The organism is Paraburkholderia strydomiana (assembly GCF_046030495.1).
GTDB lineage: Bacteria > Pseudomonadota > Gammaproteobacteria > Burkholderiales > Burkholderiaceae > Paraburkholderia > Paraburkholderia strydomiana_A.
In genome coordinates, this window is sequence record NZ_JAQQCJ010000004.1 from 112548 (window position 1) to 339689 (window position 227142).

The window sequence follows — 227142 nt, forward strand, 5'->3', positions numbered from 1 at the left end:
GTGTGGCAGGCGCTCTGCGAAATTCCGCCCGGCGTCGTACTGACCTACGGACAGTTGGCGAGGCAGTTGGGCAGCGTGCCGCGCGCGGTCGGCCAGGCTTGCGGCGCGAATGACTTTCCGATTGTGATTCCGTGTCATCGCGTGGTGAGTTCGAGCGGTATCGGCGGCTTCGCGCATCACGCCGAAGAGGGCTTCTTTCGCAACGTCAAGCGCTGGCTGCTGGCGCATGAGGGCATTCCGTACGCATGAGCGACATCACCGCAGACGGCGCGAGCGTCGTGTCACCTTCATCCGCTTCAGCACCGGAGTTGCTCGCGAGCCTCGCGTCGATCGATGTGTTCTGCGATGCGCTGTGGCTCGAACACGGCCTGTCGCGCAACACGCTCGATGCGTACCGCCGCGACCTGCGGCTGTTCTCGGAATGGCTCGCGGCGAGCCGCAACATGTCGCTCGATACAGTCGGCGAAGCCGAACTCAACGCGTACAGCGCCGTGCGGCAGCACGACAAATCGACCTCGGCGAACCGGCGTCTCTCGGTGTTTCGCCGCTACTACGCGTGGGCGGTGCGCGAGCATCGCGCGGCGGTCGATCCGACACTGCGCATCCGTTCGGCGAAGCAGCCGCCACGTTTTCCCTCGACACTCACCGAAGCGCAAGTCGAAGCGCTGCTCGGCGCGCCCGACATCGACACCGCGCTGGGCTTGCGCGATCGCACGATGCTGGAGCTGATGTACGCGAGCGGCCTGCGCGTCACTGAACTCGTCACGCTGAAGACGGTGGAAGTGGGGCTGAACGAAGGCGTGGTGCGCGTGATGGGCAAGGGCTCGAAGGAGCGTCTGATTCCGTTCGGCGAAGAGGCGCACGGGTGGATCGAGCGTTATCTGCGCGAGGCGCGCCCGGTGTTGCTCGGCGCGCGCGCCACCGATGCGCTGTTCGTCACGAGCCGCGCCGAGGGCATGACGCGCCAGCAGTTCTGGAACATCATCAAACGCCACGCGGCGGCGGCCGATGTGCACGCGCCTTTGTCGCCGCACACGTTGCGGCACGCGTTCGCCACGCACCTGCTCAATCACGGCGCGGACCTGCGCGTCGTCCAACTGCTGCTCGGCCACACCGATATCTCGACCACGCAGATCTACACCCACGTGGCCCGCGAACGGCTGAAGTCGCTGCATGCGCAGCATCATCCGCGAGGATGAGGCGCGCTTGCGTTCAGCGTGGCGCGTGCCGTTGCGCCTGCTTCAGACGAATTCACGCAGCCGGTGTTTGAGGATCTTGCCGGTCGAGGCGGCCGGCAGCGCGGCGAGCACCTTCAATTCGGCGGGCCGCTTGTACGGCGCGAGACGCTCGCCGCACCACGCGATCAAGTCGGCGGGCGTGACGGTCGCGCCCGCCGTCAACTCGACGAACGCGATCACTTCCTCGTTGCCCTCGACCGCGCGTCCGATCACCGCCGACTGTACGACTTGCGGATGCGCGTTCAACACATGCTCGACCTCGGCCGGATAGACGTTGAACCCCGAGCGGATGATCAACTCCTTGCTGCGCCCGGCGATATGCAGCGCGCCGTCCGCGTCCTGTCGCGCGAGATCGCCGGTCTTGAGCCAGCCGTCCGCGGTCACGGCCGCGCGGGTTTGCTCCGGACTTCGGTAGTAGCCGAGCATCACATTCGGCCCGCGCACCCATAGCTCGCCGATTTGTCCCGGCGCCGCGTCGACGCCATCGAGTCCGACGAACTTCACCTCGACGCCCGGAATGACCTCGCCGACCGAGCAGTCGCTGCGCGGCGCGTCGAGCATCGTGTGCGACACCGTGGGGCTGCTCTCGGTCATGCCGTAGCCGTTGTGCAGCGGCAGACCGTAGACGGCTTCGACCTGCGCCTTGAGCGCGGCGTCGAGCGGCGAGCCGCCCGAGTAGGCAAAGCGCAGGTGCGGCGCGGACCACGGAAGGCCACACGTCTGCAGATGGTCGAGCAGTTTGGCGTGCATGGCCGGCACGCCCTGGAAGATCGACACGCGTTCGTCGGCGAGGGCGCGGCGCACGGCTTCCGGCGCGAAGCGCGGTGCGAGCCGCAAGGTCGCGCCCGCGTGCAGGCTGCCGAGGCACACCGACGCGAAGCCGTACACGTGCGAGATCGGCAGCACGGCATAGACGACGTCGCCGGGACCGACCTTGCGCAGGCGGCTCGACACCGCGGCGATGTACAGCAGATTGCGATGCGACAGCATCACGCCTTTCGGCGCGCCGGTGGTGCCGGTGGTGTAGATCAGCGCGGCGCATTGGCGATGGTTCGCGGGTTCGACCGGTTCGGCTTGCGCTGCGCTGTCCACCGTGTACGACCATGCGCCGATGTCCGGCGTGATGGCCGGCGCGGCCGTCGCCTGGTGGCGCAGCGCGTGCTGCTGGGCATCGCCGGATTCCACCGCATACGCGACCATGCGAGGTTGTGCGTGCGCGCGGATCGCGTCGAGTTCGGCTGCGGACAGGCGGGCGTTCGACACCAGCGCCCACGCGTCGAGCCGCGCGGTTGCGAACAGCAGCACGATCTGCGCGATGCTGTTTTCCGCGACGATCATTACGCGGTCGCCGCCGCGCACGCCCCATGCGCGCAGCAGGTCCGTGACGGAGTCGACGGCTTGCAGCAGTTGTGCACTGGTCAACTGGCGCGCGTCCTCGATCAGGGCGATGTGCTGCGGATCGCGCGCGGCGGCGAGCGCCGGAATCTCGGCGATGCGCGCGGGCAGCGCGGCGAGCAGGGCGGGGATGTCGATTGTGGAACGGCTGGATGAATCGGGGTTCAACGTTGTCTCCTGTGTCGATCGGAGTTGGCGCTTTAGCGCTTACTCCGATCCCATGCCTCAAGGCGGTCGATCGGAGTTGGCGCTTTAGCGCTTACTCCGATCCCATGCCTCAAGGCGGTCGATCGGAGTTGGCGCTTTAGCGCTTACTCCGATCCCATGCCCCAGGGCGGTCGATCGGAGTTGGCGCTTTAGCACCTACTACTCCTCAGTCCCACGCAAAATAACCACTAAAAACGATTCGCCGCGCAGCATCAAATCCACGGCTACGCCGACACCCAATATCCGAACGATCGTGCCACACCCGCATGGACCGCACAATTGGCCGTTCGGCAAATAGCCGTCGTGCAAACTCGCCATTACAATGCGCCGATGAGCAAATCCAGACACGTTTCCGAAACGCCGGCCACGCAGTTTCTGCGCCGCCACGGCGTCACGTTCGGCGAGCATCCTTACGATTACGTCGAGCACGGCGGCACGGCAGAGTCGGCGCGCCAGCTCGGCGTGGACGAGCATCATGTCGTGAAGACGCTCGTGATGGAAGACGAGCACGCGAAGCCGCTGATCGTGCTGATGCACGGCGACCGCACCGTCAGCACCAAGAACCTCGCCCGGCAGATCGGCGCGAAGCGCGTCGAGCCCTGCAAGCCCGAAGTGGCGAACCGGCATTCCGGCTATCTGATCGGCGGCACGTCGCCGTTCGGTACGCGCAAGCAGATGCCGGTCTATGTCGAGTCGAGCATTCTGGAAATGGACAGGCTCTGGCTGAACGGCGGCCGGCGCGGCTTTCTGGTCAGCATCGAGCCGACGGTGCTGACCGATCTGCTGGCGGCGAAGGCGGTGCAGTGCGCGAGCGTCGATTGACGTTTGCGCGAATGTTTTCCGGGCGGTCGCGTTCGGTAGAATATGCGCCGCTTTGTTCCGAGTTGCCTTACCTGTTGCGGTTGGAGTATCGAGTTTCAGACCGCTGATCCTTATAAGAGTCCCAGATGCAAAACCTGATCGTTGCTGTCGTTGCCTACCTGATCGGTTCGGTGTCGTTCGCCGTGATCGTGAGCGCCGCAATGGGCCTCGACGACCCGCGCTCATACGGCTCGGGCAACCCCGGCGCCACCAACGTGCTGCGCAGCGGCAGCAAGAAGGCGGCGATTCTCACGCTGATCGGCGATGCCTTCAAGGGCTGGCTGCCGGTGTGGTTCGTCGTGCACTTCGGCGCGCGCTATGGGCTGGACGAGACGTCGGTGGCGATGGCGTCGGTCACGGTGTTTCTCGGCCACCTGTATCCGGTGTTCTTCCGCTTCAAGGGCGGCAAGGGCGTGGCGACCGCAGCGGGCGTGCTGCTCGCGATCAATCCGACGCTCGGCATCGCGACCTTGCTGACGTGGCTGATCGTTGCGTTCTTCACGCGTTATTCCTCGCTGGCGGCGCTGGCCGCGGCGGTGTTCGCGCCGCTTTTTTACGCGTTCCTGTTCGGGCCGCGCGTGATCGCGCTGGCGATCGTCGTGATGAGTTCGCTGCTGGTGTGGCGCCATCGCGGCAACATCGCCAAGCTGATGCGCGGGCAGGAAAGCCGCATCGGGGACAAGAAGAAGGCGCCTACGCCGGCGGCGGGTAACGATCTTTGAGGGACGGATGGGGCGCGTGGAGGCCATACGTGTCGCGCTCCGATTGATCGCCGATGCCGTCTCATGTGGCCCGCCCGCAGGCCGCTCGCTGGTGCCGCGCGGGCGGTGTGCGGGTGTTACGGGATTTCATTCGAGTTGCTCGCTGGCTCCGCCCAGGCAGTGCGCAGCGAGCGCGAAACCCGAGGCGACCGGCTAGCCGGCAAGTTACGAGTACTCGTTGGACGGCGCACGGGTAAGGCGGCCTCGGCGCGTAGGGCTCGCAAGCCCTGCGCGAGGTACACCTCGCGCTTGCCCGTTACTCATTGGCCGTTCTGCTCCCTTGGGCGCGTACCCGCGCCATTGAGACTCAGTCGCGGAAGTTGTTGAAGTCGAGCGGCGTATCGGTCACGTCCTTGCGCAGCATCGCAATCACGCTTTGCAGATCGTCGCGCTTGCCGCCGGTGATGCGCACCGCGTCGCCCTGAATGCTCGCCTGGACCTTGATCTTGCTATCCTTCACGAGACGCACGATTTTCTTCGAGAGATCGCCGGACACGCCCTTCTTGATCTTGATGACCTGCTTGACCTTGTCGCCACCGATCTTCTCGATCTTGCCGTAGTCGAGAAAGCGCACGTCCACGTTGCGCTTGGCCATTTTCGACAGCAGCACGTCCTTCACCTGGCCGAGCTTGAAGTCGTCGTCGGCGTAGGCGGTGATTTCGTTTTCCTTATGTTCGACGCGCGCGTCCGACCCTTTGAAGTCGAAGCGCGTGGAAATTTCCTTGTTGGACTGTTCGATCGCGTTCTTGACTTCGATCATGTTCGCTTCGCAGACGACGTCAAACGATGGCATTGCATTCTCCCAATAGTGCTGCGGTGCGTGACGCGGCCGGTCGGCTGCGCACGGGGCACTCGCTATAATCACGAACCGGACGTCATTTTACCGACGCCACTCCCTTTTGCCCAAGACCGCCGCGCATTGTCGGGCGGCCGGGGCGCGATCTGGTCTCTTTCGCTGTTTCATTCTCCTCGATTCCGATGTCCCACTCCGATTCCGCCGCGTTCATTGCCGGCTATCCACTGAAGGCACACAACACCTTTGGTTTCGATGTCCGCGCGCGGTTTGCATGCCGGATCGAGCACGAAGCGCAATTGATGGCGGCGGTGCGCGACGCCCGCGCGGGAGGACTGCCGCGCCTCGTGCTGGGCGGCGGCAGCAACGTCGTGCTGACCGGCGACTTCCCCGGGCTGGTGCTGCTGGTCGCGCTGCGGGGCCGCCGCGTCGTGCGCGAGGACGATGACGCATGGTACGTCGAGGCGGCCGGCGGCGAACCGTGGCACGAGTTCGTCGCGTGGACTTTGTCGCAGGGATTGCCGGGACTGGAGAATCTCGCGCTGATTCCGGGTACGGTCGGCGCGGCGCCGATTCAGAACATCGGCGCGTACGGACTGGAAATGTGCGAGCGGTTCGCCTCGTTGCGCGCGGTGGAACTGGCGACGGGCGACGTCGTCGAGCTCGATGCCCAGGCTTGTGGGTTCGGTTATCGCGACAGCTTCTTCAAGCGAGAAGGGCGTGACCGGTTCGTCATCACATCGGTGACGTTCCGCTTGCCGAAGCTCTGGCAGCCGCGCGCCGGTTACGCCGATCTGGCGCGTGAGTTGGCCGCAGGCTCGGATCATGCCGCTGGCGGTGACAGGCCGCCGACCGCGCAGGCCATCTTCGATGCGGTGGTGGCGGTGCGGCGCGCGAAGCTGCCCGATCCGCTGGAACTCGGCAATGCCGGGAGCTTCTTCAAGAATCCAGTGGTCGACGCGGCGCAGTTCGACGCGTTGAAGAGCCGGGAGCCGGATGTCGTGTCCTATCTTCAGGCGGATGGGCGGGTGAAGCTCGCGGCAGGCTGGTTGATCGACCGATGCGGCTGGAAAGGCCGTGCGATGGGCGCGGCGGCCGTGCATGAGCGGCAGGCGCTGGTGCTGGTGAATCGCGGCGGCGCGAGCGGCGCGGAGGTGTTGGCGCTTGCCAGAGCGATCCAGCGGGACGTGCTCGAGCGATTCGGTGTGGAGTTGGAAGCGGAGCCGGTTTGTTTGTGACGCGGCGGCGCGGATAGCGGCCGACTGAGCTTGAGGCGCCGAAGTCTTGCTGCCAGCGCTCCCGGAAGTGGTTCGACGGTGCGCTGACGGACACTGAGTCGACTGGGCGCGTTGTGACTGGTTAGGCGGCACGCTGAAATGCAAAAAAGCGCCGGGAGTTTTCTCGCGGCGCTTTTTTATCGTCTGCGTTTGGATCAGGCCGCGCCTTCGGCGCTTGACTCCGCTCGCGCGAAATTAGCCTTCACCGAAACGCCCACCCTCAGCCCACCCTCAGCCACGCTGACGGCGCGCATTTTCCGCAATCCGCATACGCAGTGCATTCAACTTGATGAAGCCGCCGGCGTCCGCCTGGTTGTATGCGCCGCCGTCGTCGTCGAACGTAGCGATGGTCTTGTCGAACAGTGTTTCCTTCGAATCGCGCGCGACCACCGAGACGCCGCCCTTGTACAGCTTCACACGCACCCAGCCGTTGACCTTTTCCTGCGTGTGGTCGATCAGCACCTGGAGCGCGCGGCGCTCCGGGCTCCACCAGTAGCCGTTGTAAATCAGCGACGCGTAGCGGGCCATCAGGTCGTCTTTCAGGTGAGCGACTTCACGGTCGAGCGTGATCGACTCGATGCCGCGGTGCGCCTTCAGCATGATCGTGCCGCCCGGCGTTTCATAGCAGCCGCGCGACTTCATGCCGACGTAACGGTTTTCCACCAGATCCAGACGGCCGATGCCGTGTTTGCCGCCCAGGCGGTTCAGTTCGGTCAGCATTTCCGCCGCCGACAGACGCTTGCCGTTGATCGCGACCGGATCGCCGTGCTCGTATTCGATGTCGAGGTATTCGGCCTGGTCCGGCGCCTGTTCGGGCGACACGGTCCAGCGCCACATATCGGCTTCAGCTTCCGCCTTCGGATCTTCCAGGTGACGGCCTTCGAACGAGATGTGCAGCAGGTTCGCATCCATCGAATACGGCGCGCCGCCTTGCTTGTGCTTCATTTCGATCGGAATACCGGCCTTTTCCGCGTACGCGAGCAGCTTTTCGCGCGACAACAGGTCCCATTCACGCCACGGTGCGATGACCTTGATGCCCGGTTCCAGCGCGTAGTAACCGAGTTCGAAGCGAACCTGGTCGTTGCCCTTGCCGGTTGCGCCGTGCGACACCGCCTGGGCGCCGGTGGCGCGGGCGATTTCGATCTGACGCTTGGCGATCAGCGGACGCGCGATCGACGTGCCCAGCAGGTACTCGCCTTCATAGACCGTGTTGGCGCGGAACATCGGGAACACGAAGTCGCGCACAAATTCTTCGCGCAGGTCTTCGATGAAAATGTTTTCCTGCTTGATGCCGAGCTGCAGGGCCTTCTTGCGCGCCGGCTCCAGCTCTTCGCCCTGGCCGATGTCGGCGGTGAACGTGACGACTTCGGCGTCGTAGTTGTCCTGCAACCACTTCAGGATGACGGAGGTGTCGAGGCCGCCCGAATAGGCGAGCACGACTTTCTTGATATCGCTCATGGTGAACTCGTAGCTGGAAAAAGCGGGAAAACAAGGCGCGCCGGCGGTTCCGGAGCGCGGAAAACCACTATTTTGACACTAAACCGCCGGGCCCCGCGTTTTTGGGGCAGTACGGTCATGCGGCCGGGTCCCGTTGCAACCGTGGACGCCGGCCCGATGCGCAGCGCGGACGTGGATGCCTTGCCTCGTAGTCAAGGCCCCGGCGCGCTTCACGCAGGTTTCACGCGAGTGCTGCAGAGGGTAAAAAAGCTCGCTCAGTGATTCAGCTTGCCGAGCAGCAGATATTCCAGCAACGCTTTTTGCACGTGCAGGCGATTTTCCGCCTCGTCCCACACGACGCTTTGCGGGCCGTCGATTACTTCCGCGCTGACTTCCTCTCCACGGTGGGCGGGCAGGCAGTGCATGAATAGCGCGTCCGGGTTGGCGCGCGCCATCATTTCGGCGTCGACGCACCAGTCCGCGAAGGCCTTCTTGCGTGCTTCGTTTTCGGCTTCGAAGCCCATGCTGGTCCAGACGTCGGTGGTGACGAGATCGGCGCCCGCGCAGGCTTCGTTCGGGTCGTCGAATTCTTCGTAGAACGGCGCGCTTTCGGCGGCGACCATCGCGCGGTCGAGCTTGTAGCCCGGCGGCGTGGACAGGCGCAGCCTGAAGCCGAGGATCTGCGCGGCTTCAATCCACGTGTACAGCATGTTGTTGGCGTCGCCGACCCATGCGACCGTCTTGTCGCGAATCGGGCCGCGATGCTCGAAGTACGTGAAGATGTCGGCCAGCACCTGGCACGGGTGGTATTCGTTGGTCAGCCCGTTGATCACCGGCACGCGGGAATTTTCCGCAAAGCGCTGGATGATGTCCTGGCCGAACGTGCGGATCATGATGATGTCGACCATGCGCGAAATCACTTGCGCAGCGTCTTCGATCGGTTCGCCGCGACCGAGCTGCGTGTCGCGCGTGCTCATGAACACGGCGTGGCCGCCCAGCTGGAAGATGCCGGCCTCGAACGACAGGCGGGTGCGTGTCGAATTCTTTTCGAAGATCATGGCCAGCGTGCGATCGTGCAGCGGGTGGTAAGTCTCGTAGTTCTTGAATTTACGTTTCAGAATGCGCGCGCGTTCCAGCACGTACTCGTAGTCTTCCAGCGAGAAATCCTTGAACTGCAGATAGTGGCGAATTTTCTTGGCGGTCATGAAACAAATACGGCGGTCTCACCCGGCAGGATTGCCGGACGGCGCCGCCGTCGTTTGTGGTAACTCAATGCAGCATAAAGGATTTCGCCCCGTTTGACGAGTCGGCGAAAAGGCCGGGAAAGCTGTCTGAAAGCCTCGCGCCCCGGTCGGACGAAGCTTGTGTGCGCTGCGGAAAAAGGTCCGCTGCGCTATAATCTGGCGGTTCTCCCAAAGCCCGGCAGGCCGGAATCCGGCCTGCGGGACACGGCTCGCGCGGTTCGGAAAGCCTGCTCGCGGTGCGCCGTCATGACAAGCGACGAGGCTGCCCAGCCGGCCCGTGGCGGTTTCTGGTGGCGCGGCTCGCCATCGCGGCGTACAGCCGCGAATTCAGGCATTTGAAGCCGGCGCGTGCCGTCGGCTTTGCCGTCATCACGCTGGGCAGTTACACAGGTATTCCTACATGGCCGAAGCAGCTCCAACCGAATTCTTCATTCAGGGCATTACGTCGACCGGAAAGCGATTCCGGCCGAGCGACTGGTCGGAGCGGCTCGCCGGAGTGATGGCATGTTTTGGGCCAGGAGCGAAGAAGGGGCCGAACGCCTATATGCAGTACTCGCTGTACGTGCGGCCGACCATGATCGGCGATCTCAAGTGCGTGATTCTCGATTCGCGCTTGCGCGACATCGAACCGATGGCCTTCGACTTCGTGCTCAACTTCGCAAAAGACAACGATCTCGTCGTGACCGAGGCGTGTGAGTTGCAACTCGAGCATGCTGCCGTGCCGCAAGCCAAAAGACACGTGATATAGCGCAGGCGGCACCGGATCTGCAAAAGCAAAAAACCCGCAATTAGCGGGTTTTTTTGTGTGACGTCGGGGGCGGCAGGGTGGCCCGGCAATCACAAGCGCGCCGCGCTGAAGCGTTGCGGACACGTGCGAATCGGTCTGTTTCAAGCAAAAAAGCCCGCCGAGGCGGGCCTTTCTGTGCAGCGGAAACAGGAGGTAGCCCACCGAAGCGGGCTGACCGGAATTACTGCGCTGCGGACGCTTGCAGACCCTTGAGGGCTGCAGCGAGACGGCTCTTATGGCGAGCAGCCTTGTTCTTGTGAACGATGTTCTTGTCGGCGATGATGTCGATGGTCTTCGACGATGCCTGGAAGATTTCAGCGGCCTTGGCCTTGTCGCCGGCGTCGATCGCCTTGCGAACAGCCTTGATAGCCGTGCGGAACTTCGAGCGCAGTGCCGAGTTGTGCGAGTTTGCCTTGGCGGCCTGGCGGGCGCGCTTGCGTGCTTGTGCGGAGTTAGCCATGACGGTTCCTTATCCTGTTCCTGTTTCCAGTACCTGACCTTCAAGTGGTGAGGTGCTGCTTTTAGATCCGAACTCTTGGAAGCGATTGCCCAAGAGCGCAAAAAGTGTCGAAAAAATCGATCGAACTACGCGAAGGCGGGCCTGGATTTCCGGCGATTCGAGGACGTTGCCAGGCGGCGTGGAGCCGACCTTGCCCATGTCCTTGAGCGCGTCCGAAAACTGAGCGAGCTTCGAAACCGGCGATTATAGCAACAAAATCAGGCACGTGGCAACGGGAATGCACGAGCGCGCCGCGCGGGCCTTTAGCGGGAAGGCTCGCGTCCTTCGGCGGCCATGGGTTGGCGAAAGTGGCGCGGCCGGTGCGACGCGAGGCCGGAATACGCGTTCCGGCGCGCGTTCGTGACGCACGGCACGACCCGACCCACCGCAAAAAAATGCGCCAATCAGCCGATCGGACCGAACGTCTGGGCAGGAAATCGGTCCGAATCGCGTTCCGGCTCGTCGTCCGCACTTGCGGCACCCGTATAATAAGCGCCCCATGAATCTAATCCGAGCCCTGCTGACGGTCAGCGGCTTCACGCTGCTGTCGCGCGTGACCGGACTGGCCCGCGAAACGCTGATCGCTCGCGCGTTCGGCGCCAGTCAATACACTGACGCGTTCTACGTCGCCTTCCGTATCCCCAACCTGCTGCGCCGCATTTCCGCCGAAGGCGCGTTCTCGCAGGCCTTCGTGCCGATTCTCGCCGAGTTCAAGAACCAGCAGGGCCACGACGCCACCAAGGCGCTCGTCGACGCCACCTCGACGGTGCTCGCGTGGGCGCTGGCGGTGCTGTCGGTGATCGGCGTGGTGGGCGCGTCGGGCGTGGTGTACGTCGTCGCCTCGGGTCTCGCGCACGAGGGCGAGGCGTACGCGCTCGCGGTCACGATGACGCGCATCATGTTCCCGTACATCATTTTCATTTCGCTGACCTCGCTGGCGTCGAGCGTGCTGAATACGTACAAGAACTTCTCGCTGCCCGCATTCGCGCCGGTGTTGCTGAACGTGGCATTCATCGTCGCCGCGGTGTTCGTCGCGCCGCGTCTGCAAACGCCGGTCTATGCGCTCGCGTGGGCGGTGATCGCCGGCGGCATCCTGCAATTCATCGTGCAGTTGCCGGGGCTGAAAAAGATCGACATGGTGCCGCGCATCAGCCTGAATCCGTTGCGGGCGCTCGCGCATCGCGGCGTAAAGCGGGTGCTGTCGAAGATGGTGCCGGCGATGTTCGCCGTGTCGGTCGCGCAGATCAGCCTCATCATCAATACGAATATCGCGTCGCGCATCGGGCCGGGCGCGGTGTCGTGGATCAACTACGCCGATCGGCTAATGGAGTTTCCGACTGCGCTGCTCGGTGTCGCGCTGGGCACGATCCTGCTGCCGAGCCTGTCGAAGGCGCACGTCGACGCCGACGCGCACGAGTATTCGTCGCTGCTCGACTGGGGTTTGCGCGTTACGTTCCTGCTGGCCGCGCCGAGCGCGGTCGCGCTCTTCTTCTTCGCGCAGCCGCTGACCGCCGTCCTGTTCAACTACGGCAAGTTCGACGGCCACTCGGTCGTGATGGTGAGCCGTGCGCTGGCCGCTTATGGCGTGGGGCTGATCGGTCTGATCCTGATCAAGATTCTCGCGCCCGGCTTCTACGCGAAGCAGGACATCAAGACGCCGGTGAAGATCGGCGTCGGCGTGCTGATCGCCACGCAATTGAGCAACTACGTGTTCGTGCCGCTTTTCTCGCATGCGGGCCTTACGCTGAGCGTCGGGCTCGGCGCTTGCGTCAATGCGTTGCTTCTGTTTGTCGGTCTGCGCAAGCGCGGCATTTATATGCCGTCAGGCGGCTGGCTCAAGTTTTTCGTACAGTTGTTCGGCGCCTGTCTGGTGCTGGCCGGCACGATGCGTTGGCTGGCGATCAATTTCGACTGGATCGCCATGCATGACCGGCCGGTCGACCGGATGGTGCTGCTAGGCGCGTGCCTCGTGCTGTTCGCCGCGCTATATTTCGGTATGCTTTGGCTGATGGGCTTCAAGTACGCGTATTTCAAAAGGCGAGTGAAGTGATCACGATGACGCGGGTTCTCGACTATTTCAGCACGCTCGTCGCCGAAGACGACAGTCTTCCACTGACCGAGGCGGCGCTCTCGCTCGCGCAGGACGCTTACCCCGATCTCGATCTGCAAGCCACACTGGCCGAGATCGACGAACTGGTGGTGCGTCTGCAGCGCCGCATGCCGGCCGACGCCGACATCAGACAGAAGCTCGGCGTTCTGAACCGGTTCTTCTTCCGCGAGCTCGGCTTTGCCGCCAACCTCAACGACTATTACGATCCCGACAACAGCTATCTGAACGCGGTGCTCAAGCGCCGCCGCGGCATTCCGATTTCGCTCGCGGTGCTGTATCTGGAGATGGCCGAGCAGCTCGGCATTCCGGCGCGCGGCGTGTCCTTTCCGGGGCACTTCCTGCTGCGCGTGACGACGCCCGACGGCGAAGAGATGCTCGATCCGACCACCGGCCAGTCGCTGACCGAAACGCAGATGGTCGAGATGCTGGAGCCGTATGTGGCGTCGGCGGGCGAGTCGGTGAGCCGGGCGCTGCGCATGCTGCTGCAGCCGGCCACGCGCCGCGAGATCATCGCGCGCATGCTGCGCAATCTGAAGTCCACCTATCTGCAGACCGAGCGCTGGCAGCGCTTGCTGGCGGTGCAGCAGCGTCTCGTGATCCTGCTGCCGGACAACATCGAAGAGGTGCGCGATCGCGGCTTCGCGTACGCGCGGCTCGATTACCTGCGCCCCGCGCTCGAAGACCTCGAAAGCTATCTGGGCGACCGGCCGGATGCCGAGGACGCGACGGTGGTCGAGTCGCAGTTGCATGAGCTACGCCAACGCACTCAACACGACGATCGCGAATAGCGCCCTGCCGCTTTAAAACAGAACGCCCGCACATCAATCATGTGCAGGCGTTTTTTTTCGGGCATGCCGCATCAGGCGGCAGGTGGGCGCGTCGTTACTTCGGCTGCATGCGGATGGCGCCGTCCAGGCGAATCACCTCGCCGTTGAGCATCGGATTATCGAAGATCTGTTTGGCCAGCATCGCGTATTCGGCCGGTTTGCCGAGGCGCGGCGGGAATGGCACCATGGCGCCGAGCGCGTCCTGCACTTCCTGCGGCATGCCGAGCAGCATCGGCGTTTCGAAGATGCCCGGTGCGATCGTCATCACGCGAATCGCGTTGCGCGACAGGTCGCGAGCGATCGGCAACGTCATGCCGACCACGCCGGCTTTCGATGCCGCATAGGCCGCCTGGCCGATCTGGCCGTCGTACGCGGCCACGGATGCCGTGTTGATGATGACGCCGCGCTCGCCATTCGCGTTCGGCTCGTTCTTTGACATTGCCGCGGCGGCGAGCCGGATCATGTTGAAGGTGCCGATCAGATTGATCGAGATGGTGCGTGCGAACGAGTCGAGCGGATGCGGGCCGTCCTTGCCGACGGTCTTGACGGCTGGCGCTACGCCAGCGCAATTGACGAGACCGCGAAGCGTGCCGAGCTTCGTTGCGGCTTCGACGGCCTGGATCGCGTCGTCTTCGCGGCTCACGTCGCATTTGACGAACACGCCGCCGAGTTCTTTGGCGAGCGCCTCGCCGGCATCCTGATTCAGGTCGGCGAGCACGACCTTGCCGCCGTTCTCGACGAGCAGGCGCGCGGTGGCGGCGCCAAGACCCGATGCACCGCCGGTGATCAGGAACGCATTGTCACGAATCTCCATGTCTACTCCTTTGCTACGGTTGTCCAGTCGTATTTCGATCGAATATATTTTCGATGATCGATTGTAGCGGCTATGCTGCAATGCGGAAAGCGCGGCGCAAGCAGGGCAAACCGATACGGATGTCTAACTAATCTGAATGCGCGTGATCGGCAGGAAATGGAAAGGGCGGCCAGCACGGGCCGGTGGCCCAATTAAAAACCCGCCGGCAGGGGCGGGTTTTTCGTCAAACAGACGCAGTTCGCAGCGAGCTTACTTCAACGCGTCGAATGCGCGAGTACGAATCTCATCGACGCTGCCGAGGCCCGAAATGCGGCGGTACTGCGGCGCCTTCAATGCGGTCGATGCATCGCCGTTCTTTGCCCAGCTGTTGTAGTACTCGATCAGCGGCTTGGTCTGCGCCTCATACACGTCCAAACGCTTCTTGACCGTTTCTTCCTTGTCGTCGTCGCGCTGGATCAGCGGTTCGCCGGTCACGTCGTCCACGCCTTCGACTTTCGGCGGATTGAACTTGACGTGATACGTACGGCCCGACGCGGCGTGCGAGCGGCGGCCGCTCATACGCACGATGATCTCGTCGAACGGCACGTCGATTTCCAGCACGTAGTCGATCGCGACGCCGGCCTGCTTCATCGCTTCCGCTTGCGGAATGGTGCGCGGGAAACCGTCGAACAGATAGCCGTTCGCGCAGTCCGGCTGCTGCAGACGTTCCTTCACCAGGTTGATGATGAGTTCGTCCGTGACCAGCTCGCCGGCATCCATGAAGCGCTTGGCTTCGAGACCCAGCGGCGTGCCTGCCTTGACGGCCGCGCGCAGCATGTCACCGGTGGAAATTTGCGGAATCCCGAATTTTTCCTTGATGAAGTTTGCCTGAGTGCCCTTGCCCGCACCGGGTGCACCCAAAAGGATCAAACGCATGTGATATCTCCAGATCTATGTGAATTCTTCGATGACGCTGCAGCCATCCCACGATTCGTCGAGGGACCCGCATCGGCTGCCGTTGCAGGTCTCGCGCTGCACGTCGAAACACGACGGCGCTGCAAGAAGGCAACGGTGCGACCGGGCAAACCCTGAGTTTCGCTGCTTTCGCTGGTGATGGGAGGCGCGCACAACCGTCCGATTATGCCACGGGTTTTTGTGCTCAAGACCCGAATAAAGCCTGTACGCGCGCGAGATCCGCAGGTGTGTCGACGCCGGGCAGCGGCACGTCCGGCGTGACGAGCACCGCGATTCGCTCGCCATGCCACATTGCGCGCAACTGTTCGAGCGCTTCGACCTGTTCGATCGGCGAGATCGCGAGACTCGGGTACGTACGCAGGAATTGCGCGCGATACGCGTACAGGCCGATATGCCGGTGAACCACTGCGGGTGGAGGCGGGGCCGGCATCGACGCGACATTGGGCCAGTGCGGCTGATAGGCGTCGCGGGCCCACGGAATCGGCGCGCGCGAGAAGTACAACGCGACGCCGCGCGCGTCGAGCACGACCTTGACGACGTTCGGATTGAAGATTTCAGCGGGGTCGGTGATCGGATGGGCGGCGGTGGCGATCGCACAGCCGCTGCTCGCCGCGAGGTGCGACGCGACGCCGCACACCAGTGCCGGATCGATCAGCGGTTCATCGCCTTGCACGTTGACGACGATCGTCTCGTCGCTCCAGCCGAAATGTGTCGCGACTTCAGCGAGACGGTCCGTGCCCGACGGATGGTCGGCGCGCGTCAACACAGCTTCGAAGCCGTGATCGCGTGCTGCGTCGAGCACGGCCTGCGCGTCCGACGCGACCAGCACCTGCTGCGCGCCCGACTCGCGCGCGCGTTCGGCGACCCGCACCACCATCGGCTTGCCGCCGATATCGGCGAGCGGCTTGTTGGGCAGACGCGTCGAAGCGAGCCGGGCCGGTACGACGGCAATGAACGGGGCAGCGGTGGTATGGGCTTGGGTCATCGGGAAGACAAGCGGGAAGACGAGCAGCGATAAAACCGGAGGAAGCGGCCGCGCATGCCGCGCGGGCGCAAACGGAAAAGACGGTCGCCGGCGCGCAGCAACGGCGCGGGGCTTGCAGGCGCGTTGCTGCCCCCTGCGGGCAAACCTGAACTCAGGCGACCGAGCCCGGATTCAGATCAACCGGGGTGCCTTCCACGGTCTGCCGCGCTTCGTCGACGAGCATCACGGGAATGCCGTCGCGGATGGGGTACGCGAGCTTGTCCGCGTTGCAGATCAGCTCCTGCGCGCCACGGTCGTAGCTGAGCGGGCCCTTGCAGATCGGGCAGACGAGAATTTCAAGCAGGCGAGCGTCCACGAACTTTCTCCACAACTAATGCAATGAGGCGATGATCGAGCGCGGCTTCGACCGGGACAACCCAGATGCGCGCATCGTGCCAGGACCCTAATTTTACCGCATCCTTTTCCGTTATCAGGATCGCATCGGCGTCGACGTCCGTAAAAGGATTGCGCTCGAACGCGTAGTGATCGGGCAGTGCGCGCGTGGTGGGCGCGAGACCGGCGGCGCGCAGCGTCGCGAAAAAACGCTCCGGCGCGCCGATGCCGGCCGCGGCCAGCACGCGCTCGCCGCTGAATTGCGCGAGCGGACGGCGCAGCGCGGGGTTCTCCAGATGCCACGCGTCGGCGGGGGCGAGTTGCAGCGCGAACGTGTTCGGCCAGGGCGGCAGCGTGCGCGCGTAGGGATCGTTGATCAGCGTTGCATCGCGGCGGCGCGACAACGGCTCGCGCAGCGGGCCGGCCGGCAACAGGAAGCCGTTGCCGCCGAGACGGTGGTCGAACACGACCAGCTCGGCGTCGCGTGCGAGGCGGTAATGCTGAAGGCCGTCGTCGCTCACGATCACGTCGACGTCGCGATGCGCGGCGCACAGCGCCTGCGCGGCGGCCACCCGGTCCGGACAGACCCACACCGGCGCGCGGGTGCGGCGCGCGATCAGCAACGGCTCGTCGCCGCCGACCGCTGCCGCCGATGCGGGCGTGACCGGCGTCGGCGTCCTCACGCGCGCACCGTACCCGCGCGACACCACGCCGGGACTGAAGCCCGCGGCGCGCAAGGCTTCGACCAGCGCGATCACGGTCGGCGTCTTGCCGGTGCCGCCGACAGTCACGTTGCCGACCACGACCACCGGCACACCGACGCGCACGGATTTTAACCAGCCCAGCGAGAAGGCGGCGCGCCGTGCGCCGGCAATCGCACCGAACAGGCACGCGAGCGGCGTCAGCGCCCATGCCAGAGGGCCGCGCTGTTGCCACTCGCGGGCGAAACGGGCTTCGAGACGATCGCCGAGTTCGCTCATGGGCGAGTCGCGCGGACGAGCGGCGCGCCGTTCGCCGGACGGGGGCGGCGCGCCGGCGTGGAGGCGCCAGGCGCAATACGCGGGATCAGCATCAACGCGGTTCTCCGGACAGTCGAAAGTGAGGCGAAAAATGAAGCATCGGCGCGGTCCGCCGCACTTGCGCGGCAGACCGCATCGGCGTGCCTTGCGCGGCGTTCGGCATGCCGTCGAACCCACCACTCTAGCGCCTGGGCGTCCCGCCCGGCAAGTCGCCAGGCGCGTATGCGGCGGTGAGTTGCCGTTGAGCGCGCTCTTCACGGCCTGTGGATAACTTTGTGGAGAACCTGCCGTCGAACCGCCGGAAAGGGCCGTTGTGAGCCTCGCGCATCGGAGAGTGTCGCTGTTGCCCAGTTATAAACGCCATATAAATCAACGCTATGCCTGAAATCCATGCGCGCTGGTGGGAGATCTGGCGGGTTCTGTCTGGCGACTCCCGCCATGTGGACACTTTTAACAATTCAGCGACTATGCTGGACGCCGATAGCCAGTCGGTCTATCGTCTGTCCGGCCAGTCACAGATATTCCCTCGCATGAATCCCGAAAGTCCTTTTTCTTCGTCGGCAGCGCCCGGCGGTGAGGTCGTCGTTCCCGTTTCCGCGCTCAATCGCGCGATCGGCACGATGCTCGAACGGTCGTTTCCGCTCGTCTGGGTGGCCGGCGAAGTGTCCAACTTCACCCGCGCCGCGAGCGGCCACTGGTATTTCTCGATCAAGGACGCGCAGGCGCAAATGCGCTGCGTGATGTTCCGCGGACGGGCTCAATACGCCGAGTTCACGCCGCGCGAAGGCGACCGCATTGAAGTCCGTGCGCTCGTCACGATGTACGAGCCACGCGGCGAACTGCAACTGAACGTGGAGGCGGTGCGCCGTACCGGTCAGGGGCGGCTGTACGAAGCGTTTCTCAGGCTGAAGGCGCAGCTCGAAGCCGAGGGGCTCTTTGCCGCCGAGCGCAAGCGCGCGTTGCCGACCCATCCGCGGGCGATCGGCATCGTGACATCGTTGCAGGCCGCGGCGCTGCGTGACGTGCTGACCACGCTGGCGCGCCGTGCGCCGCACATTCCGGTGATCGTTTATCCCGCGCCCGTGCAGGGCGTGGGCGTCAGCGGCAAGCTCGCGGCGATGGTCGAGGCGGCCGGCGCGCGACGCGAAGTCGACGTGCTGATCGTGTGCCGCGGCGGTGGTTCGATCGAAGACCTGTGGGCTTTCAACGAAGAAGTGCTGGCGCGTGCGATCGCGGAAAGCGTGATTCCCGTGGTGAGCGGCGTCGGCCACGAAACCGATTTCACGATCGCCGATTTCGCTGCCGACGTGCGCGCGCCGACGCCGACCGGCGCCGCCGAACTCGTCAGCCCGCAGCGCGTGCTGCTGCTGCGCGAACTCGATCACCGCCACGCGACGCTCGCGCGCGGCTTCGGCCGCATGATGGAGCGGCGTGCGCAGCAACTCGACTGGCTCGCACGCCGTCTCGTGTCGCCGGCGGAGCGGCTCACGCGGCAACGCTCGCATCTGCAGCAATTGAGCGTGCGGCTCGCGTCGGCCGGCGCGCGTCCGGTGCGTGACGCGCGAGCGCGTTTTTCGCTGCTACAGATGCGCTGGCAGCGTTGGCGTCCGGACCTCGCCGCGCATCGGACGAAGCTCGGCAATCTTGCGCAACGTCTGGACGCGGCCTTGTTGCGCCAGCACGAGCGTCAGGTTGCGCGGATCGACACGCTCGCCGCGCGGCTCGAAGTGCTGAGTCCGCAGCGCACGCTGGAGCGGGGTTATGCCGCGATGATCGACGCGCAGAGCGGTCGTGCGGTGCGCGCGCCATCGTCGTTGCGACCGGGGCGGCGCCTGACCGTGCATCTCGCCGAAGGCTCGGCCGACATCGCGCTGGCCGACGTGCAAGCGCGTCTCACCGACGGTTTCTGACACTTCGCCGACACCCGCGACAGCCGTCGATGCGACTTGCGGGTGACCCGGGCACGCGCCGTGCGAACGCATTGTTTACGCCATGCGTGCGGGCTGTTTTCCGCTGCCGGGCGTAAAGTCCGTTGGTTTGCGGGGTTATTCCAACTCGCCTACAATCGAGTGCTCTTAAGCGTTATCCGCAGACTCCCCCACAACAGATACAGACAGAAGGAAAGCACCATGGAACATACGCTCCCGCCGCTGCCGTTCGCGAAAAACGCACTCGCTCCGCATATGTCGGAAGAGACGCTCGAGTTTCACTACGGCAAGCATCACCAGACCTATGTGACCAACCTGAACAATCTGATCAAGGGCACGGAGTTCGAAAACCTGTCGCTGGAAGAGATCGTCAAGAAGTCGTCGGGCGGCGTGTTCAACAACTCGGCTCAGGTGTGGAACCACACGTTCTTCTGGAACAGCCTCTCGCCGCAAGGTGGCGGTGCACCGACCGGTGCGCTGGCTGACGCGATCAACGCCAAGTGGGGTTCGTTCGACAAGTTCAAGGAAGAATTCGCGAAGACCGCAGTCGGCACGTTCGGCTCGGGCTGGGCATGGCTCGTGAAGAAGGCCGACGGTTCGCTCGACCTCGTGTCGACGAGCAACGCCGCTACGCCGCTGACCACGGATGCCAAGGCGCTGCTGACGATCGACGTGTGGGAACACGCGTACTACATCGACTACCGCAATGCGCGTCCGAAATTCGTCGAAGCGTACTGGAACATCGTCAACTGGGAATTCGCGTCGAAGAACTTCGCGTAAGGTTGCCGGTTGCCGCGTGACGGGCGGATTCGTGTCGCCTGATTGCATTCGGCCGATATGAATTCGATGCTGTCGTAGCGATGGCAACTGTTGCGAAAAACGAAAGCCCTCCGCAGTGAGGGCTTTTCTTTTTTCGAGCCTTGAAATGATGGGGTGGGCCGTGTTCGCGTGGCGTTGCTGGCGGCTCCTGGCCGTGGAGTGTTGATTCCCCGGCTCGGTGACTTGACTGAGTTCGGCAATCGTTAAATTGACCAGCGCGCTCGCGACTTTTAAGGCTGAGTTGAAAACCCGTTTTTGTCACCCCTGGTAACGGCGACGCTGCGCGTCAACGACGTGCATCACATGGCCGTTTCGGCCTTGCCAGGCCTCGCAGGTGGATGGATCATGGCGGTGTCGATGCTCCGCCGTCCCCCTCCGAATTGCTCGACGTCTGCCGATGCCGATGACCGCGACCGCCGCCAGGCGGCGCCACCGGACTAGTGGGCGCAGGCGGCGGCGGATGGTTCATGTACTGGAAATTCTGCGCGATGGCCGCGCTCGGAAATGTCGTAGCCGGCTGCTGAATCGCATCGGCAGGCAAGCTCAAATCCGACTGCGCAAAGACGGACGATACGCAGGCGGCGCAAATCATGCCGACAGTCAAAGCCAGACGGTTCATTGAGTCATCCTTTCTTTTATGGACACGCAGCAATAGCCGCATGCTGCGAGTGCGCGTATAGTCGAGCCCCGCGCGTCACCGGGACCGGCTCTTGCGGCAGGTGGGTTTGCGCAGTAGCGTGGCAAGCGAGTCTAGGCGACTCGACGCGAAATTTGATTGCCAGCGCGCTTACAAGCGTTACCCGATTTAACACCGGCGACGCCGTGCGCGATGCGAGACACGCTCTCGATTCACCGGCCGCGGCGCACGGCTTGGCGAAAAACTTTCTGTAACTATCCGGTAACCATGGATTGCACCGATTGGCTTAACGTTTGAATTCCCATTTCGAAATGCACCCGCATGATGTCCAGCACTAAATCGATAAGTATGGCGATACCCGCCGCCGTTGTTGCGCTTGCACTCGGCGGCTGCGCGGTGATGCCGCCGAGCGGCCCGAGCATCGTCGCGCTGCCGCACAGTGGCGAATCGCTTGAACAGTTCCAGCAAAACGACTATGCATGCCGCGATTACGCAAACCGTTCCACTAACTCGTCCGGGGCCGCGCAGGCGGCCACCACGAATAGCGTGAACAGCGCGGCGCTGGGCACGTTTGGCGGCGCGGCAATTGGCGCGCTGCTCGGTGCGGCGGCCGGCAATGCAGGCGCGGGCGCGGCGATTGGCGCGGGCAGCGGACTGCTGATCGGTGGCGCGAACGGCGCGAATAGTGCGGAGTATTCCGCGGCCGGCTTGCAGGCGCACTATGACGCCGCTTACGCGCAGTGCATGACCTCGAAGGGTGACACGATCGCGCAGCCGCGGCCGTATTACGCCGCGCCGCAACCGGTGTACGTCGCGCCGCAGCCTTACTATGCGCCGCCGCCGGGATACGTCGCGCCACCGCCGGTTATGTATGCACCTTATCCGTACTACTGAACTCGTTCTGCTGAGTCTTATTGATGGTGGTTCGACGGCATATCCGGCCCGTTGACACCAGCAGGGGAAATGGGGCGATGGCGGTTCTGGAAAAATTAGCGCTTATGGTTGCTTGTCGCTTTGGCAATGGACGTCGAACTTCGTTTGGCTGGGGACGTGCCTGCGTTTTCTTTGCGCGACGGGCACATAGTGGATCAGCGCTGCAAAGCCCCTGCTCGTGATGAGCAGGGGCTTTGTGCTTAATGCGTACGATGTTCCGCCGCATGCGCATTGCGATGGTCCGCATCGAGCTAATCAGCATGATTCACGCAATGTGCGCCACTTACTCCGTTTCGCTCGTCGCCGCTGTCTTACGCGGACGACGGCTACGCGGCGCGGCCTTACGCGCTGCCTTCCTGGCGGCTACAGGAGCTTCCTCTGTGTCGACAACCGGTGCCGGTGCTTCAACTGGCGCGGCGATCTCGGGCGCGTCATCGATCGTTCGAGGCGTGCTTTTCTTCGCTCGCTTCGCGGCGGTCTTGCGCGGCGCGCGTGTCTTGCGACGCTCGGCCTGATTGCCGTCCGCTTCCGCAGCGTTGTCATTGCCACCGACCGCATTCGGCTCAGCAGCGTTGTTCCGCGGTTCTGCCAAAGTGGCTTCCGGCCATTCGACATGGGGCGCACTGGCCGACGGTGCCTGATGCTGCTCCGGCTCGCGTGCTAGTGCCTCGTTCTCCCAAGCTTGCCCGTGACCTGCTCGCTCAACGGCGGCTCGCTCTTCCTGAGCGGCTTCCTGCTGACCACGTGCCGACTTGCGATTACCGCGCCCTCTGCGACGCGCCTCGTGCTTGCCCGCAGGCTCGACAGCGGCAACCGACGTTTCGGCAACCTGCGTCTCATACAACTGTTCGGCCGATTCGGATTCGCCAGGCTCATTTACGCTTTCGCCCGCCGCGCCCGCCGCCGTGCTGCGGTACACGTACGCCCCGGACTTTTCATCGCGGCCAAACTCGAGCAGCCCACGCGCATGCGCCTCTTCCAGCAGATTGCCGAACGCGCGAAAACCGTAGTACGTCTCGTTGAAATCCGGTTTGCGGCGCTTGATTGCGTTCTTCAACACGGATGCCCAGATCTTGCCGCTGTCGCCACGTTCGGACGCTAGCGCATCGAAGGTTTGCACCGCGATCTCGACTGCCTTGGTACGGCGTTTTTCCAGATCCTCCTTGTGGCGGCTCTTGTCTTCATCGGGCGCGCGTTTGGCCGTTTGCTGAGCGTTTTGCTGCGGGCGCGCCGACTCGCGCTTCACGACCGCACGCTGGCTTTCTCGCACGAGGTCGTCGTAAAAGAAGAACTCGTCGCAGTTAGCGATCAGCAGGTCGGACGTGGATTGCTGTACGCCAACACCGATCACCTGCTTGGCGTTCTCGCGCAGCTTCGACACTAGCGGCGAAAAATCCGAATCGCCGCTGATGATGACGAACGTATTGACGTGCGATTTCGTATAGCAGAGGTCGAGCGCGTCGACCACGAGCCGGATATCCGCGGAATTCTTGCCTGATTGGCGCACGTGCGGTATCTCGATCAACTCGAAATTGGCCTCGTGCATCGCGCCTTTGAAACTCTTGTAGCGATCCCAGTCGCAATACGCCTTCTTGACGACAATGCTGCCCTTGAGCAGCAGACGTTCGAGCACCAGCTTGATATCGAACTTGTCGTACTTTGCGTCGCGCACGCCGAGCGCGACGTTTTCGAAGTCGCAGAATAGCGCCATGCTGACGTTTTCGTTGGATGACGCCATGTATATCTCCATTGAAGCGATCGTCGAATTCGACGGATCGCGACCATGATAGCGATTCCAGCGAAGGTGAGCAGCTTTTGTGTTCTCGCCGCACCGACCGGACAGAAAAAAAGCGGTCGCGCGGGTGGTCAGGGCGGACGCCAGCGCCTGTTCCTGTAACGAGGAGCGCGCGTGGTGCTCGAGCGAGTTGAGCGGAACGGGTTTGAATGGCGCATTGAGTTTGCTTGTATGAAATGGAAGCGGCGTGCTTGCGCGCTCGGGGCGCCTGCGAACGGAGGCACCTCCACCGTGGCGGAAATGCGAGAGGACGCCGAACACGAGCTTTGACTCCCGGACCTTTTTTGAAAGTCAGAAAGGTGACGGGTGAGCGCTGCTACATGTCGCGCCGCCGTAGTGTTTCGCCCAGCCCTGCGCGCGTTTCCAGCACGCCGTCGATCAAGCCATACCCCTTGGCTTCAAGCGCCGACATGAAATTGTCGCGGTCCGTGTCGCGCACGATTTCCTCGATGCTGCGCCCGGTGCGCTCGGCCATCATGGCGTTCAGGCGCGCTCGCAGATACAGCACTTCCTTCGCCTGAATCTCGACGTCCGCCGCCGTGCCCTGGCTGCCGCCGGAGGGCTGGTGAATCATGATGCGCGCGTTCGGCAGCGCATACCGCTTGCCGCGCTGGCCTGCGCTCAGCAGGAACGTTCCCATGCTCGCGGCAAAGCCGGTACACAACGTCGACACCTCGGGCTTGATGAACTGCATGGTGTCGTAAATCGCCAGGCCGTCGTACACCGAGCCGCCTGGCGAGTTGATATAAAAGGAAATATCCTTGTCGGGATTTTCGGATTCCAGAAACAGCAACTGGGCGACAATCAGACTGGCAGATTGTTCGTTGACCGGCCCGACCAGAAATACGATGCGCTCGCGCAGCAAACGGGAGTAAATGTCGTACGCACGCTCGCCACGCCCCGACTGTTCGATCACAGTGGGAACGAGGCCGAGACCGGTGACGGATGGATGGATCGAGTGCATAGGTGTCCTGTAATTGGCGGTGCGGCACGAACAGCCGATGAATGCCGATTGCGGCGGCTGGTTCACAAACCGCGCGCCCTATGCGCCGGTTGTTGCTCATTTGACGAAGCAGCCCGTGGCCGCGTGACAGGAATATTTTTGCGCCGCGCTGTCACATCGGCATGTGCTCGTGCGTCAAGCAGAAAAGAATGCAGTCTATGGCGAGCGCCTCGACAGTCCCGCAGGCAGGTAAGGCGCGCTTTTTCACCACGCACGATCTGGAGGTCTACGTATGACGGAACATGGAATCAATAAGGCATCCAGTTTCGAGGCCGTCCGCGCCCGCCTGCTCGCGCTGGCGTACCGTATGCTCGGCAGCCGCGCCGAAGCGGAAGACGTGGTGCAGGACGTCTGGCTCAAATGGCAACTCGCAGACACGCGCGCAGTGCAAACCCCGGCCGCCTGGCTCACCACGATCGCCACGCGCACGGCGATCGACCGTCTGCGGCACGTGCAGCGCGAACGCTCGCAGGCCGCGGGCTGGCTGCCGGAACCGTGGCTCGACGAGATGGCGCCGTCGGCGGAGGAACTCGCGTTGCGGGCGGCGGAAATGTCCTACGGCGTGATGCTGCTGCTCGAACGCCTGAAGCCCGACGAGCGCGCGGCGTTCGTGCTGCACGAAGCCTTCGATTGCGATTACGCGGAAATCGCAAAAATTCTCGAGCGCACACCGGCCAGTTGCCGGCAGATCGTCCACCGGGCCAAAGCGCGTTTGCAGCGCGCAGGCGCGCCGTTGGAGCGGACCGACCCCGTCGCGCATGCGCGCATCGTCGAGCGCTTGCGCGCGGCGCTGGAGGCGCAGGATCGGACGGGGCTGCTGCGGCTCTTCAGCGACACGCCTGATGTTGTCAGCGACGCGACCGTGTGCGCGCCTGCATGCGCTCGCGAGCCGGCAGCGGCAGAGTGGGTGGACACGGTCACGTCGCTTGCGCAGCAGGCGAGCAATGCCGAGGTGGTGTCGATCGAAGGGAATATGTGTGTCGCCCTGTTCTTCGAAGGCGACGTCGTCGGCGTGCTCGACGTGTGGACGAACGGCGTGGCGGATGGCACGACAAAGATCATCGCACTGCGCATCGTGACCAGCGCCACGCGCTTGCAAGCTGCCAACCGGGTGCTGGGCCGTGCCGCCGTCGCGCAGTTGCTCTCGCGCATCCGGCGGTACCCGGCGCCTTCAGTTGCGATGCGCCGCGAGTTCCCAGTTGATGTCGACGCATAGCACTTGCGTGCCATGCGGCGTATGCGCGGCGATCGAGGCGGTGACACACAGATGCGCTTCGTTGATCGACAGATAAGGCGGCGTGAGATGTACCTGGCCGGGCACGCGCATCGCCTGGATAAAGTAAGGCCGGCGTTCCCAACTGGCGCCTTCCGAATGCAACAACGGCCGGAAACGCTTCGCGCGTTGCGACGTGCGTCCGGGCGGCAGCACGTTGTCGCCGATCTGCCGGCCCGAACCGTCGAGCACGAAGCAGCGTGCAGTTTCTCCGAGCAACAGCAATGGGGCGGTAGCGTGGGCGATCGACTCGCCGGCCATCAGTTGTGCGGCGGCTGTCTCCAGCGCCGTGACGTAGGGCGCGAGGCGCGCGGATTGCGCGCGTTGGCGTGCGGTGACCCGTTCGCGCAACGCGGCCGAGAGCGAGTCCATCAGGCCGGCCGCGGCTTGCGGCTTGACCGGCTCGACGCTCGGACCCGCGAAGAATGCGCCCTGCACGAAGTCCACGTTGCATTCGAGCGCGATCAGCGCGTCGCGCTCGGTGCTCAGGCCGCCCATCAGCACCAGTTGCCCGGACTCGTGCAGCAGCGAGACGAGACCCGGCAGCACGCGTTCGATATGCGAGTGTTCGCTGGCTTGCGCGAGGATGCAGCGGTCGAGTGTGACGATGTCCGGACGCAGATTCCACACGCGGTCGATGTTCGAATGTTTCGCGCCGAAGCCGTCGAGCGCGATCAGAAAACCGGATTTGCGCAGCGAGTCGATGATTTCAGCGAAGCGCGTGGTTTCGCCGCCCGCCTGCTCGGACACTTCGAGCACCACACGTTGCGGCGGCAGGCCGAGCGCCTTAAGACCGGCCAGCAGCGCATCGCCATAGCTGGTGTCCATCAGCGCGGCCGGGTGCAGACTCAGGAAGAGCCACTCATCGTGGCTGTCGAACGCGTTGAAATTGCCGAGATGCAGCGATTCGGCCAACCGGCCGAGTTCCAACAGGTCGCCGCGCCGCGCGGCCTGCGTGAACACCTCGTGGGAGGGCACTTGCTGCGCATGTTCGTCGTGGGCCCGCAGCGACGCATGGTAGCCGATCGCGCGCCGGTGCGACACCGAGAAAACCGGCTGAAACACGCTGAAGACGGTATAGCCGCCATACAGAACGGTGCGCCGGGAGCCTTCGTCGCCGGCCATCGGGCGCGGCGGCTGGAAGCCGGGAGGATCGAGTTCGATCATGCTCATCATGTCGGTCGTATGGAGTGGGCGGCGCGCTGCGGCTCGATACGAATGCGCGCGCAAAACGAGAGTTTACAGGATAGGCGAGCAAGAACTATGCGCATGCGGAAACACAGCCTGCGCGTGTCGCAGCCGCGTGCTGATAAGACGATTGTGCGTCAGCCCGGGTGCGAACGCGACGCCTCGCACTTCGCTGGTGCGGGTTGCGCCCCGTTGCGGGTCGGCGACGGGCGCGATGCATGTCAGGTCCGCTCTGACGGATCGGTCTTTTTCGCCGGGGTGCGGATGTCCGGCGACAGTTGCGCGAAGATCCACGACGAGCACGCGGTGATGATGCCGACACACAGGAACGTCGCATGAAACGCGGGCAACGAGTTGATCGCGGTCACCCGCTGCAACAGGCCGGTGAAGGTCGCGAGCAGCGCGCCGGCAACGGTCACCCCGAGACTCATCGACAGCATCTGGACCAGCGAAAACAGGCTGTTGCCGCTGCTTGCACCGCCGGTGCCCAGGTCCTTGAGCGTCAGCGTGTTCATCGCGGTGAACTGGATCGAGTTGACGGCGCCGAAGACTGCCAGTTGCACGAGCCGCAGCCACAGCGGCTGATTCGCGCTGGTCAGTGCGAAACTCGCCATGACCAGGCCGACCAGTACCGTGTTGGTGATCAACACGCGCCGATAGCTGTAGCGCACGATCAGCTTCGTCACGAGGCGTTTGGACGCCATGCCGGCGGCGGCCACCGGCAGCATCATCAGGCCGGCTTCGAATGCGCTGTAGCCGAGGCTCACCTGCAACAACAGAGGGATCAGGTAGGGCATCGAACCGCTGCCGATCCGCGCGAACAGATTGCCGAGCAGGCCGACGCTGAACGTGTGGATCTTGAAGAGGTCGAGCGGGAAGATTGGCGCGGGTTCGCGCACCGCATGCAACGCGTAGGCGACGAAACAGGCGAGGCTCAGGATCAGCAGCACCAGCACCGTTGCGTGCTGAATGCCGAACTCGGTGCGCCCGTCGAGCGCGAAGGAAATTGCCACCATGCCGACGATCAGCAGCAGGTAGCCTTTCATGTCGAACTTGCCGGTGTGTTCGTTGCGGCTATCCGGCATGAAGATGAATGTGGCGATGCAGCCCACGATCCCCACTGGCACGTTGATCAGAAAGATCCAGTGCCACGAGGCGATCTTCACGAGCCAGCCGCCGAGTGTAGGACCGATCAGCGGTCCGATCAGCCCAGGAATCGCGACGAACGACAGCGCTGCCAGATAGCGTTCCGCCGGAAAGGTACGCAGCACCGCGAGCCGTCCGACCGGCAGCAGCATCGCGCCGCCCACGCCTTGCAGGATGCGGAAGAACACCAGCTCGTTCAGCGTATGCGCGTTCGCGCACAGCAGCGAACCGACCGCGAACACGAGGATCGCGCTGAAGAACACGCGTCGCGTCCCGAGTTTGTCGGCGAGCCAGCCGGATACGGGGATCATCACCGCCATCGTCAGCGAATAGGCGATCACTACCGATTGCATGCGCAGCGGCAACTCGCCGAGGCTCGTCGCCATCGCGGGGAGCGCGGTGTTGACGATGGTCGAGTCGAGCGTCTGCATGAAGAAGCCGGTGGCGACGAGCCACAGCATCACGGTGAGGGAGCGGGCCGAAGGTCCCGAGGGGGCGTTGACAGCGGAGGCGGGCGGAGTCGGCGTCGTGGACATGGAGGGCGGCTGGGCGCGCAGGACGGGCAGGGACTCGCTATTCTAGGGAAAAGCGTGGCGCAGCGCACTCGAAGAAGGGGGGTGCGTGGCGGGAGAGAGGCGTTGAGCGTGGGCCTTGGGACGCGATAGGAGGGAGGTGCTCAGGCCCGCTCCAACGCCGCCGCCGCGTGAAAAAACGCCTGCGCCCGCGGCTCATTACCAAACGCCACATGAATCCTGATCCACGGGCTTGTCTCCATATTGGGACGGAAGTAGCTGCCCGGCACCACCGTCACCCCAAGCGGCGTACCGCATGCCACGAGCCGTTCGGCATCGGCGACATGCGGCACGCGCGCCCACACGAACTTGCCGCCCACAGGCTTCTCGAAAATGTCCCAGCCCGCGTCTTCGAGTGTCTGGATCGTCGAGCCGAGCGCGTCGCGCATGCGGCGACGCAGGCGCTCCAGATATTTCCGGTACGCGCCGCGCTCCAGCAGCGACACCGCGACCGCTTCCGCAAAGCGCGAGCAACCGATGCTCGTCAGCATCTTGATGTCGACCAGATCCTTGATGATCGCGTGGCTCGCCACCACGCAGCCGATCCGCAGCGACGACGACAGCGTCTTCGACAAGCCGCCCACGTAGATCACGTGCTCGAGCTGATCGAGCGTGGCGAGGCGGTCGGTAAGCTCGGTCTGGAAGTCGGCGTAGATGTCGTCCTCGATGATCGAGAAGCCGTGCTCGCGCGCCAGTTGCAGCAGCCGGAAGGCCACTTGCGGCGCGACCGTGGTGCCGGTCGGGTTGTGGAACACGGTATTGATGAACAGCAGCCTCGGCCGATGCGACTTGAGCTGCTCCTGCATGACGTCGAGGTCGGGGCCGTTGCGGGTGCGCGGAATGCCGATCAGCTTCACGCCGTGCAGCTTCAGCAAGCCGTACAGGTTGTAGTAGCCGGGGTCTTCGACAAAGATCGTATCGCCGGGCTTGAGCATGTAACGCATCAGCAGATCGAGCGCCTGGCTCGCGCCGTTGGTGATGAGGATCTGCGACGCGTCCGCCTGAATGCCCAACTGTCCGATCCGGCTTTGCAGATGCTCGCGCAAAGTCAGGTTGCCGAGCGGCGTCGCGTAATCGACCATGCTTTGCCGGTCGGTGCGCGACACGTGGCGGATCGCTTGCGCGAGGCTGTCCGTATCGCGCCAGCTTTCAGGGATGAAGCCGCTGCCGAGCTTCAACGTTTCGCCAGGGTGGTTGAATTGCTGCAGTAGATGTCCCGATTCGTCTTCGGCGCGGCGCGGGTCCGATGCGCCCTGACAAAGCGTGGACGCCGGCTGACGGTCGGCGACGTAAAAGCCCGAACCGTGGCGCGAATCGACGTAGCCGAGCGACACCAGTCGGTCATACGCTTCGATCACCGGAAAGCGGCTCACGCCGAAGTCGGCGGCGAACTGGCGGATCGACGGCAGCTTGGAGCCGGGATGCGCGGTACGCGAGCGGATCCACGCGGTGACGCCCGCGACGATCTGTTCGGTGAGCGGCACGCCATTATCGCGATCGAGCTGGATTTCGAGTTTCATGCACTTGCTTCCTTCGAACCGGATGACACGCTGCCAGGCGTGGCCGAGTGCGCAAGCGCCTGATTCATGACGCATCAGTCGCCCAACTGTCCGGTTTTTCGACTGAACAGTTCCACTGAAAGTGTTCGGAACTGTGCATGGGTATTCGATCATCGCACGTCAATAATCGATACAACAGAAAAGTTCTTTGAAGGAGAACGGCGATGCGTGAAGTGCGGATTTTCGAATTGGAACAGGGCGAACCCGTGACGGCCTGGCGTGTCGTGCGTCCGTCGACCTTCAAGGTGCTCTCGGGCGAAATCTGGCTGACCGTCGAAGGCAGGAGCGAGGATCACTGGCTCGCCGCGGGCGAGTCGGTCGAGTTGCCGCGCCGGGCGCTCGCGTGGATCAGCGCGGGCCAAGGCGGCGCGCGCTTTTCACTGGCGAGCGGCTCCGAGCAAGTGGCGCCGAAGCCGGGGCTGAGTTTGCCGGCGTTCGGCCGCTTGCCTCGTTGGCTCGGCATGGCCTGAGAGCGCTTTGGCGAGCGTCGGTTGACCTGTCAGCCGACCTCGATCCTCAATCCTCAGCCCGGACCCGCCGCGTCATAGTCGCCGATGTACCGCGCCCTCGGCCGGATCAACCGTCCATCGCGCGTCTGTTCCATCGCATGAGCGATCCAGCCGACGACCCGGCCCACCGCGAATAGCGTGAACGCGGCGCCGGCCGGCAGACCCAGCACGCGCTCGATCGCGGCGAGCGCGAAGTCGACGGTCGGTTCCGCGCCGGTCGTGTCGCGCACCGTGCGCGCAAGCCGCAGCGCGTCGCCAAGCGGCGAGCGCGCCGGCGCGCAGTCGGCAAGCATTCCTAGCAGCAGCCGCGCTCGCGGATCGCCATCCGGATAAAGCGGATGGCCGAAGCCCGACAGCAGCGGCCCCTGCGCGCCGGGTTCGTCGCGCGTGAGGCGATTCGCCAGATAGCGATCGAGATCGGGCGCGCGCGACGCTTCTTCGAGCAGCGCGGCGATCCGCACCGTCTCGCCGCCATGGCGCGGGCCCGCCAGGGCCGCGAGCCCTCCCGCCACGGCGCCGAACAGGTGCGTTCCCGTCGACGTGATACAGCGGACCGTGAAAGTCGACGCGTTCAGCTCGTGATCCGCGCAGGCAACCAGCGCCGCGCGCAGCAGCCCGGCCTGCTGCCGGTTGCGCACCTGCCACGCGGAAGCGAGTTGCCGGTGCAGCGGCTCGTTCGACGGCGCCGCCGAGATCATCGCGGCGGCCAGCAGCCGCATGACGGCGCAGGCGGTATCGAGCTGCGCATCGCGGCCGAGCGCCCACACGCGCGGCATTTGCGCAGCGGCGGCCGGCAGCAGCACGAGCGCGCGATCGAGCGGCGTGCTGTCGCTCCACAGCTTGAGCCACGCAGCCCACTGTGCGGCGGCGAGCGGCACGGCGGGCGCCTCGGCGATGCGCCGCGCGCTGCACTCCCACAGCAACGCCGCCATGTCCTCGAGCGACGCAGTGCGCGCCAGTTCCATCGCATCGTGGCCGCGATACAGCAGGCGGCCGTCGGCAACCAGTGTGATCGACGATTCGAGCACCGGCACGCCCCAGTCCAGCACCTTCTGCGCGACCTTGCCGGCGCGCTTGCCGTCCGCCTTGCGACGCGCGAGGCGGCGCACCTCGGCCGCGTCGTAGAGCCGGTTCTTGCCTTGTGCATCCGGCGACGAACTCAGCATGCCGCGGCTCACGTACGCATACAGCGTGGGCAAGCTGATGCCGAGCGTGGCGGCGGCTTCGGTGGCGCTCAGGAACGTAGTGGTCGGCATGGGAATGCGGAGAAACCGAAGAAATCAATATATATTGATTATCATAATCAAGATTGATTGCGGCGGGTCGGAATTCTAGACTCAGGTCACTTCGCGGTTCACTTCCACCTGCTCCGGTATGAACGCCATGACGCCCGAACTCGCTCTCAAACATATCTGGACCGTCGCCGGTTGCGACCCGAGCGCGCTGCGCTCGGTGGCGCTGAGCGGCGCGGACCCCGGCTTGCCATCGATCTACCGGGTCGGCAGTCTTGCGTCGGCGACCATCGCCGCGACCGGCCTCGCGGCGGCCGAATACCAGCGCTTGCGCACGGGCCGCAGGCAGCACGTGTCGGTGCAGATGCGGCGCGCGCTGGCGGCGTTTCGCAGCGAACGCTATTTGCGCGTCGACGAGGGTCCGCCGCCGGCGTTGCGCGATCCGGTCACGGGTTTCTACGAGACACGCGACGGCCGCTGGATTCAACTGCATACGAACTTTGCGCATCACCTTCAGGGTGTGCTGAAGGTGCTCGGTTGCGGCAATGATCCCGCCGCGGTGGCCACCGCGATTCGCGGCTGGGACGGCGCGGTGCTCGATCAGACGCTCGCCGACGCGGGCCTGTGCGCCGCGCTGATTCGCACGCCGGACGAATGGGCCGCGCTCGACCAGGCAAAAGCGATTGCGGGATTGCCGCTGTTCGAGATCGAGCGCATCGGCGACGCGCCGGCCGAGCCGCCGCACGCCAGCGGCGCGGAGCGGCCGCTGGAGAGGGTGCGAGTGCTGGACCTGTCGCGCATCATCGCGGGGCCGGTGGCCGGGCGAGCGCTCGCGCATCATGGCGCGGACGTGTTGACGATCAACGGGCCGCATCTGCCGAACATCGCGCCGCTGGTAATCGATAACGGACGCGGCAAGCGCTCGGCGCTCATCGATCTGCGCGACGCGGGCGGGCGCGAGACCTTGCTCGGCCTCGCCGGTGACGCCGACGTGTTTCTGCAGGCGTATCGTCCAGGCGCGCTGGCGGCGCGCGGCTTCGGTCCCGAAGAGCTGGCGCGGTTGCGGCCGGGGATCGTATATGTGTCGGTGTGCGCGTATGGACACGAGGGACCTTGGGCGCAGCGGCGCGGGTTCGATAGCCTCGTGCAGTCGGCGAGCGGCATCGCCTTTGCCGAACGGCAGGCGGCGGGCTGCGATGAGCCGAAGCATCTGCCGTGTCAGGCGCTCGATCATGCGACCGGCTATCTGGCCGCGTTCGGCGCAATGGTCGCGTTGACGCGGCGCGCGAGCGAAGGCGGCAGCTGGCACGTGCGGGTTTCGCTCGCGCAAACGGGACGGTGGTTGCAGTCTTTTGGGCAGATCCCCGACGGCTGGCGAACCCCCGATGTCACCCTCGACGACGTGCGGGATTGCGTCGCGACCGTGCAGTCGGAGTTCGGCCGGGTGCTGGGGGTGCAGCCGGCGGAAGAGATGGAAGAGACGCCCGCCTTTTACGCGTTGCCGCCTGTGAGGGTCGGCACGCATGAAGCCAGGTGGGTGTAACGGCTCTTCGCCAGCTACTTCCGCAACTCCGCAACAAAGTCGTAGTAATCGTTGCGGCAGTACGTGTCCGTCAATTCGATCGCCCGCTGATCGGCGGTGTAGCCCACGCGAGTGATCAACAGCAGCGCCTCGTTCGGCGCGATGCTCATCTGCTGCGCGATCTCCTCGCTCGCATTCACCGCGCGAAAGTGCTGCAGCGCCCGCACGATCGTCAGGCCGCGATTTTCCAGGTAGGTGTACAGCGAATCGCCGATGGCTTGCGGATCGGGAATCACCGCTGCCGGAAACGTGGAGTTCTCCACCGCCATCACGATGCCGTCGGCCAGCCGCAAGCGCCGCAGACGCGTTACCGCCGCGGCCGGCGACAGGCCGAGCTGAATGACCTCGTCGCGATTGGCCGGCGAAATCTCGCGCGACAGCCATTTCGAGCTCGGCGTAAAGCCGCGCCGCCGCAGCATTTCGCTGAAGCTCGACAGACGCGACAGCGGATCTTCGTAGCGCGGCGTGATGAAACTGCCCGCGCCCTGGGTGCGGCGGATCAATCCCTGTTCGACCAGCAACGCGATCGCCTTGCGCGAGGTGATTCGCGATACGCCCAGCGCTTCCGACAGTACGCGCTCGGAAGGCAGCGCTTCACCGGCATTCCAACGGTTTTCGTGGATGGCGCTGCCGAGCTTGCGGGCAAGTTGCAAATAAAGCGGCGTGTCGTTTTCCGGGTCCGGGCGCAGGTCGCGCCAGCGGTCTTCCGAGGCAGAGGTCATGGGGCTTACGCAAGATAGGCAAGCGGCAATTCTATGACATCGGCGCGTCCCGTTATAGCGGACTTTTGCCTGGGGCACGGCCGCGGCCGCGTCGAGCCGCTAAACTCGTCGCTATGATTTTTCGTAGGGGCGTCGCGAGCAGCACGTGGCGCCGCCGCATCGGTTTGCATCCAGACACTTCGAGGAGTCCGTATGACGAGCGATATCGCGAGCGTGAGCCTGCCCGATGGCGAACGCATCCCGGCACTGGGGCAGGGCACATGGGAAATGGGCGAAGCACCGGCGCGGCGGGCGGCGGAAATTGCCGCGTTGCGCTGCGGCATCGAACTGGGCATGACGCTGATCGATACCGCGGAAATGTACGGCGACGGCGCGACCGAAACGCTGCTCGGCGAAGCGCTGGCCGGTTTGCGCGACCAGGTGTTCCTGGTCAGCAAGGTGTATCCGCACAACGCCAGCCGGCGCGGTGTGATCGCCGCGTGCGAGCAGAGCCTGAAGCGTTTGAAAACAGACCGGCTCGATCTGTATCTGCTGCACTGGCGCGGCTCGGTGCCGCTCGCGGAAACCGTTCAGGCGTTCGAGACGTTGCGTGCGGCGGGAAAGATCCGGCATTGGGGCGTCAGCAACTTCGACACCGACGACATGGAAGAGCTGCTTGCCGCGCCGGGCGGCGACGCGTGCGCGACCAATCAGATTCTCTACAACGTCGCGCGCCGCGGACCGGAGTTCGATCTGCTGCCATGGCTCGCCGCACGCAAGATGCCGGCGATGGCATACAGCCCGGTCGATCACGCGCGCCTGCCGAAACGCTCGCCGCTCGACGACATCGCCGACGCGCGCGGCATCTCGGTGTTTCAGGTGGCGCTCGCGTGGCTGTTGCTGAAGCCGGGCGTGTGTGCGATTCCGAAGACGGGCCGCATCGAGCACGTGCGCGACAACCATCGCGCATCGCAATTGCGGCTAAGCGCAGACGAGCTTGCCGCTCTCGACACGTATTTCAAACCGCCGCGCAGCAAGCGTGCGCTCGAGATGCTGTAAATGGGGTGAGCGCGGCCGCGAGTGCCTGGGGCACGGCGGCCCGCCGCGCGGGGTGCTCAGGTGCAGGCGTGGTGCATGTGGACGGAGCCCAGCACGGCGACTTCGGCGGGAGTGTGCTTGAGGGCCTCGTCGTCGACCTGGGCGGCGTCCGCGAGGAAATCGGCGACGATCGACGACACCGGTATGTCGCGCAGACACAGCGACACGCGCTGCGTCTCGTTGGCGGGCAGTGCCGCGCGCTGGCCGAGGAATAGGACGCCGTACTGATAGCCGTGAATGATGCCGCGGATCGCGCCGACGCATTGGCCTTGCGCGGCGTTGTCGTTTCTTTGCTTGCACATCTGCACGAGCGTGTAGGCCGAGAAGCTGGGGTCGACCGGGGGCGCCGCCTGCGACATGGTCGGCGGCAGAGGTTTGGCGGGAGGTTGCGCCGGTGTTTGGGCATGAGCGAGCGATGCGAGGCCCAAAGCGGCAACCATCAGCAGGCCGGTGGCCGCGCGTGCCGCGGAGGGAGGAACGTTTCGTTGCATGTTGTAGGCCCTCATATCGAACGTTGAATTTGATATGAGGCGATCGCCCCGGAATGGTTCCATAACACGGGTGCGCGACCGCCGGTTTTGTTCGTCTGCCGTGAGCGGCGCGGTTCGTGTGCAGGTTCGTGTGAAGGTTCGCGTGACGATGGGTGGGCGACTGGCGGCACGATGTCCGGGAGATGACAGCGTGCCTGCCGCGTTTCGAGAATCGCTTTTCGCGACCGGCCTCGGGCGATGACGCTCGACCGGGGGATCGAGACATCACCGCCGATGCCAGCGGATAGCGGACGCGATGCCCGGCGCATAACGCCGGCGGAGAGCAGGGCGCGGGGGCACCCCTGCCCCAGGAGCGGGCGCCTGCTAGTGCCCGTTCCCTCCGCCATTGCCGCCACCGTTGCCGCTGCCGCCACCCTTGCCTCCGTGACCTCCGCCGAAGCCTCCGCCGAAGCCTCCGCCAAGGCCGCCGCCGAAACCGCCACCGGAGCCACTGCCTTTACCACCGCCGAAACCACCACCAAAGCCGCCGCCTTGGCCACCGCCGGGGCCACCGCTGGAGCCGCAGCTGGAGCCGCCGCAACCGCAGCCGCTCCCGCTTCCACCGCCGCTGCTTCCACCGCCGCTACTTCCACCACTGCTACTTCCACCACTGCTACTTCCACCGCCGCTACTTCCACCGCCACCATTCCCCTTGCCGCTCCCACCTGCGCCTCCACTGGAACTGCCGCCTCGTCCCGCGGCAGCCGCCCCAGCCCCAGTGCCGCTGCCGCCCGACCCCGATCCGCTATTGCTGGCGCTCGCCACGCCGTTGTTGCCACCGCCACCGCCACCCGCGTGGCGACGGCATCCGCCGACACCGGTGCCGATGCAGTCGCGCGGCACGAAGACCGCGGCGGCATCGTCGGCGGCGGTCGCGTCGCCGAGCGCGCTGCCGGTAGCCACGGCATCCGGCGGCGCGCTTTCGCTCTGCGCGACTTGCGTTGGACCTCGCTCGCTGCTGCCCGGCACTGACGCGTCGGTCGACACCATCCACTTTGGGATCACATCGATCGATGCCGGGTACGCGAACTCGATCGTCAGTGCAATCACGCCCGCGACGATCACAGCGCTGCGCATCACCCCGCAGTAGTACTGATCGAATTTTCTGGTCCTAATCGCATCTCTCCCGAGGGAACGACGGTACCTCGTTGCCGCCATTCCCAGGCTGACCCCGCAGCGGCGGCCCTGTCTGAACGCGGACCTCAGCGCCCCGGGTCTGCGTGGCCGATGCCACACAGCCACCCGTCGTTGTCTTCTGTGCTGCGTAGCCGTTGCATCGATGTCGGCACTCGCATGCATCGCCGCGATATGGTTGCCGTGATCTTCGCGGTCAGTGCGTCGCTTCGCAGCGAACCTGTTAAGGCGAAGATCCCGTGTTCCTTCGCAGTCGTTCGGCTTCGACTTTCTGGACGACACTTAGCGATATCCATGCCATTGGTTGCGAAGCCTTGCGCCGGCAAGCGTGCGATAGGGATGTGCGATGCGTACGCTGAAAAAGCGCATGAAAACGTTTCGAGGATGAAACGCGTCGGCGCAAAGGCGCCGTCTACTGCGCTATGCGTTGCGGCCGGCGTTCTGCGGCGCGTGAGGGGAGTGGTCGTCGGCGGGAACTTCGCGCAGCTCATCGCGTGAGCCGCTTTGCAGCGCGCGCAAGGTGTCGACGGGGATATGGCAGCGGATTCGATGCGCGGCCGATGGGGCAGCGTCGCCCTTGCCGTTACCGGCGTCGGCGTCGAGAAAGGGCGGATCCTGCTGCTCGCAGATCGCACCGAGCTTGCGCGGACAGCGTGTGTGAAAGACGCAACCCGACGGCGGCGAGATCGCGCTCGGCAGATCGCCGGACAAGCGGATGCGAGCCCGCTTGTCCTGAGCATTGAGCGTCGGCACCGACGACAGCAGCGCCTCGGTATAAGGATGCTGCGGCCCGTCGAACACGGCCGCAGCCGGCCCGATTTCAAGGAGCCTGCCGAGATACAGCACGGCGATGCGATCCGCGAGATAGCGCACCACATGCAGGTCATGCGAGATGAACACGTAGCTGACGCCGCGCTCGCGTTGCAGGTCGGCGAGCAGGTTGAGGATCGCGGCCTGCACGGAGACATCGAGCGCGGAAGTCGGCTCGTCGCAGACCACCACGCGCGGCTCGCCGGCAAACGCGCGGGCAATCGCGACGCGCTGCTTGAGGCCGCCCGACAACTGCCGCGTGCGCGAGTCGAGATAGCGCTCCGGCAAACGCACGGCCGACGTCAACGCGGCGAGCCGTGCGTCGATCGCCGGGCCGCGCAAGCCGGTGAGGCGCGTCAGCGCGCGGCCGATCAGCCGCTTCACCGAATGCGCGCGATTGAGCGCCGAGTCGGGATTCTGGAACACGATCTGCAGCGACTTCACCTGCTCGTCGCTGCGTCGTGTGACCCGCGCGGCGAGCGGCGCGCCGTCGAGTTCGAGCACGCTGCCCGCATCGGGCGTGAGCAGGCCGAGCATCAGCTTCGCGAGCGTCGTCTTGCCGCTGCCCGATTCGCCAACGAGGCCGAGCGTTTCGCCGCCGGCGAGGTCGATCGAGACATCGTCGAGCGCGCGCAGCGAGGCGCCGGATACGGGGAACGTCTTCGACAGTTTGCGTGCGCGTAGCACGACTGTGGCCGATGAATCGTCCACCGAGCCGCGTTGACTTTCAACCGGTGCGTCCGGCATCGCGCGCGGCAACTCGATTGCGCGCTCATGGTAGTGGCAACGCGACATCTGATCGCCGTGCGCGACCGAGAGCCGGTACGGCGGCGGCGCTTCGCGGCGGCAGCGCTCGTCGGCGAGACGGCAGCGGTCGGCGTAAATGCAGCCCTGCGTGACCGAGCCCGGTGACGGCAAACCGCCCGCGATCGTATCGAGCCGCTCGCTGTCCTTGCTGCGCCCGGTCGTGGGCAAGCAGCGCAACAGCCCGACCGTGTAGGGATGACGCGGCCGCGTGAAGACATCGCGGGTCGCGCCTTCTTCGACGAGCTTGCCCGCGTAGAGCACGCCGACGCGCTCGCACATTCGCCCGATCACCGCGAGGTTGTGGCTGATGAAGAGCACGGCGGTGCCGAGTTCCTCGCGCAACTGCGCGACGAGGTCGAGCACTTCCGCTTCGACGGTGGCGTCGAGCCCGGTGGTCGGTTCGTCGAGGATCAGCAGCGCGGGGTTCGATGCGAGCGCCATCGCGATCACCACGCGCTGCTGCATGCCGCCCGATAATTGATGAGGATAGCTGTCCATTACCTGTTCGGGCGCGGCAATGCGCACACGCTTGAGCATGTCCAGCGCGCCGTGCAGTGCGTCCTCGCGCGTGGCGCCCGCGGCTTCGAAGGCTTCGGAGACCTGCCGCGCGATCGTCAGCGATGGGTTCAATGCGCGCCCCGGGTCCTGATAGACCATTGAAATGCGGTTGGCACGCAGCTCGCGCAGCGCATCGGCATCGAGCTTCTGCACGTCAGCACCGGCGATCATGATCTTGCCCGCCTTCACCGTGCCGTTACGCGGCAGATAGCGCACCGTCGCCATTGCGACGGTCGATTTGCCGCAGCCCGACTCGCCGACGAGCCCATAGGCTTCGCCGCGCCGCACGCGAAACGAGACATCCTGCAGCACTTCGCGATCGCGTCCGCGAATCCGGTAGGTGACGGTCAGGCCGACCACCGTGAGCGCATCGGTGCGATCGCTTTTCGACACGTCGAAGGCGGCGAACGGGGAGGGCGGCGTTGTGTTCATCGGTCGAGCACGCCTTGCACGCTGTCGGCGATCAGATTCACGCCGACCACCAGCGTCGCGATCGCGCCGGCCGAGAACACCACGGTCCACCATGCGCCGCCCGCCATCAACGTGTACGACTCGGACAGCGCGAGCCCCCAGTCGGCCGACGGCGGTTGAATACCGAAGCCGAGAAACGACAGCGTGGCGACCGCGAAGATCGCATAGCCGAGGCGCACGGTCGCCTCGACGATGATCGGCGGCAGCACGTTCGGCAGGATCTCGACGAACATGATGTACGGCGCGCGCTCGCCGCGCAGTTGCGCGGCGGCCACGTAGTCGAGATGCCGTTCGGCGAACACGGCGGCGCGCACGGTGCGCGCGGTGATCGGCGTGAAGGTGATGCCGATCACGAGGATCACCGTGACGTTGCTCGCACCGACCGCCGCCAGTGCGAGCAACGCGACGATCACGAGCGGCAGCGCGAGTACCGCGTCGATCGCGCGGCCGACCACGTTGTCCACCCAGCCCTCGAAATAGCCGACGATCAGACCCAGCGCCGTGCCCGCCGCCGTGCCGAGCAGCGTCGCGAGCGGCGCGATCGTGAGGATGTCGCGCGCGCCGACGATTACGCGCGAGAACACGTCGCGGCCGAGCTGGTCGGTGCCGAACCAGTGCGTATGGTCGGGCGGCAGCAGCGAATTGAGCGGATCGGACGCATACGGATCGAGGCGCACGATCCACTGCCCGGCGAGCGCGCAGACGATCCACCACGCGACGATCACCACGCCCACCACGAAGGTGGGCGAACGCAGCAGGAGGCGCAGCTGATCGAAGCGCGGTTCGGTGGCCGCGGCTCGAGAGGGAGGTGCGAGCGTGCTCATTCCGCGCTCCTCACGCGCAGCCGCGGATTGAGCAGCACATGCAGCGCATCGGCGACGAGATTGGCGAGCGTGTAGACCACGCCGATCGTCAGCACGCCCGCTTCGAGCATCGGAAAGTCCTTGGCCTTGGCGGCGTTGTAGATCAGCGAGCCGATGCCCTGATAGTGGAACAGCGTCTCGACCACCACGAGCCCGCCGATCATGTAGCCGAGCTGCGTCGCCGCCACCGTGATGGTCGGCAGCAGCGCATTGCGCAACACGTGCCGCCAGATCACGACATGGCGCGGCAAACCTTTGAGGATCGCAGTGCGCGTGTAGTCCGCGTCGAGCGCTTCGACGGTGCCCGCGCGCGCCATTCTCGCGATGTAGCCGAAGAACACCAGCACCAGCGGCAGTACCGGCAGCACCAGATGCCGTAGCTGTTCGAGCGCGCTCGCTTGCGGCGGATACGACGCTTCGATCGGCAGCCAGCGCAGCCACACGCCGAACACCAGAATCAGCACGATCGACGAAACGAATTCCGGCACCACGGTCGCCGACAACCCGGCGATGCTGATCGTGCGGTCGAGCCAGCGGCCCGCGTGCATGGCCGACCACACGCCGCCCGCAATGCCGAGCGGCACGACGACGATGAACGCGAGCAGCCCGAGCCTGGCCGAATGCGCGAGCGCGTCGGCGATGAACGGCCCGACCGGCTCGCGATACGCGTACGAGAGCCCCATGTCGCCGCGCACGAAATGCGTGATCCAGTCTACGTATTGCGTGAAAAGCGGCCGGTCCGCGCCGAGCTGATGATTGAGCGCGGCGACTGCCTGCGCATCGGCGAGCGGCCCGAGCACCGCGCGGCCGATGTCGCCGGGCAGCAACTGGCCGCCCGCGAACACGATCACCGACAACAGCCACAGCGTGATCAACGACAAGCCCACGCGCGTGCCGAGAAACCGCGCGACGCGGCCCGCGTTGCCGTTCGATGCGCGGGGGGCGGAGGGGGACGCCGTGGCCGACATCGTAAGCTCCTGCCGAAGGCGGCGCCGGCGCTTACGCGCTCAGCACCGCGCGGTCGAAATAGAGTTGCGCGAGCGCGGTGAAGCGCACGCCGTTTACGCCTTTGCGCATCGCGATGAGCTGATCGTAGAAGAACGGAATGATGACCGGCGTTTCGTCGAGCAGCAGCGTCTGGATCTGTCCGGAGATTTTCTTCTGCGTGCCGAGGTCGATCGCCGCGACGAATTGCGCGACCAGCTGATCGTATTGCGGATTCCTGAAATGCGCGGCGTTCCACGTGCCGGTGCTCGTGAGCGGCGCATTCAGAAACACGTTCGGCACGCCGCGATGGCCGTAGTCGGTAATGCCGAGCGGCGAGTCGAGCCAGTCGGATTTGCCTGGCGTGCCCGCGCCGTAGTACAGCGACTGACTCTCGACCTTCAGATTGATACGCACACCGATCGCCTTCGCCGCGTTCTGCACGACCACCGCGAGGTCGGGAATCTCCATGTACTTCTCGGTGGTCAGCGTGACGTCGAAACCGTTGGGCACGCCCGCTTGCGCGAGCAGCTGCTTTGCCTTCGCGATATCGACCTTGCGTTGCGGCACGCCCGCATCCGATGACGGAAACACCGGCGCGAACGGACTGTCGTTGCCGAGTTGTGCGCGCCCCTTGAAGAGGCCGCGCACCAGCACGTCGCGATCGAGCGACAACGCCAGCGCTTCACGCACGCGCTTGTCCTTGAACAGCGGAGTGTCGTTGCGCATGTGAATCTGCCGATGCGCGCTCGACTTCACTCCGATGGCCTTGTAGTCGGGATTGTTCAGAATGCCGGCGCCGCCCTGCACGGTGAAGGTGCCCATCACGTCCGCCTGATGGCCTTGCAAAGCGAGCAGCTGGGCCTGCTGATCGGCGTAGAACGAAAACTGTACGCGTTGCGGTAACGCTTTCTCGCCCCAGTAGTCGGGATTGCGTACGAATGACGCGCCGACCTTCGGCTGATACTTCTCGAACCTGAACGGACCCGTGCCGATGAAGCTCTTTTCATAACCGCCTGCGTAGTTCGCGGGCAGGATCACGGCGTTGTAATTGTCCGAGGAGACGTAGTACGGGAAGTTGCCGTTCGGCGCATCGAGATGAAACGCGACCGTGTGCTCGTCGACGACTTTCGCGCCGCCTTTCGACAGCACGCCCTTTAGCACGGAGAGCGCCGCCGACCCGCTCGCGGGATCGGCCAGACGGTCGAACGTGGCGGCCACGTCTTTCGCGGTGAACGGCTGGCCATCGTGGAACTTGACGTTTTGGCGCAGCTTGAAGGTCCACACGTCGCCCTTGTCGTTCGGTTGCCACGACAACGCGAGCGCGGGTTTGAGCATCAGCTTTTCGCCGTCGTCGTCGATCAGGAATTCGCCGGTCTGGTTCAGCAGCGCGAGACTGGCGGCATCGGTCACGGTGAGCGGATCGACCGCGCCTGCGGGCGTCAGGTGGGCGACGCGGATCGTCTGGTTGCCGGCACCCGGCGCGCCTTGCGCTCGTGCTCGCGGCGCAGTCAGCACGCCGCCGCCCGCGAGCGCCAAACCGATTACGCTTGCATGGCGCAGCAGCTCGCGGCGCGTGATGCGGCCGGTGAGGAATTCGTCGATAGCGTGGTTGCCGTGGGCGTCGGCGGTGAGGCGGGCTGCGTCGAGTGCGAGAAATCGGTCCGCGGGAGTTTTCATCGATGGAGAGTCCAGTCCGTTCGGTTGCCGGTTCTGAAGAGCTGCGCAAGCCTGCGCAAAGCCGGTTCAGTGTAAGCGATTGCTCGCGGGTCTGGCGCGCCTGCGACGCTCGGAGGTGGCCGATTGGCCGATAAAAGAGCCGCTGTGTATCGTCATCACAACGTTCGACGCCGGCCTTGCAGCGCAGGTGGAATTCGCGCGCGGGTGCTTATGCAGGGTAATGAGCAGCTTCATGAGCACGTTCATGCGCCGCATCGGGCCATGCGATGGCGCCGTCGCGGACGAATCGCCGATGCCGCGCCGCCATCCTTACCGGCCGCCTCGCCCGCATCGGGTTGGATTTACCGCGCCACCGCGCCCGGCCGCCGCCAGCGATGGAACAGCACCGAGCCGATCCAGCACGCCATGAAGGCCGCGACGATCGCGTAACCCAGCGCGCCGAAGCGCTCGTTGACGCTCGCCACCGCGTCCCACATGCCGCCGCTCCAACCGAGCTTGTCCGACAGCAGCCCGAGCGCCTCGACACCGCCGATCACGATCGCCACCATCGCCGACACGAACGTGATGCTCGCGTTGTAGTAGAGCTTGCGCTTCGGGTCGTCCATCGCCCAGCCGTAGGCGTGCACCATCAGCACGTTGTCGGTGGAATCGACGAGCGTCATGCCCGCGGTGAAGAGCGCGGGGAACACGAGGATCGAATACAGCGGCAGACCGGTGCCCGCCTGCGAGGCGGCGATCGCCAGCAAGCCGATCTCGGTCGCGGTGTCGAAGCCGAGGCCGAACAGCACGCCGACGGGGTACATGTGCCAGCTTTGGGTGACGAGCCGGAACAGCGGGCGCAAGGCGCGCGACAGCAGGCCCGCTGGCGCGATCGAATCAACCGCTTGCGCAGGCAGCTCACCGCCGCGTTGAACATGACGATAACGGCGCCACACGTCGCGCAGAATCACGAGATTGACGGCCGCGAGCACCAGCAGGAAGGTCGCGGACACGAGCGTGCCGACCGTGCCGCCCACTTCCTTGAAGGTCTCGAAACGGCCGTGCAGCGAATGCGCAGTCCACGCAATGCCGATGGTCGCGGCGATCACGATCGTCGAGTGTCCGAGCGAAAACGCGAGACCCACGCCGAGTGGCCGCTTGCCGCTTTGCATCAGCTTGCGCGTGACGGCGTCGATCGCCGCGATGTGATCCGCGTCGACCGCATGACGCAGGCCGAAGCCGTACGCGAGCAGCGCGGTGCCGAGCAGCAGCGGGTAGTGGCGAAAGGCGATCAGCGCCCACGCCCAGGCGCCGAGATTGGCGGCAATCAGGATCGCGTACAGCGAGAGCAGGCGAGGGCGCAGCGAAGCGGTCGGCGTCATGAGTCGCGGGGTGATGGGTGGATAGTCGAGTTAGTGATCGTGCGGATGCTTGTGAATCGGATCGACCCAGTAGACCGTTTCGGGCGCTTCCGCGGCGTCGATGTTCAGATTGACCACCACCGCTTCGTTGTCGCTGCGCACCAGCACGCATTCGAGCGGCTCGTCGGTGCTCGCGTTGATCTCCTGATGCGGCACATAGGGCGGCACGAAGATGAAGTCGCCGGGGCCTGCCTCAGCGGTGAACTCCAGATGCTCGCCCCAACGCATGCGAGCCTGGCCGCGCACGACGTAGATCACGCTTTCGAGCGCGCCATGATGATGCGCGCCGGTCTTCGCATTCGGATGGATCGTGACGGTGCCGGCCCAGATTTTCTGCGCGCCGACCCGGGCGGCGTTGATCGCGGCGGCGCGGTTCATGCCCGGCGTTTGCGCGGTGTTGCTGTCGAGCTGGTCGCCCTTGATGACCTTCACACCGTGCTCGCGCCAATCGACGGGCGTGGCCGGTTGCTCGGCGCCATGTTCGGCGCGGTAGTGCGGGTGTTCGTGATCCTGGCTCATGGTGTCTCCTCCTGGGCATTGCCCCGGTGCTCGGCTCGGCGCCGTCAGGCATTTTTGCACGTTCAAAAACGGCTGTGTGGACAACCGCATCAACGCCGCCCCCGCCGGGCGAGGGACGAAAAAAAGCCCGTTCACGTGGAACGGGCTCCGGGTGCTCCGCGTGGGCCGCTGCAAGCGCGGCGGCTTGGTTGCAGCGCTTGCGCTTACTTCTGCTTCGCGTTGATCACGGCTTCGGCGACGTTATTCGGCGTTTCCGCGTAATGCTTGAACTCCATCGTGTAGGTCGCGCGGCCCTGGGTGGCCGAACGCAGCGATGTCGAGTAGCCGAACATCTCCGCGAGCGGCACTTCGGCGCGCACCAGCTTGCCGCCGCCGCCGGCGATGTCTTCCATGCCCTGCACGAGTCCGCGACGGCTCGACAGGTCGCCCATCACATTGCCCATGAAGTCTTCGGGCGTTTCCACTTCGACGGCCATCATCGGTTCGAGCAGCACGGGTTTCGCCTTGCGCATCGCTTCCTTGAACGCCATCGAGCCGGCCATGCGGAACGCGTTTTCATTCGAGTCGACGTCGTGGTACGAACCGAAGGTCAGCGTCACCTTCACGTCGACCACCGGATAGCCCGCGAGCACGCCGGCCTTCAGCGTTTCCACGATGCCCTTGTCGACGGCCGGAATGTATTCGCGCGGAATCACGCCGCCCTTGATCGCGTCGACGAACTCGTAGCCCTTGCCTTGCGGCGCCGGTTCGAGCGTGATGACCGCGTGGCCGTACTGACCGCGCCCGCCCGACTGCTTGACGAACTTGCCTTCGATATCTTCGACCTTGTTGCGCACCGTTTCGCGATACGCGACCTGCGGCTTGCCGACGGTCGCCTCGACGCCGAACTCGCGCTTCATCCGGTCGACCAGAATTTCGAGGTGCAGCTCGCCCATCCCGGAGATGATCGTCTGGCCGGATTCCTCATCGGTTTGCACGCGGAACGACGGGTCTTCCTGGGCGAGACGGTTCAGCGCGATGCCCATCTTTTCCTGATCGACCTTGGTCTTCGGTTCGACGGCTTGCGAGATCACCGGCTCCGGGAAGATCATCTTTTCGAGGATGATCACGTGGTTCGGATCGCACAGCGTGTCGCCGGTGGTCGCTTCCTTCAGGCCGACGGCCGCGGCGATGTCGCCCGCGTAGACTTCCTTGATTTCCTTGCGCTCGTTCGCGTGCATCTGCAGGATCCGGCCGAGACGCTCCTTCTTTTCCTTGATCGCGTTGTAGACCGTGTCGCCCGAATTCACCACGCCCGAATAGACGCGGAAGAAAATCAGCTGGCCGACGAACGGGTCCGTCATGATCTTGAAGGCGAGCGCGGAGAACGGATCGGTGTCGTTCGGATGACGCTCGATTTCCTTGTCGTGTTCGTCGTGACCGGTAATCGCGGGCACATCGACCGGCGACGGCAGGTAGTCGATCACCGCGTCGAGCATGGCCTGCACGCCCTTGTTCTTGAACGCGCTGCCGCACAGCATCGGCACGATTTCATTGGCGATGCAGCGCGCGCGGATGCCGTGCTTGATTTCGTCTTCGGTGAGCGTGTCGCCGCCCAGGTATTTTTCGAGCAGCGTCTCGTTCGCCTCGGCGGCGGCTTCGACCATCTTGTCGTGCCACTCCTTCGCCGTAGCCGCGAGTTCCGCCGGAATATCGCGGTACTCGAACTTGATGCCCTGGTTCTCTTCGTCCCAGAAGATCGCTTTCATCTTGACCAGATCGACCACGCCCTGGAAGTGCTCTTCCGCGCCGATCGGAATCTGGATCGGCACCGCGACGCCCTTCAGGCGATCGCCGATCTGCCGCTGCACGCGAAAGAAGTCCGCGCCGACGCGGTCCATCTTGTTGACGAACGCGATGCGCGGCACCTTGTACTTGTTCGCCTGGCGCCACACGGTTTCCGACTGCGGCTGCACGCCGCCGACCGAGTCGTACACCATGCACGCGCCGTCGAGCACGCGCATCGAGCGCTCCACTTCGATCGTGAAGTCGACGTGGCCCGGGGTGTCGATGATGTTGATCCGGTGTTCGGGATAGTTGCCGGCCATGCCTTTCCAGAAGGCGGTGGTGGCCGCCGACGTGATGGTGATGCCGCGCTCCTGCTCCTGTTCCATCCAGTCCATCGTCGCCGCACCGTCGTGAACCTCGCCGATCTTGTGGGTCACGCCGGTGTAGAACAGGATGCGTTCAGTGGTGGTGGTTTTGCCGGCATCGATGTGAGCGCTAATGCCGATATTCCGGTAGCGCTCGATGGGAGTCTTGCGGGGCACGTGAACCTCCTTGGAATGGCGCGCCTGAAACGCTTGCCGGGCGGCGCTCTGGCCGCCCGGGGAACCTGGTGCTGCTTTACTGAGATTACAAGGATAGCGCGTCGGCCTGTCTTTTGCAGGAATCTTGCCAGCCGGGCGCGAGCGCCTGCCAGCGGGGCTTCGGCCGCCGCGCATGGCGCAATGACGCGACGGCGGCGAGGCGGCCCGAATGTAAAAAAGCCGGCGCCTCGCGAGAGGCACCGGCTTTTCGACGAGCGGTGAAACCCGGCGGGAGCGCCCGCCGATACCGTCGTCGAAACGGCTTATTGCTGTACCGCCGGCAAACCCTGAATCTGCATCCCCGGTTTGATGCCCTTCGACGTGAACCAGCCTTTGGGCATTTCCAGCGCGAACACACCGTTGTGCGTCGGGCAATGGTTGTTGGTGGTCTCGGCCTGCATCTCATCGATGTCGGTGATCGTGCCGTCCGCGCGCATGAACGCAATCGACAGCGGGATCAGCGTGTTCTTCATCCAGAAGCAATGCCCTGCGTTCTCGTTGAAGACAAACAGCATGCCTTCGTTCGGCCCGAGATTCGTGCGGTACATCAAGCCTTGCTCACGGTCCGCGTCGTTGGCGGCGACGGCGGCATCGATCACGAACATGCCCGCGGTCAGCTTCACACGCGGAAATTCGCTGGGCTGCTTCGCACCAGCCGGCATCTGCTGCGCGTGAGCAGGGGCAGCGGTGGTGGCGGTGAACGACAACGCGGCGAGCGGCAATGCAACGGCAACAGCGAAACGCGCAATCAACGAGCGCATGGGAAATCGCACGGCATGACTCCTTGCTGGAAATTAACCCGCGAATGTTACGCGAGCGCGTCAAAAACAAAAAGGCAGATCGCCTTGCGGTGATCTGCCTTACAACGCCGTAAGAACGGCAGTGAAGCTTGTTCTTGACTGCGTTTTTACAACAAACTTACTCCGATGCTGCCGAAGCTGCAGCAGCAGTTGCTGCCTTCTTGTGCGACTTCTTGTGAGCGTGCTTCGTGGTCTTCTTTGCCGACGAAGCTGCTGCTGCCGGAGCTGCCGAAGCTGCTTCCGGTGCCGAAGCTTGTGCGAATGCTGCCGTTGCGAAGAGGCCAGCGACCAGAGCGGCGATCAGTTTGTTCATTGTGTGAATCCTCAGCTTGAGTTAATTAACCAAATGACCCGGCTATATGTAGAGTCATGTCGGTAAACGTGCCATCCACCTTTCGGTTGACAGGCGCATCGAACAAATTTTTTTCGACACGTCTGCGTAGCGCTCAGACTCCCCGCGCGCGCCGCAAAACGGCTTGCGCAAAGGGCCCTTCAGGCTGAATGCCGGATAGCTTCGGGCGGCATCTGCGTCGAATAACGCGTGAGCTCGCACACCGGTTGACGAAAATTTTCTGGAAATTTCTATCGTGAAAGCGCGATGTCGATGTGTAGCTTCGCTGCTATCGCAAGCGTGTTGGTTTCACGTTTTTTTGTGGAAGTTTCACGCGTGTTTTTGTTTGCCGATACAACGGCTTAGCTTTTTTATTCGGCGTGAAACGTGCACACGTGAAGCGAGTTTCGCGAATGCGCGCGCAGACGGTCGAGCGTTCGGATCACACTCAGACGACACCTTCCCAAGGCGCCTTCGATGGTAATTCGACACTTTCTCCGGGTTGAAGGCCGAGTGAAAAAATGTCAAGCGCACCGATGCCGACGCGCACCAGACGCAGCGTCGGAAAACCGACCGCGGCTGTCATGCGGCGCACCTGACGGTTCTTGCCTTCGGTGATCGACAACTCGATCCACGTGGTCGGTATCGCCGCGCGATAACGGATTGGCGGCGTGCGTGTCCAGAGCGTGTCGTTCGGTTCGACATAGTCGGCGCGGCAGGGGCGCGTCACGTAATCGCCGAGATCGACGCCGCGTGCGAGCTTCTTCAACGCGGCTGTGTCGAGCGCGCCTTCCACTTGCGCCCAATATCGTTTGACGAGCTTATGACGCGGCTCGGCGATGCGGGCTTGCAGCGCGCCATCGTCGGTGAGAAGCAGCAGTCCTTCGCTGTCGGAGTCGAGCCGGCCCGCCGGATAGACGCCGGGCACCTTGACCCAGTCGGCCAGCGAGGCACGCGTCTCATGCGGCGAGAATTGACAGATGGTGCCGAACGGCTTGTTCAGTGCGAGAAGGCGCATAGGGAAACGAATGTGAGTCGCGCGGACACGGGCGCGACGGCCAGCGTCGCGAAATCTTCGGGGGAGCCGCCGGTGCGGCATTGAATGGCGCGATGATAATGCATAAACGAGACGGTCTTTCTCCTGTCCTATAAAAGACCCATGAGTCGGCGCGAGGCTTCACGGTTTGCGTCCATGTTGGAAAACCCCGAGCCGTTGCCGGATGGCTGCGCGGGGCGCGTGGGCTAGAATAGCGGCCAGGCTTGCTTGCGAGCGTCCTGGCATTGCGCGTAGCGAGGAGCGCCCATTTTCGCAGTCTCCCTTCAGCTTTCTGCACAGCCTTCACTGGAGTCCGATCATGTCGTATCAGCACATCAAGGTTCCGACCGGTGGTGACAAGATCACTGTCAACGCCGATTTCTCGCTCAATGTTTCCGACCAGCCGATCATTCCGTTCATCGAAGGCGACGGTACGGGTCTCGACATCACGCCGGTCATGCTGAAGGTCGTGGATGCAGCGGTGGAGAAGGCGTACGCAGGCAAGAAGAAAATCCACTGGATGGAAATCTACGCGGGCGAGAAAGCGACCAAGGTGTACGGCCCGGACGTGTGGCTGCCGGAAGAGACGCTGCAGGTGGTCAAGGAATACATCGTGTCGATCAAGGGGCCGCTCACCACGCCGGTCGGCGGCGGCATCCGTTCGCTGAACGTCGCGCTGCGCCAGGAGCTCGACCTGTATGTGTGTCTGCGGCCCGTCCAGTATTTCAAGGGCGTGCCGTCGCCGGTGCGCGAGCCCGAGAAGACCAACATGGTGATCTTCCGCGAGAACTCGGAAGACATCTATGCGGGCATCGAATGGGCGGCTGAATCGGAGCAGGCCAAGAAGGTCATCAAGTTCCTGCAGGACGAGATGGGCGTGAAGAAGATCCGCTTTCCGGAGTCGTCGGGGATCGGCATCAAGCCGGTGTCGCGCGAAGGCACCGAGCGTCTGGTGCGCAAGGCGATCCAGTACGCGATCGACAACGATCGCCGTTCGGTCACGCTGGTGCACAAGGGCAACATCATGAAGTTCACCGAAGGCGCGTTCCGTGACTACGGCTATGCGCTCGCGCAAAAGGAATTCGGCGCGGAACTGATCGACGGCGGCCCGTGGATGAAGGTCAAGAATCCGAAGACGGGCGGCGACATCGTGGTGAAAGACGTGATCGCCGATGCGTTCCTGCAGCAGATCCTGTTGCGCCCGGCCGAATACGACGTGATCGCCACGCTGAACCTGAACGGCGACTATGTCTCTGATGCGCTGGCCGCGCAGGTCGGCGGCATCGGCATCGCCCCGGGAGCGAATCTGTCGGACTCGGTCGCGATGTTCGAAGCGACGCACGGCACGGCGCCGAAATACGCGGGCAAGGACTATGTGAATCCGGGTTCGGAAATTCTCTCGGCGGAAATGATGCTGCGCCACATCGGCTGGACCGAAGCGGCGGATCTGATCATCCATTCGATGGAGAAATCGATTCTGCAAAAACGCGTCACTTACGACTTCGCACGCCTGATGGAAGGCGCGACCCAGGTGTCGTGCTCGGGCTTCGGCCAGGTGATGATCGAGAATATGTAGAACGAAGCGAACTGAATTATTCAGTTCGCATGAAAAGCCCTGGCATCGCAAGAAGGCCGGGGCATTTTTTTGCCCACTCGTGGAAGCGGCCGCCATCGATCCGAAGAGCGGGCAGCGTGAGCGCGAAATCCGCCGGCAGCCAAAAAATACGGATGTACCCGATAATTGGGAGCCACGACTGTCCGATAAGAACTAACGAAACGACAAAAGCGCCGCACAAAAAAAGAAACCCGGCAAGCCGGGCTTCAAAGGACGGGTAACGAACAGCCTCAGGCGGGTGCCTGAATGTTCGATGCCTGTTTGCCTTTCGGGCCTTGAACGACCTCGAAGGTTACCTTTTGGCCTTCCTTGAGGGTCTTGAACCCATTCATCTGGATGGCCGAGAAGTGTGCAAACAGATCCTCACCACCTTCATCCGGCGTGATGAATCCGAAACCTTTTGCGTCATTGAACCATTTGACCGTACCAGTTGCCATTCCAACATCCCCTGTAACTCATGTCACTACCACGAGCCCTCGAAAAGCGCCGCGACCACGCAAGTAGCCGCTCCCTCCTCACAAGCTCACCATCGGCATTTTTTCGAAATTATGGCTCGGTGAAAAAAGTGCCAGCTTGATTGTTGGGGCTCTTTATTCGAGTGTCAAGAAAATTTTGAGATGTCGTTGTCGCGTTGCAAACAAGCGCTTTCCAGGGGTTTTTCCCGCTTCCGTTATGTGCGGTTGCGCAAGCGGGCCGTCTTGAAAAGTCGCATAATCGACTCACATGCTGTGCTACGGGCCGCCCGCCGCCGTCAGGCTCCGGCGGCGCCGGCAACCAGCTCCGGCAGGTTGTGCGATACTCGATCCGACTGCGGTGCAACACGGCCGCGCTGCATCATTGGATAGGGGCCGGCTCCGCAATCGGCTCGTCGAATCGCACATGCATGGCGGGTCATTCACCCATCACGCAGAAGCGAACGGGCTCACCGGCGGGTTGACCGGGTTTTGACAGGATTGCGGGCCTGTCCTAGTTGTTTAGAATGGGTGTATGGCGATTATCCCGGACAAGCAGGACGGCACCGTACTGGAGCGGCAGGAGAAGAAGCTCAAGCCGCCATCCATGTACAAGGTGGTGCTGCTGAATGACGACTTCACGCCAATGGAATTTGTCGTGATGATCGTGCAGGAATATTTCAATAAAGATCGTGAAACCGCAACGCAGGTGATGTTGAAGGTGCATCGCGAGGGCAGGGGAGTTTGTGGGGTCTATACGCGGGACATCGCGTCGACCAAAGTCGAGCAAGTCGTTACCCACGCACGGCAGGCCGGGCATCCGCTGCAGTGTGTGATGGAGGAAGCATGATTGCCCAGGAACTGGAAGTCAGCCTGCACATGGCGTTCATGGAAGCACGCCAGGCGCGGCACGAGTTCATAACGGTCGAACATCTTTTGCTGGCACTGTTGGACAATCCGACAGCGGCGGAGGTGTTGCGTGCATGCGCGGCCAATATCGAGGATCTGCGTCAGAACCTGCGCAACTTCATTCATGACAACACGCCAACCGTGCCCGGCACGGACGACGTCGACACGCAGCCCACGCTGGGTTTCCAGCGTGTGATCCAGCGCGCGATCATGCATGTGCAGTCCACCTCGAACGGCAAGAAGGAAGTGACCGGCGCGAACGTGCTGGTGGCGATCTTCGGCGAGAAGGATTCGCACGCGGTGTACTACCTGCAGCAGCAGGGCGTGACGCGTCTGGACGTGGTCAATTTCATCTCGCATGGCATCGCCAAGACGAGCAGCACGGACGCCGCGAAAGCGAGCGACGCGAATGCCGAGTCTGACGAAGCCGCCGCGCAGAAGGAAACGCCGCTCGCCCAGTTCACGCAGAACCTGAACCAGATGGCGAAGGACGGCCGCATCGATCCGCTGATCGGGCGCGAGTCGGAAGTCGAGCGCGTGGTCCAGGTGCTGTGCCGCCGGCGCAAGAACAATCCGCTGCTGGTCGGTGAGGCCGGCGTCGGCAAGACGGCGATCGCCGAAGGTCTCGCGTGGCGTATTACGCGCGGTGAAGTGCCGGACATCCTCGCGGATGCGCAGGTGTATTCGCTCGACATGGGCGCGCTGCTCGCTGGTACCAAGTACCGCGGCGACTTCGAGCAGCGGCTGAAGACGGTCCTCAAGGAGTTGAAGGAACGTCCGCACGCAATCCTGTTCATCGACGAAATTCACACGCTGATCGGCGCGGGCGCCGCGTCGGGCGGCACACTGGACGCGTCGAATCTGCTGAAGCCGGCATTGTCCTCGGGCACCCTCAAGTGCATCGGCGCGACCACGTTCACGGAATATCGCGGCATCTTCGAAAAAGACGCGGCCCTGTCGCGCCGTTTCCAGAAGGTCGACGTGACCGAGCCGACCGTCGAGCAGACGGTAGCGATCCTGCGTGGCCTCAAGTCGCGTTTCGAAGAGCACCACGGCGTGAAGTATTCGTCGGGCGCGCTGTCGGCGGCGGCTGAGTTGTCGGCACGCTTCATCACGGATCGTCATCTGCCGGACAAGGCGATCGACGTGATCGACGAAGCGGGCGCCGCGCAACGCATCCTGCCGAAGTCGAAGCAGAAGAAGACCATCGGCAAGAACGAGATCGAGGAAATCATCTCGAAGATCGCCCGTGTCCCGCCGCAAAGCGTGTCGCAAGACGATCGCAGCAAGCTGCAAACGCTCGATCGCGATCTGAAGAGTGTGGTGTTCGGGCAAGACCCGGCCATCGACGCGCTGTCGGCCGCGATCAAGATGGCGCGTGCGGGTCTCGGCAAGCTGGACAAGCCGATCGGCGCGTTCCTGTTCTCCGGCCCCACGGGTGTCGGCAAGACGGAAGTGGCGAAGCAGCTGGCGTTCACGCTGGGTATCGAACTGATCCGCTTCGACATGTCGGAATACATGGAGCGTCACGCGGTCAGCCGGTTGATCGGCGCGCCGCCGGGCTATGTCGGTTTCGACCAGGGCGGTCTGCTGACCGAAGCCGTCACGAAGAAGCCGCATTGCGTGCTGCTGCTCGACGAAATCGAGAAGGCGCACCCGGACATCTACAACGTGCTGCTGCAGGTGATGGACCACGGCACGTTGACGGACAACAACGGCCGCAAGGCGGACTTCCGCAACGTCATCATCATCATGACGACGAATGCGGGTGCCGAGGCGATGGGCAAGTCGGTGATCGGCTTCACGAACCGCCGGGAAGCCGGCGACGAGATGGTCGACATCAAGCGCATGTTCACGCCGGAGTTCCGTAACCGTCTGGACGCGACGATCAGCTTCCGTTCGCTCGATGAAGAAATCATCATGCGCGTGGTCGACAAGTTCCTGATGCAGCTGGAAGATCAGTTGCACGAGAAGAAGGTCGATGCGCTCTTCACCGACGCGTTGCGCAAGCATCTCGCCAAACACGGTTTCGATCCGTTGATGGGCGCGCGGCCAATGCAGCGTCTGATCCAGGACACGATCCGTCGTGCGCTGGCCGACGAACTGCTGTTCGGCAAGCTGATGAACGGCGGCCGGGTCTCGGTCGACGTGGATGCGGAAGACAAGGTGCAGTTGACCTTCGACGAGCATCCGGCGCCGCGCAATCCGAATCCGGAAGCGGTCGAAGTCGAGTAAGGCGGCGAATAAGTCTCAGGCAGTATTGAAGAAAGCAGAACGGCGCGGGTTCAACCCCGCGCCGTTCTGCTTTTTGCGCCCTGATTTGCGTCGTTCAGGGTTAGTGCTTGCCGGTACTGCCGAAGCCGCCCGCACCGCGCTCGCTTTGTTCGAAATCATCGACGATGTTGAACTCGGCCTGCACGACCGGCACGATCACGAGTTGCGCAAGGCGCTCCATCGGATTCAGCACGAATGTCGTTTGGCCACGATTCCACGTCGAGATCATCAGTTGACCCTGGTAATCGGAGTCGATCAGGCCGACCAGATTGCCGAGCACGATCCCATGCTTATGTCCCAGTCCCGAACGCGGCAGAATCAGCGCCGCATAGCCCGGGTCGCCGACGTGAATCGCGAGGCCGGTCGGCACCAGCGCGGTTTCGCCGGGCTTCAGCGTCAACGGCTCGTCGAGGCAGGCACGCAGATCGAGGCCGGCACTGCCGGTGGTCGCGTAAGCCGGGAGTTGCTCGCGCATGCGCGCATCGAGAATCTTCAGGTCGAGTTTCATGCAGATTGGAGTGAGGTTAGGGCGTGGTGTTTGAGCCGAGCTGGAATGCGTCGGCGAGAAGTTCATAGGAGCGCAGCCGGGCGCGATAGCTGCCTGCGACGGTCAGCACCATCAGCTCGTCTGCCTGGAATTGCTCCTGCAATGCATGTAGCCGCTCGGTGACCATCTCCGGCGTACCGATGATGCTGCGTGGCTTTTCTCGTGCAATCACGAGTTGTTCGCGCTCGCCATACTCCTGCTCGATCCCCTGTTCGATGTTTGGAATGGGTTCGTTCAGGCCGTACGCCATTTGAACGCGACGCAGGTCGACGGCCTTTTCCAGATCGGCGGCTTCCTGTTCCGTATCCGCGCAAATCACGAAGACGGCAGCGGCCAGATACGCTTGCTGCGTTTCCTGACTGGCCTTGAAGCGTTCGCGATAGGCAAGGGCCACCTGATGCCCGAAATGCGCATTGATGAAATGCGCGAACGCGAAGCGAATGCCGAGCTGCGCGGCGAGCAAGCCGCCGAATTCGCTCGAACCGAGCATCCACAGTTGCGGACGCGTGTCGATCTGTGGCTGCAGCAGCACGCCATGCGCGATGTGGTCCTCGGGGAGCGTCCCGTGCATCAGGCCGAGCAGGTCGGCGACCTGCTGCGGAAAAATGTCGCCGCGGTTGTAGTCGCCGGCGGCAACCGCCTGTGCTGTGCGCATGTCGCCTCCCGGTGCGCGTCCCACGCCGAGATCGATGCGATTCGGGAACAGCGCCTCGAGCATCATGAATTGCTCGGCGACCTTGAACGGGCTGTAGTACGGCAGCATCACGCCGCCGGAGCCGAGGCGGATGCGTTGGGTCACGCTCCCAAGGCGGGCCAGCATGACCTCGGGACAAGGATTCGATACGCCACGCAAGCCGTGATGTTCGGCGCACCAATAGCGCGTGTAGCCAAGGTCGTCGGCGAGCTGCGCGAGTTCGATGGTGGCGGCGATGGCGTCCGCCACCGAGTGCCCGGCGATCACGGGCGTTTGATCGAGCACGGAAAGTAGCGTCATGTCAGTGGCTCCAGATGATCCGATTCGTCAGCGCGGCTTGCCGTGGTGGCGAAAAATACGCCGTGACGGACTCAACGAATCAGACTCGTGTCGGGCAGACGCTTCGCAATCTCTGCGATCAGCGCACGCGCGAGCGTCTGCTTGTCCGCGCGCGGGAGCTTCGTGGCGCCGCCGGCTTCGAACAGGATCACTTCGTTGTCGTCGAGACCGAAGGTGAGGGGGCCGAGATTGCCGATCAGCAGCGGCACGTTTTTGCGCACGCGCTTTTCTTCGCCATGCACTTCGAGGTCGCCGCTTTCCGCCGCGAAGCCGACCGCGAACGGTGGATGCGGCAGCTTCGCCACCGAGGCCAGAATGTCGGGATTCTCGACGAATGTGAAGCTTGGCAGCGCGCGTTCGGCGGTCTTCTTGATCTTATGCTCGCTCGCGTGATCGACGCGCCAGTCGGCCACCGCGGCGACGCCGATGAAGATGTCGGCGTCGGCGACCGAGCGCATCACCGCGTCGTGCATTTGCTGCGCGGTTTGCACGTCCTGGCGGAACACGCCCCACGGCGTTTCCAGCGCGACCGGGCCGGCGACCAGGTGCACTTCGGCGCCGGCCTGTTGCGCGGCGCGCGCGAGCGCGAAGCCCATTTTGCCGCTGGAGCGGTTGGTGATGCCGCGCACCGGATCGAGCGGTTCGAAAGTCGGCCCGGCGGTCAGCAATACGCGCCGGCCGGACAGGATCTTCGGCGAAAAGAACGATGCGATTGCCTCGTAGGTCGCCTTGGCTTCGAGCATGCGTCCGTCGCCGATTTCGCCGCAGGCCTGCGGGCCGGAGTCCGGACCCAGCAGCGTGACGCCGTCCGCGCGCAGTTGCGCGACGTTGCGTTGCGTGGCCGGGTTTTGCCACATCTGCCGGTTCATCGCCGGGACGACGAGCAGCGGACAATCGCGGGCGACGCACAGCGTCGACAGCAAATCGTCGGCCATGCCGTGCGCGAGTTTGGCGAGGAAGTCGGTGGAGGCGGGCGCGATCACGATCGCATCCGCTTCACGCGACAGATCGATGTGCGCCATGTTGTTCGGCACGCGCCCGTCCCACTGGCTCGTATAGACCGGACGGCCCGAGAGCGCCTGCATCGTGACGGGGGTGATGAACTGGGTGGCCGCTTCGGTCATGACGACCTGCACGGTTGCGCCTGCCTTGGTCAACAGACGCGTGAGTTCGGCGATCTTGTAGCAGGCAATCCCGCCCGTCATGCCGAGGACGAGGTGTTTTCCTGCGAGTTCTGCGGTTGCCAACGAAAGCCTCCGGCAAAGCGTGGTGGCGGGTGGCAGGGCGGGCGTTATCCGCGCCGCCGCGCCTTTGAATCCTGACACAAAGCGCGGACGCCGGCGCCTCGTGTCGGTGACGTTAGCGTGTGCTGCGCACGCGCCGCAACTCGTCGAGCACGAGCAGGATCGCGCCGATCGTGATCGCGCTGTCGGCGAGATTGAACGCCGGCCAGTGCCAGCCGCGCACGTGGAAATCGAGGAAGTCGATCACGTGCCCGTACGCGAGCCGGTCGATCACATTGCCGAGCGCGCCGCCCAGAATCAGCGCGAGCGCCGTGCAGAACATCTTCTGCCCGCCGTGACGCTTGAGCAGATAGCAGATCACGAGCGCGGCAACCACGCCGAGCGCGGTGAACGCCCAACGTTGCCAGCCGCCCGCCATCGCGAGGAAGCTGAATGCCGCGCCACGGTTGTACACGAGCACCAGATTGAAAAACGGCGTGACTTCATGCGCGACACCGTAGGCGAACACCTTCTGGACCGCGATTTTCGTCAACTGGTCGAACAGGATGACGATTAGCGCGATGCCCAGCCAGGGGGCCAGCGAACTGCTTCCAGTAGACGTTTTCGACGAGGTTTTCGACATGGTTCTCGCCATTATGCCGCGCTCCTCGTTTCACCGGTGCCGAACAGGTTGCTGAAGCAGCGGCCGCACAGCGTGGGGTGCTCGGCGTTCGCGCCGACGTCCGCGCGGTAGTGCCAGCAGCGCTCGCACTTCAGGTACTTCGACGCGATCACGTCGACGCCTTCTTCCGCTTCGCTCGCGACCTTCACGACGTTCGCGCTCGAGGTGATCAGCACGAACTTCAGGTCGTCGGCGAGGCTCGCGAGCGCGTCGTAACGCGCGCCGCTCGCGCGGATTTCCACTTCCGCCTGCAGCGACGAGCCGATCAGATTCGCGACGCGTGCCTCTTCCAGCGCCTTCGTCACGTCGCTGCGCGCGGCGCGCAACAGCGTCCATTTGTCGAGCAGCGCGCCGGCTTCCGGCATTGCCGGGAACGCGTGATACATCTCGGTGAAGATGGTTTCGCTGTTCGGCTGGAACACCTTCCACGCTTCTTCCGCGGTGAACGACAGGAACGGCGCCATCTGGCGCAGCAAGCCATGCGCGATGTGATACAGCGCGGTCTGCGCCGAGCGGCGCGCGACGGAGTCGGCGGCGGTGGTGTACAGGCGGTCTTTCAGCACATCCAGATAGAAGCCGCCGAGGTCTTCCGAGCAGAACGTCTGCAGCTTGGCGACCACCGGGTGGAACTCGTACTTCTCGTAGTGCGAGAGGATGTCGTCCTGCAGATTCGCCGACAGCGCCACCGCATAGCGGTCGATTTCGAGCCAGTCTTCGACCGGACGTGCGTGTTGCGCGAAGTCGAAGTCCGACAGATTCGCGAGCAGGAAGCGCAGCGTGTTGCGGATGCGGCGATAGCCTTCGGTGACACGCTTGAGAATTTCCTCGGAAATCGCCAGCTCGCCCGAGTAATCGGTCGACGCGATCCACAGGCGGATGATTTCCGCGCCGAGGCGGTTCGCCACTTCATGCGGATCGATACCGTTGCCGAGCGACTTGCTCATCTTGCGGCCTTCGCCGTCGACGGTGAAGCCGTGCGTGAGCAGCGCGTTGTACGGCGGGCGGCCGTCGAGCATCGACGCGGTCAGCAGCGACGAGTGGAACCAGCCGCGGTGCTGGTCCGAGCCTTCCAGATACAGGTCGGCCGGGAATTGCAGTTCGTCCTTGTGCGAGCCGCGCAGCACATGCCAGTGCGTGGTGCCCGAGTCGAACCAGACGTCCAGCGTGTCGCGGTTCTTCTCGTACATGTTGGCGTCGTCGCCGAGTAACTCGCGCGGGTCGAGCGATTGCCATGCTTCAATGCCGGCCTTCTCGACGCGTTGCGCGACTTCTTCGAGCAATTCCTGCGTGCGCGGATGCAGCTCGCCGGTTTCCTTGTGCACGAAGAACGCCATCGGCACACCCCATTGACGTTGCCGCGACAGCGTCCAGTCCGGGCGGTTGGCGATCATGCTGAAGAGGCGCTGCTTGCCCCAAGCCGGATAAAACGCGGTGTTTTCGATGCCTTCGAGCGCGGTTTCGCGCAGCGTCCTGTCGGTGTCGTTCGGCTTCACGTCCATGCCGGCGAACCATTGCGACGTCGCACGGTAGATGATCGGCGTCTTGTGGCGCCAGCAGTGCATGTAGCTGTGCGTGTACTTCTCGGTGCGCATCAGCGAGCCGGCGCCTTGCAGCGCTTCGACGATCTGTGGATTGGCCGCCCAGATCGACAGGCCGCCGAACAGCGCGAGCGATTCGATGTAGCGGCCGTCGCCCATCACCGGGTTGATGATGTCGGAGTCGGACATGCCGTGCGCCTTGCACGACACGAAGTCTTCCACGCCGTAGGCCGGCGACGAGTGCACGACGCCCGTACCGGTTTCAGTCGTCACGTAGTCGCCGAGATAGACCGGCGCGGTGCGCTTGTAGGCCGGATGCGCGGACGCGAGCGGGTGATTGAAGCGCAGGTTGACGAGCATTTCGCCCGGCGTGGTGGCGACGACCGAGCCATCCAGTCCGTATTGCTTCAGGCAGGCTTCGACGCGTTCTTCAGCCAGGATCAGCAGGCCGCGCGACGTATCGACCAGCGCGTAGACGATTTCCGGATGCAGGTTCAGCGCCTGGTTGGCGGGGATGGTCCATGGCGTGGTGGTCCAGATGACGATGCCGCCTTCGTTGCGCGGCAGCGCATTCAGGCCGAACGCCTGCGCGGTCTTTTCCGGCTCGGCGAAGCTGAACAGCACGTCGATGGTCGGATCGGTCTTGTCCTTGTACTCGACCTCCGCCTCGGCCAATGCCGAGCCGCAGTCGAAACACCAGTTCACCGGCTTCAGGCCGCGGAACACGTAGCCCTTTTCCATGATCTTCGCGAGCGCGCGGATTTCGCCGGCCTCGTTCGTGAAGTTCATCGTCTTGTACGGGTTGTCCCAGTCGCCGAGCACGCCCAGACGGCGGAAGCCGACCTTCTGCTTCTCGATCTGCTCGGTCGCATAGGCGCGCGCCTTCTGCATCACTTCGGCCGCCGGCAGCGACTTGCCGAACTGCTTTTCGATCTGGATTTCGATCGGCATGCCGTGGCAGTCCCAGCCCGGCACGTAGACCGCGTCGAAGCCCGCCAGATTGCGCGCCTTGACGATCATGTCCTTGAGAATCTTGTTGACCGCGTGGCCGAGGTGGATGTCGCCGTTCGCATAGGGGGGGCCGTCGTGCAGGATGAACTTCTTGCGGCCCTTGGAAGCGGCGCGGATCTTTTCGTAGATCTTGCGTTCCTGCCATTCCTTGACCCATTGCGGCTCGCGCTTGGGCAGGTCGCCGCGCATCGGGAACGGCGTGTCGAGCAGGTTCACCGGGTAGCGTGACTGCGGTTTCGAATCGGCTTTCTTGTTGCTCATGATGTGGTCGCGGTGAATTCGTTCTATGCGCAGCAAAGGCGCGGGGTTGCGCACGATGCGCGAGGACGTGGGACGCGCCCGGCAGGTCTGTCGCGTGATCCACGGACGCCTTTCGATGCGCGCAACGACGGTACGCGCGGCGCTTGAGCGCTCGCCGTACCGCGGCGGCTACCTAATTCGGTCGGTGGCCGAGGTGGCGAAACCGGTGGAACGGCTGCCCGGCGTGCCGGCGCCGACGGCCGCGAACCACGCGCGCGCATTGGCGACGTCGCGCGCGATGGCCGCGGTCAGCGTTTCGAGGTCGACGTACTTTTCCTCGTCGCGCAGCTTCTTCAGGAATTCGACGCGCACGAGTTTGCCATACGCGTCGCCGTGCCAATCGAGCAGGTGCACTTCGAGCAGCACGCGGCCGGAGTCGTCGACGGTAGGGCGCAGGCCGAGGCTTGCGACGCCCGGCAGCGGCTCGTCCGCCACGCCGTGCACGCGCACGACGAAAATGCCGGCGAGCGCCGGACGCTTGTGGGCGATCGGCAGATTGAGCGTGGGGAAGCCCAGATCGCGGCCGAGCTTCATGCCGTGTGCGACGTGGCCGCTGATCAGATAATCGCGGCCGAGCGCGGCACGCGCCGCGTCGAGGTCGCCCGCCACCAGCGCCGCGCGCACGCCCGAACTGGAAATGCGCGCGCCCGACGGATCGGCGACCGTGGCCATCTGTTCGACTTCGAAGCCATACTGCTGGCCCGCGGCCTTGAGCGACGCGAAGTCGCCGGCGCGCTTCGCGCCGTAGCGGAAGTCGTCGCCGATCATGACCCAGCGCGCGTGCAGCCCGTTGACGATGATCCGCTCGACGAACGCATCCGGCGACTGGCTCGCGAACGTGTGATTGAAATGCTCGACCACCACACGGTCGACGCCGTTGGTGCGCAGCGCCTCCAGCTTGTCGCGCAGCATCGCGATGCGCGGCGGCGCGCCGGCCGGATTGAAGAATTCGCGCGGGTGCGGCTCGAAGGTCATCACGCAGACGGGCAGGCCGCGCGCATCCGCTGCTGCGCGCACGTGGGCGAGCAGAGCCTGATGGCCGCGGTGGACACCGTCGAAATTGCCGATGGTCAGTGCGCAGGGCGCACGGCTTTCAGCATTGGGAAGACCGCGGAAGACTCTCACGATAGCGGGTTGCAGTAGGGCGGCCGGGATGCCGCAAAACAAACGATTATAAACGCTCGGCGCAGCAGCCGCCTCTCGCGTCGCGGTTTGAGTGTTGCCGAATGATAAAATCCGCGGATGAAAAAACTCGTCATCCTGATTTCGGGGCGGGGAAGCAACATGGAAGCCATCGTTCGAGCCTGTCTGGACGAAGGCTGGCCGGCGCGCATCGCCGCTGTGATTGCCAACCGTCCTGACGCCGCGGGCCTTGCGTTCGCGGCGTCGCACGGCATTGCCACGGCGGTGGTCGACTACCGCCAGTTTCCCGACCGCGACAGCTTCGACGCCGCGCTGGCGCGCGAAGTCGACGGTTTCGCGCCGGACCTGGTGGTGCTCGCCGGCTTCATGCGGGTGCTTACCGCTGGTTTCGTCGACCGGTACGCCGGGCGCATGCTCAACGTGCACCCGTCGCTGCTGCCGAGCTTTCCGGGCCTGAAAACCCATCAGCAGGCGCTCGACGCCGGCGTGCGGCTGCATGGCGCGTCGGTGCATTTCGTCACGTCGCAGCTGGATCACGGCCCGATCGTCGCGCAGGCGGCGGTTCCCGTGGAAACCGGCGACACCCCCGCCACGCTCGCCGAACGCGTCCTGGCAACCGAACATATTATTTATCCACGCGCGGTGCGCTGGTTCGTCGAAGGGCGTCTTGCGCTCGACGGTCTGCGTGTCACGCTTACGCCGTCAGAGCCGCAGTGGCTCTTTGCCGGTCACACCGCCGGAGAGGGCGCATGAGATTACATGGTTTTCTGATTGGACAAACCGAGACTTTGCTGGCTGAAGTCCTGAAGCTGACCGGCCCCGCCGACGCCACCACCAGCCGCTTTTTCCGCGCCCATCCGAAGCTCGGGCACGGTGAGCGCGGCGTGATCGCCGAGGCGGTCTTCGCGGTGCTGCGCCGCCGGATGGAATTCGCCCACCTCGCCGAAAGCGGCGCGGGCAGCCCGGCGCGGCGCATGGCCTTGCTGGGCCTGATGCAGACGGCAGGGCGCTCGGCGCTCAAGCCGTTCGTGTCGGAGGCGGAATCGAAGTGGCTCGATCACGTCGCGATGATCGACCCGGAAAGCCTGCCGCTGCGCATTCGCCTGAATTTGCCCGGCTGGATCAGCGAGGCGCTGAGCCAGCGTTTCGAAGCCGCGGAACTCGCGCAACTGGCTGCCGCGCTGAACTACCCGGCGCCGCTGGATCTGCGCGCGAACCCGATCAAGGCGAGCCGGGACGACGTGCTGAACGCGCTGTCGAAAGCCGGCATCGAGGCCGGCGCGACGCCGTTCGCGCCGTTCGGCGTGCGCGTGGTCGGCAAGCCGCCGCTCACCAAACTCGACGCGTTCCAGCACGGCTGGCTCGAAGTGCAGGACGAAGGCAGCCAGTTGCTGTGCTCGCTGGTCGCGCCCAAGCGTGGCGAGATGATCGTCGACTTTTGCGCGGGCGCGGGCGGCAAGACGCTGGCGCTCGGCGCGGCGATGCGCTCCACCGGGCGTCTCTACGCATTCGACATCTCCGAGCGGCGTCTGGCCAAGCTCAAGCCGCGCCTCGCGCGCAGCGGGCTGTCGAACGTGAATCCGGTGCTGATCGACAGCGAGCATGACGCGAAGATCAAGCGCCTCGCCGGCAAGATCGACCGCGTGCTGGTCGACGCGCCGTGCAGCGGCTTGGGCACGCTGCGCCGCAACCCTGACCTGAAGTGGCGCCAGTCGCCGGAATCCGTTGCCGAGCTGGCGCCGAAGCAATTGTCGATTCTGGCGAGCGCGGCGCGTCTGGTGAAGAAGGGCGGCCGTCTCGTCTACGCGACCTGCTCGATTCTGGAAGCCGAAAACGAGGCCGTGGTGCAGCAGTTCCTCGCCAATCATCCGGACTTCGCGCTGGTGCCCGTGCGTGACGTGCTCGCCGAGCAGCGGATCGACCTCGAAATGGGCGACTACCTGTCGATGTGGCCGCATCGCCACGCCACCGACGGCTTCTTCGCCGCCGTGCTGGAACGCCAGAGCTAACGCAACAGTGGCTTCTTGCCGGCGCTAGCGGGTTCATTGCCGACCCCGCCGGTGCCGGCCGATTCGGCAACAACATGGAAAACCGCATTTTTTCTCACATGTTCGGCGACCTTGCGCGCGACTTCGGTCAGCCCGTGATGATGTGGCAAGCCGGCATCCTGCTCGCGACGCTCGTGCTCGCGTGGCTGCTCGCGCGTCTGCTGCGCCGCTCGCTGGATCAGCGCCAGGAGTCGCGCTACCACACGGTGCGCTTCGGCGCGGAAAGCCTGAACCGCGCGGCCTTTCCGCTGATCGGCGCGGTGCTGGTGTGGCTCGCCCGGGCGATCGCCGGGCGCTTCATGCACACGGCGCTGCTCGATCTGGCGCTCGTGCCGCTGTTCGGCATCAGCCTGATTTACATCGTGTTTTTCTTCGCGCGACGGGTGTTCAGCCGGGACGGGAAAATCCATCCGTGGCTGTTCCTCGTCGAGAAAATCGTTTCCATCGTCGTCTGGCTCGGCATGCTGCTCACCGTGATGGGCATTCAGGACGACGTGATCGCGTGGATGGGCAGCGTCCAGTTCCGCATTGCCAACGCGCACCTGACGCTGCTCTCGCTCGTCACGGGCCTGCTGTGGGTGGGCGTGACGATGATCGTCGCGATGTGGCTCGGCTCCGCGTTCGAAGACCGGCTGATGCGCTCTACCACGCTCGACGCCAACCTGAAGGTGGTGGTGGCGCGGGTCGGCCGGGCGGCTTTCGTGCTGGCGGCGGTGCTGGTCAGCCTGTCGGTGGTCGGCATCGACATTACGGTGCTGGGCGTATTCGGCGGCGCGCTCGGCGTCGGGCTGGGCTTCGGCATGCAGAAGATCACCAGCAACTACGTGTCGGGCTTCATCATCCTGCTCGACCGGTCGCTGCGCATCGGCGACACGATCAACGTGAGCGGCCTGCAGGGCATGGTTACGCAGATCCGCACGCGCTACACCGTGGTGCGCGGCCTGGACGGCATCGAAACGCTGATTCCGAACGAAAAGCTGATTACGGACGTGGTGCAGAACCAGTCGTCGTATCTGACGCGCGGTTATGCGAAGGTGGCCGTGCAGGTCGCGTACACGTCCGATGTCGAGCAGGCGATGAGCCTGCTCGCCCGGGCCGCCGAAGACGTTCCGCGGGTGCTGCGGGAGCCGGCGCCGACCCCTTATCTGGCGAGCTTCGGCCCGGACGGCATCAATCTCGAACTGGGCTTCTGGATCGAGGATGCGGCAACCGGAACCTCGGGCGTGCGCTCGACGGTCAACCGCAATATCTGGCGTTTGTTCTCCGAGCACGGCATTGCGATTCCGCTGGCGCAGCGCGAAGTGCGGCTCGTCGGCAACGTGGCCGAAGCAATGCTGAATCCGGTAACAATGACCGCCCCGGCTGCTAACGCGACGGACGGCGCCCGCTGACGGGCCGCTGGGGCCTGCCGGCAGCGTTAAATTTGGCTCCGGCAGGCTTCGTTCTCTTGATGCCGCACAAAAAATCCCTATTTGTTACAAACACTTGGAACGCTTCGAGTAGAATGTCGTCCAATCCCGCTGTATGCTTTCACTTTCTTGACACGCGCATTCCGCGGGTGTCTCGTGTCTCTCGTTTCACAGGTAAATTGCCTTGTTGAATTCATTGCTCGCTTTCCTTGCCCACGGCCTGTTGCACTTCTCGTGGTGGCAACTCGTCGTGTACACGCTGGTCGTGACGCACATCACCATTATTGGGGTGACGGTCTATCTGCACCGCTGCCAGGCGCACCGCGCGCTGGAGCTGCATCCGATCGCCAGTCATTTTTTCCGCTTCTGGCTGTGGATGACCACCGGCATGCTGACCGGCCAGTGGGCCGCGATTCACCGGAAGCATCACGCCAAGTGCGAAACCGAAGAGGATCCGCACAGCCCGCAGACGCGCGGCATCTGGAAGGTGCTGCTCGAAGGCGCGGAACTGTATCGCACCGAAGCGAAGAACGAAGAAACGATGCGCAAGTTCAGTCACGGCACGCCGAACGACTGGATGGAACGCAACGTGTACACCAAGTACCCGATCCTCGGCGTGAGCCTGATGATGGTGCTGAACGTCGCGCTGTTCGGCGTCGTCGGTCTGACGATCTGGGCCGTGCAGATGGTCTGGATTCCGTTCTGGGCCGCCGGCGTGGTCAACGGTCTCGCGCACTTCTGGGGCTATCGCAACTTCAACTCGTCGGATGCGAGCACCAACATCTTCCCGTGGGGCATCATCATCGGCGGCGAAGAGCTGCATAACAATCACCACACGTATGCGACATCGGCCAAGCTGTCGAACAAGTGGTACGAGTTCGATATCGGCTGGATGTACATCCGCATCATGTCGGCGTTTCGTCTGGCCAAGGTGAAGAAGGTCGCGCCTACGCCGCGTCTGACCACCGGCAAGCTGGTACTCGACCAGGACACGCTGCAAGCTGTGCTGGCCAACCGCTACGAAGTGATGGCCCGTTACGGCAAGGCGCTCAAGCGTGCATACCGTCAGGAGCTCGCGCATCTGAAGGAAGTCGGCGCGCGGGAAAAGTATCAGGTCATGCGTGGTGCCCGCAGCTGGTTCCATAAGGAAGAGGCCGGGCTCGATGAGCCGCAGAAGCGCCTGTTGCCGCAAATCTTCGCGAACAGCCAGAAGCTCAAGACGTACATCGACATGCGCAATGAGCTCTCGGCCATGTGGGAGCGCTCCAATGCGTCGCGCGATCAGCTGCTGATCCAGTTGCAGGACTGGTGCCATCGCGCTGAGCAGAGCGGTATCAAGGCGCTACAGGATTTCGCGACGCGACTGCGTCGTTATGCTTGATCGCGAAATCTATTAAAATTTCGTTACGTCACAAAACCCCGCGTTGGCGGGGTTTTGCTTTTTGGGCCGCGGAAATTGCAACGACATGAGATTGGCAGTCGGCGGCGGCAGAGCGAAGGTAGAGGAGATCATGGATCAGCAGGCGATCAGGACGGTCGAGTACGACCGCCCGCAAGCACAGGGCACCACCTGTGGGATCGGGCAGGCGTGGGCGAAGGTGCCAGTGACGCCGTCGGTGGAAGAGAAAGTTGCGCTCAAAGCCCGCATCCGCGCGTTGCTCGAGCGCGAGAAAGCCGTGCTTGTCGCGCACTATTATGTCGACGCGCAATTGCAGGAGCTTGCGGACGAAACCGGTGGTTGCGTGGCGGACTCGTTGGAGATGGCGCGTTTCGGGCGCGATCACGAAGCGCAAACGCTCGTGGTGGCCGGCGTGCGCTTTATGGGCGAGACGGCGAAAATCCTTAGCCCGGACAAGCGCATTCTGATGCCGGATCTGGACGCAACCTGTTCGCTCGATCTGGGCTGTCCCGTGGACGAATTCTCCGCTTTCTGCGACGCGCACCCCGATCGCACGGTGGTCGTGTACGCGAACACAAGCGCCGCGGTCAAGGCGCGCGCGGACTGGATGGTGACCTCGTCGATAGGGCTGGAGATCGTCGCCGACCTGCACGCGCGTGGCGAAAAGATCATCTGGGCCCCGGACCGGCACCTTGGCAGCTATATCCAGAACAAGACCGGCGCGGACATGCTGTTGTGGCAGGGCTCGTGCCTCGTGCACGACGAATTCAAAGGCATCGAACTCGATCTGTTGCGCGCCGAGTATCCGGGCGCGAAGGTGCTCGTGCATCCGGAGTCGCCTGCCAACGTGGTCGCGCAAGCGGACGTGGTGGGCTCGACCACGCAATTGATCGACGCCGCGCAAAAGCTTGACGCAACGCACTTCATCGTGGCGACCGATCTCGGCATTCTGCACAAGATGCAGCTCGCCGCACCCGGCAAGACGTTGATCGCCGCGCCGACGGCCGGCAATAGTGCGACTTGCAAGAGTTGCGCGCACTGCCCGTGGATGGCCATGAACGGGCTCGCGAATCTGGCCGACGTGCTGGAGCGTGGCCACAACGAAATCTTCGTCGATCGCGCGATCGGCGAGCGGGCGCGTCAGCCGATCGACCGGATGCTGGACTTCGCCGCGCGTCACAAGAAGCGCGTGCAGGCAAGCGGCGATCTCGCGCGCGACGCGCAACTGTATTCGAACGTGGGGGCAGCGTGATGGGGGCGGTTGAAGGGAGCGTTGACGGAGCAGTCGAGCGCGCGCGGATCGAGGCGGTGTCGCCGCTGTTCGCCGAGATTCACGCGCAGTACGGCGCGGAGTTCGACGCCGCCTTGGCGCGCAATGTCGTCGATGCGTTGGCCGAGGATGTCGGTACGGGCGATCAGACCGGCCGCCTTGTCCCTGTCGACGACGTGCGCGATGCGCGCATCATCGTGCGCGAGGAGGCGGTGTTGTGCGGCGTGCCGTGGTTCAACGCGGTGATGCGCGAGGTCGATCCGCGGATCGACGTGCGGTGGCGTTATCGTGAGGGTGATCGGATGATCGCGGACACGCCGGTCTGCGAACTGCGCGGACCGGTTCGCGCGCTGTTGACTGCGGAACGCAATGCGCTGAATTTTCTGCAATTGCTGTCGGGTGTGTCGAGCGCGACGCGCCGGTATGTCGACGCGATCGCGCATACGCGCACGCACATTCTCGACACACGCAAGACACTGCCGGGTTTGCGGCTCGCGCAAAAGTACGCGGTGCGCGTGGGCGGCGGGGCGAATCAACGGCTCGCACTGTACGACGGCATCCTCATCAAGGAAAACCACATTGCTGCGGCAGGCGGCGTGGGTGCCGCTATGGACGCGGCGCTCGCGTTGAACGCGGGCGTGTCGATCCAGATCGAAGTCGAGACGCTCGAGCAACTGGAAACCGCGCTGGCGCATCGCGCGCAATCCATTTTGCTGGACAACTTTTCGTTCGATGCAATGCGCGACGCGGTCCGCATCACGGCGGGGCGGGCGGTGCTGGAGGTGTCCGGCGGCGTGAACTTCGAGACCGTGCGGACGATTGCCGAAACGGGCGTCGATCGCGTCTCGATCGGCGCGCTGACCAAGGACGTGCGCGCGACGGATTACTCGATGCGGATCGTTTGATCGCTCGCCCGCAAGCGGTTGCGGTCAATGATAAAGGCCATCGCCGGATCATTCCGGCGATGGCCTTTTCGTTTCATGCAGCTCGAAACGATCACACGTTGCGGTTGCGCACGTGCTCTGGCGAGAGAACCGTCGGCAGCGCTTTGGGCAGCGTTGCCGGCCAGTCCCGGCTGAAATGCAGCCCGCGGCTCTCACGCCGTGAGCGCGCGCCTTCGACGATCAACGAGGCGACGTCGACCAGATTGCGCAGTTCGAGCAGATCGCGGCTCACCTTGAAGTTCGCGTAATACTCGTGAATCTCGTCGCGCAGTAACGCCAACCGGTGTTTCGCGCGTGCGAGCCGCTTGTCGGTGCGCACGATGCCGACGTAATTCCACATCAGCCGACGCAGTTCATCCCAGTTGTGAGCGACCACGACTTCTTCGTCGGGATCCGACACGCGGCTTTCGTCCCAATCCGGCAACGGCGCATGAACGGCCGCGCTGAAGCCTTCTTCCTCGATAGCCTGCGCCGCGGAGCGTCCGATCACGAGGCATTCGAGCAGTGAGTTGCTGGCGAGCCGGTTCGCGCCGTGCAGGCCGGTGCACGACGTCTCGCCGACGGCATAGAGGCCCGCGAGATCGGTGCGGCCCGCCAGATCGGTCACGACGCCGCCGCACGTGTAGTGCGCCGCCGGCACGACGGGGATCGGCTCCTTGGTGATGTCGATGCCGAACTCCAGGCAGCGCGCGAGAATTGTCGGGAAGTGTTCGCGCAGAAATTCGGGTGGTTGATGGCTGATGTCGAGATACACACAGTCGATGCCGCGCTTCTTGATCTCGAAATCGATCGCACGCGCGACGATATCGCGCGGTGCAAGTTCGGCGCGCTCGTCGTGGTTCGGCATGAAGCGCGTGCCGTCCGGTAGCTTCAGAATGCCGCCTTCGCCGCGCACCGCCTCGGAAATCAGAAACGACTTCGCGTACGGATGGAACAGGCAGGTCGGATGGAACTGGATGAATTCCATGTTCGACACGCGGCAGCCGGCTCGCCATGCCATGGCGATGCCGTCGCCGGTCGCGGTGTCGGGGTTCGTGGTGTACAGATAGACCTTACCGGCGCCGCCGGTGGCGAGCACCGTATGTGGCGCTTCTATCGTCACGGTGCGGCCGCTTTGCAGATCGAGCGCGTACAGACCGTGGCAACGGCGGCCCGGCAGACCGAGGCGGTCGGACGTGATCAGGTCGATCGCGTAGTGATCTTCGAACAGCGTGATGTTCGGATGGCGGCGCACGCGCTCGCTGAGCGTGGCAACCACCGCGTGGCCGGTCGCATCGGCAGCATGAATGATCCGGCGATGGCTGTGGCCGCCTTCGCGCGTCAGGTGGAAGCCAAGTTCGGCGGCATCGTCTTTGGTGAACGGCACGCCTTGCTCGATCAGCCATTCGATCGCGGCACGCCCATGCTCGACAATGAAGCGCGTAGCGGCCTCGTCACACAGTCCGCCGCCGGCGATCAGCGTGTCGCGCACGTGATTTTCGATGCTGTCCGCTGAATCCAGCACCGCGGCGATGCCGCCTTGCGCCCAGTCGCTTGCGCCCTCGGTCATCGATCGCTTGGCGACCACTGCAACCCGCCGGGTCTCCGCCAGATTGAGCGCAACGCTCAAGCCAGCCAGACCGCTACCGACAATCGCCACATCGAATTCCATTACCTGCATCTCCGTCTTTCGTTTTGCCACGACGGCGCGCGATCCGCTCGCCGCTAAAACAAGAAAGCATACGCGTCGCAACGGATGAACGAAAGCTGGCTGAACGACATAAGACTGTTCGCGTGGACGAAGAACGGAGCAACTTGGCGGCGGTGAGGTAAGAAGGGCGCGCAGAAAACAAAAAAGCCTCGCACGAATGCGAGGCTTTTTTGCATGTCTTTTGCCTTCGTCAGGCTGGAGCCAAGATTTATTTAATCTTGGTTTCCTTGTACTCAACGTGCTTACGGACGACCGGATCAAACTTCTTGATCAGCATCTTTTCCGGCATGTTGCGTTTGTTCTTCGTCGTCGTGTAGAAGTGACCCGTGCCTGCGGTCGATTCCAGCTTGATCTTGTCGCGTGCGCCTTTCGCCATGATTTACTCCTTAGGCTTCACCGCGTGCGCGCAGATCTGCGAGCACAGCGTCGATACCGTTCTTGTCGATCAGGCGCAGGCCGGCGTTCGAAACGCGCAGACGCACCCAACGGTTTTCGCTTTCCACCCAAATGCGGCGGTTTTGCAGGTTCGGCAGGAACCGGCGCTTGGTTTTGTTGTTCGCGTGGGAAACGTTGTTGCCGCTCATCGGCGCTTTCCCAGTTACTTGGCATACGCGTGCCATGAGAGCACTCCTAATACGCTAATTCTGAGTTCGAACGCCGTGAAAGTTTCCCGAAAAGAGCCGCGCTTAAGTTTGGAAACTAGAGGCGCTTGAGCTTTCCGGAACGCCTTGATGGCTTCGGAACAGGGGGTTGGAAATAGGCAAACCGGAATTATAGCGGAAAAAAAGCCGCAAAATCAAACCTTATTTGCGACACCGGACATGGCGCCCCGCCTGCGCGGCCCTGGTCCTTGTGCCGTCACGGCCAGCCGGCGCGGGCAAACGAGTAGACGCTGTCCGCGCCGACCACCAGATGATCGATCAGTTGCACGTCGATCAACGCCAACGCGTCGCGCAGCGTGTGCGTCAGGCGGCAGTCGCTGGCGCTTGGCTGGACGGCGCCGGAAGGGTGATTATGCGCGACGATCAGGCTCGCGGCATTGAGGTTCAGCGCGCGCCGTACGATTTCGCGAGGATAGACCGCCATGCGCGTGACCGAGCCCTGCGCGCTTTCCTCACAGCGTATCAGCCGATGCCGCGCGTCGAGAAAGAGCGACACGAACACTTCCTGCGGACGACCGCCGATCAGCAGGCGCAGATAGTTCTCCACGGCTTCGGGCGAGTTCAACAGCGAGCGCCTGCGCATTTTATCGACCAGGGAGCGCCGGGCCATTTCCATGATCGCCAGCAACTGCGCTTTTTTCGCCGGCCCGAGGCCGCGGATGCCGTCGAGGTCCACGTAGGCCGCGTCGAGCATGGCGCGCAGTGAGCCGAAGCGGTCGAGCAATGCGCGCGCGACGCTGAAGACGTCGTGGCCGGGCCGGCCCGAGCCTAGCACCAGTGCGATCATCTCGATATCTGACAGGGCGCTCGCGCCCAGGTTGATCAGACGCTCGCGCGGCATGTCTTTTTTTTGCCATTTGCCGCGCAGCAGCGGTGGCCGGGCGGGCGCGCCAGCCGCTGCGGCGGCGCGTGGGGTCGGCGCCTCCGGCAGCGCTGTCTGTGCGGCTGCATCGTCAATCGTGCTCACGTAATCGGCCATATAAAGAGAATCCTCCGCTTCGGTGGGTGGTGCAGGGCGAGGTTATGCCCTGCCGCCATGCGCGCGACTGACCCAAGCCGCCGCCCGCTATGTGGCTTACAATAGACGCTTTGCGCACGGCACCCCGATGGTGTGCCACACGCGTGAACTGCGGCGTCGACTGCGCCTGCAGCACACCCGTGCAGCGCGCTTCGACTGAGCGAGCATTGCATGAGCATCATCGACATTTCCGAGGTGAAGGCCGGTTCACACGTGACGCTTCACTACCGGCTTTCCCTTGCCGATGGCGCCGAAGTCATCAGCACGTTTACTGACAAGCCGGCCACGCTGCTGCTTGGCGCCGGTCAACTGGCGCCGCCGCTGGAAGATATTTTGCTGGGTTTGAAGGTGGGCCACCATTCGACCTTTCAGCTAACCCCGGGCCAGGCGTTCGGCCCCCGCAATCCGGAGCTGATCCAGCGCGTGTCGCTGGCCACGCTGCGCGAAAACAGCATGATCGGCGAGGATTTTTCGCCAGGTGACCTGGTCGAATTCAACGCGCCGGGCGGCGGGCGCTACGCCGGTGTCCTGAAGGAGGTCGGCGAGACGTCGGCCCTGTTCGATTTCAACCATCCGCTTGCCGGCCAGGCGCTGGCGTTTGAAGTGAAAATCATCGGGATTTTGTAAACATGAGCATCACGGATACGACTCTTGCCGAAACCGAGATCCTGCTGGCGCAGCCGCGTGGATTTTGCGCCGGCGTCGATCGGGCGATCGAGATCGTCGAGCGGGCCATCAAGCTGCACGGCTCGCCGATCTACGTGCGCCACGAAATCGTCCACAACGCCTATGTGGTCGAAGACTTGCGCAAGAAGGGCGCGATCTTCATCGAGCGGCTGGAAGAAGTGCCGGCCGGCAATACGGTCATCTTCAGTGCGCACGGCGTGTCGAAGGCCGTGCGTTCGGAAGCCGAGTCGCGCGGGCTGCGCGTGTACGACGCCACGTGCCCGCTCGTGACGAAGGTGCATATCGAAGTCGCGAAGATGCGCCAGGACGGCTTCGACATCGTGATGATCGGCCACAAGGGCCACCCGGAAGTCGAAGGAACGATGGGGCAGGCGGGCGAAGGCATGCATCTGGTCGAAGACATCGAAGACGTGCAGGCTTTGCAGCTGGCCGATCCGGAGCGGATCGCGTTCGTCACGCAAACCACGTTGTCAGTCGACGATGCGGCTGAAATCATCCGCGCGCTGAAGACCAAGTATCCGTCTATCCGTGAGCCGAAGAAGCAGGACATCTGCTACGCCACGCAAAACCGCCAGGACGCCGTGAAATTCATGGCGCCGCAGTGCGACGTCGTGATCGTGGTTGGCAGCCCGAATAGTTCGAACTCCAACCGGCTGCGCGAACTGGCCGAAAAACTCGGCGTGCCGGCCTATATGGTGGATTCGCCCGATCAGATCGATCCGATATGGGTCGAAGGCAAGCGGCGTATCGGCGTGACTGCCGGCGCGTCGGCGCCGGAAGTGCTGGCGCAGGCGGTGATCGCCCGCTTGCGCGATCTCGGCGTGCGCAATGTGCGCGCACTCGACGGCATCGAGGAAAATATCGCGTTTCCGCTGCCGCGCGGATTGGGTTTGCCGGCCTGACAGTTCCGCTGAACCAGGTTGGAAGAAGGCGCGCCCCAGGGCGCGTTTTTTTTCGTCCGAAGCCTGAGCAAGTTCATTAAAATAAAGTGCCAGATCAGCTCGGCGAGCCGGTTGGAGTGCCCTCCCGCACAAATTCTTTTGAATCGTGATTCGGTTTTTTATCCATAACGGCTCGATGTGTCCCCGTTTTGTCCGTGTTAAATCCGTCGCATTGAATTTTGACGCACTAAAGTAGTGCGTCGTCTTCGATATTGCAGGAAACGTAATACATAACGCAAACCAAGCTCCAACCGGGTATCGGGCCGATTCGCTGCAACACTTGATGCCATTGGGTCCGAGCTGGTGCAACTGATGCACGAAAAACTGTCGCAACCCGGTTGCGCCTTTTAGCGGTTTTAGCTCTCAAAATAAGGTTGCAATGCAGGAAAACCCCACCGGTTCAACAATATTGCCAGCCGTAAAATTGGAGTTACAATGCGCGCGTTCTCAAGGCCTTACGGTCCCGAACAACGGATTTTGCAAGGCGCAGGAGACCTACTTAATGCGAGTCAAATTTGCTTACGCCGTGTCCGTCGCGACTGCGGTTGCGATGTTGACCGCGTGCGGCAAGAAACAGGATGTCGAAGCGGGAGCGGGCGCCTCGGCGGCGGTAGCAGCAGCCCCCGCCAGTGAAGCGACCGTCGTGAAGATCGGTCATGCGGCCCCTTTGACGGGTGGCATCGCCCATCTCGGCAAGGACAATGAAAACGGCGCGCGTCTGGCGGTCGAGGAAATCAATGCGCAGGGTTTGACGATCGACGGTCACAAGATCCAGCTGCAGCTTGACGCGCAGGACGATGCGGCGGACCCGAAAACGGGCACCGCCGTCGCGCAGAAGCTGGTCGACGACCATGTGGTCGCGGTGGTCGGGCATCTGAACTCGGGGGTGTCGATTCCGGCTTCGAAGATCTATAGCGATGCGAGCATCGTGCAGATCTCGCCGTCGTCGACCAATCCGGCGTACACGCAGCAGGGTTTCAAGACGACCTACCGGGTCGTCGCCACCGACGCGCAACAAGGTCCGGCGCTCGCCAATTACGCGACAAAGGCGTTGGGCGCCAAACGCATCGCCATCGTGGACGATGCAACCGCCTACGGTAAGGGGCTCGCGGACGAATTCGCGAAGACCGTCGAGGCGAGCGGGGCGAAAGTCGTCGCACGGGAGGCGACGAACGACCGGGCCACGGATTTCCGGGCCATCCTCACAAAGATCAAGAGTGTTCAGCCGGACGTGATCATGTTCGGCGGCATGGACGCGACGGGCGGGCCGTTTACGAAGCAGGCGGCGGCGCTCGGTATCAGGGCAAAAATCCTTGGCGGCGACGGTGTGTGTACCGACAAGGTGGGTGAGCTGGCGGGAACCGCCGTGCAAAACCTGGTCTGTTCGGAAGCAGGGCTCGCGCTTTCGAAAATGGACCGCGGAGCGGACTTCGAAAAGAAGTACGAGGACCGCTTCCACACACCGGTGCAGATTTACGCGCCGTTCACGTATGACGCTGTGTACGTGATCGTCGATGCAATGAAGCGCGCTAATTCGATCGAGGCGCCCAAGGTGCTGGCTGCGATGCCCTCGACCGATTACAACGGGGTAATCGGTCACATCGCGTTCGACGACAAGGGTGATTTGAAAGAGGGCGCCATTACGCTTTACGACTTCAAGAACGGCAAGAAAGCGGTTCTCGACGTCGTGAAGATGTGATGACGGGACGTTCAGCCTGACGGCACCGAAACCACCCAACGGTGCCGTTTTTGCATCCGTTCAAGGGCAAGCCCGCGACCGCATCCCGGTCGTCTGGGCGAACCGGCGGCGGATAACCCTTACCGGTCTTTTACATCAGTACCCGCAGTGCCGTTGAGATTCCGTAGCGCATCACCGCCCACCGGCTGATGAAGAACGCGAATCCAGTCGCACGGGCTAAGGAGCATTAAATGGATATCTTCATCCAGCAGATCCTAAACGGACTGGTGCTTGGCAGCGTTTATGCCATCATCGCACTGGGCTATACGATGGTTTACGGCATTCTGGGCATCATCAACTTCGCTCACGGCGACGTGTTGATGGTGGGCGCGATGGTCGCGCTCTCCGCCATAGGCGTGCTGCAGAACCACTTCCCCGGCCTCGGCAACGTGCCGACGCTGATCATCGCGCTGATCATCGCGGCGGTGGTCTGCTCGCTGGTCGGCTACACGATCGAGCGCGTGGCCTACCGGCCGCTGCGTAAGGCACCGCGTCTCGCACCGCTGATCACCGCGATCGGTGTGTCGATCCTGCTGCAGACCCTCGCGATGATGATCTGGTCGCGCAACCCGCTGCCGTTCCCGCAACTGCTGCCCACCGATCCGATCAACGTGATCAAGGCCACCGACACGACGCCGGGCGCCGTGATCTCGATGACCGAAATCGTGATCATCGTGGTGGCGTTCCTCGTGATGGGCGGGCTGCTGCTGCTCGTGCACAAGACCAAGCTCGGCCGCGCGATGCGCGCGATCGCCGAGAACCCCGGCGTCGCGAGCCTGATGGGCGTGAACCCGAACTTCGTGATCTCGGCGACCTTCATGATCGGCTCGGCGCTCGCCGCCCTGGCTGGCGTGATGATCGCGTCCGAATACGGCAACGCACACTTCTACATGGGCTTCATCCCTGGCCTCAAGGCCTTTACCGCAGCGGTGCTGGGCGGTATCGGCAATCTCGGCGGCGCGATGGTGGGCGGGGTGATCCTCGGCCTGATCGAACAGTTGGGGGCGGGGTATATCGGCAACCTCACGGGCGGCGTGTTCGGCAGTAACTACCAGGACGTGTTCGCGTTCGTGGTGCTGATCGTCGTGCTGGTGTTCCGTCCGTCGGGTCTGCTCGGCGAACGCGTTGCGGATCGCGCTTGATCCCGGGCCATAAGGAGTAAATAGACATGACCTCAATTCAACCGATCGAGCCGTCCACGACGCTCATCCCTGAAAAGAACCTGGGCAAGACGCTGACTGTCGGCATCATCACGGCGGTTCTCGTGATCGCCGCACCGATGATCATCGGCGCGGCCGGCGGCAACTACTGGGTCCGTGTGCTCGATTTCGCGATGCTGTATGTGATGCTCGCGCTCGGCCTGAACGTGGTGGTCGGCTTCGCCGGCCTGCTCGACCTGGGCTACATCGCGTTCTACGCGATCGGCGCCTACGTCGCGGCGCTGCTGAGTTCGCCGCACCTCGCCACGCAGTTCGAGTGGATCGCGCATCTGGCGCCGCACGGACTGCATGTGCCGATCTGGATCATCGTGCCGATCGCGATGGCGGTCGCAGCTCTCTTCGGGATTCTGCTCGGCGCGCCTACGTTGCGTCTGCGTGGCGACTACCTCGCGATCGTGACGTTGGGCTTCGGGGAAATCGTGCGGATCTTCATGAACAACCTCGACCGTCCGGTGAACATCACCAACGGCCCGAAGGGGATCACGGGGATCGACCCGGTGCAGGTGGGCGGCTTCAGTCTCGCGCAGAGCCACTCGCTGTTCGGCTTCCAGTTCCCGTCGGTGTACTCGTACTACTACCTGTTCGTGCTGTGCGCGCTGCTCGTGATCTGGGTCTGTACCCGCTTGCAGCATTCGCGTATCGGCCGCGCATGGGCCGCGATCCGTGAAGACGAAATCGCCGCCAAGGCGATGGGCATCAACACCCGCAACGTGAAGCTGCTGGCGTTCGCGATGGGCGCGTCGTTCGGCGGCCTGTCGGGCGCGATGTTCGGCTCGTTCCAGGGCTTCGTGTCGCCGGAATCGTTCACGTTCTGGGAGTCGGTCGTGGTGCTCGCGTGCGTGGTGCTCGGCGGCATGGGCCACATTCCTGGTGTGATCCTCGGCGCGGTGCTGCTCGCGGTGTTCCCGGAATTCCTGCGCTCGACGATGGGCCCGCTGCAGAACATGATCTTCGGCCATGAAATCGTCGATACCGAAGTGATCCGCCAGCTGCTGTACGGTCTCGCGATGGTCGTGATCATGCTGTATCGCTCGGAAGGTCTGTGGCCGTCGCCGAAGCACGAAGACAAGATCGCGAAACTGGCAAAACGCAGCGGCAAGAAGCCGGTGCGCGCTTAACTGACAGGGAGAAAAACATGAGCGATAACATTCGACTGTCAGTGAAGGGCGTCAACAAGCGCTTCGGCGGCTTGCAGGCGCTGTCGGACGTCGGCCTGCAAATCAAGGCCGGCCAGATCTACGGTCTGATCGGCCCGAACGGCGCCGGCAAGACGACGTTCTTCAACGTGATTACCGGTCTGTACACGCCGGACTCGGGCGAGTTCAAGCTCGACGGCGAGAACTACACGCCGACGGCCGTCTACCAGGTGGCGAAGGCGGGCATCGCCCGGACGTTCCAGAACATCCGTCTGTTCGGCGGCATGACCGCGCTGGAAAACGTGATGGTCGGGCGTCACGTGCGCACGAAGCACGGCCTGATCGGCGCGGTGTTCCAGACGCCGTCCGAGCGCCGCGAAGAACGCGAGATCAAGGAACGCGCGATCGAACTGCTGGAGTACGTCGGCATCGCGCAGTACGCGGACTACACCTCGCGCAATCTGTCGTATGGTCACCAGCGTCGTCTGGAAATCGCCCGTGCATTGGCGACGGATCCGAAGCTGCTTGCACTCGACGAACCGGCGGCCGGCATGAACGCGACGGAAAAGGTCGAGCTGACCAAGCTGCTCGACAAAATCCGTTCGGACGGCAAGACGATCCTGCTGATCGAACACGACGTGAAACTCGTGATGGGTCTGTGCAACCAGATGACGGTGCTCGACTACGGCAAGGTGATCGCACAAGGTCTGCCGCAAGACGTGCAGAAAGATGCGAAGGTGATCGAAGCTTATCTGGGTGCGGGGGTCCACTAATGGCAACGGCAATGTTGAAAATCAAGGGCCTGCAGGTCAATTACGGCGGCATCCAGGCAGTCAAGGGCATCGACCTCGAAGTCGCGCAGGGCGAGCTGGTCACGCTGATCGGCGCGAACGGCGCGGGCAAGACCACGACGATGAAGGCGATCACGGGTCTGAAGCCCTACGCGGCGGGCGACATCGAGTACATGGGCCAGTCGATCAAGGGCATCCCCGCGCACGAGCTGCTCAAGCGCGGTCTCGCGATGGTGCCGGAAGGGCGCGGCATCTTCGCGCGCATGTCGATCGTCGAGAACATGCAGATGGGCGCGTATCTGCGCACGGACACGGAAGGCATCAAGAAGGACGTCGATCGCATGTTCGGCTTCTTCCCGCGCCTGAAGGAACGTGCGTCGCAATACGCGGGCACGCTCTCGGGCGGCGAACAGCAGATGCTGGCGATGGCGCGCGCGATCATCTCGCGCCCCAAGCTGTTGCTGCTGGACGAACCGTCGATGGGTCTGTCGCCGATCATGGTCGAGAAGATCTTCGAAGTGGTGCGCGCGATTTCCGCTGAAGGCATGACCGTGCTGCTGGTCGAGCAGAACGCGCGTCTCGCGTTGCAGGCGGCGAACCGCGGCTACGTGATGGACTCGGGCCTGGTCACGATGTCGGGCGACGCGAAGCAGATGCTGGACGATCCGAAGGTTAGGGCGGCTTATCTGGGTGAATAAGTTGGACTGAACAACCCGGCTGTACCGATAAAAAAGCCGCATGCGTTTTCGCATGCGGCTTTTTCCATTCAGGCGTGCGACGCTTCAGCCAGCCGGCACGGGGTCTGCCAGTTCGCCCAAGCGCTTGCCGAGACTGATCACCGCATCGGTGCGATACCCGAGCGCCTCGTAAAACGCGCGTAGGTCGTTCTTCGCGGACAGAATTTGCAGATTCAGCTTCGGACAGCCAAGTGCGGTCAACACCTGTTCGACGTGCGCGACCAGACGCGTGCCAATGCCGTGACGACGCAGCGATTCATCCACCGCAAGCGAATACATCCAGCCGCGATGCCCGTCATAACCACCCATCACCGTGCCGACGATACGCTCGCCGAGCACCGCGACAAAGAACAGCTCGGGTTGCGTCGCCAGCTTGTTGGCGATCGACAGATGCGGATTGCGCTGCGGCCTCGTCGCGTCCCGATACTCGGGGAAGGCTTGTTGCCACAGTGCGACCACGGCATCGGTATCGCGCGCGTCGAAGCGGCGGATCGATAGCGTTGTGCCCGTCGTCATCGGCGTGCTCCGGTTGATTACAGCGTGTCGAGAATCGAACGCAGCATCGCCATCATCTGGTCGATCTCTTCGTTCGTCACGTTCAGCGCCGGCATGAAGCGCAGCAGGTTCGGACGCGCCGCGTTCAGCAGCAGGCCGTCGGGCTGCATGTCGCGCGCCTTCTCGACGATCTGGTTGCCGATGTCCTTGCCGAGCAGCAGCGCGCGCAGCAGACCCTCGCCGCGCTCGCCCTTGAAGCCACGTTCCTCGGACAACTCCAGCAGCTTCGCGCGCAGATACTCGCCACGCGCGCGCACGCCTTCGAGGAAGCCCGGCGCGGTCAGTTGCGAGATCACCGAATAGCCGACCGCGGTCATCAGCGGATTGCCATTGTAGGTGCCGCCCTGATCGCCCGCTTCGAACACGGCGACCTCCGCTTTCGACAGCAGCGCCGCGAGCGGCACGCCGCCGCCGATGCCCTTGCCGAGCGTCATGATGTCCGGCTCGATGCCCGACAGCTCGTAGGCGAACAGCGTACCCGCGCGGCCGCAGCCGCTTTGCACTTCGTCGACGATCAGCAGCAGGTTGTGCTTCTTCGTCAGCTCGCGCAGTTGCTGCATGAATTCACGCGACGCGGGAATCACGCCGCCTTCGCCCTGAATCGGTTCGAGCATCACCGCGACCGTCTTCGCGTTGATGAGCTTTTCCACCGATGCGATGTCGTTCAGATCCGCCTTCGGGAAGCCCGACACCTGCGGTGCATAGATCGTGTCCCAGCCCGGCTTGCCGCTTGCCGACATGGTGGCGATCGTGCGGCCGTGGAAGCTGTGATCGAACGTGATGATTTCGAACGCGCCGTCCTTGAACTTCTTGCCCCACTTGCGCGCGAGCTTGATCGCGCCTTCATTGGCTTCGGCGCCGCTGTTCGCGAAGAACACCTTGTCGAAGCAGCTGTGCTGCGTGAGGAGGTCCGCGAGTCGCGCCATCGGCTCGTTGTAGAACGCCGGCGACGGATTGAGCAGCAGCTTCGCCTGCTTGTTCAACGCTTCGATCATGCCGTCGTTGCAATGGCCGAGGCTATTGACCGCCCATCCCTGGATGAAGTCGAGATAGCGCTTGCCGTTGTTGTCGTAGAGCCATGAGCCCTTACCGTGCGTGAAAACGATTTCAGGCCGGTTCGTGATGTACATCAGCGACTCGATCGGGTACTCATTGAAATTCATGACGGCGGGCTCCAGGAGACAGGTGAAAGCAGGGTGAAGGTGAATGAACGATTGGCCAGATAGCGGCCGGAAAAACAAAAAGCCACGGCATGCCGTGGCTTTCATGATTCGAACAGCTTGCGCTCTGGTGTGGCGCGAATCCGTGACGAAGCCAGCGGCGTCCCTAAGGGAGCGGCGAGCGGCGACGTCGGAGTTCGGACTGGATGTGGTTCATGCGCGAAAGAATACGACAAGGAAAGCGCCGGTGTAAACCATGAATTTGCACCGCGGCGCATGAAGGCGATTTTTTGCGCCGCGGTCTTGATGCCGACACGTTGCGTGAGAACCGCCTCGCCGATACACCGACGAGGCCTTCCAGTCGCGCAGACCGTGCGCTCGAACGCGCGTTCAGACCGCGTTGGCCAGATCCGCTTCGCTCGTGAACGAGTCCGCATAGAACTCGTCTTCCGGTAGAGCATGATGCTGCGTGAAATCGCGCTGCGCCGACTCGACCATCACCGGCGCGCCGCACGCATACACCTGGTACGCCGACAGATCGGGCAGATCCTCGATCACCGCGCGGTGCACGAAGCCGACCCGGCCCGTCCACGCGTCGCCCGCGTCCGGCTCGGACAGCACCGGCACGAACTTGAAGTTCGGGATCTCGCGCGCCCACTGTTCGGCCAGCTCGAGCAGATACAGGTCTTTCTTGCGGCGCGCGCCCCAGTACAGCGTCATGGGCCGATCGAGATTCTTGTACAGCGCGTGCTCGACGATTGCCTTCAGCGGCGCGAAGCCGGTGCCCGATGCGAGCAGCACGATCGGCTTGTCCGAATCTTCACGCAGGAAGAACGTGCCGAGCGGCGCTTCGAAGCGCAGGATGTCGCGCTCTTTCATCGTGTTGAACACGTGATCGGTGAAGGCGCCGCCGGGCATGTGACGGATGTGCAGTTCGATCGGGCCTTCGGTATGCGGCGCGCTCGCCATCGAATAGCTGCGGCGTTTGCCGTCTTTCAGAATGAATTCGAGGTACTGGCCGGCCAGATATTGCAGACGCTCGTTGGCGGGCAACTGCAGTTTCACGACGACGACGTCGTCGGCCTTGCGCTCGATCGCGTTCACGCGGCAGGGCAGCTTCTTGACTTGCACGTCGCCGACCCCGGCCACTTCGCGGATATCCACTTCGAGATCGGAGCAGGCGGTGGCGCAACACAGGAGTGCCATGCCGCGCGTCTTTTCGTCGTTCGACAACGCCGACGACGAATGCGCGCGCTGTTCGACTTCGCCGCTCACCACGGTGCCCTTGCACGAACCGCAGGCGCCGTTCTTGCAACCGTAGGGCAGGCCGATGCCTTGGCGCAAGGCGGCGCTCAGTACCGGTTCGTCCTGTTCTACCTGAAACTGCCGGCCGCTTTGCCGGAGCGTGACGTTAAATGCCATAGAGTGTTCGAAATCGAAAAGTCGGGAATCGTTATCGGACGCGCCGGATCAACCGCGCGATACCTGCCGCGCTTGACGGCTACAATGCGTCCACCATGAACGCGACACGAAACTTCCGCCGGCCGCGCGTGCTGATCGTAGGATGCGGCGATGTCGGCATGCGCTGCGTGCCGCTGTTGCGCCCGCGCGCGCATATCTTCGCACTGACCAGCCACGCCGAACGCAGCGCCGAGTTGCGTGCCGCCGGCGTGACGCCGCTCGTCGGCGATCTCGATGTGCGCCGCAGCCTGAAACGGCTCGCGGGCCTCGCGCCGACCGTGCTGCATCTTGCTCCGCCGCAAAAAAGCGGCGACGACGACTGCCGGACTCGCGCCTTGCTCGCCACGCTGGGCGCGCGCCGCGATGCCGCGCTGCGTGCCGCGAGGGCGCCCGCCGTGCCGCCGGCGGGGCGCTTGCGCTCCGGGTTGCGCGCCATTCATGTCTCGTGGGCGCGTTCTGAAACAGCCCGTATTGTACCCGACGGGGTGCGCCGGACCGCGGCGGCGCGTGCGCCCGTGCGTCTCGTCTACGCGAGCACGACGGGCGTCTACGGCGATTGCGGCGGGGTATGGATCGACGAAACGCGCGCGACGCAGCCGGCCAATGCGCGCGCGAAACGCCGCGTCTCGGCCGAGCGGCAGTTGCGGCGCGCGAGCGCGCGCGGCAGCGTGACGGCGAGCATCGCGCGGATTCCGGGCATCTATGCGCGTAACCGTCTGCCGCTCGCGCGCCTCGACAAGGGCACGCCGGCCCTCATCGACGCCGACGACGTCTACACCAATCACATTCATGCCGACGATCTCGCAGCGATCCTCGTGCGTCTCGCGACGCACGGCAAGCCGGCGCGCGTGATCCATGCGTCCGACGATTCGTCGCTGAAGATGGGCGAGTATTTCGATGCGGTGGCCGATGCGTTCGGCCTGCCGCGCGCGCCGCGCATCACGCGGGCGCAAGCCGAAGAGCGCATCGACCCGAACCTGCTGTCGTTCATGCGCGAATCGAGACGGCTCGTGAACCGGCGTCTGAAGGACGAGTTGCGCGTGCGTTTGCGTTATCCGAGCGTGGCGGATTTTCTGCATGCAGCAGACGTGAAATGAACGTATGAGCGGGCGGCGCGTAGGCGCTGAAAGCGCCGAACCCGAAGCTCCTTTTCAGGAAAGCTCGACCAGCGAAGCCTTGCGCAGCGAGCCGAAAACCCGGCAAATACTCGCCGCGCCGGGCATCGTCCGGAAAAATTCCGTTGCGCGTCGGGTGGTGCGCCGCGCGTGGCTTCGCTCGCTCAGGTCAGCGACGGCAGGAATTCCAGCAGCAGGAAACACAGCATCCCGCCGACCAGAGCGCCGATCAGATTCGGCGAATATTGGTGCCGCAGCCGCATGATGACCACCAGTCCGCCGACCAGCAGCAGCCCGAAGCATACGAAAGCAATCATCACCTGCGAGATCGTGATGGTGTCGACGATGTGCATGGCGCCCCTCCTTGCAAGCCTTTTATAGTCGTTTGTTTAGTCGAGTATAGGGCGCGGTATAAGGAAGAGCATGCTGCGACGCAGCGGTTCTGCGGGCCGCCGCTCGAATCGTTCTCGCGGATCGACGGGCTTTTCCTGCTGCATCAATACCTTAAGCGGGCGCTAGCGGTTTACCCGCTCCGTAAAGAAATGAGGTCGGTTTCGTCGAGCCATTGCCAGGCGCCGGGCGCGAGCGCGGCGGGCATCGCGAGTGCGCCGATCCGCTCGCGGTGCAGCGCCTCGCACCGATTGCCGGCTGCGGCGATCATCCGCTTGACCTGGTGGTACTTGCCTTCCATCACGGTGAGCGCGAGTGTGTGTGCGTCGCGCGCTTCGGCGTCGACGGCGGCGCTCGGCCTCGTCTCGCCATGCAGCAGCACGCCGCCGCGCAGCGCGCTCAATTGCGCGTCGTCGAGCGGATGACGCGTGGTCGCGACGTACAGCTTCGGCACCTTGCGTTTCGGCGACGTGAACAGGTGCACGAACTTGCCGTCGTCGGAGAGCAGCAGCAGGCCGGTCGTGTCCTGATCGAGCCGGCCCACGCATTGCACGCCGCGCTCGGCGAACTGCGGGGGCAACAGGCTGAATACGCTCAGATGATGTTGCGGATCGCGCGAACACTCGTAGCCGGCGGGCTTGTTCAGCAGCACATACGCATGCTCGCGATACGGCCAGACGACGCCGTCTACGCTGAAGCGCAGGGTGTCGTCGTGGGTCGGGAAATCGGCGTCGGCGTCGGTGCACACAGTGCCGCCGACGCTCACGCGCGCATCGGCGATCAGCGCGCGGCATTGGCGGCGCGAGCCGAAACCTTGAGTGAAGAGAATGCTTTCGAGATTCATGGCGAGCGAAGAATAACACCGCAAGAAGCGGAGCGCCCCGCGGCGCCGGACGGACGACGATGAACTCCTTTCTCAACGCAGGAGTTCATCGATGCCCGCCACGTCTTCTTCAGCTTCCGCGATCCGATTGCCGGCCGTTTTCCAGCGGCTCGCGTGGTCGAATCTGGCCGCGCAATCGGCCGAGCAGATCAGTCTCGCCGCCGCGCCGCTCGTCGCGGTGTTCGCGCTCGGCGCCGACGCGCGCGGCACCGGGCTCCTGCAAACCGCACAGACGCTGCCGTTCCTGTTGCTGTCGATTCCGCTCGGCGTGTGGGCCGACCGCCGCTCGCGCCGCATGTTGATGACGCTCGCCGAAAGCGTGCGCGTGTTCGCGATGCTATGTGTGCTGCTGCTCGTGATGATGCATGCGCTGAACCTGCCGCTGCTCGCCGCGCTCGGTTTCATCGCGGCGACGGGCACCGTGGCCTACAACGTCGCCGCGCCGTCGCTGGTGCCGTCCATCGTGCCGCGCGAAGCGTATGCGAGCGCGAACGGCCGGCTCGAACTCGCGCGTAGCGTCGCGTATTCCGCGGGGCCGGCGGCGGGAGGTTTGCTGGTTGGCTGGATTGGCGCGGGTTGGGCCTATGGATGCGCGGCGGCGTTGTCGGCGCTGGCCGTCGCGTTGCTGGCGGGACTGCGGGAGCCGCCGCGCGCGGCCGCTCCCGCGCGCCACTTCATGCTCGAACTGCGCGACGGCACACGCTTCGTGCTGCGCGACGAGTTGTTGAGGCCGATGCTCGCGACCGCGGTGTTCTTCAACCTCGGCTTCTTCATCCTGCAGGCGGTGTATGTGCCGTACGCGGTGCATCGGTTGGGGCTGAGCGCCTCGGCGGTCGGCGCGACGCTCGGCGCTTACGGCGTCGGCATGGTGTGCGGCGCGCTGGCCGCGCCCGCCATCGCGCGACGGCTCGCGTTCGGCCGCGTGCTGATCATCGGGCCGGCGTGCGGTCTGCTCGCCTCGCTCGTGATGGTGGCGACGCTCGTCGCGCCATCGTTCTGGCTCGCGACGGCGAGCTTCTTCCTGCTCGGCGCCGGACCGATCCTGTGGGTGGTCGGCTCCACGACGCTGCGCCAGGCGATCACCCCCGAGCGCATGATGGGCCGCGTTTCGGCGCTGATCAGCACCGCCACCTACGGCGCGCGGCCGGTGGGCGCGCTGCTCGGCGCGGCACTCAGCGCGCGCTGGAATGTCGACGCCTGTCTGGTCGCCGCAGCGGCGGCTTTTCTCGTGCAGGCGCTGATCATCGTGATGTCGCCGGCGGCGCGGCTTGCGAGTGTTCCGGCGCGGACAGCGGTGGCCTGCTGACGTGCGTTGTGCCGCACCAGCCTTAGCCTGAGGTCGGCGAGGCTGATTCGTTCCGCCTGACCGGGACGAACCCGACCTGCAGGCCGAAGAGTTTCGCCACGCTGTTGAGCGAATCGACGGTCGGGTTCCCTGTCCCGCGCTCGATGTCCTGGATGACCCGGCGGCTGACGCCTCGGTGCGCGGCGAATTCGGCCTGGGTCAGGCCCGTCATCGCGCGCATCGCTTTCATGGCCTCGGGAATCGTCATGTCGCCCCGGCCGATCCTTTCGTAGAAAACGCGGCGCAGGGCGTTCTGCTCTTCACGGGTGGGTCGGTTCCGACGGGGCATGATGAGCCTCTGGTGGTTGAAGGGCTTTCAGTTGTCGGACCTGCGTGTCGATGGACGGCGTCAGGAACTCGATGATGTCGTGATCGACGCCTTGCGTTTCCATGATGTCGGGCAGGCGTTCGATCTGCACGGCAAAGCGGCTCAATGCCTGGGCGAGCAGCTCGCGCTCATGGTCCGGGACAGGCAGCGCCGCCAGTACGTCGGCCCAGTCCGTCAGCTCGACCCGGGTGTCCGGCCGATACCATCTCAGCGCACGTGGAATCAACGCGGGGTCCAGGTACATCGGTGCGAAGTCGAACAAGGGGGTGAGCCGGACTTTGCCGTCGGCCAGTTGCACGGCTGTATTGCGCGCATGATTGTCCGTGTTGCGCATGGCCAGATTGAGGACATCCCGCTTGATGAACTCGAGCGTTTCGGCCGGTGGGTCGGTCACCACCTTGCGGATTCCTGCCACGACGTCGAAGAGGTTCGGGCGCAGGTCGAAGCCGGCCAAACCCAGAATAGATGCCACGCTTTCCTGATGCAGGCGCACGACTTTGCCGTCGCTCGCGATCCGGTCGAAGCGCGGGATCAGCAGGACATCGCCATGAAGGGTTGGCAAATCCGTGTGCGTGCGAATACCCAGCGCGGCGGCCACCCGCATGTACGCCGCTTCGTTGCGCAGGACCTTGTCGTCGGCCGCGCTGTTCCCGCGCGGCAGTTTCGCGATCAGATGCTGGGTGGCGTCGGCATCGGGCAGCACGGCATCACCGTGCAGCAGGCCCGCCCGGTCCCGGGTGAGCAGGTATTTCGGCGCCGCACCCTGAACCCCGGTGGTGCCCGTGCCGAGCATTCCGTGCAGGAACATCCTTTCCTTGAATTCCGCGCTACGTATGACGACGTCGTCGATTGTCAGGCCGGGTAGGCCACGCGCGGCCGGGTGCCTCGCCACATGCGTTTCAAAGTAGTCGACGGCCTCGGCGACGCGGATCCGGCCGACCGGATTGAAGGCGCCCGCGCAGATCAGCGGAAAGTCCGCGTCGGGGCCATCTGGTAGCGTCAGCTCGCCCAGCAGGAAGCGACGACCGTCCCCTTGCGGGACGAGGTCGTAGAGGAAGGCGGGCATGGTCCGGGCGCCGTGAATGTCCATATCGACGGGCTCGGCAAGGGACAGCGGGGCGTCCGTGTGCTCGATGGCGTACATGACCAGATGATTCCACTGGCAAATGCCGTCGTTGAGTTCGATCTGCGCGCAATCGACCCAGCGATCGTCCAGGAATATCTGCAGGATGCAATCCATAGAGGTAACTCCTTGTGCCTCATAAATGTAGCACAACACAGCGACAGAGTGCTGATGCGCATCTTATAAGTGTTTTTATTGAATCGCCGGTTAGATGATCGGAAGGCATTTCACCGTCCCATCCAGGTCACCCGGCCGCATCAATTCCGGCACCCACGCCAGTCGGCGTTCAGTGAAAACCCTCGACAATGAAAATGAATTTTTTTCCAGGAAGTTTTCATGTAAATATACTTTCATGAGGTCCAACTACAACCGCCGCGCAGACGCACTCGCATGATCGACCATCCCTCCGCCGCATCCCGTCACGCCGAGCAGGCCATTGCCGCGCGCATCGCCGCGGCCATGCCGACGCTGACGCCGATTCACCGGCGCATGGGCGACTACGTGCTGGCCAATCTGTTTCGCGCGGCGACCATGCGGATCGACGAACTGGCGAGCGTAGTCGGCGCGTCAGTGGCGACGGCGAACCGCTTTGCCCGGGCGCTCGGCTTCGACGGCTACCCGCAGTTCCGCGAAGCGCTCGTACGCGGCTTCGAAGCGACGCTCGCACCGGTCGAGCGCCTGCGCAGCGCGCAGGAGTCGCTCGCGCCCGGCGACGATCTGGTCGACGCATCGCTGGAGCAGGCCGCCAACAACCTGCACGCGACGCGCACCGCGATCGACCGCGCCGCCGCGGACGCCGCCGTCGAAGCAATCATCGCGGCGCGCCGCGTGTTCGTGCTCGGCTACGGCGCCAGCGCGTTTCTCGCCGGTCTGATGGAACACGGTCTGATGCCGTATCACGACAACGTGCAGTCGCTTGCGCTGATCGGCGGGCCGTCGCATGCGGCGCGGCGTCTGTTTGCGTCGAACGAAAACGATCTCGTGATCGGCATTGCGTTTCCGCGTTATGTCGAAGACACGATCGAACTCGCGCGCCGCGCGGCCAGCCGGGGCGCCCGCGTGCTGGCGCTGACCGACGGTCCGCATTCGCCGCTCGCGCGATTCGCAAGTCTCTCGCTCTATATCCGCACCGACCGGCGGCTGGCGGCGAACGCCGATTCGGCCGTGCTGGCGGTGATCGAAGCGCTCTGCGACGCGGTCGCGTACCGCGCCCAACGCTCGGTGAAGGCCGCCGCCGAGGTCAGCGAATTCGTGCTGCCCTGGCTCGTCGAACCGCAGGCCGGTCCGAGCGACGCGGCGGGCGAACCCGTGCGCGCCCCGAGCCGCGCGCCGCGAGCCCCCCGCGCCCCCCATACCACCAGCACTCCCAAAACGAAACGATGAACTCCAACGCAGTCATTGCCATTCACGGCGGGGCAGGGACGATCCTGCGCGCGTCGATGTCGGCCAGTGCCGAAACCGAATACCACGCGGCGCTGCATGCAGTGCTGAGCGCGGGCCAGCGCGTGCTCGCCGACGGCGGCAGCGCGCTCGACGCGGTCAGCGAAGCCGTGCGTCTGCTCGAAGATTGCCCGCTCTTCAATGCGGGACACGGCGCGGTCTACACGGCCGCCGGCACCCACGAACTCGACGCCGCCATCATGGACGGCAGCACGCTCGAAGCCGGCGCGATCTGCTGCGTGACGCGCGTGCGCAATCCGATTCTGGCCGCGCGCCGCGTGCTCGAACGCAGCGAGCATGTGCTGTTCACCGGCGAAGGCGCGGAGGCGTTCGCCGCCGCGCAAGGGCTCGAATTCGTCGAGCCCGGGTACTTCGATACCGAAGCGCGTCATCGTCAGTGGCTGCTCGCGCGCGATCAGCAGCGCGCGGTGCTCGATCACGACGGCGCGGCGCTTGACGCGGCATCGTCGGCGAATCACGGCGATGGCGAACCCACACCGCACGAGCCGATCGATCCGAACCGCAAGTTCGGCACCGTCGGCGCGGTCGCGCTCGACCAGCACGGCCACGTGGCGGCGGCCACGTCGACCGGCGGCGTCACCAACAAGCAGGTCGGCCGGGTCGGCGATACGCCGCTGATCGGCGCGGGCTGCTATGCGGACGACGCGACCTGCGCGGTCTCGACCACCGGCTCCGGCGAAATGTTCATGCGCATGGTCGCCGCTTACGACGTCGCCGCGCAAATGGCCTATCGCAACGTCTCGCTGCAGGACGCGGCCCACGACGTCGTGATGAACCGTCTGCCGAAGATCGACGGCCGCGGCGGTCTGATCGCCGTCGACGCGCGCGGCAACGTCACGCTGCCGTTCAATACCGAAGGCATGTACCGCGGTTTCGCGCGGCTCGGCGAAACGCCGGTGACGGCGATCTACCGCTAGCGCGTGCGACAGCGCCTGACATCCCGCTCGAAGTTTTGCCAGAACCTACGTTAGCCGCGTTCGAAATCAAAGGAACCACCGTGCCGACTCCCTCGCACACTGCCCGTCCGCTTATCGAAACCTTGCCGCCGCAACGCGTGCTCGCGGTCGACGATCTGTCGGTCGCGTTTCGCCGCGGCAATTCGACCTTCAACGCGGTGCGCAATCTGTCGCTGAGCGTCGAGCGCGGCGAGACGCTGGCGATCGTCGGCGAATCGGGTTCGGGCAAATCGGTGACTTCGCTCGCGTTGATGCGGCTGATCGAGCATGGCGGTGGGCGCCTGGCCGGCGGCAGCATCGCATTCCGGCGCCGCGACGGCAGCGTGCTCGACCTCGCGCAAGCGTCGTCCGGCACGATGCGCTCGATTCGCGGCGCCGACATCGCGATGATCTTCCAGGAACCGATGACCTCGCTCAACCCGGTCTTCACGGTCGGCGATCAGATCAGCGAAGCGATCGCGCTGCATCAGGGCAAGAGCCGTCAGGCCGCGCACGCCGAAACGCTGCGACTGCTCGAACTGGTTCGGATTCCTGAGGCACGGCGGGTGGCGGCGCGCTTTCCGCATCAACTGTCGGGCGGCATGCGCCAGCGCGTGATGATCGCAATGGCGTTGTCGTGCAAGCCCGCGCTGCTGATTGCGGACGAGCCGACCACCGCGCTCGACGTGACGATTCAGGCGCAGATCCTGCAACTGATCCGCGGCTTGCAGGACGAGATGAACATGGGCGTGATCTTCATCACGCACGACATGGGCGTGGTGGCCGAAGTGGCCGATCGCGTGCTGGTGATGTATCGCGGCGAAAAGGTCGAAGAAGGCGCGTCGGATGCGCTGTTCGCCGCGCCGTCGCATCCCTATACCAAAGCGCTGCTGGCGGCCGTGCCGCGCCTGGGCGCGATGCAGGGCACCGATCAACCCGCGCGCTTTCCGATTCTCACCGTCGAACAGGCGAGCCTGAGCGGCGCCGGGCAGGCCGTGCAGTCCGCCGCAGCGATCGCCGATGCGGCGCAGCCGCTGGTGCGGCAAGACACGCCGCCGATTCTGCGCGTGCGCGATCTCGTCACGCGCTTTCCGGTGCGCAGCGGCATGTTCGGCCGCATGACGGGTCGCGTGCATGCGGTCGAAAAAGTCAGCTTCGACTTGCGGCCGGGCGAAACGCTCGCGCTGGTCGGCGAATCGGGTTGCGGCAAGTCCACGACGGGCCGCTCGCTGCTGCGCCTCGTCGAAAGTCAGAGCGGCTCGATCGAATTCGACGGCAAGGAAATCAGTTCACTGACCGGCCCCGCGTTGCAGGCGTTGCGGCGCGATATCCAGTTCATTTTCCAGGACCCGTTCGCGTCGCTGAATCCGCGCTTGACGGTTGGCTTTTCGATCATGGAGCCGCTGCTCGTGCACGGCGTCGCGCAGGGTGCGCAAGCACAGGCGCGGGTCGCGTGGCTGCTCGAAAAAGTCGGCTTGCCGGCCGAAGCGGCGCGCCGCTATCCGCACGAATTCTCCGGCGGCCAGCGCCAGCGCATCGCGATTGCACGCGCGCTCGCGCTGAATCCGAAAGTCGTGATCGCCGATGAATCCGTGTCCGCGCTCGACGTGTCGGTGCAGGCGCAGATCGTCAATCTGATGCTCGATCTGCAGCGCGAACTCGGTGTCGCGTATCTGTTCATTTCGCACGACATGGCGGTGGTCGAGCGCGTCAGTCATCGCGTCGCGGTGATGTATCTCGGCCAGATCGTCGAGATCGGGCCGCGCCGCGCGGTGTTCGAAGCGCCGCAGCATCCGTACACGAGAAAGCTGATGGGCGCGGTGCCGGTCGCCGATCCGGCGCGCCGGCACGCGAAACGCATGCTCGCCGCCGACGACATTCCGAGCCCGATCCGCGCGCTCGACGACGAGCCGGTCGTCGCGCCGCTGGTCGCGGTGGGCCCGGATCACTACGTCGCACAGCATCGCGTCGGCGGGGCTTACTGAGACGCAGACCTGCAGAAGACCCGAAGCGCAAAACCGAAGCCAAAGAATCGACGCAAAAGAATCGACGCAAAAGAATCGCAGCAAAACGTCAAGCAGAACGCAACGCAAAACCCGAAGCAAAAACGAGCCTCTCGCAATCTCAACTCTGTTTCATCTTGCAGCCTGGAGCCAACCTCATGAACCTGCTGGTCCCGTCTTCTCCGTTTCGTTTGCGCGCGCTGGTCAGCGGCGGCGCGGTAGTGTTCGCGATGCTCGCGGGCAATGCGGCGCACGCCGACACCACGGCCGTCATGGCTGTCGCCTCGACCTTCACGACGCTCGATCCGTACGATGCCAACGACACGCTGTCGCAAGCGGTCGCGAAGTCGTTCTATCAAGGGCTGTTCGGTTTCGACAAGGACATGAAGCTGGTCAACGTGCTGGCCGAGAGCTACGAGGCGAGCCCGGATGCGAAGGTCTACACGTTCAAGCTGCGCCATGGCGTGAAGTTCCAGGACGGCACCGACTTCAACGCGGCGGCGGTGAAAGCGAACTTCGACCGTGTGACTGATCCGGCGAACAAGCTCAAGCGCTACAACATGTTCAGCCGCATCGAGAAAACCGAAGTGGTCGATCCGTACACGGTGAAAGTCACGCTGAAGACGCCGTTCTCCGCGTTCGTCAACGTGCTCGCGCATCCGTCGGCGGTGATGATCTCGCCGGACGCGCTGAAGAAGTACGGCAAGGACATCGCGTTTCATCCGGTCGGCACGGGTCCGTTCGAACTCGTGAAGTGGGACCCGGCGGGCGATCTGACGGTGAAGAAGTTCGCCGGCTACTGGAAGAAGGGCTACCCGAAGATCGACGCGATCGACTGGAAGCCGGTGGTCGACAACAACACGCGCGCCGCGCTGATGCGAACCGGCGAAGCGGACTTCGCTTTCCAGGTGCCGTTCGAACAGGCCGCGCAATTGCAGTCGAGCCCGAAGGTCGACCTGATCGCATCGCCGTCGATCATTCAGCGCTACATCAGCCTGAACGTGAACCAGAAGCCGTTCGACAACCCGAAGGTGCGCGAAGCGCTGAACTACGCGGTCAACAAGGAAGCGCTGAGCAAGGTCGTATTCGCTGGCTACGCGACGCCGGCCGACGGCGTGGTGCCGCAAGGCGTCGACTATGCGACCAAACTCGGGCCGTGGCCGTACGACCCGGCCAAGGCGCGTGCGTTGCTGAAGGAAGCGGGCTATCCGAACGGTTTCGAAACCACGCTGTGGTCCGCGTATAACTACTCGACCGCGCAGAAGGTGATCCAGTTCGTGCAGCAGCAGCTCGCGCAAGTCGGCATCAAGGCGCAGGTCGAAGCGCTCGAAGCGGGGCAGCGCGTCGCCAAGGTGGAGAGCGCGCAGGATCCGGCTACCGCGCCGGTGCGGATGTATTACTCGGGCTGGTCGTCGTCGACCGGCGAGGCCGACTGGGCGGTCACACCGCTGCTCGCGTCCGTCTCGTTCCCGCCAAAGATGGTCAATACCGCGTACTACAGGAACGACACGGTCGACAGCGATCTGAAGCAGGCGCTCGAAACCACCGACCGCACGCAGAAGGCCGCGCTTTACACCGATGCGCAAAAACGCATCTGGGCCGACGCGCCGTGGATCTTCCTCGTCAAGGAGAAGGTGGTGTACGCGCGCAGCAAGCGTCTGTCGGGTGCTTACGTCGCACCGGACGGCTCGTTCAATTTCGACGAGATCGCGATCAGGTAATGCGCTGAACGCCCGTCCCGGCATATTCGATGAAATACGCCGGGGCGATAGCCGCGCTATCGCCGATCTCGACTCTTCGTTGCCCGTATCACTGCCGGATTGGGTTCCATGCTGAACTTCCTCGTCAAACGTTTCTGTGGCCTGCTGCCGACGCTCTTCATCGTCGCCGTGCTGGTGTTTCTGTTCGTGCATCTGCTGCCGGGCGACCCGGCGCGGCTGGCCGCCGGTCCCGAAGCGGACGAGGCGACGGTTGCGCTGGTGCGCGCCGATCTCGGTCTCGATCGGCCGATGCCGCAGCAGTTCGTCCATTTCTTCTGGCGCATCGCGCACGGCGACTTCGGTATTTCGACGCGCAGCAAGCGGCCCGTCAGCCAGGAAATCGCCGAGCGCTTCATGCCGACGCTGCTGCTCACGGTCGCGAGCATGGCATGGGCGGTCGTGATCGGCATGGCGCTCGGCATCGTGTCGGCGGTGTGGCGCAACCGCTGGCCCGACCGGCTCGGCATGACGCTCGCGGTGTCGGGTATTTCGTTTCCGGCGTTCGCGCTCGGCATGCTGCTCATGGAGATTTTCTCGGTGAAGCTCGGCTGGCTGCCCATCGTCGCCGATGGCTCCTGGCAGAGCTACGTGCTGCCGTCGCTCACGCTCGGCGCGGCGGTGGCGGCGGTGATGGCGCGCTTCACGCGGGCGTCGTTCGTCGAAGTGATGCACGAGGATTTCGTGCGCACCGCGCGCGCCAAGGGGGTGCCCGAGCGGCTCGTGATTGTCAAACACTGCCTGCGCAACGCGCTGATTCCTGTCATCACGATGATGGGTCTGCAGTTCGGTTTTCTGCTGGGTGGCTCGATCGTGGTCGAAGTGGTGTTCAACTGGCCGGGGCTCGGGCGCCTGCTGGTGGATGCCGTATCGATGCGCGACTATCCGGTGATTCAGGCCGAAGTGCTGTTGTTCTCGCTCGAATTCATCATCATCAATCTGGTCGTGGACGTGCTGTACGCCGTGATCAACCCGACCATCCGTTTCAAGTGAGGCCTGCATGAGCACGACCGTGACCGAGTCGAATGTGGCCGACGCCGCGTCCGCCGAACGCGTGATCCGCACACCGTGGAGCGAGTTCTGGCGCAAATTCCGCAAGCAGCACGTGGCGCTCGCCGCCGGTATTTTCGTGCTGCTGCTGATCGTGGTCGCGCTTGCCGCGCCGCATCTAGTGCCGTACGACCCGGAGAATTTCTTCGATTACGACGCGTTGAATGCGGGGCCGTCCGCCGCGCACTGGTTCGGCGTCGATTCGCTGGGCCGCGATATTTTCAGCCGCATTCTCGCAGGCTCGCGCATTTCGCTCGAAGCGGGCTTTCTGTCGGTGGCGATCGGCGCGGTGATCGGCACGTTCTTCGGACTGCTGGCCGGTTACTACGAGGGCTGGTGGGATCGCATCACGATGCGCGTCGCCGACGTGCTGTTCGCGTTCCCCGGCATTCTGCTGGCGATCGGTGTGGTGGCGATTCTCGGCAACGGCATGATCAATGTGATCTGCGCGGTGGCGATCTTCAGCATTCCCGCATTCGCGCGGCTGGTGCGCGGCAATACGCTGATGCTCAAGCAGCTCACCTATATCGAAGCGGCGCGCAGCATCGGCGCGTCGGACTGGACCATCATCGTGCGGCACATTCTGCCGGGCACGATCTCGTCGATCGTGGTGTACTTCACGATGCGCATGGGCACGTCGATCATCACTGCGGCGAGCCTGTCGTTTCTCGGCCTGGGCGCGCAACCGCCGACCCCCGAGTGGGGCGCGATGCTCAACGAAGCGCGCGCGGATATGGTGACCGCACCGCATATCGCGCTGTTTCCGAGTCTGGCGATCTTCCTCACCGTGCTCGCGTTCAATCTGCTCGGCGACGGCTTGCGCGATGCGCTCGATCCGAAGCTCGACCGGCCATGAGCGCAGCCGTTGACTCAGGGCTGCCTGCGCCGCATATCGGCACGTTGTCCGGCGGTCCGCTCGGCACGATTGCGGACGTGCCAGGCGTCACTGTCGGCCATTGCACGCTCGATCAAGGCGCGCTGCAAACGGGCGTGACCGTGATCCGTGCGCATCGGGGCGATCCTTTTATCGACAAGGTGCCGGCGGCGGCGTCGGTGATCAACGGGTTCGGCAAGAGCATCGGGCTCGTGCAGGTCGAGGAACTCGGTACGCTCGAAACGCCGATCGCGTTGACCAATACGTTCGGCGTCGCCTCGGTTGCGCAGGCGCAGATTCGCGCCGCGATACGCGCGAATCCGCAGATCGGGCGCGAATGGTCGACGGTCAATCCGCTGGTGTTCGAGTGCAATGACGGCTACCTGAACGACATCCAGGCGCTGGCCGTTACCGAACAGCATTTCAATCAGGCATTCGACAACGCGAACACGCATGTCGCAAGCGGCTCGGTCGGCGCGGGGCGCGGCATGTCGTGCTTCGATCTGAAGGGCGGCATCGGCAACGCGTCGCGCGTGGTCGAGGTGGCGGGGCGTGGCTATACGGTCGGCGCGCTGGTGCTGGCGAACTTCGGCCGCCTGCCGATGCTGACGATCGACGGCACGCCGCTTGGGCGCGTGCTGGCCGAACGCGCGCGCGTGGCGCACGCGGCCTCCGAAGCGGCGGCGGGTGCGTCGACGACGAAGCCCGAGCAAGGTTCGATCATCATGATCGTCGCCACCGATGCCCCGCTCGACGCGCGCCAGCTCAAGCGCCTCTCGCTGCGGGCGGCGGCGGGCCTCGCGCGAACCGGCTCGGTATACGGCCACGGCAGCGGCGATATCGCGCTCGCGTTTTCGACTGCTTATACGGTGCCGCACGCCGCCGGCTTCGTCACACTGCCGCCGCTCGTCGCCGATGCGCGTCTGGACCCGCTGTTTCGCGCGTGCGCGGACAGCGTCGAGCAGGCGATCGTCGATGCGTTGTGGAGCGCCGCTTCCGTGACGGGCCGCGACGGTCATCGACGCTTGTCGCTGCACGACAGCGTGCCCGATCTCGCTCAACTACTGAGACCCACTCGCTGATGAAAGTCCTGATTTCCGCCGACATCGAAGGCGTGGCCGGCGTATTCCACCCCGAGCAGACGCGCGCGGGCAACGGCGAATACGAAGCCGCGCGCCGCTGGATGACGCTCGAAGCCAACGCCGCGATCGAAGGCGCATTCGACGGTGGCGCGACCGAGGTGTGGGTCAACGATTCGCACGGCGGCTTTCGCAACCTGCTGCCCGATCTGCTCGATGCGCGCGCCCAGATCGTGCTCGGCAAACCGCGCACGCTCGGCATGATGGCCGGCCTCGAATACGGCGCGTCGCTGGTGTTCATGATCGGCTATCACGCGATGTCGCAAACGCGCGGCGTCCTCGCGCACACGATCAACAGTTTTGCGTTCGCACGGGTTTCGTTCAACGGCGTCGAACTCGGCGAGGCGGGCGTATATGGCGCGCTGGCCGAAGAATATGGCGCACGTGTCGCGCTTTTATCCGGCGACGATGTCTTCGCCGAAGAAACCGCGCCGCGCTTTCCGCATGCGCGCTTCGTCGTGACGAAACGCGCGACCGGGCAGACGAGTGGCGCGACACAATCGCCAGCCGGCGCGCGCGAGGCGATCAGGAGCGCTGCGCGCGAAGTGGTCCGGCAACACATCGCCGATGGTTATGTGCCGCACGCGACGCGCGCGCAAGCGAAGCCGGTCGACTGTGAACTGCGCGTGCAGACGAGCGCGCTGGCTGATCTGTTCTGCCAATGGCCGACGCTTACGCGTGTCGACGCGGTGACGTTGCGCTTTGGCGCGGCGTCGGCGGAACATGCGGTGCGGATGCTGAACTGTCTGTCGGCGATGTCGTTCATGCTGCGATAGTGGCGAAGTCAGCGGGGCGACGGCCGCGTGCCAGGTCTACTCGGCAATTTCACCGCGCTTACATCTTGCTCAAGAAAGCCGCCTTGATGACACGTTTCGCGAGGAAGCGGTACTCTCTGGCATTCCGGAGGTACCGACTTTCTCACTGAATGGGGTACGGCATGGCTAAGCAGACTATCGCGGACTATCTGGCCAGAACATTGGCCGCAGCGGACGTCGAACGGATTTGGGGCGTGACGGGCGACAGCCTGAACGGCTTGTCGGATAGCTTGCAACGGCTCGGCTCGATTCGCTGGATGCATACGCGTCACGAAGAAGTCGCCGCCTTCGCCGCCGGTGCCGACGCCGCCGCGACCGGCAAGCTCGCGGTCTGCGCGGGCAGTTGCGGGCCGGGCAATCTGCATCTGATCAACGGGCTGTACGACTGTCATCGCAATCATCAGCCCGTGCTCGCCATCGCCGCGCATATTCCGTCCTCGGAAATCGGCCTCGGCTACTTTCAGGAAACCCATCCGCAAGAGTTGTTCAAGGAGTGCAGCCACTTCGTCGAACTGGTGACGAATCCGTCGCAGTTTCCGCGCGTGCTGGCGCGCGCGATGCGCACCGCGATCGAAGAGCGCGGCGTCGCGGTGATCGTGCTGCCGGGCGATGTCGCGCTCGGCGAGGCGCCCGATGAAACGCCGGCATGGGCCGGCACGCTGGAGCGCTCGACCGTGGTGCCGTCCGCCGCCGATATCGACCGGCTCGCCGATCTTCTGAATCAGGCTGGCGGGGTGACCCTGCTATGCGGCAGCGGCTGCGCGGGCGCCCACGGCGAAGTGATCGCGTTCGCCGACCAGCTCGGCGCGCCGACCGTGCATGCGCTGCGCGGCAAGCAGTACGTCGAGTGGGACAATCCGTTCGACGTCGGCATGACCGGGCTGATCGGCTTCAGCTCCGGCTATCACGCGATGATGTCGTGCGACACGCTCGTCATGCTCGGCACCGACTTCCCGTATCGCAACTTCTATCCGTCGCATGGCAACGTGGTGCAGATCGACCGGCGCGGCTCCGCGCTCGGCAAGCGCGCGCCGCTGAAGCTGGGGCTCGTCGGCGACGTCAAGGCGACCTTGCAGGCGCTGTTGCCGAAGCTCAAGCGCAAGACCGACCGGCGCTTCCTCGACAACGCGCGCAAGCACTACGCGGATACGCGCAAGGGCCTCGACGATCTCGCGCGGCCCTCCGATCCGGGGCGCGCGATTCATCCGCAATATCTCACCAGCATCGTCGACCAGGTCGCGAATGAAGACGCCGTGTTTGCCGCCGACGTCGGCACACCGACGCTATGGGCCGCGCGCTATCTGACGATGAACGGCAAGCGCAGCCTGCATGGTTCGTTCAATCACGGCTCGATGGCCAATGCGATGCCGCAGGCGCTCGGTGCGCAGGCCGCGGAGCCGGGGCGCCAGGTGATCGCGCTGTCCGGCGACGGCGGTTTGTCGATGCTGCTCGGCGATCTGCTCAGCGCGCGTCAGCTCGACCTGCCGATCAAGGTCGTGGTGTTCAACAACAGCACGCTCGGTTTTGTCGCGATGGAGATGAAGGCGGGCGGCTATCTGGAAGCCGGCACCGATCTCGCCGCGACCGACTTCGCGGCGATCGCGCGCGGCGCGGGAATCTACGGAGTCCGGATCGAACAATCGGAGAACATCGAAGCGGCGTTGCGCGAGGCGTTCGCGCATCCGGGGCCGGCGGTGATCGACGTGGTGACCGCGAAGCACGAACTCGCGCTGCCGCCGAAGATTCAGTGGGCGCAGGCGAAGGGCTTCAGTCTGTATATGTTGAAGGCGGTGCTCAATGGGCGAGGGGACGAGGTCGTCGAACTGGCGGCGACGAATTTGCGGTGAGGTTTGAGGCTCGTGATGCGAGCCGGGCGACGCAGGCGGCTGCGGCGGTGAGACTCGCGCTGCCGTAGCCGCGTCTTCACCGCGCGCCACACGCACACCGCTGCCTCACGCGCAAACGCAGCGACATACCCGCGCGCCAGAGCACGCCAGACTACTGCTGCCGGCTCAGCTCACGCGCCGCGCGATCGATCACATCGGCAACCGCGCCCGCATGCGATACCGGCGCGAGATGGCTCGACGCCATCGGCACGACCTTCGCGCCCATCCGCTCGGCCATGAAGCGCTGGACTTCGGGTGACACCGCGCGGTCTTTGGTCGCCAGCACGTACCACGACGGCTTGTCCTTCCAGCCGACCTGGCTGACCGTTTCGCCGAACGCCTTCTGCGCGATCGGCACCTGCGCGGCAGAGAGCACGCGCGTGACGTTCTCGGGCACGTCCGCGGCGAAGTCGGCGTGGTAGCGGGCGCGGTCGAGCCACAGGAAGCCGCTCGGGTCCGCGCTGATGGCCTGGCCCGCGGGCATCGGCGCCGCGCGCTTCATCAGGTCCATCGCCGACTCGTGCAACTGCGGCGCGATTGCGGCGATATACACGAGGCCCGCGACGTTGGGCGCATTCGCGGTTTCGGTGATCACGACGCCGCCCCACGAGTGCCCCACGAGAATCGTCGGACCCTGCTGGCGCGCGAGCACGCGGCGCGTGGCGGCGACATCGTCGGCGAGCGAAGTGAGCGGGTTCTGCACCGAACTCACGTGATAGCCCTTCTGCTGCAATTTAGCGACGACGCCGTTCCAGCTGGACCCGTCGACGAACGCGCCGTGGACCAGCACGACATTGCGTACCGGGCCGCTCAGCGGCGCGGCAGGAGGTTGGGGAGCCGTGGCGACTGACGGCGCGGGACTGGCGGGCGCGGCCATCGGCGCAGCGGGGGCGGGAACGGGGGCACCGGTTTCCATGCCTGGCTGGTCGGCCGCGGCCGGTTGCGTCGTGGGGGCCGCCGTTTGCGCGAAGGCGGCCGACCCCGCGAAGCAGAGAGACAAAGCAGCGGCGCAAAGCAGGCGTTTGGGCGACATGTTGAATCTCCGCAGGCGGAAAACTTCGACTAGGGCAACATACCGAAGCACCAGGCCAGTGACAATCACAATCCTCGCGGATAAGTGCGGCGCAGAACCAACGCGGGTTGCTCCCAGTATTTAGGTCATATCCACCGAGGTAAAATTATCGGTTTTGCCGGGCCGAACCATAAGTTCGACTGGGTGATCGATATCCATACACTGGGGCGCAATTTGAATAGTGCACAGCAACAAGACGGCCTGAAGCGGGGGCTGAAGAATCGCCACATCCAGTTAATCGCGCTGGGCGGCGCCATCGGCACGGGCCTCTTTCTCGGCTCCGCGAGCGTGTTGCAGGCAGCCGGCCCGTCGATGATTCTCGGCTACGCGATCGGCGGCGTCATCGCTTTCATGATCATGCGGCAGTTGGGCGAAATGGTCGCGCAGGAGCCGGTCGCCGGATCGTTCAGTCATTTCGCGTACAAGTACTGGGGCGATTTTCCGGGTTTCCTGTCCGGCTGGAACTATTGGGTGCTGTACGTGCTCGTCAGCATGGCCGAGCTGACCGCGGTCGGCACCTACGTGCATTACTGGTGGCCCGGCGTGCCCACGTGGGTGTCGGCGCTGGTGTGCTTCGCCGCCATCAACGCGATCAATCTCGCCAACGTCAAGGCCTACGGCGAAACCGAGTTCTGGTTCTCGATCATCAAGGTCGTGGCGGTGATCGGCATGATCGTGTTCGGCGGCTTTCTGCTGATCAGCGGCCATGGCGGCCCGCAAGCGTCGGTCACCAATCTGTGGAGCCATGGCGGCTTTTTCCCGCATGGCTTTCATGGTCTCTTCATGATGCTCGCGGTGATCATGTTCTCGTTTGGCGGGCTGGAGCTGATCGGCATCACGGCAGCCGAGGCCGCCGATCCGCAGAAAAGCATTCCGAAGGCCGTGAATCAGGTGATCTACCGGATTCTGATTTTCTACATCTGCTCGCTGGCGGTGTTGCTGTCGCTGTATCCGTGGAACGAGGTGGCGGCGGGCGGCAGTCCGTTCGTGATGATCTTCTCGCAGATCGGCTCGACGCTGACCGCGAACGTCCTCAACGTGGTGGTGCTGACGGCGGCGCTGTCGGTGTACAACAGCGGCGTGTACGCGAATAGCCGCATGCTCTACGGTCTCGCGGAGCAGGGCAATGCGCCGCGCGCGCTGATGAAGGTCGACCGGCGCGGCGTGCCGTATATGGCGATCGGTTTGTCGGCGCTCGCTACGTTCACCTGCGTGATCATCAACTATCTGATTCCGGCCGAAGCGCTTGGTCTGTTGATGGCGCTGGTGGTCGCGGCACTGGTGCTGAACTGGGCGCTGATCAGCCTGACGCATCTGAAGTCGCGCAAGGCGATGGTGGCTGCAGGCGAGACGCTCGTGTTCAAGTCGCTATGGTTCCCGGTCAGCAACTGGATCTGCCTCGCGTTCATGGCGCTGATCCTCGTGATTCTGGCGATGACGCCGGGCCTGTCGGTGTCGGTGTGGCTCGTGCCGGTGTGGCTGCTGGTGATGTGGGGTGGCTACGTGTTCAAGCGTCGGCGCGCGGAGATGCATCGTGGCGCGCGGGTAGCGGAGCGGTAAGTTTTTAGGAGAAGGCGTGGGTGGCGGATTTGCGCTCACGCTGTTGATCGAGGCTGAGAGTGCATCTTCGATGCGATGTGCTCTCGTCAGGCCGGCCCAACCGCCAGAAACGAAAAACCCCGCAGGCGGCAAACGCTGGCGGGGCTCGTGGCACTACGCAAACAAACGGTCAATCGAATTCTCTGGTGCCCAGGGCCGGAATCGAACCGGCACGCCTTGCGGCGGGGGATTTTGAGTCCCCTGCGTCTACCAATTTCACCACCTGGGCAGATCCTGCAGCGTGCGCGTCAGAATCTGGCGCGCCGCGAAGACGCAGATTATGGCCGAAAATTCGACGACGGGCAAGCCACTTGCCTACAGCGCGTCACGTGGCACTCACACCGTGCGGGAAAACCGTTCGAGCGTCTGCTGGCCGAGGTAGCGGTCGAACACCATCGCGATGTTGCGCACGAGCATGCGGCCGGCCATCTGCACGTCGAGCCGGTCGGCGCCGATCGACACCAGTCCATCCTCCTCGAAACCGCGCAAGCGCTCCAGCTCTGGCGCGAACGTTTCGCCGAAGTGGATGCCGTAAGCAGCTTCGAATTCATCGAAGCGCAGTTCCAGGTTGCACATGAGTTGCGTGATTACGTCGCGACGCAGACGGTCGTCGGCGGTGAGGCGCACGCCGCGCGTGATCGCGAGGCGCCCCGCGTCGATCGCGGCCGCATAGCCGGGCAAGTCCTTCGCGTTCTGCGCGTACACGTCGCCGACCTTGCCGATCGACGACGCGCCGAAGCCGATCAGATCGCATTCCGCCCGCGTGCTATAGCCCTGGAAATTGCGATGCAAGGTGCGCTGCGCCTGTGCGCGGGCGAGTTCATCGGTAGGCAGCGCGAAGTGATCCATGCCGATGTAGACGTAGCCCGCGTCCGTCAGCCGTTCGACCACCCGCTGCAGCAGCGCGAGCCGCTGCGCCGGCGAGGGTAGCGTCGCGGGGTCCATCTGACGCTGCATCTTGAAGAGCTGCGGCATGTGCGCGTACGCGAACACCGACAGACGATCGGGCGCGAGGTCGATCATCGTGTCGAGCGTGCGGCTGAAGCTGTCGACTGTTTGATGCGGCAGTCCGTAAATCAGATCGACGCCGATCGAATGAAAGTGCGTGTCGCGTGCGGCCTGCATCACGGACACCGTCATCTCGAGCGGCTGAATGCGGTTGATCGCCTGCTGCACGAGCAGATCGAAGTCCTGCACGCCGAGGTTCAAGCGGTTGAAGCCCAGTTTGCGCAAATGCGCGATGGTGTCGGGCGACGCTTCGCGCGGATCGACTTCGATCGAATATTCGGCCTCGGCATCGGGCTGCAACGCGAAGTGTTCACGTGTGGCGGCCATCAGTTCTGCCGTTTCGTCGTGCGACAGAAAGGTGGGCGTGCCGCCGCCCCAATGCAGTTGTGACACCGGACGTCGCATGTCGAAACAGGCGGCTTGCAACGCGATCTCCCGCTTCAACTGATCGAGGTAGGGGCGCGCGTGCGCGCGGTTTTTCGTCGCGACCTTGTTGCAGCCGCAGTAGAAGCACACGGTGTCGCAAAACGGAATGTGGAAGTACAGCGAGAGATCGGTCGAGGATGCGCCGGGGTCGGCCGCAGCACGCAGATAATCGGCGGGGTCGAACTGGTCGTGGAACTGCAGCGCGGTCGGATAGGACGTATACCGTGGGCCGTTCGCGCTGTATCTGGCGAGCAGGTCAGGGCGGAAAAGCGTATTGGCGAGGGTCATGAGAGGCTCGTGGCAGTTGGCCACGAGGAAGAGGCGGGAGCCGGCGCGTTTGCCAGACCGGATCGAACTGCGCGAACGCCTCTTGAGCATGGCCTTTCGGAGTCGTTGAGTTTAAGTGAGGGGTGACCGCCCGGATTGTGTAAAAAGGTCGCACGGAACGTGGTGGCACAATGCGGGTCTGGCAATGCGGTTGCCTGTTTTCGAGATCAGGATGGATGTCGTGAGTGATGTGTTGAACAGCATGTTGAAAAGCCCGTCGAACAGCGGTGTGAAGCGCGAGTCGCCGTTTCACGCGGCTGATCATGCGTGCCGTCCCGATTGCGGCGCGTGCTGTATCGCGCCGTCGATTTCGAGTCCGATTCCGGGCATGCCACACGGCAAGCCGGCGGGCGTGCGCTGCGTGCAACTCGGTGACGATCTGCGTTGTGCAATCTTCGGGCAGCCGGAGCGGCCTGCGTGCTGTTCCGGTCTGCAACCGCAGACCGACATGTGCGGCACCGATCGTGGCGAAGCACTCGCCTGGCTGACGCAGCTCGAGATACAAACGCAACCGCACGTAGCGGCTCGCTAGTCCGTCAGGTTGGCCGCACCTGCCTTGTGCGCCAGACAACCCGCATCAGACGACCATCAAACAACCCAACCGCATGCTCGAAAAGGCTTTCACTGGAGATTTCGCATGACTCGATCCGCAGCGCCGGCCCGGCGCCGCTTTCTGCGCGCCGCGCTGACCGGCTGTAGCGTGCTCGGCATCACCGTATCGCTCGCGGCCTGCGCGACGCCGACGTTTCCGTTCATTCCATCGCACTACACGTTCTCGCAGCAGCAGGTGCAGGACGCGGTGCAGCGCAAATTCCCGTATCAGCGCACGGTCTCGCAAGTGTTCGACGTCGCGCTGACTCATCCTGTAGTCGGTTTTCTGCCGGATGCGAACCGCGTCTCCGTGAAGCTCGACGCGCGCTTCGCGAGTCCGTTCATGCCGCAGCCGGTGGACGGCGTGTTCACGCTGTCGAGCGAACTCGCCTATGACGCCGCCAGCAGATCGGTCGTATTGAAGTCGCCGAATGTCGACAATGTCAGCGTGAACGGACAGGCGCAGGTCTACACCCAGCAGATCAACGCCGCGGCGGCGCTGCTCGCGACGCAGTTGCTGACCAACTATCCGATCTACACATTCAAGCCCGAACAACTGCAATTTGCCGGAGTGAATTACGAACCCGGTACAATCACCATCCTTACAAACGGCATACGCGTGCAAATCGTCGAAAAATGACGGAGCGCGCGGCCGGCGGGGCCGCGCAAGCACGTGACTGTTCGCGCCGGTCCTGTTCGTTCCGACAATCTACCGCGATAAGGGGCACGGATGGACTGGCTACTGGCTTGCAAGGCGTTGATTCTGGGCGTCGTCGAAGGGTTGACCGAGTTTTTGCCGGTGTCGAGCACGGGGCATCTGATCGTCGTCGGTAGTCTGCTGAATTTCACCGACCAACACGCGAAAACCTTCGATGTCGTGATCCAGCTCGGCGCGATTCTCGCCGTGTGCTGGGAGTTTCGCCGCCGCATCGGCACCGTGGTAGTCGGATTGCCGAGTCGGCCCGAAGCACGCCGCTTCACGCTAAACGTGATCATTGCGACGATTCCGGCGATCGTGCTCGGCCTGCTGTTCGAAAAAACGATCAAGGCGGCGCTGTTTTCGCCGGTGCCGGTCGCGTTTGCGCTGGTGGCGGGCGGTGTCGTGATCCTGTGGGCGGAGGCCCGTCAGCGGGCGCGCGGCGCCGAGGTGGTACGGGTGCGCAACGTGGACGACATGAGCGCGCTCGATGCGCTGAAAGTCGGTCTCGCGCAGTGTTTCGCACTGATTCCGGGCACCTCGCGTTCGGGCGCAACGATTATCGGTGGGATGCTGTTCGGGCTCGAGCGGCGGGTCGCCACGGAATTTTCGTTTTTCCTCGCGATTCCGATCATCTTCGGCGCGACCGCGTACGAGCTCTATAAGGACTGGCATCTGCTGTCCACCGACGCGCTTGGCAGCTTCGCGGTCGGCTTCGTCGCGGCCTTCGTCAGCGCGTTCATCTGCGTGCGCTGGCTGCTGCGCTACATCGCCTCGCATGATTTCACCGCGTTCGCGTGGTATCGGATCGGCTTCGGCTTGCTGATCCTGCTGGTCGGTTATAGCGGTGCGTTGAGCTGGGCCGAATGAGGTTTTGCGTTTTGCTCGTGCCATGAAAAAAGGTCCGCTCGATTGAGTGGACCTTTTTGCTTTCGGGAGTGATTTCCCGGCGACTTGCCGGCGCCAAGTTTTACCCGGCGTTGCGTTTGCGGAACACCAGGTCCCACACGCCATGCCCGAGCCGCAGCCCGCGCCGCTCGAACTTCGTCACCGGACGATACTCCGGGCGCGGCGCGTAGCCGTCAGCGGTGTTCTGCAGGGCCGATTCGGCGCCCAGCACTTCGAGCATCTGCTCCGCGTAGTTCTGCCAGTCGGTCGCGCAATGCAGATAGGCGCCCGGCTTCAAGCGCGACACGAGCAGTGCGACGAACTTCGGCTGGATCAGCCGGCGCTTGTGGTGGCGCGCCTTGTGCCAGGGGTCCGGGAAAAAGATGTGCACGCCGTCGAGGCTATCCGGCGCGATCATCTGTTCGAGCACTTCGACGGCGTCGTGCTGGATGATGCGGATGTTAGACAGCGACTGCTCGCCCATCAGCTTTAGCAGCGCGCCGACGCCCGGTTCGTGCACTTCCACGCCGAGGAAGTCGTCGTCGGGACGATGCAAGGCGATTTCCGCAGTGGTCGCGCCCATCCCGAAACCGATTTCCAGCACACGCGGCGCGGTGCGGCCGAACACGCTGGTCCAGTCGGGCTGCTGCGGCGCGTAGGGCACCACGAAGCGCGGGCCGAGTTCGTCCATCGCGCGGCGCTGGCCGGTCGACACGCGGCCGGCGCGCGTGACAAAGCTGCGGATACGGCGCCGATGCAGCGCTTCGTCTTGCGGCGCGTCGTCGCCGGCGGATTGGCCTTCGGCAACGCTCGGGGGCGTCGGGAGTTCGTCCGGCAGGCCGGTGTCGTTTGGATCGTGGATCATCGTCGATGCTGCTACAAGGGTGAGGGCTTCGCGGCTTGCGCGCCGTGCGTGTCCGCGCTGGCGGCGTGGGCTGCGAAACGTGCGCGTGGTTGGCTAGCGCCGTGTTTTGCGACTCCGGTGCCTTGCGACTCGCCACGCCGGGCCGCCGCCACTACAAAAAAGCCGCCTTCATGGAGGCGGCTCGTGCTGTATTTTTGCTGAAGGCTCAGCGGAAGGTGGAGCGGGCGATGGGAATCGAACCCACGGCTCTAGCTTGGGAAGCTAGGGTATTACCATTATACGACGCCCGCAGAGCGCACAATTCTACTCGGGAAAGGGGGTTCAGCGCAAATCAGGCCACCCTTTCCCGCCAATGCTGCGCGTCTTCAGATCACAAAGTACGTCAGTTGAACGGCGGCGCGAGTGACCACCATCAGCAGCACCTGCACGATCACGAACAGCAGGATCGGCGACAGATCGATCCCGCCCAGTTGCGGAATCACCCGGCGCAGCGGATTCAGGAACGGCGCGGTCAGCTGATACAGAATCGGCATGGCCGGCGAGCGCGGGTTGAGCCACGACAGCAGCGCCATCAGGATCGTCATCCAGATAATCAGATTCAGCGCCCACTTGATGAGGGTCAGCACGGCGACGATCAGCAGCGTCGGCACGAGCGTGAGCGGATCGGCGCCCGTGAGGACCACCATCAGCACGACGTACACGATCGCCGCGATCAGCGCCGCGACGAGGCTCGCCCAGTCGATGCTGCGTGTACTCGGCAAGATGCGCCGCAGCGGCAGCACGATCCAGTTAGTGGCGTGCAGCACGGCGTTCGTCACCGGGTTGTAGGGCGGCATGCGCACGACCTGCAGCCAGGCGCGCAGCAGCAGCGCCGCGCCGAACAGCGTGAAGACGGTATTGAGCAGAAAACGGGCGATATCGCCAAACATCTCGTGTCCTTATGCTTCGGATGGCGGCCGTCGATCGGCCGCGGAGTGCCGGCGTCGACCGATCGGTGGGCGCCGGCGGTTCATTGGGATTGCATGCGCGTTTCGCGCGTGGATTCGGTGACGCGGCTTGACCGGATGCACCGGCAAGCATGATGACACGCCACCGTTTCGCCGCGGTCTGCTCGGCATCACACGGAAATCTTGATCTCGCTGATCAGAATCGTGCCGTTGCCGCCGTTGGTGTAATTAGGAATGTCGGCCGTCAGTTGCTCCGCGGCTGGCTTGAAGACCTTGTAGAAGTCGTCCGCGCTGTCGAACAGGAAGTGGCCCGCGGCCACGTACGGCGGCGGCGTTCCCGGCGGCCCGGCGTTGATGCCGACGTCGACCGACCAACCCTTCAGCGACGGCCCGAACAGCTTCGCCGCAAGCGGCATATGCGTGACGCTGTAATAGTCCACATCGAAGTGGCCGTTTTCCCGATACGGATAGAGGATGCTGACCTTGATCATTGTGCGTTCTCGTCTGTTGGTCCCGAAGCGCGGCGCCGGCGGATTGCGTGCTGCGCCGGACGTCACATTATCACGCCTTACTTGACGCTTGCACCTGCCGCGGCCTGATTCAGCGACCGGTTCAGCGATTCTTCCACCGCCTCGGCAATTGCCTCGATCGCCGCAGGCGGGCTCGCGCGGCGTTCGGCGAGTCCGACCGCGCGCCGGGACAGCAAACCGTACAGCGCGGCGTGGTCGCCACCGAGGTTTTCGAGCAGCGCCAACTGCTTCTCCACGACCCCGGTGTCGCCGCGCGACACGGGGCCCGCGAGCGCGTTGGGCAAGCCTTTGTCGCGGGCGGTTTCGATGGTGCCGGCGAGCATCGGCAGGAGCGCGCGCAGCGCGTCGTCTTCGGCGAAACCCAGGGTGCGCCATAGCGCGACGCATTCAGCGAGGCTGCACAGCGCGAAGCTGGCTGCGTAGTGCGCGGCGGCGTGATACAGCATGCGGCCGCCCGGCGGAATCGACAGCGGATGGCAGCGCAGCGCGATGGCCAGCGCCGTCAGCGTGTCCTTCAGCGCGCCGTCGGCCTCAATCGTCACCGAGCAGCCGGCGATCCGGTCGAGATCGGCGAGGTCCCCGCTAAAGAGGTAGAGTGGATGAAATCCTCCGATCGCTGCGCCCTGGTCGCGCGCCGGCGCCAGCAGCTCCACCGGCGACGCGCCGCTGCAGTGCACCAGCGCCTTGCCGGACTGGGCAGCGTCCCGGCCGAAGCGCAGTGTGTGCGCTGACGTACCGATGCTGTCGTCCGGAACGGCTAAAAAGACGATATCGGCGGCGTCGACAACGTGCTGTGGATCGTCGGATGCCGTGCAATGCTCGATTTGACTGGCAAGCCTGGCGGCCGAGGCCGCCGAGCGGCTCGCCACCGCCGTGACCGGATAGCCGGCGCGTGAAAAGCTCAGCGCGAGACAACGCGCGAGCCGGCCCGCACCGATAAACCCGAGGCGCGGCAGAGAGAACTGGGACATGGTTGCCTGCTCCAGACGGAACATTTGAACGGGAAAGCAGAAGTATCGCGCATTCGGCTGTCAGCAGCGTGATCTGGCACCGACTTTCCTTCGAGCGGCTTGCGCACGATCTGGCGCCTGCAGCCGGTCATCCGACCGTGCCACGGCGGGTTCGAAAACTGCTCGCCATTCGTGATTTGCGTGATACGTCAGTTTGGTAGTCGCTGTTTCTGGGTACTTCGTTTCGCAGTCAGATTCGGGAGGTCGACGATGAGTATTTTTTCGTACCGAAAGCACTTGCGGTTCTTGACACATGCACAGCGCCGTCGCTGGTGGGACCAGAAAAAGCGGCTGACGCCGCGTGTGCGCATCAGCGGCGCCTATGTCCCGCCTAGCGTGTCTCGTGAATTCGCCTATGTGAAAGTCGGCTGAACGGCGACGCTCACAGATGAGAAATGCCCGGCGCATTCGCCGGGCATTTTTTATGGCGCGGCCCAATTGCGCTGTCAGTATTGAATCTAATTTGTAATCAAAGATTACCGAAACGCGAACTCGAAAAACGCCGGTTTCGGGAAATAACGATTGGCGTATCTCTGAAGCCCCTCAAACCCTTGATTTTCGGCTTGCCCCGGAGCTGCAGTGAGGCTCGGCGCGCCTGAGCGAACCAAAACCTATTGCCACGAATTGCAATTTGCAACAAATGCGAACAGAAGTGCGCGGTCTTTTTCGATAAATTGTTCCAATAGCATGCAAGGCATGCGAAGTCGGCGACCTTGGTAGGCCGCGCTAGGAGAACAAAGTGAAAAAGATCGTTCCGTTCGTTGTTGCCGCAGGGCTCGGCCTGGGACTTGCCAGTGCTGCTGAGGCGCACGTTTCCGTGGGTATCGGGATTGGGGTGCCGGTCGCGCCGGCTTATCCGGTGTATGCCGCGCCGCCACCCGTCTACTACGCACCGCCGCCGCCGGTCTATGCACCGCCCGTCGTGTACGCGCCGCCGCCTGTCGTGGTAGGTGGCTATTACGGGGGCTATGGCCGTCCTTATTATCGTCACGGCTACTATCACGGTTATTACGGCCACGGCTACTACCGCCGCTAGACGCGGTAGGCCCGTTGAGGCATATCGACGGCGTAACGCCGGCTTGATCGCCGGGTTACGCCGTTTTCAGTTTATGCGCCCGCGCCAGCGGCGTTGACGTTCCAAAGCATTCGCGAAGCTGGGAGAATGGCTGTTTCGCCACCGCTCAGGAGAATTTCGCCGATGCAAGCGCTTCCCGGTCCCACTTTCGACGACGTACTCGACGCCGCAGCGCGTCTTGAAGGCGTCGCCCACCGCACCCCAGTCCTGACGTCGAGCACGTTCAACGAGCGCACGGGCGCGTCGGTGTTCTTCAAGTGTGAAAATTTTCAGCGCATGGGCGCGTTCAAGTTTCGCGGCGCCTATAACGCGATTTCGCATTTTGACGCGGAGCAGCGCAAGGCGGGTGTGCTGACGTATTCGTCGGGCAATCACGCGCAGGCGATCGCGCTGTCGGCGCGCCTCGCCGGCATCCGCGCGACGATCATCATGCCGCACGACGCCCCCGCTGCCAAAGTCGCGGCGACCAAGGGCTACGGCGGCGAAGTGATCACCTACGACCGCTACAAGGAAAACCGCGAGGAGATCGGCCGGCGGCTCGCCGAGGAGCGCGGCATGACGCTGATTCCGCCGTACGACCACCCGCATGTGATTGCCGGGCAGGGCACCGCGGTGAAAGAGTTGCTCGACGAAACCGGTCCGCTCGACATGCTCTTCGTGTGCCTCGGCGGCGGCGGCTTGCTCGGCGGCAGCACTTTGTCGGCGGTTCAGCTGAGCCCGACGTGCACGATAATCGGCGTGGAACCGGAGGCGGGCAACGACGGCCAGCAGTCGCTCGCGCGCGGCGAGATCGTGCATATCGACACGCCACGCACGATCGCCGACGGCGCCGCCTCCACGCATCTCGGCGACTACACGTTCGCGATCATCCGCAAGCACGTGGCGCGGATCGAAACCGTCAGCGACGCGCAGTTGATCGAGACGATGCGCTTTTTCGCGCAGCGCATGAAGATGGTGGTCGAGCCCACGGGTTGCCTCGCCGCGGCGGCGGTGCTCAACGGTATCGTGCCGGTGAAGGGCAAGCGGGTCGGCGTGGTGGTGAGCGGCGGCAACGTCGATTTGCCGAAGCTCGCGGGGTATCTCGCCTGAACGACCGGTTCGAATCGGATTGACGACGACGGCTTGCCCACGCAAGCCGTTTTTTCATCAGCTCGCGACGTGCGTGCTTTGCACGATCAGATCGTGATACCCGTTGACGATCACACTGTACGAAAAATACGCGAACAGCAGTGCGGACAGCACATGACAGGCGCGCAGCAGACCGGCGCCGGCGCGCTTGCGGCCATGACTGCCGAGCCCGCAGATGAAGATCGTCCAGCACAGCCCGCCGAGAAAAAAGCCGCCGAGGAAGATCAGCGCGGTCTTCGGGCTGGTGGCGCCGGCCTTCGCGATCAACGCACCGCCGACCGCCGCGAACCATAGAATCGCCGACGGCGACGACACCGCCAGCAGCACGCCGCGCAAAAATCCGCGCCACGGCGACAGGTGCGGCGCATCGGCGCCGCCTTGGCCCGCCACCGTCGGCGCCGTTGCCGGGAACATCGCCTCGCGCGCCATTTTCCACGTGAGAAACAGCAGGATCGCCGCGCCGCCGATCCATACCACCCAGCGCACCGAATCGAACTGCAGCAGCGCGGCCATGCCCGCGAGCGCGAGCGCCGCGTAAATCAGATCGCCGACACAGGAGCCGAGACCGAGCCAGAACCCGGGCTTGAAACCGTGCGAGAGCGTCAGCGAAATGATCGCGACATTCACGAGACCGATATCCAGGCACAGCGACAACGACAGAAAAAATCCGTCCGACATCATAGAAAAGGCGTGCATCCGTGCAACTACTCCATCTGCTTTGTTATTGGTCTTGTCGTGCGGCTCGCCTTACAGGCCCAGGCCCAGCTCGTTCCACAAGCTGTCGACGCGCTGTTTGACCGCATCGTCCATGACGATCGGGCGGCCCCATTCGCGGTCGGTTTCGCCGGGCCATTTGTTGGTCGCGTCGAGTCCCATCTTCGAGCCGAGGCCCGCGACGGGCGATGCGAAATCCAGATAGTCGATCGGCGTGCGATCGACCAGCACCGTGTCGCGCGCCGGATCGATGCGCGTGGTGATCGCCCAGATCACCTCTTTCCAGTCGCGGATGTTGACGTCCTCGTCCACCACCACGATGAATTTCGTATACATGAACTGGCGCAGGAAGCTCCACACGCCGAACATCACGCGCTTCGCGTGGCCGGGGTAGCTCTTCTTCATCTGCACGATCGCCATGCGGTAGCTGCAGCCTTCGGGCGGCAGATAGAAGTCGGTGATCTCGGTGAACTGCTTCTGCAGCAGCGGCACGAACACTTCGTTGAGCGCGACGCCGAGCACGGCGGGCTCGTCGGGCGGTTTGCCGGTGTACGTGGAGTGATAGATCGCGTCGCGCCGCATCGTGATGCGCTCGACCGTGAAGACCGGGAACCACTCCTGTTCGTTGTAATAGCCGGTATGGTCGCCGTACGGGCCTTCGAGCGCGTGCTCGTACGCGGCCGACGCGCCCTTGGCCGGACGCGGCGGCGCGCCTGCGGGAGCGGGCGAGGGCGTGCCCTCTTGCGGATAGATGAAGCCTTCGAGCACGATCTCGGCGCGCGCGGGCACCTGCAGGCCGTCGACGCCCGGCGTGAGGCACTTAGCGAGCTCGGTGCGCCCGCCGCGCAGCAGGCCTGCGAACTGGTATTCGGACAGCGTGTCGGGCACCGGCGTGACCGCGCCGAGGATGGTCGCCGGATCGGCGCCCAGCACCACGGCCACCGGATAGGGCGTGCCGGGGTTCTGCAGCGCGAATTCGCGGAAATCGAGCGCGCCGCCGCGATGCGCGAGCCAGCGCATGATCAGTTTGTTACGTCCGATTAGCTGCTGGCGATAGATGCCTAAATTCTGGCGGCTCTTGTTCGGACCTTTCGTGACGGTCAGGCCCCATGTGATCAGCGGACCGGCGTCGCCCGGCCAGCAGGTCTGGATCGGCAGTCTGCCGAGGTCGACGTCGTTGCCCTCCCAGACGATTTCCTGACAGGGCGGCGCGCTCACGGTTTTCGGCGCCATATCCCACACCGCCTTGGCGAGCGAAAGCAGCTTGCCCGCATCCTTGAGGCCCTTCGGCGGCTCCGGCTCCTTCAGCGCCGAGAGCAGCCGGCCGACGTCGCGCAGCGACTCCAGCGCCGCGCCGTCGCCTTCGCCGGCTTGCGCGTCGATACCCATGCCGAGCGCGACCCGGCGCGGCGTGCCGAACAGGTTGCCGAGCACCGGGAACGCATGCCGCTCCTTGCTCTCGAACAGCAACGCGGGGCCACCGGCGCGCAGCACGCGGTCGCATACCTCGGTCATTTCCAGGTTCGGCGAGACGTGTTGCGAGATGCGGCGCAGTTCGCCAATCGTTTCGAGACGGCCGACGAAGTCGCGCAGGTCTTTGTATTTCATCTGGTGCGGGTCAGGGGCCGCATCAGCGGCAAAAGAGAAGGGCGCGGCGGGCTGCACGGTGCCGGAACGAATTGTCGATTTTACCTGCGTTGGCTAGCGCACGTAGATCGACCGAATGGCTTACTCCGAACAGATGAGGTCGGTGCGTCCAAAAGGCGCATCCCGCGTGGCTCGTGCTGAACTGAACACTGTTCATTATTACAAATAGTTATACATTTGCTATTCTATAGTGTTGACGATCTATAAAACCCTGCATAGAATCCGTCCACATTGGTTGCAGGGCGTGAACCTTTTTACCACTGCCCCCGGTCCCACTGACGCAACGCGTCACCGCTTACCGATTCCCTGCACGGTTTTGCCGGTTTTTGAAGTCCTCGCCAGCGCCGATTGACGCTGGTTTTTCGCGTGGGAGCCAACGCCTGCTTTCTTAGCATCGCGTGTGCCATTTTTTCGAGATGGGCTCCCCACAAACGGTATTTGCCGTTTTCCCGACGTCGCTGCTGCCCTAACCAGACAGAGCACGCGATGTCTTGACTCTACGAACGTGTGGTACCGCCATCTTCATCGGGCGGGGTTCGCAGATCATGCAACATGGGAGATCTGAATGAACGCCTGGTTATCGTGGCGTCCCGATGAGCGTATTGCGCAAGTTGTGCGTGGTGTGCTGCGTCGCGGGACGCGAATGAGTCATTACCTGTTCAGCATTGTCGGCGGTGTCGCTGTCGTGCTGGCAGTCGCGCTGTGGCTGATGCCGGCTTGGCGCGGCACTCTTGCCGCTCGGTTGATGCCGGTCATCTCCGCCGCTGTGCAAGCGGGTCCCGCCCGTCTGCTGCAGGGCAATCCGCTGCCGTCCTTCGGTCCGCCCGGCAACGTGGGTGTGTCTTCCGACGACACGCTCTCGTCCAACTCGACGAACGGCGCGGAGACGAACAACGGTGCAAACAGCGGCGGCACCAGCCTCACCGTGAGCAACACCAGCTTCGACGGCGCTTTCGACGGCTCTGGCTCGGCCGGTATGGGCGTCGCGGCGCTGAACGGGCTCGATCCGCGCACCATGCAGAGCGTCACCGCGCTCGCACGCATGATCCCGTCGCAGCGCGTGTCCGCCGATGCGCGTGACGATCGCGTGCTGATCTCAAGCCGTGAGCAGGATCTGGTTGCGTCGTACCTGGCGCGGCGTTATCGCGTCGCTCAGGAGCCTGTCAGCGAGCTGGTGAAGGCGGCCTTCGACACGGGCCGCGAAGTTGGTCTCGATCCGCTCCTGCTGCTTTCCGTGATGGCGATCGAATCGGGCTTCAACCCATACGCCGAAAGCGGCGTGGGTGCGCAAGGCCTGATGCAGGTGATGTCCAAAGTGCATTCGGACAAATTCCAGTATTTTGGCGGCGAGAGCGCAGCTCTCGAACCGGTCGCGAACATCAAGGTGGGCGCGCTGGTGCTGAAGGATTGCATCGCCCGAGGGGGTTCGCTGCCGGGCGGCTTGCGTCTTTACGTCGGCTCGACCTCGCAGGACGACGGCGGCTACGGTGCCAAGGTGATGGCCGAGCGTGGCCGTCTGCGCGACGTGGCCCGGGGCCGCAAGGTGCCGATCAACGCGCCGCAGGCGCCGGTGCTGACCGCGTCGACCACCACCACGGCGGCGGCTGCCAGCGGCGGCAAGCGCGTGCAGGTGACGCTTCAGGGCGCCCATCAGCTGAGCGAGGCGAGTCCCGTGAAGGCGCCGGCGGCTCCTGAGCAGGACGATGCCAACACGAAGCACGTGGCATCGGCTTCGGAGTTGGGCGCTTGAAGTTGGGCGGCATCATGCCGGTGTAGCTGTCGGCAATTTGGTGCACGAGTAGCGGTTATGAAAAAGGACACCTAGGTGTCCTTTTTTGCGTCTGGAGAATCAGGAGGCGCGGTGCGCGGGCGGTCGGTGGGTCAGGGCGCGCGCGCAGAGGTCATCGGCAGGCCCCGTCGCGGCAAATTCCGAGCGCCGCAGATCCGGCCCGCTGCTTGTCAGTGCCGCCCGAAGAGCTTCGCCAACCGCTCGACCGCTTCCTCCAGCTTGGGATAGGCCGTGGCATACGACAACCGGATGTACTCCTTCGGCGCGTGCGTGCCGAAGTCCATGCCCGGCACCAGCACCACGCCCGCGTCGTGCAGCATTGCTTTGGTGAGCGCTGCGCTGTCGCCGGCCGCGGGATGCGCGACGGTGCGGCAGTCGGCGTACACATAGAAGGCGCCGTCGGGCATCACCGGTACCGAGAAGCCCAGCGACTCCAGCGCCGGCGCGATGAAGTCGCGGCGGCGCTTGAACTCGAGGCGCCGCGCTTCATAGATGGCGATCGTTTCCGGCTCGAAGCAGGCGAGCGCCGCGTGCTGGGCGAGCGCCGACGCGCAGATGAACAGGTTCTGCGCGAGCTTTTCGAATGCGCCGACCATGCCAGGCGGCACTACCAGCCAGCCCAGCCGCCAGCCGGTCATGTTGAAGTACTTCGAGAAGCTATTGACGGTAATCACGTCGTCGCCGAACGAGAGCGCCGACACTGGCTTGGCGTCGTAGCTCAAGCCTTGGTAAATCTCGTCGACGATGGTGAACCCGCCACGCGCCCGTACGGACTTGACGATGCGTTCGAGTTCGGCCGGTTCGATCGACGTGCCGGTTGGGTTCGACGGCGACGCGAGCAGCACGCCGCGGGTGCGCTCGTTCCATAGGCGCTCGACATCGGCGGCGGTCAGCTGGAAGCGTTCGGCCGGCCCGCTCGGCACCATCACCGGCTTGCCTTCGGCGGCGATCACGAAATGACGGTTGCACGGATAGCATGGATCGGGCATCAGCACTTCGTCGTCGCGGTCGACCAGCGCAGCACAGGCCAGCAGCAACGCGGCGGAGGCGCCGGCGGTGACGACGATCCGCGCCGGATCGACGCTGACGCCGTAGACCTCGGCGTAATGCGCCGAAATCGCTTCGCGCAGCGCGTGCAGGCCGAGCGCGTTGGTGTATTGCGTGACGCCACGGCGCAGCGCATTGGCCGCCGCTTCGATGACCGGCTCGGGCGCGGTGAAATCGGGCTCGCCGATTCCCATGTGAATGATGTCGCGTCCGTCGCGCTCGAGGAGCGCGGCCTCCTTGGCCAGTTCCATCACGTAGAAAGGCTGGATGGCGTCGACACGCGCAGCAAGCCGCACCAAAGGTTCGGTCACGGAGTTCATACAGTCAAATCCAGTTCAGAAGCAAAAGCGGGACGGCGTCCTGCGCGTTCATCACGCGTGAAACGGCGTCCCTGCAAACAGTTCGGCTTTTCCAGGCGAGGCGCGTGACACCGGCGTGGCCGACGTCTTGCACCGCATACTCAATGCTTGCGAGCCGCCTGCGTTTCGTCAGCGCGCAGTTGCGCCGAGAGCTTGTCCAGCACACCGTTCACGTACTTGTAGCCGTCCGAGCCGCCGAACGTCTTGGCGAGCTCAACCGCCTCGTTGATGACCACGCGATAGGGAATATCGACGTGATTCTTCAGCTCGAACGCGGCCACCAGCAGCACCGCGCGTTCGACCGGCGAGAGCTGCTCGATGGGACGGTCGAGACACGGCGCGATGGCGGCGGAGAGCGCTTCCGAATCGCGCATCACGCCATGCAGGATCGCGTCCAGATGTTCGTGATCCGCCTTGTCGAAGCCTTGCGCGCCGCGCAGTTGCGCGTCGATCTCGCCGGCGGGCGAACCCGACAGCAGCCACTGATAAAGCCCCTGCGTGGCCAGTTCGCGGGAGCGTCGGCGTGCGCTCTTCATGCCTCTTCCTCTTCTTCGTCTTCTTCTTCGTCGTCGCCGCCGAGTTGTTCGAGCGCGACGGCGAGATTCGCCATTTCGACGGCCACGCGCGCCGCGTCACGACCTTTCTCGGTCATACGGGCGACGGCTTGTTCGTCGTTCTCGGTGGTCAGCACGGCGTTTGCAACCGGAATGCCGAAGTCCAGGCCGATACGCGTGATGCCCGCGCCGCTTTCGTTCGACACCAGTTCGAAGTGGTACGTTTCGCCGCGAATCACCGCGCCGAGCGCGATCAGTGCGTCGAATTGCGCGCTTTCCGCGAGCTTTTGCAGCGCCAGCGGGATTTCCAGTGCGCCCGGCACGGTGACGAGCAGCACGTCTTCGCCGGTCACGCCGAGGCGTTCCAGTTCTTCGATACAGGAGTCCGCGAGGCCGTTGCAGACGGGTTCGTTAAAGCGCGCCTGGACGATGCCGATGCGCAGTCCGTCGCCGTCGAGATTCGGTTGGTATTGTCCGATTTCCATGTGAATTCCGTAGTGTTTTGAGTGGGCGCTAAGCGCGTGAATGGTCGGATCAGCCTTGCGGGGCCTGCGCGGCGCTGCCCGGCATCGGTACGAAACCTGTGACTTCGAGACCGTAACCCGACATGCTGCCCAGCTTGCGCGGGTTCGACAGCACCTGCATCTTGCCGACACCGAGCTCGCGCAGAATCTGCGCGCCGATGCCGTACGTCTTGAAATCGACCGGCCGGCGCTTGAGCGCGTTGGCTTTTTCCTTCGAGTCGAACGCCTTGAACACGTCGATCAGATGATCTTTCGAGTCGCCGCAGTTCAGCAGCACGACCACACCGAGGTCGCGTTCGGCGATTTCTTTCATCGCCGCGTCTAGCGTCCACGAGTGGGTGGATTCGCCGACTTCGAGCAGATCCAGCACCGACAGCGGTTCGTGCACCCGCACCAGCGTGTCCTCGTCCGGGTTCGGCGTGCCGCGCACCAGCGCGATATGCGGCTGGCCGCTCGGCTGATCGAGATACATGACCGCGCGGAACGCGCCGTGCGCGGTCTGCATGGTGCGTTCGCAAATACGCTCGACGATCGACTCGGTGCGGCTGCGGTAGTGGATCAGATCCGCGATCGTGCCGATTTTCAGATCGTGCTCTTTCGCGAACTCCATCAGGTCCGGCAGGCGCGCCATCGTGCCGTCGTCCTTGATGACCTCGCAGATCACCGCGGCCGGCGTGAGACCCGCCAGCGCGGTGAAGTCGCAACCCGCCTCGGTATGGCCGGCGCGCACCAGCACGCCGCCGGGCTGGGCCATGATCGGGAAGATGTGGCCCGGCTGCACGATGTGCTCTGCTTTGGCGTCCGGCGCGACCGCCGCGGAGATCGTGCGGGCGCGGTCGGCGGCCGAAATGCCGGTGGTCACGCCTTCGGCCGCTTCGATGCTGACCGTGAACGCCGTGCCGTACTGCGTGCCGTTGCGGTAGGTCATCAGCGGCAGGTTCAGCAGCTTGCAGCGTTCCTGCGTGAGCGTCAGGCAGATCAGGCCACGGCCGTAGCGGGCCATGAAATTGATCGCTTCCGGCGTGACGAACTCGGCGGCGATCACGAGGTCGCCCTCGTTTTCGCGGTCTTCTTCGTCGACGAGGATCACCATCCGGCCGGCTTTGAGTTCGGCAATGATCTCTGGAGTGGAGGCGAGCGTCATGTTGGCGAGATTTTCGGGAAAGCGCGTATTTTACGCCACGCGCGAGTCCAAGTCGCCTCCGCCGGATGGCATAGGCCGTTTGGCCGACTGGCGACGGCCCTTGGGCCGTTGCTATGCTCGTCGAAACGATGCACGCATGAACCGGCTGAAAGCGGCAGGGCGCCGCTGCCAGCCCATGCGTGGCCGGGCCTCGCGCCCGGCATTGGCCCGTTATTTCGGCGCGTTCAGCATGCGCTCGACGTAACGCGCGATCAGATCGATTTCCAGATTCACCTGCGTGCCTTCGCACAAACGCTTGAGCGCGGTCACTTCGACCGTATGCGGAATCAGGTTGATCGAGAACTCGCAACCATCGTCGCGATCTTTAACCGAGTTGACGGTCAGGCTCACGCCGTTGACAGTGATCGAGCCTTTGTACGCCAGATAGCGGCCGATCTCGCGCGGCGCCAGCACGCGCAGTTCGTGCGATTCGCCGACCGGCGCGAAATGCGTGACCGTGCCGAGGCCGTCCACGTGGCCGGAGACGATGTGACCGCCGAGCCGGTCGTGCGCGCGCAGCGCCTTCTCCAGATTGACTTCGCCGATCTCGCCGAGGCCCGCCGTGCAGTTCAGGCTTTCGCGCGACACGTCGACTTCGAACGAATGGGCGGTCTTCGCGACCACGGTCATGCAGGCGCCCTGGATCGTGATGCTGTCGCCGAGCTGCACGTCGCCGAGGTCGAGGCCGCCGGCTTCAACGTTCAGGCGCACGCCCGCGTCGCCGTCCGCGCCCAGCGGCTTGACTGATTCGATGCGGCCCACTGCCGCGACGATTCCTGTGAACATCGTGCTAATCCTTGGTCATTTCGAAACGGAGGGAGGCGCGGGCGTCGTGCCGGTTTCGGCTGAGGTCTGCGGCGCGAAGCGCGCAAGAATCCGCAGATCGTCGCCGATCCGGTCAACCGCGTGGAAATTCAGTTTGACACGGCCGTCGAGCGTTTCGGGCGCGCCGAGGTTGAACATGCTCATCGAATCCATGCCGAGCAGGCTCGGCGCGAGATAGACGAGCAGTTCGTCGACACAGCCCTCGCGCAGCAGCGAGCCGTTCAGCTTGTAGCCCGCCTCGACGTGCAACTCATTGACGTTGCGCTGGCCGAGCACTTTCAGCAGGGCGGGCAGATCGACCTTGCCGGCCGCGTTCGCCAACTGGATGATCTCGGCGCCGCGATCGCGTAACGCGGCTGCGCGATCGGCATGGCGCTGATCGAGATTGCCGCAGAAGATCAGCGTGGGTGCGCCGGCCAGGATCTGTGCGTCCGGCGGCACGTCGAGCTGACTGTCGATGAGCACGCGTTGCGGCTGGCGCGGCGTGTCGACCGCGCGTACCGTCATGCGCGGGTCGTCTTCCCGGACGGTGCCGATGCCGGTCAGAATAGCCGATGCGCGGGCACGCCACGCGTGACCATCGGCGCGCGCGGCTTCGCCGGTGATCCATTGGCTGATGCCCGACGGCAAGCCGGTGCGGCCATCCAGCGAGGCCGCCACTTTCATGCGCACCCACGGGCGGCCACGCGTCATGCGCGACACGAAGCCGATGTTCAGTTCATGCGCTTCGTTCGCAAGGAGCCCGCAACGCACTTCGATGCCGGCGTCGCGCAACATCGCGAGACCGCGTCCCGACACTTGCGGATTCGGGTCTTCCATCGCCGCGACCACGCGCGCGACCTGCGCGTCGATGAGCGCGTTCGCGCACGGCGGCGTGCGGCCGAAGTGGCTGCACGGTTCGAGCGTCACGTAAGCGGTGGCGTCGCGCAGATCGTGGCCGCGCGAGCGCGCGTCCTTCAACGCGCGGATCTCCGCGTGATCCTGGCCCGCCGGTTGCGTGAAGCCTTCGCCGATCACCTCGCCGTTCTTGACGAGCACGCAGCCTACGCGCGGATTCGGGTCGGTGGTGTACATGCCGCGCCTGGCCAACGCGAGCGCGCGTTCCATATGGACGAAGTCGGTTTGCGAAAACATCGGGATCCGGTCGGGTACGGTGGCTAGGCTATGTCGAGTTTCGGTTTCGCTGTTTCTGCTGTTTCGAAGCCGCGCGGGCCTCAGGCCGCAAGCGACGCGAAGGCGCCGCGCGCCGCGTCGATCGTGGCGTCGATGATCGCATCGTCGTGAGCGATCGACACGAAGCCCGCCTCATACGCCGACGGCGCGAAGTACACGCCCGCGTCGAGCATCTTGTGAAAGAACGCGTTAAAGCGCGGCACGTCGCTCTTCGTGACTTCGGCGAAGCTGCCCGGGATCGAGTCGGTGAAGTAGAGGCCGAACATGCCGCCGAGCGAATCGGCCGTAAACGGTACCTTCGCTTCGCCCGCGGCTTGCGCGAGTCCCTGCACGAGGCGTGCGGTGCGTGCCGCGAGCGTCTCGTAGAAGCCCGGCGCCTGGATCAGTTGCAGCGTCTTCAGGCCCGCGGCAACCGCGATCGGGTTGCCCGACAGCGTGCCCGCCTGATAGACGCCGCCGAGCGGCGCGAGGTGAGCCATGATGTCGCGCCGTCCGCCGAAGGCCGCCGCCGGCATGCCGCCGCCGATCACCTTGCCCAGACACGTGAGGTCCGGCGTGATGCCGTACACCTCTTGCGCGCCGCCGAGCGCCACGCGAAAGCCGCACATCACTTCGTCGAAGATCAGCACCGAGCCGTATTCACTGCACAGGCGTCGCAACGCCTGCAGGAATTCCGGCGTGGCGCGCACGAGGTTCATGTTGCCCGCGACTGGCTCGACGATCACCGACGCGATCTCGTTGCCGAACGCCTTGAACGCTTCTTCGAGTTCGGCGACGTTGTTGTATTCGAGCACGGTGGTGTGCTTCGCGATATCCACCGGCACGCCCGCCGAGGTCGGATTGCCGAAGGTCAGCAGGCCCGAGCCGGCTTTGACGAGCAGGCTGTCCGCGTGACCGTGATAGCAGCCTTCGAACTTGACGATGCGGCTGCGGTTCGTGAAGCCGCGCGCGAGACGCAGCGCGCTCATGGTTGCTTCCGTGCCGCTCGACACCATGCGTACCTGTTCGATCGACGGCACCAGCTTGCAGATTTCTTCGGCGATTTCCACTTCCGACTCGGTCGGCGCGCCGAAGGAAAAGCCGTTGGCCAGCACGCGCTGCACTGCTTCGAGCACTTCCGGGTGAACGTGGCCGAGGATCATCGGGCCCCACGAGCCGATGTAGTCGGTGTAGCGCTGGCCGTCCGCGTCCCAGAAGTAGGGGCCTTGCGCGCGCTCGATAAAGCGCGGCGTGCCGCCGACGGAACGGAAGGCGCGCACCGGCGAGTTCACGCCGCCCGGAATGGTGCGTTGCGCGCGTTCGAAGAGGAGTTCGTTTTTGGACATGGCGATGGCTGGAATTGGGGTTGCGCAGCGGCGCAGGCTGCCCGTGGGCGATTCGCGCGATGCTGGGATAGGTGGAGAAATTGTACCGGAGTCGGCGTGAACGGGTTTAGCGGCGGGCCCGATAGCGTCCTGATGGCGCGGCTTGTGCGCCACTTTTTTTAACCTTGTTGTGCGCGTTTCGTCACGGCCTTCTTCACCGTGGTTCGGGTTGCCGGCGCGCGTCTCTGCTTGCTTGCCTGGTTGCTTGCCGTCTTTGGCTTCGAGTCCTCGGGACTTGCCGCCGCGCGTTGTGCCGCCGCCGCATGCGCCGTGACTTTGCTCGACCGCGTGGGGCCCGCTGGCGTGTCGAGTTTCGGCTGCTTGCGTTTGCCCGTGAGTTCGGCCCAGCGCTTTTCCAGCGCGCCTTCGGCGATCGGCTTGATCACGGTGCCCGAGCTCTGCGCGTCCCATGTCTGCACGGAGAACGGAAACGTGCGCAACATCTCGCGCGGGATCACCGGTGCTTCGTGCGCGTCGACGAGCCAGTCGTATACGAAGTCGATGCACAGGCGATAGCCGCGTTTCGTCGCCGGGTCGGGGACTTCATATGGCGCGCGCGTCACGTAACCTGAGCCGAAGATGCCCTTCGGTTGCTGCGCGACGCGATGCAGGAACACGCGATCGCCCGGCAGGATGCCGCGCGCAAATCCGCAGCCCCACACGTCGCTGACCGCGACGCCCGCGGCGACGCGTTTCGCAACGTCGGGCAACTCGGGCCACGGCCATTTCTTGGGGCTCCAGATCAGCAGGAAGGCGGTCATCGCATGCTCGAAACAGAATGGATGGGGAAGGGCGTGCCTGGTTTCTGGCACGGACCGAACGGTCAGGCGGCAGCTTAACCGATCGACGGCGCGCTTGCCGCGTGCTGTCCGCGCGGTGGCCGTCCGGCCATGTTCGCATGTGGAAACCGGCGAGGCACGGCTAAACACGGCGCGAAGGGCGAGCATAGCCCGAGCACTCGCAAGCCCGAGCCCGTCGCGTACAATCGAACCCGATACACTGCCGCTGTCCCGTTCTACCCGTTCCGCCGCCGATGACGGCGCGGCGCTCCATCCGGATTCCCATGTCTCACGTCGTCAGAAGCCGGCCCGATGGCCGGCTGATTCTGTTGCTCGGTGCGCTTGCCGCATGCGGGCCGATTTCCATCGATATGTATTTGCCGAGCCTGCCCACCATCGCGCAAGCGTTCGCGATCAGCACCGGCGCGGCCCAGGCGACGCTCACCAGTTTCATGTTCGGCTTTTCGATCGGCATGCTGCTGTATGGCCCGCTGTCCGATACGTATGGACGGCGGCCGGTCCTGCTAGGCGGCATCGTCGTGTACGCGCTGGCGAGCGTAGCGTGCGCGCTGTCATTCTCGATCGGCTCGCTGGTGATGTTCCGCTTCGTGCAGGCGCTCGGCGCGGGCGCGGCGTCGGTGCTCGCGCGTGCGATTGCGCGCGACGCGCACGGGCCGACCGATGCCGCCCGCGTGCTGTCGATGCTCGCGATCGTCACGTCGATCGGTCCGTTGCTTGCGCCGCTGATCGGCGGCCAGTTGCTGCTGCTCGGCGGCTGGCGCGTGGTGTTCGTCGTGCTGACGCTGTTCGGCGCTGTGTGCGCGGTGACCGCTTTCCTCAAGGTGCCGGAAACGTGGCCGCGCGAGAAGCGCGCGCAGTCGGCGTTGCTGAAATCGTTCGGCGCGTACGGCAAGCTGCTGCGCGATCCGGTCGCCTGGGGGCACATGCTGTGCGGCGGCATGGCGTTCGCGTCGATGTTCGCCTACATCACGGCGACGCCGTTCGTGTACATCGAGTATTTCCACGTGTCGGCGCAGCATTACGGCTTCCTGTTCGGGTTGAATATCGTCGGCATCATGTTCGGCAACTTCCTGAACACGCGTCTGGTCGGCCGGCTCGGCTCGCTGCCGATCATCTCCTTTGCGGCGACCGTGAGCTGTGTGGCTTCGCTGTTCGTCTGTCTTGTTTCGCTGACCGGGTGGGGCGGCTTGTGGTCGATCGTGTTCGGTCTGTTCTTCGTGGTGGGCGTGGTGGGTGTGCTGTCCGCCAATTGCACGACCGACCTGATGCACCGTTATCCGCTGAACGCCGGCGCTGCGGCCGCCGTGTTCGGCGCGGTGCAACTGGCGCTCGGCGCGTTGTCGAGTCTCGCGGTCGGACTATGGCAGGACGGTTCGCCGAGAGGCATGGGCGTCGTGGTGGGCGTTGCCGGTTCGTTATGTTATGTCGGGCGGATACTGGTCGTCCGATGGCACGGGACGAAGGCGCCTGCGGCTGTTGTGTGACAGTTGCCTGGGCGCTTTGCCCGAGGCGAACCCGCTGGATCGTCGGCATGGCACATCCGTTCGTCGCGCGCAACCAGGCGTCTCTACGGAAAACACCAGGTGTTGCGTGCGCGCGACCTTGCGTTTCAAATTGCATTGCTATGATGGAGTCACTGTTCCTCGGAGCGGCAATCATGGCGATCAGAGACTTGATGAATGGCGAACGGCAGCATGCGGCTTTCGCCGAAGCGCAGAAGCTGGCTGACAGCGGCGCCTATCACGATTACACGGACATCGAATACGTCTTGCGCTTTGATTATGGGTTGACCGATGTGTCGGCGCTGCTTGACAGTCAGCCGATGCATCGCGACCTGAATCGTCGTTGCGCGGATGCGCGCGAAAAGCTGGAGGCGCTCAGCGTGTGACGGGTGCGGTGAGCGGTCGAGCGGAATCGTGGGTTGATGCGTGCGAGCGGCGCCGGATGCTGGTTGGTCCTTAACTCTTTGGCGCAGCGCCTCGCGCATTGAGCGCAACGGCTTCCTTGCGCGATGGCCGCGTGTCCCTTCATCGCTTTCGAGCATGACGACGCTCGTTGCATGACCGCGCGAATGCGTGCGGCGGGGTTCATCATGTGCGCAACTTGCGTCGCTGACGCTTCGTCACCGTTGGAGTGAATTCATGGCTGTTAGCCAGCACGATCCACGTCTGCCCAAGACGGGCAATCCCACTACGCTTGCAAAACCAGGCGGTCACTACAGCCACGTCGCGATCGCGAACGGCTTCGTGTTCGTCTCCGGGCAATTGCCGATCAATGCGCGGGGCGACAAGCTCGCCGATGCGTCGTTCGAAGCGCAGGCCGAACAGGTTCTGGCGAACGTGCAGGCCGCTCTCGAAAGTGCCGGCAGCAGCATCGCGCAACTCGTGCAGGTGCGCGTCTATATCGTCGATGTCGAATACTGGATGAGCTTCAACCAGATCTACGCGCGCTGGGCCGGTGAAGCGCGGCCCGCGCGTGCTGTCGTGCCGGTGCCGCAACTGCACTATGGATTCAAGATCGAGGTCGAGGCGACTGCGCTGGTTTAAAGCGCGGCGTTTGCGTCGAAGATGGCGCTGCCGAACACACTCGGGGCGGGGGAGGTGCGCGTGCTGCATAAGCAGCGGTGCAGTCCCGCGTGAGCGCGCGCGGCGCAAACGAAAAACGGGCCAATTGGCCCGTTTCCTGATGACTTGGCGGAGGCGGTGAGATTCGAACTCACGGAAAGATTGCTCCTTCGCCGGTTTTCAAGACCGGTGCCTTAAACCACTCGGCCACACCTCCAAGCCCGAAATTGTAACCTGAAAAAACCTCGCTGCGGTGCTCGGTCGATCGGCAATCACTGCGGATCTTTCAGAAACAGCGCTTGCAGATCGTTCAGGAACGCCTGGCCGAGCGGTGTCGGCGCGATCTTCTCGTGGTCGCGCGTGATCAGCTTGCGTTTTTCGGCTTCCTGCAACGCCGGTTCGATCGACGTCATCGACAGCCCCGTGCGCTCGATGAACCGATGCACCGGAAAGCCTTCCACCAGCCGCAGCGCGTTCAGCATGAACTCGAACGGCAAATCGCGCGGCGCGACTTCGTGCTCTTCCTGCACCGCCGTGCCCGCCTTCGCCTGCTCGATGAACGTGGTCGGATGTTTGTAGCGCACCTGGCGCAGCACGCGATTCGGAAACGACAGCTTCGTATGCGCGCCGGCGCCGACGCCCAGATAGTCGCCGAAGCGCCAGTAGTTCAGATTGTGCTTGCTCTGCCGATGCGGCTGCGCATACGCCGACACCTCATAGCGCTCGTAGCCGGCGGCCGTCGTGCGTTCGTGGATCCAGTCCTGCATGTCGGCGGACGCGTCGTCGTCGGGCAAGGCGGGCGGGAATTTCGCAAACAGCGTGTTCGGTTCGAGCGTCAGGTGATACAGCGACAGGTGCGGCGGAGCGAACGACAGCGCCGTGTCGATATCGGCCTGGCATTCGGCGAGCGTCTGCCCCGGCAGCGCGAACATCAGGTCGAGGTTGAAGTTGTCGAACGTGGTCGCGGCGACTTCGACCGCATGGCGCGCTTGCGCCGCATCGTGAATCCGGCCGAGCGCCTTCAGATGCGCTTCATTGAAACTCTGGATGCCCACCGACAGACGGTTCACGCCGCTCGCGCGAAACTGCGCGAACTTGTCGGCCTCGAACGTGCCGGGATTGGCTTCGAGCGTGATCTCCGCGTCGGCGTCGAGCGGCAGCAGCGCGCGGATATCCGACAGCATGCGGTCGAGACCCGCCGCCGACAACAGGCTGGGCGTGCCCCCACCGATGAACACCGTATGCACCTGGCGCCCCCAGATCAGCGGCAGCGCCATCTCGAGATCGGCGCGCAATGCGTCGAGGTAATCGCTCTCGGGAAACGTTTCGCCTTTCCACTCGTGCGAGTTGAAATCGCAATACGGACACTTGCGCACGCACCACGGAAAATGCACGTACAGCGCCAACGGCGGCAGCGACGTCAGTCGAATACTGCCCGGCGAGGTGAATGCCTTGATGACGCCGTTGCCGATGTCGGCGGGCGCCGGCCTGATCGGAATCACGCTTCCTCCGAGAGGCGCGCGAGCAGCTGCCGCAATGCAATCGCGCGATGGCTGCTGGCGTTTTTCACCGCGGGCTCCAACTCGGCGGCGCTCGCGTTCAACGACGGCAAAAAGAAGTACGGGTCGTAGCCGAAGCCATGCTCGCCGCGCGGCGCTTCGAGAATTTCGCCATGCCAGCGGCCTTCGGCGATCAGCGGTTCGGGATCGTCCGCGTGACGCACGAGCGCGAGCACACAGTAGTAATAGCCGCGCCGATCGCCTTCGCCCTGCAACGCGGCGACGAGGCGCGCGTTATTCGCCGCGTCGCTTTTCTCGCCGCCAGCGAGTTGCGCGTAGCGCGCCGAATACACACCCGGCGCGCCCCGCAATGCGCGCACGCACAGACCGGAGTCGTCGGCGAGCGCGGGCAGGCCGGTGAGCTTCGCCGCATGACGTGCCTTGGTCAGCGCGTTTTCGACGAAGGTCGGATGCGGCTCTTCCGCTTCCGGCACGTTCAGCGCGCCCTGGGCGATCAGTTCGATGCCGGCCGCGTCGAGCAGCGCCGCGAACTCGCGCAGCTTGCCCGCGTTGTTCGACGCCAGCACGATTTTCTTCAAGGGCGCGCCTGCTGCATACGCGCCGTCGTCTTGACGAACCTCACTCACTCTTTTGCTCCAGCGCTTCTTTCTGCTTGGCGATCAGCGTGTTGATGCCGTCGCTCGCCAGATCCAGCAGCGCATTCATTTCGTCGCGCGAGAACGGCACGCCCTCGGCGGTGCCCTGAATTTCGACGAAGCCGCCTGCGCCCGTCATCACCACGTTCATGTCGGTGTCGCACTGCGAGTCTTCGTCGTAGTCGAGGTCGAGCACCGGCAGCCCGTCGTACACGCCGACCGAGATGGCCGCGACGTAATCCGTAATTGGCGAGCTTTCGATGCGGCCCGTGGTCAGCAGTTTCGCCACCGCGTCATGCGCGGCCACGAACGCGCCGGTGATGCTGGCCGTACGCGTGCCGCCGTCGGCCTGGATCACGTCGCAATCGATGTGCAGCGTGCGCGCGCCGAGCTTCTCGAGATCGAACACCGAGCGCAGCGCGCGACCGATCAGCCGCTGGATTTCCTGGGTGCGCCCGGTCTGCTTGCCGCGCGCCGCTTCACGGTCGCTGCGGGTATGCGTGGCGCGCGGCAGCATGCCGTATTCGGCGGTGAGCCAGCCCTGGCCGCGGTCGCGCAGGAACGACGGCACGCTCTCGGCGATGCTCGCGGTGCAGATCACTTTCGTGTCGCCGAATTCGACCAGCACCGAGCCCTCCGCGTGCTTCGTGTAGTGGCGCGTGATGCGCACGTCGCGCAGCTGATTGGCCTGGCGGCCGCTGGGGCGTTGGGTGTCGTTGGTCATGTTGGGATCGGTCAGGAAGAAATGCGGAGGGAAACCGCGATTTTACAGCCGATCGACGGGCGCGGTCAGCCGCGCGCATTGCCGATGAACGGCGGTGGCGGGCGACGAGCGCGAATGCAGGGCGGTAAGCCGCGCCGAATGATGTATCGGCGAAGTCGGGCCACTGAGCCGGCCACTGAGCGCTCTCCCGCATGCACGCTCGTTCGCGGCGGAGGTCGCCACCAAAAATGGGATAATGCCGATTCCCCGCCCCGCGTCTCGTACACGCCGGGCGCTTTGCCTCTCAGGCCGGCGTTGAACGCATGGCCGCAATCGCGAGAAATACGATGATCTACAGCATGACTGGCTATGCGAGCGCCACGCGCGAACTCGTCGCGGCCTCGGGTACCGGCGGCGTGAGCGTGTCGGTCGAACTGCGCACGGTGAACTCGCGTTTTCTCGATCTGAACTTCCGCATGCCGGAAGACGTGCGCGTCTGCGAGCCAACGCTGCGTGAAATGCTGATGAACAAACTGTCGCGCGGCAAGGTGGATATCCGTATCAACCTGCAACGCAGCGAACAGTCGGCGAACGCGGGCGCGATCAATCGCGACGCGCTCACGCAACTGGCGCTGCTCGAACGCACGGTGCTCTCGACGTTCCCCGAAGCGGGCCGCCTGCGCACCGGCGAAATTCTGCGCTGGCCGGGCGTGCTGGCCGAAAGCGGCGTGGCGCCGGAAGTGCTGCGCGATGCGGTGCTCGCGTGCGGCAAGCAGGCGATCACCGATCTGATCGACGTGCGGGCCCGCGAAGGCGCGCAACTCGCGACGATGCTGCTCGCCAACGTCACCGAAATGGAAACGATCGTCACGAAGATCACGCCGCTCGTGCCGGAATTGATTACGAAGCATCAGCAAAAGATCGTCGAGCGTTTGCAGGAAGCGCTCGGTATCGCCGCGCCGGATACGGCCGCGACCATCGTTTCGCGCGAAGAGATCAACGAGCGGATTCGCCAGGAAGTGACGATGTACGGGATCCGTATCGACATCGCCGAAGAACTGTCGCGCCTCACGGCCCACCTGAACGAAACGCGTCACGTGATCGAGAAGGGCGGCAAGGTCGGCAAGCGGCTCGACTTCATGATGCAGGAGTTGAACCGCGAAGCGAACACGCTCGGCTCGAAGGCGGCCGCAAAGGAACTCGCGGATTCGTCGATGACCCTGAAGCTGCTCATCGAACAGATGCGCGAGCAAGTACAGAATCTGGAATAAAGCTGGACACCACCAACATGACCGATCACCACACACGCGAAAGCGGCGCACCGCGCAATCCGTACGCCGGCGCTTATCCCGGCAATCTGTTCATGGTCGTCGCGCCTTCGGGCGCGGGCAAGTCGACGCTCGTGAACGCATTGCTCGCCGGCGACGACGCGATCCGCCTGTCGATCTCGTACACGACGCGCCCGCCGCGCCCCAAGGAGCAGGACGGCGAACACTACCACTTCACCAGCGTCGACGACTTCATGAAGCGTCACGACGAGGGCGAGTTTCTCGAAAGTGCGGAAGTGCACGGCAACTACTACGGCACGTCGCGCGTGTGGATCGAGGAGCAGATGAGGAGCGGCCACGACGTGCTGCTCGAAATCGACTGGCAGGGTGCGCAGCAGGTGAAAAAGCAGTTTCACAACGCGGTCGAAATTTTCATCCTGCCGCCGTCGCTCGATGCGCTCGAAGAGCGTCTGAAAAAGCGCGGCCAGGACGAGCCGAATGTGATCACGCGCCGCCTGCTGGCAGCCGGCAGCGAGATGGCGCACGCGGCCGAAGCGGAGTACGTCGTGATCAACGAGAACTTCGATCGCGCATTGAGCGAACTGCAGTGCCTCGTCGCCGCCACGCGTTCGCGCTTCGCCTCGCAGTACGCGCGTCACACGCAGCTTTTCGTGCAGCTCGGCATTCACCTGCCGCACGCTTGAGCGCGGCGTTGTGCCGAGCACATAAGGTAGAATAAGCAACATACTGAGAAGGAACCCAACATGGCCCGCATTACCGTCGAAGACTGCCTCAAACAGATCCCGAACCGTTTCGAACTCGCACTTGCTGCAACCTATCGCGCGCGTCAGCTCGCGCAAGGCCACACGCCGAAGATCGAAAGCCGCGACAAGCCCACCGTCGTCGCACTGCGCGAAATCGCATCCGGCCAGGTCGGCGTCGAAATGCTGAAGAAGGTGCCGGTTTAAGGCGCAGTGTTCCGTTTTCGATTGCCACGTATTTGCCACACCCAGTTGCATCATTAACGTACAGACCGGCGTCCAACCCTAACCCGCTACGGAGGCGACCATGAGTGCTACCCCGCCCACCGCCACGGAAGCGGACCACGACGCCGACTCACCCTCGTCTGCACGGAAGTACATCGACGCGGTCCTGGAACAATCGTTCCGCCATCTGTTCGGACCCACCGCCACGCCGGAGCAGCCACGCCGGCATGACGTCGTCTCCATCGCCAAACTGACGTCCGCGTTGTCCGGCTATCTGCAGCCGGAAGAGATCAAGGACATCAAGGCGGCGTTCCATTTCAGCGACGAAGCCCACCTCGGCCAGTACCGCCAGAGTGGCGAGCCCTACATCACGCACCCTGTCGCCGTCGCGGAAATGTGCGCCGGCTGGAACCTCGACGCCCAGTCGATCATGGCGGCGCTGCTGCATGACGTGATGGAAGACCAGGGCGTGACCAAGGCCGAACTCGCCGAGCGCTTCGGCGCGAAGGTCGCGGAACTGGTCGACGGCCTGTCGAAGCTGGACAAGATGGAGTTTCGCAATCGCGAAGAAGCGCAGGCGGAAAACTTCCGCAAGATGCTGCTCGCGATGGCGCGCGACGTCCGCGTGATTCTGGTGAAGCTCGCGGACCGGCTGCACAACATGCGCACACTCGGCGCGGTGCCGCCGGAAAAGCGCCGCCGCGTGGCTCGCGAGACTCTGGATATCTACGCGCCCATCGCTCACCGCCTGGGTCTGAACAACACCTATCGCGAGCTGCAGGATCTGAGCTTCGCCAACTTCAATCCGCATCGGTACGCCACGCTCGAAAAAGCCGTCAAGGCGGCGCGCGGCAACCGGCGCGAAGTGGTGGGCAAGATTCTGGAGTCGGTGCAACGCGCCATTGCCGACGCGAAGATCGACGCGGAAGTCACCGGCCGCGAGAAAACCATCTTCAGTATCTACAAGAAGATGCGCGATAAGCAGTTGTCATTCTCGCAGGTGCTCGACGTGTACGGTTTCCGTGTGGTGGTGGAAAGCGCGCTGGAGTGCTACACCTGCATCGGTGCGCTGCATGCCTTGTATAAGCCTGTGCCGGGCAAGTTCAAGGACTACATTGCGATCCCCAAGGTGAATGGCTATCAGTCGCTGCACACCACGCTGGTCGGCCCGTTCGGCGCGCCGATCGAGTTTCAGGTGCGCACGCGCAAGATGCACGAGATCGCCGAAGCGGGCGTGGCCGCGCACTGGCTGTACAAGAACGGCAGCGCGGACCTGAACGATGTGCAGAAACGCGCGCACCAGTGGCTGAAGTCGCTGCTCGACATTCAGAGCGAGGCGGGCGATTCGAGCGAATTCCTCGAACACGTCAAGATCGATCTTTTCCCGGATGCGGTCTACGTGTTCACGCCGAAGTCGAAAATCATGGCGCTGCCGCGCGGTGCCACCGCGCTCGACTTCGCGTATTCGATCCACAGCGACCTGGGCAATCAGTGCGTCGCGGTGAAGATCAACAATGAACTGCTGCCCCTGCGCACCGAGTTGAAGAGCGGCGATATCGTCGAAGTGATCACGGCGCCGTACTCGAAGCCGAATCCGGCATGGCTCGGTTTCGTGCGCAGCGGCAAGGCGCGCTCGGCCATTCGCCACTATCTGAAGACGATGCGTCTGAACGAGTCCGTGCAGCTCGGCGAGCGTCTGGTCGACCAGGCGCTGAAGGGCTACGGTCTCGCGCTGTCGGATGTGACGCCGGAGGCGTGGGAAAAGCTCGTGCAGTGGACGGGTAACAAGAACCGTCAGGAAATTTTCGCGGACATCGGTCTCGGCCGGCGTGTCGCGGCGGTGATGGCCAAGCGCATCGAAGTGCTGATGAGCGGGCGCGACGCCGACGACGACGGCTCGCGCTCGGGGTCCGCGCCGCATGCGCCGCCGGTGGTCATCACGGGCACCGAGGGCATGTCGGTGCAACTGTCCGCCTGCTGCCGTCCGATTCCGGGCGACGACATCATGGGCTATATCGGCATCGGGTTGGGCATGGCCATCCACACCACTGACTGCCGCGTCGCGCAGCGCATCCACAAGCGCGATCCGGGCCGCTGGATCGACGTTGCGTGGGCGCCGCAGCCGGGCCGTCTGTTCGACGTCGCCGTGAAGGTGCTGGTCAAGAACACCAAGGGCGTGTTTGCTCGCGTGGCGGCCGACATCACGTCGGCGGATGCGAACATCGTCCACATCGCGATGGACGAAGACCTGTCGCAGGAATCCACGGTGCTGCGCTTCGTGATCCAGGTCAGCGATCGCGTTCATCTGGCCAACGTGATGCGCCGCGTGCGTACGAATCCGGACGTCATGCGCATTGCGCGCGAACGGCCGAGCGAAGAGGCGCATCACCGTCACGAAGGCGGCATGCGAATCGATCGCGAGCGCGCGGACTACTGACCGCGCGGTTTTGCGCCCCTGGGTTGGCCTCGGCGTGCTCGGCGAGCGCCAGATGTTCTCTGCTCTTATCTGAACGTGCCGGCTACCGGCGAGTCTCACCTGAAACTCTGGGAGAACGCTGATGAATGTAGCCGACCTCAACGGCGTGGCGCTCGATTATTGGGTGGCCCGCAGCCTGCACGACTTCGTGCGCGAAATCTATTTCACCGACAGCGGCGAAACCGTCTCGATCCGCGGCAACGATCGCGGCCGTCCCTGGGATGGGCGCTTCACGCCGTCCACGTCATGGGAGGCAGCCGCGGCGGTCCTGGAGCGTGCGCAGCGGCTCGAAGTGCGTGAGCGGACCGACGGCGGCGCGGCGCACTGTGTCGCGGAATTTCACGGCGGGCAGCGGGCCGTCGAAGGGCGGGGCGATTCATTGCGGGTGGCGTTGCTCCGGGCGTTCGTTGCAAGCCGTTTCGGCGATAGCGTCGACGAAGTGCTGCGCGAGCCGCAAGCGCTGACCGGCGGCCGGGTTCGTCCGATCGGCGAGCCTACGTCGGAAGGTGTTATCGAGGACGTGCCGAGCCCGGATGGGCGAATCGGCGATATCCAGTCGCCGCCGCGGTAATCTGAAAGGTGATGCGAGCAGGGTGCCCGGGCGCTTACGCAAAAGCGCGAGACAAAAACAAAGGGCCTTCCGATTGGAAGGCCCTTCATGGTTGGTGCGGCTGGCAGGATTCGAACCCACGACCCCTTGGTTCGTAGCCAAGTACTCTATCCAACTGAGCTACAGCCGCACGCTTAAACCGGTGATATTTACTTCAACGAAACCGGGTAAAACTGAGGACTTCCCGCAGGAAACCCTCGAATAGTTGGTGCGGCTGGCAGGATTCGAACCCACGACCCCTTGGTTCGTAGCCAAGTACTCTATCCAACTGAGCTACAGCCGCACACAGAAACGAGATTATAGCCAAAGGTTTTGGAAAATGGAAGCGTGTAACTGCGATTTGTCTCATGGGCCTGATCGTGTACCCTTGATAGGCAGTCGATTGCTGCAGTTAACGGACCATCATGAACAAGGCCTTTGTCAAAGAGTCGAGTGAAGAGAATGACGACGACCTCGACGTCGCCCAGCCGGAAGTCCCCGCGGGTACCAAAAACTACATCACGCCTGCCGGCTACCGGCGCATGCGCGATGAACTGCTGAATCTGATCGATGTCGAGCGGCCGGAAGTGGTCAGGCTCGTGTCGTGGGCGGCGTCGAACGGCGATCGCTCGGAGAACGGCGACTACATCTACGGCAAGCGCCGCTTGCGCGAGATCGACCGGCGAATTCGCTTTCTGACCAAGCGGCTGGACCTTGCTGAGATCGTGGATAGCAGCAAACAGGAGAACGTCGATCAGGTTTTCTTCGGCGCGACCGTCGACTATGCGACGGAAGACGGCGACGCGCATGCGGTGACGATTGTCGGGATTGACGAGGTTGATCTGGATATCGGGCACGTGAGCTGGATTTCGCCGATTGCGCGTGCGTTGCTCAAGGCGAAGGTCGGCGATACGGTCACGCTGTTCACGCCGGCCGGTCCGCAGCCGATCGATATTCTCGACGTCAAGTACCCGCCGCCGGATACGGGCGGATAAGCACGCCTGCGGCGTGCTTGATATCGATGAGGGCGGAGCGGATCAGACTGTCTCGCGGTGGTGGTCCGCGCTGCCCAGTGCAGGGGAGCAGGGAGAGCCTGCACGCTGATGGGCAAGCAGCGTACGCACCTGATCGAGCATGCCGCTGCGCTTCCAGCTCAGATACTTCGCATAGCAGGTCCGTTGCGGCGGAAAGTGCGTGGGCGGGTACATCCAGCGCTGGCCCCACAGAATAGCTTCGAGCACGGCGCGCGAGTTGGCGGCCGAGCGTCCGCAGGTCTTTTGCATGGCCGCCGCCGGAAGCAGCTATTGAATGCGCTTCCACTCAGCACTCGACAGTCGGTCTATCCCGTCTTTTCGTCAAAAGCGTCGTAGTGCGAATATAGACGAGGCGAAAAAAAAGGCGCCGCGAACGGCGCCTTCACTGCTGCGACTACTCCGCAGCTTTGGAAGCTTAGAAGCGGTGACGCAGACCTGCGGTCACAGCGATTTGCTTGTTGCTGCTCGACGCTGCGCCCAGGCCATTGATGCTGGCGTCGACGATGGCGCCCTCGTTGGTTTGCTGATACACGCCTTGCAGGTACACGTCGGTACGCTTGGACAGCGAGTATGCCGTTTGCAGGTTGAACTGGTTCCAGTGCATATGCGAGCTGGACAGGTTCGCGCGGGTGTACGTGTACGCACCGGCGATGCTCAGAGCCGGCGTCAGAGCGTAACGAGCATTGGCTTCGAAGTTCTGGAACTGAGCACTGTTGGTCGGGAAGCCGACGCCACCCGCCACACCCGACGAGCCCTGGCTGATGCCGGCGAGACCCGACAGGTTCGTTTGCGAGTACACGAGGCCGACCGTTGCCGGGCCGAACGCGTAGTTAGCGCCTGCGCCCCACGTTTGCTGACGTTCAGCGAAGAACGTGTTGTCGCCCGAAACCGCACCACCCGAGTTGAATGCAGCGGCCGCAGTGTTCGCGCCGTTGCTGTTCAGTTGCATATAAGCAGCAGCGACGTTCAGGCCGCCCCAGTTGTACGACGCGCCCGCGCTGTACGCACGGTTGTTCGCGAAGCCGGCAGCCTGATTCGAGAAGCCGTACAACGCGCCGAACTTGAAGCCGCCGTAGTTCGCGCTCTGGTACTTGACCGAGTTATTGATACGGAACGAGTTGTTCAGGTTGTCGTTGTCGAACGGGTGGGCGAACTGCGTGCCGCCGTATTGCGTGCCCGTCAGTGCCAGCGGGCCGACGTAGTCGACCATGCTGTCATATTGACGACCGAGGGTCACGGCGCCGAACTGGTTGCTCGCCAGACCGACGAAGGCCTGACGGCCGAACAGACGGCTGTTCTGCTTGAGCGTGCCGTCATTGATGCCGAAGCCGTTTTCCAACGTGAAGATGGCCTTCAGACCGCCGCCCAGATCCTCAGCGCCACGCAAGCCGAAACGGCTGCCGTTCACCGAGCCGCTCGTCATCTGCCAGTTGCTGTGGTCATGCTGGTTGTTCGTATAGGTGATGCCGGCGTCGATCAAGCCGTACAACGTTACGCTGCTTTGCGCATGCGCGGCGGTTGCAAAAACGCCCGTGAGGGCCGCGACCATGAGTGTCTTCTTCATTGTGTAACTCCGAGAGCGAGAGATGTATCTGGAACCCTGGCTTGGGAGACCTTCACACGAGCGCATGCTGCGAGAGGCAGATTCGTGTGAAAAGCGCGTTGACCAAATCGCGCTGGTTTCCGGTTAGGCAGAGTTTAGAGAGACACTTCACAAAGTGGGCGTTCCGATTTTCGCAATAAAGTATTACGCAATTAGAAACGATGCATGAATGCAGCGTGAGCCTTATGGATAAAGGCTTGCAGCGTTATTGCGGGAGTGGAGTGATGGGTGCGCGGGAGATTGCGTTGCTCATTTGCGACACTAAACGACGCAAAAAAACAACGCATCAATATCAAAACAGGATTGTTGTTATCCGTGCAATAGCAGATTGTTAATTGTGTGAATAATGGAAATGAATTGGGCGGCTATACTCTAATTTCTGCTTTTCGAAGCGGACTTTTTCGTTGACGAAAAAGATCTCCAAACCTTTGTCGGCGCGACTCCCCAGTCGCGCTTTTTTTTCGTCTGCGCGATTCGAATCCGCCGGACATCACTCAGTGTGCGGGTGCTGCGCCCTCCAGGTGGCTCCAGTCGGTCGCCGACGACGCGCTCCAGTCTTCCATCACGTACCGGCGCGCGTCCATTGGGGACGACAGCAGGTTCTGCCAATGATCCCCATGCCACATGGGATCGAATTCGAACGCCGCGTCGGTGATCGGCTCGGGATGGTCGGAAGCGGTCTTTGCGTGCGAGGGGGTGAGCCAGACAAAGAGGCGGTGGAGTTGATTGAGCAGCATGGCAATCTCCTGATACGCGTTTACTACGACAACTGGGCTCGATCATCCCGCCGTGAATGTGGCGCAACAAGTCGGACAAACACTTACTAAATACAGATTTTGTTACATTTATTTTCTGTAAATCAGAAAAAATTCCCGTCGGTGGGGGTGTATTTGAACTGTCCGGGCAATATTTCCTTGATGGGTTACTCAGTAGTTAATGAATATGCATCAGGGATTTTCTAGTGAAATTCGGTCGTTATCTCAGTATGTGCTAACTGCATATGGAAAATTTTCTTGACGACAATTATTCGTTCCCCGTATAACGGCAAGTCTGAATTTCAGCTGTCAGTTCGGGGTATTGGAAGGCTGCCTGATATCAGGATAGCTGGCGAAGTGGCAGTGTTATTCGGACATAAGGGCAATGCCCGATTTTTGTAAATCATCGAGGGAAACTGAAAAATGGAAACTGGTATCGTCAAATGGTTCAACGATGCTAAGGGTTTTGGCTTCATTACGTCGGATTCAGGCGGAGAAGATCTGTTCGCGCATTTTTCCGAAATTCGCGCGGACGGCTTCAAGTCGCTGAAGGAAAATCAGCGTGTTTCCTTCGACGTCAAAGCCGGCCCGAAGGGCAAGCAGGCAGCGAACATCCAGCCGCTGTGAGCCGTGCGGCGCGCGCCGCCGATTGCCAGAGAGCCCTCGCCGCGTGCGAGGGTTTTTTATGGCTTATACGATTTTTCCAATCAGATCCGTAGGAATTTTTGATTAAAGCCGCGTGGGTTTGAAGTGGCGAAGCGTTGATTTTTGGGTGTGGCAGTTATTGTTTTTGATCAAATCATTTTGATCGAATCAAATAGTGCCCCACGGTCCGCCGGCATTCAGCGGCATCCGGCGGTTTACCCTCAAAATGCCATCTCCCTCGCGGCAATCCCGTCGCATCAACGCGATGCGATTTGGGTGTGGGGCGGTCAACTAGTGCATACTTGCCGCAAAGCCACACGTCTAAAGTATCTCTTTCCATGTCTGAACAGTTTTTGCCGGAACCGGCCCTGGATTTACCCATTGTCTTCGTCGACCTCGAAACCACCGGTGGTTCGACCAGTGAGCATCGCATTACCGAGGTCGGCGTCGTCGAAGTAGGGCCGGCCGGCGTGTCGCGCTGGAGCACGCTGGTCGATCCGCAGCAGTCGATTCCGTCGTTCATCCAGCAGCTCACCGGCATCACGAACGCCATGGTGCGCGGTGCGCCGACCTTCGACGAAATCGCGCCGGCGCTGTTCGAACGCCTGAGCGGCAAACTCTTCATCGCGCATAACGCCAGTTTCGACCGCGGTTTTCTGCGCGGCGAGTTTCGGCGGGCCGGGCTCGCGTTCGATCCGGATGTGTTGTGCACCGTGCGTCTGTCGCGCGCATTGTTTCCGGCGGAAAAGCGTCATGGTCTGGACGCGCTGGTCGAGCGTCATGCGCTTGTGCCGTCCGATCGCCATCGTGCGCTTGCCGACGCCGACTTGATCTGGCAGTTCTGGCAACGTCTGCACGGCCTCGTGCCGCTCGACGTGCTGCGCGCGCAGATCGAGCGCACCACGCGGCGCTACCGGCTTGCCGGTGACATCACGGAGGATCTGCTCGACACCGCGCCGGCCGGTTGCGGCGTCTACGCTTTTTATGGCGAAGGAGACTCCCCGCTGTATGTCGGGCGAAGCGTGCGCGTACGTCAGCGGTTGCGCTCGCATCTGACAGGCGAGCGGCGTTCGTCGAAGGATATTCGGCTGGCGCAGCAGGTACGGCGTGTCGAATGGCGTGCGACCGGCGGCGAGTTGGGGGCGATGCTTGCGGAGGCGCAATGGATTGCGACGCTGCGTCCTGGCCATAACCGGCTGCCGCGTGTGACGAAAAGCGATCCGGCGGACGCGCCCTGGCCGTTTCAGGGGCCGGTCGTTTTTGAGGAGCGCGAGGAAGCGTCGCAGGCGCGGGCTTTCCATGTCGTCGACCGCTGGTGCTATATCGGTCATGCGCCGTCGCTCGCGCAGGCGGCCGAGTTGTATGCGTCGAGCGTTGCGGGGCCGTTCGAGCTCTCGACGTATCGCATCCTGCAGAGTCATCTTGCACGGGGGCTGCGCGTGATGCCGTTGAGCGCGTCGAGCGACGCTCCGGCTTCGAGCCTCGCTTGACGCGAGACTTCGCCGCGCAAAGCAAAGCAGGTTCAGTCAATCAGGTGACCGCAGTTCGGTCGCGCGCGGCGGCCCGGGTGCCTCGGGCCGCGTGCTTCGTCACCCGGTCCGGATCAGCCGGTCGCGCCCACGCCGCCCGTTTCGCACACGTGACCTAGCGCGCGCGTCAACGCGCTCGCGTGAGCAGAGTCGTAGCGGGTCAGCGATTTCCAGTTGGCAAGCGATTGCGCGACGCGCGACGGGCAGTCGTCCGCCGTCCGAAGCGGCTGCACGCGCGCAAGACTGGTTACGAGCGATTGCGTCAGTCGGTCCAACTGAGGCCTCGTGCTGGTCGCGAGGTCGGGCGCGGGCCCTTGCGGCGGCTGTGTGCTGCGCCAGGTGGCAAACAGCGCGTTCTGCACGTCCTTGCTCGCGTCGATCTGATCCTGGAAGAACGCACGGGCGAACGCCGGATCGACGTTCGCCGCCGCAGCGCGCTTTTCGACGTCGGCAAGCAGCGCGTTCTCGCGCGGCGTGTCGGTAATCGCCTGATGGTTGGCCCACTTCCAGCGCGCGACCGGTTCCGCGAGCGCGAGGCGCTGCGAAGCCAGCGCAATCAGATTGGTGAGCGCCGTGTCGCCGCCATCGGCGACGGCGGGGGCGGGCGCGAGGGCGACGCAAGCAGCCAACGCGAGTGCGCATGACGCGCCAAATCGATACGAGCGATTCATGGGAAATGGATGTGGCCGAATGGCCGCTGAGGAAAACCAGAAGAATAAATGATGCGGCGGTCGCGGAGCGTTTTGTCCGGCCGGCAGTCGGTCAGTGTGCGGTTCTCAGGTATGTGAACCGGAAGCGCACGCGATCAGACGCCGCGGTCCGAATAGCCGGACGGTGGCGTACGTCAGGCGAGTCGAATCAGCGTCGCGCGGCGCACGTAACACGCTTAATAGGGCGCGTGTACACACCGCGCGCGGCTACGCGCGCACGTCGATGCTGCATCGCGCCACTGTTCAATTACTTCGAGTCGCACGACTTGCGTTGTTCGTCGAAAAATGCGCGAACGTGCTCAGGCAGTTCGGCACCCAGAAACTCGACGCCAGCGGGTTCCGGATCCGGGCAAAAGACTTTATCCGGGGTCGGAATCTTCGTTGGTTTGGCATCCATGATCTTTCTCCTTTACAAGCGGATTATCAGCCTCGGTCCCTGTTTCGCACCAGTGTCTGATGTAGGCCAGATGTTCTCTGTTGCTTTAACGGCACAAGCCAACACTTCAACAGAGTGTTTGAATAGAATTTATCGTCTGTCTATTGCCATGCGGATTTCCCGCGCGAATCAAATCAGTCCCGCCGGCCGCATCGATTCCCTTCTCAGCCTTGTCCCGTGCGCTTTCCAGCCGAAGTTCCGTTGGCACCTGCGCCATACACACTCCATATGAATTTTGTGTGAATAAATCGGCGCAATTTGTGCAGTGCCGCATCGGCAGGATTTTCTCGATAATTGACTGAACGTTCGTTAATTACCGATGCGTTCAGTTTGCGTGGCCGTCTCCCTAATGTTTCGTAAACGATTGATTTTGAGGTTTCGTTGACGAAATTTAACTTTTATTAAAGTTTTTCTTCAAAGATTCGCGAATCCACGGTCGGCGTCTGCGCAAGCTCGAGACGTGAATGCCTCGGAGCGTTGAGCACCGGTACTAACCCCCCGCCAGGCCGAGTCGGGGATTCGGGGGAGGGGACTTCCCATGCCTGTCTTCGAAGAGGGATTTGCCACTGCGTTGACTGCGCGCACCGGTGTGCATTCACGTCCTGAGGCAGGTCGCCGCGAACAGAAAGCGCGGGGGCAACGAGCCTCCCCGCATTTCTGTGCGCGATGCCACGCTCCCACGTTCGTGCCGAAACCTCGTCACCCGACGCCAGGCCGCTCAACGCCCCTGTCGCCGCCTATGCTTGAAGCCGCCATCTGCCACACGACGTGCGGCGGCTAACGGACGCGTCCGTCCCCGCGCGGAAGATGTCAGTCTTCGCCATTCGGAGAAGTGCAATGGAAAACGCCGTCTATTGGAAAGGACGTGAGGTCGGAATCGAATGTGCCGGCAGAATCTTATGGTTTGCGTCGGCGCCGCGGGAAGCGATCGCCGCGTACGGCAAGCCGCAAGAAGAGCCGGCAGCGGCCGAGGATTCCGTCGTGGCCCGCAACCTCGTTATGGCGCTGCCATATGGCAGGTCCCATTTTCGTGGGTGAGAGCAGCACGGTTGCTTCCGTTGAGGTGGCTCTGAAAGGAGCAAATGAGACCGGCTTGCTCTCAGGTGAGCGAATCGAACACCCGCTGTTTGTGCCAGGGAATTCTCGTCCCGCGCGACGAAGCGTTTGAGGTATACAGCCGTCGTCGTACCAGCTTTACGACCTCAACTGGAAGTGGGTGTTCACACGGTTCAAGCCTGCAAGTTCTGACTGATGCATGACCGTACACAGTCCGTTCGAATGAACTTGCAGGGTGCGCACGATTGCGCACCAGCATCGCCGGTCGATCCGCGCCGAATGGTTCGACTATCTCTTCCTGTTTCCGCTTTGCGCGAAAGTGCTGCAACGGTGTTCGCTGCGGTGCCGATTTATTGAGAGACCTGGATCAACATGGCGGGCGATGGACATCCACAAAGCAAAAAGCCCAGTCGCAAGGACTGGGCTTTTTGCTTGAATCTTGATGGTGCCGGAAAGAGGAATCGAACCCCCGACCTTCGCATTACGAATGCGCTGCTCTACCGTCTGAGCTATTCCGGCATCAGGAGAAACGAGATTATAGGGACTTCTTCAGTAGCTTGGCAAGCCCCCTAACTCACTTTTTTGCTTCGAGATGGTAGCGGGTGACGCGATCGACCTCGTTCTTCGAGCCGAGGAACACCGCGACACGCTCGTGCAGGCTTTTCGGCTGGATGTCCAGAATGCGTTGTTCGCCGTTGGTCGCCGCGCCGCCCGCCTGCTCGACGATGAACGCCATCGGGTTCGCTTCGTACATCAGGCGCAGCTTGCCCGGCTTGTCCGGCGTGCGCTTGTCGGCGGGGTACATGAAGATGCCGCCACGATTCAGGATACGGTGCACGTCCGCGACCATCGACGCGATCCAGCGCATGTTGAAATCGCTCTGGCGCGAACCATCCTTGCCGGCCTTCAATTCGCCGATGTATTGCTCGACCGGCGGATACCAGTGGCGCTCGTTCGACGCGTTGATTGCATACTCGCGCGTTTCGACCGGAATGCGCATGTCGCTTTGCGTGAGCACCCACGATCCGAGTTCGCGGTCGAGCGTAAAGCAGTTCACGCCGTTGCCCGTGGTCAGCACGAGCACGGTTTGCGGACCGTACACCGCGTAACCCGCAGCGACCTGTTGCGTGCCCGGTTGCAGGAACGACTGCTCGGTGGGCTGCTGGCCGTCCGGGCAACGCAGCACCGAGAAGATCGTGCCGATCGACACGTTGACGTCGATGTTCGACGAGCCGTCGAGCGGATCGAACACCAGCAGGTATTCGCCCTTCGGATAGTTGGCCGGGATCGGGAAAAACTGTTCCATTTCCTCGGACGCCATGCCGGCCAGGTTGCCGCCCCATTCATTCGCTTCGAGCAGGATTTCGTTCGACAGGATGTCGAGCTTCTTCTGCACTTCGCCCTGCACGTTCTCGCTGCCCGCGGTGCCGAGCGCATCGCCGAGCGCGCCTTTGCTGACGTGGTAGCTGATCGCCTTGCACGCACGCGCGACGACTTCGATCAAAAGGCGCAGGTCGGCCGGCAGGTTATTGGTCTCGCGCTGCTGCTCGATCAGGTACTTCGTGAGAGTGGTACGACGTTGCAAAGCCATTGCTGTACTCCGGGAAGGCTAGAGGAATATCCCGATTTTAACCGCTCACTGTGTCTGCTCTGTGCTTTTAAGCGCGAAGAGCGTGCGTTGATGCGGCCGGCGCGGTGCGGCGCAGGCGTCATTCAGGCTTTGCGGTGTGCCTTGCCGGCGGTGTGGCTGCTGCTCACGCTGACCGCGAGCGCTGCTGCCCGGGCATGCTCGGCTGACACTTTCGGCATTGTCGGGCGATCCGCCCGGGGCATCGGTTCGATCTCCCGTTCGATCTGCTCGCCGGCCGCCGCGGTGGCGATGCGCAGGTCATAGGCGATCTGCAGGTTGAGCCAGAATTGCGCGCTCGCGCCAAAGTAGCGCTGGAGCCGCAGCGCGGTGTCGGCCGAAATGGCGCGCTTACCGCGTACGACGTCGTTGATGCGCGGCGCCGGCACGCGCAGCGCAAGCGCGAGTGCGTTGACGGACATGCCGAGCGGTTCGAGGAATTCGCTGCGCAGAATCTCGCCCGGATGGATGTCGGGGATGGTGTCGCCAGTATCGATGTCCGAGAAATCGATGCTCTCCAGCGCGGAGCGTTTGATGACCATGCCGGTCTCCCACTAATCAGTGATAGTCGACAATCTCGACATTCAGCGTTTCCTCGGCGACGAAGTGGAAACAGATGCGCCATTGCGCATTGATGCGGATGCTCCACTGCCCACTGCGCTGGCCTTGCAGGGCCTCGAGCCGGTTACCGGGCGGCGCGTGCAGACTCATGATGGAGTCTGCCGCGTCGATCATCAGCAGCTTGCGGCGTGCGAGCGCCTGGATATGAAGCGGCAGTGAGTGCAGGAACTTGCCTTGAAAGATTCTCGCCGTAGCCTTGTCGCCGAATGTCGTGATCATAGGGATCATATAACGCATTGCGTTAAACGTAAACCGTTAACCGAATGCGTTTACTTTCGCCTCGCCGGCATCAGATGAACAGTCGTCCAGATGGCTAACGAGTCCTTCGGCACGCACGGACGCCGGGGCCGAACTCAGGACGAAAAAAAGCCGGCAACGTGTGCCGGCTTGTCGAGGCGAGTGCCGCTGTCAGGCGGCGATCACGCCAAGGCTTTCTCCACGATCTCGCGCACGTCGCGCGACTTCACCTGCGACGCCACTTTCTCCAGCGCCGCGCGCATGCCTTCGCGCAGCGCCGGCGTGAAGCGGCGCCACAATTCGAGCGAGCGGGCGAGGCGGGCAGCCACTTGCGGATTGATCGCGTCGAGCGCAATCACCTGATCGGCCCAGAACGCGTAGCCCGAGCCGTCTTCGGCGTGGAACTGCGCGGGGTTCGCCGCGCAGAAGCTGAAGATCAGCGAACGCGCGCGGTTCGGATTTTTCAGATTGAAGGCCGGATGCGTCATCAGCTTGCGCACGATGTCGATTACCGGACGTTGCGCGCTGCCGCGCTGCGTGGCCTGCAAGGCGAACCATTTGTCGATGACGAGCGGCTCCTTTTCGAAGCGCCGGTAGAAGTCGTCGAGCGCCTGCTGCGCCTGCACGCTGCCGCCGTTGGCGGCAGCCGCGTTGAGCAGCGCGGAGAGTGCCGCCGCGCGGTCGGTCATGTTGTTCGCCGCGTCGTATTGCGCGGACGCGAGGCGTACCGCTTCGGCCGGATCGTCGAGCTCCGCGAGATACGACAGCGCGAGATTCTTCAGCGCGCGATGACCGGCCGCCTCGGGCGTCGCCTCGTAGGCACCCGGCGTGCGATGCTGCTCGTACACCTTCAGCCACTCGTTTTCGAGCGCATTGGCGAGCCGCTTGCGCACGAACTGCCGGGCGGCATGCACGGCCGCCGGATTCGATTCGGCCATCTGCTCGGCCAGATACGCTTCGGACGGCAGCATCAACGCGAGTTCGCGGAACGCCGGCGACAGCGTTTCGTCGGTGAGCACGCGCGCGAACGCGGCGACCACCGAGTCGTCGAGTTGCAGCGGCACGCCCGAGGCCGCGCGGCCGGCGAGCGCCATCAACTCGCGGGTGGCGAGCCGTTGACCGGCTTCCCAGCGGTTGAACGGATCGCTGTCGTGCGCGAGCAGGAACGCGAGCTGGTCCGCCGAGTAGTCGTATTCGACGATCACCGGTGCGGAGAAATTGCGCAGCAGCGACGGCAGCGGCTCCTGCGCGACGTCGACGAACGTGAAGCTCTGTTCGGTTTGCGTGAATTCGAGCACGCGCGTGGTGGCCGCCGACGCCTTCGCTTCGCCTTCGAGCTTGAGCGGCAAATCCGCGCCGTCCTTGCCGATCAGGCCGATCGCAAACGGAATCAGCAGCGGTCCTTTCTGCGTCTCGCGCGCGGCCGGCGGAGCGTCGGCGTAGCCTTGGCGCAGCGTCACGCTGTAGCGCCGCTGCGCGGCGTCGTACTGGGTGCGCACGGATACCCGGGGGGTGCCGGCCTGGCTGTACCAGCGCTCGAACTGCGCGAGGTCGCGGCCGTTCGCGTCGGCGAGCGCGTGGCGGAAGTCGTCGCAGGTCACCGCCTGGCCGTCATGGCGCTTGAAGTACAGGTCCATGCCCTTGCGGAAGCCGTCGCGGCCAAACAGCGTCTGATACATCCGCACGACTTCGGAGCCTTTCTCGTAGACCGTCATCGTGTAGAAGTTGTTGATCTCGACGTAGCTTTCCGGGCGCACCGGATGCGCCATCGGGCCCGCGTCTTCGGCGAACTGCATCTGGCGCAGCACGCGCACGTCCTCGATGCGCTTGGTCGCGCGCGCGGCTTCGTCCGTCGCGCCGCCGGCCATGTCGGCCGAGAATTCCTGATCGCGGAACACCGTCAAGCCTTCCTTCAGGCTCAGCTGGAACCAGTCGCGGCAGGTCACGCGGTTGCCGGTCCAGTTGTGGAAGTACTCGTGGCCGACCACCGCCTCGATGTTCGCGAAGTCGGTATCGGTTGCCGTTTCGGGGTTCGCCAGCACGTACTTCGTGTTGAAGATGTTGAGCCCCTTGTTCTCCATCGCGCCCATGTTGAAGTCGCTCACCGCGACGATCATGAAGCGGTCCAGATCGAGTTCGAGCCCGAAGCGTTCTTCGTCCCAGCGGATCGAATGGATCAGCGAATCCATCGCGTGACGGGTCTTGTCCAGATCGTGCGGCTCGACCCACACCTGCAGCAGCTTTTCCTTGCCCGAGCCGCTCTTCACGCGTTCTTCGAGCGCGACCAGCTTGCCCGCGACCAGCGCGAACAGATAGCTAGGTTTCCTGAACGGATCTTCCCAGCGCGCGAAATGGCGTCCGTCCGGCAAGTCGCCTTCTTCGAGCAGATTGCCGTTCGACAGCAGCACCGGATAGTCGGCCCGGCTCGCGCGCAGCGTGACCGTGAAGGTCGCCATCACGTCCGGGCGGTCGAGGAAATAGGTGATGCGGCGAAAGCCTTCGGCCTCGCACTGCGTGAAGAAGTTGCCGCCCGATACATAGAGGCCCGACAGCGTGGTGTTCGCGGCCGGATTGCAGATGCTGGTGAGCGTCAGTTCGAAGCTGTCCGGCACGTTGTCGAGCAGCAGTCCGTGCTCGTGCGCATGCGCGTTGGCGAACGGTTGGCCGTCGATTTCCGCGCCGACGAACTCCAGTTGCTCGCCCATCAGTTCGAGATGCGCGGCGCGGGACGCGTCAGGGTTGCGGCGCACGCGCATCGTATTCCTGACGATCGTGCGTTCGGGGACCAGATCGAACTCCAGCGCGACGGTGTCGATCAGGAAGGCGGGCGGCGCGTAATCGGCGCGGCGGATCACATTGGGCGTTGCGGTATCGGCCATGGCGTTCTGTAGTGTTGGTACTCGAGCGGTCAGGCGCGCGCAGGGCACGCAAGCCGGGCTGGTCGGGCCATTGTACAAAGCCTCGGGCAATCGTGCGGAGCGAACTTTTTACCGGCTCGCGGGGTCAGCGTATTATCGGGCGCCCGCGCGTGAAAAAGCCGCGTGCGCGTTCGACGCAGCCGGTCATCACTGGCGATAATAGGCAATTCAAAAGGCCTCACGAGGTAGACCATGAACATCGATCGATGGGCCCGCCGCGCCACGCTGTTGTTGGCCGCGCTGGCGGTGCTTCTGTCCGGCTGCACGACCTACGTGACCACTCAGGTCACGGCGTTCTCCGACTGGAGCGGCAATGACGCCACCCGCACCTTCGCGTTCACGCGGGCGCCGGATCAGCAGAACAATCTCGAACTCGCCACCTACGAACGCATGGTCGCCAGCGAACTCGCGGGGCATGCGTTCCGTGAAGTCGACAGCGCACAAGCGCGCTATCTGGTTGGACTCTCGTACGGCATCCGCTCGGACATGGTGACGGTTGCGCAACCGGTGTACTACAACCCGTGGCCGTCGCCGTACTGGGGCCGCCCGTTCGACCCGTGGGGACCGTGGGGTCCGTATCCGGCCACGTACGTGAACCAGACCTATCCGATTTTCACTCATCTGCTGGGCATACGGATCACCGAGCGCGCGAGCGGCAAGGAGGTCTATAACGTGACGGCCCGCAACTCGGGCGGCGAGTCGTCGCTGGTGAGGGCGATGCCGTATCTGGCGCGCAGCGCGCTGGCCGATTTCCCGCTCGGCAACGGTGCGGTGCATACGGTGAAGATTCCGCGCGGCGAGGGCGGCGGCCCGGCGAACGAAGTGGTCGCGACCGGCGGCGCGCCGGCCGGGGTGCCGGTTCCGGCGTCGGGTGCCAAGGCGGCGGAGTAGGGGGCAGGCAGAGTGGCGCAGGTTGAAGCGCAATGAGAACGGCCCGGCGGGTTATCCCTGCCGGGCCGTTCTGTTTTTGCAGTCGTGAGAAGCAGGGGCGTCTCACGCGATGTGGCGTTTTACAGGCTGGCCGATGCAGCGACGCGCAACGTTAGCGCGATGCACCCGCGCGCGCAGCGCCGCCTGAAGACCACACAGAAGTCGCCCGGGCACAGCCTAAACGCAGCCTAAACGCCGATCCCAAACAACGCCATCGCCCCCAGCACCACGAACAGCACCGCCGCGATGCCGTGCACGAGCCCGGTCGGCAGGCGGTGGGCGAAGCGGTCGCCGAGCAGGATCGCCGGCACGTTGGCTATCATCATGCCGAGCGTGGTGCCCGCCACCACGCCGAAGAAATCGTGAAAGCGCGCGGCGAGGGCGATCGTCGCAATCTGCGTCTTGTCGCCCATTTCCGCGATGAAGAACGCCACCACGGTCGCGCCGAACACGCCGAAGTGCGTGCGGTTCGTGTTGGCTTCGTCGTCGTCGAGCTTGTCCGGCACGAGGATCCACAGGCCCATCGCGACGAACGAGGCGGCCAGCGCCCAGCGCATGATGGTCGGCGTGAGCAGCGAGCCGAGCCATGCGCCGAGCGCGCCCGCACCCGCGTGATTGATGAGGGTGGCGGTAAGCACGCCGAGGATGATCGGGACGGGTTTACGGTAGCGGGCCGCGAGCACGAGCGAGAGCAGTTGCGTCTTGTCGCCGATCTCGGCGAGCGCGACCGCTCCGGTCGAAATGAGAAAAGCGTGATTCACGATTGTGTGGGTTCCTCGGGCCGAGATGTGTACGAGCGACGACCCACGACACGCCGGGCCCTGTTGCGGCGCGTGTGGATCATCGGTCTCGCCAGGCCAGAGGCTGCGGCTGCCATGGCCATGAAGGCCAAGTCTGTTGACAGGCGCCCCCGCGAACCGCACGTTCGACGCACCCAGGCACAGCGGTGCGGACATGCCGCGGGGCGGCTACTCCCCAATGAGCGACGGAGTATAGCAGGCAAGGATGTGTCTGATTGCTCAAGCGGGCTGTGCGGCGGCCGCGGCGTTGCGTAGTCGGATTGGCAATGAGCGAGGTGAGGCCGGGAAACGTTTCTCGCATGTCGAGCCCGCGCGAACAACTCGCCTGTGTGCAAATGTTCCGATGTGAAACACCTGTCGAGAAAGTCGAATGAAAGTATTTGCCCAGATCTGGCGTTTTTGACCAGCCGCCGGCTCGATCGGAAACATACGGGAAGGGGCTTTCCCCCGGATCGCGGCGCGCGGCGCAAATGTTAATCCGCGGCCCGCCGCCATTTGACCATCCGTCGCACTGGCGATACGGATACAGATGGATACGTCTTTTCTGGCTGATTTAATCCAGAATATTCAGTATGATTCCGCCGACCAGGAGAGCCTGGGACGATTCATCTGATTAAATGTCACAGGCCTCTAAACAATTGGGGCCAAGTGCCGTTAATGCCGTTAATGCGCTGACCCTATAAGAAAAGTGCCCATCGGCTGGCGATCGCCGATCCGCGCGGCGCATGCAGGCCGTGACGGTTTCATGTTCCGTCTGGCGCCTGAGCCTCTCTCCCGTTTCAACGCGCAAGCACCGATATGCCCGATCTGCACTGGACCATTCCGGTCGGTCGCTGGTCTAGCTGGCCGGCCACCGCATCTGCCGCACCCGATATTGGCTTTATCGAGCCGATCGTGCGGCGTCGTCTGAGCACGCTGTCCAAAGTCGCGCTGAAGGTCGCGCACGACTGCGTCGCGCAGGACGCGGTCCGGGTCGTGTTCGGGTCGCGGCATGGCGAATTGCGCCGCACCACCGACATCCTGCGCAGCATCAGCGCCGGGGAGCCCGTTTCGCCGACCGCGTTCAGCCTGTCGGTGCTGAACGCGATGACCGGCGTGTTCGGTATCGCGCGCGGTGACCGCTCGGCGGCCAGCGCGATTTCGGCCGGCGCGCAAACCCTCGGCTACGCACTGCTGGAAGCGCATGCGCAATACGCGATGCAGCCCGACTCGCCGGTATTGCTGGTGTACGCCGACGAACCGGCGGACGCGGCGTACGGCACGATCGAAGACGAAGTGCAGGGTGGCGCGCTCGCCATTCTGCTCGACCGCGAGGCGGCGACCGGGCACATGGTGTGCTCCCTGTCACGCGCCGCCGGTGATCAGACGTCAGGACCGCTCGGCGGCGCAAGCGAAACCGGCGAAGTCCAGCCCGGCGAAACCGGCAATGGCCTGAGCGCGGGCACAAGCACCGACACCGCCCCACACGCCGCGCCCGCGTTCTTCGCGACTCAAAGCCAGGCGTTGCTGTACTGCCTGGAAACCGGCCAGCCTGCGTGCTGGCAGCGCGCAGGCATCATCTGGCATTGGAGTTGGCATGACCGCGCGGCTTGATTATCTGTGGCGTTTTTGCGCGACCGGCATCGCCTTCGTGATATTCGGCGTGTGCGGCGTGCTGTTTTCCGTGCTGGTGTTTCCGCTCGCGTGGCTGTGGCCGCATCGCGCGTCGCGGCAGCGGGTGGTGACCGGCGTGATCCACTGGTTTTTCCGCGCGCTGGTCGCCGTGTTGCGGCGCATCGGCGTGATGGAGCTCGACGTGTCGGGCTCGGACGCGCTACGCACCGGCGGCCCGGCGATCGTGGTCGCGAATCACCCGACCTACCTCGACGTGATGGTGCTGCTGTCGCTCACGCCGCGCGCCTGCTGCGTCGTGAAGAACGCGCACTGGCGCAACCCGTGTTTCTGGGGGATCGTGCGCGCGGCGGAATACGTCAGCAACGCGGACCCCACTGAATTGATCGAAGCGGGCGCCCGGCAGCTCGCGGCCGGCTACACGATGATTATTTTTCCCGAAGGCACGCGCAGTCCCGCGCCGAACCGGCTGCACGCTTTTTCGCGCGGCTTCGCGCACATGGCATTGAAGGCCGGCGCGCCGATCGTGCCGGTGCTGATGGATTGCGACCCGCCCGCGTTCACCCGGCAGCTGCGCTGGTACGACGTGCCGGCGCGCGCGTTCCGCATGCGCGTGAACGTGCTCGAGCCGCTCGGTGTCGAGCAGTTCGCCGCCCATGACACGACTCCGGCTTTGGCGGCGCGCAGCGTAACGAGCGCCGTCGAAGCTCACATTACCCGGCACCTGTTCGATTATGGATTCTTTAAAACTGGAAATTAAACAGCTCCTGATCGAAGCCCTCGATCTGGAAGACCTGAGCCCGGCCGATATCGACGACGATGCCCCGCTGTTCGACACCGACGGCATCGGTCTCGATTCGATCGACGCGCTCGAAATCGGCATCGTGCTGCGCAAACAATACCAACTGACCATTGCGGCCAATGACGAACGCACGCGCGAACATTTTCGCTCGATCAGCACGCTGGCCGCGCTGGTCGAGAGTCAGCGCGAAGCGGCGCACGCTGCGAACGAAACCGCAAAGAAGGGGGATTAAACCGTGTCCGACGCAGAGATTCTTGAACGCATCCGTGCGATCTTCAAAGAGAACTTCGCCATCGAGCCCGAACGGGTGACGCCCGACGCGCACCTGTTCGAAGACCTCGATCTCGACAGTATCGACGCCGTCGACCTCGCGATCAAACTGCAGGAAATGACCGGCCGCCGCATCAAGCCGGAAGAATTCAAATCGGTGCGCACGGTCGGCGACGTGATCGGTGCGGTCGAATCCCTGCTGGCGGCCCAAGGCTGATGCCGGTCGCGCGCTCGCGAGTGCCAACGGCGGTGCCCGACGCTGCCGCAGCGACGCCTGGCACGGAGCGCCATTGGGGCAAGACCGTCGTGCAGGTGCTGTTGAAGCTCGCGTATCCCGCGCTGATTCTGTGCGCGTGGCGCTGGGACGAGCCGCGCCTCGTCGGCGGCATGCTGTTTGCGATTCTGTGGCTGCAGCGCTGGGCCGGCAGCGGCCCCGTCGCGGCTTCGCTGCGGCGTCTGTCCGCGATCGACTGGAGCGTGGTCGGCTTGCTGAGTGTCGCGTCGGCGGCGATCGTCGTCACCGATAGCGAACTGCTGTTGCGCCTCTACCCGTCGCTCGTCAATCTCGGTTTGCTGATCGCGTTCGGCACGACGCTCGTGCGCGGCCCGTCGATGATCGAGAAATTCGCGCGCCTCGGCAATCCGGATCTGCCGCCCGCGGCGGTCCATCACACGCGGCGCGTGACGCAGGTGTGGTGTGCGTTCTTCGTGCTGAACGGCGCGTTCTCCGCCTACACGGCGCTGTACTGGAGCCGCGCGAACTGGTCGCTGTATAACGGCGCGATTGCCTATGGGCTGATCGGCGTGCTGCTCGTGGCCGAGTTCATCTGGCGTTATCTGGTCGTGTTGCCGCGCGCCGCGCGTTCGGAGGCGGCATGATCGCGTTGCATGATCTGCTTTCGGTTTGCGGGGAAGCTGCGTCGAACACCCCGGTGTGCCGGGACGGCCGCGAGGTGCTCGACCGCGCGGCGTTTCGCGCGCGCGTCGCGGCATGGATCGCACGAGTGCAAACGCAGGCCGCGCAACGCTACGCGTTGTGCATCGACGATCCGTTCGACTTCGCCTGTGCGTTGTTCGCGCTATTCGCGTGCGGCAAGGAGCCGGTGATTCCGGCCAACGCGACGCCTGGCTATCTGGCCGATCTCGCCGACGCCTACGATGCGATGCTGACCGATGCGGATCTGCCGCCGTTTGCGCGGCAAGCGCATGCAAACGCCAGCGCCGCCGTCGGCACAGCCTACCCCATCGACCCGCAAGCCCCGCTGACGCTTTACACCTCCGGCAGCAGCGGCAGCCCCAAGCCGATCCTCAAGACGCTCGCGCAGTTCAACGCCGAAGTGCACACGCTCGAGCAGCAGTGGGGCGCGCTGGTGGGCGACGCGACGATGCTCGCGAGCGTGCCGCACCATCACATCTACGGTTTGTTGTTTCGCGTGCTCTGGCCGCTGGCGGCCGGCCGCGCGTTCGACCGTGCGATCAGCATCGAGCCGCTGCATTTGCAGAGCCGCATCGAGCAATGCGGCGCAACCGTCGTCGTCTCGACGCCCGCGCAGTTGTCGCGCTGGCCCGCATTGCCCGGCTTCGCGTCATTGACGCCGGCCCCGCGCACCTTCTTTTCGTCGGGTGGCCCGCTCGCGCTCGACGCCGCGCAGCACTACGCCGCGGCTTACGGCGCGGCGCCGCTCGAAATCTACGGCAGCACGGAGACGGGCGGCATCGCGTGGCGGCGTCAGGATCAGACCGATGCGTGGCAACCGGTGAGCGGCATCGAAATTCGCCGCGATGAGGACGGCGCGTTGAACGTGCGCTCTGCGCATCTTGGCCACGCCGGCTGGCACCGCACCGACGACCAGATCGCCTGCGACGAGCACGGCCGCTTCCGTCTGCAAGGCCGGCTCGACCGTGTGCTGAAGCTGGACGGCAAACGCGTGTCGCTGCCCGAGCTGGAGGTGCGTCTCGCGCTGCATCCGTATGTCGCGCAAGCGGCGCTCGTGCCGCTTGCCGGCGCGTCGCGCGAACGCGTGGGCGCGCTGGTCGCATTGACCGAAGCGGGCAACGCGGCCTTGCGCGACGAAGGCCGCGTGCTGCTCGCACGAACTTTACGCCGGCATCTCTCCGGTTATTTCGACGTGGTGGTGCTGCCGCGTCATTGGCGTTTCCGGCTGAGCTTGCCGTTCGACGCGCGCGGCAAGCTGCCGGTCAGCGCGGTGGCGGCCGCCTTCGCTGCGCGCGCCGAAGGTATCGAAGTGCTGGCCGAAGCGCGGACCCAGGCACACAGCGGCGACACGCTGCACTACGCGCTGCGCGTGCCGCCCACGCTCGTGCATTTCGCCGGCCATTTTCCGGGGCTGCCGATTTTGCCCGGCGTGGTCCAGGTCGACTGGGCAGTGCGTCTTGCCGCCGATCATCTGCCGGCCGTGCGCGCGGTGGCGTCGATCGATCGGCTCAAATTCATGGCGCCGGTTTCGCCGGGCGCGGTGCTCAAACTCACGCTGGCCCACGACGCCGCACGTCGGCGCGTGCAGTTCGCGTACCGGCTGGACGGCCGCGAATGCGCGTCGGGCGTGATCGTCTATCGGGAGCCCGCGTGATGAAGTTCGCTCCCTGCATCGTCATTCCGATCTACAACCACAAGGATGCGATCGGCGCGACCGTCGCGCATCTCGCGGTGCATCACCTGCCGATCTTCGTCGTCGACGACGGCAGCGACGACGCGACCCAGCAGGTGCTCGCCGCGCTCGCGCAGCAGTACGCGGAGCAACTCACGCTGTGGCGGCTGCCCGTCAACGGCGGCAAAGGCGCGGCGGTGATGGCGGGGCTGCGCGCCGCGCGCGAGGCGGGCTACACGCACGCATTGCAGATCGACGCCGACGGCCAGCACGACGCGAGCGACGTGCCGCGTTTCATCGACGCCGCGCGCGCCGAGCCTGGCGCGGTGATTCTCGGCCGCCCGGTCTACGACGAGAGCGTGCCGAAAGCGCGCCTCTACGGCCGCTATCTGACGCACGTATGGGTGTGGATCGAAACGCTGTCGCTGACGATCCGCGATTCGATGTGCGGCTTCCGTCTCTATCCGCTGGCGCTCGCATGCGAGCTGATCGACAGCGTGCCGTTGCCCACGCGCATGGACTTCGACATCGAGATCCTCGTGCGCCTGCATTGGCGGCGCGCGGCGTTCCGCTCGATTCCGACGCGCGTCACCTATGCCGCCGACGGCGTGTCGCATTTCGACGTGCTGTGGGACAACGTGCGCATCAGCCGCAGCCACACGCGGCTCGTGTTCGGCATGCTGTGGCGTCTGCCGATGCTGCTCGCGCACAAGCTGATGCCACGCCGCGCCGCGCCCGTCGACGCAGCACGCGAAGCGCAACAACCCGACGAACCGGGGGACGAGGCCTGGTGGCGGATCGCCGAACGCGGCAGCCATCTCGGCATGGCCTTGCTCGCGCTCAGTTGCAAGCTGTTCGGCCGTGGCTTCACCGGGCTCTGGCTGCATCCGATCGTCGCGTACTTCCTGCTGACGGGACGCGCCGCGCGCGAAGCATCGGACAATTACTTCCGGCATCTCGGCGCGGCCGCGCCGCAAGACGAAACGCCGCGTCCGGGCTGGTTGTCCGCGTATCGCCACATGCTGGCGTTCGCGCAGTCGGGTTTCGACAAACTCGCCGCGTGGTCCGGCCGCGTCGACGACTCGGACGTGACGTTCGACGATCGTTCGGCGTTCGAAGCATTAGTGGCGAACGGCAAGGGCGCGCTCGTGATCGGCGCGCATCTCGGCAACCTGGAGATGACCCGCGCGCTCGCCGCGCACGGCGCTCATGCGAAGGTCACCGCCGTGGTCTACTCGGAGCACGCGCGCCGTTTCAACAGCGTGCTGGCGTCGGCCAATAGCGAGTTCTCGCGGCATCTGCTCGAAGTCCGCGATTTCGGTCCCGAGACCGCGATGCTGATGCAGCAGCGCGTCGATGCCGGCGAGCTGCTGGTGATCGTCGGCGACCGCGTGCCCGCGCACGAAGCGGGCCGCACCACCGACGCGCAGTTTCTCGGCGCGAGCGCGCCGTTCGCACAAGGTCCCTATGTGCTCGCGCATGCGCTGGGCTGTCCGGTCTATCTGTTCTTCTGTCTGAAAGAGCGCGACGGCTATCGCCTGTATTTCGAGCCGTTCGCCGAACGCATCGAATTGCCGCGCCGCGAACGTGCGCAGCATCTCGCCACGTGGGCGCAGCGTTATGCGGCACGTCTCGAACATTATTGCCGCAAGGCTCCCTATCAATGGTTCAACTTCTTCGATTTCTGGGCCAGCCCCAAGCGAGGCGCGAATGGCCGAACATGATCTGAGCGAAGCCGGCACGAACACGGCAACCGGCTTGAATCGGCACGCAGCGGCGGTCGTGATCGGCGCGCGCAAACTGACGATCGAAGAGGTCGTCGCGATTGCGCGGCAGCGCGCACCGGTCGCGCTGAGCGCGGACCCGGCATGGCGCGCACGTATCCAGCGCGGCGCGGATTTTCTGCGCCGCCATCTGGCCGCGGGTGCGACCGTCTACGGCGTGAACACCGGTTACGGCGACGCCTGCGTGGTCGACGTGCCGATGGAACTGGTCGAAGCGTTGCCGCTGCAACTGACGCGTTATCACGGCTGCGGCATGGGCCAGTATCTGGACGATGCGCAAACGCTCGCGGTGATCGCCGCGCGCCTGAACTCGCTCGCCTATGGTTTTTCCGGCGTGCGTCCGGTGTTGCTCGAACGCCTGGCCGATCTGATCAATCATCGCGTGTTGCCGCGCATTCCGGCCGAAGGCTCGGTCGGCGCGAGCGGCGATCTGACGCCGCTGTCCTATGTGGCGGCGGCACTCGCCGGCGAACGCGACGTGCAGTTCGACGGCGCGCTGCGCGATGTGCGTGACGTATGGACCGAACTCGGCCTCGCGCCGCTCACGCTCGCACCGAAAGAAGGCCTCGCGCTGATGAACGGCACGGCGGTGATGACGGGCCTCGCCTGTCTCGCGTTTGCCCGTGCGGATCATCTGACGCGGCTCGTCGCGCGTTTGACGGCGCTCTCGACCGTGGCGCTCGACGGCCGCGCTGCGCATTTCGACGCGACGCTGTTCGAGGTGAAACCGCACGCGGGCCAGGCCGAAGCAGCCGCATGGATCCGCGACGATCTGACGGGCCGCGACGATACGCCGGGGCATCGTCTGCAGGACCGCTATTCGATTCGTTGCGCGCCGCACGTGATCGGCGTGGCGCGTGATGCGCTGACGTGGGTGCGCCGCGACGTCGAGAACGAATTGAACAGCGCCAACGACAACCCGCTGATCGATCCCGACAACGAACGCGTGCTGCACGGCGGCAACTTCTACGGCGGCCATATCGCGTTCGCGATGGATGCGCTGAAGGTCGCGGTCGCCAATCTCGCCGATCTGATGGACCGGCAACTCGCGCTGCTGGTCGATGTGAATTTCAACAACGGCTTGCCGCGCAACCTGTCGGGCGCCGAGGCCGCGCGCGCCGCGATCAATCACGGCTTCAAGGCCGTGCAGATTTCGTCGTCGGCATGGACCGCGGAAGCGTTGAAGCACACGATGCCCGCGAGCGTTTTTTCGCGCTCGACCGAGTCGCACAATCAGGACAAGGTCAGCATGGGCACGATCGCCGCACGCGACTGTTTGCGCGTGCTGGAGTTGACCGAACAGGTGGCCGCCGCGCATACGCTCGCGACGGTGCAGGCCGCGCGGCTGCGCTTGCGGATCGACGGCGCGACGCCGGTGCCGGCGCCGCTGCAACGGTTTATCGACGACGTGGGCGCGGTGTCGCCGTTCCTCGCCGAGGACCGGGCGCTGGAGAGCGAGCTGCGCGCATTGACCGCGCGCATCGCCGCCTGCGATCTGCTCGACGACTATCGTGAGGGAGCGAACGCATGAGCGGAACGCCGAAAGTGCTGAGCGCGAGCGCGACGCTCGAAGTGGCGTTTCACGACGTCGACGCGATGAACGTGTGCTGGCACGGCAACTATCTGAAGTACTTCGAGATCGGCCGTGCAGCGCTCTTGCGCGCGTTCGACTACGACTACCGCGAGATGCAGGCCTCGGGCTATCTGTGGCCGATCGTCGAGGCGCATCTGAAGTATGTGCGCCCGGCCGTCTACGGTCAGAAGCTCGATGTGCGCACGCAACTGCTCGAACACGAAAACCGCCTGAAAATAGGCTATGAAATTGTCGATTGCGAATCCGGCACGCGCCTGACGAAGGGCTATACGATCCAGGTCGCGGTCGATGCCGCGACCGAGGAGTTGCAGTTCGTCTCCCCACCGGTCGTGTTCGACAAGCTGGAGCGAGTATGGGGACGATGACATGGCGCGCGCTGAGGGTGGGCGCGTTGAGTGCGTTGAGCCTGATCGGCGTGGTTGGCGTGGCGGCATGGCCGGCACCGGCCGTGAGCGCAACGGCGGCAACGGCGGCAGCCGCCGCACCCGCCGGCAACCCCGCACTCGTTTCGCAGATCGCCGCGCACCTCGCCCAGGCCAAGGGCGTGCGCGCGCAATTCACCCAAACGCAGACGCTCGCCGCGATGAAACAGCCGCTCGTCAGCAACGGCACGCTGCTGTTCCTGCGCGAGCGCGGCGTGCTCTGGCAGATCGATACGCCGTACAAAGCCACCTATGTGATCACCGACGCGGGCGTCGTGCAGGTCGACGCCGCCGGTCGGCGCGTGAGCGCCCGCAGCGCGCAAGGCACGCGCGGCGTCGCGCAGGTCTCGAAGATGATGCGCGCGATGCTCGGCGGCGACCTGTCGGCGCTGTACTCGCAATTCGACGTGCAGGCCGAAGGCAGCGCCGCGCAATGGCGAATGCAGCTGACGCCGAATCAGCCGCAGATCGCGCAATCGATCAAGCGTCTGGACATGGAGGGGGGCGACTATCTGCAAAGCTTGCGCATCACGCTGGCGAACGGCGACGCGACCAAGCTCGAGTTCGCGAGGAGCACGGCGGTGAGCGAACCGACGGCGGCTGAAAGCAGCCTGCTCGGAGCGCCGTAATGAATCTGCGGGACGTGCGCCACATGCCGCAACAACGGTCGGCGAAACAGACGTGGGGCGTGCGCGCCGCGTGGCTGCTGCTCGCGCTGATCGCGGCGCTGTATTGCGCGTGGCGCTTCGCGGGGCCGTCGCCGTTGCAGACCAATCTGCTTGCGCTCCTGCCCGCCACCGAGGCGGACCCCGTCGCCGAAAAAGCGGTCGACACGCTCGCGAGCGCGCTCGGCGACCGCACGGTGCTCCTCGTCACGAGCAACGACGACGCGCATGCAAAAGCGGCGGCGAGACAGCTTGGCGCGTCGCTGCAAAAGAGCGGGGCGTTCGGCTCGGTGACGGCGGAATTGCCGCCGTTCGATCTCGCGCAGATTGCTACGTTGTACATGCCGTATCGCTTTGGCTTGTTGACGCCGGCCGATCGCGCGGCGCTGGCGGGAGGGGCGGCCTCGGAAAATGCAGCACCCGCAGCAAACTCGACCCTGCGCGACACCTTGGCGCAACGCATCTACAGCCCGTTACGCGGCGGCCTGACCACGTCGCTCGCCGACGATCCGTTCGGCTGGCTCGAACGCTGGCTCGGCGGCCTGCCGCTCGCGACGTCGAACCTCGACATCGAAGACAACCTGCTGGTGGCGCATCGCGGGGCCGCGACCAGCGTGCTGATCGTCGCGACGTTGCGGGGTTCCGCGTACGAATCGCAGACGCAGCGCGCGGTGCGCGCGGCGCTCGCCCAAGGCGAAAGCGCGTTGCGGCAGGCCTTCCCCGATGTGTCGGTGGCGCGCACCGGCGCGGTGTTCTACGCGGAGTCGGCGCGCAGCGCGTCCGAGCGCGAAGTGCATCTGATCGGCGTCGCGTCGCTGTGCGGGATCGCGCTGCTGATGATGTGGGTGTTCCGCTCGCCGCGTCTGTTGCTGCTCGGCTTCATGTCGACGGCGCTCGGCATCGTCTGCGCGCTCGCGGCCACGCTGCTGGTGTTCGGCCAGTTGCATCTGCTGACGCTGGTGTTCGGCGCGAGCCTGATCGGCGAGGCTGTCGACTATTCGATCCAGTACTTCGTCGTGTATCTCGGCGCGCAGCGCGACTGGGACGCACGGCGCGGCGCGCGCACGGTGCGGCCCGCGCTGACGGTCGCGTTGCTGACGAGCCTGCTCGGCTACGCGATCCTGCTGTGGGTGCCGTTTCCCGCGCTCAAGCAGATCGCGTGCTTCGCGATGGTCGGCATTGCGACCGCGTTCGCGTCCGTGCTGTCGCTGTTGCCGACGCTGTTGACCCGTGCGCCCAAGCGCAGCCCGCAACGCGTGTTCGTCGGCGCGGCGCGTGTGTTGACGCTCTGGCATCGCGCGATTGGCGGACGGCGCGCGTGGGGCGTGGCGGTGTTGTTGCTGATCGCCGCGATTCCCGGCTGGCTGCGCATGACCAGCGACGACGATATCCATCTGCTGATCCAGCGGGACCCGTCGCTCGTCGCGCAGGAGAACAAGGTGCGCGATGCGGTGGGCGTCGATAACAGCGCGCAGTTTTTCGTCGTGCGCGGCGCGACGCCGGAGGTCGTGCTGCAACGCGCCGAAGCGCTGGGCGCGAAACTGGACGGCTTGAACGGTACGCCGAACCAGGTCGGCGGTTATCAGTCGGTGGCGCAATTCGTGCCGTCGGCACAGCGGCAGAACGACGACCGCGCGCTGCTCGCACAGCATGTGTTCAACGATCCCGCTGCGTTGCGCGCAACGCTGCTGCAAGCGGGCTTCAAGGACGAAGTCGCCGATGCGTGGCTCGCCGCCTACGCGAAGCCACAAGCGCCGCTCACCGTCGAGCGCTGGCTGGCCGCGCCGTGGTCGCAGCCGTATCGGCATTTGTGGCTCGGCGAAGTCGAGTCGGCCACGAAAACCTATGCGGCCGTCGTGATTCCGCAAGGCGTGACGCCGCACAACGCGCCCGCGCTGAATGCGCTCGCGCAAGGCGTGCCGGGCGTCGCGTTCGTCGATAAGGCCGCGAGCGTGTCGAAACTGTTCGGCGCGTATCGTGTCGACAGCGGCTGGTGGCTCGGCGCCGCGCTTGCACTCGTGCTCGTATTGCTGATCGTGCGATACGCGCCGAAGAAAGCCTCCTTGGGTAGCGCTTCGAATGAAGTCGCCGTGGGGCACGCTCCGCAGACAACCTTGTTGAAAAACGCCTCAAAGCAAGACCTTTCATGGGCCGCGCAACCCGACGCTCGACTCGCGCCCACGCAACGTGACGCCTCTTTGGCGGACGCCCGGAACAAGGCCTCTGTGTCCGACGCGCCGCAAATAGTCTCCCTGGCAAACCGCCTGCGCGGCGGCGTCGCTACCACGTTGCCGGTGGCGCTCGCAGTCGGCGTCACGCTCGCGGTGTTCGGCTACGCGGGCGTACCGCTCAATCTGTTCAACTGGCTCGCGTTGATGCTGGTGCTCGGCGTCGGCGCAAACTATGCGGTGTTCCTGCGCGAAGGCTGCCTGCGCGCGGACGCGGATCTCGGCGCGGTGTGGACCGGCGTGCTGCTGTCGGCGGCCACCACGCTGTTGTCGTTCGGCATGCTCGGCATGAGCGAGATGCCCGCGCTGAAGAGTTTCGGCGCGACGCTCGCGCTCGGCATCGCGGTCTCGGTGCTGCTCGCGCCGATCGGCATGCCATCGGAATCGAGGAGGGTGGCATGAAGACGCCATCGGTTTATCTGCACGCGCTCGGCATGATCAACGCGCTGGGCGGCAACGTCGACGAAATCGTGCCGGCGCTCGCCGCGACGCGCGCACCCGGCATGGCGAACGTGCATACCGGCGTCGGCGACGCGTTTGCCGGCAGCGTCCTTGCGCCGCTGGATCTCGCGCCGCGCGCCGATCTCGTGCGTTACGACTGCCGCAACAACCGTCTGCTGCTGGCCGCGCTCGCGCAGATCGGCCCCGCCATCGACGCCGCGCGCGAGCGTTACGGCGCTCACCGGATCGGCGTGGTGCTCGGCACCAGCACCTCGGGCATCGAGGCGGCCGAAGCCGCGTTCGTCTATCACGCGCAGGCGGGCCAGTTGCCCGAGAACTTCAACTACCGGCAAATGGAGATCGGCACCGCAGCGCCGTTCGCTGCCGCCGCGCTCGGCGTGCAAGGGCCGGCTTTCACGATTTCGACCGCGTGCACGTCGAGCGCGAAAGCCTTCGCGTCGGCGCGGCGTTTGCTGCAATTGCAACTGTGCGATGCGGTGGTGGTGGGCGGCGTCGATTCGCTCTGCGAATTGACCGTGCAGGGTTTCGCGTCGCTCGAATCGACCAGCGGCGTGCGCACCAATCCGATGAGCGTGAACCGCTGCGGGATCAACGTCGGCGAAGGCGCGGCCGTGTTCCTCATGAGTCGCGACGAAGCGGCCGTGCGGCTCGCCGGCCTCGGCGAATCGAGCGACGCGCATCACATTTCGTCGCCGGACCCGCAGGGCGCGGGGGCGGAACTGGCGCTGCGCGAAGCGCTCGCCGATGCGGGCATCGGACCGTCCGCGCTCGGCTATGTGAATCTGCATGCCACCGCCACGCGCAAGAACGACGAGATGGAAGCGAAGCTGATGGCGCGCGTGTTCCCCGACGGCGTCGCGACGAGCGGCACCAAGCCCCTGACCGGCCACCAGCTCGGCGCGGCGGGCGCCACCGAACTCGGCTTCGCGTGGCTCACGCTCGCACGCGAGGGCGTCCCACTGCCGCGCCACGTGTGGGACGGCGAGGCCGACCCCGCATTGCCGGCGCTGGACCTAGTGGAAAGCGAACGCTTCCTGGCGCGCCGCGCGGGTGCGCAATACGTGATGAGCAATTCGTTCGCGTTTGGCGGCAGCAACGTCAGTCTGATCCTCGCACGGTGACGCGCATGGCGACGACGATGCCCACCTTCGAGCAACTCGCGCGGCAACCGATCGAAGCGATCATCCCGCATCGCGGCAGCATGCTATTGATCGACGCCGTCGACACGTTCGGCGAAGAAACGCTGAGCGCGCGCGCCACCGTGGACGCTCACGCATGGTATGCCGACGCCGATGGCGCGATGCCCGCGTGGATCGGCATCGAACTGATGGCGCAGGCGATCGCCGCGCACGTCGCGTTGCTGGCGATGCGCGGCGGCGGCCGCGCGCGGCCAGGCGTGCTGCTCGGCTCGCGCAGCTACAAGGCGTTGCAGCCGGCGTTCGCGGCCGGCGCGTGCCTCTCGATCCGCGTCGTCGAACTGCTGCGCAGCGAGGAGGGCCACGGCGCATACGAATGCACGATCCATCACGGCGACGTGGGTTGCGCCGAAGCCGTCATCAAGGTTTTTCAACCGCCCGATTTCCAGTCATTCATCGAAGGGAGTTTCAGTTCATGAGCCGGCGTGTTCTCGTTACCGGCGCAAGCCGCGGCATCGGCCGCGCGATTGCGTACAAGTTGGCGGCCGACGGCTTCGCGGTCTCCGTGCATTGCCGCACGGGACGCAGCGAAGCCGACGCGGTTGCGACGGGCATCGCCGCGCAAGGCGGCACGGCGCGCGTGCTCCAGTTCGACGTGCGCGAGCGCGCCGCGTGCCGCGAGGTGCTCGAAGCGGACGTCGCCGCGCACGGCCCCTACTACGGCATCGTGTGCAGCGCGGGCGTGACGCGCGACGCCGCGTTTCCCGCGCTCACCGAGGAAGACTGGGACATCGTGATCGAGACCGGTCTCGATGCGTTCTACAACGTCGTCCATCCGCTCACCATGCCGATGGTGCGCGCGCGCAAGGGCGGGCGCATCGTCACGATCGCGTCGGTGTCCGGGGTGATGGGCAATCGCGGCCAGGTCAACTACAGCGCGGCGAAGGCCGGGCTGATCGGCGCGACCAAGGCGCTCGCGGTCGAACTGGCGACGCGCAACATCACCGTCAATTGCGTCGCGCCGGGCCTGATCGAAACCGGCATGCTCGAGCAGATGCCGCTCGAACAGGCCTTGAAAACGGTGCCGATGAACCGCGTCGGCCAGCCTGCCGAGGTCGCCTCGGTGGTCGGCTTTCTGATGTCGGATGCGGCTTCCTATGTGACGCGCCAGGTGATCGGCGTCAATGGCGGGATGGTGTGATGAAACGCGTCGTCATTACCGGCATGGGCGGCGTCACCGCATTCGGCGATAGCTGGGACGTCATCGAAGCGCGCCTGAGAAGCGGCGAGAACGCGGTGCGGCGCATGCCCGAATGGGATTACTTCGAAGCGCTGCATACGCGGCTCGCGTGTCCGCTGCCCGAGTTCAACGTGCCCGCCCATTACCCGCGCAAGAAAACGCGCTCGATGGGTCCGGTGTCGATGTACTCGGTGCGCGCGAGTGAACTGGCGCTCGCCGACGCGGGGCTGGCGGACGACCCGAGCATCGCCGACGGCCGCATGGGCGTTGCGTATGGCTCGTCGTCGGGCTCGGTGCAGCCGATCCGCGCATTCGGCGCGATGCTCGAAACCGGCTCGATGGGCGGCGTCACGTCGAACAGCTACGTGCAGATGATGCCGCACACCACGGCGGTCAACGTCAGCCTGTTCTGGGATCTGAAAGGGCGGATTATTCCGACGTCGTGCGCGTGCGCATCGGGCAGCCAGGCGATCGGCTACGCGTTCGAGGCGATCCAGAGCGGCAAGCAGACGCTGATGCTCGCGGGCGGCGCGGAAGAACTGTCGGGCCCGGCGGTCGCGGTGTTCGACACGCTGTACGCGACCAGCACGCGCAACGACGAGCCGCATCTGACGCCGCGTCCTTTCGATGCCGCGCGCGATGGCCTCGTGGTCGGCGAAGGCGCGGCCACGCTGGTGCTCGAAGAATACGAACACGCGGTGGCGCGCGGGGCGCGGATTCACGCGGAGATCGCCGGCTTCGGCTGCAATTCGGACGGCGCGCACATGACCCAGCCGACCGCCGGCACCATGGCGTGCGCGATGCAGCTTGCGCTGCGCGACGCGCAACTGCCGCCTGAGGCGATCGCCTACGTGAACGCGCACGGCACCTCGACCGATCGCGGCGACATCGCCGAGAGCCATGCGACCGCGCAGACCTTCGGCGAGCGCATGCCGATCAGTTCGCTCAAGAGCTACGTCGGGCACACGCTTGGCGCGTGCGGCGCGCTCGAAGCCTGGTGGACCATCGAGATGATGAAACGCAACTGGTATGCGCCGACCTTGAACCTCGACAACGTCGATCCGGCCTGCGCGCCGCTCGACTACATCGTCGGCACGGCGCGCGAGATCGACGCCGAACATGTGATGAGCAATAACTTTGCGTTCGGCGGCATCAATACGTCGCTGATTTTCAGGCGCGTTCGATGAGCGTCGCGCTGCAACGCGTGGTCGTCACCGGCATGGGGATCGTGTCGTGCCTCGGCAATACGCTCGACGGCGTGGCCGCCGCGTTGCGCGCGGGCCGCTCGCGCATCGAGCGGGTCGACGCCTGGCGTGAGCGCGGGTTCGGCTCGCAGGTGGCGGGCGTCGCGTCAGTCGCGCACGAGCCGCCATTCGAGCGCAAGCTCGAACGCTTCATGGGCGATACCGCGCGCTTTGCCTGTCATGCGGCGCGCCACGCGATCGACGACGCCGGACTTGCGCCTGCTGCGTTGCGCTCGCCGCGCGCGGGAGCGGTAATCGGCTCGGGCGTCGGCACGTTGGCGAGCTACGACGCCGCGCTCGCGATCGCGCAGACGCGCGGCGTCGAAAAAGTGCCGCCGTACACCGTGCCGCATGCGATGAGCAGCACCGCGTCGGCGAACGTCGCGCAGGTGTTCGGGCTCGAAGGGGTGAGCTATTCGCCGTCGTCGGCGTGCACGACCTCGGCGCTCGCGATCGGTCAGGCGATGCAACTGATTCAGACCGGCCGGCAGCAGATCGTGCTGGCCGGCGGCAGCGAGGCGCTGCACGACAACACGACGCTGCTGTTCGACTCGATGGGGGCGCTGTCGCGGCGCTTCAACGACACGCCGCAGCACGCGTCGCGTCCGTACGATACACAGCGCGACGGCTTCGTGATCGCGTCGGGCGGCGGCGTGCTGGTGGTCGAAGCGCTCGATCACGCGTTGGCGCGCGGCGCGCGCATTTACGCGGAGCTGACCGGCTTCGGCGATTGCACGGACAGCGCGGCGATGGTCGCGCCGCGCGCGGCCGGCATCGCGCGGGCGATGCGCGGCGCGCTCGACGCGGCGGGCAACTGTCCCGATTACATCAACACGCACGCGCCGTCCACGCCGCTCGGTGACATCGAGGAACTGCGCGCGTTGAGTGACGTATTCGGCGCCGCGTCCGGGCAGCGCATACCGGCGTTTTCGTCGACCAAGGGGATGACCGGGCATTCGATCGGCGCTTGTGGCGCGCACGAGGCGATCTACACGCTCCTGATGATGCGCGATGGGTTCATCGCGGGTACGGCGGATATCGGCACGCCGGAGCCGGAACTGAGCGGTATGCCGCTCGTGCGGAGCGCGCACGCTGCGCGTATCGACACGGCGATGTCGGTGTCATTCGGGTTCGGCGGCAGTTGCGCGAGCCTGATGTTCGAAGCATGGCAGGGCGGTTGAATGGACCGACGACGCGGCTGAAAAAGCGGCCGCGACTTCAAAAATAACGAAGGTGACGACAATGAAAAAATGGGCTGCGCTGGGTGCGCTTGTAGCGGTGGCGTTGACGCAGGCGGGTTGCGCGACGCAGGTGAAGTCGCTGCCGTTCGCGGCGGCTGGTGGCGAATCGCGTGGTGAGGTGCCGGTGTTTTTTGGTCAGCAGGACCATCCGGCGGTGCAGAGCAAGGTGGGCGAGGTCGCGTATTCGGTGCGGATCGCACGCAAGGTATCGAGTCCCGAAGACGCATGCCACGAAGCGCTCGCCGAAGCGGTGCGCAAGCTGCGCGACGCCGCGCGCGAGCGTCATGCGAATGCGGTGATCGACGTGTCGACTCGTTTTCACAGCACCGAAACCAGTTCGTCGACCGACTTCACGTGCGGCGTGAGTCCGAGCGCCGCGGCGCTTGCGGTGCGCGGGCAACTTGTTGTGCTGCAAGCGCACTGAGTTGAAGCGAAACGGCGAAGACGGCATGCCGCCTTTGCCGTGCGCTGTGAGAAGAGGGCGCGCGGTAACCGGCTTTAGTCCGCCTTGACCGCAGCCTTGAGCGCCGCGACATTGACCAGCGTCTCACGACGCTTGCCCGGTTGCGGACGATACAGACCGAGCCGTTCGAGCAGACCGAAGTCTTTCGCGCGGCTCCACCAGAGATAAGGCAGCGAGACGTTGTGCTGGCCGAAGCTGAAGCCACCGCGGCGAATCATGTCGAGGTAGCCGTCGGCGCTCTTTTGCACCTGCATCGGATGACGGAACAGCAGCCGGATCACCCAGGACTTGATGTACGCGTCGGTCGATTCGGCGAACAGCAGGATGCCGCCCGGCTTGAGCACGCGGCGGAACTCGGCGAGCGCACGCTCCTGTTCGACGAGGTGATGGAAGGTTTGATGGCAGAACACGATATCGGCGCTGGCGTCGGGCAGCGGCAGCTTCGCGCAGTCGCCGTGCAGCAGTTCGATGTCGGCCAGCGTGGGGCGGCAGGCATGGGCCGCGTCGGCGGCAAGCGCGAGCGACGGCGCATGAAAATCGATGCCGACAATGCGGCGCGGCTTGAACGCATCGGCGAGCAGGCGAAACGAAATGCCTTGCCCGCAGCCGACGTCGACGATGACCGGTGCATCAGGCGGGGGCGCGTCGATCAAACGTTTGAGATCGTTGATCGCGACCCGCAGCACATGATGCTCCCAAGTGTGAGTGCGCAGGAACCAGATGCCGAAGGCCGTTTCCGGCACGAAGGGCACACGGGATGTTTCGGATGACGACACGCTGCCCTCCCCGGCGAAATGTTGTTCTTGCTGTCAGAGGCACGATTGTAACGAGAAGTAAGGGTGCGGCCTATTGCGGCGCCCCGCATGCAAACCAATGAGGCAATTTTGAGCACACCTTCATCAAGGCGCATGAGCGTCGATGTGGCGATCATCGGGGCCGGTCCGGCCGGCGCGGTCGCGGCCGCGCTATTGCGCCAGGCGGGCCGTTCCGTGCTGGTGCTGGAGCGTCAGCATTTCCCGCGTTTCTCGATCGGCGAGAGCCTGCTGCCGCAAAGCATGGCCTACCTCGAAGAAGCGGGCATGTTGCAGGCCGTGGTCGAAGCGGGCTTCCAGCACAAGAACGGCGCGTATTTCGTGTATCGCGACCAGTCGTCGTCGTTCGATTTCCGCGACAAGCATTCAGCGGGCTGGGGCACCACCTACCAGGTCGAGCGCGCGGTGTTCGACGACATCCTGATTCGCTGCGCCGCCGGGCAGGGCGCCGACGTGCGGTTCGGCCACACGGTGCGCGCGGTGCATACCGGGGCCACGCCGCTCGTCGACGTGATTGACGAGGCGGATCACGCGTATCAGGTCGAGGCGCGTTTCGTGCTCGATGCGAGCGGGTTCGGGCGCGTGCTGCCGCGTCTGCTGAATCTCGAATCGCCGACGCGCATGCCGACGCGCGCTGCGCTCTTCACGCACGTGCGCGACGGCATTCCGGTCGATGCGAGTGACCGCAACAAGATTTGCATCGCGACGCATCCGGAGCGCCGCGATGTGTGGTTCTGGATGATTCCGCTGGCGGGCGGACGCTCGTCGATGGGATGCGTGGCCGAGGCGAGCTTTCTCGACGTGCCGGAAGCAGAGCGCGACGCGACACTGCGCGCGCTGATCCAGCAGGAGCCGACGCTCAACCGTCTGATCGGCAGCGCGCCGTTCCTGATGCCGGTGCGGCATATCGGCGGCTATGCGGCGAACGTCGAGCGTTTGCATGGGCCCGGCTACGCGCTGCTCGGCAATGCCGGCGAATTTCTCGATCCGGTGTTCTCGTCCGGCGTGACGATCGCGCTACGCTCGGCGCACCTCGCGGCGCGCACGTTGAACCGGCAACTGGACGGCGAGACGGTTGACTGGTCGGTGGATTACGACGTGCCGCTGCGCAAAGGCATCGATACGTTCCGCGCGTTCGTCGAGCGCTGGTACACCGGCGAGTTGCAGGACATCATCTATTACCCGGACCAGGTGCCGTCGATTCGCCGCATGATCAGCGCGGTGCTGGCGGGGTACGCGTGGGACGAGTCGAATCCGTATGTTGCCGATCCGGTGCGGCGGCTCACTGCGCTGCATGCGGTGTGCATGCAGCGGTGAGCGGCGGCATCGTTTGAGCCGCCCGTTGAAGAGGTCAAATGAAAACGGCGCTTCCTGATCGAAGCGCCGTTTTTCATTCAGCGGCCCGAGCGAGGCCGCCTCGTCATGTCGCGATCAACGCGCACTCAGGCCGCAATCCTCGCCGCTCGCACCGCATGCTGCCGCACATCGTCGCGACGATGCACCCGCTTGCCGGCCGCATACGTTTCGTAGACCGCACGATCGTCGCCGAGCAGCGCGAACGCGAACAGCAGTTCCTCCAGCGATTCGGTGCGTGCGGTGCGGCGCGCGAGCAGCGGCGTCGCCTGCGGATCGAGCACCACGAAGTCCGCTTCCGAGTTCGGCTTCAACGTGCCGACCTTGTCCGCGAGATCGAGCGCAACGGCTGCACCTGCGGTCGCCAGATAAAACATCCGCGTCGCGCTCAGGTGGTGCCCGCCCAGCCGCGCGACCTTGTGCGCTTCGTTCATCGTTTGCAGCATCGAGAACGAGGTGCCGCCGCCGACGTCGGTCGCCAGCGCGATCGGCATGCCCGCCGCGTCGGCCTTGTCGAAATCGAACAGGCCGCTGCCGAGAAACAGGTTCGAGGTCGGGCAATGCGAGGCGACCGTACCGGTTTGCGCCATGCGTTGGCGATCCGCCTCGTCGAGGTGGATGCAATGGCCGTACACCGCGCGGCGGCGCAGCAGGCCGTAATGATCGTAAATGTCCAGATAGCTGCGGTGGCCGGGGAACAGACCCGCGACCCATTTCACTTCGTCGACGTTTTCCGCGACATGGCTCTGGACGAACACGTCCGGATGCTGGCGCGCCAGCACGCCGCACGCTTCGAGCTGCGCTTCGGTCGAAGTCGGCGCGAAACGCGGCGTGAGCGCGTACATCTGGCGCCCGCGATTGTGCCAGCGGCCGATCAGCTCCGCGCTGTCGTCGTAGCCCGATTGCGCCGTGTCGCGCAGGAACTCGGGGCAGTTGCGGTCCATCAGCACCTTGCCCGCCACCATCCGCAGGTTGCGCGCCTCGCTCTCGGTGAAGAGCGCGTCGGCGGACTGCTTGTGGACCGTGCAGTACACGAGCGCGGTGGTCGTACCGCACGCGAGCAGTTCGTCGACAAAGAAGCTCGCGGTGTTGCGCGCATACGCCGGATCGGTGAAGCGGCGCTCGGTCGGAAACGTGTAGGTGTCGAGCCACGGCAACAAACCCGGCGCCGGCGACGCGATCATGTCCGTTTGCGGAAAGTGAATGTGCGTATCGATGAAACCTGGCACGATCAGCTTGTCGCGCATTTCCTGCACCTGGGTGCCCGGCGCGAGCCGCGACGCGAGCGCCGCATACGCGCCCGCCGCGCTCACGTGGCCGTCTTCGACGATCAGCAGGCCGTCCTCGTGGAACACCGCCGCGTCGGGCGATTGCGCGGGGTCGCCGGTGAAGGTCAGCAGTTGCGCGCGAAATGCCGACTGCGCTGCTTTGGCCGGGTGGGCCGGGTTAGTCGCTTGAGTCATGGAAAAACCGTCTCCGAATGTGAAAAGCCGGGCGGCGCGGACGGACAAACCGTGCCGCCGCCGGCTGCCTTTTTCCGGCCCTTCAGTGCGGGCCGCTTTGATGCCAATGCGCGTCGAGCTTCGCGATCAGCGCGCCACGCTCCTGCGGCGTCACGAACGACGCTTCGAAGCTGTTGCGGATGATCGTGTACACCTCGGCGTCGTTGAGCTTCAACGCGTCGATGGTGGCGAGATAGTTGGCGTTCACGTAGCCGCCGAAGTAGGCCGGGTCGTCGGAATTCACCGTCACCGCGACGCCGCGATCGAGCAGGTCCTTCAGCGTGTGCTTGGTGAGGTCGTCGAACACGCACAGCTTCAGGTTCGACAGCGGGCAGACGGTCAACGCGACGCGCGAGTCGGCCAGACGCGTGACGAGCGCCGGGTCCTCGATGCTGCGCACACCGTGATCGACGCGGTCGACTTTCAGCAGATCGAGCGCTTCGTAGATATACGACGGCGGCCCTTCCTCGCCCGCGTGCGCGACGAGTTTCAGGCCGAGCGCGCGCGCCCTGGCGAACACGCGTTCGAACTTCGACGGCGGATGGCCGCGCTCCGACGAGTCCAGGCCAACACCGATCAGCCGGTGCCTGTACTGCTCGAACAGCGGCAACGCTTCGTCGAACGTGGCGAGCGCATCCTCTTCGGACAGATGGCGCAGGAAGCACAGAATCAGCTTGCTCGTCATGCCGCGTTTTTCCGCATCGGCGAGCGCGCGCTCGATGCCGGCCACGACGGTTGCGATCGGCACACCGCGTTCGGTGTGCGTCTGCGGGTCGAAGAAGATCTCGCTGTGAATCACGTTGTCGGCGAGACACCGTTCGACATACGCCATCGTCATGTCGTAGAAGTCCTGCTCGTGCAGCAGCACGCTGGCGCCCGCGTAGTAGATGTCGAGGAACGATTGCAGATCGGTGAACGCGTAGGCGGCGCGCAGCGCGTCGATCGAGTCGTACGCGAGCTTCACGCCGTTGCGCTCGGCGAGCGCGAAAATCAGTTCGGGTTCGAGCGAGCCTTCGATATGAATGTGCAGCTCGGCCTTCGGCGCGCGCGCGGTTTTATCGGCGAGCGAGGGGGAGATCGTGGTGGCGGTCGTGGTAGTCATGGTGGTTTGAAGTGTGTTGGAACCGTTGCGCGCCGTGCGTCGTGCGTCGCGTTTCAGACCGCTTGCGGCGCGTGATGCGTGCCCGCGTTCGCCTCGACGGCCTGCAGCACCTGCGCCGCCGCCGAGATCGCGATGATCTCCGGCGACTTGTCGACGATGCCGTCGACGCCGAGCGGACACTTCATCCGCGCGATCTGCGACGGGTCGATGCCGCGCGCCGCGAGCCGGTGCTCGAACTGCTTGCGCTTGCTATGCGAGCCAATCATGCCGAAGAACGCGAAGTCGCCGCGCCGCAGAATGCGCTCGGCCAGTTCGAGATCGAGCGCATGATTGTGCGTCATCACGATGAAGTACGTGTTCGGCGCGGCCTGGTCGATCGCTTCGTCGGGCGCGTCGTTCGGATCGAGCTTGACGTTCGGCGCGTGCAGCGATTCCAGCGGCGGGAATTGCGCGTCGCGTTCGTCGACCCAGCGCACGGTGCAGGGCAGCGTGGCCAGCACGCGCACCAGCGCGGCGCCCACGTGGCCCGCGCCGAACAGCACGACGGAGAAGTCACCCGGTGCGATGGTTTCGGTGAGCAGCGCGCTGCTGTCGTCGAAACCGGCGCCGTCCCACAGCAGGCAGTCGGCGGCATCGACGCCCGGCTCGGGCTCGGACAGCATCACGGCATCCGGCGCGGGGCCGAATGATACGCTACGCACCGTCGATTGACCCGCGGCCACGCGCTTCGCGAGCGAGGTGATCCAGCCGAGGTCGCCGATGTCGAGCCGCTCGAACGCGAGTATCACCGCGCCGCCGCAGCATTGGCCGAGGCTCGGGCCGAGCGCGAAACGCTCCAGCCGGCGCATATGCGGCGAGCGCATGCCGTCGCGCAGCACCTGGCGCGCGGTCTCGATCGCCTTCCATTCGAGGTGGCCGCCGCCGATCGTATGCTTGGCCGATTCGCGCGTGACGATCATCTTCGTGCCCGCCTCGCGCGGCGCCGACCCTTCGACGCGCGCGACCGTCACCAGCACGGCGGCGTCGCCGTGCGCGAGCAGTTGTTGCAGCTCAGGTAGCCAGGCTTGCATCCGGCGGTTCTCCATACGGGGCCGCACGGGGTGTCCGTGCGGCCGGTTGCGCTTTTGCGTGCGGCCTGATGCGTTCGTGTCGCGTCAGGCCGTGGGTTTGATTCATTCCGGTCATTCTATTGCGGTTGTTTTCAGGCCGTCGTGCCGATGCTCGTCTGCGTGGCGGATGCTTCGGCCGCATGGGCGGACTGCAACGCGTCCAGCGCATCGAGTATCGCTTCGGGCGTGGCCGGCGCCCGCAACGCAGGAGCAGGTTGCGCGCCTGGCACGGCGCAAGCGATCGCGTCGCGAATCGCAAGGAACACCGAGAACGGCAGCAGAAGCGGCGGCTCGCCGACGGCCTTCGAGCGGAACACGGTCGGCTCCGCGTTCTGGTTCTGATAGAGCTGCACGTGGAACGCGGCGGGCGTATCGCTGACAGCGGGAATCTTGTATGTGGACGGCGCGTGCGTCATCAGACGGCCATCGCGGTTCCACCACAGTTCCTCGGTGGTGAGCCAGCCCATGCCCTGAATGAAGCCGCCTTCCACCTGGCCGATGTCGATCGCCGGATTGATCGATTGGCCGGCGTCGTGCAGCACGTCCGCGCGCAGCAGTTTCCATTCGCCGGTCAGCGTGTCGATCACGACTTCGGACACCGCCGCGCCATACGCAAAGTAATAGAACGGATGACCGGTCAGCGTCTTCGCATCCCAATGCACTTTCGGCGTCGTGTAGAAACCGTCCGACCACAACTGCACGCGCGCGAGATACGCCGCGCCGACCAGTTGCTCGAAGGGCATTGCGCCGCCGTTCACCGACACTGTGCTGTTGGCGAATTGCACTTCCTGCGCATTGCCGCCGAGCTGTTTGGCCGCGAGTTCGGCGAGCCGCGCGCGAACTGTTCGCGCTGCCGCCTCGGCGGCTTTGCCGTTCAGATCGCTGCCGGTCGACGCCGCAGTCGCCGACGTATTCGCGACCTTGGACGTATCCGTCGCCGTCACACGCACGCGCGAGAGCGGCAAGCCGAACTGATTCGCGACCACCTGCGCGACTTTCGTGTTGAGCCCCTGGCCCATTTCGGTGCCGCCGTGATTGACGAGCACCGAGCCGTCCTTGTACACGTGCACCAGCGCGCCGGCCTGGTTCAGAAACGGCACGTTGAACGAGATGCCGAACTTGACCGGCGAAAACGCGATGCCGCGCTTGAGCACCGGACTGCTCGCGTTGAAGGCGGCGAGCGCCGCGCGCCGTGCGCGGTAGTCGCTGCTGTCGAGCAGCGCGTCGGTCAGCGGCGCGATGATGTTGTCTTCGACGCGCTGCCCGTACGGCGTCGTATCGCGCTCGCCGACGCCGTAGTAGTTGGCGAGACGCACGTCGAGCGGATCGCGGTTCAGCTGACGCGCGATGTCGTCGAGCAGCACTTCCATCACGAGCGCGCCTTGCGGTCCGCCGAAGCCACGGAACGCGGTGTTCGATTGCGTGTTGGTCTTGCAGCACAGCGCGACAATATCGACGTCAGAGAGGTAGTACGCGTTGTCGAAGTGGCACACGGCGCGTGTGGCGACCGCGCCCGACAGGTCGGCCGAATAGCCCGCGCGCAAAGCGATTTCGACGCGCGCGCCGAGAATGCGGCCGGTGTCGTCGAAGCCCGCTTCGTATTCGTAGACGGCGTCGTGGCGCTTGCCGGTGATCATGAAATCATCGTCGCGATCGGCGCGCAGTTTGACGGGACGGCGCAACAGCTTCGCCGCCAACGCCGCCACGCACGCGAACAGGGCCGACTGCGATTCCTTGCCGCCGAAGCCGCCCCCCATGCGCCGGCATTCGCACACCACGTTGTGCGCGGGCCAGTCGAGCATATGGGCGACCACTTGTTGCATTTCGCTCGGATGCTGCGTCGAACTGTAGACGAGCATGCCGTCCATTTCCTTCGGCACCGCATAGGCGATCTGGCCTTCCAGATAAAACTGCTCCTGGCCGCCCACTTCGAACGTGCCGCTGATTCTGTGCGGTGCGGCGGCGATCTTCGCGTCGGGCTCGCCGCGTTTCAGATGCAGCGGCGGCAGCACGAACTGCTTCGCGGCCTTCGCCTCGACGGGCGTGAGAATGGCGTCGAGCGGTTCGTAGCGGATCACGTCGTCGCTTTTCGCGAGCGCTGCCGCTCGGCGCGCCAGTTCGTGGCTCTCGGCGATCACCGCGAACACCGGCTGGCCGAGATACAGCACTTCGTCGACGGCGAGAATCGGGTCGTCGTGCAGCACCGGGCCGCAATTGTTTTCGCCGGGGATGTCCGCGGCGCTCAGCACCGCGATCACGCCGGGCGACTTCCGGACCGCGTCCAGATCCATCGACACGATCCGCGCGTGCGCATGGCGCGACAGGCCGAGCGCCGCGTGCAGCGTGCCTTGCAGTTCGGCGATGTCGTCGGTGTAGGTGGCTTCGCCGCTCACATGCAGAGCAGCCGATTCGTGCGGCAGGGACACGCCGATCGCGGCGTTGTTATCGCGTTCATGCGCGGCGGCGTGCTTGCTCGCAAGCGTCCCGCCCGCGTGTTCGACGAAAGCATCGGTGCGGTTCATCACGATGGCTCCTTCGCTGCGGCCGCATCCGGCGTCGCAGGCACGCCTGACACCGCGGCCGCGAAGCAGAACGCATTCACGTCGAGCAGCGCGAGCGGCGCTTCCTGGCGAGTTTCGAGGTGAAAGCGCCACAGCAGGTTGCGCGCCACCTTCAGCCGGTAGGCGCTCGACGCGCGCATGTCGGTGAGCGGCTGGTAATCGGCGACGAGTGCGTTCATCGCCTGGCGCGTGGTGCTTTCGTTCCAGGTCGCGCCGTTGAGCACGGCTTCGGTTTGCGCGGCGCGCTTCGGCGTGGCCGCCATGCCGCCGAAGGCGATGCGCGCGGCCTGAATCGCGCCGTCGTCGCCGAGATGCAGTGCGAACGCCGCGCATACTGCTGAGATGTCCTGATCGTAGCGCTTCGATACCTTGTATGTGCGAAAGCGCAGGTTGCCCGCCGGGCGCGGTACGCGCAGCGCCGCGACGAATTCGCCGGCCTTGAGCGCGGTTTTCTGATAACCGAGGTAGAACGCATCGAGCGGCAGCGTGCGGCTGGCCGGGCCGTGGCGCAGCACGACTTGCGCGTCGAGCGCGAGCAGCGCGGGCATCGAATCGCCGATCGGCGAGCCGTTCGCGACATTGCCGCCGAGCGTGCCGGCGTTGCGGATCGGCAGCGACGCGAAGCGCGTCCACAGTTCGGCGAGTTCGGGGTAATCGACGGCGAGGGCCGCGTACGCGTCTTCGAGCGTGACGGCTGCGCCGATCGTCAGCGTCTGCGCATCACGTTCGATGGTTTTCAGTTCGGCGACGTTGCCGATGTACAGGATGTCGCCGAGATCGCGGAACTGCTTGGTGACCCACAGGCCGACGTCGGTGCTGCCGGCGAGTAGCCGTGCCTGAGGATGGGCGGCACGCAGCGTGGCGAACGCGTCGAGCGTGACCGGCGCGCGGAAGGTGGACGAGCCGAACGCCGCGCCGCGCGCATCGGGTGCGCCGTATTCGAAGGTGTCGGGGCGTTGCAGGCCGCGCAGCGTGTCCGCGATGGCGGCGCGCTCCAGCGTCACGCGCGGGTACTGCGGGTAGTCGAACATCTTCTGCGACGCCTCGACGATCGGCCGGTAGCCGGTGCAGCGGCACAGATTGCCGGACAGCGCGGCGTTGATTTCGTCGCGGGTGGGCAGGCCGGCGTCGGCGGGCTGGTTTTCGTACAGCGCCCACATCGACATCACGAAGCCGGGCGTGCAGAAGCCGCATTGCGAACCGTGGCAATCGACCATGGCCTGCTGCACGGGGTGCAGCGCGCCGTCGGCGGCGCGCAGGTCTTCGACGGTGAAGAGCGCGCGGCCGTCCAACGTGGGCAGGAACTGGATGCAGGCGTTGACCGCTTTGAGCACGAGCGCACCGCGCGTGTCCAGTTCACCGACGACCACCGTGCAGGCACCGCAGTCGCCTTCCGCGCAGCCTTCCTTGGTGCCGGTGCAAAACGCATCCTCGCGCAGATGCTGGAGCACGGTGCGCGTCGCCGGGACGCCCGCAACCTCGCGGACGGACCCCTGGTGATAGAAGCGGATGGTTTGCGTTGTCATGGCGAATCCGAAAGACAGTGCGGACCGGGCGCGCGTTACGCATGGGGTCGCCAAAGCCGGCCTCGCGCACGTAGATCGCCATCCAGTTCCCAAGATAGCATTACCGCGGCCCGAAAATATTTCCCATGTCGCATGAAGCTTATTCGGCAGTGGTCATGAGCGATCCTCGCCTCAGTACGATTCGCGCGGGGCCGGGAAGTTGCGTCTGCGGGCGGGATTGGGCTACGGCCAGACAGGGGGGGCGGGTGACTGGCGGGCGCTTGCCGCTTATTGCGGGGTCTTTGGCGGGTGTTTGGCGGGTGATTGCCGAGTTGGTGCTGCGGTTTTTGCCGATTCATTGCCGGTCATCGCAAAGACGCTCGCACAAGCTGCGCGGATGCAAAAACGCCGGACTTCGGCCGCCGCGAACGGCGACGCGAAGTCCGGCGTGGTGTCGGGACGGGAAGCGGGGGAGCGGAGGCGGGAGGCGGGAAGCGCGATCAGGCGATCCGGCGGCGATTGCGGACCAGGCTCAGCACCAGCGGAATGAACGCGAGCACGAACGCGACCAGTGACCACATCGGCAGCGTCAGGCCGAGAATCGGCGGATAGGCCGTTTCGCACAGGCCGGCCACCTTGAACACGCCCGGCAGCCAATGAGCGGGCGGCAAACTGTCGACCACCGGCTGCAGCGCGTCGAAGCCGCAGCTAAAGCCCGGATTGGCCTGGACATACACGTGCCGCGCGGCGGTCACGATGCCCGCGAGCGCCGACAACGCCGCCAGCAGTTCCAGCAGACGCACGCCGCGCCAGTGGTTGAAGCGGGCGCCGAGGAACGCGAAGATCGCAATCAGCAGGAAGAAATAGCGCTGGATGATGCACAACGGGCACGGGTCTTCGCGCAGGAAGTACTGCAGGTACAACGCGCCGCCCACCAGGGCGACGCAGATCAGGCCAAGCAGAACCAGCAGGGAGCGCTCGCGGCGCAGCATTGCAGTGTCGTTGTTCATGGATCGTAGGGCGGTCTGAAGATAAAAGGGCAGGTGCCCGCGATTCTAGCGCGAACCCCTGCCCCGACGCTTAGCGCACTATTGCGTTCGCTGGACCGCCGAGTCACCAGGCCACCCGGCATTTCACTCGCCGTGCCCGTCCCGCTCAACGAATTGCATTCAGCACCGCCTGCGCGCCGCGCCCGATCGCGAGCAGCGCATCGTCGGCGTGCGGCGCGCCCGCCAGCATCAGCCCGACCGGCGCCTCGCCGCGCAGATGGCAGGGCAGCGACAGCGCGCAGGTGTCGAGGAAGTTGAACACGCTCGGGTTGCGCAGGATCAGCGCATTGGTGCGGCCAAAGGCGTCGTCATCGTGGATCAGGTCGGCCACGCGCGGCGGCAGTACCGGCACGGTCGGCGCGACCACCGCGTCGAAGCGCTGCCACAGCGTGCGCGCGGCGTCGTCGAGCATCGCCTCGCGTTCGGCGAGCAGGTCCAGATAGTCGACGGCGCTGGCCGGCTGGCCTTTGAGAATGCGCGTGAGCACGCGCGGGTCGTATTGCTCGCGATGCTTGTCGAGCAGCGGCCGATGCCACGCATACGCTTCGATCGGTGAGAAGCCGAAGCGGTTGATCTCGGGCAAACGGTCGAGCGGCGCGAAACGCACTTCGCTGACGATCGCGCCGGCCGCCTCGAGGTGCTTGAGGGCGGTGTCGATCGCGGCGGCGACCGCCGGCTCGACGCCGTCGGTGACGAAGTTAGTCAGCACGCCGAGGCGCACGCCTTCGAGCGGCCGCGCGGCCGGAATGCGCGGCTCCAGCCCGGCCAGCATCCGGTCGACCAGCGCGCAGCACGCGACCGACACGCCGATCGGCCCGAACGAATCGAGCGTCGTCGAGAGCGGCACGCCGCCCTGTTTCGGGATGCGCGAGGCGGTCGGCTTGAAGCCGGTCAGGCCGCACAGCGCGGCCGGGATGCGGATCGAGCCGCCGGTGTCGGTGCCGAGCGCGAAGGCTGCCATGCCGTCGGCGACCGAGGCCGCCGCGCCCGACGAGGAGCCGCCCGAAATCCGCTCGTCGCCTTTCACGTTGCGCCGGTACGGCGAGAGCGGATTGCCGTAGTGCGGGTTCAGGCCGAGTCCGGAAAACGCGAACTCGCTCATGTTGGTGCGGCCGACGATCACCGCGCCGGCCCGCTTCAAACGCGCGACCGCGACGGCGTCCGTTTTCGCCGGCGGGGCGTCGGCGAGCACGACGGAGCCCGCGCGGGTCGGCTGGCCTTCGATGTCGAACAGGTCCTTGACCGACACCGGAATCCCGGCGAGCGGCGAGAGCACGGTGCCAGCCGCGCGCAGGCGGTCGTGCGCGTCGGCGGCGGCGCGGGCGCTGCCGGCGTCGACGTGCATAAAGGCGGCCGCGCCCTGGCCGGCCGGGTCTTCGATCCGTTCGAGCGCGGTTTCGACGAGGGCGCGGCTCGTGGTGCGTCCGGCAGCGAGGTCGGCGGCAAGCTGGGCAAGCGGCGGGAAGGGCGTGAATTCAGTGGCCATGATGTCGGTGAGAATCCGGTTGAACCGGGCGAAGCCGGTTGATCAAGGAATGCGGCAGATAAAGGCGGCTAATGAAGATGACAAACAGGTGTGCGCTTGAAAACGGTTGCCGTGATGCACCGTGATGCGTGCGCCCCGGATGCTTCAGATGCGGTTGAAGAGCGTCGCGCGGAACGCCTCGATATGCTTCTGCACTGACTGACGCGCGCCTTCGGCATCGCGCTCGCGCAGCAGCCGGAACAGTTCGAGATGTTCTTCATGGACGTCTTCGAGATGATGCGGCTCGGACAGCGAAATGAACCAGAAGCGCAGCGAACGTTCATGCAGCCCGCGCAGGATGTCGGCGAGCACCGGGTTGCGCGAGGCGGCCGAGATGGCCAGATGAAATTCGCGGTCGATGTCCATCATTCCTTCGATGTCGTGCGCGGCGACGCATACCGACGAGCGGTCCAGGAGCGCCTGCATCGCGTCGTAGTCGTGCTGCTGCGCGTGGCGCGCGGCGAGTTCGACGCAGTAGCTTTCGTTGACGAGACGCACGTCGATGATCGCCAGCACGTCGTCGAGCGAAACCGGCCGGACCATGATGCCCTTTCTCGGCATGATGGTCAGCATGCCTTCGTGCACGAGGCGATGCAGCGCCTGGTGGACCGGCGTTCTGCCGATCCCGGTGAGCGCCATCAACTCCGCTTCGTTGAGCACCTCGCTCGGCCGCAGCCGCATCGTGATGATCTCGCGCTTGACGAACGCATACGCCTGTTCGGCGAGGCTCGCGGCGGCGCTCGCGCGGGTGGGCTGGGAAGGGCGGGCAATCTGCTGGAGCGTCATGGGTCGAGCGGGCGGGCGGTGTCGTCCGCATTGTAGTGCAAGGATTTGCGCGCACGGGGCGGGCGGTACGCAGGGATGTCGGGCTGCGCGTCGCGTGTGTGGCGTGCGCGGTGAGCGCGGCGGGCGGACATCGCCGCGATCGCGGTTCGAGGGCGTGCCGGATGCGCACCACACCGCGTGTGCTGCGCGTTAGCCGTCAGGTCACCTGCGCCACGCATCCGTGTCGACCTCCGCGCTGCAAACATGATTCCGGCGCGCTTCATGCCGGGCTCACGCACGCCCCGGCGCAACCTGTGCCGCATGCTGCACCTTCACGCGCGGCATCATCAAGGTGACCAGCCCGCCGACGGTCAGCGCCCCCGCGATCAGCACCAGCCCGAACGTCACGCTATGCGTCGCGTCCTTGACGATGCCGAGCACGTACGGGCTCACATAGCCCGCGAGGTTCGCGATCGAGTTGATCACCGCGATACCCGCGACGGCCGCCGTGCCTTGCAGGAAAGTCGTCGACATCGACCAGAAGATGCCGAAGCCCGCGAGGATGCCGATATACGCGATCGACAGGCCGGTGACGGCGAGCGGAATCGAGTTCGTCACCGATGCGCTGCCGAGCAGCCCCGCCGCGCCGATGAAGCAGCAAATCGCGTAGTGCCAGCGCCGCTCGCCGGTGATGTCCGACGAGCGGCCGATCAGGATCATGCCGATGCCCGCGGCGAGGTACGGAATCGCGGTGACGAAGCCGTTGGTGACGAGGTTCGTCACGCCGAGATCCTTGACGATCTGCGGCAGCCAGAACGAGAAGCCTGCATTGCCGGTGACGAGGCAGAAATAGATCAGCGTGAGGAGCCAAAAACGGCCCGAGCGCAACGCGACCGCCAGACTGTGCTCGGCGCCGGCCGCCGTGGCCGCGCTGTTTTCCCGCGCGAGGCGGCTCGTGATCACGCGCTTCTCGTCGGTGCTGAGCCACGCGGCTTCGGCGGGCGTGTTGCGCAGGACGGCGAGCGCCCAGAAGCCCGCGAGGATCGACGGAATGCCTTCGATCAGGAACATCCACTGCCAGCCGCGCAAACCATGCGCGTCATGCAGCGCCGACATCAGAAAGCCCGACAAAGGCGCGCCGATGATGCCCGCCACCGGAATCGCCGCCATGAACACGGCGACCATGCGCGCACGCCGGTCGGACGGAAACCAGAAGGTCAGATACAGCACCACGCCCGGCACCAGCCCGGCTTCGGCCACGCCGAGGAAAAAGCGCAGCACGTAGAACATCGTTTCGCTGCGCACGAACATCATCAGGCACGACAGCAGGCCCCACAGCATCGTGATGCGGGCGATCGTGGCGCGCGCGCCGAACTTCTTCAGCAGCAGGTTGCTAGGCACTTCGAACACGAAGTAGCCGAAGAAAAAGATCCCCGCGCCGAGTCCGTACGCCGCGTTCGACAATCCGAGGTCGCCGGTGAACTGCAGCTTCGCGTAACCGATGTTGACGCGATCCAGATATGACAGCACGTAGACGAGAAACAGGAACGGCATGATGCGCCAGGTGATCTTGCGCAGCGCGGTGGCTTCGAGCAGCGCGTCGGAAGACGCGTCGGCATTGACGGCGGGCGATGGGGAGCTCATGGGTGCCTCATTCGACGATAGCTAGCGCGCGCACGCGATAGGCGTGGCGCAGCGTGCGGTTCAGGACGGGATCGTGCAGTTCGAGTTCGAGCGCATCGCCATCGGCCATCCCGACGATCCCGCCTTGCACCGCCAGCGTGCCGCAGAACATCGCCGCGCCGGCGTCGAGCGGCGCGCGCGCGAGCAGCTCGGCGGCCGGCAGCAGCGACGCGACGCTGCCTTGCTGATAGACGCGCCGCTCGCCGTTCGCGACGGCATATGCGCGCATTTCCAATTGGTCCCAGTGGCCGGCGACGTCGTCGAAACGCCATGCGTCGCGCGCGAGCGGTTTCGGGCAGACCTGTTTGGAGACGGTCACGCCGTAAGCCTCGACCTCGCGGTCGGTATGGTCGGAGCCGATCGTCACGAGCAACCCCGCCGGCGTTTGCAGCAGCACGCACTCGGCTTCGCCGCTGGACTTCACGCCGACCACGTCGATCTGCTCGGCCTGCGTCAGCAGTTCCGCGCCGAGCCGATAGAAACACGGCGTGGTGGACGGCCGCTTCACGCCGAGCTCGGCCAGCTCGGCTATGTGGTGCTCGATGGCCGCCTGATCGCGCCCGGCCCACCCGGCGATGGTCAGACGGCTCACTTCGACCCGCTCCGCACGGCTCTGACCGGCGCACTCTACAACATGGAAAGACAACGGCTGCATCACTCGGCTCCAGAGAAAATATTCGACAGATATTATTGTGATATTTCACAGGAGTCCAGCGTGTCAAAAATATTCCGGCGCCCATGCGTGCAACGGGCGCTGTCTATCGGGGAATCCCAGGCCCTTCGGCCCTTTGCGCGATCCGGCGGGGCGGATGCGGCTGGTACACTGCCTCTTTAAGATTACTTTTTGTAAGGGATGCATTCATGCACCAAGGCATTGGCTTCATTCAGGACCTGGCGGTCGTGATGGCGCTCGCCGGCGTCGTCACCGTGCTGTTCCATCGCCTGAAGCAGCCGGTGGTGCTCGGTTATATCGCCGCGGGCGTGATCATCGGGCCGTACACGCCGCCGTTCCAGCTGATCCACGACGAGCAGACCATCCAGACGCTCGGCGAACTCGGCGTGGTGTTCCTGATGTTTTCGCTGGGACTCGAATTCAGTTTGCGCAAGCTCTTCCAGGTCGGCGCGACGGCGATCGTCGCGGCGCTTTCCGAGATCGTGCTGATGCTGTGGATCGGCTACGAGATCGGCAGCGCATTCGGCTGGAGTCCGATGGATTCGCTGTTCCTCGGCGCGATCCTCGCGATCTCGTCGACCACCATCATCGTCAAGGCACTGTCCGAGCTGGGCTTGAAGCGCGAGGGCTTCGCGCAACTGGTGTTCGGCATTCTGATCGTCGAGGACATTCTCGGCATCGCGATGCTGGTGCTCCTGACCGGCATCGCGCAGACCGGGCAGTTGAGCGCCGGTCTCGCGATGGTCACGCTCGGCAAGCTGCTGCTGTTCATGACGGTGTCGCTGCTGGTCGGCGTGCTGGTGGTGCCGCGCGCGCTGAACTACGTGGCGCGCACGCGCAGCGACGAGATGCTGCTGGTGTCGGTGCTCGGCTTTTGCTTCGGCTTCTGTCTGCTGGTGGTCAAGCTCGACTACAGCATTGCGCTCGGCGCGTTCCTGATCGGCGCGATCATGGCCGAGTCGCGCCATCTGCATCGGATCGAGCATCTGATCGCGCCGTTGCGCGACGCCTTTTCCGCGATCTTCTTCGTGACAATCGGCCTGATGCTGAACCCCGCCGTGCTGCTCGACTACGCGTGGCCGATCGCGGTGATCACGGTGGCGGTGATCGTCGGCAAGATCGTGTCGTGCGGGCTCGGCACCTTCCTCTCCGGGCAGGACGCGCGCACGTCGATGCGCGTGGGCATGACCGTGTCGCAGATCGGCGAGTTCTCGTTCATCATCGCGTCGCTCGGCTTGACGCTGAAAGTGACGAGCGCGTTTCTCTATCCGATCGCGGTCGCGGTGTCGGCGCTGACCACGCTCTTCACGCCGTATCTGATCCGCGGCGCCGATCCGCTGACCCGGCGCCTCGGCCAGGCGATGCCGGCCACGCTCGCCAACGTGTTCAGCCTGTACGGGCAGTGGCTGCGCAGCCTGAGCACAGGGAGCGGCGAGCCGACGCTCTTTAGCATGACGCGCAGGATCATCGTGCAGATCGCGGTCAACCTCGCGCTGGTCGCCGCGATTTTTCTCACCGTGTCGTACAGCGCGCCTTATACCGGCAAGCTGCTCGCGCACTGGCTGAGTTCCGAGCCGATGCAGCGCGCGGTGCAGTGGAGCGTCGCGCTGGTCGTGTCGCTGCCGTTCCTCGTGGCGGTTTATCGCAAGACCAAGTCGCTCGCGCTGCTGCTCGCCGAAGTCGGCGTGCAGCCGGCGACGGCGGGGCGCTTCACGAGTGCGCTCCGTTACGCGATCTCCGATCTGGTGCCGGTGGTGTCGATGGTCGGCGTGTTTCTGCTGGTCGCGGCGCTGTCGGGCAGCATCCTGCCGCCGACCGGCCTGCTCGCCGTGGTGCTGGTCTGCGCGGCGGTGCTGCTCGCGCTCGTGTGGCGCTGGTGCGTGAAGATTCACGCGTCGATGCAGATCGCCTTGCGCGAGACTTTCGAAGATCAGCCGGATCATGAGTGATCGGGATGCGTGCCGCGCGCCCCACGGGTTTGCCGCCCGCGAGTTCCGCCGGAGTACCCGCAACAATGTGAGCAATTGTGTGTGCGTTTGCGGGGCGTGCTGGGCTGGCGGATAATCAGGGCATATTCATTCGTTCGCGTGGAAGGCGCCTGTCTGACTGTCATGAGCGAAAATAAACCCGACAACGCCGGCAAGCCCGGCAGCCCATCGTCGCCTTCGGCGTCGCCAACGCCGGTGCCGCCGGAAGCGACGCCCGGCGCGTCGAAACCCGGCACCACGCCGCCCGAACCGGCGGCTTCGCTACCTCCCTCGCATGAAGATGCGATCCAGTCGCCGATGAAGGACGTGACGCCGGCTGCCGAAGAGGCGGCCGCGCGCTCGTCCACAGACGACCCCGAGAGCGCGTCGACCGTGACGCCCACCGATCCCCAAACAGCCCGCCAGCGTGATGCGGCCGAGGCGCGTAGTTCGGCCGCGGCATCGACGGCCAGGCAGGAAGCCGAAGTGCATGAGCGCGAGGCGCGCCATGCGGGCGCGCCTGCGGCGCAGCCCGGCATCATGAAAGGCACGAAGAGCGCGGCAGGCACGACAAACACCAGGAGCGCGCCGACCTTCGCGAGCAGCGCGCCGCTGGCCGGCGACTTGACCACGCCGGCCTCGACAACCGACGACAACGCCGCCGAACAGGCCGACACTTCCACCTCGCGCCCGGCCGGCGCGCCGCCGCCCGGCTTCGGCGCGGCGCCCGATTTCAGCGCGACCAATCCGCCGCCGCCCAATGCGCTGCCGCCGTCGCCGCCGCGTTATCTGAAGCAGAACGATTCGGCGTGGACCGTGTTCGGCCGCATCATCGCGGCGCGCGCGCGTCAGCTGTTCGATCGCGCGGGGCAGCGGATCACGCAGCGCACGCTGCGCATCGGCGTGTCGGCGCGCATCTTCCATCCGGAACCGGGCGCGAAAGGGCTGCGCGGCAAGACGCTGCAGTACCTCGAAGAATCGATCGCGCACTGGGTGATGTCGCGCGACGTGCTGGTGTTCATGATTCCGACGGTCGGTCATCAGGGCATGCTGCATCCGAGCAACATCCGCTTGCGTGACTATGCGAAGCATCTCGACGGCCTGCTGCTGCAAGGCGGCGCCGACGTTTCTCCGCAGACGTACGCGGAAGAGGCAACCAGCCACGAGTGGCCCGGCGACCGCGTGCGTGACATGTACGAGCTGGAATTGCTGCACGAGTTCGTCGAGTCGGGCAAACCGGTGCTGGGCGTGTGCCGCGGCTGTCAACTGATCAACGTGGCGTTCGGCGGCACCTTGTATCAGGACATCGCGACCGATGTTCCGACCGCGGGCGCGCACGTCAACGAGAACTACGATCAGCATCGGCACGGGATTCACTTTCCGGACGGCTCGACGCTGGTCAACATGTTCCCCGGCCGGCGCGACGCGATCGTCAACTCGATTCACCATCAGGCGGTGAAGACGCTCGGGCGCGATCTCAATATCGAGGCGGTGTCGGCGACGGACGGCATCATCGAAGCCGTGCGCTACCGGCGTGCGCCGTTCGTGATGGGGGTGCAGTGGCATCCGGAGTTTCATCGCGCGGGCGGCCCGGAGTTGCTCGATTGCACGCCGCTGCTCGATACGTTTTTGCGGGTAGCGCGGGAAACGCGGTTTTGACGATTTTTGCGTTTGCCGGGCTCGCGGTTTTGTGCGTGGCCTGGAAGGGGAGCGGGTGTCGGTTGGATGCTGTTTCCCGAAGTCAATCTGTTTGACGCACCGCCGCTTGATGCGGCGGTGCGCTTCGCGCGGCATTCGGTCCGCGCTATTTCCCTCCGTTTTCTTCTTGCGGTTTCCTCCTGCATTTTCCTGGCGGCTGGTGTTGCGTGACCTCGCGTGACTGATGCGATCACCCCGTGTTCGAGTTCGTCAGCCTCTCTTTGCCAGGACAATAAGGACTCCGATCATGGATCAATTTTGAGAGACGGCTCCCGCCATCTATCGCAATATTGAAACCCGCTCGCATTTGGATTCGTACAAATCCAATGGCAAGTTCGGAAACTTCTGCGCGAGATGGTTTGCTACGTTTTGGTCCTATCCTGAAGCGTTTATTTCCTGATTGCGCGCTTCGCTTGTCCGGATTCCTTCGCCGTCGATTTATCTCAATTTGAAGCCGTGTCAGGCGGCATTTGAGTGCTTCGCTTCACGGCAAATCCGCGCGATAATCTGCGGCTGTCTTGGGATCTGGATGGAGCAAGCAGGTATGAAGCATCTCTTAATAGTACGGCGTGCCATGCTGCTCGCGGTCTCATGCGCACTGCTGTCGCATGCCGGTTTGGCGCTCGCGGCGCAAAGCGAAGAGGCCGCGCTGATTGCGGGTATGCGGCCGGCAATCAGCGCGTTGACGCCGCAGCCTGACGGGGCCGCTCTCGCCGATGCGCGGGTGGACACACCGTCCGCATCGGACGCAGCGAACTCGGCCAGCGACGCGCAAGGCCACGTCGCCGAATTGATGCAGATGATTCACGACGCGAAGCTGAGCGAACTGCGCACCACATATAACGGCAGTTACGGCGCGAGTCTGTTCTTCTACCCGCAAGAGATGACGTACTACATCGCGTTATTTCAGGACAAACATTTCTGGCGCGTGATCAAGTCCGAGAACGTGGATCGCGCAGAAGCGATCTACGCGGGTTTTGCGCAGCAGACAGTGCAACTCGCAGATGTCGAAATTCGCCGTGTGCAGTTACAGGCGCAAAAGGCGTACATCGAAGACATCGTCGCGACGTCGCAGGATCGCGCGAAACGCTTGCAGGCCGATCTGGCTATCGCGCGTACGCAGCAGGCCAAGGTCAATGACTACCAGCGGCAAACGCAAGGCGAGGCGGTCACGTTGCACGCGGAAAAGGAACGCGCGCAGGCGCAGCTGCTTGCTGTACAGAACGAAGTGATGCAATTGCAGCGGCAGACGGAATTCGGTTTGCCGACGCAAAGTGGACTGCCGCCGCAAAGCGGATTGTCGAGCCGGAAGTCACGGTGAAATAGCGGCGTTGTGATCGGAATAAAGCCCGGCTACGAATGAGCAGCCGGGCTTTTTTTTCGCCGGTTTCTGCTGGCGGTGGGTGGCGGCACCTCGGCGCTTCACTTCGCGAATTGATCCGGAACCTCGGTCACGCGACGCTGCGACATGTGATTCATCCATTCCGTCCCGCTGCCGGCCGGCGAGTGGTTCGACGCAGCAGGATGGAACGGCGGCGCGATATCGCGCAGGTGCGTGGCGGCGGACATCTTCACGTCGGCGTATTCGTCGATGCCGAGTCGTGCTGGTGCGGACGGCGAGTAACTGCCCGCAATGGAAGGCGCGGGCGAGGTTCGTTGCGCGATCGGCGGGACGGTGAGGTGCTGCATCTCGTCGGCCATGGGTGCAACGAGTGATAGCGGATTTGCCGCTGTACTGCGCGTGAGATGAGCGCGTGTTTTCTCCCGCCGCCTGTCGGCCGCTTCGTGAAGCGTGTGGCGGCGTGAGACGGCATCGCTACTTGCGACACGCGGCGCCGCCACTGCTTGCGTTGCGCTGGACGCAGGCGCATAAGTGGAGCGGGCGGCTGAAGATGCACGCTCCGCATGCGCCGATGTCGCGCTTCGAGCCCACGCTTTAACTGCGCCACCGCCAGCAGGTTCCCGCGCAGTAACCGCAGCAGGCACGCGACGCTGCGCCGGGGGCGCAACGCGGTTGGCGGTTGCCGTGACCACGGGTTTCTCAACGGCGATCATCTGGCGATGCGCCAGATGATCGAACGCAATCCATGCGAGTAGCGCGGCGCCGCTGAGTGCGCATGCGCCACCCGCGAACGCTTTCCAATGTGGCGGAACACCACGCGACATGGACACGAACACAGGTCCCTCGACCATCGGCAGCGCGCCGGCCTCAGCGCCGCCATGCGGAGTTTCTTCGCGCGTAGGGTGAAACACCGTCGTCGCACGCGTCGCTGTTACTGTTGCAGTCGAAGCAACTGCGCCAGCAGCGCGCCGTGCATTCAGCGGCACCCATCTGCAAAACGACAGGATGGCCTGGTCGCTCATGCAGAAGGTACGCAGCACCGCTGCATAGAGCGCCTTGATTTCGGAGCGCCAGCTTTGACCCGGCGGAAGAAGCGTCCAGTCACGGCCGAAGGGCGTCGGCAGACGATCGAGCGGACGCAGGCGCGGCATCGCGATCGCGCCTTCGATCAGGGTGAACGGAATAGTGGACATCGGTCTGTTCCGGCGCCTCGTAATGGGGCCGCCCTTGGCGGCTGCGGGGATAGGTAGGGACTCAGGCGTGCGGCGATGCAGATAGAAACGCCTTGCATGCATACCGCACGTCGACGCGATCATCAGCAAGCCTATTCACGAGGAACACATGACCGGCTGCATACGCGCCAACCGGTCAAGCCCTCGACTACACGCGATGATGACGGGCCGTAGTCATACCGGAAATCAGACCGCTCCGAAAAATGGGGACACTGCGTCCCGGGCCTCGGCCGATCCAACCGCGACGGCCAGTCCCCGTGCTCGCCGTCTTATCGCTTCAAGCGGTACACGTAGCGCAGCGCGGTGATATCCACACCGCCCATATGATCCGGTTCGGCGCCGACGAACTGCCAGCCCTGCCGCTCATAGAATCCGATCGCCGGCGTGTTGCCTTCGAGCACGTACAGATACAACTGCGCCTCGCCTTGCGCGCGCGCCCAGTCTTCAGCGGCGCGCATCAGCAGCTTGCCGACACCGATGCCCTGATAGCCCGGCAGCGCATGCAGATTGTCGAGCAGCACGCCCCAGGTGGATTCCGGTTGCCGTTCGACGCAGACGAAACCGATCGGCTCGCCCGCCTGCTCGGCGATCAGCACGATGCGGCGTTCGCCGCCCGGCGCACCGAGCCGTGCTTCCCAATAAGCGGCGCGCTCGCGGGTGACTTCGCCATCGAGGAACGCGTCGGGCAGCAGGCCGCGATAAGTGGCTTGCCAACTGGCGCTGTGAATCGACGCGATCAGCGCGGCGTCGTCGATGGTGGCGGGGCGCAACGAAAGAGCGGGGAGGGTTCGCATCAGCTGATGATCAACGCAAGTGCAGGGGCCGAACAGTTTACCGCGATGAATGCCCGCATCGTTCGTAAGCAAACTGTATGCGTTTCACAACAGCGCCATCAACGGTAACATTACCTGGCGCGGCTTGCGCATGAGTCTCAAGGTTTGCCCTGATTCCGCGTCAATACATACACCTGGATAATGCTGCGCCCTCCGGCGCGGCCTTTCCTTACCGTTTGCCTGCGGCCTCCGTTTGCCTTTGCGCGGCGGATCGTTTCAACTGCCCGCCGTCATCGCGTCACGGCGACGGGCCTATTAGAGAATTTCATGTCCACAGCCTCTCCCACCCTTCCCGTTCAGGAAGAATCCAAGGTCAAGACAGTGTTCCGCGTCGTCAGCGGCAACTTTCTTGAGATGTACGACTTCATGGTCTACGGCTACTACGCCTCGGCGATCGCCAAGACCTACTTCCCCAGCGGCAACGAATTCGCGTCGCTGATGCTGGCGCTGTCGGTGTTCGGCGCGGGCTTCCTGATGCGGCCGATCGGCGCGATCGTGCTGGGCGCCTATATCGATCATCACGGCCGCCGCAAAGGCCTGATCCTCACGCTCGGCCTGATGGCGCTCGGCACGCTCACGGTCGCATCGATACCGGGCTACGCGACCATCGGCCTCGTCGCGCCGGTGCTCGTGCTGCTTGGCCGGCTATTGCAGGGCTTCTCCGCCGGGGTCGAACTGGGCGGCGTGTCCGTGTATCTGTCGGAGATCGCGACCAAGGGCAACAAGGGCTTCTATTGCTCGTGGCAGTCGGGCAGCCAGCAGGTCGCCGTGGTGTTCGCCGCGCTGATCGGCGTGACGCTGAACAAGCTGCTGCCCGCCGACCAGATGACGGCCTGGGGCTGGCGCGTGCCGTTCCTGATCGGCTGCCTGATCGTGCCGTTCCTGTTCATCATCCGCCGTTCGCTGAAGGAAACCGAGGAGTTCAAGGCGCGCAAGCATCGTCCGAGCATGAGCGAGATCATGAAGTCGATGGCCACCAACTGGGGCATCGTGCTGGGCGGCATGGGCATGGTCATCATGACCACGGTGTCGTTCTACATGATCACCGCGTACACGCCGACCTTCGGCAAGGAAGTGCTGAAGCTGTCGGCCATCGACACGCTCGTCGTCACCGTCTGCGTGGGGCTGTCGAACCTGGTCTGGCTGCCGGTCGCGGGCGCGCTGTCGGATCGCATCGGCCGCCGTCCGGTGCTGCTCGCGTTCACGATCCTGACGATCGTCACCGCATATCCGGCGCTGCAATGGCTGGTCGCCGAGCCGTCGTTCGCGCGCCTGCTGGCGGTCCAGTTGTGGCTGTCGTTCCTGTACGGCAGCTATAACGGCGCGATGGTGGTGGCGCTGACCGAGGTGATGCCGGTCGAAGTGCGCACCGCGGGCTTCTCGCTCGCGTACAGCCTGGCGACGACGGTCGGCGGCTTCACGCCGGCGATCGCGACACTGCTGATTCACGTCACGAACAACAAGGCGGCGCCGGGTCTGGTCCTCGGCGTGGCGGCGATCTGCGGCTTGATCGCGACGCTGTTTCTGTATCGGACGCCGGAGTCGCGCAATCAGTATCGGGCGGCTTGAGGTTTCGCGGCCGCGCTGCGGTTGCACGGGTTAAAGAAAAACCCCGCGTTCGTGAGAACGCGGGGTTTTTTATTGCTGAACGTGACGGGGTGCCTGCAATGCAGTGCTGTTCTGCGGGTTGCCTGCTGCCGGTGGCTTGCGGTGCGGTGCCGCGCTTTGCATGCGTCCCTGCGTGCCCGGTGCCCCCACGCGGCTCGCGGCTCGCGTCCAACACTGCGCGCGCTAGCCTTTGCGCAACTCGCTCGCCACCACATCGACGACTTCGTCCCATGCGCCGGGCCGTGGCTGACGTACGAGGGTCGCGCCCGGATACCACGGGCTGCGCGCCTCGCCCTCGAACCAGCGCCAATCCGCCGCGAACGGCAGCATCAGCCAGAGCGGCTTCCGCAATGCGCCGACGAGGTGAGCGATGGACGTGTCGATCGACACCACCGCGTCGAGCCGCCCGATGATCGCCGCGGTGTCCGCGAAGTCGCCGATCCGCGCGTCGAACCGATGGATCGATGCCGCGCGCGGATGCGCGTCGAGCGTCGCGCGTTCGTCGGCGCTCAGATCGGGCTGCAGCACGATCCAGTCGATGCCGTCGAGCGCGAACAGCGGTTCGAGCGCGGCGAGCGGCATCGAACGCGTTTCGTTCTGCTGGATGCGTCCCGACCACGCGAGGCCGATCTTGCGTTTGGCCTGGCCGCCGAGCGAGCCGCGCCACTTGCGGCCGTATGCGGGAGGCACGTCGAGATAAGGCGTGCGGGCCGGGATGGTGTCGAAGCTCGTGCCGAGCGCGAGCGGCAGACTCAGCAGCGGGCATTGCAGATCGGCGGCAGGGCGCGGCGCGCCCTGGGCGATCAGCGTCACGCGCCAGGCCTGCGCGGCGGGCGCGAGCAAGGGCAGCAATGGCGGCTGCACTTCGAGCACCACGCGCGCAGCACGCTGCGCGGCGAGCGGGACGAAGCGCACGAACTGCAGCGTATCGCCGAAACCCTGCTCGGCGTGGATCAGCAGCGTGCGTTGTTTGATCGGCTCGCCGTGCCAGCGCGGCAGCGTCTGGATGACCGGCTGCGCGACGGTCTGCAGCCGCCATTCGTATTCCGGCAGCCCGCGTGCGAAGTCGCGCAGGGTGAGCCACGCGAGCGCGCGGTTCATGTGCGCCGAGGCGAGGTCGGGGCGCAGGCGCAGCGCCTGATCGAACGCGCGCACGGCTCGCGCGGGCGCGCCGAGCGCCTGATGCGCGGTGCCCAGACTCAGCCACGCGAGCGCGAATTGCGGATCGAGGCCGACGGAGCGTTCCAGATACGGCAGCGCCTGCGCGTGGCGTCCGAGTGCCGCGAGCGCGTTGCCCATCCCGTAGATGGCGGGCGGCAGGTTCGGCTGGAAGCTCAGCGCGGCCTCGAACGACGCGACCGCTTCGGCATGGCGACCGGTGGCGTCGAATGTATTGGCAAGGTTGAAGTGCGCGGCGACGAAGCGCGGCTCGGCGGCGAGTGCCGCCTGGAAGCAGGGGATCGCCTCGTTCGCGCGGCCCAGCGCGTTCAGCGCCATGCCCATGTTGTTGAGCGCGCCGGCATGGCCGGGGCGCAGTTCGAGCGCGCGCCGGAACGACGCGATGGCTTCCGGGTGGCGCCCGAGCGCGTGCAGCGCGTTGCCGAGATTGTTGTGCGACGACGCGTCGTCCGGTTGCAGGCGCAGCGACCGTTCGAACGCGTCGGCGGCGTCTTCGTGACGACCCTGCGACGCGTACGCGTTGCCGAGGTTGTAGTGCGCCATCGGGAAGGACGGCGCGAGCGTCAGCGCGTTGCGGAACTGTTCGATCGCGTCGTCGATCTGGCCGAGCGCCTTCAGCGCGTTGCCGAGATTCAGCTGCAGCGCGGCGTCTTCCGGGCGCAGGTTCACCGCGCGCCGCACGAGTGCGGCGGCTTCGGCGTGCTGGCCTTGCTGATGGCGCAGGACGCCCAGCAGGTGCAGCGCGTCGACGTGCGTGGGATTGCCGTCGAGCGTCGCGCGGTAGCCGCGTTCGGCGTCGTCGAGGCGGCCGTCACGATGCGCCGCGAAAGCGCGGTCAAATACAGGTTGCATGACGGGGGATGGCATTCGGGTGAGGCAGAGGCCGCATTTTCCCACACTCGCCGGACCGCGCTCCGGTTTGACCGGTTTGCTTACCCTCTATAGCATCTGGATACCTGTGCATGGGTTTTGCTGCGATGCATCGACTCGAGGTGTGCGTGGCGGATTTTTCGGCGGGTTGCGGCGCGGCTTTCGTGCCGGGTTTGTGTCTGCGCCGGCCGGTGGCGCGGAGCGTACGGCCGCGACCGGCGTGCCCGCTGGTTGGGTTGCTTCGCCTGCCCGGCGACTATTCTCTGGATATGTCATGAAGAACAACGATTCGGTGGGTCTGGGGGATGAAGGACTCGCGCAGGAGCGGAGCACGTGTGGATCTGCGCATGTCGCCGGTGCGCGTCGGCGGGACGGGGCGGACGGCCTTCGTGATGAAAACGGTGAGGGTGGTGCCCGCGCCGGGAACGTCCAGGGCGGCGACCCCGGCAGCGCGCATAGCGGTCACGCGCATGGCGATCACAACCACAGTGATCACAATCACACGGACCACGATCACAGCGACCCCGGCCAGACCAGCAACACTCACGGCAACCACACCCACGCCGGCCACGACCATCACCACCACATCCCCGCCGCGGGCCATGGCCGCGCCTTCGCCATCGCCGTCGCGCTGAACATCGCGATCGTCGTGATTCAGGCGATCTACGGCGTGCTCGCGCATTCCACCGCGCTGCTCGCCGACGCGGGCCACAACCTCTCCGACGTCCTCGGCCTGCTGCTCGCATGGGGCGCGGCATGGCTCGCCACACGTCGTCCCTCGGCACGCTATACGTTCGGCTACGGCAGTTCGTCGATCCTCGCCTCGCTCGTCAACGCGGGGCTGCTGCTGTTCGCGTGCGGCGTGATCGTCGCCGAGGCGATCGGGCGCCTGATGAACCCGGCGCCGGTGGCCGGGCTCGCGGTGTTCGTCGTCGCGACCGTGGGCGTGGTGGTGAACGGTGTGTCCGCGTGGCTCTTCATGCGCGGCCAGAAGGACGACCTCAACATTCGCGGCGCCTTCCTGCACATGGCCGCCGATGCCGGCATCTCGGCGGCGGTCGCGGTGAGCGGCCTCGTGATTCTCTACACCCGCTGGCTCTGGCTCGATCCGCTGATGAGCCTTGTCGTGGTCGCGGTCGTGGTGGCGGGCACCTGGCGCCTGTTGCGCGATTCGCTGCGCCTCGCGCTCGACGCCGTGCCGCCCGGCATCGATCTGCAACGCATCCGCGAATATCTGGCCGCGCAACCCGGCGTGGTCGACGTGCACGACCTGCACGTGTGGGCGCTGTCGACTACCGGCAACGCGCTCAGCGCGCATCTGGTGATACCGGCGGGCCATCCCGGCGACGAGTCGCTCGACCGGATCGTCGGCGCGTTGCGCGAGCGTTTTTCGATGCAGCACGCGACGCTGCAAGTCGACCTCGGCACGACCGAGCATCGTTGCGCGCTCGACCACGCACCGCACGCGCATTGATTCAGGCTGTGTGCAACGGGGGGATGCGGCTGGACTGCGTCATGTAGAGCGATAGCGCAAAAAAGTCGCGCCGGGAACGTCATCGACAGAGCGCCGTCCGCCCCTTCCACAGCCTCCCGAATGACGCAGCGCACTGCCGCCCCCATTATCGGCGGCGTACACTAGAGTGCATTGTTGTCTCCGGAGTGCCGCATGGACGCTGCAGCCTACGACGCGTCGCCGGTGCTGATCGTCGGGGCGGGTCCCACCGGACTTGCCGCAGCGATGAGTCTCGCGCGTGCCCATATTCCCGTGCGTCTGATCGACAAAGCGATGCAGCCGAACCCGTATTCGCGGGCCATCGGCATTCAGGCGCGCACGCTCGAACTGCTCGAACAGCATCGGCTGATCGAACCGTTTCTCGAACTCGGTCATCGCGCGCGCATCGCCAATCTTTTTTCGAACGGCATGCGGCTCGCGCAACTCGATTTCGATCCGCTGCACACGCGCTATCCGTATCTGCTGTTTCTAGACCAGTCCGTGACCGAGCGCCTGCTCACCGAACATCTCGCCACCCTGGGCGTGACGATCGAGCGGGGCGTCGAGCTGACGATGTTCTCGCAGGGCTCCGCGAGCCTGCAGGCGACGCTGCGTCGGGCCGACGGCCACACCGAAACGATGCGCCCGTCATACATGATCGCCGCCGACGGCGCGCACAGCGCGATTCGTCATCGGCTGGGTCTGAGCTTCGAGGGCAAGACCTTCGAGCAGACCTTCCTGCTCGCCGATCTGCACGCCGAAACCGCGTGGCCCGATGACGAGTTCCACATCTTCGCGTCGGGCGAAGGCCTCGTCGCGCTGTTTCCGATGGGGCATGGCCGGCATCGGCTGATCGCGGATCATGCGATCGAACCGGCCGCGGTCGCCTCGCCTCCCACACCCGCAGTGCTCGGCGAGCCGCCGCTCGACCGGGTGCCCGCGCCATCGCTCGAACAATGCAAGGCGCTGATCGCGCGGCGCGTGCGTGAACGCGTCGACGTGTCGGATCTCGCGTGGTCCTCGTATTTCCATCTGAACAGCCGGATGGTGGAGCGGCTGCGCGTCGGGCGCATCTTCCTCGCCGGCGACGCCGCGCATGTGCACAGTCCGGCCGGCGCGCAAGGCATGAACACCGGCATTCAGGAAGCGTTCAATCTCGGCTGGAAGCTTGCGAGCGTGCTGAAAGGCGCGGCGCCGGACCGGCTGCTCGATACCTACCACCTCGAACGGCATCCGATCGAGCGCGACGTGCTGCGGCAGACCGGCTTCATCACGCAGATGGCCGAGGCCGATCACGGGCCGCTCAAGCTGCTGCGCGAACGCGCGATGCCGGTGCTCGCCGCGCTGGGTCCGCTGCGCGATGCCGCGCGCCTGACCATCAGCGAGTTGTCGATCCAGTACCGGCGTAGTCCGCTCACGCTCGAGCGGGTGCTCGACGGCGGCCCGCGCGCCGGCGAACGCGCGCCCGACGCGCTGGTGCATGTGGTCGACGGGCCGCTTGGGCGCGCGCCGGGTGTCGGCTGCATTTTCGATCTGCACGATCCGGCGTTCTTCTCGCTGTTCCTGCTGGTGCCGCCGCTGCCCGTCGACGATACGCCGCTCGATCCGGCCGCCAAACATGCGCCGCCGCCGGACCCGGAACTGGAGCGGCTCGCCGCCGAAGTCGAGCGCCTGCTGCCGGGCGCGGTGCGGATCTGGCGCATCACCGATACGACCGGCGACGGCGGGCCGGCGTTGTCCGAATCGTATGGACGCACGCGGCCGTCGTTCTATCTGGTGAGGCCGGATGGCTATATCGGTGCGCGCGGGCGCACCGGCTCAGATTTGCACGGCTTGCTGCGGCATTGCGAAGCGTGGTTCGCGGTAGGGGGCGAGATACCGGAACAGGCGGCGCTGTGAGGTGAGCCGTCGTTGGTTTTCCGCGTTCTTGCCAGGAAGAGATGGCAGAGCGTCGCGAAAGCAGCGGTGCGTGAAATGTGAGAGAGCGGAGAGCGAATCGTGAATTCGCCGCTGCCTGATCCGTCAAGCAGCGGCCACCGTCCAAACCACCTAAACCGTCGAAGCCGCCGCAGGCGTCAATTCCTCGCGATGCTTGACGAGCGCCTCCCTGACGAAGGCCGACAGCGCGATGCCGTCCGCATCCGGCGCCTCGTCGAGCGCTGCCAGCAGCGCGCGACGCATGCGCGGCTCCCAGAAGCGGTGAATATGATCGGCGACCCCGGTGAGCGCTTCTTCGTGGTCCGGCATCGACTCGAAGAAGTCGCCGATCCGGTTCGCCATGTCGATCAGGTTCTGAGTGTCCATCGCTCGCCTCACTTGCCCGATGTCGTATTGGCCAGCTCGCGCTGCTGCAGCAGATCGAGCTGCTCGCTGTTAAAGCGCGAGTAGTCCTGCTGCCATTGCGAAGGCTGTTCGACCGGCGTCACCTGGACCGCGGTCACCTTGTATTCCGGGCAGTTGGTCGCCCAGTCCGAGCTGTCGGTGGTGATCACGTTAGCGCCTGATTCGGGGAAGTGGAACGTCGTGTAGACCACACCCGGCTGCATGCGCTCGGTCACCTTCGCGCGCAACACGGTTTGTCCCGCGCGCGATTCGATGCCGACCCAGTCGTCGTTCCTGATACCGCGGTCCTCGGCGTCCTGCGGATGGATTTCGAGCCGGTCCTCGTCGTGCCAGCGCGAGTTCTCGGTGCGGCGCGTTTGCGCGCCCACGTTGTACTGCGACAGGATGCGGCCGGTCGTGAGCAGCAGCGGAAACTTGCGCGTGACTTTTTCCGGCGACGCAATGAACTTCGTGATCACGAAGCGGCCCTTGCCGCGCACGAAGGCATCGACGTGCATGGTCGGCGTGCCGTCCGGCGCGTTCTCGTTGCACGGCCACTGGATGCTGCCGAGTTCGTCGAGCTTCTGATACGACACGCCGTGGAAAGTCGGCGTGAGACGTGCGATCTCGTCCATGATCTGCGACGGATGCGTGTAGTCCATTTCATAACCGAGCGCGCGCGAGAGCAGGATCGTGGCTTCCCAGTCGGCGTAACCCGCAAGCGGCGGCATCACCTTACGCACGCGCGAGATGCGGCGCTCCGCATTGGTGAAGGTGCCGTCCTTTTCGAGGAACGACGAACCGGGCAGCAGCACGTGCGCATACTTGGCGGTCTCGTTGAGGAAGATGTCCTGCACGACGATGCATTCCATCGACTCCAGCGCCGCCGACACATGATGCGTGTTCGGGTCCGACTGCACGATGTCTTCGCCCTGGCAGTAGAGGCCCTTGAAGGTGCCGTGCACGGCGGCGTCGAACATGTTCGGAATGCGCAGGCCGGGTTCCGGCTGCAGCGTGACGTTCCAGGCGTCTTCGAACAGCGTGCGCGTGACCGTGTCGCTGATATGGCGATAGCCCGGCAGTTCGTGCGGGAACGAACCCATGTCGCACGAACCCTGCACATTGTTCTGGCCGCGCAGCGGATTCACGCCGACACCTTCGCGGCCGATATTGCCCGTTGCCATCGCAAGGTTGGCGATGCCCATCACCATCGTCGAACCTTGCGCGTGTTCGGTGACGCCCAGGCCGTAGTAGATCGCGGCATTGCCGCCCGTCGCATAGATGCGCGCGGCTTCGCGCACCTGCTGCGCCGGCACGCCAGTGATTGCCTCGGTGGCTTCCGGCGCATTCTCCGGCAGCGCGACGAAATCGCGCCATTGCCCGAACGCTCGGGTTTCGCAACGCTCGGCGATGAATGCTTCGTTCAGCAGACCTTCGGTGACGATCACATGCGCGAGCGCGTTGACGACGGCCACGTTGGTGCCCGGCCGCAATTGCAGATGATGCGACGCCTTCACGTGCGGCGTATCGACGACATCGATGCGCCGCGGATCGACGACGATCAGCTTCGCGCCTTCGCGCACGCGGCGCTTCATACGTGAGCCGAACACCGGGTGGCCGTCGGTCGGATTCGCGCCGATCACCATGATGACGTCGGCTTTATCGACCGACGCGAACGTCTGCGTGCCCGCCGATTCGCCGAGTGTCGTCTTCAGGCCATAGCCGGTCGGCGAGTGGCACACGCGCGCGCAGGTGTCGACGTTGTTGTTGCCGAACGCGGCGCGCACGAGCTTCTGGACGAGATAGGTTTCCTCGTTCGTGCAGCGCGACGACGTGATGCCGCCGATCGAATCGCGCCCGTGCTTCTCCTGGATGCGGCGGAATTCGGACGCGGCATAGCTGATCGCTTCTTCCCAGCTGACTTCACGCCACGGGTCGGTGATCTTCGCTCGGATCATCGGCTTCGTGATGCGGTCCTTGTGCGTCGCGTAGCCCCACGCGAAGCGGCCCTTCACGCAGGCGTGGCCTTCGTTGGCCTGGCCGTTCTTGTGCGGCACCATCCGCACGACCTGGTTGCCCTTCATCTCCGCCTTGAACGAGCAGCCGACGCCGCAATACGCGCAGGTGGTGACGACCGAATGCTCGGCCTGGCCGAGCATGATCACGGACTTCTCCTGCAGGGTCGCGGTCGGGCACGCGGCGACGCACGCGCCGCACGACACGCACTCCGAGTCCATGAACGGCTGGTTCTCACTGGCCGCCACGCGCGATTCGAAGCCGCGTGCGGCGATGGTCAGCGCGAACGTGCCTTGCGTTTCCTCGCACGCGCGCACGCAGCGATTGCAGACGATGCACTTCGACGGGTCGTAGGTGAAGTACGGGTTCGACTCGTCCTTCTTGTCCTTCAGGTGATTCGCGCCGTCGAAGCCGTAGCGCACTTCGCGCAGGCCGGTCACGCCCGCCATGTCCTGCAACTCGCAGTCGCCGTTGGCGGGGCAGGTGAGGCAGTCGAGCGGGTGGTCGGAAATGTACAGCTCCATCACGTTGCGGCGCAGCGACTGCAGACGCTCCGTTTGCGTGCGGACCTTCATACCCGCTTCGACCGGCGTCGTGCACGACGCGGGATAGCCGCGCTTGCCTTCGATTTCGACGAGACACAGCCGGCACGAGCCGAACGGTTCGAGCGAATCGGTCGCGCAGAGCTTCGGGACGTTGACGCCGGCTTCGGCGGCGGCGCGCATCACCGAAGTACCGGCGGGCACCGTGACCGCCTGGCCGTCGATTTCGAGCGTGACGTCGACGTCGGCGTGACGCGCGGGCGTGCCGTAGTCGGTGTCGTCGAGGAAGGAGCGGGTGGCGCGCTGCTGCGCCTGCGACTTGCACGCGCAGTTGCCTGAGCCGCAGCCGCCGGCGGGAGAGTTGATCATGTCGGACATGGTGAGCTCCTGGGTCAGGCCGCGGCCTTGGGCACGCTGTGGGTTACGTCGGCGAGACCGAAGTCTTCGGGGAAATGGTCGAGCGCGGACAGCACCGGGAACGGCGTCATGCCGCCCATCGCGCACAGCGAACCGGACACCATGGTGTCGCAGAGGTCGCGCAGCAACTGCACCTGGCGCGTGGATGTGTCGCCGTTGCGAATCCGGCCGATCACTTCGACGCCGCGCGTCGAGCCGATCCGGCACGGCGTGCACTTGCCGCACGATTCGATCGCGCAGAAGTGCATCGCGTATTGGGCGAGCTCGGCGAGATTCGACGTGTCGTCGTGCACGACGAGACCGCCGTGGCCGACCACCGCGCCGACCGCCGCATACGCCTCGTAGTCCATCGGAATGTCCCACTGGCTCTCGGGCAGATACGTGCCGAGCGGGCCGCCGACCTGCACGGCACGCGCCGGCCGGCCGCTTGCCGTACCGCCGCCGAAGTCGTAGAGCAGTTCGCGCAGCGTCACGCCGAACGCGAGCTCGACGAGGCCGCCTTGCCTGACGTTGCCGGCCAGCTGGAACGGCAGCGTGCCGCGCGAGCGGCCCATGCCGAAGTCTTTATAGAACGCCGCACCGCGCGCGAAGATGATCGGCACGGTGGCGAGCGTGATCACGTTGTTGATCACGCTCGGCTGGCCGAACAGGCCCGCGAGCGCCGGCACCGGCGGCTTCGCGCGCACGATGCCGCGCTTGCCTTCGAGCGATTCGAGCAGCGCGGTTTCCTCGCCGCAGACGTATGACCCGGCGCCTTTCGCGACGAACAGTTCGAAGCGATGCGCGCGCTCGCCGAGCACACTGTCGCCGAGCCAGCCGGCGGCGCGCGCGCGGGCGATGGCCGCTTCGAGCGTCGCGATCGAATGCGGATATTCGCTGCGCACATAGATGTAGCCGACTGTCGCGCCGGTCACGACGCCCGCGATGATCATGCCTTCGATCAGCATGTACGGATCGCTTTCCATCACGAGGCGATCGGAGAAGGTGCCCGAGTCGCCTTCGTCGGCATTGCAGACGATGTACTTTTGCGCCGCTTGCGCGCCGCGCACCGTGCGCCATTTGATGCCGGCCGGGAACGCGGCGCCGCCGCGCCCGCGCAGGCCGGATTCGATCAGCGCGGCGCAGGCGGCGTCGCCGTCGGTTTGCAGCGCCTGACGCAGGCCTTTGAGGCCGCCGTGCGCGACGTAGTCGTCGATCGACAGCGGATCGGTGATGCCGATGCGCGCGAAGGTCAGGCGCTGCTGTTTCTTCAGATACGGAATCTCGTCGATCACGCCGACGCGCCGCGCATGCGCGCCGCCCGCGACGAAGCCGGCGTCGAACAGCGCGGCCACATCGCCTGCCTCGACGTTGGCATAGCCGATGCGGCCTTCGGCGGTGGCGACTTCGACGAGCGGTTCGAGCCACAGCAGGCCGCGCGAACCGTTGCGCACCAGCTCGATCTCGATGCCGCGGCGCGCGGCTTCGGCTTCAATGGCCTGCGCCACGGCATCGGCGCCGAGCGCGAGCGCCGACGAATCGCGGGGAACGTAGATGCGCGTCATGCCGGCACCTCCACGCATTTGCTGGCGGCGGCGAAGAGCGCGTCGAATTTCTGTGGGGTGACCCTCGCGTGCAAGGTGCCGTTGACCATCATCGCCGGCGACAGCGCGCATTGACCGAGGCAATACACCGATTCCAGCTCCACCGTCGCGCCAGGCTGATGGCCAGCGTCGAAGCGGCAACCGGTATGCGCCTCGATGTGCTGCGCGAGCGCTTCGGTGCCCATGCTGCGGCACGCTTCCGCGCGGCACAGCTGCACGGTGACCGGCGCGGCGGGCTCGCTGCGGAAGTGATGGTAGTAGGTGATGACGCCGTGCACTTCGGCACGCGACAGGTTCAGCGCACGCGCGAGCGGCGCAACCGCGCCGGGCGGCACGTAGCCGAGTTCATCCTGAATCGCATGCAACACCGCAAGCAGCGACATACCCGGACGCGCGTGACGCTGCACGAGTTGATCCGGCACGATAGTGAGGGAATCAGTCAAAGGGGGCTCCTCCAAAAGTCATATATGCACTTGTTATTCATAAATTGTGCACTTATGCTTCGTCTATTCAGTATGGTATAGCCGAACGATAGGCGGGCAAATCGGCTCGCGCAATAGGAAATAGTTGAACATATATGATCAGGATCGAATGCCAGGCACAGCTGGTGGTGAAGGGTGCGGACGGCCGCGAGGCCAGCTTGTCGGACCTGGTGCCGCTGCTCGCGCTCGTCGACGAATCGGGCAGCATCGCGCAGGCGGCGACGCTTAAGGGTTTGTCCTACCGGCACGCGTGGGGTTTGCTGCGCAGTATCGAAGAGCGTTTGGGCGGTCCGTTGATCGCGAAGGAGCGGGGCCGCGGCTCGGTGCTCTCCGAACTCGGGCAGGCGGTCCTGCGCGCGCAGCGTCTGTGCGGCGAGCGGCTCGACGGCAACATGCAGGCGCTCGCGAGCGAAGTGGCGAGCGACCTGAACCGCTGGCTCGCGCCGCTCGCCGACGACGTGCGGATTCATGCGTCGCACGGCTACGCGGTGGCCACGCTGGTGACGGCGCTGGTCGCAAGCGAACTGCCGGTGGACATCAAATACCGCGACGGCGCGGACGCCGTCAGCGCGCTCGCACGCGGCGAGTGCGATCTCGCGGGCTTTCACCTGCCGCTCGGCGAGTTCCGCGCGGCGTGCGCCGACACGTACCGGCGCTGGCTCGATCCGCAGCGCCACGTGCTCGTGCATCTCACGCGGCGCAAGCAGGGGTTGTTCATCGGCAAGGGCAATCCGAAACGGATTGACGGACTCCGCGATCTCGCACGCGACGACATTCGCTTCGTCAATCGTCAGCCGGGCTCGGGCACGCGCATCCTGCTCGATCTCGCGCTGCGCCAGCTCGGCATCGATCCGGACCGGGTCAACGGCTATGCGTCGACCGAACTCACGCATTCGGCGATCGCCGCGTTCGTCGCAAGCGGCATGGCGGATGTGGGTTTCGGCGTGGAGCCCGCGGCGCATCACTTCGGGCTCGACTTCATTCCGATCGTCGACGAGGACTATTATTTCGCTTGCGACCGCGCGAGTCTCGAACGCACGCCGCTCGCCACCGTGATCGGCCTGTTGCGTGGCAGCGCGTTTCGACATAACGTCGAGCATCTCGACGGCTACGATCCGCGCGGCTGCGGCAAGCTCGTCGATCTCGCCACCGGCCTCGCCGGATCCCCCGACGCGCTGGCGTAAGAGGCTGTAAACTTCGGGCTGCCTGCGGCGCTGCGGATCGCCGCCGTTTCGGCTACTCTCTCAACTTCCGCTTCCGCCTTAACCGCGCGCCACGCCGCGCTGACTCGATATGAAAGCTCTTCTCCACGCATGTGCTGCCGCCGCGACGGCGGGCGTGCTGCTCGCTACCGCCTCGGTCGCCTTTGCACAGAATTCACCCGGCGTGCCGGGCGGTATCCTGCAAGACCAGTTCCGTCTTGCCGAACACCCGCAAATGCCGTTTGCCGCGTCCGCGCCGTCGGACAAATATCAGTCCGGCAAGAAATCGGCCATGCGTAAGCGCGGCGACATGGGCGATCCGAACGGCTGCAATCTGCAATGTCCTAAAGACGAATAACGCTGCGCGCAAGGCGCCGCCGGGCTTGCCCCGGCGCCGCCGTTTCACGGCCGATGTTCGATCGGCCGCTGCTCACGCTCAGGGCTTGGCCGTGTGCCACATGTCCTTGAAGCCTTCTCCCTTCGCATCCCCCGCCTGCTTGTCCGCCGCGTAGAGATAGAGCGGATGGCCCTTGTACGCCCATTGCTTCTTGCCGTCGGCGCTGGGGATCAGCGTCCAGTCGCCTGACGGTTTGTCCGTCGGGCCCGCCGTAGCCGCGGGCCAGTTGCTCATGCAGCCGCCTGTGCAGGCGCTTACGCCGGGCGTGGTGTCCTTGTCGAACGTATAGAGCGTCATGCCGTCCGCGTTGACGAAGCGGCCGTTGTTCACCTTGGGCGGGTCGGCGAACGCGCTTTGTTGCAGCGCGACCAGTACGAGCGGGGCGAGGAAAAGGATCGTCTTGCGCATGATGCGGGCTCCTGTGTTGACAACGTGGTTGGCTGCATGTGGTTGGAGTATAGGCAGCGGGCGGAATCTGGCCGGCTGCCGGTGTGCCTGCCAGCAATAAACGGATGGGCGCGGTTGCGTATTCCGTATGGGGCGCGATTGTTGAGATGGGTCGCGAGGGCTTTTCGGATTTCGAGCCTTATTCTTTTCGTATGGTCCGATTGCGCCGATGTGATTTGTTTGGTCCATTAAAGTGCTGTGAATTTTCATGGGTGTATTGAGAATTTTCTTTTGTGTTATTGTGAAAGTGCATATTTTAGATAATTGATTTTCGTGGTCGGAATAAAATGATGATTGCATTTATGTAGGTTTAACGAGTTATCCGGGGCGGCCGAACGTATGAATGGTGCCGGCAACCAGTCGACCTGACGGGTGTGAGGCGTGGATTGCACCGTATGGCAAGGGGTTGCGGTGAGATTTGGGGGCGCCGGTGCTCGCGCGATATTGGAAATCTGATAATCGCGGAGAAGTCTTGGTGAATATAAAGAAAAAGTGTGAAAAAACGCAAATAATCGCCTCTGAATAATTCCCGGTGATAATATTCGAGTCGCTCGACGAACCGGGGTTTAGTTCGCGGGCGAATTTGATAACCACTCAATAGGTGTTTGAAATGCAAAAAATCAATCGCAGTGACCTGGCTAAATCCGCCGTTGCAGGCGGCTGCTGCAAGAACACGTGCTCGCCGCCGGCTGCATCGAAGCCGGTCGCGAAGGCGTAATAGCCTGGCGTGCCGGGGCGCTCGTCAAGGGCCGCCCCGGCTTTTCGCATCAACGTGGAGTGAAACATGGGGTGGTGGGCCGCTGCGTCAGTCATGCTGGCTTCGCTGCGCAACGGGGTGGCGCGCGCGAGGCGCAGGCTGCAAGGCGGATTGATCGCCCGTATGCCGGCTTCCGCTATCGAACCGTTTGCCGCTGCCGTATGGAAAGCTCACAGTCTCGTCGACGTGCGTGCGCGCTGGAACGGCCTTTCACGCTGCGAGATCGGCCGCGAGGTGCTGGGGCTGGCGCCGTTTAGCACGACCCAGGTTTCGTCCGGCAGCTTGCGTGAAAGCCTGATCGACAAGCGGATCTATTACGGCCGCCTGTTACGCGGCCGCGAAGACTGGCCGGACCTGCAACGCGTTGCAGCGGCGCTCGCCGCCAGAATCCGGCAACTGCAGGCGGAGGTACCGGGGCGTCCCGTGATCGTGTCGCCGTTTCACTACGTGTCGCAATACGCGAACATTTATGTGATCGACGCATTGCGGGAAATGCTGGGGCTCGAATCGATTTCCGTCGTGTCCGGCGTGCCGCGCGACATGTACGGCGACGACCAGATGCTCATCCCCAGCGTGACTGTGCTCTACACCTATGGCGACGACGACCGCGGCGGTCTTGGCCTGCGTGTCGCGAGGACGTTGAGGCGCAACGGCGTCGCGGTGCTGTTCGCCGACGTGCCGCCGTTCACGCTGCACCGCTATCCGATGGAAACCGTCGGCGTGTCGATCTTCGGCCGCAACGCGCGCATTCACAACGGCGTGTTCCGTCTGGGCGCGCCGTTCGATGCGATGCTGCTGCCGTTCTATCTGCGTTTCCGGCAAGGCCGGTTCAGCGCCGAACTGTTCGAGCCGCTGCCGCTTGCTGCTCCTGACGCTCCGCAATGGCTCGCCGGTTACATCGAAAGCGCGGCGCTCGACAACTATCCCGACTGGCTCGTATCAGGACATCCGTCGATGTACGCGTTCGCGCCGGTCCGCTGACAGTCACCACCCGGCCCGGCGGCCACGTCCGCCCAGACGGGCCGATGCGGCGGAACTCATAACAACACCGGCCGGCGCCGGGCTGCAATCACGCTATGGAACCCATCAATCTCCCCCAGTTCAGGGACGTCTCATGGCGCTGGATCGCGTACGCGAGCTCCGCGCTCGTGAGCGCCGCCATCGTGTTCGCGTTCGTCTACGACGTCGAACTGAAGCAGGACGTGCGGGCGGAAATCGTTTCGCCGTCCGAAATCAAGATTCAGGGGCTGAGCGGCCTCGTGTCGGACATCTACGTGAATCGCTCGGCGCGTGTGGCGCAGGGCGCGCCGCTGTTTCGCCTGGACCGCGATCTCTCGCTCGCGAGCAACGGCCTGCAACGCAAAGCGTTCGACGAACATGACCGCGACGAACAGATCAGCACGAGCGACGCGCAATACCTTCAGCGCAAGACCGATCTGGCCGCGCAACTGAATGCTGCGAGGCTCACTGTGCAAAGCCGTCGCGCGGAAATCTCCGCGCTCGACGAACAACTGGCGCAGAATCGCGCGCTCGCCGACGAAGCCGGCCGCAAGCTGACGCGGCTCGTGTCGGTGGCCGACTACATCACCGCCGACCGGATCGAGCAGGCGAGCGCCGACACCCATCAGGCGAAAGTCGCGCTCGCGCAAAGTGCGGCGCGCCGTCAGCAACTCGACGCGGATCTGGGCGCGGCGGTCGGTACGCAAACGGGTCTTGCCGCGCAACTCAACGAACTGGACGCGCGTCACGCACGCGAATTACAGGACATTCGCATGCGCTTCGAACAGACCCGCCAGGACGCGACGATCTCCGCGCCGAAAGCCGGCGTGGTGACCTATTCGGGTCTCGTGCCCGGACGCACTCTCGCGCCCGACGACGTCGCGCTCGTCATCTCGACCGGCGAGAAGGGTGCGTTGCGCGCCGCACTGCGCATTCCGTCGCGCCGGCGCGGGTTCGTGCGTGAAGGGCAGATCGTGCGACTCAAGTTCGACGCGTTTCCGTACGCGAAATTCGGCAGCTACCCCGCGCGGATCGATTCGATTTCCCGCACCACGGTGCGCTCGGCGATGTCGCCGGCAGGCGCGTCCGAGCCGAGCAGTCCTGACGGCGACTACATGGCGTGGGCCACACTGAGCGGCGACACGTTCCACTTCGAGCGGCAACGCTTCGACATTCTGCCGGGCATGGCGGCGACGGCGAGCATCGTGATCGAGCGCCGCACCATCGCCGAATGGGTGCTCGCACCGCTGTTCCGTGTGCTGCGAGGCTGACGATGCGCGCGATCTATCAGAACGAAGTCGCCGAATGCGGTTACGCCTGTCTGGCGATGGTGCTGTCGCACTTCGGCCGGGCGACCGAAGTGCGCGAGTTGCAGGCGTTCAGGCCGATTTCGGCCAACGGTTTGACGTTGATGGACCTGTACGACGTCGCGGTCGAATACGGGCTGGCGGTGCAGGCGTACCGCTTCGGCAGCGGCGATCTGGCGAGCGTAAAGCGCGGTTCGATCATGCATTTCGGCGGCGCCCATTTCGTCGTGTTCGAAAAGTGCGGGCGCGGCTACGTGCAGGTGATCGATCCGGCCACGGGCCGGCGCCGCATTTCGATGGACACGTTCGTCGCCAACGTGTCGGGCTTCCTGCTCGAATGTGCGCCGACGCCGGCCATGCCACGCATGCGCAACAAGTCGCGGGTGCCGGCGGCGCTCGCACGGGTGCGCGCGCTGAATCCGCAACTCGGCGCGCAGATCGTCAAGGTGATGTTCATTGCGCTCGGCAGCCAGTTTGCGATTCTCGCGATGCCGTACCTCGGCAATCTCGTGCTCGACGACGTTGTCGCCGCCGACAACCTGAACCTGCTGAACGTGCTGGTACTGACGTTCTCCGGCATTTTCATCGTCGGCGCGCTGAGCCAGTACATCCAGACCTACCTCGTCGAACTGCTGCACGGCCTCGTGCAGATGAATATGACCGGGGGTTTGCTCGCGAAGCTGCTGAGCAATCCGATTCCGTACTTCGAGAAGCGCCATGTCGGCGATCTGTTCGCGCGCGTGAAGGCGCAGGACGAGATCAGCGTGTACGCGACGCGCACTGCGATTTCGCTTGGCATCGATCTCGTGGTCGGTTTGCTCGCGTTGCTCCTGATGCTGGTGCAGAGCCCGCAGCTGACCGCGATCGCGCTGCTGGTTTTCGTGCTCTACGTGGCGGTGTCGTTTGCGTTGTTCACGCGCATGCGCGATACGCACGCACTCGTGCTCGAAGAATCGGCGCGCTGCGACGACATGCTGATCGAGACGATACGCGGCGCGTCGCTGATCAAGCTCTCGCAGGGCGAGACGCGGCGTACGGCGATTTTCATGGCGAAGTACCGCGCCTATTTCGCGGCGCTCGTGCAGAACAGCCGCCTCGGCAGCGCGCGCGATGCGATCCTTAAGCTCGTCAACTACGCGGACATGATTGCGATCACGTGGTTCGCCGCGCGCCTGATGCTCGGCGGCGCGATTTCGGTCGGCGTGTTCTATTCGTTTCTGATCTACAAGTCGCTGCTGTCGGAGCGCTTTGCGAACTCGATCAACGCAGCCTTCGCGTACTTCATGCTCAGCGTGCCGGTCGCGCGGGTCGGCGATATCGTCGACGGCGACGCGGAGCGCTACACGCTGCCGGGCGATCTGCACAAGAGCGTCGAAGTGCGCGCTTTCGAGCGTATCGACGTGCGCGACGTCACGTTCCGCTACGGCGTGTCGGATCAGCCCGTGCTGAAGAACGCGAACATCGTGATAAGGAAGGGCGAGAAGATCGTGATCACCGGTGCGTCGGGCAGCGGCAAGTCCACGCTGTTCAAGCTGCTCGCAGCCGCCGAACCGCTTCAGGAAGGTGAGATCATGCTCAACGGCATCGCGTGGCCGAATCTCACCGTCGACGAAATCCGCCGTCACGCCGTGCATATGCGGCAGGGCGATCTGATCCTGCATGGCTCGATTGCGGACAACGTGACGCTGTTCGCGGGCAACGCGGACGAAGCGCGCGTCCACGCGCTGCTCGACGACGTCGGACTGCTGCACGACGTGATGCGCTTGCCGATGCGCACACGCACGGTGATCAGCGACACGATCGCCAATATTTCCGCCGGGCAGCGGCAGCGTTTGCTGCTCGCGCGTGCGCTGTACCAGCAGCGCGAACTGCTGCTGCTCGATGAGCCGACGTCGAATGTCGATCCGGCGTCGGTGCGGCAGATCGTGGCGTTGCTGCAGCGTATCGACCGCACGGTCGTGGTCATTACGCACGACATGTCGCTCGCGGCGGCGTTCGACACGCGCTACCGGCTGGTCGAAGGTGAGCTGGTGTGCGAGGCGCGCGCCGAGGCGTTGGCTGATGAATAAGCGCACCGTATTGGGCTTCCTGATCATGCTCGCCTGCGCCGCGCAGACGACTACGGTGGCGGCGGCCGACCTGCTCACTGTCGCCGCTCAGGCCGCCGACCACGACGCGGACCTGGCTGCATCGCGCGCGGGCTCCCGGGCCGCACGGCAGGCGCTGCCCAAAGCCCGCGCCGCGCTGTTGCCACAACTGTCGGGCGGCTGGGGGCGCGCATACAACCGCACGGCGATCGAGGGCTTTCCACGCGACAGCTACTGGCAGAACGGCTGGACCGTTGAGCTGTCGCAGCCTGTCTTCGACTGGGGCCGCTGGACGGCCTACCGGCAGGCCGACCTGATCGGGGCGCGCGGCGTGGTCGATGCGGCGCGCGCGCAGCAAGCGGCCATGCTGCAGGCGGTACGCGCGTACTTCGACGAACTCGCCGCCGAAGACGAACGGGCGCGCGCCGACGACTACACGGCCGCGCTCGAACAGCATATGGTTCAGCTGCGTCGCAGGCAGGCGGCGGGCGAGGCGACCGTGATCGACTTGCAGGAGGCCGAGGCGGCGCGCGAACAGGCGCAGCTGCAACAACTGGATGCCCGCAGCGATTTGCAACTGCGGCGGCTCTCGCTCGAACAGATCACAGGGCAGCCGTTCGTAGGACTCTCGCGGTTGTCGGATACCGTGCCGATGCCACGCCTGAGTCCCGACAACCAGGACAGCTGGGTCGCGCAGGCTGAAGCTCACGACTATCTGGTCCAGTTGAAGCAGCTCGACCGGCGCATCGCGCAATTCGATGTCGAGAAGGCGCGGGCGAGAAATCTGCCGGTCGTGAACCTGACGGCGAGCCATACGCCGGCAGGCGCCGCCTCCGGCTACTCCCGTCCGACGACGACCACGACGGCGATGCTGTCGGTGACGATTCCGATTTTCGAGGGCGGCGAGACGGACGCGATCATCGACGAAACGCTGGCGCTTCAGGACAAGGCGCAGGACGAACTGGTCGGCGCAACCCGGCTGGCTGGCGCGACGGCGCGGGAAAGCTGGTTGCGCTTTCACGACGGCGTCACACGGGTCGACGCGCTGACGCGTCTCGCGCAGACTTCGCGCGCTGCGTTGCTCGCGACGCAGGTGGGCTACAAGGTGGGCAGCAGGACGAGCACCGACGTGTTGCGCGCGGCGGATTCGTTTTACGCGAATCGCCGGGATCTGATTCGGGCGCGCTACATGGCGATTGTTGCGTTGCTGCAGCTCAAAGCCGCGACGGCGACGCTGGACCTGAACGAGGTCGCGCGGGTGAATGGTTTGCTGGTTGGCGCGGAGGGAAGCGGGGTGGTCGCGGCGGACCGCGACGCCGTCATGGAAAAAACGGACCGAAGCGTTGCGCCTGAAAGCATGCCGCCGACCAGGCCGAACGACGGGCCACCAGTGATGACGCCGTTCGAAGCCTTGCGCGTCGCGCAGCAGAAGGCGCTTGCGGCGGCTCCTTGAAGCGCGCGGGTCAGGCTAAGTGGAAAGGCTGGCGAATGCCGGGCTGAAGTGTGGAAACAAAAAACCCCGGGAGCCTGCGGCTAACGGGGTTTTCTATACAACGCTATTGCTTGCGCGGTGTTTGGTGGAGGCGGCGGGAATCGAACCCGCGTCCAGAAGCACTCTACGACCAGTTCTACATGTTTAGTTCTGTCATTTGATTTAACCCCAGTGACGCGGACGAACACGCTGCACTAAGGCGATTCACTAGATTTTCGACCCGGACGTCGTGACGCCGCCAAGGCTTAACTGACGTATATGACCTCTGTCGGTATTGCTACCGGTCTTGCGACACTAGCCCGTCAGTGAACTAGGCAGAGGACGGCGGCCCTTAGGCTGCCAGTGCGAACGTATCGTCGTTTGCAGTTACGTTTTTCCCATTGATTAACGAGGTGACGGGTCCTCGACATGCCCTAGCCGCTTCGCAACCCCTGTCGAAACCAGGTCGCCCCCGCGGTTCGTTGCTCAAGATTTCTGAGCCAGACGTAGATTTTACAGTAGATTGCCGGCCACGTCCTGACTCATTGGCATAGCGGCTGCCATTGCGCTTCAGCCGATGTCGCGCAGCAGTTTCCGCAGTTCGCCCGGCGACTGCACGACATGCTGCGCGTGCCATTGCGTCGGTGGAATATCGTTGCCGCAGTAGCCGTACGCGGCTGCCACGGTCTTCATGCCCGCGGCGAAGCCGGCTTGCACGTCGCGCAGGTCGTCGCCCACGTAGACGACGCGCTCCGGTACCACGTCCAGTTCACGTGCGGCATGCAGCAAAGGCGCCGGGTGCGGCTTCGAATGCGCAGTCGTGTCGCCGCTCACCACGCAGCCCGCGCGCTCTTCGAGGCCAAGCTGAGCGACCAGCGGCTCGGTCAGCCGCGCCACCTTGTTCGTGACAATGCCCCAGCGCACGCCGCGCGCATCGAGGTCGTCGAGTAGTTCGGGAATGCCGGGAAAGAGCGTCGTCTCGATGCACAAGTCCGCTTCGTAGTTGGCGAGAAACTCTTCGCGCATCGACGCGAACTCGTGATTGTCCGGGCCGATGCCGAACGCGCCGCCGATCAGCCCGCGTGCCCCCGCCGATGCCAGCGGACGCAGGTTTTCGAGCGGCACCATCTCGAGGCCGCGATCGTGGCGCATCTTGTTGACGGCGGCCGCGAGATCGGGCGCCGTGTCGGCCATCGTGCCATCGAGGTCGAACAGTACAGCCAGGCAAAGACCGAGCGCGTCGTCGTTGTCTTCGCGTTGGGGCAGGGGAGTAGGGTCGCTCATTGTCGGTTCGGTTAGGCGTGTCGGCGGATCAGGCGTCGCGGCGGCAGGCGAGCAGGTAGTTCACGCTCGTGTCGGCGGACAGCGCGAAATGCTTGCTGAGCGGGTTGTAAACGATGCCTTTGATGTCGGCCGTGCGCAGGCCGGCGGCGCGCACGAAGCCCGCCAACTCCGACGGACGGATGAAACGCGCGTAGTCGTGCGTGCCCTTGGGCAGCATTCGCGCGATGTATTCGGCGCCGATCACCGCGAACAGGTACGACTTCACGTTGCGGTTCAACGTGGAAAAGAACACCCAGCCGCCAGGCTTCACCAGCGTCTTGCAGGCCTCGACGATCGCACCGGGTTCGGGCACGTGCTCGAGCATTTCCATGCAGGTGACCACGTCGTACGTTCCCGGTTCGCGGGCGGCGAGCGCTTCCGCGGCGATTTCTTCGTAATTAACGGTTACGCCGCTTTCAAGGCTGTGAAGATCGGCGACACCGAGCGCCTGGGTCGACAGGTCGATACCCTTCACGTGCGCGCCGAGGCCGGCCATCGATTCGGAGAGAATGCCGCCGCCGCAGCCGATATCCAGCACGTTCTTGCCCGCGAGATGCGCGTGGGCATCGATCCAGTTCAGGCGAATGGGGTTGAGTTCGTGCAACGGCTTGAATTCGGCGTTCGGGTCCCACCACCGATGCGCAAGGTCGCTGAATTTCTGTAGTTCGTGGGGATCGGCGTTGGTCATGGCGAAAGCTGCCTCGATGAGAGCGGTGAGCGGGCGCTCGAGGATAAACCCTGAGTATATAGGTCGAGGGACAGGGCGGCAAAAGGACGGCGTGTGCGTGGCCTCCATGGGTGGCCGCGCGGCTTGGTGGACGCCGCTCGCGTCTGCCACAGGGCGACGCGACGTCCGTTACGCGACGCGGCCATGCATAAAAAAAGCCCCGCCGAAGCGGGGCTTTGATACTGCGGCAACCTGAAACTTACTGCTTCGGCGTGCCTACAACTTCGACTTCCACGCGACGATCCGGTGCGAGGCAGGCGATGAGTTGCTTGTGGTTCTTCTGGTTGCAACCGGTCGTGACCGGGTTGCGACGGCCCTTGCCTTCCGTATAGATACGGTTGGCTTCGACACCCTTGCTGACCAGGAATGCCTTCACAGCTTGAGCGCGGCGCATCGACAGACGGTCGTTGTACTTGTCCGTACCGATACGGTCCGTGTGACCCGTTGCGACGACGACTTCCAGGTTGATGCCTTGAATCTTCGATGCGAGTTCGCTCAGCTTTTCCTTGCCAGCCGGCTTCAGAATTGCCTTGTCGAAGTCGAACAGCGCGTCAGCTTGATACGTAATCTTTTCGCTAGAGATAGCCGGTGCGGGTGCGACCGGTGCCGGCGGGGTCGGAGCCTGGGCAACCAGGGCGCCGTCGCACTTGGCGTTGGCCGTTGCCGGCGTCCAGAATGCATCGCGCCAGCAAAGCTCGTTCGTGCCGTTCATCCACACGTATTCGCCGGTACCATTCACCCAGTTGTCGTTCGTAGCTTGTCGCGACGCCGGCACCGACTGCGCCACGGCGGATGCAGCCATAACTGCGGTAGCTGCAATGAACGCGAGCTTTGAAAGTTTATTCATATTTCTCCTCTCGAAATTGAGATTACCGCAGGTTTACTGCGAGCCTGTTGACGAAGACAAGTCATACATTGCTCGAAGTATAACATTGGTGCGGAACAAAAAACTTGGTGTGTAGACTTCGAGCAGTGTCTAACTCTTTGTGCGTTGGCATTTTGCCATATCGTTCCCTTCCGACGATAAAAAAATCCGCGCCCGATCAAATCGCCCTGTAATTGTGGTGCATGCGCAACAGAAGCAATCGCTTGAACGCGCCGCCAGTCATGGCTGAGCGGCGGATTGCCCCACGCACGAATCGCGCCTGGCCGGTTCGAAAGCGGGGTGCCCGCGAACGCCCTCGGGAACTCCTGCTAGTAGGTATACGTACCCTCGGCGGAGGCGGATTCACGGCATGTTAGAATCGCGTGATGCGTTGCGCCTGCAATGCTTACGCGAAGGCGCGGGACTGATCCGTTGCCTTGGCATGTAAAAGATACGGATAATGGATCAATTCGCCAAAGAGACTCTGCCAATCTCCCTAGAGGAGGAAATGCGTCGTTCGTATCTCGATTACGCGATGAGCGTGATCGTAGGGCGTGCGCTTCCCGATGTTCGCGATGGCCTGAAGCCGGTGCACCGGCGTGTGCTGTACGCGATGCACGAACTGAACAACGACTGGAACCGCGCGTACAAGAAGTCGGCGCGTATCGTCGGCGACGTCATCGGTAAATACCACCCGCACGGCGACACGGCTGTATACGACACCATCGTCCGCATGGCGCAGAACTTCTCGCTGCGCTACATGCTGGTGGACGGCCAGGGCAACTTCGGTTCCGTCGACGGCGACAACGCCGCGGCGATGCGTTACACCGAAATCCGCATGGCGAAGATCGGCCACGAACTGCTGGCCGACATCGACAAGGAAACGGTCGACTTCACGCCGAACTACGACGGCAGCGAAAACGAACCGGCCATCCTGCCCGCGCGCATTCCCAATCTGCTGATCAATGGCTCGTCCGGCATCGCGGTCGGCATGGCGACCAATATTCCGCCGCACAACCTCAACGAGGTCGTCGACGCCTGCCAGCATCTGCTGAAGAATCCGCAAGCGACGATCGACGAGCTGATCGAGATCATCCCTGCGCCCGACTTCCCGACCGCCGGCATCATTTACGGTGTGGCCGGGGTGCGCGACGGCTATCGCACGGGCCGCGGCCGGGTGGTGATGCGCGCGCTCACGCACTTCGAGGAAATCGATCGCGGCCAGCGCATGGCGATCATCGTCGACGAGCTGCCGTACCAGGTGAACAAGCGCTCGCTTCTGGAGCGCATCGCCGAGCTGGTCAACGAGAAGAAGCTCGAAGGCATTTCCGACATCCGCGACGAGTCCGACAAGAGCGGCATGCGCGTCGTGATCGAGCTGAAGCGTGGCGAAGTGCCGGAAGTGGTGCTCAACAATCTGTATAAGGCCACGCAGCTTCAGGACACCTTCGGCATGAACATGGTCGCGCTGGTCGACGGCCAGCCGAAGCTGCTCAACCTGAAGGAAATGCTGTCGTGCTTCCTGTCGCATCGCCGGGAAGTGCTGACGCGGCGCACTGTATACGAACTGCGCAAGGCCCGCGAACGCGGTCACGTGCTCGAAGGCCTCGCGGTCGCACTCGCCAACATCGACGAGTTCATCGCGATCATCAAGGCCGCGCCGACTCCGCCGATCGCCAAGCAGGAATTGATGGCGCGTCCGTGGGATTCGTCGCTGGTGCGCGAGATGTTGTCGCGCGCCGAGGCGGAAAACGCGTCGGCGGGTGGTCGTGAAGCCTACCGTCCGGACGGGTTGAACCCGTCGTTCGGTATGCAATCCGATGGCCTCTACCGTTTGTCCGACACCCAGGCTCAAGAAATTCTGCAGATGCGTCTGCAGCGCCTGACTGGTCTGGAGCAGGACAAGATCATCGGCGAGTACCGCGAAGTGATGGCGCAGATCGCCGACCTGCTGGACATTCTGGCTCGCCCGGAACGCATTACGGCGATCATCGTCGACGAACTCACGTCGATCAAAGCCGAATTCGGCGACGCGCGCCGCTCGAAGATCGAGCTGAACGCCACCGAGCTGAACACCGAAGATCTGATCACGCCGCAGGAAATGGTCGTGACCATGTCGCATGCGGGCTATGTGAAATCGCAGCCGCTGTCCGAGTACAGCGCGCAGAAGCGGGGTGGTCGCGGCAAACAGGCCACGGCAATGAAGGAAGACGACTGGATCGACACGCTGTTCATCGCGAACACGCACGATCACATTCTGTGCTTCTCGAATCGCGGGCGGGTCTACAGCGTGAAGGTCTACGAAGTTCCGCAGGGTTCGCGGAACTCGCGGGGCCGTCCGATCATCAATATCTTCCCGCTTCAGGAAGGCGAAAAGATTACGGTTGTCTTGCCGGTCAAGGAGTTTTCGGCTGACAAATTCGTCTTCATGGGCACCGCGTTAGGCACCGTCAAAAAGACGCCGCTGGAAGCCTTCAGCCGCGTGTTGCGCAAGGGTATTATTGCCGTCGGTCTGGATGACGGCGATTACCTGATCGGCGCAGCCATCACGGACGGCCAGCACGACGTGATGCTGTTCTCGGATTCGGGCAAGGCCGTGCGCTTCGACGAGAACGACGTGCGTCCGATGGGTCGCGAGGCGCGCGGCGTGCGCGGCATGCAGCTCGAAGACGGACAGAACGTGATCGCGTTGCTGGTCGCCGGCGACGAGCAGCAGTCGGTGCTCACCGCCACCGAGAACGGCTTCGGCAAGCGCACGCCGATCATCGAGTACACACGGCACGGGCGCGGCACGAAGGGCATGATCGCGATCCAGACGTCGGAGCGCAACGGCAAGGTCGTCGCCGCGACGCTGGTGGATCAGGAAGCGCAGATCATGCTGATCACCAATACGGGTGTGCTGATTCGCACGCGCGTGTCGGAAATCCGCGAAATGGGACGTGCAACCCAAGGTGTTACACTCATCAGCCTTGACGAAGGGACCAAGCTTTCCGGTCTGCAACAGGTTGCTGAGGCGGAAGCGGAGGGTGATGTGGAAGGCGACGCCGAAGGTCCTGCCGAAGGTGGCAACGGCAGTGAAGACGGTGGCGCAGCCTGATTCACGTCGGCCGATTTCAGTCTCAGTTAATGGTTGAAAGCTAAGCTGCGCCGGGATCAATGGCGTGTCGGATCGATACGTATCCCGCGCAGCGTGCAGTTCAAGTTAATTTCTCTCAGGGAGTAATGATGCAAAAACGATTCAAACAACTGATGTTGCTGGCTGCCCTCGTGCCGACCTTCGCTATGGCTCAGGCATTGCAAAGCCCGGCCCCGGCGGCTCCGGCTGCAGCCGCAGCACCGGTTGACCCGGCCAAGCAGGCTGCCATCAAGGACCTGCTGGACGCGATCGACGCACAGAAGCTGGTCGGCGCGATCGGCAACAGCGCGCAGATGCAAGCGAAGCAACTGGTTCCGGCTATCCTGTCGGACGCGCTGAGCGAAAACAAGACGATGTCGGACAAGCAGAAGCAAGCTGCCGTGCCGTCGCTGCAAAAGAACGCCGTGCCGAAGCTGGTTGACGGCGCAGGCCAAGTGTTCGCAACCGACAGCTTCCGCCAGGACGCAATGCAAGCTCAGTATGACGCTTACGCGAAGTACTACAGCACGTCGGAAATTAAGGACCTGACCGCGTTCTACAAGAGCGCGACCGGCCGCAAGTTCATCCAGGTGCAAGACCAGGTGGGCCGCGACGTCGTGAACGGTCTGATGCAAAAGTACATGCCGCAATCGATCAAGGCAACGCGTGACCAGGCTGACAAGGAAGTCGCTTCGGTCAAGCCGGCCAAGTAATTCCAGGTCGAAAGGCTGCGCTGAAGTCGCGCGAGCCGCCGCCGGGTAAGCGCGCCTCATAGGTTGTACGGCGCGCCGGGTTTGGCGGGTTGGCGTTGACAATGCGATAATGGCCGTTTGCGCACACGCGCAGACGGCCATTATCTTTTTTTGGCGCAGAATCCCGGCGGATTCATTGTGGCATTCGCTTTGGCCCGTTCTCGCCAGTGAACCCAAGCCGTCGAATTCGCGTGGCCCGTTTCACCGTGGCTGCCTACCCGGTTGCCACCTTCGCCGATTTTTGCGCGATCTTTCTTTTTTCGCGCCCGCTTCCAGGATTTCACGATGCGCGTCTTTAATTTCTCAGCCGGCCCGGCAGCCATGCCCGAAGAAGTGCTGCGCCAGGCCGCCGACGAGATGCTCGATTGGCAAGGCAGTGGCATGAGCGTGATGGAAATGAGCCATCGCGGCAAAGAATTCATGTCGATCCACGAGGAAGCGCTCACCGACTTGCGCGAGCTGCTCGCGGTGCCGGCGAGTCATCGCATCCTGTTCCTGCAGGGCGGCGGTCTGGGCGAGAACGCCATCGTGCCGATGAATCTGATGGGCGGGAAGCCTCGGGCGGATTTCGTCATCACCGGTTCGTGGTCGCAGAAATCGTTCAAGGAAGCGCAGAAGTACGGCACCGTACATCTGGCCGCTACTGGCCAGACGGCGGACGGCTTTACACGCGCACCGGCGCGCTCGGAGTGGCAGTTGTCGGATGATCCGGCATACGTGCACCTGTGCACGAACGAAACCATCCACGGTGTCGAGACTTTCGAGATTCCCGACCTCGGCGATATTCCCCTCGTCGCTGACGCGTCGTCGCACATCCTGTCGCGCCCGATGGACATCGCCAAGTACGGCGTGCTGTTCGGCGGCGCGCAGAAGAATATCGGCATGGCCGGGGTGACGGTGGTGATCGTGCGCGAGGACATGCTGGATCGCGCGCAGGCAATCTGCCCGTCGGCCTTCGAATGGAAGACCGTCGCCGAGAACAATTCGATGTACAACACGCCGCCCACCTACGCGATCTACATTGCCGGGCTGGTGTTCAGGTGGTTGAAGAAGCAGGGCGGCCTTGCCGCAATGGAAGCGCGCAATCTCGAGAAGTCGAAGCTGCTGTACGACGCAATCGACTCGAGCGGCTTCTATCTGAACAAGGTCGAGCGGGGCTCGCGCTCGCGGATGAACATACCGTTCTTCCTCGCCGACGAGTCGCGCAACGACGATTTCCTGGCCGGCGCGAAAGCGCGGGGAATGGTGCAGCTAAAGGGCCACAAGTCCGTCGGCGGCATGCGGGCGTCGATTTATAACGCCGTCCCGCTCGAAGGCGTCAAAGCGCTTGTCGAATACATGAAGGAATTCGAACAGCGCAACGCCTGAGTCATTGACTCGCAGGCGCGCGCATCCTTTCCAGCAGTTACCCGGCAGGACCGTTTTCACGCAATGGACGACGAACTCAATACCCGACTCAAACCCCTGCGCGATCGCATCGACGCGCTCGACGCGCAGTTGATCGCACTGCTCAACCAGCGCGCCGCGGTGGCGCTCGAAGTGGGCGAGGTCAAGAAGCATTTCAACGCGCCGGTGTTTCGCCCCGAACGCGAGCAGCAGGTGATCGCGCGGTTGCAGGACATGAGCGAGGGGCCGCTCGCGAGCGAGCACATCAGCGCGATCTGGCGCGAGATCATGGCGGCAAGCCGCGCGCTCGAAAAGACCATCAAGGCCGCGTACCTCGGGCCGGTCGGCACCTATAGCGAACAGGCGATGCACGAGTACTTCGGTCAGTCGATCGAAGGCCTGCCGTGCCCCTCGATCGACGAAGTGTTCCGCTCCGTCGAGGCGGGCGCGGCAGAATTCGGCGTGGTGCCGGTTGAAAATTCGACCGAAGGTGCGGTGTCGCGCACGCTCGACCTGTTGCTGCAGACGCAATTGACGATCGGCGGCGAACTGGCCTTGCCGATTCACCACAATCTGTTGACGCTGAACGGCGGCCTCACGGGCGTGAAGCGCGTGTGCGCGCATGCGCAGGCGCTCGCCCAGTGCCAGCGCTGGTTGTCGACGAACGCGCCGCATCTGGAGCGCCAGGCGGTGTCGAGCAATGCGGAAGCCGCGCGGATGGCGGCGGAAGATCCGAGCGTCGCGGCCATCGCCGGCGATCGTGCCGCGACCCATTACGGTCTGCTGGTGGTGAACGCGCTGATTCAGGACGACCCGCACAACCGCACGCGCTTCGTCATGATCGGCAAGCAGCCGGCCGGCCCGAGCGGTTACGACCAGACTTCGCTGATCGTGTCGGTCGTGAACGAGCCGGGTGCGATGGTCAAGCTGCTGGAGCCGCTCGCGCGCCATAGCGTGTCGATGACCCGCTTCGAATCGCGTCCGGCGCGCGTCGGCACGTGGGAGTACTACTTCTACATCGACGTCGAAGGCCATCGCGACGACCCGGCGGTTGCCGCCGCGCTGACCGAACTCGGCGAAAAAGCCGCGTTTCTGAAGATACTCGGTTCGTATCCGCGCGCCCGCTGACGGCAAGCCGGCAACGGAACGCAAGCAATGAGACTCGGGCGGCATCAGGCCGCCCAGTCGCACATTCAATTACACATCGTCGTTCGGAGATATTCATGACAGCGTCTTTCGGCCCCTCCTACGTGCGCGCGATCGCGCCTTACATCGCCGGCAAGCCGATTTCGGAAGTGGCCCGCGAGTTCGGGCTGGACGAAGCGACCATCGTGAAGCTCGCATCGAACGAGAATCCGCTCGGCATGCCGGAGTCGGCGCAACGCGCGATGGCGCAAGCCGCCAGCGAACTCGGGCGCTATCCGGACGCGAACGGTTTCGAACTGAAGGCCGCGCTGAGCGAGCGCTACGACGTGCCGGTCGACTGGGTCACGCTTGGCAACGGCAGCAACGACATCCTCGAAATCGCCGCGCACGCGTTCGTCGAGAAGGGGCAGTCGATCGTCTTCGCGCAGTATTCGTTCGCGGTCTACGCGCTCGCCACGCAAGGCGTGGGCGCGCGCGCGATCGTCGTGCCGGCCGTCAAGTACGGTCATGACCTCGACGCGATGCTCGCCGCGATCACCGACGATACGCGCCTCGTCTTCGTCGCCAATCCGAACAATCCGACCGGCACCTTTATCGAAGGTCCGAAGCTCGAGGCGTTTCTCGATAAGGTGCCGCGCCATGTTGCCGTGGTGCTCGACGAGGCGTACACGGAATATTTGCCGCAGGACAAGCGTTACGACTCGATCGCATGGGTGCGCCGTTATCCGAATCTGCTGGTGTCGCGCACGTTCTCGAAGGCCTTCGGCCTCGCCGGCCTGCGCGTCGGCTTCGCGATTGCCCAGCCTGAATTGACCGATCTGCTGAACCGTCTGCGTCAGCCGTTCAACGTGAATACGCTGGCGCAAGCCGCGGCCATCGCCGCGTTGAACGACAAGGCGTTTCTCGAGAAGAGCGCGGCGCTGAACGCGCAAGGCTATCGCCGTTTGACCGAAGCGTTCGACAAGCTCGGACTCGAGTACGTGCCGTCGGACGGCAACTTCGTGCTGGTGCGCGTCGGCAGCGACGACGCGGCCGGCAACCGCGTCAACCTCGAATTGCTGAAGCAGGGCGTGATCGTGCGTCCGGTCGGCAACTACGGTTTGCCGCAATGGCTGCGCATTACTATTGGCCTGCCGGAAGAAAACGAAGCATTCCTCGCGGCGCTCGAAAAGACGCTCGCCACCGCGTAAGCGGTACTCCTTGACCCGCGCGCCTGCTCGGCAAACTTGATCGGCATGACTGGCGCGCTTTTCCTGTGACCGACGTGGCCGCGTTTTCTTTTGACAAGCTGGTGATTTTCGGTGTCGGGCTGATCGGCGGGTCGCTCGCGCGCGCGCTGCGTGAACGCGGCGAGACCGAGGGGGCGCGCAAGGTGATCGGCGTCGGGCGTTCGTCCGCGTCGAGCGAGCGCGCTTTGGCCTTGGGCGTGGTCGACGGCGCCGCGGCGTTGAGCGACGAAGCCGCGCTGCGTGAAGCGCTGTCCGGTGCCGACTTCGTGCTGCTGGCGGCGCCCGTCGCGCAGACGCTGCCGTTGCTCGAACGCATCGCGCCGTATCTCGACGCGAGCACGATCATCACGGATGCGGGCAGCACCAAGTCGGACGTGGTCGATGCGGCTCGCGCGGCGCTTGGCGCGCGGATCGGCCAATTCGTGCCGGGGCATCCGATTGCCGGCCGCGAGTCGAGCGGCGTCGATGCCGCCTTGCCCGATCTGTATGTGAACCGCAACGTCGTGCTGTGTCCGCTGCCAGAGAATGCGCCGCAGGCGGTCGAGCGGGTCGCGGCGATGTGGCGCGCCACCGGCGCTCTCGTGCGCGAAATGACGCCCGCGCAACACGACCGCGTGTTCGCGTCGGTCAGCCATTTGCCGCACGTGCTGTCGTTCGCCCTGGTTGAGCAGATTCTCAATTCACCCGACGCCGCGTTGAAATTCTCGTTCGCGGCGGGCGGCTTCCGTGACTTCACGCGTATCGCCGCGTCGAGCCCGGAAATGTGGCGCGACGTGTGCGTCGCCAATCGCGTCGCGCTGCTCGACGAACTCGACGCGTACACCGCAGTGCTCGCGCGCCTGCGCGCGGCGATCGACGCCGCCGACGGCGCCGCGCTCGAAGCCGTATTCGCGCGCTCGCGAGTCGCCCGCACCGAATGGCAGGAACAGCGCGCGGCGGGCACGGCCCAAAGCGACGCGTCGAAATAACCGGAAACTGGACTCAATCATGGAATTCCTCGATCTCGGACCATTTTCTCGTGCGTCCGGCACGGTTCGTCTGCCCGGTTCGAAGAGCATTTCGAACCGGGTGTTGCTGCTCGCGGCGCTCGCCGAAGGCGAAACGACGATCACGAACCTGCTCGACTCCGACGACACCCGCGTGATGCTCGATGCGCTCGAAAAGCTCGGCGTGCGTCTGAAGCGCGATGGCGACGCCTGCGTCGTGACCGGCACGCGTGGTGCGTTCACCGCGCGCCAGGCCGACCTGTTTCTCGGCAATGCGGGCACGGCGGTGCGTCCGCTGACCGCGGCGTTGGCCGTAAATGGCGGCGACTACCGGATTCACGGCGTGCCGCGCATGCACGAGCGGCCGATCGGCGATCTGGTCGACGGCTTGCGCCAGATCGGCGCGAAGATCGACTACGAAGAGAACGAAGGCTATCCGCCGCTGCGGATTCGCCCGGCGCAGATCACCGCCGACGCCCCGATCCGCGTGCGCGGCGACGTGTCGAGCCAGTTCCTGACCTCGCTGCTGATGACGCTGCCGCTGTTGCGCACCGAAAGCGGCGTGACCACCGTGCAGGTGGACGGCGAACTGATCTCGAAGCCGTACATCGAGATCACGATCAAGCTGATGGCGCGCTTCGGCATCGAGGTAGAGCGTCACGGCTGGCACCAGTTCGTCGTGCCGTCGGGGCAGCGCTACCAGTCGCCGGGCACGATCATGGTCGAGGGCGACGCATCGTCCGCATCTTATTTCCTCGCGGCCGGCGCGCTCGGCGGCGGGCCGCTGAAAGTGGAAGGCGTGGGCCGCGCGAGCATCCAGGGTGATGTCGGCTTTGCCGATGCGCTTATCAAGATGGGCGCGAACCTGCAGATGGGCGACGACTGGATCGAAGTGCGCGGCGTCGGCAACGATCACGGCAAGCTCGATCCGATCGACATGGACTTCAACCTGATCCCCGACGCGGCCATGACGATCGCCGTCGCCGCGCTGTTCGCGGACGGCACGACCACGCTGCGCAACATTGCCAGCTGGCGCGTGAAGGAAACCGACCGGATCGCCGCGATGGCGACCGAGTTGCGCAAGGTCGGTGCGAAGGTGCAGGAGGGTGAGGATTTCCTCGTCGTCACGCCGCCGGAGAAACTGATTCCTAACGCTTCCATCGACACCTACGACGACCACCGGATGGCCATGTGCTTCTCGCTGGTGAGCCTCGGCGGTGTGCCGATCCGCATCAACGATCCGAAGTGCGTCGGCAAGACATTTCCCGATTATTTCGAGCGCTTCACCGCGCTCGCTCAACCCTGATTCGACCCCGAATCGACTGACGTGCGACTTTTTCGATGAAACCGACCCGTCCCTTTCACCAGACGCCCGTCATTACGATCGACGGCCCGAGTGCCTCTGGCAAAGGCACCGTGGCCGCGCTAGTTGCCGCGAGCCTAGGCTTTCACTTGCTGGATAGCGGCGCGTTGTACCGGCTTGCCGCGCTGGCCAGCCTGCGCTATGGCATCGCGCCGGACGATGCCGACGCCCTTGTCAAACTGATCGACGACCTGCATATCACCTTCCGCGAGGGGCTGGCGCAGCTCGACGGCGTCGACGTATCGGCCGAAATTCGCGCCGAGGAAGTCGGCAGCCGCGCGTCGGCGATCGCCGTGCACGCGCCCGTGCGAGCCGCGCTGGTGGCGCGTCAACGGGCTTTTCGTAAGGAGCCGGGGCTGGTTGCCGACGGCCGCGACATGGGCACCGTGATCTTCCAGGACGCCGTGCTGAAGGTGTTCATGACCGCCAGTGTCGAGGCCCGCGCGGCGCGGCGGCATAAGCAATTGATCCAAAAAGGATTTTCTGCTAATATGGATGACTTGCTTCGGGATTTGCGTGAGCGCGACGAGCGTGACAGTCAGCGCACAGCCGCGCCACTCAAGCCCGCAGCGGATGCAAAGCTGCTTGATACCTCCGCATTGTCGGTCGACCAGGCGGTCGAACAAGTGGTGCAATGGTATGAAGCTATAGTCCCGCATGGCTGATTCAGGAGCGGTGTTTCGAGTCGGCCGTGGGCGCAGTAGAAGTCCGTTGTCAGTAGGTGCTTCGCGATTGTCGTGAAGCGTTGTATTAACCCTTTAACCCCGCGTGGCATTCGCTTTCTTGCCGAAGTTGCTGACCGTCCGGCCAGCCGGGCACCGCGAGAACCATGCAAATTTTGATTTTTATGTCCGACCTGCAAACCTCTACCCCGAATACCGAATCTTTTGCGGCTCTGTTCGAAGAGTCGCTGACCAAGCAAGACATGCGCGCCGGCGAAGTGATCTCCGCCGAAGTCGTGCGTGTTGACCACAACTTCGTGGTCGTCAACGCTGGTCTCAAGTCCGAAGCCTACATCCCGCTCGAAGAGTTCCTGAACGACGCGGGCGAGGTAGAAGTGCAGGCGGGCGACTTCGTTTCCGTCGCGATCGACGCGCTGGAAAACGGCTATGGCGACACGATCCTGTCGCGCGACAAGGCGAAGCGTCTGGCTTCGTGGCTGTCGCTGGAAAAAGCGCTCGACAACAACGAACTCGTGACCGGCACAATCACGGGCAAGGTCAAGGGCGGCATGACCGTGATGGTCAACGGCATCCGCGCGTTCCTGCCGGGTTCGCTGGTCGATACGCGTCCGGTCAAGGACACGACTCCGTACGAAGGCAAGACGCTGGAATTCCGCGTCATCAAGCTCGACCGCAAGCGTAACAACGTCGTGCTGTCGCGCCGTGCCGTGATCGAAGCAACCCAGGGCGAAGAGCGCGCAAAGCTGCTCGAAACGCTGAAGGAAGGCGCGATCGTGGAAGGCGTGGTCAAGAACATCACCGACTACGGCGCGTTCGTGGACCTCGGCGGTATCGACGGCCTGCTGCACATCACCGACATCGCATGGCGTCGTGTGCGTCACCCGAGCGAAGTGCTGTCGGTTGGCCAGGAAGTCACCGCGAAGATCCTCAAGTTCGACCAGGAGAAGAACCGCGTTTCGCTGGGCATCAAGCAACTGGGCGACGATCCGTGGGAAGGCATCTCGCGCCGTTACCCGTCGGGCACGCGCCTGTTCGGTAAGGTCACCAACATCACCGACTACGGCGCATTCGTCGAAGTGGAATCGGGCATCGAAGGCCTCGTCCACGTGTCGGAAATGGACTGGACGAACAAGAACGTTGCACCGTCGAAGGTTGTGCAGCTGGGCGACGAAGTCGAAGTCATGGTTCTCGAAATCGACGAAGACCGCCGCCGTATCAGCCTCGGCATGAAGCAGTGCAAGCCGAATCCGTGGGACGACTTCAGCCGCAACTTCAAGAAGGGCGACAAGCTGCAAGGCGCAATCAAGTCGATTACCGACTTCGGCGTCTTCATCGGTCTGCCGGGCGGTATCGACGGTCTGGTTCACTTGTCGGACCTGTCGTGGAGCGAAACGGGCGAAGAAGCAGTTCGCAAGTACAAGAAAGGCGACGAAGTGGAAGCGATTGTTCTCGGCATCGACGTCGAGAAGGAACGCATTTCGCTGGGCATCAAGCAGCTCGAAGGCGACCCGTTCAGCAACTTCGTTGCAATGAACGACAAGGGTTCGATCGTCGACGGCGTGGTCAAGACGGTGGACGCGAAGGGTGCAGTGGTTCAGCT

At 64.3% G+C, this 227142-nt stretch carries 201 protein-coding genes, 6 tRNA genes, 1 other RNA gene and 1 riboswitch (2 of these 209 running past the window's edge); of the genes, 102 read left to right on the forward strand and 106 right to left on the reverse strand.

The features are described 5' to 3' along the window. Both PQQ53_RS07425 and xerD read left to right on the forward strand, forming a co-directional pair. Positions 1-249, forward strand: the 3' portion of a protein-coding gene (locus tag PQQ53_RS07425; RefSeq protein WP_408323574.1) for a methylated-DNA--[protein]-cysteine S-methyltransferase. The gene continues 222 nt to the left of window position 1, outside the view; 249 of the gene's 471 nt are visible here — the last part of the coding sequence; its start codon lies off the left edge, out of view; its stop codon occupies positions 247-249. Next, positions 246-1199, forward strand: a complete 954-nt coding sequence (gene xerD / locus PQQ53_RS07430) for a site-specific tyrosine recombinase XerD (protein ID WP_408152415.1) — start codon at positions 246-248, stop codon at positions 1197-1199. Before PQQ53_RS07425 ends, xerD begins: the two co-directional genes overlap by 4 nt. 42 nt (positions 1200-1241) lie before the next feature. Here the strand turns inward: xerD and PQQ53_RS07435 are convergent, their stop codons facing one another. Continuing rightward, positions 1242-2801 (reverse strand): class I adenylate-forming enzyme family protein, encoded by a 1560-nt coding sequence (locus PQQ53_RS07435; RefSeq protein WP_408323575.1) that lies wholly within the window; start codon positions 2799-2801, stop codon positions 1242-1244. 369 nt (positions 2802-3170) lie between these two features. On the opposite strand from PQQ53_RS07435, the gene ybaK reads away from it, so the two are divergent. Further along, complete coding sequence (gene ybaK, locus PQQ53_RS07440; protein ID WP_408152419.1) at positions 3171-3662, forward strand: Cys-tRNA(Pro) deacylase; 492 nt, start codon at positions 3171-3173, stop codon at positions 3660-3662. Positions 3663-3787: 125 nt separating this feature from the next. Continuing rightward, complete coding sequence (plsY, locus tag PQQ53_RS07445) at positions 3788-4423, forward strand: glycerol-3-phosphate 1-O-acyltransferase PlsY (RefSeq protein ID WP_408323576.1); 636 nt, start codon at positions 3788-3790, stop codon at positions 4421-4423. Positions 4424-4769: 346 nt separating this feature from the next. Here plsY and PQQ53_RS07450 read toward each other — a convergent pair whose 3' ends face one another. Continuing rightward, positions 4770-5255 carry a YajQ family cyclic di-GMP-binding protein gene (locus PQQ53_RS07450; protein ID WP_007180572.1) on the reverse strand — a complete coding sequence of 162 codons (486 nt, stop codon included), beginning with the start codon at positions 5253-5255 and terminating at the stop codon, positions 4770-4772. Positions 5256-5440: 185 nt separating this feature from the next. Between PQQ53_RS07450 and murB the strand changes: the two genes are divergently transcribed. After that, the gene (gene murB, locus PQQ53_RS07455) at positions 5441-6493 is read left to right on the forward strand and encodes a UDP-N-acetylmuramate dehydrogenase (RefSeq protein ID WP_408323577.1); all 1053 of its coding nucleotides are present in this window, start codon (positions 5441-5443) and stop codon (positions 6491-6493) included. A 270-nt stretch (positions 6494-6763) separates the two neighbouring features. Here murB and PQQ53_RS07460 read toward each other — a convergent pair whose 3' ends face one another. Beyond that, entirely contained in the window at positions 6764-7990 is a 1227-nt protein-coding gene (locus tag PQQ53_RS07460) for an argininosuccinate synthase (RefSeq protein ID WP_408140589.1), read from the reverse strand. Between the two features lie 254 nt (positions 7991-8244). Beyond that, positions 8245-9174, reverse strand: coding sequence for an ornithine carbamoyltransferase (gene argF / locus PQQ53_RS07465; RefSeq protein ID WP_408140591.1), 930 nt, complete (start codon positions 9172-9174; stop codon positions 8245-8247). A 439-nt stretch (positions 9175-9613) separates the two neighbouring features. Between argF and PQQ53_RS07470 the strand changes: the two genes are divergently transcribed. Further along, complete coding sequence (locus PQQ53_RS07470; protein WP_168665907.1) at positions 9614-9961, forward strand: DUF3579 domain-containing protein; 348 nt, start codon at positions 9614-9616, stop codon at positions 9959-9961. A 220-nt stretch (positions 9962-10181) separates the two neighbouring features. Here PQQ53_RS07470 and rpsT read toward each other — a convergent pair whose 3' ends face one another. Further along, positions 10182-10460 (reverse strand): 30S ribosomal protein S20, encoded by a 279-nt coding sequence (gene rpsT / locus PQQ53_RS07475; protein ID WP_408140593.1) that lies wholly within the window; start codon positions 10458-10460, stop codon positions 10182-10184. A 538-nt stretch (positions 10461-10998) separates the two neighbouring features. Between rpsT and murJ the strand changes: the two genes are divergently transcribed. Continuing rightward, on the forward strand, positions 10999-12549 hold the full coding sequence (gene murJ, locus PQQ53_RS07480) for a murein biosynthesis integral membrane protein MurJ (RefSeq protein ID WP_408140595.1): 1551 nt from the start codon (positions 10999-11001) through the stop codon (positions 12547-12549). A gap of 5 nt (positions 12550-12554) precedes the next feature. Further along, positions 12555-13397 carry a SirB1 family protein gene (locus PQQ53_RS07485; RefSeq protein ID WP_408140928.1) on the forward strand — a complete coding sequence of 281 codons (843 nt, stop codon included), beginning with the start codon at positions 12555-12557 and terminating at the stop codon, positions 13395-13397. Between the two features lie 94 nt (positions 13398-13491). On the opposite strand, the gene PQQ53_RS07490 is transcribed toward PQQ53_RS07485, so the two are convergent. The 5 genes from PQQ53_RS07490 to lpxK all read right to left on the reverse strand — a co-directional run bounded on the left by PQQ53_RS07490 (position 13492) and on the right by lpxK (position 17541). Next, positions 13492-14250 carry a 3-hydroxyacyl-CoA dehydrogenase gene (locus PQQ53_RS07490; RefSeq protein ID WP_408140596.1) on the reverse strand — a complete coding sequence of 253 codons (759 nt, stop codon included), beginning with the start codon at positions 14248-14250 and terminating at the stop codon, positions 13492-13494. 249 nt (positions 14251-14499) lie between these two features. Then, positions 14500-15165: an adenylate kinase gene (gene adk / locus PQQ53_RS07495; protein WP_408140597.1), complete on the reverse strand. Its 666-nt coding sequence runs from the start codon at positions 15163-15165 to the stop codon at positions 14500-14502. A gap of 223 nt (positions 15166-15388) precedes the next feature. Then, positions 15389-16189, reverse strand: a complete 801-nt coding sequence (kdsB, locus tag PQQ53_RS07500) for a 3-deoxy-manno-octulosonate cytidylyltransferase (RefSeq protein WP_408323578.1) — start codon at positions 16187-16189, stop codon at positions 15389-15391. 151 nt (positions 16190-16340) lie between these two features. After that, positions 16341-16544 carry a Trm112 family protein gene (locus PQQ53_RS07505; RefSeq protein ID WP_121315547.1) on the reverse strand — a complete coding sequence of 68 codons (204 nt, stop codon included), beginning with the start codon at positions 16542-16544 and terminating at the stop codon, positions 16341-16343. Further along, entirely contained in the window at positions 16525-17541 is a 1017-nt protein-coding gene (gene lpxK, locus PQQ53_RS07510) for a tetraacyldisaccharide 4'-kinase (RefSeq protein WP_408323579.1), read from the reverse strand. Before lpxK ends, PQQ53_RS07505 begins: the two co-directional genes overlap by 20 nt. Positions 17542-18110: 569 nt before the next feature. Between lpxK and xseA the strand changes: the two genes are divergently transcribed. From xseA to PQQ53_RS07525, 3 genes are all read left to right on the forward strand, one after another. After that, the gene (xseA, locus tag PQQ53_RS07515) at positions 18111-19490 is read left to right on the forward strand and encodes an exodeoxyribonuclease VII large subunit (protein ID WP_408323580.1); all 1380 of its coding nucleotides are present in this window, start codon (positions 18111-18113) and stop codon (positions 19488-19490) included. Positions 19491-19709: 219 nt separating this feature from the next. Continuing rightward, the gene (gene sodB, locus PQQ53_RS07520; protein ID WP_042321432.1) at positions 19710-20288 is read left to right on the forward strand and encodes a superoxide dismutase [Fe]; all 579 of its coding nucleotides are present in this window, start codon (positions 19710-19712) and stop codon (positions 20286-20288) included. A 997-nt stretch (positions 20289-21285) separates the two neighbouring features. Continuing rightward, positions 21286-21858: a glycine zipper family protein gene (locus PQQ53_RS07525; RefSeq protein ID WP_408140605.1), complete on the forward strand. Its 573-nt coding sequence runs from the start codon at positions 21286-21288 to the stop codon at positions 21856-21858. Between the two features lie 322 nt (positions 21859-22180). Here the strand turns inward: PQQ53_RS07525 and PQQ53_RS07530 are convergent, their stop codons facing one another. Then, positions 22181-23635, reverse strand: a complete 1455-nt coding sequence (locus PQQ53_RS07530; protein ID WP_408323581.1) for an NYN domain-containing protein — start codon at positions 23633-23635, stop codon at positions 22181-22183. A gap of 373 nt (positions 23636-24008) precedes the next feature. Further along, entirely contained in the window at positions 24009-24656 is a 648-nt protein-coding gene (gene clpP / locus PQQ53_RS07535; RefSeq protein WP_408323582.1) for an ATP-dependent Clp endopeptidase proteolytic subunit ClpP, read from the reverse strand. A gap of 271 nt (positions 24657-24927) precedes the next feature. On the opposite strand from clpP, the gene PQQ53_RS07540 reads away from it, so the two are divergent. Then, positions 24928-25911 (forward strand): sigma-70 family RNA polymerase sigma factor, encoded by a 984-nt coding sequence (locus tag PQQ53_RS07540; protein ID WP_408140611.1) that lies wholly within the window; start codon positions 24928-24930, stop codon positions 25909-25911. Here PQQ53_RS07540 and PQQ53_RS07545 read toward each other — a convergent pair. From PQQ53_RS07545 to PQQ53_RS07555, 3 genes are all read right to left on the reverse strand, one after another. Next, positions 25867-27141 (reverse strand): EAL domain-containing protein, encoded by a 1275-nt coding sequence (locus PQQ53_RS07545; protein ID WP_168664603.1) that lies wholly within the window; start codon positions 27139-27141, stop codon positions 25867-25869. The two genes, PQQ53_RS07540 and PQQ53_RS07545, sit on opposite strands and share 45 nt — an antisense overlap. Before the next feature lie 236 nt (positions 27142-27377). Next, positions 27378-28838, reverse strand: coding sequence for a multidrug transporter subunit MdtD (gene mdtD / locus PQQ53_RS07550; protein ID WP_408323583.1), 1461 nt, complete (start codon positions 28836-28838; stop codon positions 27378-27380). A gap of 140 nt (positions 28839-28978) precedes the next feature. Continuing rightward, the gene (locus PQQ53_RS07555; protein WP_408140615.1) at positions 28979-30394 is read right to left on the reverse strand and encodes an aminotransferase-like domain-containing protein; all 1416 of its coding nucleotides are present in this window, start codon (positions 30392-30394) and stop codon (positions 28979-28981) included. Positions 30395-30597: 203 nt separating this feature from the next. Here PQQ53_RS07555 and PQQ53_RS07560 point away from each other — a divergent pair, with 203 nt between their 5' ends. After that, entirely contained in the window at positions 30598-30903 is a 306-nt protein-coding gene (locus PQQ53_RS07560; RefSeq protein ID WP_408152428.1) for a DUF2917 domain-containing protein, read from the forward strand. A 53-nt stretch (positions 30904-30956) separates the two neighbouring features. On the opposite strand, the gene PQQ53_RS07565 is transcribed toward PQQ53_RS07560, so the two are convergent. Next, complete coding sequence (locus PQQ53_RS07565; protein WP_408152429.1) at positions 30957-32198, reverse strand: citrate/2-methylcitrate synthase; 1242 nt, start codon at positions 32196-32198, stop codon at positions 30957-30959. 127 nt (positions 32199-32325) lie between these two features. Here PQQ53_RS07565 and PQQ53_RS07570 point away from each other — a divergent pair, with 127 nt between their 5' ends. Continuing rightward, positions 32326-33717, forward strand: a complete 1392-nt coding sequence (locus tag PQQ53_RS07570) for a CoA transferase (protein WP_408323584.1) — start codon at positions 32326-32328, stop codon at positions 33715-33717. Between the two features lie 14 nt (positions 33718-33731). Here the strand turns inward: PQQ53_RS07570 and PQQ53_RS07575 are convergent, their stop codons facing one another. Further along, positions 33732-34478 carry a GntR family transcriptional regulator gene (locus PQQ53_RS07575; RefSeq protein ID WP_042321463.1) on the reverse strand — a complete coding sequence of 249 codons (747 nt, stop codon included), beginning with the start codon at positions 34476-34478 and terminating at the stop codon, positions 33732-33734. 192 nt (positions 34479-34670) lie between these two features. On the opposite strand from PQQ53_RS07575, the gene PQQ53_RS07580 reads away from it, so the two are divergent. Then, positions 34671-35516: an aldo/keto reductase gene (locus tag PQQ53_RS07580; protein WP_408323585.1), complete on the forward strand. Its 846-nt coding sequence runs from the start codon at positions 34671-34673 to the stop codon at positions 35514-35516. Positions 35517-35572: 56 nt separating this feature from the next. Here the strand turns inward: PQQ53_RS07580 and PQQ53_RS07585 are convergent, their stop codons facing one another. The 12 genes from PQQ53_RS07585 to PQQ53_RS07640 all read right to left on the reverse strand — a co-directional run bounded on the left by PQQ53_RS07585 (position 35573) and on the right by PQQ53_RS07640 (position 49808). Beyond that, positions 35573-36046, reverse strand: a complete 474-nt coding sequence (locus PQQ53_RS07585) for a hypothetical protein (RefSeq protein ID WP_408152432.1) — start codon at positions 36044-36046, stop codon at positions 35573-35575. A 363-nt stretch (positions 36047-36409) separates the two neighbouring features. Further along, positions 36410-37162: a hypothetical protein gene (locus PQQ53_RS07590; RefSeq protein ID WP_408323586.1), complete on the reverse strand. Its 753-nt coding sequence runs from the start codon at positions 37160-37162 to the stop codon at positions 36410-36412. Positions 37163-37639: 477 nt separating this feature from the next. Next, a complete protein-coding gene (locus PQQ53_RS07595; RefSeq protein WP_408323587.1) occupies positions 37640-39826 on the reverse strand; it encodes an ABC transporter ATP-binding protein in 2187 nt (728 codons plus the stop codon). Continuing rightward, complete coding sequence (locus PQQ53_RS07600) at positions 39823-40689, reverse strand: ABC transporter permease (protein ID WP_408140627.1); 867 nt, start codon at positions 40687-40689, stop codon at positions 39823-39825. The genes PQQ53_RS07595 and PQQ53_RS07600 overlap by 4 nt, the downstream gene beginning before the upstream one ends. Continuing rightward, a complete protein-coding gene (locus PQQ53_RS07605) occupies positions 40686-41696 on the reverse strand; it encodes an ABC transporter permease (protein ID WP_408140629.1) in 1011 nt (336 codons plus the stop codon). The genes PQQ53_RS07600 and PQQ53_RS07605 overlap by 4 nt, the downstream gene beginning before the upstream one ends. A 31-nt stretch (positions 41697-41727) precedes the next feature. After that, positions 41728-43392, reverse strand: a complete 1665-nt coding sequence (locus PQQ53_RS07610; protein ID WP_408323588.1) for an ABC transporter substrate-binding protein — start codon at positions 43390-43392, stop codon at positions 41728-41730. A gap of 341 nt (positions 43393-43733) precedes the next feature. Further along, positions 43734-44753: a HoxN/HupN/NixA family nickel/cobalt transporter gene (locus tag PQQ53_RS07615; RefSeq protein ID WP_408323589.1), complete on the reverse strand. Its 1020-nt coding sequence runs from the start codon at positions 44751-44753 to the stop codon at positions 43734-43736. A 30-nt stretch (positions 44754-44783) separates the two neighbouring features. Beyond that, complete coding sequence (locus PQQ53_RS07620) at positions 44784-45311, reverse strand: cupin domain-containing protein (protein WP_408140634.1); 528 nt, start codon at positions 45309-45311, stop codon at positions 44784-44786. A gap of 203 nt (positions 45312-45514) precedes the next feature. Continuing rightward, complete coding sequence (fusA, locus tag PQQ53_RS07625) at positions 45515-47620, reverse strand: elongation factor G (protein ID WP_408140636.1); 2106 nt, start codon at positions 47618-47620, stop codon at positions 45515-45517. Positions 47621-47922: 302 nt separating this feature from the next. Continuing rightward, the gene (locus PQQ53_RS07630; RefSeq protein ID WP_408152438.1) at positions 47923-48432 is read right to left on the reverse strand and encodes a DUF192 domain-containing protein; all 510 of its coding nucleotides are present in this window, start codon (positions 48430-48432) and stop codon (positions 47923-47925) included. 145 nt (positions 48433-48577) lie between these two features. Then, on the reverse strand, positions 48578-48772 hold the full coding sequence (locus PQQ53_RS07635) for a hypothetical protein (protein WP_408140640.1): 195 nt from the start codon (positions 48770-48772) through the stop codon (positions 48578-48580). 466 nt (positions 48773-49238) lie between these two features. Continuing rightward, positions 49239-49808 carry a pseudouridine synthase gene (locus PQQ53_RS07640; RefSeq protein WP_408152439.1) on the reverse strand — a complete coding sequence of 190 codons (570 nt, stop codon included), beginning with the start codon at positions 49806-49808 and terminating at the stop codon, positions 49239-49241. 337 nt (positions 49809-50145) lie between these two features. Between PQQ53_RS07640 and icd the strand changes: the two genes are divergently transcribed. Beyond that, positions 50146-51402 (forward strand): NADP-dependent isocitrate dehydrogenase, encoded by a 1257-nt coding sequence (gene icd / locus PQQ53_RS07645; protein ID WP_408140644.1) that lies wholly within the window; start codon positions 50146-50148, stop codon positions 51400-51402. A gap of 269 nt (positions 51403-51671) precedes the next feature. Here the strand turns inward: icd and PQQ53_RS07650 are convergent, their stop codons facing one another. After that, complete coding sequence (locus tag PQQ53_RS07650) at positions 51672-51878, reverse strand: cold-shock protein (RefSeq protein ID WP_007180614.1); 207 nt, start codon at positions 51876-51878, stop codon at positions 51672-51674. A gap of 550 nt (positions 51879-52428) precedes the next feature. Here PQQ53_RS07650 and clpS point away from each other — a divergent pair. Beyond that, a complete protein-coding gene (gene clpS / locus PQQ53_RS07655) occupies positions 52429-52743 on the forward strand; it encodes an ATP-dependent Clp protease adapter ClpS (RefSeq protein ID WP_006050100.1) in 315 nt (104 codons plus the stop codon). Continuing rightward, positions 52740-55037, forward strand: coding sequence for an ATP-dependent Clp protease ATP-binding subunit ClpA (gene clpA / locus PQQ53_RS07660; protein WP_042321496.1), 2298 nt, complete (start codon positions 52740-52742; stop codon positions 55035-55037). The genes clpS and clpA overlap by 4 nt, the downstream gene beginning before the upstream one ends. A gap of 100 nt (positions 55038-55137) precedes the next feature. Here the strand turns inward: clpA and dut are convergent, their stop codons facing one another. From dut to PQQ53_RS07690, 6 genes are all read right to left on the reverse strand, one after another. Continuing rightward, entirely contained in the window at positions 55138-55584 is a 447-nt protein-coding gene (gene dut / locus PQQ53_RS07665) for a dUTP diphosphatase (protein WP_408140646.1), read from the reverse strand. A gap of 16 nt (positions 55585-55600) precedes the next feature. Further along, positions 55601-56617: an LLM class flavin-dependent oxidoreductase gene (locus PQQ53_RS07670; RefSeq protein WP_408323590.1), complete on the reverse strand. Its 1017-nt coding sequence runs from the start codon at positions 56615-56617 to the stop codon at positions 55601-55603. 71 nt (positions 56618-56688) lie between these two features. Next, entirely contained in the window at positions 56689-57903 is a 1215-nt protein-coding gene (gene coaBC, locus PQQ53_RS07675) for a bifunctional phosphopantothenoylcysteine decarboxylase/phosphopantothenate--cysteine ligase CoaBC (RefSeq protein ID WP_408140650.1), read from the reverse strand. A gap of 112 nt (positions 57904-58015) precedes the next feature. Continuing rightward, positions 58016-58522 (reverse strand): signal peptidase II, encoded by a 507-nt coding sequence (lspA, locus tag PQQ53_RS07680; RefSeq protein ID WP_408140652.1) that lies wholly within the window; start codon positions 58520-58522, stop codon positions 58016-58018. Between the two features lie 11 nt (positions 58523-58533). Beyond that, entirely contained in the window at positions 58534-61371 is a 2838-nt protein-coding gene (gene ileS / locus PQQ53_RS07685) for an isoleucine--tRNA ligase (RefSeq protein ID WP_408323591.1), read from the reverse strand. Positions 61372-61539: 168 nt separating this feature from the next. Further along, a complete protein-coding gene (locus tag PQQ53_RS07690; protein WP_408140654.1) occupies positions 61540-62535 on the reverse strand; it encodes a bifunctional riboflavin kinase/FAD synthetase in 996 nt (331 codons plus the stop codon). A gap of 117 nt (positions 62536-62652) precedes the next feature. On the opposite strand from PQQ53_RS07690, the gene purN reads away from it, so the two are divergent. The 6 genes from purN to nadC all read left to right on the forward strand — a co-directional run bounded on the left by purN (position 62653) and on the right by nadC (position 69584). Further along, a complete protein-coding gene (gene purN, locus PQQ53_RS07695) occupies positions 62653-63306 on the forward strand; it encodes a phosphoribosylglycinamide formyltransferase (RefSeq protein WP_408323592.1) in 654 nt (217 codons plus the stop codon). Continuing rightward, positions 63303-64562: an RsmB/NOP family class I SAM-dependent RNA methyltransferase gene (locus PQQ53_RS07700; RefSeq protein ID WP_408140657.1), complete on the forward strand. Its 1260-nt coding sequence runs from the start codon at positions 63303-63305 to the stop codon at positions 64560-64562. Before purN ends, PQQ53_RS07700 begins: the two co-directional genes overlap by 4 nt. A gap of 74 nt (positions 64563-64636) precedes the next feature. Further along, entirely contained in the window at positions 64637-65992 is a 1356-nt protein-coding gene (locus tag PQQ53_RS07705; RefSeq protein WP_408323594.1) for a mechanosensitive ion channel family protein, read from the forward strand. 202 nt (positions 65993-66194) lie between these two features. Then, a complete protein-coding gene (locus PQQ53_RS07710) occupies positions 66195-67391 on the forward strand; it encodes a DesA family fatty acid desaturase (RefSeq protein WP_408140661.1) in 1197 nt (398 codons plus the stop codon). A gap of 130 nt (positions 67392-67521) precedes the next feature. After that, positions 67522-68661 (forward strand): quinolinate synthase NadA, encoded by a 1140-nt coding sequence (nadA, locus tag PQQ53_RS07715; RefSeq protein WP_408140929.1) that lies wholly within the window; start codon positions 67522-67524, stop codon positions 68659-68661. Further along, positions 68661-69584, forward strand: a complete 924-nt coding sequence (nadC, locus tag PQQ53_RS07720; protein ID WP_408140663.1) for a carboxylating nicotinate-nucleotide diphosphorylase — start codon at positions 68661-68663, stop codon at positions 69582-69584. Before nadA ends, nadC begins: the two co-directional genes overlap by 1 nt. Before the next feature lie 91 nt (positions 69585-69675). On the opposite strand, the gene nadB is transcribed toward nadC, so the two are convergent. The 4 genes from nadB to radC form a co-directional block, all read right to left on the reverse strand. Then, complete coding sequence (gene nadB / locus PQQ53_RS07725) at positions 69676-71274, reverse strand: L-aspartate oxidase (RefSeq protein ID WP_408140665.1); 1599 nt, start codon at positions 71272-71274, stop codon at positions 69676-69678. 247 nt (positions 71275-71521) lie between these two features. Next, the gene (gene rpmG, locus PQQ53_RS07730; RefSeq protein WP_007180630.1) at positions 71522-71689 is read right to left on the reverse strand and encodes a 50S ribosomal protein L33; all 168 of its coding nucleotides are present in this window, start codon (positions 71687-71689) and stop codon (positions 71522-71524) included. 10 nt (positions 71690-71699) lie between these two features. Further along, positions 71700-71933 carry a 50S ribosomal protein L28 gene (gene rpmB / locus PQQ53_RS07735; RefSeq protein ID WP_007180631.1) on the reverse strand — a complete coding sequence of 78 codons (234 nt, stop codon included), beginning with the start codon at positions 71931-71933 and terminating at the stop codon, positions 71700-71702. A 238-nt stretch (positions 71934-72171) separates the two neighbouring features. Further along, positions 72172-72954, reverse strand: coding sequence for a RadC family protein (radC, locus tag PQQ53_RS07740; protein WP_408140668.1), 783 nt, complete (start codon positions 72952-72954; stop codon positions 72172-72174). A 210-nt stretch (positions 72955-73164) separates the two neighbouring features. Here radC and PQQ53_RS07745 point away from each other — a divergent pair, with 210 nt between their 5' ends. The 7 genes from PQQ53_RS07745 to PQQ53_RS07775 all read left to right on the forward strand — a co-directional run bounded on the left by PQQ53_RS07745 (position 73165) and on the right by PQQ53_RS07775 (position 80204). Beyond that, positions 73165-73620, forward strand: coding sequence for an FKBP-type peptidyl-prolyl cis-trans isomerase (locus PQQ53_RS07745; protein WP_408323595.1), 456 nt, complete (start codon positions 73165-73167; stop codon positions 73618-73620). 2 nt (positions 73621-73622) lie between these two features. Further along, the gene (gene ispH / locus PQQ53_RS07750) at positions 73623-74582 is read left to right on the forward strand and encodes a 4-hydroxy-3-methylbut-2-enyl diphosphate reductase (RefSeq protein WP_408140669.1); all 960 of its coding nucleotides are present in this window, start codon (positions 73623-73625) and stop codon (positions 74580-74582) included. A 541-nt stretch (positions 74583-75123) separates the two neighbouring features. Beyond that, a complete protein-coding gene (locus PQQ53_RS07755; RefSeq protein ID WP_408152444.1) occupies positions 75124-76320 on the forward strand; it encodes a branched-chain amino acid ABC transporter substrate-binding protein in 1197 nt (398 codons plus the stop codon). 230 nt (positions 76321-76550) lie between these two features. After that, entirely contained in the window at positions 76551-77501 is a 951-nt protein-coding gene (locus PQQ53_RS07760; RefSeq protein ID WP_042321524.1) for a branched-chain amino acid ABC transporter permease, read from the forward strand. A gap of 26 nt (positions 77502-77527) precedes the next feature. Then, on the forward strand, positions 77528-78697 hold the full coding sequence (locus PQQ53_RS07765; protein WP_408140671.1) for an ABC transporter permease subunit: 1170 nt from the start codon (positions 77528-77530) through the stop codon (positions 78695-78697). A 17-nt stretch (positions 78698-78714) separates the two neighbouring features. After that, positions 78715-79488, forward strand: a complete 774-nt coding sequence (locus tag PQQ53_RS07770) for an ABC transporter ATP-binding protein (RefSeq protein ID WP_408140673.1) — start codon at positions 78715-78717, stop codon at positions 79486-79488. Then, positions 79488-80204 carry an ABC transporter ATP-binding protein gene (locus tag PQQ53_RS07775; protein ID WP_042321530.1) on the forward strand — a complete coding sequence of 239 codons (717 nt, stop codon included), beginning with the start codon at positions 79488-79490 and terminating at the stop codon, positions 80202-80204. Before PQQ53_RS07770 ends, PQQ53_RS07775 begins: the two co-directional genes overlap by 1 nt. An 84-nt stretch (positions 80205-80288) precedes the next feature. Here the strand turns inward: PQQ53_RS07775 and PQQ53_RS07780 are convergent, their stop codons facing one another. The 3 genes from PQQ53_RS07780 to PQQ53_RS07790 form a co-directional block, all read right to left on the reverse strand. Beyond that, on the reverse strand, positions 80289-80759 hold the full coding sequence (locus PQQ53_RS07780; protein ID WP_408152447.1) for a GNAT family acetyltransferase: 471 nt from the start codon (positions 80757-80759) through the stop codon (positions 80289-80291). A gap of 17 nt (positions 80760-80776) precedes the next feature. Further along, a complete protein-coding gene (locus PQQ53_RS07785; protein ID WP_408323596.1) occupies positions 80777-81961 on the reverse strand; it encodes an acetylornithine transaminase in 1185 nt (394 codons plus the stop codon). 387 nt (positions 81962-82348) lie between these two features. Beyond that, entirely contained in the window at positions 82349-83380 is a 1032-nt protein-coding gene (locus PQQ53_RS07790; protein ID WP_408152448.1) for a CDP-6-deoxy-delta-3,4-glucoseen reductase, read from the reverse strand. A gap of 95 nt (positions 83381-83475) precedes the next feature. Between PQQ53_RS07790 and PQQ53_RS07795 the strand changes: the two genes are divergently transcribed. Further along, positions 83476-84516: an NAD-dependent epimerase/dehydratase family protein gene (locus tag PQQ53_RS07795; protein ID WP_408323597.1), complete on the forward strand. Its 1041-nt coding sequence runs from the start codon at positions 83476-83478 to the stop codon at positions 84514-84516. A 182-nt stretch (positions 84517-84698) separates the two neighbouring features. On the opposite strand, the gene PQQ53_RS07800 is transcribed toward PQQ53_RS07795, so the two are convergent. After that, positions 84699-84887: a hypothetical protein gene (locus PQQ53_RS07800; protein WP_408140680.1), complete on the reverse strand. Its 189-nt coding sequence runs from the start codon at positions 84885-84887 to the stop codon at positions 84699-84701. A gap of 170 nt (positions 84888-85057) precedes the next feature. Next, on the reverse strand, positions 85058-85768 hold the full coding sequence (locus PQQ53_RS07805; protein WP_408140682.1) for a pseudouridine synthase: 711 nt from the start codon (positions 85766-85768) through the stop codon (positions 85058-85060). Between the two features lie 91 nt (positions 85769-85859). On the opposite strand from PQQ53_RS07805, the gene PQQ53_RS07810 reads away from it, so the two are divergent. Then, positions 85860-87113 (forward strand): MFS transporter, encoded by a 1254-nt coding sequence (locus tag PQQ53_RS07810; protein ID WP_408323598.1) that lies wholly within the window; start codon positions 85860-85862, stop codon positions 87111-87113. 22 nt (positions 87114-87135) lie between these two features. Here PQQ53_RS07810 and PQQ53_RS07815 read toward each other — a convergent pair whose 3' ends face one another. Together PQQ53_RS07815 and PQQ53_RS07820 are read right to left on the reverse strand one after the other, a co-directional pair. Continuing rightward, the gene (locus tag PQQ53_RS07815; protein ID WP_408140685.1) at positions 87136-87441 is read right to left on the reverse strand and encodes a helix-turn-helix domain-containing protein; all 306 of its coding nucleotides are present in this window, start codon (positions 87439-87441) and stop codon (positions 87136-87138) included. After that, positions 87413-88720 carry a type II toxin-antitoxin system HipA family toxin gene (locus PQQ53_RS07820; RefSeq protein ID WP_408323599.1) on the reverse strand — a complete coding sequence of 436 codons (1308 nt, stop codon included), beginning with the start codon at positions 88718-88720 and terminating at the stop codon, positions 87413-87415. The genes PQQ53_RS07815 and PQQ53_RS07820 overlap by 29 nt, the downstream gene beginning before the upstream one ends. A 273-nt stretch (positions 88721-88993) precedes the next feature. Here PQQ53_RS07820 and PQQ53_RS07825 point away from each other — a divergent pair, with 273 nt between their 5' ends. The 9 genes from PQQ53_RS07825 (at position 88994) to poxB (ending at position 100484) form a co-directional block, all read left to right on the forward strand. Further along, positions 88994-89986 carry a MurR/RpiR family transcriptional regulator gene (locus PQQ53_RS07825; protein WP_408323600.1) on the forward strand — a complete coding sequence of 331 codons (993 nt, stop codon included), beginning with the start codon at positions 88994-88996 and terminating at the stop codon, positions 89984-89986. Beyond that, the gene (locus PQQ53_RS07830) at positions 89983-90981 is read left to right on the forward strand and encodes an isoaspartyl peptidase/L-asparaginase family protein (protein WP_408140688.1); all 999 of its coding nucleotides are present in this window, start codon (positions 89983-89985) and stop codon (positions 90979-90981) included. The genes PQQ53_RS07825 and PQQ53_RS07830 overlap by 4 nt, the downstream gene beginning before the upstream one ends. Before the next feature lie 80 nt (positions 90982-91061). Then, on the forward strand, positions 91062-92984 hold the full coding sequence (locus PQQ53_RS07835) for a dipeptide ABC transporter ATP-binding protein (protein ID WP_408140690.1): 1923 nt from the start codon (positions 91062-91064) through the stop codon (positions 92982-92984). A 176-nt stretch (positions 92985-93160) separates the two neighbouring features. Beyond that, on the forward strand, positions 93161-94723 hold the full coding sequence (gsiB, locus tag PQQ53_RS07840; RefSeq protein WP_408140691.1) for a glutathione ABC transporter substrate-binding protein GsiB: 1563 nt from the start codon (positions 93161-93163) through the stop codon (positions 94721-94723). 108 nt (positions 94724-94831) lie between these two features. Then, positions 94832-95752, forward strand: a complete 921-nt coding sequence (gsiC, locus tag PQQ53_RS07845) for a glutathione ABC transporter permease GsiC (RefSeq protein WP_408140692.1) — start codon at positions 94832-94834, stop codon at positions 95750-95752. Positions 95753-95759: 7 nt separating this feature from the next. Then, positions 95760-96665, forward strand: a complete 906-nt coding sequence (gene gsiD, locus PQQ53_RS07850) for a glutathione ABC transporter permease GsiD (protein WP_408323601.1) — start codon at positions 95760-95762, stop codon at positions 96663-96665. Continuing rightward, entirely contained in the window at positions 96662-97765 is a 1104-nt protein-coding gene (locus PQQ53_RS07855) for a DmpA family aminopeptidase (protein ID WP_408152458.1), read from the forward strand. The genes gsiD and PQQ53_RS07855 overlap by 4 nt, the downstream gene beginning before the upstream one ends. Next, positions 97765-98598 carry a M55 family metallopeptidase gene (locus PQQ53_RS07860; RefSeq protein WP_408140695.1) on the forward strand — a complete coding sequence of 278 codons (834 nt, stop codon included), beginning with the start codon at positions 97765-97767 and terminating at the stop codon, positions 98596-98598. The genes PQQ53_RS07855 and PQQ53_RS07860 overlap by 1 nt, the downstream gene beginning before the upstream one ends. A 161-nt stretch (positions 98599-98759) precedes the next feature. Further along, positions 98760-100484, forward strand: coding sequence for a ubiquinone-dependent pyruvate dehydrogenase (gene poxB, locus PQQ53_RS07865; RefSeq protein ID WP_408323602.1), 1725 nt, complete (start codon positions 98760-98762; stop codon positions 100482-100484). A 151-nt stretch (positions 100485-100635) separates the two neighbouring features. Here poxB and PQQ53_RS07870 read toward each other — a convergent pair whose 3' ends face one another. Continuing rightward, entirely contained in the window at positions 100636-101556 is a 921-nt protein-coding gene (locus PQQ53_RS07870) for an alpha/beta fold hydrolase (RefSeq protein WP_408323603.1), read from the reverse strand. Positions 101557-101769: 213 nt separating this feature from the next. On the opposite strand from PQQ53_RS07870, the gene PQQ53_RS07875 reads away from it, so the two are divergent. Further along, positions 101770-103155 (forward strand): amino acid permease, encoded by a 1386-nt coding sequence (locus tag PQQ53_RS07875; RefSeq protein ID WP_408323604.1) that lies wholly within the window; start codon positions 101770-101772, stop codon positions 103153-103155. 183 nt (positions 103156-103338) lie between these two features. On the opposite strand, the gene PQQ53_RS07880 is transcribed toward PQQ53_RS07875, so the two are convergent. Both PQQ53_RS07880 and hemN read right to left on the reverse strand, forming a co-directional pair. Then, a tRNA-Leu gene (locus tag PQQ53_RS07880) sits at positions 103339-103423 on the reverse strand. A 107-nt stretch (positions 103424-103530) separates the two neighbouring features. Further along, complete coding sequence (gene hemN, locus PQQ53_RS07885; protein ID WP_408323605.1) at positions 103531-104916, reverse strand: oxygen-independent coproporphyrinogen III oxidase; 1386 nt, start codon at positions 104914-104916, stop codon at positions 103531-103533. A gap of 241 nt (positions 104917-105157) precedes the next feature. On the opposite strand from hemN, the gene PQQ53_RS07890 reads away from it, so the two are divergent. From PQQ53_RS07890 to PQQ53_RS07900, 3 genes are all read left to right on the forward strand, one after another. Then, positions 105158-105487, forward strand: a complete 330-nt coding sequence (locus tag PQQ53_RS07890) for a YkgJ family cysteine cluster protein (protein ID WP_408323654.1) — start codon at positions 105158-105160, stop codon at positions 105485-105487. A gap of 105 nt (positions 105488-105592) precedes the next feature. Then, entirely contained in the window at positions 105593-106186 is a 594-nt protein-coding gene (locus PQQ53_RS07895; RefSeq protein ID WP_408323606.1) for a DUF1439 domain-containing protein, read from the forward strand. Positions 106187-106276: 90 nt separating this feature from the next. Beyond that, complete coding sequence (locus tag PQQ53_RS07900) at positions 106277-107113, forward strand: undecaprenyl-diphosphate phosphatase (protein ID WP_408140706.1); 837 nt, start codon at positions 106277-106279, stop codon at positions 107111-107113. Between the two features lie 100 nt (positions 107114-107213). Here PQQ53_RS07900 and trmB read toward each other — a convergent pair whose 3' ends face one another. From trmB to PQQ53_RS07925, 5 genes are all read right to left on the reverse strand, one after another. After that, complete coding sequence (gene trmB, locus PQQ53_RS07905; RefSeq protein ID WP_408140708.1) at positions 107214-107996, reverse strand: tRNA (guanosine(46)-N7)-methyltransferase TrmB; 783 nt, start codon at positions 107994-107996, stop codon at positions 107214-107216. A gap of 216 nt (positions 107997-108212) precedes the next feature. Next, positions 108213-108286, reverse strand: a tRNA-Gly gene (locus PQQ53_RS07910). Positions 108287-108361: 75 nt separating this feature from the next. Further along, positions 108362-108925 carry a YggT family protein gene (locus PQQ53_RS07915; protein ID WP_408140743.1) on the reverse strand — a complete coding sequence of 188 codons (564 nt, stop codon included), beginning with the start codon at positions 108923-108925 and terminating at the stop codon, positions 108362-108364. A 188-nt stretch (positions 108926-109113) separates the two neighbouring features. After that, on the reverse strand, positions 109114-109434 hold the full coding sequence (locus PQQ53_RS07920; RefSeq protein WP_408140745.1) for an EthD family reductase: 321 nt from the start codon (positions 109432-109434) through the stop codon (positions 109114-109116). 77 nt (positions 109435-109511) lie between these two features. Beyond that, on the reverse strand, positions 109512-110444 hold the full coding sequence (locus tag PQQ53_RS07925) for a Rossmann-like and DUF2520 domain-containing protein (protein WP_408323607.1): 933 nt from the start codon (positions 110442-110444) through the stop codon (positions 109512-109514). A gap of 778 nt (positions 110445-111222) precedes the next feature. Between PQQ53_RS07925 and PQQ53_RS07930 the strand changes: the two genes are divergently transcribed. After that, entirely contained in the window at positions 111223-111519 is a 297-nt protein-coding gene (locus tag PQQ53_RS07930) for a hypothetical protein (RefSeq protein WP_408140747.1), read from the forward strand. A gap of 162 nt (positions 111520-111681) precedes the next feature. After that, complete coding sequence (locus PQQ53_RS07935) at positions 111682-112647, forward strand: threo-3-hydroxy-L-aspartate ammonia-lyase (protein ID WP_408140749.1); 966 nt, start codon at positions 111682-111684, stop codon at positions 112645-112647. Positions 112648-112704: 57 nt separating this feature from the next. Here the strand turns inward: PQQ53_RS07935 and PQQ53_RS07940 are convergent, their stop codons facing one another. Further along, positions 112705-113382 (reverse strand): LysE family translocator, encoded by a 678-nt coding sequence (locus PQQ53_RS07940; protein ID WP_408140751.1) that lies wholly within the window; start codon positions 113380-113382, stop codon positions 112705-112707. A gap of 51 nt (positions 113383-113433) precedes the next feature. Beyond that, entirely contained in the window at positions 113434-115008 is a 1575-nt protein-coding gene (locus tag PQQ53_RS07945; RefSeq protein ID WP_408323608.1) for a UbiD family decarboxylase, read from the reverse strand. Between the two features lie 604 nt (positions 115009-115612). Here PQQ53_RS07945 and PQQ53_RS07950 point away from each other — a divergent pair. Next, positions 115613-116797 (forward strand): transglycosylase SLT domain-containing protein, encoded by a 1185-nt coding sequence (locus PQQ53_RS07950; protein ID WP_408152466.1) that lies wholly within the window; start codon positions 115613-115615, stop codon positions 116795-116797. A 209-nt stretch (positions 116798-117006) separates the two neighbouring features. On the opposite strand, the gene PQQ53_RS07955 is transcribed toward PQQ53_RS07950, so the two are convergent. The 8 genes from PQQ53_RS07955 to PQQ53_RS07990 all read right to left on the reverse strand — a co-directional run bounded on the left by PQQ53_RS07955 (position 117007) and on the right by PQQ53_RS07990 (position 124626). Then, positions 117007-118203 carry a pyridoxal phosphate-dependent aminotransferase gene (locus PQQ53_RS07955; protein WP_408140757.1) on the reverse strand — a complete coding sequence of 399 codons (1197 nt, stop codon included), beginning with the start codon at positions 118201-118203 and terminating at the stop codon, positions 117007-117009. A 140-nt stretch (positions 118204-118343) separates the two neighbouring features. After that, positions 118344-118778, reverse strand: a complete 435-nt coding sequence (nusB, locus tag PQQ53_RS07960) for a transcription antitermination factor NusB (protein WP_121315472.1) — start codon at positions 118776-118778, stop codon at positions 118344-118346. Beyond that, complete coding sequence (gene ribH, locus PQQ53_RS07965; RefSeq protein ID WP_006050161.1) at positions 118775-119281, reverse strand: 6,7-dimethyl-8-ribityllumazine synthase; 507 nt, start codon at positions 119279-119281, stop codon at positions 118775-118777. Before ribH ends, nusB begins: the two co-directional genes overlap by 4 nt. 49 nt (positions 119282-119330) lie before the next feature. Next, positions 119331-120464, reverse strand: a complete 1134-nt coding sequence (ribBA, locus tag PQQ53_RS07970; protein WP_408140760.1) for a bifunctional 3,4-dihydroxy-2-butanone-4-phosphate synthase/GTP cyclohydrolase II — start codon at positions 120462-120464, stop codon at positions 119331-119333. A 210-nt stretch (positions 120465-120674) separates the two neighbouring features. Next, positions 120675-121289 carry a riboflavin synthase gene (locus PQQ53_RS07975; RefSeq protein ID WP_408152467.1) on the reverse strand — a complete coding sequence of 205 codons (615 nt, stop codon included), beginning with the start codon at positions 121287-121289 and terminating at the stop codon, positions 120675-120677. Between the two features lie 15 nt (positions 121290-121304). Continuing rightward, positions 121305-122462 (reverse strand): bifunctional diaminohydroxyphosphoribosylaminopyrimidine deaminase/5-amino-6-(5-phosphoribosylamino)uracil reductase RibD, encoded by a 1158-nt coding sequence (gene ribD, locus PQQ53_RS07980; RefSeq protein WP_408140764.1) that lies wholly within the window; start codon positions 122460-122462, stop codon positions 121305-121307. A gap of 80 nt (positions 122463-122542) precedes the next feature. After that, positions 122543-123826 (reverse strand): glutamate-1-semialdehyde 2,1-aminomutase, encoded by a 1284-nt coding sequence (gene hemL / locus PQQ53_RS07985; protein ID WP_408323609.1) that lies wholly within the window; start codon positions 123824-123826, stop codon positions 122543-122545. A gap of 158 nt (positions 123827-123984) precedes the next feature. Beyond that, entirely contained in the window at positions 123985-124626 is a 642-nt protein-coding gene (locus PQQ53_RS07990) for a hypothetical protein (RefSeq protein WP_408152469.1), read from the reverse strand. 302 nt (positions 124627-124928) lie between these two features. On the opposite strand from PQQ53_RS07990, the gene PQQ53_RS07995 reads away from it, so the two are divergent. The 3 genes from PQQ53_RS07995 to PQQ53_RS08005 all read left to right on the forward strand — a co-directional run bounded on the left by PQQ53_RS07995 (position 124929) and on the right by PQQ53_RS08005 (position 127211). Beyond that, positions 124929-126149 (forward strand): Bcr/CflA family multidrug efflux MFS transporter, encoded by a 1221-nt coding sequence (locus tag PQQ53_RS07995; RefSeq protein ID WP_408323610.1) that lies wholly within the window; start codon positions 124929-124931, stop codon positions 126147-126149. Between the two features lie 173 nt (positions 126150-126322). Then, positions 126323-126553 (forward strand): hypothetical protein, encoded by a 231-nt coding sequence (locus PQQ53_RS08000; RefSeq protein WP_408140934.1) that lies wholly within the window; start codon positions 126323-126325, stop codon positions 126551-126553. A gap of 253 nt (positions 126554-126806) precedes the next feature. Then, a complete protein-coding gene (locus PQQ53_RS08005) occupies positions 126807-127211 on the forward strand; it encodes a RidA family protein (protein ID WP_408323611.1) in 405 nt (134 codons plus the stop codon). A 145-nt stretch (positions 127212-127356) separates the two neighbouring features. On the opposite strand, the gene PQQ53_RS08010 is transcribed toward PQQ53_RS08005, so the two are convergent. From PQQ53_RS08010 to rph, 4 genes are all read right to left on the reverse strand, one after another. After that, positions 127357-127446 (reverse strand) — tRNA-Ser (locus tag PQQ53_RS08010). 55 nt (positions 127447-127501) lie between these two features. Then, positions 127502-128731, reverse strand: coding sequence for a radical SAM family heme chaperone HemW (gene hemW, locus PQQ53_RS08015; protein WP_408323612.1), 1230 nt, complete (start codon positions 128729-128731; stop codon positions 127502-127504). Continuing rightward, a complete protein-coding gene (gene rdgB / locus PQQ53_RS08020; RefSeq protein WP_408323613.1) occupies positions 128728-129375 on the reverse strand; it encodes an RdgB/HAM1 family non-canonical purine NTP pyrophosphatase in 648 nt (215 codons plus the stop codon). The genes hemW and rdgB overlap by 4 nt, the downstream gene beginning before the upstream one ends. After that, a complete protein-coding gene (gene rph, locus PQQ53_RS08025; RefSeq protein WP_408140775.1) occupies positions 129368-130108 on the reverse strand; it encodes a ribonuclease PH in 741 nt (246 codons plus the stop codon). Before rph ends, rdgB begins: the two co-directional genes overlap by 8 nt. Positions 130109-130434: 326 nt before the next feature. Here rph and PQQ53_RS08030 point away from each other — a divergent pair, with 326 nt between their 5' ends. The 5 genes from PQQ53_RS08030 to PQQ53_RS08050 all read left to right on the forward strand — a co-directional run bounded on the left by PQQ53_RS08030 (position 130435) and on the right by PQQ53_RS08050 (position 135388). Beyond that, positions 130435-131358, forward strand: coding sequence for a YicC/YloC family endoribonuclease (locus PQQ53_RS08030; protein WP_408323614.1), 924 nt, complete (start codon positions 130435-130437; stop codon positions 131356-131358). A gap of 17 nt (positions 131359-131375) precedes the next feature. Beyond that, positions 131376-132059, forward strand: coding sequence for a guanylate kinase (gene gmk, locus PQQ53_RS08035; RefSeq protein ID WP_408323615.1), 684 nt, complete (start codon positions 131376-131378; stop codon positions 132057-132059). A gap of 60 nt (positions 132060-132119) precedes the next feature. Further along, the gene (rpoZ, locus tag PQQ53_RS08040) at positions 132120-132323 is read left to right on the forward strand and encodes a DNA-directed RNA polymerase subunit omega (RefSeq protein WP_044848533.1); all 204 of its coding nucleotides are present in this window, start codon (positions 132120-132122) and stop codon (positions 132321-132323) included. A 100-nt stretch (positions 132324-132423) separates the two neighbouring features. Beyond that, positions 132424-134778, forward strand: a complete 2355-nt coding sequence (locus tag PQQ53_RS08045) for a RelA/SpoT family protein (protein WP_408323616.1) — start codon at positions 132424-132426, stop codon at positions 134776-134778. Between the two features lie 121 nt (positions 134779-134899). Next, positions 134900-135388 (forward strand): phage protein NinX family protein, encoded by a 489-nt coding sequence (locus PQQ53_RS08050; RefSeq protein ID WP_408323617.1) that lies wholly within the window; start codon positions 134900-134902, stop codon positions 135386-135388. Between the two features lie 92 nt (positions 135389-135480). On the opposite strand, the gene PQQ53_RS08055 is transcribed toward PQQ53_RS08050, so the two are convergent. Both PQQ53_RS08055 and PQQ53_RS08060 read right to left on the reverse strand, forming a co-directional pair. Continuing rightward, positions 135481-135557, reverse strand: a tRNA-Arg gene (locus PQQ53_RS08055). Between the two features lie 76 nt (positions 135558-135633). After that, a tRNA-Arg gene (locus PQQ53_RS08060) sits at positions 135634-135710 on the reverse strand. 121 nt (positions 135711-135831) lie between these two features. Between PQQ53_RS08060 and greB the strand changes: the two genes are divergently transcribed. Continuing rightward, positions 135832-136401, forward strand: a complete 570-nt coding sequence (gene greB, locus PQQ53_RS08065) for a transcription elongation factor GreB (protein WP_408323618.1) — start codon at positions 135832-135834, stop codon at positions 136399-136401. Between the two features lie 42 nt (positions 136402-136443). Here greB and PQQ53_RS08070 read toward each other — a convergent pair whose 3' ends face one another. From PQQ53_RS08070 to PQQ53_RS08080, 3 genes are all read right to left on the reverse strand, one after another. Next, on the reverse strand, positions 136444-136707 hold the full coding sequence (locus tag PQQ53_RS08070) for a transposase (RefSeq protein ID WP_408323655.1): 264 nt from the start codon (positions 136705-136707) through the stop codon (positions 136444-136446). Positions 136708-136855: 148 nt separating this feature from the next. Beyond that, positions 136856-138004: a porin gene (locus PQQ53_RS08075; RefSeq protein ID WP_408323619.1), complete on the reverse strand. Its 1149-nt coding sequence runs from the start codon at positions 138002-138004 to the stop codon at positions 136856-136858. 533 nt (positions 138005-138537) lie between these two features. Next, positions 138538-138780, reverse strand: coding sequence for a hypothetical protein (locus PQQ53_RS08080; protein WP_408323620.1), 243 nt, complete (start codon positions 138778-138780; stop codon positions 138538-138540). 441 nt (positions 138781-139221) lie between these two features. On the opposite strand from PQQ53_RS08080, the gene PQQ53_RS08085 reads away from it, so the two are divergent. Then, complete coding sequence (locus tag PQQ53_RS08085; RefSeq protein WP_007180812.1) at positions 139222-139425, forward strand: cold-shock protein; 204 nt, start codon at positions 139222-139224, stop codon at positions 139423-139425. Positions 139426-139781: 356 nt separating this feature from the next. Beyond that, positions 139782-140933, forward strand: coding sequence for an exonuclease domain-containing protein (locus PQQ53_RS08090; protein ID WP_408323621.1), 1152 nt, complete (start codon positions 139782-139784; stop codon positions 140931-140933). Positions 140934-141046: 113 nt separating this feature from the next. On the opposite strand, the gene PQQ53_RS08095 is transcribed toward PQQ53_RS08090, so the two are convergent. Together PQQ53_RS08095 and PQQ53_RS08100 are read right to left on the reverse strand one after the other, a co-directional pair. Continuing rightward, positions 141047-141643 (reverse strand): chorismate mutase, encoded by a 597-nt coding sequence (locus tag PQQ53_RS08095; protein WP_408152487.1) that lies wholly within the window; start codon positions 141641-141643, stop codon positions 141047-141049. 286 nt (positions 141644-141929) lie between these two features. Further along, the gene (locus PQQ53_RS08100) at positions 141930-142079 is read right to left on the reverse strand and encodes a hypothetical protein (RefSeq protein ID WP_042321669.1); all 150 of its coding nucleotides are present in this window, start codon (positions 142077-142079) and stop codon (positions 141930-141932) included. An 876-nt stretch (positions 142080-142955) separates the two neighbouring features. On the opposite strand from PQQ53_RS08100, the gene PQQ53_RS08105 reads away from it, so the two are divergent. Then, positions 142956-143156, forward strand: a complete 201-nt coding sequence (locus PQQ53_RS08105) for a hypothetical protein (RefSeq protein WP_408140795.1) — start codon at positions 142956-142958, stop codon at positions 143154-143156. 461 nt (positions 143157-143617) lie between these two features. Here PQQ53_RS08105 and PQQ53_RS08110 read toward each other — a convergent pair. From PQQ53_RS08110 to pepN, 5 genes are all read right to left on the reverse strand, one after another. Continuing rightward, positions 143618-143693, reverse strand: a tRNA-Thr gene (locus tag PQQ53_RS08110). A gap of 55 nt (positions 143694-143748) precedes the next feature. Next, positions 143749-144765, reverse strand: coding sequence for a class 1 fructose-bisphosphatase (locus PQQ53_RS08115; RefSeq protein WP_408140797.1), 1017 nt, complete (start codon positions 144763-144765; stop codon positions 143749-143751). Between the two features lie 122 nt (positions 144766-144887). Further along, the gene (locus PQQ53_RS08120) at positions 144888-145343 is read right to left on the reverse strand and encodes a HigA family addiction module antitoxin (RefSeq protein WP_408152489.1); all 456 of its coding nucleotides are present in this window, start codon (positions 145341-145343) and stop codon (positions 144888-144890) included. 16 nt (positions 145344-145359) lie between these two features. Further along, positions 145360-145641 (reverse strand): type II toxin-antitoxin system RelE/ParE family toxin, encoded by a 282-nt coding sequence (locus tag PQQ53_RS08125; RefSeq protein ID WP_408140799.1) that lies wholly within the window; start codon positions 145639-145641, stop codon positions 145360-145362. A gap of 200 nt (positions 145642-145841) precedes the next feature. Then, positions 145842-148538 (reverse strand): aminopeptidase N, encoded by a 2697-nt coding sequence (gene pepN / locus PQQ53_RS08130; RefSeq protein WP_408152490.1) that lies wholly within the window; start codon positions 148536-148538, stop codon positions 145842-145844. Positions 148539-148769: 231 nt separating this feature from the next. Here pepN and PQQ53_RS08135 point away from each other — a divergent pair, with 231 nt between their 5' ends. After that, positions 148770-149468 (forward strand): DUF4136 domain-containing protein, encoded by a 699-nt coding sequence (locus PQQ53_RS08135; RefSeq protein ID WP_408140802.1) that lies wholly within the window; start codon positions 148770-148772, stop codon positions 149466-149468. Positions 149469-149695: 227 nt separating this feature from the next. On the opposite strand, the gene PQQ53_RS08140 is transcribed toward PQQ53_RS08135, so the two are convergent. Beyond that, positions 149696-150268 (reverse strand): TMEM165/GDT1 family protein, encoded by a 573-nt coding sequence (locus PQQ53_RS08140; RefSeq protein WP_408140803.1) that lies wholly within the window; start codon positions 150266-150268, stop codon positions 149696-149698. 57 nt (positions 150269-150325) lie between these two features. After that, positions 150326-150496: riboswitch (yybP-ykoY riboswitch) on the reverse strand. 609 nt (positions 150497-151105) lie between these two features. Between PQQ53_RS08140 and PQQ53_RS08145 the strand changes: the two genes are divergently transcribed. The 17 genes from PQQ53_RS08145 (at position 151106) to PQQ53_RS08225 (ending at position 168039) form a co-directional block, all read left to right on the forward strand. Continuing rightward, positions 151106-151900: a beta-ketoacyl synthase chain length factor gene (locus tag PQQ53_RS08145; RefSeq protein ID WP_408140804.1), complete on the forward strand. Its 795-nt coding sequence runs from the start codon at positions 151106-151108 to the stop codon at positions 151898-151900. After that, a complete protein-coding gene (locus tag PQQ53_RS08150) occupies positions 151884-152678 on the forward strand; it encodes a lysophospholipid acyltransferase family protein (protein WP_408140806.1) in 795 nt (264 codons plus the stop codon). The genes PQQ53_RS08145 and PQQ53_RS08150 overlap by 17 nt, the downstream gene beginning before the upstream one ends. Next, a complete protein-coding gene (locus PQQ53_RS08155; RefSeq protein WP_408140808.1) occupies positions 152653-152952 on the forward strand; it encodes a phosphopantetheine-binding protein in 300 nt (99 codons plus the stop codon). The genes PQQ53_RS08150 and PQQ53_RS08155 overlap by 26 nt, the downstream gene beginning before the upstream one ends. A 3-nt stretch (positions 152953-152955) precedes the next feature. Beyond that, entirely contained in the window at positions 152956-153207 is a 252-nt protein-coding gene (locus tag PQQ53_RS08160; protein WP_042321734.1) for an acyl carrier protein, read from the forward strand. Further along, complete coding sequence (locus PQQ53_RS08165; protein ID WP_408140810.1) at positions 153207-153869, forward strand: COG4648 family protein; 663 nt, start codon at positions 153207-153209, stop codon at positions 153867-153869. Before PQQ53_RS08160 ends, PQQ53_RS08165 begins: the two co-directional genes overlap by 1 nt. Next, on the forward strand, positions 153866-155581 hold the full coding sequence (locus PQQ53_RS08170; protein WP_408323622.1) for an ApeI family dehydratase: 1716 nt from the start codon (positions 153866-153868) through the stop codon (positions 155579-155581). The genes PQQ53_RS08165 and PQQ53_RS08170 overlap by 4 nt, the downstream gene beginning before the upstream one ends. Further along, the gene (locus PQQ53_RS08175) at positions 155581-157323 is read left to right on the forward strand and encodes a glycosyltransferase family 2 protein (protein WP_408323623.1); all 1743 of its coding nucleotides are present in this window, start codon (positions 155581-155583) and stop codon (positions 157321-157323) included. The genes PQQ53_RS08170 and PQQ53_RS08175 overlap by 1 nt, the downstream gene beginning before the upstream one ends. Further along, positions 157310-158914, forward strand: coding sequence for an HAL/PAL/TAL family ammonia-lyase (locus tag PQQ53_RS08180; RefSeq protein WP_408323624.1), 1605 nt, complete (start codon positions 157310-157312; stop codon positions 158912-158914). The genes PQQ53_RS08175 and PQQ53_RS08180 overlap by 14 nt, the downstream gene beginning before the upstream one ends. Continuing rightward, positions 158911-159342: an acyl-CoA thioesterase gene (locus PQQ53_RS08185; protein ID WP_408323625.1), complete on the forward strand. Its 432-nt coding sequence runs from the start codon at positions 158911-158913 to the stop codon at positions 159340-159342. The genes PQQ53_RS08180 and PQQ53_RS08185 overlap by 4 nt, the downstream gene beginning before the upstream one ends. After that, positions 159330-160028, forward strand: a complete 699-nt coding sequence (locus tag PQQ53_RS08190) for an outer membrane lipoprotein carrier protein LolA (protein ID WP_408140815.1) — start codon at positions 159330-159332, stop codon at positions 160026-160028. Before PQQ53_RS08185 ends, PQQ53_RS08190 begins: the two co-directional genes overlap by 13 nt. Next, positions 160028-162694, forward strand: coding sequence for an MMPL family transporter (locus PQQ53_RS08195; RefSeq protein ID WP_408323626.1), 2667 nt, complete (start codon positions 160028-160030; stop codon positions 162692-162694). Before PQQ53_RS08190 ends, PQQ53_RS08195 begins: the two co-directional genes overlap by 1 nt. Further along, positions 162691-163875: a beta-ketoacyl-[acyl-carrier-protein] synthase family protein gene (locus PQQ53_RS08200; RefSeq protein ID WP_408140818.1), complete on the forward strand. Its 1185-nt coding sequence runs from the start codon at positions 162691-162693 to the stop codon at positions 163873-163875. The genes PQQ53_RS08195 and PQQ53_RS08200 overlap by 4 nt, the downstream gene beginning before the upstream one ends. Positions 163876-163880: 5 nt before the next feature. Continuing rightward, positions 163881-164369, forward strand: coding sequence for a hotdog family protein (locus PQQ53_RS08205; protein WP_408152498.1), 489 nt, complete (start codon positions 163881-163883; stop codon positions 164367-164369). Then, a complete protein-coding gene (locus tag PQQ53_RS08210; RefSeq protein ID WP_408140822.1) occupies positions 164366-165091 on the forward strand; it encodes a 3-ketoacyl-ACP reductase FabG2 in 726 nt (241 codons plus the stop codon). Before PQQ53_RS08205 ends, PQQ53_RS08210 begins: the two co-directional genes overlap by 4 nt. Further along, positions 165091-166317: a beta-ketoacyl-ACP synthase gene (locus PQQ53_RS08215; RefSeq protein ID WP_408323627.1), complete on the forward strand. Its 1227-nt coding sequence runs from the start codon at positions 165091-165093 to the stop codon at positions 166315-166317. Before PQQ53_RS08210 ends, PQQ53_RS08215 begins: the two co-directional genes overlap by 1 nt. After that, on the forward strand, positions 166314-167555 hold the full coding sequence (locus PQQ53_RS08220) for a beta-ketoacyl synthase N-terminal-like domain-containing protein (RefSeq protein ID WP_408323628.1): 1242 nt from the start codon (positions 166314-166316) through the stop codon (positions 167553-167555). The genes PQQ53_RS08215 and PQQ53_RS08220 overlap by 4 nt, the downstream gene beginning before the upstream one ends. 61 nt (positions 167556-167616) lie before the next feature. Then, positions 167617-168039 (forward strand): signal peptidase, encoded by a 423-nt coding sequence (locus PQQ53_RS08225; RefSeq protein ID WP_408140827.1) that lies wholly within the window; start codon positions 167617-167619, stop codon positions 168037-168039. Positions 168040-168113: 74 nt separating this feature from the next. Here the strand turns inward: PQQ53_RS08225 and PQQ53_RS08230 are convergent, their stop codons facing one another. Beyond that, complete coding sequence (locus PQQ53_RS08230) at positions 168114-168854, reverse strand: class I SAM-dependent methyltransferase (RefSeq protein ID WP_408323629.1); 741 nt, start codon at positions 168852-168854, stop codon at positions 168114-168116. An 87-nt stretch (positions 168855-168941) separates the two neighbouring features. Here PQQ53_RS08230 and PQQ53_RS08235 point away from each other — a divergent pair, with 87 nt between their 5' ends. Beyond that, positions 168942-170207 carry an NAD(P)/FAD-dependent oxidoreductase gene (locus tag PQQ53_RS08235; RefSeq protein WP_408323630.1) on the forward strand — a complete coding sequence of 422 codons (1266 nt, stop codon included), beginning with the start codon at positions 168942-168944 and terminating at the stop codon, positions 170205-170207. A 125-nt stretch (positions 170208-170332) separates the two neighbouring features. Here the strand turns inward: PQQ53_RS08235 and guaD are convergent, their stop codons facing one another. The 10 genes from guaD to PQQ53_RS08285 form a co-directional block, all read right to left on the reverse strand. Next, positions 170333-171706 (reverse strand): guanine deaminase, encoded by a 1374-nt coding sequence (gene guaD, locus PQQ53_RS08240; protein WP_408323631.1) that lies wholly within the window; start codon positions 171704-171706, stop codon positions 170333-170335. 82 nt (positions 171707-171788) lie between these two features. After that, complete coding sequence (locus PQQ53_RS08245) at positions 171789-172847, reverse strand: adenosine deaminase (protein WP_408152503.1); 1059 nt, start codon at positions 172845-172847, stop codon at positions 171789-171791. Positions 172848-172900: 53 nt separating this feature from the next. After that, positions 172901-173917, reverse strand: a complete 1017-nt coding sequence (gene xdhC, locus PQQ53_RS08250; RefSeq protein WP_408140835.1) for a xanthine dehydrogenase accessory protein XdhC — start codon at positions 173915-173917, stop codon at positions 172901-172903. A 131-nt stretch (positions 173918-174048) separates the two neighbouring features. After that, a complete protein-coding gene (gene xdhB / locus PQQ53_RS08255) occupies positions 174049-176478 on the reverse strand; it encodes a xanthine dehydrogenase molybdopterin binding subunit (RefSeq protein ID WP_408323632.1) in 2430 nt (809 codons plus the stop codon). Then, on the reverse strand, positions 176478-178043 hold the full coding sequence (gene xdhA / locus PQQ53_RS08260; RefSeq protein WP_408323633.1) for a xanthine dehydrogenase small subunit: 1566 nt from the start codon (positions 178041-178043) through the stop codon (positions 176478-176480). Before xdhA ends, xdhB begins: the two co-directional genes overlap by 1 nt. Before the next feature lie 479 nt (positions 178044-178522). Next, positions 178523-179032 (reverse strand): disulfide bond formation protein B, encoded by a 510-nt coding sequence (locus PQQ53_RS08265; RefSeq protein WP_408140841.1) that lies wholly within the window; start codon positions 179030-179032, stop codon positions 178523-178525. Positions 179033-179177: 145 nt separating this feature from the next. Beyond that, a complete protein-coding gene (locus tag PQQ53_RS08270) occupies positions 179178-180557 on the reverse strand; it encodes an amidase (protein WP_408323634.1) in 1380 nt (459 codons plus the stop codon). Between the two features lie 144 nt (positions 180558-180701). Beyond that, positions 180702-181382, reverse strand: coding sequence for a GntR family transcriptional regulator (locus PQQ53_RS08275; RefSeq protein WP_408140845.1), 681 nt, complete (start codon positions 181380-181382; stop codon positions 180702-180704). Between the two features lie 270 nt (positions 181383-181652). Beyond that, positions 181653-183005, reverse strand: a complete 1353-nt coding sequence (locus PQQ53_RS08280) for an MFS transporter (RefSeq protein WP_408140846.1) — start codon at positions 183003-183005, stop codon at positions 181653-181655. 7 nt (positions 183006-183012) lie between these two features. Then, the gene (locus PQQ53_RS08285) at positions 183013-183699 is read right to left on the reverse strand and encodes a DUF2848 domain-containing protein (RefSeq protein WP_408140847.1); all 687 of its coding nucleotides are present in this window, start codon (positions 183697-183699) and stop codon (positions 183013-183015) included. 206 nt (positions 183700-183905) lie between these two features. Between PQQ53_RS08285 and PQQ53_RS08290 the strand changes: the two genes are divergently transcribed. The 4 genes from PQQ53_RS08290 to PQQ53_RS08305 all read left to right on the forward strand — a co-directional run bounded on the left by PQQ53_RS08290 (position 183906) and on the right by PQQ53_RS08305 (position 188703). Further along, a complete protein-coding gene (locus tag PQQ53_RS08290; protein ID WP_408323635.1) occupies positions 183906-185666 on the forward strand; it encodes a cation:proton antiporter in 1761 nt (586 codons plus the stop codon). A gap of 162 nt (positions 185667-185828) precedes the next feature. Further along, on the forward strand, positions 185829-187343 hold the full coding sequence (locus PQQ53_RS08295) for a gamma-glutamyl-gamma-aminobutyrate hydrolase family protein (RefSeq protein WP_408323636.1): 1515 nt from the start codon (positions 185829-185831) through the stop codon (positions 187341-187343). A 66-nt stretch (positions 187344-187409) separates the two neighbouring features. Further along, the gene (locus tag PQQ53_RS08300) at positions 187410-187553 is read left to right on the forward strand and encodes a hypothetical protein (RefSeq protein ID WP_408140851.1); all 144 of its coding nucleotides are present in this window, start codon (positions 187410-187412) and stop codon (positions 187551-187553) included. Positions 187554-187926: 373 nt separating this feature from the next. After that, a complete protein-coding gene (locus PQQ53_RS08305) occupies positions 187927-188703 on the forward strand; it encodes a DUF2968 domain-containing protein (protein ID WP_408323637.1) in 777 nt (258 codons plus the stop codon). Between the two features lie 101 nt (positions 188704-188804). On the opposite strand, the gene PQQ53_RS08310 is transcribed toward PQQ53_RS08305, so the two are convergent. After that, positions 188805-189917, reverse strand: coding sequence for a hypothetical protein (locus PQQ53_RS08310; protein ID WP_408323638.1), 1113 nt, complete (start codon positions 189915-189917; stop codon positions 188805-188807). A gap of 308 nt (positions 189918-190225) precedes the next feature. Then, complete coding sequence (locus PQQ53_RS08315) at positions 190226-190750, reverse strand: GNAT family N-acetyltransferase (protein ID WP_408323639.1); 525 nt, start codon at positions 190748-190750, stop codon at positions 190226-190228. 306 nt (positions 190751-191056) lie between these two features. Here PQQ53_RS08315 and PQQ53_RS08320 point away from each other — a divergent pair, with 306 nt between their 5' ends. After that, the gene (locus tag PQQ53_RS08320) at positions 191057-192358 is read left to right on the forward strand and encodes an MFS transporter (RefSeq protein ID WP_408140855.1); all 1302 of its coding nucleotides are present in this window, start codon (positions 191057-191059) and stop codon (positions 192356-192358) included. 222 nt (positions 192359-192580) lie between these two features. Here the strand turns inward: PQQ53_RS08320 and PQQ53_RS08325 are convergent, their stop codons facing one another. Continuing rightward, positions 192581-194428 (reverse strand): tetratricopeptide repeat protein, encoded by a 1848-nt coding sequence (locus PQQ53_RS08325; protein ID WP_408323640.1) that lies wholly within the window; start codon positions 194426-194428, stop codon positions 192581-192583. Positions 194429-194720: 292 nt separating this feature from the next. On the opposite strand from PQQ53_RS08325, the gene PQQ53_RS08330 reads away from it, so the two are divergent. Together PQQ53_RS08330 and PQQ53_RS08335 are read left to right on the forward strand one after the other, a co-directional pair. After that, positions 194721-195920, forward strand: a complete 1200-nt coding sequence (locus PQQ53_RS08330; protein WP_408323641.1) for a cation diffusion facilitator family transporter — start codon at positions 194721-194723, stop codon at positions 195918-195920. Between the two features lie 192 nt (positions 195921-196112). Further along, on the forward strand, positions 196113-197837 hold the full coding sequence (locus tag PQQ53_RS08335; protein ID WP_408152515.1) for an FAD-dependent monooxygenase: 1725 nt from the start codon (positions 196113-196115) through the stop codon (positions 197835-197837). Positions 197838-197987: 150 nt separating this feature from the next. On the opposite strand, the gene PQQ53_RS08340 is transcribed toward PQQ53_RS08335, so the two are convergent. Genes PQQ53_RS08340 through PQQ53_RS08355 form a run of 4 tightly spaced genes read right to left on the reverse strand, consistent with a single transcriptional unit; the run spans position 197988 to position 203261 of the window. Further along, positions 197988-198242 carry a formate dehydrogenase subunit delta gene (locus PQQ53_RS08340; RefSeq protein ID WP_408323642.1) on the reverse strand — a complete coding sequence of 85 codons (255 nt, stop codon included), beginning with the start codon at positions 198240-198242 and terminating at the stop codon, positions 197988-197990. 8 nt (positions 198243-198250) lie between these two features. Continuing rightward, positions 198251-201196, reverse strand: coding sequence for a formate dehydrogenase subunit alpha (gene fdhF / locus PQQ53_RS08345; protein ID WP_408140861.1), 2946 nt, complete (start codon positions 201194-201196; stop codon positions 198251-198253). A gap of 14 nt (positions 201197-201210) precedes the next feature. After that, positions 201211-202779: a formate dehydrogenase beta subunit gene (locus PQQ53_RS08350; RefSeq protein ID WP_408323643.1), complete on the reverse strand. Its 1569-nt coding sequence runs from the start codon at positions 202777-202779 to the stop codon at positions 201211-201213. Then, positions 202776-203261, reverse strand: coding sequence for an NAD(P)H-dependent oxidoreductase subunit E (locus PQQ53_RS08355; RefSeq protein ID WP_408323644.1), 486 nt, complete (start codon positions 203259-203261; stop codon positions 202776-202778). Before PQQ53_RS08355 ends, PQQ53_RS08350 begins: the two co-directional genes overlap by 4 nt. A 134-nt stretch (positions 203262-203395) precedes the next feature. On the opposite strand from PQQ53_RS08355, the gene PQQ53_RS08360 reads away from it, so the two are divergent. Together PQQ53_RS08360 and PQQ53_RS08365 are read left to right on the forward strand one after the other, a co-directional pair. Continuing rightward, entirely contained in the window at positions 203396-204484 is a 1089-nt protein-coding gene (locus tag PQQ53_RS08360) for a substrate-binding domain-containing protein (RefSeq protein ID WP_408140867.1), read from the forward strand. A 109-nt stretch (positions 204485-204593) separates the two neighbouring features. After that, complete coding sequence (locus PQQ53_RS08365) at positions 204594-204860, forward strand: hypothetical protein (RefSeq protein ID WP_408140868.1); 267 nt, start codon at positions 204594-204596, stop codon at positions 204858-204860. Positions 204861-204938: 78 nt separating this feature from the next. Here the strand turns inward: PQQ53_RS08365 and PQQ53_RS08370 are convergent, their stop codons facing one another. Together PQQ53_RS08370 and PQQ53_RS08375 are read right to left on the reverse strand one after the other, a co-directional pair. Next, on the reverse strand, positions 204939-205307 hold the full coding sequence (locus PQQ53_RS08370; protein ID WP_408140869.1) for a COG4315 family predicted lipoprotein: 369 nt from the start codon (positions 205305-205307) through the stop codon (positions 204939-204941). A 633-nt stretch (positions 205308-205940) separates the two neighbouring features. Next, positions 205941-206132 carry a hypothetical protein gene (locus PQQ53_RS08375; RefSeq protein WP_408323645.1) on the reverse strand — a complete coding sequence of 64 codons (192 nt, stop codon included), beginning with the start codon at positions 206130-206132 and terminating at the stop codon, positions 205941-205943. On the opposite strand from PQQ53_RS08375, the gene PQQ53_RS08380 reads away from it, so the two are divergent. From PQQ53_RS08380 to PQQ53_RS08395, 4 genes are all read left to right on the forward strand, one after another. Next, on the forward strand, positions 206131-207084 hold the full coding sequence (locus PQQ53_RS08380) for a hypothetical protein (protein WP_408323646.1): 954 nt from the start codon (positions 206131-206133) through the stop codon (positions 207082-207084). The two genes, PQQ53_RS08375 and PQQ53_RS08380, sit on opposite strands and share 2 nt — an antisense overlap. Positions 207085-207179: 95 nt before the next feature. Beyond that, a complete protein-coding gene (locus PQQ53_RS08385; protein WP_408140874.1) occupies positions 207180-208373 on the forward strand; it encodes a beta-barrel domain-containing protein in 1194 nt (397 codons plus the stop codon). Positions 208374-208375: 2 nt separating this feature from the next. Further along, positions 208376-210478 (forward strand): peptidase domain-containing ABC transporter, encoded by a 2103-nt coding sequence (locus tag PQQ53_RS08390; protein WP_408323647.1) that lies wholly within the window; start codon positions 208376-208378, stop codon positions 210476-210478. After that, positions 210471-211949 (forward strand): TolC family protein, encoded by a 1479-nt coding sequence (locus tag PQQ53_RS08395; protein ID WP_408323648.1) that lies wholly within the window; start codon positions 210471-210473, stop codon positions 211947-211949. Before PQQ53_RS08390 ends, PQQ53_RS08395 begins: the two co-directional genes overlap by 8 nt. Positions 211950-212071: 122 nt before the next feature. Here the strand turns inward: PQQ53_RS08395 and ssrA are convergent. The 4 genes from ssrA to ompA form a co-directional block, all read right to left on the reverse strand. Then, positions 212072-212441: a transfer-messenger RNA gene (gene ssrA, locus PQQ53_RS08400) on the reverse strand. A gap of 96 nt (positions 212442-212537) precedes the next feature. Next, entirely contained in the window at positions 212538-213251 is a 714-nt protein-coding gene (locus PQQ53_RS08405) for an HAD family hydrolase (protein ID WP_408152522.1), read from the reverse strand. Positions 213252-213279: 28 nt separating this feature from the next. Continuing rightward, positions 213280-213978, reverse strand: coding sequence for a bifunctional 2-polyprenyl-6-hydroxyphenol methylase/3-demethylubiquinol 3-O-methyltransferase UbiG (gene ubiG, locus PQQ53_RS08410; protein ID WP_408140881.1), 699 nt, complete (start codon positions 213976-213978; stop codon positions 213280-213282). Between the two features lie 238 nt (positions 213979-214216). After that, positions 214217-214864, reverse strand: coding sequence for an outer membrane protein OmpA (gene ompA, locus PQQ53_RS08415; RefSeq protein WP_408140883.1), 648 nt, complete (start codon positions 214862-214864; stop codon positions 214217-214219). A gap of 478 nt (positions 214865-215342) precedes the next feature. Between ompA and gyrA the strand changes: the two genes are divergently transcribed. The 9 genes from gyrA to rpsA form a co-directional block, all read left to right on the forward strand. Then, positions 215343-217979 (forward strand): DNA gyrase subunit A, encoded by a 2637-nt coding sequence (gyrA, locus tag PQQ53_RS08420; protein WP_408140885.1) that lies wholly within the window; start codon positions 215343-215345, stop codon positions 217977-217979. Positions 217980-218107: 128 nt separating this feature from the next. Further along, complete coding sequence (locus tag PQQ53_RS08425; RefSeq protein ID WP_408140887.1) at positions 218108-218710, forward strand: DUF2059 domain-containing protein; 603 nt, start codon at positions 218108-218110, stop codon at positions 218708-218710. A 324-nt stretch (positions 218711-219034) separates the two neighbouring features. Further along, positions 219035-220117, forward strand: coding sequence for a 3-phosphoserine/phosphohydroxythreonine transaminase (serC, locus tag PQQ53_RS08430; RefSeq protein WP_408323649.1), 1083 nt, complete (start codon positions 219035-219037; stop codon positions 220115-220117). A 63-nt stretch (positions 220118-220180) separates the two neighbouring features. Continuing rightward, positions 220181-221263, forward strand: coding sequence for a prephenate dehydratase (pheA, locus tag PQQ53_RS08435; protein WP_121315388.1), 1083 nt, complete (start codon positions 220181-220183; stop codon positions 221261-221263). A 95-nt stretch (positions 221264-221358) separates the two neighbouring features. Continuing rightward, positions 221359-222471: a histidinol-phosphate transaminase gene (hisC, locus tag PQQ53_RS08440; RefSeq protein ID WP_408140893.1), complete on the forward strand. Its 1113-nt coding sequence runs from the start codon at positions 221359-221361 to the stop codon at positions 222469-222471. A gap of 65 nt (positions 222472-222536) precedes the next feature. Next, a complete protein-coding gene (locus PQQ53_RS08445) occupies positions 222537-223478 on the forward strand; it encodes a prephenate dehydrogenase (RefSeq protein ID WP_408152525.1) in 942 nt (313 codons plus the stop codon). 19 nt (positions 223479-223497) lie between these two features. Continuing rightward, on the forward strand, positions 223498-224802 hold the full coding sequence (gene aroA, locus PQQ53_RS08450; protein ID WP_408140897.1) for a 3-phosphoshikimate 1-carboxyvinyltransferase: 1305 nt from the start codon (positions 223498-223500) through the stop codon (positions 224800-224802). 35 nt (positions 224803-224837) lie between these two features. Then, positions 224838-225524 (forward strand): (d)CMP kinase, encoded by a 687-nt coding sequence (cmk, locus tag PQQ53_RS08455; protein WP_408140899.1) that lies wholly within the window; start codon positions 224838-224840, stop codon positions 225522-225524. A 164-nt stretch (positions 225525-225688) separates the two neighbouring features. Next, a protein-coding gene (gene rpsA, locus PQQ53_RS08460) for a 30S ribosomal protein S1 (RefSeq protein WP_121315383.1) crosses the window boundary here: on the forward strand, positions 225689-227142 show its 5' portion. 280 nt of this gene lie beyond the right edge of the window; 1454 of the gene's 1734 nt are visible here — the first part of the coding sequence; its start codon is at positions 225689-225691; its stop codon lies beyond the right edge, outside the window.

What these genes read in the sequence shown, in the direction of transcription:
- PQQ53_RS07565 (WP_408152429.1), bottom strand. Translation starts at nt 32,198, where the DNA reads ATGCCGACCACTACGTTCCTGAGCGCCACCGAAGCCGCCGCCACGCTC.
- nusB (WP_121315472.1), bottom strand. Translation starts at nt 118,778, where the DNA reads ATGAAGAGCGCACGCCGACGCTCCCGCGAACTGGCCACGCAGGGGCTT.
- PQQ53_RS08275 (WP_408140845.1), bottom strand. Translation starts at nt 181,382, where the DNA reads ATGACGCTCCAGCAGATTGCCCGCCCTTCCCAGCCCACCCGCGCGAGC.
- PQQ53_RS07745 (WP_408323595.1), top strand. Translation starts at nt 73,165, where the DNA reads ATGAGCATCATCGACATTTCCGAGGTGAAGGCCGGTTCACACGTGACG.
- PQQ53_RS08320 (WP_408140855.1), top strand. Translation starts at nt 191,057, where the DNA reads ATGTCCACAGCCTCTCCCACCCTTCCCGTTCAGGAAGAATCCAAGGTC.
- ispH (WP_408140669.1), top strand. Translation starts at nt 73,623, where the DNA reads ATGAGCATCACGGATACGACTCTTGCCGAAACCGAGATCCTGCTGGCG.
- ribD (WP_408140764.1), bottom strand. Translation starts at nt 122,462, where the DNA reads ATGTTTTCGCAAACCGACTTCGTCCATATGGAACGCGCGCTCGCGTTG.
- PQQ53_RS07635 (WP_408140640.1), bottom strand. Translation starts at nt 48,772, where the DNA reads ATGAACAAACTGATCGCCGCTCTGGTCGCTGGCCTCTTCGCAACGGCA.
- gyrA (WP_408140885.1), top strand. Translation starts at nt 215,343, where the DNA reads ATGGATCAATTCGCCAAAGAGACTCTGCCAATCTCCCTAGAGGAGGAA.
- PQQ53_RS07820 (WP_408323599.1), bottom strand. Translation starts at nt 88,720, where the DNA reads ATGGATTGCATCCTGCAGATATTCCTGGACGATCGCTGGGTCGATTGC.
- PQQ53_RS08080 (WP_408323620.1), bottom strand. Translation starts at nt 138,780, where the DNA reads ATGCTGCTCAATCAACTCCACCGCCTCTTTGTCTGGCTCACCCCCTCG.
- PQQ53_RS08075 (WP_408323619.1), bottom strand. Translation starts at nt 138,004, where the DNA reads ATGAAGAAGACACTCATGGTCGCGGCCCTCACGGGCGTTTTTGCAACC.
- PQQ53_RS07855 (WP_408152458.1), top strand. Translation starts at nt 96,662, where the DNA reads ATGAGCGCAGCCGTTGACTCAGGGCTGCCTGCGCCGCATATCGGCACG.
- PQQ53_RS08280 (WP_408140846.1), bottom strand. Translation starts at nt 183,005, where the DNA reads ATGAGCTCCCCATCGCCCGCCGTCAATGCCGACGCGTCTTCCGACGCG.
- PQQ53_RS08005 (WP_408323611.1), top strand. Translation starts at nt 126,807, where the DNA reads ATGGCTGTTAGCCAGCACGATCCACGTCTGCCCAAGACGGGCAATCCC.
- PQQ53_RS07805 (WP_408140682.1), bottom strand. Translation starts at nt 85,768, where the DNA reads ATGAATCTCGAAAGCATTCTCTTCACTCAAGGTTTCGGCTCGCGCCGC.
- PQQ53_RS07925 (WP_408323607.1), bottom strand. Translation starts at nt 110,444, where the DNA reads ATGTCCCAGTTCTCTCTGCCGCGCCTCGGGTTTATCGGTGCGGGCCGG.
- PQQ53_RS08170 (WP_408323622.1), top strand. Translation starts at nt 153,866, where the DNA reads ATGATCGCGTTGCATGATCTGCTTTCGGTTTGCGGGGAAGCTGCGTCG.
- PQQ53_RS07990 (WP_408152469.1), bottom strand. Translation starts at nt 124,626, where the DNA reads ATGACCGCCTTCCTGCTGATCTGGAGCCCCAAGAAATGGCCGTGGCCC.
- PQQ53_RS07935 (WP_408140749.1), top strand. Translation starts at nt 111,682, where the DNA reads ATGCAAGCGCTTCCCGGTCCCACTTTCGACGACGTACTCGACGCCGCA.
- PQQ53_RS08165 (WP_408140810.1), top strand. Translation starts at nt 153,207, where the DNA reads ATGCCGGTCGCGCGCTCGCGAGTGCCAACGGCGGTGCCCGACGCTGCC.
- PQQ53_RS07525 (WP_408140605.1), top strand. Translation starts at nt 21,286, where the DNA reads ATGATGTCCAGCACTAAATCGATAAGTATGGCGATACCCGCCGCCGTT.
- PQQ53_RS08375 (WP_408323645.1), bottom strand. Translation starts at nt 206,132, where the DNA reads ATGTTTCACTCCACGTTGATGCGAAAAGCCGGGGCGGCCCTTGACGAG.
- PQQ53_RS07895 (WP_408323606.1), top strand. Translation starts at nt 105,593, where the DNA reads ATGACTCGATCCGCAGCGCCGGCCCGGCGCCGCTTTCTGCGCGCCGCG.
- PQQ53_RS07590 (WP_408323586.1), bottom strand. Translation starts at nt 37,162, where the DNA reads ATGCGCAGCGCTGTGATCGTCGCGGGCGTGATTGCACTGACGATCGAG.
- rpmG (WP_007180630.1), bottom strand. Translation starts at nt 71,689, where the DNA reads ATGGCGAAAGGCGCACGCGACAAGATCAAGCTGGAATCGACCGCAGGC.
- PQQ53_RS07585 (WP_408152432.1), bottom strand. Translation starts at nt 36,046, where the DNA reads ATGCAACGAAACGTTCCTCCCTCCGCGGCACGCGCGGCCACCGGCCTG.
- ileS (WP_408323591.1), bottom strand. Translation starts at nt 61,371, where the DNA reads ATGAGCAACAAGAAAGCCGATTCGAAACCGCAGTCACGCTACCCGGTG.
- PQQ53_RS08325 (WP_408323640.1), bottom strand. Translation starts at nt 194,428, where the DNA reads ATGCAACCTGTATTTGACCGCGCTTTCGCGGCGCATCGTGACGGCCGC.
- clpP (WP_408323582.1), bottom strand. Translation starts at nt 24,656, where the DNA reads ATGCACTCGATCCATCCATCCGTCACCGGTCTCGGCCTCGTTCCCACT.
- PQQ53_RS07670 (WP_408323590.1), bottom strand. Translation starts at nt 56,617, where the DNA reads ATGACGCTACTTTCCGTGCTCGATCAAACGCCCGTGATCGCCGGGCAC.
- ribH (WP_006050161.1), bottom strand. Translation starts at nt 119,281, where the DNA reads ATGGAAATCGGACAATACCAACCGAATCTCGACGGCGACGGACTGCGC.
- PQQ53_RS07945 (WP_408323608.1), bottom strand. Translation starts at nt 115,008, where the DNA reads ATGAAATACAAAGACCTGCGCGACTTCGTCGGCCGTCTCGAAACGATT.
- PQQ53_RS07765 (WP_408140671.1), top strand. Translation starts at nt 77,528, where the DNA reads ATGACCTCAATTCAACCGATCGAGCCGTCCACGACGCTCATCCCTGAA.
- PQQ53_RS08200 (WP_408140818.1), top strand. Translation starts at nt 162,691, where the DNA reads ATGAAGACGCCATCGGTTTATCTGCACGCGCTCGGCATGATCAACGCG.
- ompA (WP_408140883.1), bottom strand. Translation starts at nt 214,864, where the DNA reads ATGAATAAACTTTCAAAGCTCGCGTTCATTGCAGCTACCGCAGTTATG.
- PQQ53_RS07485 (WP_408140928.1), top strand. Translation starts at nt 12,555, where the DNA reads ATGACGCGGGTTCTCGACTATTTCAGCACGCTCGTCGCCGAAGACGAC.
- PQQ53_RS08335 (WP_408152515.1), top strand. Translation starts at nt 196,113, where the DNA reads ATGGACGCTGCAGCCTACGACGCGTCGCCGGTGCTGATCGTCGGGGCG.
- PQQ53_RS08285 (WP_408140847.1), bottom strand. Translation starts at nt 183,699, where the DNA reads ATGCAGCCGTTGTCTTTCCATGTTGTAGAGTGCGCCGGTCAGAGCCGT.
- sodB (WP_042321432.1), top strand. Translation starts at nt 19,710, where the DNA reads ATGGAACATACGCTCCCGCCGCTGCCGTTCGCGAAAAACGCACTCGCT.
- argF (WP_408140591.1), bottom strand. Translation starts at nt 9,174, where the DNA reads ATGACCGCCAAGAAAATTCGCCACTATCTGCAGTTCAAGGATTTCTCG.
- PQQ53_RS08220 (WP_408323628.1), top strand. Translation starts at nt 166,314, where the DNA reads ATGAGCGTCGCGCTGCAACGCGTGGTCGTCACCGGCATGGGGATCGTG.
- PQQ53_RS08135 (WP_408140802.1), top strand. Translation starts at nt 148,770, where the DNA reads ATGAACATCGATCGATGGGCCCGCCGCGCCACGCTGTTGTTGGCCGCG.
- purN (WP_408323592.1), top strand. Translation starts at nt 62,653, where the DNA reads ATGAAAAAACTCGTCATCCTGATTTCGGGGCGGGGAAGCAACATGGAA.
- icd (WP_408140644.1), top strand. Translation starts at nt 50,146, where the DNA reads ATGTCGTATCAGCACATCAAGGTTCCGACCGGTGGTGACAAGATCACT.
- xdhA (WP_408323633.1), bottom strand. Translation starts at nt 178,043, where the DNA reads ATGACAACGCAAACCATCCGCTTCTATCACCAGGGGTCCGTCCGCGAG.
- PQQ53_RS07815 (WP_408140685.1), bottom strand. Translation starts at nt 87,441, where the DNA reads ATGCCCCGTCGGAACCGACCCACCCGTGAAGAGCAGAACGCCCTGCGC.
- rpmB (WP_007180631.1), bottom strand. Translation starts at nt 71,933, where the DNA reads ATGGCACGCGTATGCCAAGTAACTGGGAAAGCGCCGATGAGCGGCAAC.
- xseA (WP_408323580.1), top strand. Translation starts at nt 18,111, where the DNA reads ATGAATCCCGAAAGTCCTTTTTCTTCGTCGGCAGCGCCCGGCGGTGAG.
- PQQ53_RS08305 (WP_408323637.1), top strand. Translation starts at nt 187,927, where the DNA reads ATGAAGCATCTCTTAATAGTACGGCGTGCCATGCTGCTCGCGGTCTCA.
- fdhF (WP_408140861.1), bottom strand. Translation starts at nt 201,196, where the DNA reads ATGTCCGACATGATCAACTCTCCCGCCGGCGGCTGCGGCTCAGGCAAC.
- PQQ53_RS07915 (WP_408140743.1), bottom strand. Translation starts at nt 108,925, where the DNA reads ATGTTTGGCGATATCGCCCGTTTTCTGCTCAATACCGTCTTCACGCTG.
- PQQ53_RS07760 (WP_042321524.1), top strand. Translation starts at nt 76,551, where the DNA reads ATGGATATCTTCATCCAGCAGATCCTAAACGGACTGGTGCTTGGCAGC.
- xdhB (WP_408323632.1), bottom strand. Translation starts at nt 176,478, where the DNA reads ATGAACCGCACCGATGCTTTCGTCGAACACGCGGGCGGGACGCTTGCG.
- PQQ53_RS08310 (WP_408323638.1), bottom strand. Translation starts at nt 189,917, where the DNA reads ATGTCCACTATTCCGTTCACCCTGATCGAAGGCGCGATCGCGATGCCG.
- radC (WP_408140668.1), bottom strand. Translation starts at nt 72,954, where the DNA reads ATGGCCGATTACGTGAGCACGATTGACGATGCAGCCGCACAGACAGCG.
- adk (WP_408140597.1), bottom strand. Translation starts at nt 15,165, where the DNA reads ATGCGTTTGATCCTTTTGGGTGCACCCGGTGCGGGCAAGGGCACTCAG.
- pepN (WP_408152490.1), bottom strand. Translation starts at nt 148,538, where the DNA reads ATGGCCGATACCGCAACGCCCAATGTGATCCGCCGCGCCGATTACGCG.
- PQQ53_RS07595 (WP_408323587.1), bottom strand. Translation starts at nt 39,826, where the DNA reads ATGAACACAACGCCGCCCTCCCCGTTCGCCGCCTTCGACGTGTCGAAA.
- PQQ53_RS08085 (WP_007180812.1), top strand. Translation starts at nt 139,222, where the DNA reads ATGGAAACTGGTATCGTCAAATGGTTCAACGATGCTAAGGGTTTTGGC.
- PQQ53_RS07795 (WP_408323597.1), top strand. Translation starts at nt 83,476, where the DNA reads ATGAACGCGACACGAAACTTCCGCCGGCCGCGCGTGCTGATCGTAGGA.
- PQQ53_RS08115 (WP_408140797.1), bottom strand. Translation starts at nt 144,765, where the DNA reads ATGGCTTTGCAACGTCGTACCACTCTCACGAAGTACCTGATCGAGCAG.
- PQQ53_RS07955 (WP_408140757.1), bottom strand. Translation starts at nt 118,203, where the DNA reads ATGAACTCCGTGACCGAACCTTTGGTGCGGCTTGCTGCGCGTGTCGAC.
- PQQ53_RS08195 (WP_408323626.1), top strand. Translation starts at nt 160,028, where the DNA reads ATGAATCTGCGGGACGTGCGCCACATGCCGCAACAACGGTCGGCGAAA.
- murJ (WP_408140595.1), top strand. Translation starts at nt 10,999, where the DNA reads ATGAATCTAATCCGAGCCCTGCTGACGGTCAGCGGCTTCACGCTGCTG.
- PQQ53_RS07920 (WP_408140745.1), bottom strand. Translation starts at nt 109,434, where the DNA reads ATGATCAAGGTCAGCATCCTCTATCCGTATCGGGAAAACGGCCACTTC.
- PQQ53_RS08120 (WP_408152489.1), bottom strand. Translation starts at nt 145,343, where the DNA reads ATGGTCATCAAACGCTCCGCGCTGGAGAGCATCGATTTCTCGGACATC.
- PQQ53_RS07610 (WP_408323588.1), bottom strand. Translation starts at nt 43,392, where the DNA reads ATGAAAACTCCCGCGGACCGATTTCTCGCACTCGACGCAGCCCGCCTC.
- PQQ53_RS08245 (WP_408152503.1), bottom strand. Translation starts at nt 172,847, where the DNA reads ATGACTACCACGACCGCCACCACGATCTCCCCCTCGCTCGCCGATAAA.
- ybaK (WP_408152419.1), top strand. Translation starts at nt 3,171, where the DNA reads ATGAGCAAATCCAGACACGTTTCCGAAACGCCGGCCACGCAGTTTCTG.
- gmk (WP_408323615.1), top strand. Translation starts at nt 131,376, where the DNA reads ATGACCGATCACCACACACGCGAAAGCGGCGCACCGCGCAATCCGTAC.
- PQQ53_RS07470 (WP_168665907.1), top strand. Translation starts at nt 9,614, where the DNA reads ATGGCCGAAGCAGCTCCAACCGAATTCTTCATTCAGGGCATTACGTCG.
- ribBA (WP_408140760.1), bottom strand. Translation starts at nt 120,464, where the DNA reads ATGACGCTCGCCTCCACTCCAGAGATCATTGCCGAACTCAAAGCCGGC.
- nadB (WP_408140665.1), bottom strand. Translation starts at nt 71,274, where the DNA reads ATGGAATTCGATGTGGCGATTGTCGGTAGCGGTCTGGCTGGCTTGAGC.
- PQQ53_RS08095 (WP_408152487.1), bottom strand. Translation starts at nt 141,643, where the DNA reads ATGAATCGCTCGTATCGATTTGGCGCGTCATGCGCACTCGCGTTGGCT.
- PQQ53_RS07975 (WP_408152467.1), bottom strand. Translation starts at nt 121,289, where the DNA reads ATGTTCACAGGAATCGTCGCGGCAGTGGGCCGCATCGAATCAGTCAAG.
- PQQ53_RS08105 (WP_408140795.1), top strand. Translation starts at nt 142,956, where the DNA reads ATGGAAAACGCCGTCTATTGGAAAGGACGTGAGGTCGGAATCGAATGT.
- PQQ53_RS08210 (WP_408140822.1), top strand. Translation starts at nt 164,366, where the DNA reads ATGAGCCGGCGTGTTCTCGTTACCGGCGCAAGCCGCGGCATCGGCCGC.
- PQQ53_RS07785 (WP_408323596.1), bottom strand. Translation starts at nt 81,961, where the DNA reads ATGAATTTCAATGAGTACCCGATCGAGTCGCTGATGTACATCACGAAC.
- PQQ53_RS07790 (WP_408152448.1), bottom strand. Translation starts at nt 83,380, where the DNA reads ATGGCATTTAACGTCACGCTCCGGCAAAGCGGCCGGCAGTTTCAGGTA.
- PQQ53_RS08365 (WP_408140868.1), top strand. Translation starts at nt 204,594, where the DNA reads ATGAAAGCTCTTCTCCACGCATGTGCTGCCGCCGCGACGGCGGGCGTG.
- PQQ53_RS08090 (WP_408323621.1), top strand. Translation starts at nt 139,782, where the DNA reads ATGTCTGAACAGTTTTTGCCGGAACCGGCCCTGGATTTACCCATTGTC.
- kdsB (WP_408323578.1), bottom strand. Translation starts at nt 16,189, where the DNA reads ATGACCCAAGCCCATACCACCGCTGCCCCGTTCATTGCCGTCGTACCG.
- PQQ53_RS08370 (WP_408140869.1), bottom strand. Translation starts at nt 205,307, where the DNA reads ATGCGCAAGACGATCCTTTTCCTCGCCCCGCTCGTACTGGTCGCGCTG.
- PQQ53_RS07650 (WP_007180614.1), bottom strand. Translation starts at nt 51,878, where the DNA reads ATGGCAACTGGTACGGTCAAATGGTTCAATGACGCAAAAGGTTTCGGA.
- PQQ53_RS07705 (WP_408323594.1), top strand. Translation starts at nt 64,637, where the DNA reads ATGGAAAACCGCATTTTTTCTCACATGTTCGGCGACCTTGCGCGCGAC.
- PQQ53_RS07800 (WP_408140680.1), bottom strand. Translation starts at nt 84,887, where the DNA reads ATGCACATCGTCGACACCATCACGATCTCGCAGGTGATGATTGCTTTC.
- PQQ53_RS07450 (WP_007180572.1), bottom strand. Translation starts at nt 5,255, where the DNA reads ATGCCATCGTTTGACGTCGTCTGCGAAGCGAACATGATCGAAGTCAAG.
- gsiD (WP_408323601.1), top strand. Translation starts at nt 95,760, where the DNA reads ATGAGCACGACCGTGACCGAGTCGAATGTGGCCGACGCCGCGTCCGCC.
- PQQ53_RS08270 (WP_408323634.1), bottom strand. Translation starts at nt 180,557, where the DNA reads ATGGCCACTGAATTCACGCCCTTCCCGCCGCTTGCCCAGCTTGCCGCC.
- PQQ53_RS08155 (WP_408140808.1), top strand. Translation starts at nt 152,653, where the DNA reads ATGGATTCTTTAAAACTGGAAATTAAACAGCTCCTGATCGAAGCCCTC.
- rpsT (WP_408140593.1), bottom strand. Translation starts at nt 10,460, where the DNA reads ATGGCTAACTCCGCACAAGCACGCAAGCGCGCCCGCCAGGCCGCCAAG.
- dut (WP_408140646.1), bottom strand. Translation starts at nt 55,584, where the DNA reads ATGAAACTCGACCTGAAGATTCTCGATGCGCGCATGCGCGAGCAACTC.
- PQQ53_RS07570 (WP_408323584.1), top strand. Translation starts at nt 32,326, where the DNA reads ATGACGCCCGAACTCGCTCTCAAACATATCTGGACCGTCGCCGGTTGC.
- PQQ53_RS07700 (WP_408140657.1), top strand. Translation starts at nt 63,303, where the DNA reads ATGAGATTACATGGTTTTCTGATTGGACAAACCGAGACTTTGCTGGCT.
- PQQ53_RS07580 (WP_408323585.1), top strand. Translation starts at nt 34,671, where the DNA reads ATGACGAGCGATATCGCGAGCGTGAGCCTGCCCGATGGCGAACGCATC.
- PQQ53_RS08180 (WP_408323624.1), top strand. Translation starts at nt 157,310, where the DNA reads ATGGCCGAACATGATCTGAGCGAAGCCGGCACGAACACGGCAACCGGC.
- nadA (WP_408140929.1), top strand. Translation starts at nt 67,522, where the DNA reads ATGGATCAGCAGGCGATCAGGACGGTCGAGTACGACCGCCCGCAAGCA.
- PQQ53_RS08330 (WP_408323641.1), top strand. Translation starts at nt 194,721, where the DNA reads ATGAAGAACAACGATTCGGTGGGTCTGGGGGATGAAGGACTCGCGCAG.
- clpA (WP_042321496.1), top strand. Translation starts at nt 52,740, where the DNA reads ATGATTGCCCAGGAACTGGAAGTCAGCCTGCACATGGCGTTCATGGAA.
- PQQ53_RS08425 (WP_408140887.1), top strand. Translation starts at nt 218,108, where the DNA reads ATGCAAAAACGATTCAAACAACTGATGTTGCTGGCTGCCCTCGTGCCG.
- PQQ53_RS07540 (WP_408140611.1), top strand. Translation starts at nt 24,928, where the DNA reads ATGACGGAACATGGAATCAATAAGGCATCCAGTTTCGAGGCCGTCCGC.
- PQQ53_RS07640 (WP_408152439.1), bottom strand. Translation starts at nt 49,808, where the DNA reads ATGCGCCTTCTCGCACTGAACAAGCCGTTCGGCACCATCTGTCAATTC.
- rpoZ (WP_044848533.1), top strand. Translation starts at nt 132,120, where the DNA reads ATGGCCCGCATTACCGTCGAAGACTGCCTCAAACAGATCCCGAACCGT.
- poxB (WP_408323602.1), top strand. Translation starts at nt 98,760, where the DNA reads ATGGCTAAGCAGACTATCGCGGACTATCTGGCCAGAACATTGGCCGCA.
- PQQ53_RS08100 (WP_042321669.1), bottom strand. Translation starts at nt 142,079, where the DNA reads ATGGATGCCAAACCAACGAAGATTCCGACCCCGGATAAAGTCTTTTGC.
- PQQ53_RS07810 (WP_408323598.1), top strand. Translation starts at nt 85,860, where the DNA reads ATGCCCGCCACGTCTTCTTCAGCTTCCGCGATCCGATTGCCGGCCGTT.
- PQQ53_RS08340 (WP_408323642.1), bottom strand. Translation starts at nt 198,242, where the DNA reads ATGGACACTCAGAACCTGATCGACATGGCGAACCGGATCGGCGACTTC.
- PQQ53_RS08205 (WP_408152498.1), top strand. Translation starts at nt 163,881, where the DNA reads ATGGCGACGACGATGCCCACCTTCGAGCAACTCGCGCGGCAACCGATC.
- PQQ53_RS07530 (WP_408323581.1), bottom strand. Translation starts at nt 23,635, where the DNA reads ATGGCGTCATCCAACGAAAACGTCAGCATGGCGCTATTCTGCGACTTC.
- PQQ53_RS08050 (WP_408323617.1), top strand. Translation starts at nt 134,900, where the DNA reads ATGAATGTAGCCGACCTCAACGGCGTGGCGCTCGATTATTGGGTGGCC.
- PQQ53_RS08350 (WP_408323643.1), bottom strand. Translation starts at nt 202,779, where the DNA reads ATGACGCGCATCTACGTTCCCCGCGATTCGTCGGCGCTCGCGCTCGGC.
- lspA (WP_408140652.1), bottom strand. Translation starts at nt 58,522, where the DNA reads ATGTCGAAAACCTCGTCGAAAACGTCTACTGGAAGCAGTTCGCTGGCC.
- rph (WP_408140775.1), bottom strand. Translation starts at nt 130,108, where the DNA reads ATGACCAACGACACCCAACGCCCCAGCGGCCGCCAGGCCAATCAGCTG.
- PQQ53_RS07770 (WP_408140673.1), top strand. Translation starts at nt 78,715, where the DNA reads ATGAGCGATAACATTCGACTGTCAGTGAAGGGCGTCAACAAGCGCTTC.
- serC (WP_408323649.1), top strand. Translation starts at nt 219,035, where the DNA reads ATGCGCGTCTTTAATTTCTCAGCCGGCCCGGCAGCCATGCCCGAAGAA.
- trmB (WP_408140708.1), bottom strand. Translation starts at nt 107,996, where the DNA reads ATGATCCACGATCCAAACGACACCGGCCTGCCGGACGAACTCCCGACG.
- PQQ53_RS08225 (WP_408140827.1), top strand. Translation starts at nt 167,617, where the DNA reads ATGAAAAAATGGGCTGCGCTGGGTGCGCTTGTAGCGGTGGCGTTGACG.
- PQQ53_RS08185 (WP_408323625.1), top strand. Translation starts at nt 158,911, where the DNA reads ATGAGCGGAACGCCGAAAGTGCTGAGCGCGAGCGCGACGCTCGAAGTG.
- PQQ53_RS08265 (WP_408140841.1), bottom strand. Translation starts at nt 179,032, where the DNA reads ATGAACAACGACACTGCAATGCTGCGCCGCGAGCGCTCCCTGCTGGTT.
- PQQ53_RS08405 (WP_408152522.1), bottom strand. Translation starts at nt 213,251, where the DNA reads ATGAGCGACCCTACTCCCCTGCCCCAACGCGAAGACAACGACGACGCG.
- mdtD (WP_408323583.1), bottom strand. Translation starts at nt 28,838, where the DNA reads ATGTCCACGACGCCGACTCCGCCCGCCTCCGCTGTCAACGCCCCCTCG.
- hemL (WP_408323609.1), bottom strand. Translation starts at nt 123,826, where the DNA reads ATGTCCAAAAACGAACTCCTCTTCGAACGCGCGCAACGCACCATTCCG.
- PQQ53_RS08300 (WP_408140851.1), top strand. Translation starts at nt 187,410, where the DNA reads ATGCTGTTTCCCGAAGTCAATCTGTTTGACGCACCGCCGCTTGATGCG.
- PQQ53_RS08175 (WP_408323623.1), top strand. Translation starts at nt 155,581, where the DNA reads ATGAAGTTCGCTCCCTGCATCGTCATTCCGATCTACAACCACAAGGAT.
- xerD (WP_408152415.1), top strand. Translation starts at nt 246, where the DNA reads ATGAGCGACATCACCGCAGACGGCGCGAGCGTCGTGTCACCTTCATCC.
- ubiG (WP_408140881.1), bottom strand. Translation starts at nt 213,978, where the DNA reads ATGACCAACGCCGATCCCCACGAACTACAGAAATTCAGCGACCTTGCG.
- PQQ53_RS07890 (WP_408323654.1), top strand. Translation starts at nt 105,158, where the DNA reads ATGTTGAAAAGCCCGTCGAACAGCGGTGTGAAGCGCGAGTCGCCGTTT.
- PQQ53_RS08190 (WP_408140815.1), top strand. Translation starts at nt 159,330, where the DNA reads ATGGGGACGATGACATGGCGCGCGCTGAGGGTGGGCGCGTTGAGTGCG.
- pheA (WP_121315388.1), top strand. Translation starts at nt 220,181, where the DNA reads ATGGACGACGAACTCAATACCCGACTCAAACCCCTGCGCGATCGCATC.
- PQQ53_RS08125 (WP_408140799.1), bottom strand. Translation starts at nt 145,641, where the DNA reads ATGATCACGACATTCGGCGACAAGGCTACGGCGAGAATCTTTCAAGGC.
- PQQ53_RS08380 (WP_408323646.1), top strand. Translation starts at nt 206,131, where the DNA reads ATGGGGTGGTGGGCCGCTGCGTCAGTCATGCTGGCTTCGCTGCGCAAC.
- PQQ53_RS07830 (WP_408140688.1), top strand. Translation starts at nt 89,983, where the DNA reads ATGAACTCCAACGCAGTCATTGCCATTCACGGCGGGGCAGGGACGATC.
- nadC (WP_408140663.1), top strand. Translation starts at nt 68,661, where the DNA reads ATGGGGGCGGTTGAAGGGAGCGTTGACGGAGCAGTCGAGCGCGCGCGG.
- PQQ53_RS08290 (WP_408323635.1), top strand. Translation starts at nt 183,906, where the DNA reads ATGCACCAAGGCATTGGCTTCATTCAGGACCTGGCGGTCGTGATGGCG.
- hemN (WP_408323605.1), bottom strand. Translation starts at nt 104,916, where the DNA reads ATGACCCTCGCCAATACGCTTTTCCGCCCTGACCTGCTCGCCAGATAC.
- PQQ53_RS08385 (WP_408140874.1), top strand. Translation starts at nt 207,180, where the DNA reads ATGGAACCCATCAATCTCCCCCAGTTCAGGGACGTCTCATGGCGCTGG.
- PQQ53_RS08235 (WP_408323630.1), top strand. Translation starts at nt 168,942, where the DNA reads ATGCAAACCAATGAGGCAATTTTGAGCACACCTTCATCAAGGCGCATG.
- clpS (WP_006050100.1), top strand. Translation starts at nt 52,429, where the DNA reads ATGGCGATTATCCCGGACAAGCAGGACGGCACCGTACTGGAGCGGCAG.
- greB (WP_408323618.1), top strand. Translation starts at nt 135,832, where the DNA reads ATGAACAAGGCCTTTGTCAAAGAGTCGAGTGAAGAGAATGACGACGAC.
- PQQ53_RS08030 (WP_408323614.1), top strand. Translation starts at nt 130,435, where the DNA reads ATGATCTACAGCATGACTGGCTATGCGAGCGCCACGCGCGAACTCGTC.
- PQQ53_RS08395 (WP_408323648.1), top strand. Translation starts at nt 210,471, where the DNA reads ATGAATAAGCGCACCGTATTGGGCTTCCTGATCATGCTCGCCTGCGCC.
- PQQ53_RS07605 (WP_408140629.1), bottom strand. Translation starts at nt 41,696, where the DNA reads ATGTCGGCCACGGCGTCCCCCTCCGCCCCCCGCGCATCGAACGGCAAC.
- lpxK (WP_408323579.1), bottom strand. Translation starts at nt 17,541, where the DNA reads ATGAGCGAACTCGGCGATCGTCTCGAAGCCCGTTTCGCCCGCGAGTGG.
- PQQ53_RS07755 (WP_408152444.1), top strand. Translation starts at nt 75,124, where the DNA reads ATGCGAGTCAAATTTGCTTACGCCGTGTCCGTCGCGACTGCGGTTGCG.
- gsiB (WP_408140691.1), top strand. Translation starts at nt 93,161, where the DNA reads ATGAACCTGCTGGTCCCGTCTTCTCCGTTTCGTTTGCGCGCGCTGGTC.
- PQQ53_RS07870 (WP_408323603.1), bottom strand. Translation starts at nt 101,556, where the DNA reads ATGTCGCCCAAACGCCTGCTTTGCGCCGCTGCTTTGTCTCTCTGCTTC.
- PQQ53_RS07780 (WP_408152447.1), bottom strand. Translation starts at nt 80,759, where the DNA reads ATGACGACGGGCACAACGCTATCGATCCGCCGCTTCGACGCGCGCGAT.
- PQQ53_RS08215 (WP_408323627.1), top strand. Translation starts at nt 165,091, where the DNA reads ATGAAACGCGTCGTCATTACCGGCATGGGCGGCGTCACCGCATTCGGC.
- PQQ53_RS07620 (WP_408140634.1), bottom strand. Translation starts at nt 45,311, where the DNA reads ATGAGCCAGGATCACGAACACCCGCACTACCGCGCCGAACATGGCGCC.
- PQQ53_RS07825 (WP_408323600.1), top strand. Translation starts at nt 88,994, where the DNA reads ATGATCGACCATCCCTCCGCCGCATCCCGTCACGCCGAGCAGGCCATT.
- PQQ53_RS07900 (WP_408140706.1), top strand. Translation starts at nt 106,277, where the DNA reads ATGGACTGGCTACTGGCTTGCAAGGCGTTGATTCTGGGCGTCGTCGAA.
- gsiC (WP_408140692.1), top strand. Translation starts at nt 94,832, where the DNA reads ATGCTGAACTTCCTCGTCAAACGTTTCTGTGGCCTGCTGCCGACGCTC.
- PQQ53_RS07775 (WP_042321530.1), top strand. Translation starts at nt 79,488, where the DNA reads ATGGCAACGGCAATGTTGAAAATCAAGGGCCTGCAGGTCAATTACGGC.
- PQQ53_RS08295 (WP_408323636.1), top strand. Translation starts at nt 185,829, where the DNA reads ATGAGCGAAAATAAACCCGACAACGCCGGCAAGCCCGGCAGCCCATCG.
- PQQ53_RS08360 (WP_408140867.1), top strand. Translation starts at nt 203,396, where the DNA reads ATGATCAGGATCGAATGCCAGGCACAGCTGGTGGTGAAGGGTGCGGAC.
- PQQ53_RS07600 (WP_408140627.1), bottom strand. Translation starts at nt 40,689, where the DNA reads ATGAGCACGCTCGCACCTCCCTCTCGAGCCGCGGCCACCGAACCGCGC.
- PQQ53_RS07860 (WP_408140695.1), top strand. Translation starts at nt 97,765, where the DNA reads ATGAAAGTCCTGATTTCCGCCGACATCGAAGGCGTGGCCGGCGTATTC.
- PQQ53_RS08000 (WP_408140934.1), top strand. Translation starts at nt 126,323, where the DNA reads ATGGCGATCAGAGACTTGATGAATGGCGAACGGCAGCATGCGGCTTTC.
- PQQ53_RS07575 (WP_042321463.1), bottom strand. Translation starts at nt 34,478, where the DNA reads ATGACCTCTGCCTCGGAAGACCGCTGGCGCGACCTGCGCCCGGACCCG.
- cmk (WP_408140899.1), top strand. Translation starts at nt 224,838, where the DNA reads ATGAAACCGACCCGTCCCTTTCACCAGACGCCCGTCATTACGATCGAC.
- PQQ53_RS07555 (WP_408140615.1), bottom strand. Translation starts at nt 30,394, where the DNA reads ATGAAACTCGAAATCCAGCTCGATCGCGATAATGGCGTGCCGCTCACC.
- murB (WP_408323577.1), top strand. Translation starts at nt 5,441, where the DNA reads ATGTCCCACTCCGATTCCGCCGCGTTCATTGCCGGCTATCCACTGAAG.
- PQQ53_RS07460 (WP_408140589.1), bottom strand. Translation starts at nt 7,990, where the DNA reads ATGAGCGATATCAAGAAAGTCGTGCTCGCCTATTCGGGCGGCCTCGAC.
- xdhC (WP_408140835.1), bottom strand. Translation starts at nt 173,917, where the DNA reads ATGCAAGCCTGGCTACCTGAGCTGCAACAACTGCTCGCGCACGGCGAC.
- PQQ53_RS07615 (WP_408323589.1), bottom strand. Translation starts at nt 44,753, where the DNA reads ATGACGCCGACCGCTTCGCTGCGCCCTCGCCTGCTCTCGCTGTACGCG.
- PQQ53_RS07950 (WP_408152466.1), top strand. Translation starts at nt 115,613, where the DNA reads ATGAACGCCTGGTTATCGTGGCGTCCCGATGAGCGTATTGCGCAAGTT.
- guaD (WP_408323631.1), bottom strand. Translation starts at nt 171,706, where the DNA reads ATGACTCAAGCGACTAACCCGGCCCACCCGGCCAAAGCAGCGCAGTCG.
- PQQ53_RS07560 (WP_408152428.1), top strand. Translation starts at nt 30,598, where the DNA reads ATGCGTGAAGTGCGGATTTTCGAATTGGAACAGGGCGAACCCGTGACG.
- hisC (WP_408140893.1), top strand. Translation starts at nt 221,359, where the DNA reads ATGACAGCGTCTTTCGGCCCCTCCTACGTGCGCGCGATCGCGCCTTAC.
- aroA (WP_408140897.1), top strand. Translation starts at nt 223,498, where the DNA reads ATGGAATTCCTCGATCTCGGACCATTTTCTCGTGCGTCCGGCACGGTT.
- PQQ53_RS07940 (WP_408140751.1), bottom strand. Translation starts at nt 113,382, where the DNA reads ATGCACGCCTTTTCTATGATGTCGGACGGATTTTTTCTGTCGTTGTCG.
- PQQ53_RS08045 (WP_408323616.1), top strand. Translation starts at nt 132,424, where the DNA reads ATGAGTGCTACCCCGCCCACCGCCACGGAAGCGGACCACGACGCCGAC.
- PQQ53_RS08150 (WP_408140806.1), top strand. Translation starts at nt 151,884, where the DNA reads ATGACCGCGCGGCTTGATTATCTGTGGCGTTTTTGCGCGACCGGCATC.
- PQQ53_RS08315 (WP_408323639.1), bottom strand. Translation starts at nt 190,750, where the DNA reads ATGCGAACCCTCCCCGCTCTTTCGTTGCGCCCCGCCACCATCGACGAC.
- plsY (WP_408323576.1), top strand. Translation starts at nt 3,788, where the DNA reads ATGCAAAACCTGATCGTTGCTGTCGTTGCCTACCTGATCGGTTCGGTG.
- PQQ53_RS07545 (WP_168664603.1), bottom strand. Translation starts at nt 27,141, where the DNA reads ATGAGCATGATCGAACTCGATCCTCCCGGCTTCCAGCCGCCGCGCCCG.
- PQQ53_RS07490 (WP_408140596.1), bottom strand. Translation starts at nt 14,250, where the DNA reads ATGGAGATTCGTGACAATGCGTTCCTGATCACCGGCGGTGCATCGGGT.
- PQQ53_RS07995 (WP_408323610.1), top strand. Translation starts at nt 124,929, where the DNA reads ATGTCTCACGTCGTCAGAAGCCGGCCCGATGGCCGGCTGATTCTGTTG.
- PQQ53_RS08145 (WP_408140804.1), top strand. Translation starts at nt 151,106, where the DNA reads ATGCCCGATCTGCACTGGACCATTCCGGTCGGTCGCTGGTCTAGCTGG.
- PQQ53_RS08390 (WP_408323647.1), top strand. Translation starts at nt 208,376, where the DNA reads ATGCGCGCGATCTATCAGAACGAAGTCGCCGAATGCGGTTACGCCTGT.